Below are 230,686 nucleotides of genomic sequence, written 5' to 3'. Positions count from 1 at the left end.
CGACATTTCTCCCTGGTTTAGAATTAATATCTAAAATCCATATCGTTTCATTTTGCAAATCAATGCCGATGTCCACACCAAGCTCAAATAAAGGAGCAAAATTTTTTTCAATTTTTTGCGGAAGATGGTGAGCAAGCTGTTCGATTTGGTTATAAATATGGTTCAATCGCTGCCTTGGAATATCTTTTTCCCATTGTTCAAGGGAAACGACAGAACCGCCTTTTGACAAGTTGGATACATACGTATGTTTTTGACCGATTCGAATTCCTTTTCCTTGCATAATCCATTGACCGAACTCGTTTTTTTGAAATAAAATGCGCAAGTCAAATGGACGCTGCTGTTTGTCCTTTAAAGGGAGCAATCGTTGAAGAATGTATGAGTCAACTTGTCTCTTCGCAAGAAATGGTTTCAATTGATTGAAATGTTTCAAACGGACGATCCTTTGATTCGCTCCAATGAAAAAGTATAGAAATAGCGTCTCCTTTTCCTTTTTAATTACAAGCACTCCTTTTCCTGAACTGCCGTGAATTGGTTTTAAGATACATTCCTCATATGATTGCAAAAATGTATAAACTTGATCGGGATGATGGAAATATTCTGTTTCAGGAAGATATTGATAAATGAATGGATCAGTTTTTAATGTTTTATATTGTTTCCATTTATCTGGGAATCCGTAGCCTAGAAAAGAAACATTTTGTTGTATTTTTAATTTTTGAACGGCTTTTTTGTTTTGAATGGAAGCAGCATCTTTGCCATAAAAACAGCGGTCATAAATATAATGTGGAAGCTGAAAAGTACTTCGCTCCCATTTATTAGATGTCAAATTGAATGTAAATCCCGTTAACGTCCCATTTGCAAATTGTACGTCCAACGGGCGAAACATAATACATTTCATATTCAATTTTTTTGCCGCTTTTGAAATATTTTTAAAATAGGCTGCTTCATGAAAATATTTATTGACTAAAAATCCGAAAGACAAAAGAGGTTCTGCCACAAATATCCGCCTGCCTCCGTTTATCTATATTTACCCAATTATTATATGAATCGTTATGAAACATCATAACCACTTATCAAGTAACAATAACGGATGATTGCTTTGGCAGACGGACGAATGGAAGGATTGAGAGAGTATTCAATATTTTTAGATGGCTTTGTATTGACTTCTAAAATCCATGGTTTCTGATCTTCGCTTACAGCCATATCAATTCCAAATTCCCCGTATTCTCCCTCCACGTTCATTTCAACTGTTTTGGCGGCTTCCAGTGCTATTTCCGAAAGAATGCTGCAAAGATGTAAACAAGTGCTTTTATCAAAAATGTCAGATAAGATTTTTTTAATTTTATACAGCTCACCGCCTTTAGCTAAATTGCTAACAAATTGATCTTTAGCGGAAAGGCGGGCGACAGAAGAGGTTATTTTCCAGTCCTGATGATTGATTTTATGACATAGAAACCTGAAATCAAGCGGTCGATTATCCAATTTGATTGTGTCGATTGTCTGCTGAATAATATGCGGTTCTCTTTTGAGATATGGAAAGAGATGTTTATACATTTCCTGAAAGGAATGAAAAATAATTGGCTGCTCGCTTTTACCGGGATGGGTAAAGTATATTTCGAAAAGATCGTTTCTATTTTTCAAGCGAATAATTCTTCTCCCTTGACTGCCGTTAATCGGTTTAATAAATACGTCTTGAAAATCATTTACAAACACTTGCAAATCTGATTTTTTTGTTAAAAGCATCGTTTTTGGAAGGTAGGGAAGAAGATGCTGGTTGGACGCAAAAATTTTATGAATTTCCCATTTGTTTAAGTAGCGGTGGTTAAACACCGGTATATCGTTTGCAGCTGCAAATTGCAAAAACTTCAAATATTTTTGAGAATACTCTAATTTTCTTGATCGAATCCGATTATAAATCACGTCAGGACAAGGAATGGTTTCCTTTTTCCAATTTTGATGAGATAAATGAAACCCTTTCTTCTGATTTTGCTGCAGATCAGTTAATGTTGAAATACAAAAAAATGCGCCAATTTCCGCACAGTAATTCGCCATCTCTTTACAAAAATCATCAATATTTCCAAACTGGATTTTTTCATCGTCCTGAATAGAATCAATCAATACACAAATGACCGGTCCAAGTTTGAAGGTGTTGGTGAATTTATCATACTGAAGACGAAGCGTTAAAGATTTTATAGGAAGATGAAGAGCGTTGTAAATCTCTTCACTGGCATAAAGAACGATTTTTTCGTTTCGGATGAAGGAGGCTTTTGTTTTAACTGTTTCTTGGCCGCAATGTAAGGAAAACGTTTGGATCAGTGGAAGGGTCAAAGCTTTTTGCAAAGAATCGCTTATTTCCATATAGAAACCGTTTTTTTCTTCGAGTGGAATCATTAAAATTTTTGTTTCTGCCATTTGAATTACCCCGTTTGCTTACAAATGTTAACCGATTTATAATATTAACTTAGGTAAATCATGCTATGATATCGTATGTCTGGCAGTTGATCTTGTGAATAAACAGTGAGGAAGATGCAAATGGAATTTATATTAACATCAGCTATGATGGTCGTAATTAGTGCATTTATTGGCGGTGTTACGAATTACATTGCCATTAAAATGCTTTTTCGCCCATATAGACCAATCTATTTGTTTGGAAAAAAGCTTCCCTTTACGCCAGGCCTTATTCCGAAACGCCGGGATGAGCTGGCTAGGCAGCTAGGAAAAATGGTGATCGAGCATTTAGTTACACCAGAAGGAATCAAAAAGAAAATGGAGGAGGTCTCCTTCCAGCAGAAAATACAATCATTCCTGCTTCAATCGATAGATGCTTGGCTTGCCAAACAAAAAACTTTAACGGAATTACTGGAAGAGTATGGAGTATCCAACAGCAAGGAAATGATTGCCACCCGACTTGAACGAGCGATTGAAAAAAGCATACTTCATTTTTTCAATACAGATCAAAAAGTCAGTCATTTTTTGCCGCAAGAATGGAAGAAGAACATCGAATTGCAAATTCCTAGTCTTGCAGAATGGATTGCAATGAAAGGCGTTCAATATGTTGAAAGTGATGAAGGGAAACAAGCGCTGCAAAGAATGATCGATGACTTTCTTCAACAAAAAGGAACGTTTGGCGGCATGATTCAAATGTTTTTAGGAAACTTGAATATCGCAGATAAAATTCAATTAGAAGCAGCAAAGTTTTTTCGTCATCAAGGGACGATTGATCTGATTTCTTCCATTCTTTTTAAAGAATGGAGCCGATTGCTTGATATGCCGGTTTCTGAGTTTACAAGCAGGATGGACAAAGAAAAGACAAGCTTGTCCATTGCAAAACTTATTTCGGAAAAAATACGTATCTACGAAACATTGGATAAACCAATTTCAGAGCTTATCCAGCCGTATAAACAAGCAATTATGGAAAAAATGCTGCCAGCCGTCATTTCCAGCTCTGTTCTTTATTTGCAAAACAGTGTGGAACAGATTATGAAAGCTTTCGATATCGATGAAATTGTGACGGCACAGGTAGAATCCTTCTCGGTTGAACGTCTCGAAGAAGTTGTACTGACTATTTCCAAAAGGGAATTTAAAATGATTACCTACTTAGGCGCTCTCCTTGGTGGTATAATCGGGTTCGTACAATCGATTATCATTCTGTTTATTTAATCCCATGAAAACAGGCAAACCGCCTGCTTCATGGGATTTTTTACATATTAAAAGAACAATTGGGCACTTTACAAGTAAAAGGTTCAAAAACCGTTAGGGGGATTCGGCATGAGCTTTTTAAAATTTTTTAAGAAATCGATCGATAAAAAGTCATTTGAACAGCTATTAGCAGACAAGGAAAAGCAAGATAGCAGCAAGCAACCGCAAAGCAATGAAACGCTCAAACGCAGCTTGCATGAAAACTTAAAAAAAATTAGAGAAGCATTTGGCAACAGCAGCGACATTGTTACAAGGGAAATAAGAATAGGAAGACAAGGGGAAATCCGCGTCGGGATTATTTATACGGACGGTTTGATTAACAGTGAAGCGAATCATAATTTTGTTATGGAATCGTTAATGTTTGAATTGAGAAGAAATGAAGTGGATCTGAAAGATCTGGCAGGTTTGACGCTGCTCAATTATATAAAAGAAATGGTCTTGACCGTCGGTTCGATTGAAGATGTGCATGATTTCAACGTTATCACGAATGCTGTTCTGTCTGGAAAAGTTGTTTTATTATTCGATGGATACGAACAAGGCTTTGCCGTTGAAATGAAAGGCGGAAAGGAGAGGGGAGTCCAAGAGACAACAACTGAAACAACTATTCGCGGTCCTCGGGAAGGATTTACGGAAAATTTGCGTGTCAATACTTCCCTTATTCGCAGAAAGATAAAAGACCATCGTTTATGGATTGAATCAAAAAAAGTCGGAAAAGTAACAAAAACGGAAGTCAGCATTATGTATATTAAAGGGATTGTGAGAGAAGAAGTGGTGCAGGAGGTCAGAAGCAGAATTGAACAAATTGATATTGATGGAATATTAGAGAGCGGTTATATCGAAGAGCTGATTCAAGATGACTCATACACGCCATTTCCAACTATTTATAATACGGAACGTCCTGATATCGTGGCAGGACATCTTCTCGAAGGCCGCGTAGCCATTTTAGTGGACGGCACTCCTTTCGTTTTAACTGTACCGTCAATTTTTGTGCAATTTCTGCAATCCCCTGAAGATTATTATCAACGCGCAGATATAAGTTCATTAATTCGTTTTCTCCGTTTTTTCGGTTTTTTCACTGCGCTCCTTGCACCGTCTCTTTATGTTGCTATTACAACTTTTCATCAGGAAATGCTGCCGACACAGCTTTTGATCAGTCTTGCCGCCCAAAGGGAAGGCGTTCCGTTTCCCGCATTTATTGAAGCATTTCTAATGGAAATTATGCTTGAAATTTTAAGGGAAGCAGGACTTCGAATGCCAAGAGCTATCGGACAAGCCGTTTCAATTGTTGGAACATTAGTTGTCGGGACGGCAGCAGTAGACGCGGGAATTGTTTCCGCCGCAATGGTAATTGTTGTAGCATTTACAGCTATCTCAAGTTTTATGGTCAGCTCGTATGACCTAGCGATCACCGTGCGGATGTTACGATTTGTTTTTATGGGGCTTGCCGCATCTTTCGGTTTGTTCGGAATTATCCTTGGATTGGTGGCGCTAGTTCTTCATTTGAGCAGTCTTCGTTCATTTGGCGTCCCTTATTTAAGTCCAATGGCTCCGTTTACGCTGGCAGATCAAAAGGACGTTTTTATTCGTCTGCCCCGCCGTCTGCTTATTTTTCGACCACGAGTTTTTAGTTCACAGCAAAATACGAAAAGAGAGAAATCACTTTTTCAAAACGAAAATCAACGAAAGAAGAAATAGATTACCTAAAGGGGTATTAAATGAATGTGGAACATAATCGGCATTCTTTTCGTTTCTGCATGTATTTTTATAATCGAAGCTCTGCTGCTATTAAAACATAAGCTCTGGAAGGATTTTATTGTGTTTATCATTTTTCTTTTTTTAGGAACAGGATTAAGTATTGCCAGATGCATTAATTTTCCTATTCCAAATCCGATTGAATTGCTCACATGGATCTACCAGCCGCTAAGCGAAGCAGTGAACAAAATATTTCAATAAGAGGTTGGTGAAGGTATGTTAGACAACGGGAAAATAACAGCAAATCAATATAAAATGTTAGTTTTATTATTTACGATTGGAAGTTCAATTCTCGTTGCTCCTACTGCATTAGTGAATGATGCGAAACAGGATGCTTGGATAGCAACCATTTTTACGGTCATCATCTCCATTCTTTTAGTGCTTATGTACATTAAAATATATTCAATTTTTCCAAATATGACTCTTGTAGAAATATGCGAGCTTTTGCTCGGAAAATGGATTGGAAAATTCGCGGTTGCATTATTTCTCATGTATGCTTTTATTTTATCCGGTGAATTGCTCAGGGAAATCGGCGATTTTACAACTACTCAAATGATGCCTGATACACCGATCGATGCTATCCATATTGTTTTTATGGGAGTCGTTGTTATGGCAACCCTTTTAGGATTAGAAGTGATTGGACGTTCTTCAGAAATCATTTCATTATGGCTATTCATCCTTTTAGCAATCTATTTCATCGCGATTTTGCCTCAAATCAAAATAGGAAACCTGCAACCGATATTGGGAGAAGGAATGAAACCGATTTTATTTGGGTTTTATCATTTTATTAGTCTGCCGTATTTAGAATTAATCGTTTTTTTAATGATTGCTCCCTTTGTCAATCATCAAAAAGGAGCAGAAAAAGGATTTTTAGTAGGCGTTATAATTGGAGGAATCCTGCTTACATTTGTTGTCATGTTTTCTATTCTTGTTTTAGGTGTCGAAAATACAGCCAGACAAATATATCCGAGCTATGCCCTGGCAAGAAAAATTGAAATAGGAAAATTTTTTCAACGCGTAGAGGTTATTATGGCGGGAATTTGGTTTTTATCTATTTTTTATAAGCTAACCATCAGTTTTTATGCTTTTGTTTTAGGTCTCTCTCAACTATTTAAAATAAAAGATTATCGTTCGATTACTCTTCCTATTTCTATGATGCTGATTGTGTATGCGATCGCCTTCCATCCGAACATCGTTCACTTTTTTGAGTTTGTACATAATATTTGGCCTTTGTACTCTTTAACGATCGGGTTTCTTTTTCCTCTCATCCTGTTGGGTACAGCTCTAATGAAAAAACGTCAGCGTCATGTGAGGGGAAATAGATGAATAAGCGGTTGACAAGTCTTTTATTCATATTGGCGTCCATCATGTTGCTGGCAGGCTGCTGGGATCGGAGGGAGTTAAATGACATCGCAATCGTTTCAGCATTAGGAATAGACAAAGTAGATGATGAATTACTTGTAACGATACAAGTGATCAACCCGGGACAGGTAGCAACTGTAAAACAAGGGGGAATAACAAAAGCTCCTGTTAGAACATTCCAGTCGAAAGCGCGTACATTGTCTGAGGCGATGAGAAAAGTGACAACTTTCTCGCCAAGAGCCGTTTATTCAAGTCATCTCCGCATGTTGATTATTGGAGAGGATTTAGCAAAAGAAGGAATGGGGGAAATTATTGATTATGTAGTAAGGGGGAAAGAATTTCGGACAGATTTTTATCTCTCTATCGCTAAAAACACTAGAGCTGAAAACATTTTAAAAGTACTTAGCCAGCTGGAGACAATTCCTGCACATAAATTAAGTTCTTCATTAAAGTTATCTGAAAAATCATGGGGGCCTATCGAAACAATAGAAATCAATCAATTTGTCAACGAGTTAGTTTATAAAGGCATTGAACCTCATGTGATAGGTGTAGAAATAATAGGCAATCCTGAAGCTGGAGAAAAAATAGAAAATGTTGAAAAAACAAAAGCTGATGCGTATCTCAAATTTGGTAGTGTAGCTATCATGAGGAAAGATAAGTTAGTTGACTGGTTAACGGAGAAGGAAAGCAATGGTCTCCATTATGCATTAGGAAAAGTGCAAAGAGCAGTCATTAATGTGCCATGCAAAGAGAAGAAGGTGGCAATTGAAACGATCCGAACAAACAGCAAGATTCAAACAAAAGTTGACGGTCATCAGTTTAAAGGCACCGTTCAGCTGCATATAGATGGGGCGGTAGCCGAGGTTCAATGCGAACGAATGGATTTGGAGAAAATAGAAACGATAAACCTTTTGCAGAAAAAAGCTGAGGAAAAGGTTAAAAAAGATATTCTGACAGCTATTCAAGCTTCCCAGAAAAAATATGAAGTAGATATTTTTGGATTTGGAGAAGCCCTTCATCGCAGCCATCCGTCGATTTGGCATAAAGTTAAAAAAGATTGGCACTCTCATTTTAAAGATATACCGGTTCATGTGGATGTTGACGTAAAGCTAAGGAGAATCGGCACAATTAATAACTCTCCTCTTCATGAAATGAAACCGTAGCTTCCCGAACTTCCAAAAAAAAATTCCTCAGGGTGTAAGGGAATTTTAAAACTTTTTTGACAGGCGGCCTTGTCATCCTTTATATTAGCTAAAAGGGCTCGCGGAGCGAGGAGGGATTAGGAGTGTCTAATATTTTATATAATTCCGCGTACGATTTGAAAAAAGCATTAGAACAAAGCAAGGAATATATTCAATTAAAAAAATTGTATGATGATGTCCAACACGATGAATCAGCGAAAAACATTTTCCACAACTTTCGCAGCACTCAATTAAACCTGCATGAAAAACAAGTAACCGGAAAAGAAATTACTGAAGAAGAAATTATTCATGCAGAAAAATGCGTTCAATTAGTACAGCAAAACGGCAAGATTGCTGCATTGTTGAAAGCAGAGGAAAGCATGAATATGCTTTTACAGAGGATAACCAGCATTATTTTGGAGCCGCTTGATGAGCTTTATAAAAAAAGTGAATAGTAAAAGAAAAGAATATCAAATCAAGGATTTTATTGAAAAAAGTAAAATATTTGGTAGTCTAGAGTGAGATGTACTTTTTGTGCATCTCTTTTTTCATTTTCAAAATTGGAGGGAACAGATCATGAATCAAAGACTCATTTTCCATTTTTTTATTAAAGAAAAAGGAGGTGGCATATTTTATGAGCCATAGTACGCTATCCAGCTTAAAAACGGCATTGCGAGAACAATTAACGCTTTTTCAGAAACAACAAAATGACAGAACTTCTCCAATCGGCCGATTTTATATGAATAATCAAAAAAAGTTTTTGCAATATGTAAGGGAATTGGAACAGCTTTTTAATCAAGAAGATGAAGATATTTTCACAAAAGTTTTTATTGGGGCGACAGTGAAAATTGTATATTTGGAAGAAGAGGATGAAGAAACATATACAATCTGTTTTCCTGAAGAAGCTGATCCTGACCAAGGGAAAATTTCATTTTTATCTCCCATCGGTAATCAGCTGCTGCTTGAAATGAGAGGAAATTCGATTGATTTAGACATACCTGGAGGAAAAACAGCTGTTAAAATTTCTGAAATCCATTATTTAGAAAAATAAATTATGAAACATGAAAGGGGAGAAATCCCCTTTCATACTCTCTTCATTTCCTCTTGCAGCGTCGAGCTGTAGGAATTTCTAATAAAATATTACTTGCGAAAACCTTGATTCATTGAGATACTAAAATGTAAGGGTTTACATTACGAGCCTCTGTATATTTCGGGGTGGTTGTCATGAAAGATAAAAAAATTGTCGGCAGTTTCCAATTAATGAAATCATTGAATAAATCTTTAATTCTTAATACAATTCGGACACACGGATCGATTTCAAGATCTGACATTGCGAAAGAAACAAAATTAACACCTCCGACAGTCACAAATATTGTAAATGAATTGTTGGAAGAAGGATTGGTAAAAGAGTGGCAGACCGGATCTTCCAGCGGGGGAAGAAAACCCATTTTGCTGAAAATCAACTCATCGAATTTTTATGTTTTCGGTATTGATATTAGCCCGAGGGAAATCCGATTTGCCATCACGGATTTAAACGCTCAAACACTTTTATATAAAACAATCACGATGAAAGAAGAGATGACGAGTTCACGTTTGTTCCAAATGATTGCCAAACAGCTTTACATTATGATGGATGAAGCTTGTATAGAATTAAAAAAATTTGTAGGAATTGGCATCGGTATTCATGGCAGGATTGACGCAGATGAAGGTTCAAGCGGTTTTGCTCTCCAATTGCAGCATCGAAATGTACCGTTAAAAAAAGAGCTTGAAAAAGAATTTCGTCTTCCTGTCAAAATTGAAAATGATGTTCGTGCCATGGCAATAGGCGAAAACTGGTTTGGCAGCGGGGTGGGAATTAGCAATCTTGTATGCATTAAGATCAGTCATGGAGTTGGGGCAGGTTTTATTTTAAATAAGAAGCTGTTTCATGGAACGAACGGACTAGCGGGTGAAATCGGCCATATGTTTATAGAAAGCAGCGGTTTGAAATGTTCGTGTGGGAATGACGGATGTTTAGAGGCGCTTGTTGGGTCTGAAGGGATTAAACAGCGTACATTAAACAAAATATCGCTTGGGTATAAAACGAAATTAATAGAACGGACAAACGGAATGATAGAAAATGTGAACGGACAACTGATTTATGAGGCTGCATTAGAAGGAGACCTGCTTGCTAAAGACATATTAGAGGAGACTGGCAGGTATTTAGGAATTGCCATCATGAACATTATCCATTTATTCAATCCAGAGCGGATTATTATTGGGGGCGGATTGGCAAAGGCAAAGAATTTTATTTTAACTCCGATTCAAGAAGTGGTTGAACAAAGAGCTTTGACAGAGCAAGCGAAAAAAACAGAAATTGTGTTGTCAAAGCTGGGAGATCAAGCGACGGTCATTGGCGCTGTTGCCCTAGTGCTAAATGAAATGTTTTCTGTTCAATATGAATCGGTGTCATAATGTTTCCCCTTCCTTTAGTACACAAAAGTTCTAATTTGTCTCACAAGGACATATTTTCATAATAGAATTTAACAACAAGAGAAGGGGGACAACACATGCTCTACCGCTTGCTTGCCTTAAATATCGACGGAACGCTCCTCCGTTCAAATGGACGCCTTCAGCATTCTACGAAGGATGCGATAGAATTTGTTCAAAAAAAGGATGTATATATTACTTTGGTGACGAACCGCCATTTTCAATCGGCAAAAAAAGTTGCAAAGGCGCTCAAAATAGACAGCCACTTAATTACTCATGGGGGAGCGTTCATCGGAAACCGTTTAGATGAACCTCTTTATGTGAAGCGAATTTCAGAAGAAAAAACATTTAATATTGTGCAAGTGCTCGAATATTTTAATTGTAATATTCGAATCATTCATGAGCGTTTTTCGATCGGCAACCGGAAAAAAATCTCTTCAAATCTTGTAAGCAAAATGCTATTGAATTCGTCAGATCCGCTTTTTTATCCAATACAATTTGTAGAATCTCTTGCTGATGCGTTAATTGATGAGCCAGTAGCTGCCCCAAAAATTGATGTATATTTTGATACGAAGGAGGAATTGAAAGAGGCGGAAAAAACGATACTTGATTCTTTTTATGATGTAGATGTGATCGAGGTTCATGACGGAAAAATTGAAATTGTTCCAAAGGGAATATCTAAACTGAATGGCTTGCAGGTACTTGGCAATCATTTAGGCATTAAGCTGGATGAAATGGTCGCAATCGGCGACGGCCTTGACGACTTGGATATGATCCAGCAGGCAGGTTTGGGGGTTGCGATGGGGAATGCCCCGTTTGAAGTAAAACGGGCAGCAGACTGGATCACGAGGTCGAATGATGAACAAGGCGTTTCATATATGGTAAAAGAGCATTTCCGAAAACAATACCCAATTAAATTTTTAAATAAAATTAAAAACAGATAAAAAACATCCGCTTCTTAGGATGTTTTTTTCGTATTGACTGAAAAAATCCCCTTTAGTACACTATAAGGAGTTTTATTCTATTCGACAAGGTGATCACATGCGCATTCAAATCAGCGGCATAAATGATGAACGTTTTATGCGGCCTCTTCAGTTAATATCTAATTTGTTTTTTGAAGAAGCCGAAATTTTTTTAAAACCTTCTGAACATGATATCGAAGCATTATTCAATTTCGAATTCAGACAAAGTGATTTTCGGTTGGCTTGCGAGCTAAAAGCAGAAGGAAAAACGTATGAAGCTTTTTTAGAAAAAAGCTTTACCGCAACAGATGAAAAAGAACAATTCAAACAAATGAAGCAGGCGGTATTGAATGTTTATGTAACAGCTCTTCAACAGTATACGGGAATTACGCAAAAATGGGGGATTTTAACAGGTGTCCGACCCACTAAGCTTTTTCATAAAAAGAAGCTTGAAGGAAGAAAAAATGAAGAAATTTATAAACAATTAAAAGAAGATTTGCTCGTATCAAATGAAAAAATTCGCATCATGGAACAAATTGTAGAAAAACAATTAACTGTTGTTCCTGATCTTTACAATTTGACAAAAGAAGTAAGCATTTATATCGGCATTCCTTTTTGCCCGACAAAATGTGCATATTGTACCTTTCCTGCCTATGCTATTGGCGGCAAGCAAGGAAAAGTTGATTCTTTTCTCGGCGGTCTGCATTATGAAATGAGAATGATCGGCGAATGGCTAAAAGAACGAGGCATCAATATTACGACCGTTTATTACGGCGGAGGGACACCGACAAGCATTACGGCAGAAGAAATGGATATGCTTTATGAAGAAATGTATACATCTTTTCCAAATGTTGATCGCATTCGGGAAATCACAGTAGAAGCCGGCAGGCCGGATACAATTACAAGAGAGAAGCTGAATGTTTTAAAAAAATGGAACATAGACAGAATCAGCATTAATCCTCAATCATATATACAGGAAACATTGAAAGCAATCGGAAGACATCATACAGTTGAGGAGACGATTGAAAAATTTCATTTAGCTAGGGAAATGGGCATCAACAACATCAACATGGATTTAATTATTGGACTGCCGGGGGAAGGGTTAAAAGAATTTGAGTTCACCCTTGAGGAGACAGCCAAATTGATGCCTGAATCATTGACTGTCCACACGCTTTCCTTTAAGCGGGCATCGGAAATGACAAAAAACAAAGAAAAATATAAAGTAGCTGAACGAAGCGAAGTAGAAAAAATGATGAATAAAGCGGTTGAATGGACAAAGGCAAATCATTATGAGCCTTATTATTTGTACCGTCAAAAAAATATTTTAGGAAATTTAGAAAATGTCGGATATTCCCGGAAGGGTTATGAGAGTATATACAATATAATCATCATGGAAGAAATGCAAACGATTATCGGATTAGGCTGCGGGGCATCAAGCAAATTGATCGACCCGGTTTCCCGGGAAATCACTCATTTCGCCAATCCGAAAGATCCGAAATCGTATAACGATGGCTTTAAACATTATACAAATGAAAAAATCAAATTGCTAAACGCTCTTTATGGCGAAAATTGATAATTTTACGCTCCACATACGTATCGGGTCGTGTTGAAAGGAGGGCCCGATAGAAAACAGGAGCTTGGGAACGTCGAAAATGGAGAACGATTCCCGTATTTCCCTAAAAACACTTTAGAATAAATTTTAATAGATGAGATCGCGAGACTTAATCATAAAAGCGATTGCGCCATTAATCTGCAACAAACGTAGCCGGCAGACTTCAGACAAAACATACAAAAGCAAGTAGAGAAATACGAGCTCTTCTCTACTTGCTTTTATTTTTAGGACTTCTTGGACAGCCTCTGATAAATCTGTTTCATCATGTTAGCTTTAAATTAATGGGATGATATTGAAGGGGGCTCTGTGAACAAAATGGGAGATAATAAGATGTTCATCATAATTGGAATAGTCGGTCTTTTAGCTATTACTTTTTCAAATTTAGTTCTTAAACATGATGTCGTCGCGACCATTATTAGCATTGTTGTGATCGGGATTTTAGTGAGCTCCAGAACCAAAATCATCCTAATTTTTGAGAGGCAGTTTTGGAAAGAAAAATGCCCCCCACAAAATGCAGGGGACTAGGAAAAAACTGATTTTAGATGCCCACTACAATTTTTCCACACGGGTAAATGGCTAAAAAGCGTCATATCCATTTAGATATTTTAAATTAGCCTCATAAAATTTGGGGAGCAGGATGAATATAGCGGGCGGCTTATGCCGCGCAGTATTTTTGTTGTGAAAGACTTCCCCTGTCATTGTTTTGTGGACTGTCAATCCTGTTAAGTTTTAGCGATGAAATAAAACAAGCCGGCCAGAAGAAGTAACTAAGCGATGCGCGGTATTTAAACATTGATGCTCCTTCAATATTTCTGAACCGATTTCTTTTGCCTCTTGTTCTGAATTTGCTTCAAACTTTTCATTTAAAAGCAGTTCTCCTTTGTTTGTAAACGCAGTTAAAAAATATGTCGGCATTTCAAACATCCTCCTTTTTTAAAAAATATATTTCTTTTTCCTGAAAAAAAATCCTTTCAGCTTTTTTTTAAAAATTTTTTGGCAGGGGGCCCGGGTACCGGGATGTATTTTTTCACATTAAAATGATATAATATGGAAAAGCAAACGTACGTTCCGGAAACGAGTGAAAAGAGGGAGACTATGACTCGCCGCATAACATTTATACATACGGCAGATTTGCATTTAGATAGTCCGTTCACAGGGCTTGAGCATTTGCCGGAAAGCATCTTTAAAAGAATTCAAGAAAGTACTTTTACGGCATTTGAACGTGTAATTGAACTGGCGGCAAAAGAAAAAGTCGATTTTATACTGATCGCAGGAGATTTGTATGATGACGAAGACCGCAGTTTGAAAGCCCAGTTGAGATTAAAGAAACAGTTTGAACGGCTCAATGAAGAAGGCATCCAAGTTTTTATTATTTTTGGAAATCATGATCATACAGGAGGTAATTGGGTTCATATTCAATGGCCTGAAAACGTTCATATTTTTTCCGATCGTGATGTAGAATGTATACCGTTTGTCCGCGACGGAAAGGTTTTAGCCAACATTTACGGCTACAGCTATCCGACTCGTTCGGTTACAGAAAATATTGTCTATAAATTTCAAAAAAGAAGCGAAGCGCCGCTTCATATCGGTCTTCTTCACGGCACCGCGTCAGGGACGGAAGGACATGAGCCGTATTGTCCTTTTACGATTCAAAATTTATTGGAAAAAGATTTTGATTATTGGGCTTTAGGACATATACATAAACGGCAAATTTTACATCGTTCCGACCCTCCGATTATTTATCCGGGAAATATTCAAGGCCGCCATAAAAAAGAAACGGGAGAAAAGGGAGTGTATCTTGTAGAATTAGCAGAAGGCGGGAAAAGCGCGTACCGATTTGTGCCGGTATTTGACATACTTTGGAATGAAATCAAGCTCTCTGTAAATGAAATAGCTGCTGTTAGCGAGCTATATGATCATATTCGAGCGGTAAAGGAACAGCAGAGACGAAATGGCTCGGCTCTTTTGACAATTATGCTAGATGGAGCTTCATCATTGTTTTGGGATCTTATGGATCAGGATCATTTGGATGAGCTTGCGCAAATATTGAATGAAGAGGAAGAAGGAAAGAACGAATTCGTTTGGATTGTTTCCATTCAACATCAAATCGTGCCGAGCGACGACTTTTTCTCCTCCTCTTACATTTCGAAAGATTTTGAACAAATTTTGGATCATTTTCATCAATTTGACGAAGCGATGGAGCCTTTATATAAAAATCGTTTATTTCGGCGTTTCTTTCAATCTTTCACAGAAAATGAAAAAGAAGAATTGATAAAAGAAGCGAAAACAATGATTTATTATGAGCTGTTTAAGCAAGAATGGAAGCGGTCGTAAAAAAGGTGATAAGATGAAAATAAAAGAACTGCATATTTATGGCTACGGAAAATTTGCAGATAAAAAAATTTCATTTTCGGATCATGGCATACAAGTCATTTACGGTTTAAATGAAGCCGGAAAATCGACGCTGATGTCTTTTATCCATAGCATGCTGTTCGGATTTCCCGTTAAACAGCATCCGGATAAACGGTTCGAACCGAAAGCGGGCGGAAAATACGGCGGGGCATTAATCATCGAATGTGAAATTTACGGAACAGTAAAAGTGGAACGCGTAAAAGGGAGAGCCGCAGCGGGGGATGTAACTCTTTATTTCCAAGATGGACGGACAGGAGGGGATAAAGAGCTGGCTGAAATTTTAAAAGGAACCGACAGACCAACATATCAAGCGATTTTTTCCTTTGATTTATTCGGGCTGCAAAAAGTGTATGAGCTGAATCGTGAGAAGCTGGGAAAATATTTATTTTTAACAAGTGTATTCGGGTCTGATCAGTTATATCGTTTAGAGGAGAAACTGCAGAGAGAGCAGGAGGATTTGTTTAAACCGAACGGACGAAAACCGTTGCTGAACAGATCGTTAAATGAACTGATGGAGGACTTTGCAGAACTGCAACATGCAAAAGAACAGCAGCGCGCTTACAATTTTTTGATCAAAGAAAGGGACAGCTTAGAGAAGCAGCTGAAGGACTGCCAGAACGAGAAGGTGACGCTGAAAACAGAACGGAAAAAAGTGGAAAAACAAATAGCAGTTCTTCCCCTTTTGGAAAGACGGAAAGAATGCTTGCAGCTGCTAAAAGATTTTCCTGACGGCATTCAATTCCCGGAGGACGGGCTTGTGCGGCTGGAAAAGCTTTCGGCAAGAAGAGACGAAGTTTTAGAACAGCTGGGAAGGGTGCAGGAAAAAGAAAAGGGGATCGAGGATTCCTTATCAGCCTTGAAGATCGACGGCCGTCCAGCTGACGAGACAATATTTGAGGAATTAAAAAGCCAATTTCCCCTCATCCAAAAACAATTAGAAGAGCAAAAACTTTTCATTGTTCAACAACAAATGCTGGAAGGACAGATTCATGAGGAGCTCATCTATATTTTCGGCCATCAAGATGAAAATGCTATAAAAAAAATCGACACATCTGTTCGCATGAAGGAAAAAATAAAGGATGCTGCGAAGAAATATGAACAATTATTTCAAAGAAAAAAGCTTCTCGATGAACAATATGAGCGTGCCCAATATTCGCTGGAAGAATGTGAGCGCCGCATAAAAGAATACGAATCTTTTCTGCTTGATCCATCTGAAAGGGAAAGATTAATAGAGGAGCAGTCAGCCATAGAACAAGAAATGGCGCAAACGGCCGACAAACATTATTTAAAAGAGCAGATTGCCCAGTTAAAAGCAAAAATCAATGAAAGAGAAAAAAAGAATCGGGAAAAATTAAAAAAATGGAAAATTCTCACTGTATCTTTGCTATCTGTTTTTGCGTTTGCCATTGTTCTTTCGTTCGTTTATAAGAATTGGCTGTTTTTAACAGCGTTTCTTCCTTTCATCATTGTTTTCTTTTTCTTCCGTCCACAGGATGATGAGCTGTTAAAGCATTTACAAAATGAGCATGGACAGCTTGTGAAAAAACTTGATAAACAAAATGATTCCCGAATCTTGGAAAGAACGTTGCGTTTGAAGCATATTAAGGAAATATTATGGAAGGATCAGCAAGTCCGCCAAAAAATTGAGATCGAGAAGATGAATTATAAAGGTAAAGAACAAGCTTATGAACGGATTCTTTCGTTATATGACGAATGGGAACATGAAAAGTATCAATTGCAACATTTAATTTTCCCGTTTTATGAACATTTTCATCTTCCGAAAGAAGCCGAAGGATCACAATTGCTTGAGCAGTTTGAACGCATCGCAAGCTGTCAAAAGCTGATAAGAGAAAAAAGAATGTTAGAGGAAAAAGTTCGTTTGTATGAAGAAAACTTAAATCAGTTTAGAAAAAAGTTTGAGCCTTTGTGTGAATATTATAACATTCGTGCCGACTCAATTGAGAAACGCTATTCAGAACTGAGAAGAATAATGGAAGAAAATATAAAGAAACGATCGCAAAAAGAGGCATTGATGAAGCAGCTAAAAGAGGTTCAAGAGGAAAAAACAAAATTTCGTTTGACCTTTCAAAGCATTGAAAGAGAATTAGAGAAGCTGTTTCAGTCAGCCGGAGCAGCAAGCGAGGAAGAATATAGAAAAATAGGAATGCTCAAAAAAGAGAGAGAAAAAATCGAAACCGAATTAAACTGGATTGAAGGGCAGCTGCGAACGAAAGGATTATTGACATCAAGCGATATGAACGATTATCAAAATGAGAGGGCTTTGAAAGAGCGAGAAACATTTCTTGAGGAAAAAGAAGAAGAACTCGAAAAAATGGAGGATTCTATCCGGAAGAAATTAGCGGAAACAGAAATAGAGATTAGAAAAATAGAACTATCAGGTCTATATTCTGAGTTGAAATATTCGTTTGAAATGAAGCGTTCTGCAGCAAAAAAGCTTGCGAAAAAATGGGCGGCAATGGCAGTGGCAAGAGAGATGCTGAAACATACGACGAATTATGTTCGAAATGAAAAAATGCCGAAGTTGTTGCATAAAATGGAATATTTTTTCCGAATAGCAACGTCTGGGGAATACGAAAACATTTATCTGGCGGAGGGTTCGCCTTCTTTCTCAGTGAAAAGGAAAGACGGGCTTGTTTTTACGGCTGAAGAACTGAGTCAAGGAACAGCTGAACAACTGTACACGGCGATCCGGTTTGCGCTGGCAGAAAGCATGCAAAAGAGAATTCATCTTCCATTAATGATCGATGACAGCTTTGTGAATTTTGATCATTTGCGCATAAAAAATATTGTGAGTATTATGAGACAGCTGTCGGATCATCATCAAATGCTGCTGTTTACTTGCCATCAGCATATATTATCTTACTTTCAAGACGAAGAAATCATTTACTTATAAAATATATTTGTCAGACCGTCGCACATTTGGTTCGTATGCTATACTATAAGTTACGAGGCGGAAAGTGGAAGGAGAATACGATGGCTAAAGGAATTATTCATTACAATGTTGGGGAGCAGGTAGATCTTTTTTTGCTGATAAAATCAGTAACAAAAGGTATTGCAAGCAATGGAAAACCTTTTTTAACGTTAATTTTGCAAGACCGTTCCGGGGAAATTGAAGCAAAACTATGGGATGTGAGCAAAGAAGATGAAGAAAATTATCTGCCTCAACAGATTGTTAAAATATTTGGCGATATCCATCATTACAGGGGAAGAAATCAACTGAAAATCCGCAACATCCGATTGGCAGAGCCGCATGAAAATTTAAATGTACAGGATTTTGTAGAAAGAGCGCCATTATCTCAAGAAGAAATGGTTGAAAAAATTACGAAGTACATATTTGAAATGAAAAATCCAAACATTCAACGGATAACAAGATTCTTGATGAACAAGCATCAAAGCGCTTTTCTCTTATATCCGGCGGCGACGAAAAACCATCATGAATATGTATCAGGCCTTGCCTATCATGTTGTTTCCATGCTTGATCTTGCCAAAGCGATTGCTGACTTTTATCCGAGTTTAGACAAGGATTTATTATATGCCGGGGTCATACTTCATGATCTTGGCAAAGTAATTGAGCTGTCGGGCCCCATTTCCACTTCTTATACAGTTGAAGGGAATTTGCTTGGGCATATTTCCATCATGGTAAACGAAATTGGAGAAGCAGCGAAGGAACTTGGGATTTCCGGCGAAGAGGTCGTCATTTTGCAGCATATGGTATTGAGCCATCACGGGAAACCGGAATGGGGAAGTCCGAAAATGCCGATGGTTAAGGAAGCGGAAATTCTCCATCATATTGATAATATCGATGCTAAAATGAACATGCTGGACCGGGCGCTTGAACGAGTCAAGCCGGGAGAATTTACGGAACGGATTTTCGCTCTGGACAATCGCTCATTCTATAAACCGTCATTTCATCGATAGAGAATCATAATATAGAGCCCCTTGCATAAAATGAAATAAAAAAAGCTTGTCTATGCAAGGAGGAGATGGAATGACGTTTCTGCCGTGGTGGGTATATTTATGTATTGTTGGAATTATTTTTAGTGCATATATGGCATATAAAACAGCTAAAAAAGACAAAGAAATAGAAGAAATTTTTATTGAGCGGGAAGGAAATGTATATATCGAAAGAATGAAAAAAGAAAAAGAAAAGCGAGCGAAAGAAAAGATGACATCTGCAAATTAGAAACTAAATTGTGTCGGCTTTTCTACTATGCTTTCAATTTCATCTATCCGACCAGCGGGAGCGCGACGATTTTCGGAAAAACATCATCAAACATTCAAAAGACATCAGACAAAACGTGAGCCGCTTTAATCCGGATAAAAAGATCCATTGTCAACCCGGCAAAGCTGGTGCAGGTTGATAAAAAAACATTTATATACGCTCACATGTTTTGAATGCTAAAAAGGGGGGACGAAGCTTTGCTTTGAGTCCCCCTTTCTTCTATATGCCATATGTTAATTTTGGGTTTCAAACAAATCTTTTAGATCTTTGTCGTTTACTTTTACATCTGCGTTTTTAATTACTTTGTCAATAGCTTCCTGCATCAAAGACGGATCAGATATTTTCTGTTTTTTGACATCTTCTTTCAGGCTGTCTTTCATTTCTTCGAATGGTTTTACCGTCTGAGTGATTTTAATAATGTGGTACCCGTATTCTGTTTTAACAGGGTCGCTGATTTCTCCTTCTTTTAATTTAAATGCCACATTTTCAAATTCTTTCACCATCTGGCCTTTGCCAAACCATCCAAGATCTCCGCCGTTGGAGGCAGATCCGTCGATCGAATATTCTTTTGCCAAATCCTCAAATTTTTCGCCTTTATCAAGTTTTTCTTTTACTTCTTTCGCTGTTTTTTCATCTTCCACTAAAATGTGGCTGGCGCGTACTTTTCCTTTCAATGAATCATAATATTCTTTTAAATCTTTATCTGTAATTTTAATATTCGCTTCTGTTGCCTTCTTGCGGAGCAAGTCGACCTTCACGATTTGTCTCAAAACCTTGTCTCCGTATTGCTGAGCAATTAAATCGTATTGGGGGCCGTACTGCTGTTTCATTTTTTCGAGCTCTTCATCAATTTCTTTGTCGGAGACTTTAAATTTTTCGCTTAATACTTTTTCATGCACAAGTTCTTGTAAAACATCTTTACCAAAACGGTTTTTCAATGCTTCATAAAATTCGTCCTTCGTAATATCTCCGGCTTTTGTTTCAACGACCGCATCATTTGCACCGTTTGAACATGCATTCAAAGCGAATAAGCTGGCCGTTGCGACAACCGCTAATGCAAATTTTTTCATAATTTACAACTCCTACCTTTTTTTGTCTATCTAAAACAAATATACTCACATTTTGACATGAAACTATATGATTTGCAACTGTTTGTCCAAGCAATGGAAAAATCGTTTCGAATTTTGAATTTGGGTTAAGAAAATTCCAGTAAAAAGGACAAATGCCTATGCGAAAAAAAGAACAGTGCATACGATAACGTAAAGACACAAAAAGGGGGTGTCGTGATGAGCGGAGGATATGGTGGAGGCTTTGCGTTAATCGTTGTATTGTTCATCTTACTAATTATTGTTGGTGCTGCTTGGATCTATTAATGGTTTCAAAAAAGTCGGCAGAAGAGGTTTTCTGCCGGCTTTTTTAATGAAGTAAAAAAACTTTTAAGTAAAGGAAATTTCTATGTATGATGAAATTAGTAAAATGGTAATTAAGACATTAATGGTGCGGAATACGTTTGACTGTTTTTCTTCAGGGAGTTCACGAATGGAACAAAGAGCAGTTGTCAGTTTGTTTATATAAAATAGAATGAAGACGGCAAAAATGATAAAATATAATAGCATTTGAAATCCCCCCTTCCATTCATACCTATTACAATATCAAAATAATGACAAAAAAGATAGGGTTATGGGAAATTTTTGGGGAGTTTTCAGCCTCCATTATGAACCGAAGAAAGATGTGATGGAATGAAAGATTTAGAAAGAAGACTGGAAACTCTAGAATATTATATGTCTTTGTTTATGAAAATGATGAATATTGAAATGTATCCTTTCTACAAGCTCGTGATGGAAAAAGGGCTTATGAAGGAGGAAATAGAAGAGGTTTTTCGCATATGCGATGAATTAGCAAAGGAGCATAAGGAGCAAAAAGCGCAAGGATTTGTATATTTTGAAAATCTCCTTACGCTTTTTGCCGGACAGCTGACGCCAAAGCTGGATGTCAATGAAACGATCGATGCCCTTTATTTACAAGGGCTGTATACTGAATTAATGAAAGACTTAAAACGAACTATTGATTCACTGTAGTTTTTAAATAAGAATGTTCCTCCACATCTTTCTTTTTCTTGATTTTTCCGTCTTCAATGACAAAGTCATTTTCGATATTATTGAATGAGCGTTCAAAAATTGTCATGAAATCGTCTCCGTAAATGTTTCGGATAATTGCTGTAATTTCGATCATTTCAGGAAATTTTCCGTATAGATTTTGCAGCGGAAGTGCGCCTTTCAGAACGGTGTTTTTGGATGGATCATAATCTTCAAGAAGCTTAAGCAGCACTTCCTCTCCTTTTTCTGTTAATTGTATGTAAGTATTTCTTTTATCATTTTCTTTTTTGGAAAATTTTAAATAACCGCGTTCTTCTAACTTTTTCGAAAAGTTGAATGCCGTCGATACGTGCATGACCCCAAATTTTGCGATTTCTGAGATCGAGGCTCCTTTTAAATGATAGGCGATCCATAATATATGATGTTCATTGATGTTTAAATCATATGGTTTAATCCAGCGCTGCCAATCCTTTTCAATGGATTTCCAAAGCGCTTTGCTTAGCTGAGCGACACGCTGGCTGAACAGAAGGGCATCTTTTATTGTATAGCTGTCGAGCGATCTCTTCAATTTTTCCACCTACTTTGTATAATACTAACATTTTTAATATCTTCTATTATGCCAATAAAATAAAGATTTATAAAGATGTAATTTACGAAATTTTTAAATAAATAGTGAAACACTAAAAATAGTACACATAGAAGCGGTAATAAATTTTGCGAAGAATGATGAGAACGATCAAGATTTTTCTATACTGTAACAATTTTTCATGATTATAAATTATAGCAAAAAAGAATTGACACCCTGCCAATTCTTTGACATGCTTAATATTTTTAATTGTAAAAGGCTTCCGCAAACTTGAAGCGTCAGTTTCTTTCTTTTTTGATTTGATTTTCTAGCTCTGTTAATTTATCTTTAATCTCTTTTACATGCAGCTCCAAGTTTTTTTTATTCGGATCAATTTCCATCTGCCATGCTTGAATGGACCGATTGACATCTGCAGCGACTTCTTTAGCAATTTGCAAGCCTTCTTTCGCTGATTGTGCGATTTGCTTTTTTAACGATTCCCCATCAGATTTCAAGTCTCCAAATATGTTTTCAAGCTTATGCAAATTGCATCTTGTCTTTTTTAAAACATTGCCGTTCCTCGCTTGAGCCGTAATCAGTGCAGCTGCTCCGGCAACAACACCGCCGACGAAAAATCCATATAGAAAAGATTTGCCTTTTGACATTTTTACCACTCCTAGTTCCTTGTTTTCAAAATCCGTCAATAAAAACATAGCCTTAGTTGAAGATGCATAAACTAAAAGTAAGGGAGGGAAATTATGGCGGGTGTTATTTTTTTATTTTTTATCATTAGCATGTTGTTTCTTGTAGGAGCTTTTTATAATTTGAAGTTAGCCAATTCTGCGAGTTCATATCCTCCAAAACATCTTCTGAAAAAGAGGGCGTCAGTTTTAGCGATTGGCGGATTAACGTCACTTTTAATAGCTTTTCTTCTTTATTATATACAATAATAAAACCCGATCATAGATCGGGTCAATCTGTTTTATTTATTTTCTGATAGAACGTTAGAACGTTTAAGAATGCTTTCAACAATGGGATAAATAATCACCATTGCAATTGTATTGATAACTGTTGCCGGCAATACAACCGCAAGGAATAATGCAGTAAATCCGGCGCCTCCTGGGAGACCTACAAGTAAGAGCGCTGCTAAAAGAAACACTGTGCCGGAAATTAATGTTCCTATGACTGTTAAAATTCCCGCCCTTGCTATTGCTTGTTTGAGTGGTTTTAAGGCTAGAAATAGAAAATATATTAAAAATGCCGTCAAAATTTTATCAATAATATTCGGAACGAGTCCGCCGGGAAAACTGGTTGTCAATCCGGATAATATGCCAGTTGCAATGCCCAGCAGACCGGCGTTTGTCATCCCAGGAAACAGGAAAATTCCTAAAAACATCATCAACGCATCATATCCGGCTTCATCCCGTTAAATATGGGCGGCACAATCGCATGAAGAGCAACGCCGATGGCGACAAATAAAGATAAAATGACTAATTCTTTCGTTCTCATCTCTAAACTCTCCTCTTCTGTTCTCATCTTTAATAAACTTTTCACTATTATAAGCGTATGATCGTTAAAGTTAGGATAGGCTTTTAATGTTTTTTCTGAATTCTTTCATAAACTGGGCGAGCTTTTCACATGCTTCAATCGTTACCGCATTATAAATGGATGCACGGCAGCCACCGACAGAACGATGACCGGATAGACCTATTAATCGATTTTCTTTTGCCTCTTGAACAAACGCTTTTGTCAATTCATCAGACGGCAGCGTAAATGTTACGTTCATGAATGAACGGCTTTCTTTTTCTGCATGTCCTTTGTAAAAGCCATCGCTTTCGTCTATAGCGTTATATAATATTTGAGCTTTTTGTTTGTTTCTGCGTTCAATTTCAGCTACTCCGCCTTGTTCTTTTACCCATTCCAACACTAGAGAAAGCATGTAAATGGCAAAGGTCGGTGGAGTGTTATATAAAGAGTTTTTGCTTGCATGTGTTTGATAGCTCAAAATAGTTGGTACATTTTTATTTGCTTTTTCAATTAGATCTTTTTTAATGATGACAACAGTGACTCCGGAAGGTCCTAGATTTTTTTGCGCCCCTGCGTAAATGAGATCGAACTGTTCGATATTCAGCTCTCTGCTCAAAATATCGCTGGACATATCCGCAATCAGCGGTGCATTCGTGCTTGGGAACTCATGCCACTGCGTCCCAAAAATTGTGTTGTTTGACGTAATATGCAAATACGCAGCATTTTGGAGCGAATTTGCCTCGAATTGTTTTGGGATGTGTGTGTAATTTGACTCTTTGCTTGATGCCAACACATTTGTTTCACCAAATTTTTTTGCTTCGCTTAACGCTTTTTCAGACCATGCTCCGCTTAAAATATAATAGGCGATATTTTCATTATTCAAAAAATTCATCGGGATCATGGCAAATTGCAGACTTGCCCCGCCTTGTAAAAATAACACATCATACGAATCAGGGATATTAAGCAATTCTTTCAATAAGCTTTTGGCATTATTGTGAACCTCATCATACGCCTGGCTCCGATGGCTCAGCTCCATGACGGACATGCCTGTATGATTGAAATTCAACAGCTCGCCTTGAGCTTTTTGTAATACTTCGACTGGTATAGCTGCTGGTCCTGCATTAAAATTGTATACTCGATCCACGATTCGTCCTCCTTTTAACACATTTATAAAAACATCCTATCATGAAAAAAGGAGAGGGGAAATAAAAAATTTTGTGTCGGTTAGAAAACAGTAAGGATCCTGTTGTTAGGATCCTTTAGCCGTTTATTTTTTATTGCAATCCGCCTTTTATTGTTTCAGCAAGCTGTGCAAGATCTTCTGGAGTATAATCATTTTGATGGGATTTCCATACTATGCCTAAACCATCTTCTTTTCCGTGTCGAGGAATTATGTGCATATGGTAATGAAACACTGTTTGACCGGCTTCTTCGCCATTGTTATTGATTAAATTTAATCCTTTTGGATTCAATTGTTTTTTTACCGCCTTTGCGACCTTCGTAACAGCTTCAAAAAAGTTTCTTGAGATGTCAGGTGTGAGCTCAAAAACGTTTTCTTTATGTACTTTTGGGATGACGAGTGTATGTCCTTTCGTTACCTGCATAATATCCATAAAAGCTAGAACGTGTTCATCCTCGTATACTTTTGCACAAGGAATTTCTCCGTTAATAATTTTACAAAAAATGCAATCGCTCATAATAACACTCCCCGCCATTTTTTTCTTTATTTTACCACGTGTTGAAAATGAAAGAAAACATAAAAAGGAACGAACATAAGTCCGTTCCTTTGAAGAGGGGTTTCAATGCACATGTTAAAAAAGCGATTTAAAAGTGTCTTTCGTCAACACCCCATTTTCAAATAATGAATGGTATTCCTTTTTGACACTTTAAACTTTTGTTAGAACACGACATGAAAAAATTTTAATGACAAACACCTGTTTAAGTGTGTGGTCACCCTCTTCAGTCAATAGCATACCCACTAATTTATTTTTTATGTTGTGTAAAATAAAAAAAATTGAGCGTTTTTTGATGATAAACATCAAAAGGCGTTTAACTCCTCGGGAAGCTCTCAGCATTGTCATGAAATTTTTTTTAAAAAATTGGCGGCATAAGCCAAAAGCGTTAAGTCAAAAAACCGTTTGCTCTAAAAAAACAATCCGGCGCCGTAAGAGAAGATTGGCTTTGTGAAATGTTTTTAGCATTCGCAGCCATCTGTCAAAACAGATTAGCTTGGAAAATGAACGCTTTTCCTCACGATCCAAATGAAAAAGAGCTTCCTGTTGAAAATAAATTAGGACGCTTCCTTAAATGCCATAAAGTTTATTCAAACCGTCCATGAAAAACGATAAAAAACAGATGTCCAAGAAGATTCTTCCGTTCCATTCCTTTACCTTGCCAAAAGCTTTCCCGAAAAGTACATATAAACAAAAATATATGCAAATAACGCATTAACTGCCAGCTGGACGCCGACAAATAAAATATTCGTTTGCGTTAATAAAACAATGGTAAGAACGGCTAGCTCAATGAAAAGAATGGTAAAAAGAAGGCGTAAAAAGCTTTTTTTCTTTACATTTTGTGGAACTGGATATAAGTCAGCGATAAAAAGAGCATCATAATGCTTGTATAAGCTCGTTAATTGAATTCCGGTTAGGAAGAGAACAGCTGCCGGCAAAATGATGCAAGATACAAGTGACAAAGGCAAAAAGACGCTGACAATAACGCCGATCATCAATAAGCGGATAAACAATCCGAAATAATCTCCCGAACGAATGAAGGATCTGGAAAACATATATAAAAATACATTTGATTGCTTGTAAGGGATGAAAGACAAAATCCAGTCCATCCATTTCCGTCTTTTTGCTTCAGCCTTCAGTTTCGGCACATCAGTAAACATATTGGCCAATCTATAAAATGATTGCAATTTGCGATTTTCCTGCAAAATTAAAAATTCCCACTGCAGCGTTTTGTTCCTCGTTATCTTGAAGAAATAAATGGTTACCAATGCCATAATGCCGTAAATAAACAGGGACAGCATGCTTTCCTTAACAGCCAAATAAATTACCGTGAAATTGACAGCATATCGGACAAACTTATCCATTATCTGGGATAACCGCTCCGGAAAATGCGTCATTTTCCATTGAATCCACAAATTCCAATATTTAATAACTAGCAGCTGGAAGATAAGGAATAAATAGTTGATCCCTTCACCTTCACCGCTTTGAAAATATAAAGGTGCAAGAATGATTAGGCATACGATCATTTGGACAGTCTGAAGGATATAGCTGTATATAAAAGCACGCTGAAAATAATGGTTTAATCCTTTTTCCATAGGCAGTAAAAAGATGATGTCAGGTTCTTTTAACAACGTGCGCACTTGCGAAAAAGTTACCGTTAATGCTAACAAGAGTGCCATTAAGAATGCTGATGGAAAATGAGGTGGGAGTTGGTCAAGCCATTGCTGATACGCATAGGCTCCTCCGCCTAATAAAAACATAATCACTAAAAGCAGATGATCGTTCAGCATATAACGCAAGTACGTTTGTGTTTCTTTTATATGTGCTGCAAAACGGGCAGGCCAAATATCATTGATTGATCTCATCGTCTTGCTCCTTTGTCAGCCGAATATAAAGATCGTCCAATGTTGCACCAGGCATATTGAATTGCTCCTGCAGCTCAAGTTTAGTTCCTTGAGCCCGGACGGTTCCGTTGTGCAAAATCACAAAAGTGTCACAAAACCGTTCTGCATTTGCTAAAATGTGGGTTGACATTAAAATTCCAGCACCTTGTTTTTTCGCCTGATTCATGAGATCAAGCAGGGCGTGAATGGCTAACGGATCCAGCCCGACAAACGGTTCATCAATTATGTAAAGGGATGGCTGAACTAAAAAAGCGCACATAATCATGACCTTTTGTTTCATCCCTTTAGAAAAATGTGCCGGAAACCATTTCAACTGCTTTTCCATTCGAAATGTTTTTAAAAGAGGATCGAGCCGCTCGTTCAATGTCTCTTCGCTGATCCCGTGCGCCATAGCCATCAATTGCAAATGCTCAAATAGCGTCATTTCTTCGTATAAAATAGGGGTTTCAGGAACAAAACTAAATTGCTTTCGATATTGCACCGGATCTTCCTGAAATGTTTTGCCGTTGATTTTAATAGTCCCGTCACTTGGCTCCATCAAACCGATGATATGCTTGATCGTTGTGCTTTTCCCCGCACCGTTTAATCCAATTAAACCGACCATTTCATTTTCGTTTACAGTGAATGAAACATTTTTTAAAACAGGCTTATTTGTGTACCCGCCGGTAATCTGATCTACTGATAATAAAGTCATATTTTCCGCCTCTCCCCTTTATTTTTTAAAATTAAATGAGGCTTGATTTTTTTAGCCGTTTCAACGATTTTTGCATGTTTTGATCCATTCTTCTCTCTTTCCATTTTAAATCATTCCTTCTCATCTTTTACAATATAATATTTCTTTACTCGGGGTGGAGAAGGAAAAATGAGTTTATCGCTCATCCCTAAAGCTTTTTTAAAGTGGTTAGCAAAAGCTTCGTTTTGATCCCATTTGTTAAAATCTTGTTCTGTCTCCCATAAAGTGAAAATGATATAAGTGTTTTTGAAAAGAGGGCGGAGAACTCTTAAGGCAACAAAGCCCGAATGGCTTTCAATGAATCGAGATAGCTCTTTAAATTGCTGTTCAAATAGAGGTTTTCCTTCATCTGTAACAGATATATAGGTAAACACGGCAAACCCTCCATCGCTGCAGATGCTTCCTCTTTTATCAATAATTTCATATTTTTTGGGTTCTTTAAAAATTGTTGTTCCTTTTGTTTCATGCATAAGGACGGCGCTTTCACCGTCATGCATGAATAACATGCATTCTGCTAGATTATTTTTTTTGATTTTGCTTAAATATTCAATAGTGCCGAAAGCTATATAAACATTCATAACAGTCACCTCGCACGAAAATCACTTGACAATTTGCGAAAAAAGTTAAACATGTTACATACTGTATCCAAAATTATACAATACTAATTATGGGAGTTAAACAGAGGTGAAAACATTGTTGAAAAAAATAAAGATGATCTCGGGAATCGTTTTAGCTGCTGCTGTGTTAAGTATTATCGCATACTTTGCCATGATTTGGATAGGCGCTATCGTTGTGGATGAAAAAAAGCTTGTTTTGCATTCTGCGACCTCTTTGATCGATCAAGAAGGACGGCCCATTACGAAATTATATTTAGAAAACAGAGAGATCATCGATATTGATAAAGTTCCGAAGCATGTACAAAATGCTTTCATCGCTGTTGAAGATAAAAGGTTTTATGAGCATCACGGCATTGATTTTCGGGCAATTTCAAGGGCGCTGTTCAAGGACATTGCTGCTTTCAAAAAAGTAGAGGGCGGCAGTACAATCACCCAACAGCTCGCCAAAAATGTTTTTTTAACAAACGATAAAACGGTTTTGAGAAAAATGACAGAAGCTATCATTGCCATTTATCTTGAACAGAAATATAGCAAAAGAAAAATTTTAGAGATGTATTTGAATCAAATCTATTTTGGACATGGCGTATACGGCATCCAGTCTGCATCAAAATTTTTTTTCAATAAAGATGCCTCTGAACTGACTATTGAAGAAGGGGCGCTGCTAGCCGGCCTGCCGAAGGCTCCAGCAGCCTATTCTCCGATTTTGCACCCAGAAAAAAGCTTAGAAAGAAGAAATGCGATATTAACCTTAATGGAGCGCGAAAACTATATTTCTCCGGAGCAAGCTGTCAGAAGCCAGGGGAAAACATTAGGTCTGAATATTCATAAAACGGAAGATAAGCCTTGGCTGTCCGCCTATATTGACATGGTATTTGAGGAAGCGGAAAATAAGTATCATCTTTCAAATGAAGAACTCCTAAAAGGCGGATATAAAATTACCGTTCCGATCAATATCGATGTTCAGGAAAAAGCATTCAAAGTTTTTAAAGAAAAGGCTTATTTTCAAGGTACGAAAGATGATGCTCAAGGCGCTTTTATTTTATTAGATAATAAAACAGGCGGTGTGCTCGCTGCGATCGGCGGACGAAATTATGTTTCCAAAGGATTTAATCGATTGACAGCGAAGCGCCAGCCGGGGTCAACGTTTAAGCCGATAGCTGTGTATGCTCCGGCAATGGAGGAAGGACTTTTTCAGCCTTATTCTCTTCTAAAAGATGAGAAATTGGATTATAAAGGATACTCTCCAAGCAATTACGATGGACGTTATGACGGACATGTAACCATGTATGATGCGCTAATCCATTCAAAAAATGCTCCTTCTGTATGGGTGCTCGATAAGCTTGGAATCGATAAAAGCAAAGAGTATTTAGAGAAAAACGGGATTTATATTGAGGATAAAGGACTGGCGATTGCTTTAGGAGGACTAAAGTACGGCGTGTCGCCGTTTGATTTGGCAAATGCATACAGAACTTTTGCCAATAATGGCCAATACAGCAAGCCGTATTTCATACAAAAAATTGTGAATGCCAACGGCGATGTAGTGGCAGAAGTAAAAAAACAAAAATATCAAGTTTTTTCTCCGCAAACCTCGTGGAATATGACGAGGATGCTGGAGCAGGTTGTTAAAGAAGGAACTGCCAAAGCGGGACAATATGAAGGAGCTTTAGCTGGAAAAACGGGTACGACATCATTTCCTGGGAAAAAGGGCGCCGTGATGGACGCATGGTTTGTCGGATATACTCCTGACGTGACGGGGGCAGTGTGGATCGGATATGACCGGACAGATGAAGAACATTTTTTAAAGGGTGGGAGCGATTATCCAACGAAAATGTTTAAAAATATTTTAAGCGGTTTGAAATTTGAGGAAAAAACATCCTTTACGATTCCGAAAAAAGTGAAAGATTTAGAAAAACCAATCAGGCTTTCACAAATCCCTTCGCTTTCCGCCACATATCAATTTCACGCACTTCAATTATTTAAAGTGACATTAAAATGGCCTGCTCAAGATGATGACCGGGTCGTATACCGAATTTATGAACGAAGCGGAGAAAGCAAGAATTTGGTCGGATCTGTAAAGGGAAAAGGAGAATATGAAATACCGTATATTAACATTTTTTCAGAGCATTTTTATCAAGTTGTCCCTTATAATCCACAAACCCATCAGGAAGGGGAAGGTACTGATTTTGTCAGCCCGCGCTGGGAATAACAAAATGCTGGAAAGATCTTTCGTCGATTTTATGACATTTCCCTTATATTCCTATACAATCGGGCAAGGGAAGAGGTATAGTTTAAAAAGAGTATTAGAAAGGAATCGTTTTTAAAGGGGGATTTACATGGATAGGAAGAAAAGCTTTAATGATACTTTTTTAAAAGCGTGCAGAGGCGAAGCGACGGACTATGTTCCTGTTTGGTATATGAGACAAGCCGGGAGATCCCAGCCTGAATACCGGGCGTTAAAAGAAAAATACAGCTTATTTGAAATTACTCATCAACCAGAGCTTTGTGCATATGTCACTAGACTTCCTGTCGAGCAGTACGGGGTTGATGCCGCAATTTTATATAAAGATATTATGACGCCGCTGCCTGCCATTGGAGTTCAAGTTGAAATTAAAGCGGGAACAGGGCCTGTTATTGAAAATCCGATCAGGTCGCTGGAGGATGTAAAAAAACTTGGTGAAATTCATCCTGAGGAAGATGTTCCATATGTTTTAGATACGATTAAGCTTTTAGTCAATGAGCAACTGAACGTTCCGTTGATTGGATTTGCCGGAGCACCATTCACACTTGCCAGCTACATGATTGAGGGAGGCCCTTCCAAAAATTATAACAAAACAAAGGCATTCATGTATGCTGAACCAGAAGCTTGGTTTCTTTTAATGGAAAAGCTTGCCGATATGACCATTGCTTACGTGAAAGCGCAAATTGACGCAGGGGTTAAAGCGGTGCAAATTTTTGATTCATGGGTCGGAGCATTAAATGCTTCTGATTATCGATATTATATTAAGCCGGTGATGAACCGCATCTTTTCGGAATTAAAGGAAAAAGAGGCGCCGCTTATTATGTTTGGAGTGGGTGCAGGACATTTAGTAGAAGAATGGAATGATTTGCCTTTAGACGTGATCGGTTTAGATTGGCGTCTGTCGATTTCTGCTGCCAGAGAAATGGGGATTTCCAAAACATTGCAGGGAAATCTTGATCCGGCAGTTTTGCTTGCGCCGTGGGATTTTGTGAAAGAACGGGTAAAGGCTATTTTAGATGAAGGAATGAAACAGCCAGGTTTTATTTTTAATCTTGGACATGGCGTCTTTCCACAAGTAAAACCGGAAACATTAAAAAAATTAACGGAATTTATTCATGATTATAAGCAAAAATAGATCGAAATAAATGATCAACTTGAATTTTGGAGGTGCACGTAATGTCGAAGAAAAAAATGGGTTTGTTAGTGATGGCTTATGGTACACCATATAAAGAAGAGGATATTGAACGCTATTACACCCACATTCGCCATGGAAGAAAGCCTGATCCAGAAAGTCTGGAAGATTTAAAAGAACGATACAAGGCGATCGGAGGCATTTCTCCTCTTGCTAAAATAACAGAGGAACAAGCGAAAGGTTTAGAAAAATATTTAAATCATATTCAAAATGAAATAGAATTCCATATGTATTTAGGATTAAAACATATTGAGCCGTTTATTGAAGATGCAGTTGAACAAATGAATAAAGATGGAATTACTGAGGCGGTCAGCATCGTTTTAGCTCCGCACTATTCGACCTTCAGCATTAAGTCGTACAACGGCAGGGCAAAGGAAATTGCAAAAAAACTCGGAGGACCTTCCATCACTTCTATCGAAAGCTGGTATAAAGAACCGAAATTTATTGAATATTGGGCTAAACAAATAAAAGAAACGTACGCGAAAATGACTGAAGAAGAACGGGAAAAAGCTGTATTAATTGTTTCAGCACATAGTCTGCCGGAAAAAATTGTGCAATTAGGGGATCCTTACCCAGATCAATTACAAGAAACAGCTGAATTAATTGCAAAAGAAGCCGGAGTGCAGCATTTTGCTGTTGGCTGGCAAAGTGAAGGCAATACTCCGGAGCCGTGGCTCGGACCAGATGTTCAAGATTTAACAAGAGATCTGTTTGAACAAAAAGGATACCGGACGTTTGTTTATGCTCCAGTAGGTTTTGTGGCTGATCACTTGGAAGTTCTATACGATAACGATGTCGAGTGCAAGGCAGTAACAGACGAGCTTGGAGCAGCTTATTATCGTCCAGAAATGCCGAATGCAAAACCTGAATTCATCGATTGTTTAGCTACAGTCGTGTTAAAACACTTAGGAATGTCAAAATAAGAAGGAGATTTTATGGGAAGAAAAAAAGTAGCAATTGTTGGCGGGGGAATAACTGGGCTTTCAGTTGCGTTCTACTTGCAGTCAGAAATTAAAAAAAATCATCTTCCAATAGATGTTGTGCTGATTGAAGCGAAGCCGCGATTAGGAGGAAAAATAGAAACGATAAAAAGGGACGGATTTATCATTGAAAGAGGTCCGGATTCCTTTTTGGAGCGGAAAAAAAGCGCTACGCAGCTTGCAAAGGACGTAGGGCTTGGAGATTATTTGGTGAACAATGACGTGGGGCAATCTTTTGTCCTTGTTGGCGACAAGCTCCATCCGATCCCAAAAGGAGCGGTTATGGGCGTGCCAACAAATATTGCTTCTTTCGCCACCTCCGGTTTGTTTTCGTTAACTGGCAAGCTGCGGGCTTCGTTTGACCTTTTCCTGCCGAAGAAAAAAGTGGACGGAGATCAGTCATTAGGCGGATTTTTTGGCCGCAGGCTCGGCAGCGAAGTGGTTGAAAATTTGATTGAACCGCTTCTTTCCGGGATTTATGCAGGAGATATTTATAATTTAAGTTTATTAGCAATCTTTCCGCACTTTTATGAAATTGAACAAAAGCATCGCAGTTTAATTTTAGGAATGGCCAAGCAGGCGCAAAAGTCTAAACAAAAACAACAACAGGAGCAACATAAAGGGATTTTTCAAACCGTTTCAACTGGTTTGCAATCGATTGTTGAAGCAATAGAACGCCAATTGGATCATACGGTAGTGAAAAAAGGAATAAAAGTTTCGGAGATTAAAAAGGAAGATGATCTCTACCATTTGGAATTATCTGACGGAACTGTTGACAAGGCGGATGCGATAGTCATTACCGCTCAGCATGATGCTATTCCATCTATGTTTCCGAATGAGCAGCAAACACTCGCTTATTTCAAAAAAATGCCTTCAACATCTGTTGCAACCGTTGCAATGGCTTATCCGGAAGAAGCTGTTCAGCTGCCCGCAGATGGAACGGGGTTTGTTGTTTCGAGAAACAGCGGCTATACGATTACTGCTTGTACATGGACCAACAAAAAATGGCCGCATACTGCTCCGAAGGGCAAAACGCTGCTAAGAGCGTATGTTGGAAAAGCAGGAGATGAAGCGGTTGTTGACCAGCCGGATGATGTGATCATTCAAACCGTTTTGGATGACTTAAATCGATTGATGCCGGTAAAAGGAGAACCGATTTTTTCTATTGTTACAAGATTGAAGGAAGCAATGCCTCAATACATTGTCGGACACCTTGACAACATAAGAAATATAAAAAGTATTATGGGACAAAAATACCCCGGAATATATTTAACGGGTGCCTCTTTTGAAGGATTGGGGATCCCGGACTGCATTGATCAAGGTAAAAAAGCGGTGAAAGATGTTCTTCAATTTTTACATTTGGGACAAGCTTAAAAGGCAGGCTTGTCTCTTATTTTTTCAGAGGAGGCATCCATTTTAGCAAGTTTTGACGCTTCCGACTTCTGATCTTTAAAACGCCTTGGTTGGTTCCCATTGTTTAAAGTCCGACAATTCAAATTGAAGAAAATATATATTTGTTGAACAAGTTAGCATTTCTGTTTTTTTTAGAAAAAGCGATCTGGAAAGATATAAAAAATTCATTGCACATCTGTTGACCATTGATCTATAATCAAAAGAAAATCAAGGGATCCCAAAGTTTTTGGAGGAATGAAAGTGGCTACAATTGAAGATGTGGCAAAACTGGCTGGTTTATCGAAAACGACAGTTTCAAGGGTGATAAATAATCAGCCTTACGTATCGGAGGAAAAAAAACAATTAGTGCTAGAAGCAATGAAGCAATTAGGGTATGTACCTAATTCTTCAGCTAGAAGTTTAAGAAATCAAAAAACTGAAATTATTGCTGTCATTATTCCTAGGGTTATGAACCCGTTTTTTGGACAATTTGTTGAATCGCTGGAAATCGTTGCGTCTCAATACCATTATCAATTGATTGTTTGTCAAACGTTATATTCAGCAAAAAAAGAATTAGACTATTTAAACTTGTTAAAAACGAAACAAGTAGATGGAGTGATTATGACGACATTGCTAAATGGCTGGGAGGCTGTTGAGCCGTTTTTAGAATACGGTCCGATTATTTTATGCAACGAATTCGATGAACAGGCAAATGTCCCGATGATTCATATGGATCAAAACTACGGAGGGTATGTTGCAACTAAGCATTTAATCGATCAAGGATACAATAAAATTGCTTTTTGCTGTGGAAATGTAAACAGTAATGTTTCGAGAGCTAGGGAAGAAGGTTTTCGAAAAGCACTTCGTGAAGCGGGATTGTACCTTCCTGAGCAATATATTTTCCGAAATGTATTTACATTTGAAGACGGAAAAAATGTCTTGAGGAAAATGATGGAGATGGTTGAAGCTCCAACGGCGGTCTTCACAGGTTCTGATGAAGTGGCAGCCGGGATGATTTCTGAGTCAAAGAGACTTGGCGTCCGTGTCCCGGAAGAATTAGCGGTCGTCGGGTTTGACAATCAGGCTATAACTGAACTGATGGAGCCTATGATTACGACGGTTAATCAGCCGGTGAAAGAAATGGGTCATTTAGCAATGGAAGTGATGATGGAAAAAATAAAAACGAGACGGTATAAAGAAAGAGAGGTGCATCTTTTGCCTCTTACATTAATTGTAAGGGATTCTTCAAAGCTAGCCAATTACAATGTGTATTAGTACAGGTTAAGAGAAGAGAAAAAATATTCAGGCAATTCTTTTTAGAATTGCCTGAATAAATTTATTTTACATGTAAGCAATGATTGCATTTGTTCCCGTAGCATTCGTGCTGTTCTTCAATTTCTTTTCCGCATTCAATACATTTTTTTCTTGGCAAGTTTCTAAAAAATTCAGTGATTTTTTGTCCTAACATTTATTATCCCCCCGTGCTGTTGTTATTAACATTGTATTATAACAGAATGAAAAATGTCAATACTGTTTTAAAACATTTTTTCTTATTGAGGAGGATAAGGGTGATGAAAGTAACAGTTGTAGGGTTCTGGGGAGGCTATCCAGAAGCGAATGAGGCTACATCAGGCTATTTATTTCAGGAAAAGGGGTTTAACCTGTTAGTTGATTGCGGAAGTGCTGTATTATCACAGCTGCAAAATTTTGTATCACTTTCAGATTTAGATGCTGTGATCCTTTCTCATTATCATCATGATCATATTGCAGATATTGGACCGCTGCAATATGCAAGACAAATTACCGGCATGTTGCAAAAATCAAACAAAATTTTGCCCATTTACGGACATAGCCTTGATACAAAAGAATTTGACAGACTCACACATTTGAATGTGACAAAAGGAATTTCATACGATCCTGATCAATCGATTTCGATCGGTCCGTTTACGATTACATTTTTAAAAACAGATCATCCTGTTGACTGTTTTGCCATGAGATTTACTTCAGGACATAAAACGGTTGTATACACGGCAGATTCAAGCTTTAAAAATGAATTCATTCCATTCAGCCAAAATGCGGACTTGCTTATATGCGAATGCAATATGTATGCGAATGAAGACGGCAAAAAGTTTGGGCATATGAATTCCCACGAAGCTGCGACAATTGCTAAGGAAGCAAATGTAAAAGAACTTTTGCTGACTCATTTGCCTCATAAAGGCAATCATGAAGAATTGATAGAAGAAGCTAAAACGATTTTTAATGGATCGATCAAGCTGGCTAAAACAGGGTTGTCGTTACATATTGATTAAAGAGAAATTATATTAGCAAAATTATGGGACAGCCTTTTGCCGAACATTTCATAAACTTAAAGCTACTTGCAAACTTCATTTTGACAGAATAGTGTTCCATTTTCTGTAAGGGTGCAGTATGTTGGCATCCTTATTTTTTTGGAAAATTCGTCAGAAAATAATTGAAAATCAAAAATATATTGTTATAATTTAAAGCATAAAAGTAAAAAAGGGGGAAGAAAATTTTGAAAACTAGGATAGGAGCAATCGGAGGAATTTTTTTGATGGCGCTCCTCGTGCTGTCAGGTTGTGGAAGCAGCAAAGGGTCCAGCAGCGAAAGCAATAGTGAAGAAGGAAAGAAAGAAACATTTAAAATTGGTATCACTCAATTTGTAGCGCACCCGTCGCTGGATGAGGCATTGAAGGGATTTCAACAAGCAATTAAAGATAAAGGGTTAAATGTAGATTATGATATTCAAAACGCTCAAGGGGATCAATCGAATACCCAAACGATTGCGAATAACTTCGTCGGAGATAACGTCGATTTAATTTTTGCGAATGCAACGCCTAGTGCACTTGCTGCAGCAAATGCTACAAAGGATATTCCAATTGTATTTACATCCGTAACAGATCCTGTCGGCGCCGGGCTTGTGAAAGAGATGGAAAATCCAGGAGGGAATGTAACAGGAACAACTGATACCCATCCTGATGCCATACCGAAAACGGTGAAATTTATTGATCAATATTTAGATGGCAAAAGAATAGGAATGATCTATAATTCAGGCGAACAAAACTCTGTTGCGCAAATTGACCTTGTTAAAAAAGCGACAGAAGGAACGGATTTGAAAATTGTCGAAGCTTCTGTTTCTACTTCAGCTGAAGTGAAACAAGCTGCTGAATCTCTTGTCGGCAAAGTCGATTGCTTTTACATTATCACTGACAATACCGTTGTTTCTGCGCTTGATTCGGTCATTTCCGTTGCAAATGAAAACGATATCCCGCTGTTTGTCGGTGAATTAGATTCAGTCAAAAAAGGCGGTTTTGCTGCGTACGGATTTGAATATTATGACATTGGCTATGAAGCAGGAGAAATGGCTGCAAAAATTTTAACAGAAGGGAAAAAGCCGTCTGAACTGCCTGTTCAATATCCGCAAAACTTAAAGCTTCTTATTAATAAAAAAGCAGCAGCTGAGATGAACGTTAAGATTTTAGACGAGTGGAGCAAAGAAGCAGAGTTTATTGAGTAATTTGGAAGGGTGTTTACATGCTGACAGCAGTATATGGCTCACTTGAGGCGGGACTTATTTACGCAATAATGGCTCTCGGAGTCTATTTATCTTTTAGAATATTAGATTTTCCAGATTTAACGGTTGACGGTAGCTTCGTTACTGGAGCTGCCGTCGCAGCCGTCATGATCATAGACGGAGCTCATCCTGTTATGGCGACGATTGCCGGAATGATTGTCGGCTTTCTAGCTGGGATCTTAACGGGAATTTTGCTTCGTATGGGAAAATTAATCCGTTGTTATCCGGTATATTAATGATGATCGCTCTTTATTCCATTAATTTGCGAATTATGGGAAAATCGAATGTTTCGCTTTTACAGGAGGAAACGCTTTTCTCAAAGCTGGCCGATGCGCTGGCACCGATCGATCAAGCCGTTAAGAGCGTCATTTCTTTTTCCCCGACCACATGGTCAGTCATCATTTCAATGGTGTTATTGGTCGCTTTTTTAAAGCTCATCCTTGATTACTTCTTAAAAACGGAAATCGGACTTGCTATAAGAGCTGTCGGAGATAACGAAGAAATGATTAAAAGTTTTTCGGCGAATACAAACTTTCTTAAAGTATTAGGATTAGGATTGTCAAATGGTTTGGTTGCTTTGTCAGGTGCACTTGTCGCCCAATATAATGGCTTCAGCGATGCCAATATGGGAATTGGAATGATTGTGATCGGGCTTGCTTCCGTTATTATTGGAGAGGCAATTGTCGGCAGCAAGACGATTGTTCGGGCTACCTTAGCTGTTATAATCGGTGCTGTCATTTATCGTTTCATAGTCGCCTTTGCATTTAGATTTAACTTTTTTGAAACAGGCGATATAAAATTAATTACAGCTTGTATCGTCATTTTGGCGTTAATCATCCCGCGATATTTTGAAAAACGGCGTGAGAAAAAAAGAAAATTGGCAAGAAAGCGGGGTGAACAAGTTGCTTCAGCTAAAACACATTCATAAAGTGTTTAACGAAGGGTCATTGGATGAAAAAATCGCCTTAGATGGAATTCATTTAGAGGTCGAAAAAGGCGATTTTATTACGATTATTGGCAGCAACGGCGCAGGGAAATCGACTTTGCTGAACATCATAGCTGGAAAGCTGTTTCCCGATGAGGGGGAAGTCTGGCTTGACGGCGTAAATATAACAACACTTCCTGAGCATAAACGATCAAAATATATCGGCAGAGTGTTTCAAAATCCGTTGTCAGGCACATCGCCGACGTTGACCATTGAAGAAAATTTGGCGATCGCTTACGGCCGTGTTCATAAACGAACTTTGGCCAGAGGTGTAACGAATAAGCGGAAAAATTATTTTAAGGAGCAGCTGTCGCTTTTAGGGCTTGGATTAGAAAACCGTTTAAATGCGAAAGTAGGATTGCTGTCAGGCGGGGAAAGACAGGCGTTGTCGCTTTTGATGGCAACATTTACGAAACCGAAAATATTATTGCTTGATGAGCATACAGCCGCATTAGATCCCGCACGCGCAGAGGTCGTCCTGTCGCTTACGAAAAAATTTATTGAAGAATATAATTTAACAACGATTATGATTACACATAATATGCAGCAGGCGATTGATCTAGGAAACAGATTGCTGATGATGAATCGCGGAAAAATCATTTTTGAGGCATCTGCTGAAGAAAAAGTAAAACTGACCATTCCGAAATTAATGGACGAATTTGCCAAAATTCAAGATGCAGTATCTGACCGGGTGCTCTTAAGCTGATATTTACCTCTTTCCATTCAGGGGAGAGGTTTTTAAATGCAATTTTGTTCAATATATAAAACAAATGTATGATATAATAAACAAAACATAAAAAAGGAGGAAAACATGAAGCCGATTCAGCAAATTATTGGGGAAAATTTTTGTAAAATCCGAAAAAGGATGGCGCTAAGCCTCGACAAGGTGTCTGAAAAGACAGGCGTTTCCAAAGCGATTCTTGCACAAATTGAAAGGGGGGAAGCGAATCCGACTGTCTCCACGCTGTGGAAAATAGCGAACGGACTTCATGTATCATTTTCCGCTTTGATGAAGGAGGAGGCGTCAAGCGTTCAAAAAATATCTTTATCAAACATACCGGCTATATCTGATGATGATGAAAAGTATAAAGTATACCCGATGTTTACGTTTGAAATCGGCAAGCCGTTTGAGGTGTTTGAAGCACATTTAGAGCCTGGACATGTCCATCAATCGGATGAACATGCGCACGGGGTGCAAGAAATTTTGATCATTCAAAAGGGAGCTTTAGAAATTGTAATTGATGGATGTTCTTATGTTGTTCGCGAAGGGGAAGCGATCCGATTTGCAGCGGACAAAAAGCATGATTATAAAAATATAACGGATCAAAAAGTTAAATATTATGTGATCATTTATTATCCGGAAAACTAGAAATGGAGGTGATTCCGATTGCATTCGACAGCATTGGCAAAATATAAATCGGAATTAATCCAAGGCATTCAAGCAGGAATCAGCATTGCCATCGGCTATTTCCCCGTTGCCATCGCTTTCGGCCTTCTTGCTGAAAGAACGGGACTTTCGATTGCGGAAACGGTGATGATGAGTGCAATCGTTTTTGCAGGAGCGGCTCAATATATGTCATTAAGCCTAATTGCTGCGCATGTTGGTGCTTGGGAAATTATTATGACAACTTTCATTGTAAACATCCGCCATTTCCTTATGTCAGCATCATTAAATGAGAAAGTGGAGAAAGACTCCATATGGATAAAAGCTCTGTACGGCTTTGGTGTAACAGATGAAACATATGCAGTTGCGGCTGTCAGACAGGAAATGGTCACAGCACCATATATGTTTGGACTATGCTTGATGGCATATAGCAGCTGGGTGATCAATTCTGGAATCGGTTATATAGTTGGAGAAAATTTGCCCGCTTTCTTACAGGAAAGCATGGGAATTGCTCTATATGCCCTATTCATCGGCTTATTGGTTCCTTCATTAAAAAAACATCGGAAAATTATCGTACTAGCTTTATTATCTGCAGTGATAAATTCCGTTTTATTGACGACCGGACGGCTGTCTATAGGCTGGTCTATTGCATTGTCGTCCTTATTTTCCTCCGTTGTTGTGGAATGTATCTTTAGAAAATTAGAGGTGCAGCAAGATGAATAGCCAAATATTTTGGTTGATTATCGGAATGGGCGTTGTGACATACATACCGCGAATGCTTCCTTTTGTTGTCTTCAGTCAATTACATCTCCCTCCGTTTTGGCAAAATGTATTAAAAAATGTACCATATGCAACATTAGGTGCATTGATCGTGCCCTCGGTCTTTTTTATTCACGAGGATTTCCTGTTTGGAGCAGTCGGTGCATTTACAGCGTTCATTGCTGCTTATTTCGGAGCCAACGTCTTTTTTGTAGTTATGTGTTCAATTGCCGTTTTATCTTTTTACAGCTTCTTTTTCTAAATATTTTGGAAAAGCAGTTCTATTACGATGTTTTTTTATCTAAACTACTAAAGGAGGGAGTTAAGCTCAAGGGGGTATTCGGCTTGAAAAAGAGTCTTCTAACGATCATTTTATTATATGCAGTTTACGGTTTGGTTTTATACTTCTATTTATTCTTCTGGACGGGTTATGAGCTGCCGAAGGGAATTAAAGGTACTTCTGCCGATCCGAAAACGTTTTTAACGGCAGAGGAGCTGCAGCTGTCAGAAAATTATTCGCAATTGAAAAATTTGGTATTTTTCATATCTATTCCGTTAGAGTGGATCATCTTTTTTATTGTGCTAAGCTTTGGGATTTCAAAAACATTTCAGCAATGGGCGGAAACAGCATCCCGTTTCTTTATAGTCCAAACAGCTTTATACTATTTTTGGCTGTCATTGCTTGTCACTTTACTAACATTACCTGTCAGCTGGCTGAACTACAAACTGTCAAAGGATTTTCAAATCTCGACCCAGACGTTGAACTCGTGGCTGAAGGATGAAGTGACCGATTTTCTTGTTAATTATGTTTTAATGGCGGTTGTCGTCACGTTTCTATACATCATTATTCGAAAATTTGAAAAGCGCTGGTGGCTTTGGGCATGGTTTGCATCGATACCATTCACATTGTTTATAATGTTTATTCAGCCGGTAATCATTGATCCGCTGTACAACGATTTTTACCCGTTGAAAAATAAAAAGCTGGAGGAAGAAATTTTACAGCTAGCTTCCAAAGCAGATATTCCCGCGGAGCATGTGTATGAAGTGGATATGTCCACCAAAACAAATGCGTTGAACGCCTATGTGACAGGAATAGGATCAAATTCGAGAATCGTTTTGTGGGATACGACGTTAAATAAATTAAGCGAAGATGAAATATTATTCATTATGGCTCATGAGATGGGACATTATGTGATGAAGCACATCTATATCGGAATAGCCGGGTATTTGCTTCTTTCCTTGGCAGGTTTATATATCATTCATCGGTTAATGATTTTTTGTACAAATCGATGGGGAAAAAGGCTGAACATTCAATCTATACGTGAATTGTCGTCGCTTCCTCTATTTCTTTTGCTGCTGGGGATGTTATCGTTCGCTTCAAGCCCTATATCCGGCATAGTATCAAGGTATCAAGAGAAACAGGCGGATTTATATGCAATTGAAATGACAAAAAACGAGGAAGCGGCTGTAAAAACATTTCAACATTTGGCGAAATTTAGCCGCAGCGAAATAAATCCGCCGAAAATAGTGAAATTTTTACGTTACGATCATCCGCCTCTGATTGAACGAATAATGTATATCGAAAATATAAAAAATAAAGAATAAACTCCTTGTTTATACAGGGAGTCTTATTTATTTTTAAATCTGTGATTTTAGCAATATAATATTAATGTTTGTCATTGCTTTTTAAACTTCCAAAAAGTATTTTTATTGATAAAATATAGGATGAGATTAGTATGAATGAAAGAGTGATCATAGATGAGCTGGTTGTCAAAACTGTTGCGGTTGTTTTTCGATAATCAGGAAGAAGAATATGAAAGAAAGATAGATAAAAACAATTCTACTGAAAAAATAAAAGATCAATCATTAACTGACGATAGATTAGAGATGCAAGCTAGAGTTACATATCAATATCCGAAAGGAAACTTTCGGTTTCCGCTAATATCCGATGATGAAACATTGCGAGAAACGAGACGCCCAGCGGATGCGGCAAAATCAAAAGCAAAAACATCTTCTGAACGCAAGCAGTCTCGACTGAATAGTGCACAAGGCGCACAAAAGGAAAGAAAATCTTTTCAGCCAACGGAAATCCCTTCACCGATTTTTGGATTTGGACCAAGGAATAGAGATGATTTATTTTTCAAAAAAATTGAAGAGCAATATCAGCAACAGACGGACATAGACGTACATGATATTTTCGTCAATGATCTGGAAAAACAAAAAGAAGTGCAAAGGGAGTTTGCTGCAGCAGAAGAAATAGAAATAAATGAAATGATAGAATATGAAAACGATTATGAAAAAGAAATATCAAAAACACAAGATCACGAAGCTGAGGATTCATATTTTGAAATAACAGCACCGCCTTCGGAGGATAAACAGCGGGAAGCTGAGGAAGCTCAATCGGTCGAGGCTTCAAAGCTGGAGATGGATTCAAAGCAAGAGACGAATCTAAAACAGTGGACAGGTCTAAACCAGGAGACGGAATCAAAGCAAGAGACGAATCTAAAACAGTGGACGGATCTAAACCAGGAGATGGAATCAAAGCAAGAAACGAATCTAAAACAGTGGACGGATCTAAACCAGGAGACGGGATCAAAGCAAGAGACGAATCTAAAACAGTGGACAGGTCTAAATCAGGAGACGGATCTAAAACAAGAGACAGTTCTAAAGCAGGGGACGAATCTAAAACAGGAGACAGATCTAAAACAAGGAACAGATCTAAATCAGGAGGAAGGTCCAAAACAGGAGACGAGCCTAAAACAGGAAGCGGATCCAAAGCATTTAGAGAAAAAGTTCGATGACAGACGAAAGCCTGTTTCCAGAGGAAAGCTTTCATCAAATCAAAACGAAAAGACAATTATTCCATATAATGTCATTATGTTTGGACAAGATAAACGAAAGCTTGAAGTAAAGGAAAAACGGCAAAATTATTTGTTTCCGCCGCTCACCCTCCTGAACGTTCAGCCGTTTGAGGAAGAAGCGGATGATCAGTGGATAGAAAAGCAAAAGAATTTGCTCGATCTTACGCTGCAAAATTTTCATGTCAATGCAAAAGTGGTCAATGTGTCACAAGGACCTTCCGTCACGAGGTTTGAGGTTCACCCTGAACCCGGCGTAAAAGTGAGCAAGATAACTAACTTGATAGACGATATTAAATTAAGCTTGTCTGCAAAAGACATCCGGATTGAGGCTCCGATACCGGGGAAAAACACAATAGGGATTGAGGTGCCAAACCGGAAAAGCAAAACGGTTTTTTTAAGAGAGATTTTACGGTCGAAAGCTTTTCAAGCCAACCGCTCTCCGTTAACGGTTGCTCTGGGCCTCAGCATTTCAGGGGAGCCGATTGTGACGGATTTGAAAAAAATGCCGCATGGTTTGATTGCGGGAGCTACAGGGTCAGGAAAAAGCGTTTGTATCAATACGATTTTAGTCAGCCTGCTCTATAAAGCAACTCCAAATGATGTGAAAATGCTCCTCATTGATCCAAAAATGGTGGAGCTTGCACCGTATAACCGCATACCTCATCTCGTCAGCCCTGTTATTACGGATGTAAAAGCAGCTACTGCTGCACTGAAATGGGCGGTAGATGAAATGGAAAGAAGGTATGAATTATTTGCCCATGTAGGCGTTCGAGATATCGAGAAATTTAATGAACGAGTCGGCGACAAGGAAAAGGAGAAACGATTGCCGTACATCGTGATTGTGATTGACGAGCTCGCTGATTTAATGATGGTTTCGCCGAACGATGTGGAGGAGGCGATTTGCCGGATTGCCCAAAAAGCGAGAGCTTGCGGCATCCATTTATTAATTGCCACACAAAGACCGTCTGTTGATGTTATAACCGGTTTAATAAAGGCGAATATTCCTACAAGAATAGCATTTTCCGTATCATCGCAAATAGATTCAAGAACGATTCTTGATACTTCCGGTGCAGAAAGACTCCTAGGAAGAGGAGACATGCTGTTTTTAGAAAACGGTTCTGCAAAACCGGTAAGAGTTCAAGGAACTTTTGTTTCTGATGATGAAATTGATCGCGTCGTTCACCATGTAAAAAACCAGATGGCTCCCAATTATTTGTTTAAACAAGAGGAATTGCTTGCGAAAACAAATTTCCAAGCAGAAGAAGATGATCTTTTTTATGAAGCCTGCGAGTTTGTTGTAGAGCAGGGGCATGCTTCGGCTTCAAGCCTTCAACGCCGTTTTCGAATCGGTTATAATAGAGCGGCCAGATTGATTGATTTAATGGAGGAGCAAGGGATCATTTCCCCGCCGAAAGGAAGCAAGCCGCGAGACGTGCTAGTGTCAGAAGAACAATTGAAAACAATAAAAGAGAGTAGTTGAGATGTACTGAACATGATATTATTAAAATGTTGGGCTGATTTTGGCAATGCCGATTTAAAACGATATACGTTGCTTTCAATTAGGAAACACTAAAAGTATACAATATTGCGTTATGAAGCTTGCAGGAAATAAATATTATAGTTGCAAAACTAGTCATTCGTCATATATTATTTTACAGATAGACGATTGTTGGAGGTTCTTATATGACTGCTTATCATTTTGTTGGCATAAAAGGAACAGGGATGAGTGCTTTAGCTCAAATCCTTCATGATATGAATGAAAATGTACAAGGATCTGATATTGAAAAATATATTTTTACACAAAAAGGCTTGGAGGAACGGGGAATTCAAATATTTCCTTTTTCGAAAAATAACATTCACCCTGGTTTAACTGTAATAGCTGGTAATGCTTTTCCAGATACACACGAGGAGATTGAAGAAGCAAAGAGACTTCAATTGCCGGTTTACCGCTATCACAAATTTTTAGGGGAATTGATGAACAAATTCACAAGCATAGCGGTAACTGGCGTGCACGGTAAAACATCTACAACCGGTTTGCTGTCTCATGTTATGCAAGGTGCTTTTCCTACCTCATACTTGATTGGAGACGGAACGGGAAAAGGAGTTCAAAACAGCAAATATTTTGTCTTTGAAGCATGTGAATACCGGCGCCATTTTCTATCCTATCATCCGGATTATGCGATTATGACGAACATTGATTTTGACCACCCTGATTATTATCGTGATCTGGATGATGTTTTTTCAGCATTTCAGCAAATGGCTTTACAAGTGAAAAAAGGAATTATCGCTTGCGGAGATGATGAGCGTTTACAGGAAATACAAGCGAAAGTTCCGGTATTATATTACGGTTTTCATGAGGAAAACGATTTTCAAGCGAGAAATGTGGTGAAAAGCACAACGGGAACTGTATTTGATGTATATATTCGGAATACGTTTTACGGCACGTTTGAAATTCCTGCATTCGGGGATCACAACGTTCTAAATGCGCTGGCGGTTATTACGTTATGCCAATACGAAAATATTGGAATTGATGTTATTCAGGAGCGCGTCAAAACGTTTAAAGGCGTAAAAAGAAGATTCAGCGCCAAAAATTTCGGAGGACAAGTGCTGATTGACGATTACGCCCATCATCCTACGGAAATAAAAGCAACAATTGAAGCTGCGCGGCAAAAATATCCTGACCGGGAAATTGTTGCTGTTTTTCAGCCTCATACCTTTTCAAGAACACAGTCATTTCTTAATGAGTTTGCGGATAGTTTAAAAAGCGCCGACAAAGTATACTTATGCGAAATTTTTGGCTCTGCCCGTGAAAACATAGGGAACCTCACGATAAAAGATTTGCAGGCGCAAATTGAACATTCAGAGTTAATCGATGAGACGAACATTAAAGTTTTGAAAAAGCATGAAAGCAGCGTTATTTTATTCATGGGTGCAGGAGATATTCAAAAATATCAAGATGCCTATGAAAAGCTGTGTGTTTAAAACAAAACGACTGTAACAAAAAATGTTACAGTCGTTTTGTTTTTATAGCGAAGAATGCACTATTTTAAATTCTCAGGATTTAGCTGCTCCAATTCCGGAATGACAAACAGTCCGTCTTTTCGGATCAATACGTCGTCAAAATAAATTTCTCCGCCTCCATATTCCGGACGCTGAATGACGACCAAATCCCAGTGGATATTGGAATGGTTGCCATTATACGCTTCATCGTAGCATTGCCCTGGCGTAAAGTGGAAGCTTCCAGCGATTTTTTCGTCAAACAGAATGTCCTGCATCGGGTGAAGGATATATGGATTGACACCGATGGCGAATTCACCGATATATCTTGCTCCTTCATCTGTATCCAAAATGCTGTTTAATCGTTTTGTATCATTAGCTGACGCATCAATGATTTTTCCGTCTTTAAATGTTAACCGAACATTTTCAAATGTAAATCCTTGGTACGGAGAAGGCGTATTAAACGTAATGGTGCCGTTCACAGAATTTTTAACAGGCGCTGTAAATACTTCACCGTCAGGAATATTCATGCGTCCTGCACATTTAATCGCAGGAATATCTTTGATTGAAAAAGTCAGATCAGTGCCAGGACCTTTAATATGTACTTTGTCAGTTTTGTTCATCAGTTCAACAAGCGCATCCATCGCTTTATCCATTTTTTCGTAATCAAGAGTGCAGACATTAAAATAAAAGTCTTCAAACGCTTCTGTGCTCATTTTTGCAAGCTGTGCCATGGATTCATTCGGGTATCTGAGAACCACCCATTTTGTTTTCGGAACGCGGATTTCACGATGCACCTTTTGCCCGATTGTTCTGCCTTCCAGCTTCATTTTTTCTTCTGGAACGTCAGCAAATTCATTAATGTTTTTGCCTGATCTGAGGCCTATGTATGCGTCCATTTCTTTCATGACATTTGCTTCGAAATCAGCCATCATTTCGAATTGTTCTTCTTGTCCTCCAAGCAATAAAGCTCGGTTTATTTGATGATCTTTAATGGAAACAAACGGATGCCCGCCAGCTTTGTAAGCCTCGCGGATGAGAGCAATCACAAGCTCCTTCTCAAGACCAAAGTTTTCAATAAGCACTTTTTCGCCTTTTTGCAGTTGGCATGAATAATGAATTAAAATTTTTGCCAATTTTTTGATTCTTGGATCTTTCAACTTGCCGGCCTCCTTTTTTTTCGTTATACAATAATATTGTAGCGTTTCCTGATTGGATTTAAAACTTGTTCTATTTTTGATATGATCGAAAGGATTCAATTGACAAAATGTCGAATAGATAAATGATTGCAGATTTTATGTTTGCATTCCGAAAAATTAGGGAATTGTATTATTGGTTTTACTTGGAGGTGCAGCAGTTGGAATTCATATTATATGCAAGCATTGCGCTAATAGCCGTAGCTTTTACAGTGTTAGTTGTTTATTTAGCCAAAACATTAAAATCTCTGCGCATTACACTCGATCAAGTAGCCGGGACGCTTGCGGGCCTTGAAAAGCAGGTGGAGGGCATTACAAAAGAAACAACAGATTTGCTTCATAAAACAAACCAATTGGCGGAAGACATTCAGAAAAAATCTGAGAAGGTCAACTCAGTGGTGGATGCCGTAAAAGAGATCGGAACATCCATTCAACAATTTAATCGGTCTATGAAAAAAGTTTCAGCGAGTGTAACTGGACAATTGGAAAAAAATGAAGAAAAAGTTGCTCAAGCCATCCAGTGGACAAATGCTGTGATGGAATTGATTGATAAAGTAAAGCAGAGAAAACGATCAAAGAAGCAAACTGATTAATTAATTTTACTTAAAAAACAGGAGGCGCAAACATGTCAAAAAAAAGCACGAATAAAAAAGGGTTCATAATAGGTTCTATTATAGGCGCTGTTGTTGGGGCAGCTTCCGCATTATTGCTTACGCCAAAGTCAGGAAAAGAGCTTCGCGAAAATTTTAATGATCAGGCGGGAAAAGTGAAGGAAAAAACATCAAAAATTACAAGCGAAGCATATGAAAAAGGAGTACAGTTTATCAGCTTGGCAAAAGAAAAATCACAAAATATTCAACAGAAAATCCAAGAGCAGTCTGAGGGCTTGGTAAAAAAAATAAAGGAACGAAGCAATGAAAATGAAATTTCTGAAAAAGAAAATCCTTCAGATTCCGCTGACACCGAGCTTGACGACGAACAAAGTCAGAAAACAGAAAATTTGACTGACACTTCACAAGCCTTAGATGAAGAGCTTCAAAGCGAAAACAATAAAGAAACAAAGTCATAGGTTTGGCAAGACAATCATCATCGGCAAACAAGCCGATGATTTTCGTTTACAGGAAAATAGGCAGCGAATAGAGGAAAAAAGCGTGAAAATTTTCATGGGGAATATTTTTCGAACAGTGTTACAAGTCCATCAGCCGGCAAGGTTTTCAAGAATTTTAAGCTTTTGCTGCTGATTGCCAAAGCCCTAATCATTTAGTTTACATGTACAAGAATTGTCCGATTCCATAACTGAAACATAACATAAAATAAACATAAATCCCCCAAATATTGTATAATAATTTTATCTGGCATGATGATCATTGGAAAATGACTTGTGAAGAACTGAAGAAAATATTTTGAAAAAAATAAACGCTTTACCGCTTAAAAGCGTTTAATCGATAAAGAAATTTTTAGTGACATTTCAAGGAATATGGTTTATAATAAACCCTAATTAAAATCAAATGCTTAAAATTTTGACGGATGTGAAAGGGTGGAAAAAATGAGCAATACAGAATTAGAAGCGCTTAGGGAACGGGTTGATGAAATCAATTTGCAAATTTTAAAATTAATTAACGAGCGAGGCAAGCTTGTTCAAGAAATTGGGAAAGCGAAAGAAGCGCAAGGAGTTAACCGATATGATCCTGTCCGTGAACGAAAAATGCTCGATTTAATAAAAGAACATAATAATGGTCCATTTGAAGATTCCACTTTACAGCATATTTTTAAGGAAATATTTAAAGCGGCATTAGAGCTTCAAGAGGACGATCATCGCAAAGCATTGTTAGTATCAAGAAAGAAAAAGAAAGAGAATACAATCGTTGACGTCAAAGGCGAAAAAATCGGGGATGGCAGTCAATACTTTGTTGTCGGTCCTTGTGCGGTAGAAAGCTATGAGCAAGTAGCTGCTGTTGCGGAAGCAGCGAAGAAACAAGGCTTGAAGCTGCTAAGAGGCGGTGCATTTAAACCTAGAACATCACCATATGATTTCCAAGGTTTAGGTATTGAAGGCTTAAAAATTTTAAAAAGAATTGCTGATGAGTTTGATATGGCAGTTATTAGTGAAATTGTGTCGCCTCAAGATATTGATGTGGCCCTTGATTACATCGATGTCATCCAAATCGGGGCACGGAACATGCAAAACTTTGAATTGTTAAAAGCAGCAGGATCTGTTCGCAAGCCTGTATTGTTAAAACGCGGTCTTTCTGCAACGTTATCAGAATTTATGAATGCTGCGGAATACATTATTTCTCGAGGTAACGATCAAATCATTCTTTGTGAACGCGGAATTCGCACGTATGAACGCGCTACAAGAAACACGCTGGACATTACAGCAGTTCCGATTTTAAAACAGGAAACACATTTGCCTGTATTAGTTGATGTCACTCATTCAACAGGCCGGAAAGACCTTCTAATTCCTGCTGCAAAAGCTGCTCTTGCTATTGGGGCAGACGGTATTATGGCTGAAGTTCATCCGGATCCGGAAGTAGCTTTGTCAGATTCTGCGCAGCAAATGAATATTGAGCAATTCAATCAGTTTATTTCTGAATTAAGACCATTAGCGAAAGTAAATGCCTAATTGAATATCGTCTATTTTTTAAAAAAGGAGCCTTTTAAGGTTCCTTTTTTTGCGTAGATCGTTTACATTATTTAATGAAGGATATACTTTAATGAACATATTTTTTTAACGAAAAAGGTAAAAATATAAGAAAACACGCCAAGCACATTGCGGACGAATGCTTTGTATCGTATGATAAGAGTTATACGGAAGAGACTGTTATTTATTTGATATAGATCATTTAGATGAGGAGTGTTGATCATGAATAATGTGACGATATATGATGTTGCACGTGAAGCGAACGTTTCAATGGCGACAGTTTCACGAGTTGTAAACGGCAACCCGAATGTAAAGCCGACAACTAGAAAGAAAGTATTGGAAGCGATTGAGCGTCTCGGCTATCGGCCAAATGCTGTCGCAAGAGGGCTGGCTAGCAAAAAAACGACGACTGTAGGTGTTGTTATACCGGATGTATCAAGCACATTTTATTCAGAATTGGCTCGCGGGATTGAAGACATCGCAACGATGTATAAATATAATATTATTTTAAGCAATTCTGACCAAAATAAAGAAAAAGAATTGCATTTGCTTAACACCCTTTTAGGGAAACAAGTGGATGGAATTGTATTTATGAGCGGCAATATTACAGAGGAGCATGTGGAAGAATTTAAACGTTCACCGGTTCCTATTGTGCTTGCATCAACTTTTGATGAGAACAATGAACTGCCTTCTGTTAATATCAATTATGAACAGGCAGCCTATGATGCGGTTAAGTTTTTAATCGATAAAGGACACAAACATATTGCCTATGTATCCGGGCCGATGGAAGAGCCTGTGAATAAAGTGAAAAAACTTAAAGGATACATACGTGCACTTGAAGAGGCAGGGATCAAATACGATGAACAATTTGTAGTAGAAGGAGATTATTCCTACGAATCCGGGATTGAAGCATTTGACAAAGTGTTGGAGCTGTCGCCAAAACCGACTGCAATCTTTGTTGGAACGGACGAAATGGCATTGGGCGTGATTCATGCCGCTCAAGATAAAGGCTATGAAATTCCGAAAGATTTTGATGTCATCGGCTTTGACAATACTCGTTTGGCGACTATGGTTCGTCCGCGATTAACAACCGTTGTCCAACCATCTTACGATATCGGTGCGGTTGCGATGCGCCTGTTAACAAAATTGATGAACAAAGAGGAAGTAGATAATCATATTGTTGAACTCCCGCATCGTATTGAAATTCGGCAATCGACAAAATCATAATCTTTTTAAGCTGAAGAAAAAACGGCCAAGCTTTTTTTAAAAAGTTTGGCCGTTAACATTTTTTTTTTGCATTATATTCCCTTTGCTGCCGGATGAATTGCAGAGCCAATTCAAGAGTGTGATTGTTTTTTTCTTCAATTTCTTTTTTCCTTGGAATCGGTTGATATAACGGATCGGGATCTTCCCATGTTGGGATTAATTCAACGGGAGATTTATCCTGCCATTTTTCCAGCCATTCTTTCGGAAGAGCCCCTTGTGCTTTGCAGCTTAAATTTTTCATCTCCAGCCAAATGAGCGACCAAGCTCTTGGAACAACCCGCCAAATATCGTAGCCTCCTCCGCCGACAGCTATCCATTTTCCATCGCAGTAGCTATGGGCAATTTCATGTGCAAGCTTCGGAATTTCCCGGTAAATATTGATGCTGGCGTGAAGATGAGTTAGTGGATCAAAATAGTGGGCATCAGCTCCGTTTTGAGTGACGATGACATCAGGCTTAAAGTACTCTGCAACTTCTGTAACGGCCTCTTTGTAAACTTTTAGCCATGATTCATCTTCGGTAAATGCATCTAACGGAATATTAAAGGCAAAACCGTATCCAGAACCTTGTCCCCGCTCATGAACTGTTCCTGTCCCAGGAAATAAATATCGCCCAGTTTCATGAATAGATAGTGTGCAAACGTTTGGCTCATCATAAAACGACCATTGAACACCATCTCCGTGATGCGCATCCGTGTCAATGTACAGCACCCTTGCCCCATATTTTTCGATAATATATTTAATCGCTACTGCGCTGTCATTATATATACAAAATCCAGACGCTTTCCCCCTGAAGCCGTGATGAAGACCTCCGCCTAAATTTAAGGCATGCTTCGATTTTTCCATCATGACATGATCAACTGCTGTTAATGTCGCGCCAACAATAAGAGAACTGGCCTGATGCATGTTTTGAAAAATAGGTGTATCTTCCGTACCAAGTCCGTAGTTTAAAGCTTCATGCTCAGACAGCTTTCCTTCCCCTGCCTGTTTTACTGCACGAATATAGCCGGCATCATGAATAAGCTCCAGCTCCTCATCTGTTGCAAATCTTGGTTCAACTATTTCATCATCTTCAAGCGCTTTCAATTTTTTTAGCAAATCAACTGTTAATTCTACTCGCAGCTGGTTGAATGGGTGCTTATTACTAAATTTATAATTTAAAAATAAAGGGGAATAAATAAACACGCTGTCTTTCATGTTATTCCCCCAACATATGAGGCCATACAACGGCATAACCTTTTTTCTCAAGCTCAGTAATAAGCCCCATTGGATTCATCGTCTGCACCCGAAAAACTAGTGTTTTGAATTTTTCGTTTTCTTCCGGATACACAAAAACGCTGGAAATGTTTACTTTTCCTTTATGAAATACTGTTGCGACTTCTGAAAGCATTCCGGTTATATTGGGAACTCTTACTTCAATGCGGGAGCTGGGCTGATGGGCTCCAGTCAACTTTACAAACGTATTCAAAACATCTGTTTTGGTAATAATTCCGACAAGCTTTCCATTTGTAGTAATGGGGAGGCAGCTGATTTTATGCTCATAAAAAATCGTAGCAGCATCTTCAACAAAATCAAGAGGGTGTCCGGTTATGACATCGGTTTTCATAATGTTTTTAACTGGCTTGTTTAAAAGCGCATCCAATTTTTCATTTTTACTTAATATAGAGGGAGCAGCATCGCGAATATCTCTGTCTGATATAATGCCAATAAGGGTATTCTCTTCGCTGATGATCGGAATATGCTTGATTCTAGCTTTTTTAATTAAGTTTAAAGCATCTTGGATCGAGTGATCCGGAGAAAGCGTGAGTACGTTTTTTTGCATGATTTTTTCAATAATCATGTTATCCATCCCCTTTCCAAGAATAGCATGGCGATTAATACAAAAATCTGTTTGTAAACCTTAATTGGTCGAATTTCTGAATCGATTCGTTATCTACCCTTTTTCCAATACGAACCATTAGACAGTTTGCAGGATGAGAGCAAATTTCTGGATCATCTGTTGCATACCATTCAAGACCGCCTGCATTCATCATTTTTTCCATCATTTTTCTATACTCCCAAACATTTAAGCCAGTTCCCTTTAAATCCCAATGCCAATAATATTCCGTTGTAATAATGATGTAATCTTCCATTGCATCATCCATCATCGAAACAATCAATAAATTTTTTCCAATTTCACATCCGCGAAATTCTGGAATCACTTCAATGGCTCCTAGCTCAATTAAATTTTCCATCTTTCCTTCAGACCATCGTTCTAGAGGATCAGGGTATAAAAATGTAACATACCCGATGATTGTTTCGTCTTTTCTGGCAATAATAATCCGTCCTTCAGGAAGCTTGGCAATTTCTACAAGCGCTTTGTGCTGCCTTGGTGCAGGACGGAAAGCTGTTAAATCCTCATGAAATTTATAGCCTGCCAGTTTATCGGGGGGAATTGGCCCTTCGACAATCACCGTTCCATTTGGAGTTTCAATTTCTTTGGCATGATATGTTTTTTTATGTTCCATTCATTACACCGCCTACCAATCTAATAACCTATTCATATTATACAGGAATTGTCGAACATAATCGGATTTGTTTTGTAAAAAATTTTTACAAAATTGCGAAATGGAATAAAAAGTTATATAATGATAAACAAATATACTAATTTTTAGGGGGGTACTTCGATGAAAGTGGAAGCGCTACCAGCAATAAAAGGAAACCACAACTTAGCAAACTATGAGGAAGCATATGCAAGCTTTGACTGGAAAGAAGTAGAGGAGAATTTTTCATGGAGTAAAACTGGGAAAATCAATGCGGCTTATGAGGCGATTGACCGTCATGCAGATGGGGCCAAAAAAAATAAAGTCGCACTTTATTATCGCGATGCGAATCGTGACGAAAAGTATACGTTTGAAGAGATGAAAGAGCTCTCCAATAAAGCTGCGAATGTTTTAAAACAGCATACCGACCTTCAAAAAGGTGATCGGGTTTTCGTATTTATGCCTAGAAGTCCAGAGCTTTATTTTGTCATTTTGGGCGCAATTAAACTGGGAGCTATTGTAGGTCCTTTATTTGAAGCGTTTATGGAGAGCGCGGTAAAGGATCGTTTGGAAGATAGTGAAGCAAAAGTGATTGTAACAACAAAAGAGCTGCTGCCAAGAGTTCCAATAGATGAATTGCCTGCACTCAAACATGTGGTGGTTGTTGGAGAAGATGTAAAAGAAGAAGGAAAAATAATCGATTTCTTTGCTCATTTTGAAAATGCAAGCAAAGATTTGGAAATTGAATGGGTGGATCGGAGAGACGGACTTCTTTTGCATTATACTTCCGGATCAACAGGAAAACCGAAAGGCGTTCTCCATGTCCATAATGCGATGATTCAGCATTATCAAACAGCAAAATGGGTTCTTGACTTGAAGGAAGAAGATATTTATTGGTGTACGGCAGACCCTGGATGGGTAACCGGAACAGTTTATGGTATTTTTGGTCCGTGGCTCCTAGGTGTTACAAATGTTATTGTTGGAGGCAGATTCAGCCCTGATTATTGGTATGAAACAATCGAAAAATACGGTGTCACTGTCTGGTACAGCGCTCCAACAGCGTTTCGGATGCTGATGAGTGCAGGAGACGAATTGGTGAAAAAATATAATTTAAGCTCTCTGCGCCATATTTTAAGTGTCGGAGAACCTTTAAATCCTGAAGTTATTCGCTGGGGAATGAAAGTATTTAATAAGCGCATTCATGATACTTGGTGGATGACGGAAACAGGCGGGCATCTTATTTGCAACTATCCGTGTATGGATATCCGGCCTGGATCAATGGGCAAGCCGATCCCCGGCGTAAAAGCAGCAATTATTGACGATCATGGAAATGAATTGCCTCCAAACCGAATGGGGAATCTAGCAATTAAAAAAGGCTGGCCTTCCATGATGCAAGCAATTTGGAATAATCCTGAAAAATATGAATCTTATTTTATCGGCGACTGGTATGTATCTGGAGACTCCGCTTATATGGATGAAGATGGATATTTTTGGTTCCAGGGACGGGTTGATGACGTCATTATGACTTCCGGCGAACGGGTCGGACCGTTCGAAGTAGAAAGCAAGCTTGTTGAACATCCTGCCGTAGCGGAAGCTGGAGTTATCGGCAAGCCGGACCCTGTTCGAGGAGAAATTATTAAAGCGTTCGTTGCATTGCGCAGCGGCTATGAAGCATCAGAAGATTTGAAAGAGGATATTCGCCAGTTTGTTAAAAAAGGGCTGGCAGCACATGCAGCGCCACGGGAAATAGAATTTTGCGAAAAACTGCCGAAAACTCGAAGCGGAAAAATTATGCGCCGCGTGTTGAAAGCATGGGAGCTTAACTTGCCAACAGGTGACTTGTCGACGTTGGAAGATTAAAAATAATAGAAGCCGTAAGTCTAGTAAATAGGCTTGCGGCTTTGTTATTGGCGGTTCAGGCATTAATAATAGATTGATAAAATAAACGCTAAAAATGGAAATAGGAGAGAAGCTTATGGAATCATCCCTTTTATTGAAAGAATTGCGAACGAAAGAGGAAATTTTAGAAGGATTTTCAGTGATGAAACATTTGCGGACTCATCTTGATGAACAATCATTTCTTGAATTGGTGCTTGAAGCTAAACAAAAGGAAGGATATCAATTAGTTGCTCTTTACGATCATAATAAAATGGTTGCCATCATCGGATTTATGCCAATGATCACTTTATACTACGGGCGTTTCATTTGGGTTTGTGATTTAGTGACATTGCCTGAAGAACGATCAAAAGGATACGGTGAAAAGCTTTTAACGTATGTTCATCAATATGCTGTAGAAAATGGCTATAATATTGTTTCTTTATCTTCCGGCTTGCAGCGCGTTGACGCACACCGCTTCTATGAAGAAAAAATGCGATACAATAAAGTAAGCTATGTTTTCTTAAAAAAGCTGCCGTCACACTAGCCAGTAAAAGATAAAAAGGACCACGTGCGGTCCTTTTTAAAATATTTATTGGGTGAAAGCAAGTTTTGCTGGGCTGTTTTTTCTGTTTCGTCTACTTTATTGATCGTTTAATGCATCTTTTCCATTCGCCTATTGTCTTGCATTTGCCGTCTGCTTCGGTTTTTGCTGCGGCTCTGTTTTTCCAGATTGCGCCGTTTTTACAATGGCTGAAGGAGGAGACGCTTTTCCTGCCACATCAACTGCAACGACGTAATAGGAGGCAGGAGATTTTCCGACTGAGATGCTTAAGTTATTTTTTGCAGGTATGCTGGCAATTTTTTTGAAACTATTTGAATTAGATGGAGCTGCATAAACTCTGTACCCGATAACATCATATTCACCGCTTTTGCTCCAGGATAATGTTGTTCCGCTAAGCTTTACAGCGGGCACTTTAGAAGGAGCTTTGCCATTATCCTGAAGAACCCTATTGCCGGTCAACGTCAAAGCCTCTAAATTAACTCCGCTAGGAAGAAGTTTAGTCAATTGGGACACGTCTGAAATCCCAAGATTATTCAATACTTCTTTTTTCAGCAGAGGCCCTTCCTGGACGAATTCAGCCGGTGCATTTGCCGGCACTTGATAGGCTACGTTGTCTACTAAAACAAATTTGCCGTACGCCAAGCTTTTATCCACTTTATTCGGCAGAAATTTAGCGTTATACAAGTCAGTTTGAACGAGTCCAGCTTTCTTACATAATTCAGAAGGTAGATCCCCAGAGAGGGCGCAATACGATCTTGAAACAATTCCTTTAGGCATTTTAAAGGAAGTGTTAGGATCTATTAAGTCAGGTTTGACGCTGTATGCGGCGTTCATTAATTTTGCCCAAAGCAATATATTTCTATTGCTGTAGGTCAAACCTTTGTAGGTCGTTTCCAGCCTTTTCGGCGTGTCATAACCGATCCATGTGCCGAAGGATACATTAGGATTTACAGCAACAAACCATGCATCCCGATAATCCTGCCCAGTTCCTGTTTTTCCAGCCCAATCAGATTGAAATGATAGATACCTTTTTAAAGAGGAAGCCGTTCCGCTTTGAATGACATCCCGCATCATATCAATCATTAAATAGGCTGTTTGAGGGGAAAAGACCTTCTCTTTCTTGCTGTTATGTTGATATATAACTTTTCCGTCTTGTGTTTCAATTTTTTCAATCATGTAGGCGTCGACAAATTCACCGTTATTGGCAAATGTTGAAAAGGCGTTTACGTTTTCCTCCACGGTTACTCCGTAAGTCATTGCCCCAAGAGCGAGGGAGAATGAACTGTAATCTTCTTGAGCAAGTGAACTAAATCCCATTTTTTCTAAATAGGATACCGGATTTTGCGAAATAATTTTTGCATAGGTTTTTACCGCCGGAATGTTATATGAATGTTTCAATGCTGTTCGAATACTTGTTAATCCGTGATAGCCGCCTCCATAGTTTTTCGGCTGATATTTCCCGATTGAAAATGGAAGATCTGCCACAACAGTTCCCGGCTGGACGATGCCCATTTCCATCGCGGGTGCATAGACAGCGAGCGGTTTCATTGTTGAACCGTTTGGTCTTAATGCTCTTGTAGCATGGTTTGTCTGCTCCCTGTTATGATCACGGCCGCCAACAAAGGAGATAATTTTTCCAGTTTTGTTTTCGATTAAAACAGCGCCGACTTCAACCGGTTCCTCGATGGTTACGGTCTTGCCTGTTTCAGGATCTTTTTTCTTTTCAAGCTTTGGACTTCCGTAATACTTGTAGTTTTTGACAACCTCTTGCATTTTGTCATAAATTTTCTTGTCAATGGTCGTATGAATGTTGTAGCCGTTTTGTCTCATGTCTTGATCGGCCAGCGCCATGTATCGATTAAACAGCTCTTTATTATTTTTTCGGAGATCCTCCAGCTTGTGACCGTCTTTTTTCGCTAGCTGCTCAGCCAGTATATCCTTCACTCTTTTTTCAACTTCGTATATAATCCAAGGATATTGCTCAATATCAGGTTTTTTCTTTTTGGCTAAATGAGCCTTTAAATCAAACTTAAGTGCTTCTTCATATTCTTTTTTTGTAATATATCCTTCTGCAAACATTTTTCTTAGGACGGTTTTCATTCGGTTTATACCAGGCTGTAAATCTTCTTTTACTTCTCCGTCCTTTGTGAACGGTGTATAAGCAAAAGGATTTTGAGGGAGACCAGCGATAAAAGCTGCCTGCGGTATCGATAAGTCTTTCGCATCTATGCCAAAAATCCCCTGCGCTGCAGCCTGCACGCCTGCAATGTTTCTTCCGGAGCTGTTTCGTCCAAATGATGATACATTTAAATAGGCTTCTAATATTTGATCTTTCGTAAAATATTTTTCTAATCTCAATGCTAGCAGGATTTCTTTTGCTTTTCTTTCAAATGACACTTCGTTGGTCAATATTTGGTTTTTAATTAATTGCTGTGTGAGGGTGCTTCCACCGGTTCTGACAGAAGAGTTTGAGAACTCCTGGAAAATCGCCCGCATGATCGCCTTTGGGACAATCCCTTTATGCTCGTAAAAATATTCGTCCTCCACTGCAACAATTGCATGTTTTAAATGCTCGGAAATTTGATCAATTTTGATTTTTTCACGTTCAAGATCTGTGCGAATTTTCCCTAAATAGACATTGTCTGCAAAGTACACTTTCGTTGTTTCAGAATAATCGTAAATGTCTTTTTCCAATTCTTTTTCGGAACGGATCGGCTCATCTTTTACAAGCGATGCAAAATAACCAGCTCCTAATCCTCCGATAAAGGAGAAGCCTATTAAACCGATAACCAATAGTAAAAGAAATAAGTTCCATGTTACGTTATAGGCAATGACCATTTTTTGCTGGTGCTTATGATAAAAGGAGCTTACCTTCCTAAAAAATTCGTACCATTTCTCCATTTTTCATCATCCCTCTACAAAATCTAGTTTATTATAGCATATTTTTTTCTCCGGTTGACGCCCTCTGTTCTAATCTTAGTTGACAAAGGATGTCAATTATGCTAAAAATGTTTATTAATGAAAAAAATACTTGAGCGTTGATTGGAGAAAGTAGCAGGCATTTCCCTGTTTCAGAGAGCTGATGGCCGGTGCGAATCAGCACATAAATGCTTTGTGAATTACCTCCATGAGCATTCTTTGTGAAAGTGAAGTAGCAAAGGACGGTTTTAGCCGTTATCAGAATGAGTGAAGAACATGCAAATGTTCTTAAGCAGGGTGGTACCGCGTAATTATACGTCCCTTCATGAAGGGGCGTTTTTTATTTGGATAAAATTTGAAAAGGAGTGGGTTTGATGAATGCTTTGCTAGAAGATTTAAAATATCGCGGACTCATTAATCAAGTAACGGATGAAGAAGGATTAGATAAATTGTTGTCAGAGGAACAGGTGAAGCTGTACTGCGGTTTTGACCCGACGGCAGACAGCCTTCATATCGGGCATTTGCTGCCGATTTTAACGTTAAAAAGATTTCAAGAGGCAGGTCATCAACCGATTGCTCTTGTTGGCGGCGCAACAGGCTTGATCGGCGATCCAAGCGGAAAAAAACAGGAAAGAACATTAAATGAAAAAGAAACGGTGAAGCAGTGGTCAGAACGCATTAAGGAACAGCTTTCCCGCTTTTTGGATTTTGAAAAAGAAGGGAATCCGGCCATTTTGGCCAACAACTACGATTGGATCGGGCCATTGGATGTCATCACATTTTTGCGCGATATCGGCAAAAGCTTTGGCATAAACCATATGCTGGCGAAAGAAACCGTGCAGTCAAGAATTGAAACGGGCATTTCCTTTACGGAATTCAGCTACATGATTTTGCAATCGTACGATTTTTTAAAGCTGTACCAAACCTATGATTGCCGCTTGCAAATCGGCGGAAGCGACCAATGGGGAAATATTACGTCAGGACTTGAACTAATTCGAAAAACGGAAGAAAATGCGAAAGCATACGGTCTTACACTCCAGCTCGTCACGAAAGCCGACGGCACAAAATTCGGCAAAACGGAAGGAGGAGCCATCTGGCTCGATAAAGAAAAAACATCGCCTTACGAATTTTATCAATTTTGGATCAATACCGATGACCGGGATGTCATCAAATATTTAAAATATTTTACTTTCTTATCAAAAGAAGAAATTGAACAATTGGCAGAAGAAGTGAAAAATGCTCCTGAAAAACGGTCTGCGCAAAAAGCGTTAGCGGAAGAAGTGACAAAACTTGTCCATGGCGAAGAAGCACTCAAACAGGCAGTCAAAATTTCCGAAGCGCTGTTCAGCGGCAATATAAAAGCTTTAACAGCAGAAGAAATAAAACAAGGCTTTAAAGATGTGCCTTCGTATGAAACGACCGAAAATGAAATCGGATTAGTCGATTTATTGGTTCAAGCGAAAATTTCTCCATCGAAACGGCAGGCAAGAGAAGACATCGGAAACGGTGCGATTTACATTAACGGCGAACGGGTGCAGGAGCTTGATTATATTGTGTCTGAAAAAGACACCATCGAAGGTCAATTTGCTGTGATCCGCCGGGGCAAAAAGAAATATTTCTTAATTCATTTCAAATAATCATATGCCTCTGCTCAAACTTTCAGGGGCCTATTAAAATCAATTGGAAAATATACGGGCGAGTGATTCTAAACGACCACCGCTCATACCCGTATTCTATTAAATAAGTCAAAAGCACCCCCCTTCAATTGAATGGAATTAATTTATTCATTGAAGGGGGGTTTTTTCGTACAAAAGAAGCAAAATTTGTCGAAAAATACAGAATTTTGTATGTCAAAAAATGTACCTAAATCTAGTTTTTATAAAGTATAATCAATTTAACAAATTATTGAAAAGGAGGAATTATATGAAAATTAGTCGTTTAAAAAAATGGTTGATATGGGCAATTGTGAATCTGTTATTTTTCTCATCCGTTCCTTTAGACGTTTTCGCAGAAACCATTCATTCTAAAGACAACAACTCTACTGAAAGTCATTTACCGTCAAAAGTCCCGACCCCTAAAATTAACCTTAAACGAGGGGAAATCATTGAGGAACGGACAGAGAATACAAAAGTTTTTTACAATGGTGATGGCACATTTACCAAAAAGATTTATTTTGAGCCGATCCATATAAGGAAAAAGAAGGGGAAGCCATTTGAGGAAATTTCTCCAAATCTAACAGAAAGCACCGATCAGTCGAATTCTGTCGAAACAGAGAATACTATTATCGAGACAAACTTTCATAAAAAAATGGTCAAAGGAGAATATGCCACTTTCCATTATAATGGACATTCAATTTCCTTTTCCATTTTAGAAGCAGCCGGCAATGGTGTACAGCCAATAAAGGCGAAGGATGTTTCTGCTATTTATAAGAAAAAAGATAATAAAATTTTTCACAAAAATATTTTTCCTTTTATAGATTTACAGAATATTACATTCAATCAAGCGACAAAAGAAGATTTAGTTCTTCACTCATTTACCGGTTATCATATATTTAAATTTTATTTGAAAACGGATTTAAAGGCTGAAGTCCAAAATGATGGTTCAATACTGTTTATGAATCAAGAAAAAGAAAAGGTTTTTGAACTGCCGAAGCCGTTTATGGTAGATTCCAATGTCGATGAATACTCTGGTGAAGTAGAGCGTTCAGAAGATGTAACATACGAATTGCAAAAAGAAGCGCAAGGATATGTTTTAACGATCAAAGCTGATCCTGAATGGTTGAAAGATCCTAAACGCGTATATCCAGTTTATATTGATCCAAGCACTTCAATAAATGTGTCAACGGATACATTTGTGATGAGTGCATATCCAACGACTAATTACAGTTCTTCATCCAGTAAATGGGATTCAGTACAAGGACAGTATGTTTTAAAAGTTGGTTATTATGATAACACAACCGGCACTTGCTATGCTTTCTTAAATCACAATCTATCAAGTATACAGAATATGAATATTACGAATGCCACTTTTAATGTTTATGTAACCCATTCATACTCCTCTACCACCAAAACGGGGTTATGGTTAGATGCTGTGAATGGTTCATGGTCAGCTAGTGCATTGAATTGGAATAATAAGCCCTCTTCAACTAATATTGGGAAAGTTGATGTGGCCAGAGATCAATGGGCGGAATTTAATGTAACGAATACAGTTAAAGAATGGGCTTCTGGCAAGAAGCAACAGTATGGTTTCAAACTTCATACGAATGGAAATGGAAAAACCTATTGGAAAAAAGTCGTTTCTTCTACGAATAGTAATTATAAACCGTATTTGTCGGTGACGTATACGATCCCTGCTCCCCAAACTCCTAAAGGAACAGTTTTTAGCAATGGAGACGGCACAGGATATGTGAATGTATCATGGGATCCGGTTCCTGGGGCAAAGGGCTATAAAGTATGGATATATAACGGTAAATCATACGAAGCCTTTGAGGTAGGCAATGTTACCTCTTGGAGCACTAATGGAAAGAAAATTTGGCCGACTTCTTCTGAAATTAACGCCGGAAAATACGACCTGCACCAAGATCAGAAAGGAACGGAGCTGGCTGTCGATCCTTCCCCAGTCTATCGAAATTCAGGAGGAAGTTATCCGAATAACAAGAACTACTGGTTCCGAGTAAGCGCGATTTTTCCCCAAGGCGAAAGCGCCATGTCTGGAGCCTTTATGCCAACCATTCCTAATTTGAAGAAACCATCTGCACCAACGGGGGTTAGTTATACCAATGGCAACGGAACAGGATATATCGATTTCAAATGGAAACCGGTGAGCGGAGCGACGGGGTATAAAATTTGGCTTTTTAACGGTTCAAACTATGAATCGCTTGATGTCGGGAACGTCACTTCTTGGACAACGAAAAACAAAAAATATTGGCCAACTGCTGCAGAAATAAATACTGGCCGCTATAAACTCCATTTACATGATGGTCTTGGCGCAGAATTGGCCGTTGATCCTTCCCCAGTCTATGAAAATGCAGGAACAAAATATGCAACGGCGACCAACTACTGGATTCGTGTCAGTGCCTATAACGCTCAAGGGGAAACCGTCTACTCGGATGCGTATAAGCCGAGCATTTCGGATTTACCTGTGCCGTCAGCTCCTTCTGGATTTGCTTACGCCAACCAATTAGGAAGCAAATCCGGTTATGTTATGCTGGATTGGAAAAAAATTCCCGGTGCAACAGGCTACAAAGTGTGGATATTTAACGGCCAGTACTATGAAGCATTTGATGTAGGAGATGTGGACCATTGGACGACCCAAAATAAAGGAATCTGGCCTACTTCAGAGGAAATCCAAAAAGGGGCTTCCGGATCTTTAACGCTGCATCATGATGGAAAGGGAATGGAGCTTCCGAAGGATCCTTCCCCATTATATGCAAAAATGGGGACAAATTACGCGACAAGCACCAATTACTGGTTTAGACTCAGTGCATACGATGCAGATGGGGAAACAATATATTCCAATCAGGCGTTGACGGTAAAAATTCCGGAGGGGAATGAGTATTTAGGAAAGGAGGAATACTGGTCCATCATTGATGTTCCTTATGCAAGCGTGAATGCCGCTACCGGTAACCTCATCGTCGACGAAGATGATGTATCGATTTCTGGAAGAGGACCGGGGCTAGGAATGACAAGAACTTACAATAGTCTATCTACTTTGGATGGATTATTTGGAAAAGGATGGCAGAGTGATGCGGAAATAAGCATCATTGCTCAGGGTAAAGAAGCGAGATTTACAGATGAAGATGGTACGCTCCATATATTCACGAAGCTATCCGATGGTACGTATAAAGCTCCGACAGGTGTTTATTTGGAATTAAGCGAAACAGCCGATGAATATATATTGACCGACAAAGATCAAACGAAAATTCACTTCCGAAAAAGCGACGGAAAGTTAACCAAAATGGTCGACGGTCATGGAAATACAACGACTTATAGTTATGCGAATGGAAAGCTTGTGTCCATTATTGATGCATCAGGAAGAAAACTGACTATGGAGTATAACGCAAGTGGCAAAATTCAAAAAATTACCGATCCACTAAACCGTTCGATCACGTTTGAGTATCAGAATGGTTTGTTAACAAAAGTCACCAAGGCGGGCAAAGAAACCACGAGATACGAATATAATGAACATGGCCGTCTAGAGAAAGTATATGAACCGACGCATACAGAAGCTAAAGCTGTTGTCAATCAATTCATTTACAATGGAGACAGGATCAGTCAAGTAATAGATCCCGAGAACCGCATTTATAAGTTGAATTATGATCAAACGAAACGGCAGCTCGTCGTGATCCAGCCGAATGGCCGCAAAATTCAGTATACCTTTAATGAAGCAGCGAACCCCATTCAAATAATCGAAGATGCAGGCGGGTTAAACATTACGACAAGCTACGTGTATGAGGGAAATAATCTAGTAGAATCACGGGATCCGAATGATCAAAATGCTGTAAAACCTACTGAAACATATACGTATGATGCAAACGGGAATGTGTTAACGGTGAAAGATCAGTACGGTACAGAAACATACAAGTATAACAAAAATAATGATGTCATCTCAGAGACAGATACGGAAGGTGATACCACTACGATTGCCTACGATGGCTTAAATCCTGTATCCGAAACTGATCAATCCGGAAAAACATCTTCTATAGCAAAATACGATACCTATGGGAATATTATTGAAGAAAGCAATACATTAGGCAGTGCAGCGAACTTACTCTCAAATAGCGGCTTCGAACAGGGAATCACAGCTTGGAATCTTCTTCGTTCTAACGATTCCGGACAATTGTTTGAAGACACGAATCGTCATCATCGGTCGCTTGGAAGAAAAACTTTAAAAATCGTCACTGCCTCAAGTTCGCCTGGAACGGAACTTGGCTATGTGGCGGCTACCCAAGAAATTGCCGTGAAACCGAACACGACGTATACGTTAAGCGGGAAGATCAAAACGAATTTGACGAAGGCCAATGCGTTCTTTAATATCGAATTTTTAGACAGTCAAAATCGCCGGATTTCTTGGGCTGACAATCGCTACAGCCAACTAACCGGTACGAGACCATGGACAGAACGGCAAGTGACGTTTACTACTCCACCGAGTGTCGTCAAAATTCGCGTGTATTTAGAGGTCGATCATAAGTCTCCAGATGCTTCCGGAGAAGCCTGGTTTGATAGCATCCAATTGGAAGAGGCACAGGTTTCTTCGAGTTATAACCCAGTTATCAATAGCAGTTTTGAAGGGGCCATTGCGAATTGGAACGGAACAGGAGGAAGTGTGGATTCTACGCAATCCTTTGACGGAGGATCCTCTTTAAAATTTTTAAGAACAAGCACCACGCAATCGGCCGGCGAATATAAACAGACGGTGATTGTTGGCCAAACATCAAATGATACACCGCTTCGTTTGACACTCACAGGTCTTTCGAAAGCGCAGGATGTCAAAGCAAACGGTACGGTGAGCCCGAGCGACTATTCCATAACGGCTAAAGCGTATTTTACAGACGGCGCAACTCAAACGTATACTGCAGACTTTCCGATCGGAACCCAAGAATGGAACCGTGCCGCCGTTTCCATCAATCCTTCGAAGCCCATCGATAAAATCGATGTATCCGTTGTGTTTCGAGGCAATTACACGGGAACAGTGTGGTTTGACGCGATCCGTTTGATGGAAGGAAACGTCGTGACGAAAAATAAGTATGATTCTAGCGGAAATTATGTTATTCAAGAAACTGATGAAGCCGGATATGTTACGAAAAAGAATTATGATGCCGTTGGTAATATATTGAGCGAGTTCGATGAGAAAGGAAACAAGAAAGAATACACGTATGATTTATCGAATCGCTTAAAACAGCTGCTGTTAGCGAACGGCACTTCCGTCAATTATGATTATGACGCGAACGGAAATATGACATCAAAAGTCATTCGGACAAGCGGCGGCCGGTCGCAAACCTTTACCTACTCGTATGATGCAGCTGATAAACTCATTAAAACTGTTGGTCCGCTCAAAGATACGACGACGAATGAATATGATGCAAATGGAAATAAAACTAAAACAGTCCTTCCGAAGGGAAACACGATTCAATGGTCTTATGACGGAACGGAAAGAGTCAAAACAATTTCCTACAATAACGTCCCATATTACGAATTCAGCTACGATAAAAATGGAAACGAACTTTCCGTCCAATATCTAAAAGACGGCACGACGAAGACAAGAAAATTTGATTCGGCGAACCGTGTTATCGAACAATCCGATCGCGGTGGGCTGCAAAAATGGCAATATCCAACGACATCGGATAAATTGCAGCAGTTTATGTTTTCCCACGGCTCCTTTAGCCAAACAGTGAATTTTCAATATAATGCCTTGGACCAAAATACAATTGTGACAGACGGGACGTATACGTACCGCTTTGACTACGACGAGAAAGGAAACATCCGCACCTTCACGACAGGAAACGGAGCCGGTTCAACCTTTATATATGATGATCGTGGCCTCGTCGAAAACGTATCGGTTGGTACAGCGGACGGAAAAGAAATACTGTCCGAAACGTACCGTTATGATGAAAACGGCAATCGGACGAAAGTGGAATTCCCAACAGGAAAAGCAATCGATTACCGTTATGATGAGCTGGATCAATTAGTGGAAGAAGAGCTTCCAGATGGAACGAAGATCGAGTATACGTATGATGGATTCGGCAACCGGACGAAAGTCGTGAAAACAAAGGGTGGGCAGTCGACGACGACAAATGCCGATTATAACGAGGCCAATCAGCTTATTCGGTTTGGCAGTGAAACGATCACGTACGATGCCAACGGCAATCGATTGGAAGACGGCCAGTATCGATATGAATGGAACGAAGCGGACCAATTGGTTTCGATTACAAGAAAAGGCGAAAGCACTCCGTTTGTCACCTACAAATACGATGAAGACGGCCGGCGCATTCAAAAGAAAGTAAATGGGGTTGTGACCAACTACCATTATCAAGGCGACAGCCTCAACGTTCTGTATGAAACCGATGCAAGCGGAAATGTGGTAAGATCGTATATATACGGAGAAAACGGCCAGCTGTTGGCGATGAAAAAGGGCAATGCCACCTACTTCTATCACTACAACGCGCATGGCGATGTCATTGCTTTGACGGATGCGCAAGGAAACATTGCCGCGCGCTATCAATACGATACGTGGGGGAATATTCTTTCCCAATCCGGCTCCTTGGCCGACGAAAACCCATACCGATATGCGGGATACCAATATGACCGAGAAACGGGTCTATACTACCTGATCGCCCGTTACTACCATCCAACTCATGGCGTGTTCCTATCCCTAGATCCGGATCCGGGGGATGCGGACGATATCCTCACACAAAACGGATATACGTACGCGAACAACAACCCAGTCATGTTGGTCGATCCGGATGGGCATTGGGTATGGCTGGCCATCAATGCAGGGTTTGCGGTTTATGACGGGTATAAGGCATATAAGTCAGGAAAAGGATGGAAAGGTGTCGCAACAGCAGCGACGTTTGGATTTATTGGTGGGGGACGGATTAAAGCTGCTAGTAAAATTGTTAAAGCTATACATGGTAATAGCCGATCCTCCAAGAGGATTCATCATGGATATGAAATTTATAAAATAGTCAAAGGTAAAAAACACGTAGTAAAAGTAGGAATTAGTGGTGCTAAGTTGAATAAAAATGGTACATCCCCTAGGGCTAACCGTCAGATCAATAAGTGGAATAAAAAGGTAGGATACCAAAGATATTATGCACGAATTGTTAAGAGAAATATTTATGGAAGAGAGAATGCCCTAAAGTGGGAAAGAGGAAGAGCTTATGCAGTGAGAAAGGCTGGGGGCAACATGTATCTTCACGTCAGACCTTAACTGCATAAAAAAAGGAGGAAAGCTATGTTACTAAAAACATTTCTGTTATTAGGCGAAGAAGGGATAACTGATGTTAAAAAAAGCTTTTCCTTTCAAACTAGATGCATGACCAAATTGTATGAAAGAGTCTTTGATAAAAAATATAAAACTGTTGATTGTAGGCAATTAAATTTCCATTGTGGTAATTATCCCGAAATAAAACTATTAGAATGTTTTGATGGTTTCTGTCAAGTTTTAGTACCATATAATGTTGAAGAATTTCTCAAGTATCCAGATAACAAGAAGAAAGTAGAAATTTTAGAACTGTTAAAAAATAGCCTCGATTTCGTTATTAGGGAGAAAAATTGGGATCCTGATCCTTTTCAAGAAGCTTATGAGAGAGTAAAGGAGTTAAACTATATTAATGAATTTATATGGGATAAACCAAAATTTAGTCCAAATAGAAAATATAAAGCTGAGGTAATTTGCAATCACGATCTATATGATTTTACACTAAAGATAGTGATTAAAGATAGAAATGGTAAAGTATTGCATGAAAAAGAAATAGTATCAACTGAACCGGATGAACTTATTTATGATAGGTTTTTAGGTCATTTACAGTGGATAAGCGATGATGAGATAGCCCTTTACGAGAAATATTCAAAGCGATATGTCTCTGTAAAATTATCAGAAGTATTATAAAGAGTATTTTATGGATATAGTTAAGTAATATTTCACACTTGGGCAGTTAGAAATTTTTTAGAAGGACATAATTCGTCCTTCTGATTTTTTACTCTTAGGAAAAAGGCAATGCGACATACTTTTGAATAAAGATAGAAGGAAGTGAAGAGATAGAAGATGAATCTTGAACAATTAATAGGGCTTCTAAGGATAGGCCATGAAAAAAATAGAATTCACTTATAAGGGCGAACGTTATTCAATCACTGATACTCAAAGAGGCATTTGTCGTACACAGTACTATGATTTACAACATCAAGTATATAAAAATTTAGAGCATCTTATAAATAAGCACTAATCGGTAAAGAAAAATTAAAAGATATTATTTCTGAAATTCAAGTGATTAATATTTTTTAATTATCTAAAAAGATAAAGGATATTGTAATAATTACTATGTTGAGTGTTCGAAATTTATAATGATTTCTTTATAATACGTAGACAATTAAATTTTTATTAAAAAATAGAGAGACTTAAGCTAATGGATAAAAAACCGCCAAAATGATTATTGTATAAGTAAGTATAAATGATGGCTGCCTATGTTGTGATTGGACATTTCGGGCAGCCGTTTTCCTAAAGGAAGAGTTTGTGTAAAATAATTCCCGCTTGTTAATCAACTGGTACCTCATATGACAACGAAACGGGTCTATACTACCTGATTGCCCGATACTATCACCCAGAGCATGGCGTGTTCCTATCTTTAGATCCCGGACCCGGGGGATGACGATGACATCCTCACACAGAACGGCTATACGTACGCGAACAACAACCCGGTGATGCTGGTCGATCCGGATGGGCATTTTTTCTGATTGGCGGTTAACGCCGGATTTGCGGCGTATGATGGGTATAAGGCATTTAAAAAAGGCGGTTGGAAAGCGGCGGCGATTGCAGTAGGCGTAGGGCTTGTTGGTGGTGCTGCATTTAAGGCATTTCGAGCAGCACAAGCAGCAAAGGGTCTCGCACGGTTTTGGTATAAAGGTACCTTTAAAAATAGTATAGAATCGCTAGCATATCATCATAACTAACATGTCGTTAGAAAGGGACGCTCCTATAGTCCAGAAAGATACACAAAACTAGCGAGAGCATTCTATCGTTCAAATAAACATTTGCGAGAAGAAGTGACACTATCTACAGGCAAAAAAGGATATAGAATTAAGAAAGGAAAGGTTGGAGGTTATTATACCAAAAGAGGGAAAATAGTGACATTTTGGCATAACGGTTGGAAACTCAAGAAAAAGTAGAAATATGAATATTATCATTTTTAACATAGTTAAAGAGAGAAAGAGGTGAACAATTTATGAAGGTTAATCACGATGTAATATTAGAACTTGAAAAAATGAGTATATTATTAAACAATGATTTTCCCTCAGAAGATATAGAAAGAATTGAAAATACCATTTTTAAAGATAATGATAAATACTGTTTGACAGGGGACTTTGACAGCTTTTGTTCATTAATAAGTGGAAGTTTAAGTTATGTCCTTGCTCATAAAAAGATACCTAGGTATCAAAGAAAATTGTTGTATAAAGATTTTTTTGCTTTGTATCCTTATTACGAACCTTTAAGGAAATATTTAAACAAATTCCCCCATTTTTCCGAAGAATTACAAGTTCACGAAAGGGTTCGGGAATTACTTTTAGAAGTATTACGCTAACCAGAGAAAAGTAGCTGCCTAAATTCAGCTATTTCTCTCTGTTTAACGTGTCCGTTTTCTTGACATAACACCATTATTACCTAATCGCCCGTTATTACCATCCAGAGCATGGCGTGTTCCTTTCCTTGGATCCAGACCCAGGGGATGCAGATGACATTCTCACGCAGAACGGATATACGTATGCGAACAACAATCCGGTGATGTTGGTCGATCCGGATGGGCATTGGGTGTGGATGGCAGTAGGAGCGTTAATCGGAGGAGTATCGTCGTATAAGTCTGCAAAAAGTAGAGGTCTCAAAGGTTGGAAGTTGTGGGGTTCTGTTGCAATAGGAGCTGGTTTAGGTGCTATCGGTGGAATAGGTTCAGGTGCTTACCGTGCAGCTAAGGTTGCAAGAAATATTTACAATATTACTAAAGATATTTTGGGACACACACTTAGAGTGTGTCCCTCTTTAATAGTTTTAGGGGTGAAAAATATGAATCAATATGAGGAGACGGTTAGAAATTTAGTTAATAATTTTAATGAGCATAATATAGATATAGTTGCTCAAGATTTAGCTAAGATGGGAAGGGACATAATTACTATCTTACAAAAATACTTTTATAAAGTAGATCCTAATGGCAAGATTGGAATATTAGAAACATTGAAATTATTAAATGACAGTAGTGTAATCCCTTTTCTGAAAGCTATTCTTGAAAATGAGACAGAGATATTTTTTGTTAAAGCTTATGCAGAAAGTGTATTGGATTTTTTAGAGGGTAAAGAAACTCAATTAAAAAGAAAAATTCACAATTTATCTAAAAAAAGTGGCACGGATTTAATCGCAGATATAGCTATGATAGGAACAATTGGCGATTACAATGCTATAAGAGAATTAGACAAAATCAAGACGAATAACAAAGAGGTACTGGAACAAATCAAGGTAGCAAAATTACAAATAATATGTGGACTAGAAGAAATAATTAAGGAGTACAGAAAACCAGATTCCAGTTATTCTCATAAAGCATTAGCAGAGGCTATTTATCATTCATTTGATCATCCAGAAGCATCAAAAGTTATAATAGAAGATCTCTTTAGTGAGGAATTTGAGCGTGTTTTTAGTGCCGTTACTCTACTTGCTTTCACGGAAAAATTTCCTAAGGACAAAGTTACTAGAGATGTAGTAAATAAGTTCTTTGAAATTTTAACGGGTGATTTTAATACAACACTAAAGAATCATGCCATTCTTGCAATAGGTAGATATGGAAATACTGATGATGCATCAAGACTTGAAAGAATTGTTGAGGAAAAAAAGTATTTAACAAAAAGGAAATTTTGGAAATGGTTAAGTGAAAGTGCACTGTTAGATGATATCAACATCACAATAAAGAAATTGAACGAAAGAAATAGACGATTCACACTCTAAATGAGCAACAAGAAAACATCGTGGCCCGTTACCAATACGATGCGTGGAGGAACCTTCTTTCCCAATCCGGCTCCTTGGCGAAAACCCATATCGCTATGCAGGATACCAATATGACAACGAAACGGGTCTATACTACCTGATCGCCCGATACTATCACCCAGAGCATGGCGTGCTCCTATCCCTAGATCCAGATCCGGGGGATGCGGACGATATCCTCACACAGAACGGCTATACGTATGCGAACAACAATCCAGTGATGTTGGTGGATCCGGATGGGCATTTTATGTGGATGGCGATTAATGCGGGATTTGCGGTGTATGAAGGATATAAAGCGTATAAAACCGGAAGAGGATGGAAATACGTAGCTAAAAAAGCGGCCTTAGGTGCGATTGGTGGAGGAAAATTAAAACTTGTCAGACATACAGGGAAAAGCCTTAAATTTGTGTGGCTTCTTGGTAAAAATGATGTAAGCGTCAAATCTTGCACACCTTCTTGGTGTGCTAATTTCATGAGATAATCTCCTCAAGATGAAATTGAAGGAGGTTTTTTTATGCCTAAGAATCCTGAATTACGAAAGGTTTGGGAACAACGAATCGCTGACTATCGTAAAAGCGGTCAAACTCAAGTAAACTGGTGCAAGGAAAATCAATGGAATATTCACCAGTTTAAATACTGGTTAAGAAAAATTGAAAATCCAATAAAAAATCAAGGAAAGTCTACAAAATGGGCATCCGTTACCCTAGAAGATCATTCACAAACAGTTGAAAATTCATTACGGATTGAAATTAGTGGGATTTCAATTGAAGTAAAACCTGGTTTCGATCCGGCCTTTCTTTCAGAAGTGGTTAGGACGTTGAAATCAACATGTTAGTTGGTACAAGAGCTGAACGAGTTTACTTGGCAAAAGGAAGTACTGATTTGAGAAAATCCATTGATGGATTAGCTGCTTTGGTGAAAGAGGGATTTGATTTAGATCCCTTTTCATCAAGCTATTTTGTGTTCTGTAATCGAAAGCGAGATAAATTAAAAATTCTTCACTGGGACTATAATGGTTTTTGGCTTTATTATCGTCGATTGGAAAAAGGAAAATTTCAATGGCCAAATGAAAATGACACTGGAACGATACAAATTAGTTATCGGCAATTACGCTGGTTATTGGATGGTCTTGCAATGGAGCAAAAGAAAGCACACCCAGAAGTAAAGGCTAGAACAGTTATATGAATTTTTTACTTTTAACAAAAACCTTGGAGGAAAATAGCTAAAACCGTCGAATTATTACTACATGATGAAAAATTTAAAGAATCCTAACCAAAACCCATTTGAATTAATTGAAAAACTTCAACAGCAAATCGTTGAATTGACGGCGAAATTACAATGGTATGAAGAACAGTATCGTCTTAGTCAAAAACGAAAATTTGGCTCTTCAAGCGAAAAAACAAATCCTAATCAATTAGAACTACCTTTATTCAATGAAGCAGAGGTAGAGTCTAATGTAAAAGCCGAAGAGCCAACTGTTGAAACAATTACATATCGTCGTAAAAAGAAACGTGGTCAACGTCAAGCTACGTTTGAAAACCTGCCTATGGAAACGATTGAATATCGTTTACCCGAAGAAGAGCAGGTCTGTTCGTGTTGCGGTGAAAAAACACACGAAATGAGCACAGAAGTACGACAAGAATTAGTGATTATTCCGGCTCAAGTCAAAGTTTTAAAACACGTTCGATATGTCTATGGATGCCGTCATTGTGAGCGTAATGAAATAGAGACACCAATCGTTACAGCACCTGCCCCAAAATCTGTGTATCCAAAAAGTTTAGCTTCACCGTCAAGCATGGCATATATTATGAATCAAAAATATGTAGAGGGGCTACCTCTATATCGCCAAGAACAACAGTTCAAACGATTAGGTGTGATCTTATCCAGGCAAACCATGGCCAATTGGATGCTTTATGGTGCCGAAAAATGGCTTGCGCCAATTTATCAACGAATGAAAGAGCATCTCCTCTCTAAAGACATTCTACATGCGGATGAAACAACTGTTCAGGTTTTACATGAACCTGGAAGGTCAAGCACATCGAAATCTTACATGTGGCTTTATCGGACTGGAAGAGAGGATCCACCACTTGTCCTTTATGACTATCAGGAAACTAGAGCAGGAGAACATGCCAAAGAATTCCTAAAAGGGTTTAAAGGATACCTGCATGTCGATGGATATGCAGGATACCATAAGGTATCCGGCGTAACATTAGTTGGATGTTGGGCTCATGCCCGCAGAAAGTTCGATGAGGCTTTAAACGTACTTCCTGAATCCAAACGTCATTCAGCAGTCACAGCTCGGGAAGGACTCAATTTCTGTAATCAGCTATTTGCCATCGAGCGTGATTTGAAAGAATGTACACCAGAAGAACGATATAAAAAACGACTTAAACACAGCCAACCATTGTTGGAGGCTTTTTCAGCATGGCTAAAAACAGAGAAAAGCAATGTTTTACCAAAGAGTCTATTAGGTCAAGCCATTACATACTGCCTCAACCAATGGGAAAAACTCGTGGCATTTTTAGAGGATGGACGTTTAGAAATCGATAATAATCGAAGTGAACGATCCATTAAACCATTTGTGATCGGAAGGAAGAACTGGATTTTTAGCAATACTCCGAAAGGAGCTAAGGCCAGCTCAATCATTTACAGTATTGTGGAGACAGCAAAAGAGAATAAATTAAATCCATTTTATTATCTTCGCTACTTATTTGAAAGGCTTCCCAATATGGATATAAGCAATATGGATGAGCTTGATCAACTACTTCCTTGGTCCAAAACAATTCCTTTGAATTGTCGGGTTTTTAATAACTTATCACAATAATAGTATTTAATCCCTATCATTAAAAGGTGGGGATTATTTTACGCTTACAAAATGATAAAAAACATCGGACTAGGATTAATACCGATTTGCCCGGTGGTAAAGCTGTAGCTAAAAGTATATTTAGGCACTTAACGAAAGGGAAAAAAGTCATTCAAAAAAGAGATGGAAATTCTGTGAGAAGGTATACCCCTGACAATAAATATCAAATTCGATATAAAAAGCGAAAAGACGGAATATGGAAGATTAATCTAGATTTAAAACGCGGCGGAGTTTATGAGGATATACATTTTTAAAAAGGAGGGGTTCAATTGTCATCGGTACCACATTACCTTATTCCGATCCAAACAAAGCTTGATGATTTACGTAGTATTTCTCAATCACAACATATAAGAGTATTCATAAGTTCTTCAGATTTGGATCCTGATTATCGGGAAGCTTTTAGCTGCATGCAAGTCGTATTACAGGTGAATCATCATGAATTTTATGTAGTGACGGCGGAACAAACGGAAATCGCTTATAAAGCGGAGATTGACCATCTTTTAATTGTAAAGGAAAAAGAAATGCCAAAATTACAATCGTTTAATCCTAAAGAGAAACTAGAGTTTATTCAAATAAAAGAAATGCAATCTCAAAATGGATTTCAGCTTATTACTTTTTTAGAGGATGCATACTATTGTAAAACGAACTCTAATGAGCTAGATTTTACTTTTGAGGCAGGGACAGCCCTTATGTTAGCCAATAATGATGAAAAACTTTTAATTAGCCTTGGAAATACTCCGTATGTGCTCCTTACGACCTCAAACATCGAAGATATTGATAAGATTTTATTAAAAAGGGAGTTAAAACCTTATACATTAGTGATGAAGCCTATCATTTAAAAAGAGGAAGCGATCTTTTTGCTAAACTCGATGATAAAATCGTAAGGAGGGCTTCCAAGTGTTTCTCGGTCAGAGGTTATCCCAGTGTTTCGGGGGGATAACCTCTTTTTGTTATATCAAAATACGACGAAGACGGCCGCCGCATTCAAAAGAAAGTAAATGGGGTTGTGACCAACTACCACTACCAAGGCGACAGCCTCAACGTTCTGTATGAAACCGATGCGAGCGGAAATGTGGTAAGATCGTATGTAATACGGAGAAAACGGCCAGCTCTTGGCGATGAAAAAAGGTAGTGCCACCTACTTTTACCACTATAACGCCCATGGCGATGTCATTGCTTTGACGGATGCGCAAGGAAACATTGCCGCGCGCTATCAATACGATACGTGGGGGAATATTCTTTCCCAATCCGGCTCCTTGGCCGACGAAAACCCATACCGATATGCGGGATACCAATATGACCGAGAAACGGGTCTATACTACCTGATTGCCCGATACTACCACCCAGAGCATGGCGTGTTCTTGTCCATGGACCCTGATCCAGGAGATTCGGACGATATCCTTACACAGAACGGCTATACGTATGCGAGCAACAATCCGGTGATGCTGGTGGATCCGGATGGGCATTTTGTGTGGATAGCGATTAATGCGGGATTTGCGGCGTATGATGGGTATAAGGCCTTTAAAAAAGGCGGTTGGAAAGCGGCGGCGATTGCAGTAGGCGTAGGGATTGTTGGTGGTGCGGCGTTTAAAGGTGCCAAAATTGCGTATAGGGTGTATAAAGCTAGACGGGCTCTAAATTTTGCTAAAGTTACTAGAAAGGCTGTAGCTGGAAAAATAACAGGATATACTAAACATGGTTTAGCACAGGCTATGCAAAGAGATGGTGGTAGAGGAGTGGCTCCTAAAGCTATTCTAGATGCAACTAGAAACCCAAAGAAAGTGGTTCAACAGTCAGGAGGAAGAACGAAATATGTGGGTAAGAATGCGGTTGTAGTTCTAAATAAGAACGGAAAAATAATTACTACTTACGCAAAGGGCTCAAAAGGTATAAGGAGGAAGTAAATGTTAAAGCTAAGCGCAGATATGTTACTTTTATTAAGAGAATGCTTGGAATCCCGTAGACCCGACCTTCTGTGGGTTTTAAATAATGAAATTAATATAAATGAAACTTTAGGTAACGAATTGAGAGATATTGTAAATGAAGAGTTTTTGGAAAAAGGATTAAATAATGATGATGAACCAAATGAGCTGGGGATAAAATTAGAGAGATTAATAGACGAAATTGGAAGGTGTTTTATGTAAGTATGTCTGTTTAAAAGGTGAAATTTCTCAGATTTACGATTTATAGTCCCAATGGTAAAAAAGATACTTTAAAAATAAGGTTAGGAGCGAAATAATGGAATATAAAAATAAATTTATTGATAATATGAGGGAATTTGAGAATCTCAAAAATCTTATAAATACAATTTTTATTTCTAATAGTTCTTTACCAAACCAAGTATTTCATAAAGAGTTTACAAATTACTTGTTTAAAGAATTTGATTTCACTATGACAGACGAATTCTGGAGTGAAATCAGGGAATTAGCTAATAAAACAAATGATGATTTTATCATAATGGCTGTACTTGATCCTGATCCAATAACCTATTATTTTAAAGAGTTCGGTTATTTTAATTGGGTTAAGTTAGAAATAAGTATTACCCCTGATCAATACTTGGATATTTTGAATTTCAGTCCAGAAGATAGTCCAGCCGACTCCATATTTGTTAATTCCTATACTGTAGTATGGGCTTCTCCTTCAATGAAGTGGGGAATATGGGCAGAAAGAGAAAAAGAGGTTTGCGTTATTGCATTCAGTGAAAAAATGTATAAGGACTCCTTAAATCCGATATTCAATAATTGGAGACCAATTGATAATGAGGTTACTGATTGGATTGGCCTTAATTATAAAAACTTCACTATTCCAAAAGACGTTAAAGACAAACTATTTTTAAATTATAAAAGTGGTTATTAAGTATTGTGAAAAGAGTTATTATAGAGTTATTATCTTAATATTGCCTTAAGAGAATTATTCTCTTAAGGCTTTTTACATGGGCGGAGTACCGGATAAACCGATTGTTACAACCAAAAAACATTATCACCGAAACCCCTGCAATGATAATTTTTTGAGTTATCTTGTACGCACAAAATAAGTCTGAAAAAGATCCCTATGTTTAACTATACACAACTGAAAAATCACTAACTATCACCATTACCAAGTCGACAGCCTCAATGTCTTGTATGAAACCGATGCGAGCGGAACGGTGGTACAATCGTATGTATACGGAGAAAACGGCCAGCTCTTGGCGATGAAAAAGGCAATGCGACATACTTTTACCACTATAACGCCCATGGCGATGTCATCGCTTTAACAGATGCCCAAGGAAACATTGGCGCGCGCTATCAATACGATGCGTGGGGGAACCTTCTTTCCCAATCGGGGGATGTGGCAGCGGAAAACCCATATCGCTATGCAGGATATCAATATGACAACGAAACAGGTCTATACTACCTGATCGCCCGATACTATCACCCAGAGCATGGCGTGTTCTTATCGTTAGATCCAGATCCAGGAGATTCGGACGATATCCTCACACAGAACGGCTATACGTATGCGAGCAACAATCCAGTGATGCTGGTCGATCCGGATGGGCATTGGGTATGGCTGGCCATCAATGCAGGGTTTGCGGTTTATGACGGGTATAAGGCCTTTAAAAAAGGCGGTTGGAAAGCGGCGGCGATTGCAGTAGGCGTAGGGCTTGTTGGTGGTGCTGCGTTTAAAGGTGCCAAAATTGCGTATAGGGTGTATAAAGTTAGACGGGCTGGAAGGTTGGATTTACAGTTTTTTGCTAGTGGTAGAAGAGGTAAACAAGCACGTTTAAGAGAATTAGCAAATGATGATAAATTATCATCAGCTTTACGTGGTGAAATTCGACGTGATATTAATGAGATTAAAAGGGGGAAAAGAAGAACTATAAGAGTGCCAAAGGGATATGAGTTAGCTCATAGACGTGGATATGAGGCAAGAAAAGGATACGGGTACGAACACAGTGATATACAAACAATAAGAAATCATAGAACTCAGCACAAGTATGATCGCTATGGAAGAAGGAGGTAAAAACATGATAAATGAAAAAGAATTTTACTCTGTTCTTAACTTACCAGCTAACAAAAGGTATGAATACTTTATAAAAAAAGTGGTCGATTGGGGAGAGGTATGGGGACTCTACGAAGACGGTTGGGCAATGACTGAGGATGATAATGGCAATCTACTAATTCCTTTTTGGCCTAAAAGAGAATTTGCTCAATATTGTGCCGCCAAAGAATGGGAAGGATATACTCCTGAACCAATTGAACTCGATGAGTTTATGAATGAATGGCTTCCTAGGATAAAAGAAGATGGATATAGACCATCGATTTTTTGGAATGGTTATGATTCCGCAGTAATGGAAGTTGAAGTTTTGTTAGGAGATTTAGAAGGTGAATTAGAAAATTATTAGACTTTTGATAGCAACGTTATCTATAGTAAAATTTTGGGGTAAAAGAGCGGCAGTTCAGTAACTGCCGCTCTTTTTGTAAATTCATTTTTAGAACCTCCCTCTATAAACTTTAATTTTCTTCAGATTTCTTACGTTTTTTTTAAATTTTGCAGAACACATGATAGCTTTGCCACCTCATATAAATAAATATTACTTGAATTTATACAATATATTTACATGTTAAGACCTATCCTACGGAACATATTTACAATATCTATAATACTGCGTATGACCGTGCTAAAAGTCTCCACACTTCTCATGGTCGCTCACCCTCCCATGTATCACTAGATGATGGTCCACACATTCCTTCGTCCTGCGTATCCATGAGGTGGAGGTTGAATATGCTCGATGGTGTTGCAAAACTAGAGTAAAAACTCGAAATTATGCATAAGAATGCAACATAACACATGCAGTAAATATCGATGAAATCCATATCATGGGGGGGCTCCATCCCATTACTCTTTACTCGTTAAATACCCGTTCAATCTCCCGTCGAAGCCCAAACAGCCACAGCCATTGGCTGTTTTTAGCAAAGAAAAAATACAGAGTTTTGCAAAGAAAAGTGCAGAGAATTGCAACTTGACATGAAGCCTCTGTGGGCGTGATTAAAAAGCCAGAAAGCCAGCAATATCAAGGGCTGGCTTCGCCTAACAAGGCTATCACGCCCACCACTCCATGTAAAGTTGGCATAAGCCAAATTCTCTGCAAAGCTCTGCATTTTTATTTTGCAATAAACATTTTAGAAGAAGACTATTATTTTAACTCTAGTGGACTAGTTTTCACTTTTGAAGCATGTTAGCCAAATCATGATGAGAAACTTTTCATCAGCCTTGGAAATACTCCGTATATGCTCCCTACGACCTCAAACATCGAGGATATTCATAAGATTTTATTAAAAGAGAGTTAAAACCTTATAAATTAGAGATGAATCCTAGCATTTAAAAAAAGAGAAAGCGATCTTTTGGCTACACTCGATGATTCAATCGCAAGAACGGCATTAAAGTGTTTCTTGGTCAGAGGTTATACCGGAATTTCGGGTATAATCTCTTTTTGTTATAAAGAAGACGGCCGGCGCATTCAAAAGAAAGTAAATGGGGTTGTGACCAACTACCATTATCAAGGCGACAGCCTCAACGTTCTGTATGAAACCGATGCAAGCGGAAATGTGGTAAGATCGTATATATACGGAGAAAACGGCCAGCTGTTGGCGATGAAAAAGGGCAATGCCACCTACTTCTACCACTACAACGCGCATGGCGATGTCATTGCTTTGACGGATGCGCAAGGAAACATTGCCGCGCGCTATCAATACGATGCGTGGGGGAACCTTCTTTCCCAATCCGGTGGGATGGCAGAAGAAAACCCGTATCGCTACGCGGGATACCAATATGACGAAGAGACGGGACTCTACTACTTGATCGCCCGATACTACCATCCAACTCATGGCGTGTTCTTGTCCATGGACCCTGATCCGGGAGATTCGGACGATATCTTGACGCAGAACGGCTATACGTATGCGAGCAACAATCCAGTGATGCTGGTCGATCCGGATGGGCATTTTGTGTGGATGGCTATCAATGCGGGATTTGCGGCGTATGATGGGTATAAGGCATTTAAAAAAGGCGGTTGGAAGGCTGCGGCGATTGCCGTTGGTGTGGGATTGGTTGGCGGTGCTGCGTTTAAAGGTGCCAAAATTGCGTATAGGGCATATAAAGCAGGTAAATTTTCAAGAACTTATAGGCTAGCGAAAAAAGTTGCAAAAAAACATGGAGGTACTTTGGAAAGAGCTAAGGGCAATGGATGGAAAGTATCTATTCCTGATGGAAAGCACTCCTATCGGGTTAGAGTGATGAATGCTGGCTCTGGTAATAGAAAGAAAGCATATTATCGAATAAGTCATTCCAAATATGGTTCATTCGATAGGTATGGCAACAAAAGTAGTGATAGGCTACACACACATATTAATCTTTCAAGGAAATCTTATAAAGAAATAAGCCGTATTTTAAATAAAAAATATTAGAACAGAAAGAAGGAGTAATATGGGGAACGTTGATATACAGAAAATACTTGATAAGCTATGGGGCGCTGAAATTTTAGATACACAAGTAGACTTACTAAATGACATTATAAAATTTAAGATTAAGATTACGGATGATAAGGTTGTAAAATTTCATGAAATAGCTTTTATTGATGTTTCTTCATTTTACTTTGTTAAGGATAGTGAGGAATTTAGATTTAATTTTTATGATAGGGAAAAAGTGGATTTTTTAGAGTTAACCTCCATCCATTATCAAAACGAACCTTTAGGTGAACTACATTTTTGCTTACCAAATGAGGAGGAATGGAGTAAACAATATCATTCTAAAGTAAATATTATAATAGAAATTTGGGATTCAATTTTGTTGATTGAGACAAGAAAAATTTCTCTAGATGGAAAAATAATAAATATAAAAAAATAATTTATTATTTGATTTTGAATTGAGGATGGCTATTTTGTTAGAAGAGCACGAAAAATTTTTTGTTGTATTCTACAAGAGTTAATCATTACTTCAACTTCAGATGGTATTGACAGAATTTTATTAGTAAGAAATTAAAACCTTAAACATGAGAGTGAAATTTATCGTTTAAAAGGGGGAATCACCCCCTTTTTTTATAGTTAAGTTTTTGAGGATTATTTATAAACATCGTTTAGCCTAATTTTAGCTAGATTAACCTTTGAAGACATAGGTTCGTTTAAACAGTCTTTAGTTACAATGAACAACAACTATACTTATGACGGATTTAATTAGTTGAAAGAAAGTTGCGAAAACAAAGGATGGACAATCGACGACGACAAATGCCGATTATAACGGGCCAATCAGCTTATTCGGTTTGGCAGCGAAACGATGAGGTACGATGCCAACTGCAACCGAAAAAAATAAAGGTAAATAAAGGAATTCACAATCGTAAAAAACATTACGGAAATGGTACTAGAAAGAGTGTAAGAGATGCAGTTTTAAAGAGATAATTATACTTGTCAGTATTGTGGTAGAAAAGGGGGTAAACAAGAGGTCGATCATAATCCATCATTCATTATTATAAGAAAGGGTATGCCATGTCTAGAAAAGCACGTATAAAATATGCCAATAATCCAAAATATCTAAAAACTGCTTGTCAAAGATGTAATCGTAGTAAACAGGAAAGATATTATCCTGATGAATGGAGGCCATGATAATGAACGACTATGAAATACTTTTTTAAAAATATGTAAAAGAATTAAAAGAGACAATTGAAGAAGAAAAGGAATTTTTAGATCCGAATCTTGACAAAGAGAGATATGAATACGAATTAAGTATTAGCGGAAGAGTAATTGCCGTATTTAGGAAATATTGGTTTGAGTGTGACAAGTTAAACGATAATGAGGAAAATGAATACTATGTAAATCCAAAAGATTTTTGTGTTGATTGGTTGTCAGGTGAACATGAGGAGCTATTTAGAATTATTGAAAAAATGCCATTTTATCCAATAGGAATAGACGAACATGGAAATTATGTTTAAAAAACAGCTGTAATATGGGCTATCTCATGATTTATGAGATAGTCTTTTTATTTATTATTGTGAAAAAAATGAATAGAAAACAAAGAAAAAATTTAGGTATATAGGTTGTAATAAAGAATTTCCGATCTCCATGTCCCGTCTTTATCACCTGACAAGCTGGCACGGTGACAAGAAGAGCGAACAATGCCATGTAAAACAAAATTGCAACTTATATAGTTTCTCATCACAAAAAAGTACTTCCATGTATTTTTACCACTATAACGCCCATGGCGATGTCATTGCTTTGACGGATGCGCAAGGAAACATTCCGCGCGCTATCAATACGATGCGTGGGGGAACCTTCTTTCCCAATCCGGCTCCTTGGCCGACGAAAACCCATACCGATATGCGGGATACCAATATGACCGAGAAACGGGTCTATACTACCTGATTGCCCGATACTATCACCCAGAGCGTGGCGTGTTTTTATCCATGGACCCTGATCCAGGAGATTCGATGATATCCTCACGCAAAACGGGTATAGTGCGAACAACAATCCGGTGATGTTGGTCGATCCGGATGGGCATTTTGTGTGGATGGCTATCAATGCAGGGTTTGCGGTTTATGACGGGTATAAGGCGTACAAGTCAGGAAAAGGATGGAAAGGTGTCGCAACTGCTGCAGCTATTGGTTTTGTTGGTGGAGGAAGACTCAAAGCGGCAAAACACTCTGTTTATGTCTTAAAGAAAGGAAATGTAGTAAAATATGTCGGAAGAACTAAAAATATTAAGAAGAGAAGATATGTCCATAGTAAAAACCATTCTAATTTAGATTTTGAAGAAGTTGCTAGCAATCTGTCCTGGGGACAAGCGCGTGGATTAGAACACCGCCTATATTTGAAACACGGTGGAAAAAGTAAGCTTAGAAACAAGATAAGACCTATTAGTAAAAGAAATAAAAAGTATAGAAAATATATGAGCGAATCTAGAAGGATTTATAAAGAAGTAATAAGAAGATATGGTTGGTGATTGTATGTCATTCTGGGAAAGCATAAAGAACAAGGAAACAATTATTTTAAGTGACGATGCAATCGATTTGTTAAGTGATACGCTATTAGAAATCAAAAAAATTTATGAAGAAGATTTAGAAAGAAAACCAACGGTGGTTGAATTAGAAGCATTGATTATGGAGGCTATGCAACTTGATTCAAATATAGCCGAACAATTGGAGGAAATGGAAATCTCCGATGTAAAATTTAAGTTGAAAAAGAGAAAAAAGGTTCCTAACATTGAACCAGGCATTGTATTTGCAATCCCGCTTAAAGAAATTGAAAAATATGCTTATGGTTTAGTAGTAAAAGGAGAAGGTCTAAAGGATGACATTTATATACAATATTTTGATATCTTCACTAATGAAATATTAGATATAAAAAACTTTAGTAATCAATTTGAAAAACTTTCTGTTCTATATACTATTAACAGTGGAATATATGGAATCGTTAATAAAGAATGGAAAATTATTGGGAAATTGTCTAAAAGAAAATTCAATCCTGAAGAATATGAGTTACCTGATTTTGTGTTTTACAATGGTAAGGAATATTTTGTGAGTCGAGGGGATGCGAATACACCAATAGCAGAATTAGAGCCTATTTCTAAAGAGGAAGGGGAAAAAATAAAAAATCCAATTGGTCTGATTGGTAGTAATAATATAGTGGAAATGCTTGTAAAATCTTACTATGAAAAGCAAACGAGAAAATAGTAATTAGCTTCTTTAAGGTTATCCCGTGATTTAAGGGATAACCTTTTTTATTATACAGTGAAGATAGTTAACGAATTCAAAAGAACATTAATAGCGTAATTACAAACTACCATACCAAGACGACAGCTTGAATGTTCTGTACGAAACGGATGCGAGCGGAAATGTGGTAAGATCGTATATATACGGGGAAAACGGCCAGCTGTTGGCGATGAAAAAAGGTAGTGCCACCTACTTTTACCACTATAACGCCCATGGCGATGTCATTGCTTTAACGGATGCCCAAGGAAACATTGCCGCGCGCTATCAATACGATACGTGGGGAAATATTCTTTCCCAATCGGGGGATATGGCAGCGGAAAACCCATATCGATATGCAGGATACCAATATGACAACGAAACGGGTCTATACTACTTGATCGCCCGTTACTATCATCCAACGCATGGCGTGTTCCTATCTTTAGATCCCGACCCGGGGGATGACGATGACATACTCACGCAAAACGGGTATAGTTATGCGAACAACAACCCGGTGATGCTGGTCGATCCGGATGGGCACAGGGCTAAATTATTTAAAGACATATTTCAAAAGATAAAGAAAACAGGCTTTAAAATTCACAAAATAGGACGGATAAAGGGGGCAAACGATTCGGGTAAAGGATATTGGGGAGTTCTTTATTCTACTAAAAATAATAAAGGTAAAAGGAAATATAGATCTATAGAACTCCATCCTCCGCATAATAACCATGGTTATCATTTACAAAGTAACAAGTTTACTAAAAATCATCCTCATTTTAAAGGTAAATTTTATAGAAGTGGAGAAGCCTGGAGGATTACAATATGGAAAGTGAAGAACAGGAAAAAATAGCTTATATATTTTGTAAAATGTTTATATGTGGAGGGAAAAATGAATTTTTTTAAAAAGATTTTCTTTAGCAAATATGAACAGTTTGCTAAAGAGCTTGGCTATCGTACATGGTCTGAGGCTAGTGATAATACATTCTTTATGTTTCATATTCCAGAAGACGGGGGATGGTATGTTACTGAATTGCCAAATAGAACTTGGGCAGTATGGAATAATGAAGGAGATCCACCTTATAGTTTTGTTACTTTTTTGACATGGAGTGAAACGATAAGGTATTTGAGGAAGTTGTTTAATGAATATTGTTATCCTGAAACTTATTGGGCTCCAGAAGGATATGGCATTGATGATGATATGTTTTTAAATCCACCTCAAAAAGATAAGAAGTTATAGACTATGTAAGAAATTTTATAAGAGAGAAAGGCAGGTTTCTTAGCTAGGGGAAATCTGCCTTTTCAATTACGAGGTTTGGGGAAACCATCTCAGAATTCGGGAAACAGAAGAAAAAACCCTACCGCTATGCGGGATACCAAATATGACCAAGAAACGGGTCTATACTACTTGATCGCCCGATACTACCATCCAACTCATGGCGTGTTCTTGTTCTTGGATCCAGATCCAGGCGATGCGGATGACATTCTTACGCAGAACGGCTATACGTATGCAAACAACAACCCGGTGATGCTGGTCGATCCGGATGGGCATTATGCTCATATTGTTATTATAGCTGGAATGGGGGCTTATAGAGCTTATAAGATTTATAAGGTCTACAAGAAGTATAAAAAAATTTCAAAAAAATATCGTTCGAATCGTAAAAGAAATTCTGCGATACATGGATATGAAATTTATGATAAAAAAACTAATAAAGTAGTTAAAGTTGGTATTAGTAGTGGAAGGATTTCTAAAAAGGGAAAATCATATCGCGCTGAAAGACAAGTTAGAAAGTGGAATAGGCAATACAGGACAGATCGGTATGCTTCACGAATAGTAAAAACTAACATACGTGGTAGGTATAATGCACTGAGATGGAAAAAAAGGCATAAGGAATACATTAATAGAATCCAGCCTAACAACAAATTATCACCTCCATTTCACTATCGTCCATAAATTTAATAAAAGGAAGTGAAAAAATGACTGTTATAAGGGATATTCAACTTTCTATTCCAAGTGATATAAACTATTTTGATCATACTGTAATAGTTGACTATGATACTGGTGAGACAAGCCCCTTTACCGATTATAGGCAAAGCAAGTCCGCCATCTTTCATTATGAAACAAGATGTATTACATCACTTTATACTCGTCTTTTGCCCGAAATTCATACAGATGGGGAAAAGGGGGTTATCATTCAATGCGTACCGGATCTATCTAAATTAAGCGAGAAAGAAATTGAAATGGAAATGGTACCCGATTTTATTACTGTTTATGTTGAAATGGATTATAATCAATACTTCTCTCTTACGGATGACTTGGAAAAAAAGAAAATGGTATTAGAAGTGTTACAAGAGGGTATGGAAAAACTTGCTGATGAGCGAGGATGGGATAAGCAAATTTTTCGTGAAATATACAACAAGATAAAAGAATTAAATTACAAAAATACATTTATCTATAAGAAAAAGAGCAGCCCTAATCGTAGATATATATGTAGCATTATATGTGAACACGAAGTCTCTTATGTAGATATATATTTAGAAATAAAACGTCAAAAAGGAAATAAGGTTTTAAAAAAAGAAAGATTGGTAAGAGTAGACAGACCACACGAATCTTTTTATTGGAGATATTTAGGGGATTTAACATGGACACTAAATCATAAGGTAACATTTACCGATCATTTACATCATTTTGGGTGGGTTGTAACTTTTTTAGAAAAAGAAACGCAGCTTATATGGAAAGTAAATAAAGTTTCGTATCTTTCTTCATAAATTCATATGTTAGTAAATATCCCGCCAAAAATGAATGTTTCCTCGTTTGTGGGATATTTAAAAGAGAAAAGCAGTTTAATGATATTTGATAGACATGTACATTTAAAATATCGGTATGGCAACAGAAAATTTTGGTGCAGAGGTTTTTATGTGGATGTGGTAGGAAGAAATAAGAAAGTAATTGAAGAATATATACGGAATCAAATACAGGATGATATAGTTACAGATCAAATAAGATAGATCCGTTCACGGGGAAAGAGATAAAAAGTAACCATTTGAGGGTTGCCGGAAGAGAAGTGCAGTTGGCGAACCTTTCATACTCTTTTAGGGGCTGTCCAGAAAGTCAAAATCCATTGAAAACGAAACATCATAAACATTGATATATCAACATTTCTAAAACATTAAAGGGACGTCTATAAGCCGGAAAATCGACTTATTAGACAGCCCCGACATGAGCGAGGCATTAAACGATTTTGGGTCATCGTACAATTTACGTATATCTATTGCATGACAGAACATTCAAGTGATTTTTCAACCGGTCTTGCGAGTGTGAGATCGAGAAAAATTCACAATCTCATTGAGTTTATTTATTACGAAGCTCAACGAGGAGTGCCACTAGATTCCATTAAACACCAGTTACGAGTGGCATAAGGGTATCTTTGTTTACTTTTTGAAGATGGTAATAAATGTAATGAAATTCACTCATCTACAGTTAAATACTAACAGTGCATGTCCAATACATGTGCAAGAATAACCTTCATCCATAGCATCCCACCCTCTTTGGGAGTGGGTTTTTTAATAAAGAAAAGCTTGTCAAATTTTATTTTAATTGTAAAATACTAGTTATATAGGTAATTATATGAAAATTAAAAATATTTGTTTGGTTTCATTGCACTTTTTTGTCCTTATTTTTATACGAGTTTTCCAGTAAATGCACAAAGTAATCTTCAGACAATTATCATCGCCTGATTATATGACGAATTGCCCTGTGATTGAAGATTTAGAAACAGTTCCGACTGCGGAGAAGGGAGAAGAGGTGATCTCTCGGCAAGATGGATTTGAAGTGAAAATTGACATAGACGATCAAGAAGCGGGCTCGGAGCTATCGGTTTCTGTCGATGCCCCAAACTTAGAGAATGATGGAACACTTTTGTTTGTGAGAAGGAGTGTAGATGATTATGAATGTTATTGAACCAAGTGTTTATGAACCTACATATATATCCATCTTGTTAATCTTACTCGGTTTAGGTTATTTATTTTTAATAGGATTAGCTATTTCCAAATATCAATTTAAGATTTCCGGTAAAATTTTTTTGGTAATATCCATTGTAATTTATTTATTGGTCGGAGCTTATATGGTAGGAACAGGATATTATATCGATGAGGAGGCACCTGATGCGCTTGTTTTTCATAAATTTGGCTTTTTGGAATTAATCATCCTGTCCTATGCGTACATTTTTTTAGGACTTGCAGTAGGGTTTGGGAAAAGGAAAGAGAATTGAAATTGGAAATCCCCAAGGAATTTGGAGCCGTGGAGACGGGATATAAGGATGTAATCCATAATAAAAAGGAATCAAGGAGAACGATAACAATGAAAATTAGTGAATTGGCTGTTTACGAGCCATATTATATTTCAATTTTTTTAGTCTTACTTGGATTAGGATATTGGATGATAATTGCGTTAGTTGTTTCTAAATTTCGTTTTACTATATTCGGTAAATTATTTTTGGCAATATCCATTGTGATCTATCTCTTGGTCGGGGTTTATATGGTTGGCAAGGGGGATTATATCGATGAAAAAGCTCAGGATTCACTTATTTTTCATAAATTTGGCTTTTTGGAATTAATCATCCTGTCCTATGCGTATATTTTTCTAGGACTTGCGGTAGGCTTTGGGAAAAGGAAAGACAATTGAATGTTAAATCTTGGATTTTTCAATATTCCACTTGTTTTTTCATAACACGGTTATGCAAAAAAGATTGGCCAAATTTTATGGTCAATCTTTGCATTTATCTATTCAAATACTTTTGTTGAAGAGGAAGATCTTGTCGTTTTATTTTCTCTCCGCTCTTATTTCTTTTTTTAAGAAACCAGAACAGGACTGTAAGTGAAAATAATAAAATTGGTATATATCCAACTAACCGCCATGCGTTTAACGCACCGAGAAAATAATATGCAACTGGTAAAAATGTTACTATAATGCTCCCATAAGGTGAGACACATGAGCGTGATAAATAAGTTATAATGATACCATGAAAAAAAGAAACCGATATACCGCAGAATTTAAAGCTAAGGTGGTTCTTGAGGTGTTGCGTGAAGAGCAAACCGTCAATGAAATAGCCGCCAAATATGAATTAAGCCCAGTCATGGTCAGTCGTTGGAAAGCAGAATTTCTAGAACGATCCTCGATGGTCTTTGAAAAAGGCTCAAGCGAAGTGGATAAAATCCGTAAAGAATATGAGGCCAAACAAGAAAATTTAGAGAAATTGGTAGGTCAGTTAACGGTTGAAGTTGACTGGCTGAAAAAAAAATCTGGACTCAAATAAGTCTGTTGACGAACGAAAGGCTATGGTCGAATTCAATCACCCATCGATCAGCATCAAGCGTCAGGCACAGTTATTAGGTATTCATCGTACTAGCGTGTATCGCCAATCAAAGGGGCAAACAGAAAGCTCAGAAAACATCATGCTCATGCACGAAATGGATATGCTTTATACAGCTCATCCCTACTTTGGCTACAGGCGCATGACTGCGAAACTTCGTGAGAAAGGATTTGATGTGAATCGTAAACGCGTACGCCGTCTCATGCGCCTTATGGGTATACAAGCTATTTACCCAAAACCCAACCTTAGTAAGAGGCTACATGCCAAGTACTGCCGGCCTTACCTGCTCCGTGGATGGGAGATCACCCGTCCGAACCATGTATGGGGAGTGGATATCACCTACCTTCGTATGGGACGGGGCTTTATGTACCTGTTTACCATCATCGACTGGTTCAGCCGCAAAGTGATCGATTACGAGTTATCTAGTACGCTGGAGAAAGGATTTGTCATCGACTGTCTGAAGCGGGCATTGCGTCATGGTAAGCCGACCATCATCAATAGTGACCAGGGCAGCCATTTTACAAACGCTGACTATCTCGGGCTGTTGAAAGAGTATGGCATCCAGGTATCAATGGATGGCAAAGGACGAGCAACAGACAATAGTCGTACGGAACGCTTCTTTAGAGCTTTAAAGTATGAATGTATCTATCTCAATGAATTCGATAATCCTAAAGAGTTGCGAAAAGGCATTCGACGCTATGTTACGTTCTATAATACAGACCGACCTCACCAATCCTTGGACTATTTGACGCCAGCAACAGTGTACAAGCAACCTAAGATGGCTCAAGCATCCTAACCATCGAACGTGATGAGAGGCTTTATATGGAGAGACGGGCATGATAGGCTGTTTTAGCCATGCGATGTTATCTGTCCATCGCTCCAGCGCAAAAAATCGTGCCCGTAGAGGCTCCATGTCAAGCCTTTATCGCACACGCACCACATTCATAGCGAAAGGAGAGAATGGATAACTTAAATATTATCAATTTGTGTCTTGACAAAGGGGTGCATTACATACAGTACTAATAAGCATAAACAGCCAAGAACGATGGAGTAAACCAATTATAAATGTAAGTATTGAAATAACAAATGAAGTTCTCCATAAGAATATAATCAAATTAAAATCATCCAATATATCGTCCACCCCCTGCGTGAAATACTGTAATATTTAAAGAAACTAGGAGCTGTCCAAAAAGTCAGGGTTAACTGACTTTTTCGAGCCCCTTCATTTTAGGGACTTATCGGGCAGACCATTTTTTCTATCTTTTTATATCCTTCAGAAGTCTTATGAAGGACTTTTCTTATGCTCCCTCTTTCTGAATTGGTTCTTCAAAAGTTTTCTGACGGACATTCAGCACATATAATTGCTTCTTGTTGGGTTCATTGCCTCTTATGAAGGACATTTACAAAGTTTATTCAATTATTTTTGTCCTTCACTGTAGTATTTCTCCAAACTCTTTCATTTTAGGAACTCATCAGGCAGCCCCTTTAAAAAATTGATTTCTTACTCATCATCAACTTTTAATTTTAAATTTGAGTAAAGAACTAAATTCCTACCTCAAATTTTGCTTCGTCATCCGATGTATCAGCATCTATTTCATTAGAAGATCATTAATCGATATTATTTCACCAGCTGTGAAAGCATTCGTTAGTGGGATTTTACAAATAAATCTAATAGAATATTGCCGTATATAAATATTCTTCATTATGCACTCAATTCCTTTTTTTGTTTTAAGAAGTGAGTCTTCAAGCTTTTTTCTGCAACGATATGGTATGCAGGCACAAAACTAAACAATTTAAATTCAATAGAACAAATTTCCCATGTATTTTATGTGATTAAAAAGAATTGGTTAAAAATAGGGGAAATTTTAAGTTATAAAAACGTTTTACTATGCACATACATTTTATGAATCGTGATAGATCTGAATTTACTGATACGATTTCAAGGATTTCCACAGGCTCTAAATCTCATTTTGGTACTTTCGTGTATATAAAAATAATTCAGCATCTGTCCGCATTTTTATAAAAAGTAGCTCCAAAAGCTGCCCCACTTGCCCCAAAATAATACATTATGAAAACCTAAATTGAAACAAAAAAACCCTGAAATCCTTTCTTCTCAAGGGTTTCAGGGTTTTTAAATACTGAATTATACAATCTAATTTTATTAACGAGAGTAGAACTCAACGATGAGCGATTCGTTAATTTCCGCAGGCAATTCAGAGCGTTCAGGCAGACGAGTGTATGTTCCTTCAAGCTTTTCCGGATCAAATGTTAAATATTCAGGAACAAAGTTGTTTAATTCAACCGCTTCTTTAATGATTTGAAGGTTGCGGGATTTTTCACGGACAGAAATCGTTTGGCCTGGTTTTACTTGGTAAGACGGAATGTCCACGCGGCTTCCATCCACTAAAATATGGCCGTGGTTAACCAATTGGCGTGCTTGACGGCGAGTGCGAGCCAAGCCAAGACGATAAACAATGTTATCTAAACGAGACTCTAAAAGGATCATGAAGTTTTCACCGTGAATACCCGGCATTTTGCCCGCCTTTACGAAAGTATTGCGGAATTGACGTTCGTTAACTCCGTACATATGGCGAAGCTTTTGTTTTTCTTGCAATTGTAAGCCGTATTCAGAAAGTTTTTTCCGTTGGCCTGGACCATGCTGACCAGGTGCATACGGGCGTTTTTCAAGCTCTTTGCCTGTGCCGCTCAAAGAAATGCCTAAACGGCGGGAAATTTTCCATGTAGGACCTGTATAACGAGACATATTGCTCCTCCTTTTGTATTTTCGATTGTAAAATACAAACAGACTGATTCTCTCAATTATGCACATTTTGTTTTCATGTACCTTCGCTCCAGCAGCAGAGAGTTACACGGTACACCTCAGATTTGAGGAACAAAATGACATCATAATTGTCGAATCCTTAGGCTGCTATATTTTACACAACGATCATTATATGATTTTAAATGAGCGGTGTCAAGATTATTTCCTTTGCTGTCAGCGAAAAGGAATATTTAATCCGACGAACTTCACACATTCATTTCTATTTTTTGTGAAAAAAATACCAATTTTTTCACAAAAAAAAATGTGCTTCATGTTATAATACTATTAAAGTAATAAGGTCTATTTTCCCGGTTATAGGTGGTGGAGTATGGATTGGGATCATTTTGAAAACTTATTTTTCCGATTACTTATGAATGATTCGGACAGACAGCATTTCGATGAATTTATTAATGAAATGTTTGCAATTTTAATCAAAGCATTTAATCTTCAAAATGTGTCGATTTGGAAAGAGATCGGTTCGAATCTTTTTTTATGCCAATACTCGAGCAATGACGATGTAAAAGGTGTTTCGAAATCATTTAGCTTCAAAGACGATGAACAATTTGTAGTTTACAAAGAAAAAGGACGCTTGTTTTTGCAGTATTCGACAGAATCCTCTCCAAAAATGCTGTTGGAATTCAGAGGAGGCCGTGTACTTCACAAACTTTCTAATCAACAACTAGAAAAAATTTCTAAAATATGTTTTGCCATGTTTTTTCACGGAAAAAAATTATATTTGCAAAAAACGCTTAAAGAAAAATATTATCAATTGTTTTTATTAACTGATGAACTTTATTCCATTATGAAAGAAGAAGAAGTGTTAAACAAGCTTTATAACACTTTGAGGCAAATGTATCCCGACCTATTATGCCATTTCATTTTGCCAATGGATTATTCATTAGGACATGAAATTCCTGTGAAAAATTTGGAGAAGGAAATAGATCAGTATGAGGAAGCTATGACAGCCTTTTTGAAAGGCGATATGGTCGTAAGAAGCTCGTCAAACGGGCTCTATATTTATGTCCCGATTGCAGGAAGGCAGGGTGTTTATGGATTAATTGATGTACATATCCCACTGCATATTGAACAAATCGATGACGTAATAGATATGATCGAAAAAGTGGCAAAGGCCGGCGGCAAAGCGCTGGAAAATGCCAAGCTGTATGAACAGTCGAAGCAGCATGTAAACGATTTGCAGCTCATTAATGATACGGCTCGAAAAATTAATAAAAATTTGCGGATTTCAGATACGATGAAATACATGGTTAAAAGAATGCTTCGTTCATTTTCTGCAGATGAGGCCGCTTTTTTTATTTTTGATGAAAATAAAAAATGGAACATGCTTTCAGAAAGTACATCGTTTTTCCATTCAGATGAATCGAAGGCTTACGTTGATTGGGTTGCACAAAATATATTGGAGCAAAATAGTGTATTCACTGGCGATATTTCCAATTCCATTCTCGGGGAAGCCGTTTATAAATCAATAATGGCTGTTCCGATGATCGACAGTGAAAAAATCATCGGATTTGCTGTTGTGCTGCGTAAGGAACCGTATTCCTTCACGTTTGATATGTACAAATTAATGGAATCGCTTGTGTCTCATTCTACACTCGCCTTTACGAACTCCATGCTTCGGGAAAAGCTGGAATTGCTCGTGATTACAGATCCGCTTACAAATCTTTTTAATCGAAAATATTTTGACGAGGTTGTTCATCAATCGTTTAAAGAAGACCAAAGAGGCACATTAATTTTAATAGACGTAGACAATTTTAAACAAATCAATGATACGTATGGCCACCAAGTAGGCGATAAAGTGCTTATTCAAATTGCTAAAACGATAAGGAACAACATACGGGAGGAAGATGTAGGAGCTAGATGGGGCGGAGAAGAGCTGGCCATTTATCTTCCTAAAGTGGGTTTAAAAATCGGATGTGAAGTGGCAAACAGAATTGTTTCAGCTGTGCGGAAATCAACGAAACCGCCTGTAACAGTTTCATGCGGTGTTTCCTATTGGGATGCAGCTCATAAAAATGATTCGCCTGCCCTTCTTTTTAAAAGAGCAGATGATGCCTTGTATCAGGCAAAGCGCAATGGAAAAAATCAAGTATCGGTTTTAGACCAAGAAAGAGCATAAAGGGTTCCTAGGTATTGCTCTGATTTGTTAAAATCGTTTGACAGATCGTAACTAGGAACCCTTTTTTATATCATTTGAAAGGGTTCAAAAGTTGAATGCTCATTTCCACCTGTTCACGACTTCCGGCGTTTGAAAAACAAGGCTATTAAAGGTATTCTGTAAGAATATTCGTAAATTTTTCTAAATATCTTTGGTCTATTTCATCAAATCGGTTTTTAATCGGGCTGTCAATATCTAACACACCGATTACCTCATCGTTCTTAATAAGCGGGACAACGATTTCCGATTGTGATCGCGCGTCGCAGGCGATGTGTCCAGGGAACTCATTTACATCAGCCACTCTCACCGTTCTTTTTTCGAAAGCAGCTGTTCCGCATACACCTTTGCCAATAGGAATTCGAACGCATGCCGGCAGCCCCTGAAAAGGTCCGAGAACAAGCTCATCTCCGTCTTTTACATAAAAACCAACCCAATTGATTTCTGACAAAAATTGATTCAACAAGGCGGATGCATTAGCTAAATTCGCTATGACATTTTTTTCCCCTTCAATCAATGCTGTAAGCTGTTTTAACACAAGCTCATAATTTTCTTCTTTTGTTCCATTATAGCTTTCGACGACAAACATGGAAATTCCTCACTTTCTTTTTCAAAATGACAAGTAAGTACGAACTTTGTCGAGAAATTATAGCAGGAAAATATCGTTGCGGGTAGAAAACTTCTAACAGCCATCAACAAAAGGAGTGATCCACTTGCAAACGAAAACGAACACTGTTACGAAAGAAAATATCGTTGATGCAGCAATTTTCCTTTTTAATACAAAAGGTTACACCGGAACATCGGTTAGGGAAATTGCCAAACGGGCCAATGCAAATATCGCCCATATTTCTTACTATTTTAAAGGAAAAAACGGATTATTGGAACATTTAGTGTCCAAGTTTTATGAAGGTTATTTAGACGTAATCGATCAATGCTATCAAAAATGTACAGAATCTCCAAAACTCTCTCTTATGGCAATCGTTGAAGAACTTCTCCGCTATCAATATGAAAACCGCCGGCTTGCCCGTTTTGTCCACCGAGAAGTAACGCTTGATTCGACTCTCATTCGCCAGGTGATGATGACTTATTTAGCGAAAGAAAAATATTATTTGCTTAACCTGCTTGAACGAGGGATGCGAGCGAACCAATTTAAACAAGTAGACATTCCCCATTTTTTAGTACAATTCAAAAGCTTAATAAATATGCCGTTTTTACAGCCTCAATACATGTATGAAGTTTTACATATTAATCCGTACGAAGAATATTTTGTCAAGCAATATAGTAAACAGCTGGTTTCATGGCTGGAACAAATACTTTTTCAGAAAAACGAAAAACAATCAAATGACTAAACCATTTTTTCAAAAAGTGAAAAATCGCTGCCTACATCCTTCGCGCTATGGGCATCAGAACCATAAACGAGAGGGATGCTTTGTTTTTTGGCCGCTTGTATAATATCCTCTGGCGGGTAAATTTCTCCGCAAAAGGCTTTTCGTAAACCGGAAGTGTTGACGTCCAGTTCCATCCCCCTTTTGTTCATTTCAGCAAAAATCTGTTCAATATAAGGCTTTTCATCAAATGTGGCTTGGAAAAGCTTTTGAAATTTGTGTATTAGCGTAATATGTCCAAGCCGCTTCGGCTTATACTTTCCAAGATCTGAAACAACCCCTTTTAATACTGTCGCATAATATAATTCGTATAAATGATTGATGCCACCTGACAGCTCCGCCATTTTTTGAAACGTATGTTCATCAAAATCTACACAATAATATTGTCCATTTAATTTTAAAAAATGTACGGACAAAATGCTGTCATCAAGAAAAGGACCGTATTTGTCCAAAAATTGCGCTGTTTCTCTTTCAAAACCGTTAATATAGTCTACTTCTAAACCGATATGAATATCGATATCGCGTTTATATTGTTTTTTTAAGTCTAGCAAAATAGACAAGTAGCGGTCGATATCACTGAAGGGCATTGCGCTGTCCTTATCGGGAGTTGGATCAACAAACCCTTCCGGCAATGGAGCATGTTCTGTAAAGGTTATAGCAGAAAATCCTTTTTTTATGGCAGTTTCAATATACAATTCAAATGAATCGTCCGTACCGTGGGGGCAAAAAGGGGTGTGAACATGTCCATCTTTTTTCATAGAAATCACCTCAAGTTTGTCGAGATTTATGTGAAAAAATTAAAAATTTTGCTCAAAAAATGTCGTTATCATGGTATCATAAATACATTGAGAACACATTATTTTCTTTTGAAAGTTTTTTCGACAACGTCGTTTAAAATATACATACCCTTTAAGAAAGTGAAACGGACCGAGGGGGCTCATAATGGAAGTTGTGATTGTATTAATTTTATTGATTTTCCTTCTATTTGGAATCGGTTATGGATTTCGAAAAAATATTTATAAAGAAGTAGACCGTCTTGAAGCTTGGAAAATAGACATTATGAATCAGTCCATAACAGATGAACTGTCCAAAGTAAAAGAATTAATCATGAGTGGAGAAACAGAAGAATTGTTTGAACGCTGGCGAAAAGATTGGGACGATATCGTCACTAGCAGGCTTCCGCAGGTGGAAGAGCTTCTGTTTGAAGCGGAGGAATATGCTGAAAAATACCGCTTTAAAAAGTCAAAAGAAGTTTTATTACATATTGAATCGGTTTTAAAAGAAATAGAAGAACAAATAGCCGGCATTGTTCAGCACATTAACGATCTTGTTGCAACAGAAAGCAATAATAAGACAGAAGGTGAAGCAGTCAAACAACAGCTAAAAGAGTTGAAAAAAACACTGCTCTCCCATCGCCATACATTTGGAACTGCGTATGAACGGCTGGAAAAAGAGTTGTATGAAATGTTACATACAATGGAAAAATTTGATGAGGAAATGAACTCGGGAAATTACGTAACAGCGAAGGAAATTTTGGATGAACAAAAACAGAAGCTTGAAGCACTCCAATTAAAAGTAGAGGAGATTCCAAAGCTTTTAACTGAATGTCAAATGATTGTGCCGAACGAGATTTCCGAATTGAAAGATGGGTATAAAAAACTGCTCGAGGATGGCTACAAGCTTGAGCATTTGGAAGTGGAAAAAGAAATTTCGCATATCGAGGAAAAAATGCAGGGCTTGAAAAAGAAGCTAAGTGAAGCAGAGACAGAAGACGTGAAAATGGGTCTTGATTCCATAAAAGAAACGATTGATAACACTTACGAAATGCTTGAGAAGGAAGTGTATGCGAGCCAATATGTAAGACAAGAAGCGGAAAAAACCGGGGAAAAGCTGCAATCTTTATTAGAGGAAAAAAATGATTTAAAAGAACAAGTCAGTCTTGTACAGCAGAGCTACCAGCTGTCAAATGATGATGTCGACAAGCTAAAAGAGTTGGATAAACTGATGAACCAACTGAAAAATCATTACAAGCATATTTTGGCAAGCATAGAGAACTCCAATATTGCGTATTCCGTTTTACAGGAGGAACTGGAAAGTTTTAATAAGCAAATTGATCAAGCAAAGGAAAAATACAACGAATGGCATTCGATGCTTCAGGCATTGAGAAAGGATGAATTAAACGCGCGCGACAAATTAGCAGAACTAAAGCGAATGATGGCTGAGATTAAACGGGCGATTCGAAAAAACAACATTCCCGGCCTTCCGGAAAGCTTCGTGGAGCAATTACAAACTGCTCAGCAATCGTTTGAAAAGGTCAGCAATGCGCTTGAAGAAATTCCGCTCGATATGGATCGAGTCCAAACGTATTTAAACGATGCTGTGAGCATCATCGAACAATTAAAAGAAAACACAGATGAGATCATTGCCCAAGTTTGTTTAGTCGAAAGATTAATACAATACGGTAATCGATACCGCAGCACGTATTCGGGCCTTGATAAAAAATTAAAAGAAGCTGAACAGTTGTTCAGAAATTATGAATACAGCAAATCTTTGGAGCAAGCGGCTGCTGCCATAGAGGAAATCGATTCGGAAGCGATGAAAAGAATACAGAAGCTTGTTGAAAATGAATTGAAAGATCTATGATTTATGCCTGTCTTCGTTTGAAAGACGGGCATTTTTATTGCCCATGCTCCCATATGGACTATAGTCAGTAAGCATTTTTATTTAACTATGAGGAGTTGAAGCAATAATGCTGTGCGAAATGTCGGTTTGGAGAGTATATTTTTTCACTTAACATGAGAAAACCTATAAGAAATTGAAACTCCACTCGTACAAACACGAGCAATTGCAGAGCTTGTTATCTATAAGATAATGAAATTCCACAGCCGGATGATTTTGTGAATCGTCCTTTCCTTATTTTTATTTGTCCCATCTAGGCGCTTGCCGCTGTGAAGGGCTTTTTTATTGTAATTCATTGCCACATTTGTTATAAAGGTGTAAAAGGGAAACAATAGCAATCAAACAAACACTAAAAACAAGTTTCGAAAGCACGTACATATTTTTGAAGTCGAAAAGGTATGAAAGCGGAATTTTATAGAATGGGAAATTCACAATATAACGGAAAGGGTCGAGAGTGGATGGGATTATTGGACAGTAATAAAATCATGGAAATAAGAAGTCATGTTGAAAAACGAGTAGTGAAGCTGCCTGATGGCACGACTGTTCCATGTATAGGTCAAGGAACATGGTACATGGGAGATAAGCCACAGGAGAAAGCTAAAGAAATAAAAGCCTTACAACTTGGAATAGAATTGGGCATGAAAGTAATTGACACTGCTGAGATGTACGGAAATGGCGCTTCTGAACGCTTAGTCGGCGAAGCAATCAAAGGGCGCAGAGATGATGTGTTTTTAGTCTCTAAAGTGTATCCGCATAATGCAGGACTAGACAAGATTTCCGTTGCATGTGAAAACAGCTTAAAACGGCTGGGGACGGACTATTTAGATTTATATCTTTTACATTGGCGAGGCCGCATTCCTTTAGAAGAAACAATCGAAGGTATGGAAAAGCTGCAAAAAGAAGGAAAAATATTAAGATGGGGAGTCTCCAATTTTGACACAGACGATATGGAAGAGCTATGGAACACGCTCAACGGATCAAACTGTGCGACAAACCAAGTGTTATACCATATAGGTTCGAGAGGAATTGATTTTGATCTGCTGCCTTGGCACCGGGAACATCATATACCGATTATGGCGTACAGCCCCCTTGCCCAAGGAGGTACATTAAGAAAGCAGTTGTTGACGGATCCAACTGTTAATGAAATTGCCAAAAAATATAATGTAAAACCATTACAAATTGCACTTGCTTGGACGATACGCACGGATGATGTCATTGCTATTCCAAAAGCTGGGCAAGAGCAGCATGTGCTGGAGAATGCTGAAGCTGCTGCTATTGAATTAACCCAAGAAGACTTGAACCGACTTGATGAGGCATTTCCAAAACCTCGTAAAAAAGTGCCTTTGGATATCATTTAACATGTTGCTGAAGCAATATTCGGTAATACGCTGGAGTTGTCCAGAAAGTCAACCTCCCATTGAAAACAAAAATCATAAACACCGATATATCAAAGTTTTCTATAACATTAAAGGGGTCAATAACCCGAAAAAACTACTTTTTAGACAGCCCCTTCATTAAAAGGAAATAGAAACGAAGGTCGTCATGAAAACTTTTTTTCAAGGATTGACGTTTCCCGAGTTAGCTCAGGCAGGCAAGGAGCATACAAAAAGGGCAGCTAAAGGACATGATGAATGAACGGATTCAAGAAACGAATCATCAGCAGCTTAAACTATTGCACCTGCTGGCAGCTGTGGCAGGATTCCGGCAGTCTTTTGGAACGACATTACGCTTTGCGCTATAGGCGTTTTATGAGCTGCTTAAAAGTAATTCACGATAGTCCGGTTATTTTGAAAAATAGAAGCCGATGCTTTTATCAACTTTTTATGGCATAATGAACAGCGGCGAAAATCAGCTTTTTCTCGTTTCTCTCTAGCGTAATGCTAGTGAGAAACGAGTTTTTTATTGTGTGCATGTTCTAAGCGTCATTGATAGGAATAAGGAAGAGTTTGATCTCACTAGTAAAGGATTGAGAGAAATGAAATTTTATTTTCGGCGCAAGGAGTAGGAAACGATTGATGGAGAAATCATCCGCTTTGTGAAGCGAGTGACGAAGGAATACGATAGGTTAGTCGTGCTTGATGATGTCAGTTTTTAAGATTGAACGCGGGAAGTTTTACACGCTGCTTGGGATCGGCGGATGCGGGAAGACGACGATGATCGAAGATGACGTTGTTGAATTCACAAAAAAAGCGGCTTACGTGCGTGGACAAAGGCTTTCGTCTGAATGAGCCCGTTTATGTGATGATCTTTTCTTTTTCATTTCAATTTACTTATGTTAATATTGCATTGCAAAGTGTTAGAAAATATAATTCAAAGGGGTATACAACCGATGCTTTACTTGGATAATAGTGCAACTACAAAGCCTTACCCTGATGTACTTGATACGTACCGGCAAGTGGCGGAAAAGTTTTTCGGGAACCCATCATCTCTTCATCATTTGGGTGTTCAAGCGGAAAGACTTTTAACAAAAGCAAGAGAACAAGTAGCCGATTTGCTAGGTGTAAGCGGACAGGAAATCATATTTACGTCTGGAGCAACGGAAGGAAATAATTTGGCGATTAAAGGCGCGGCTTTTGCACAAAGACATAAAGGAAAGCATTTGATTACGACTGTAATTGAACACCCTTCTGTCAGCGAAGCATTTGAACAGCTTGAAAAAGAATTCGGGTTTGAAGTGACGTGGATTCCTGTAAATGAAAATGGCATTGTGTCTCCAGCTGACATACAAAAGGCTGTACGTAACGATACAATCTTAGTGTCCGTTATGCATGTCAACAATGAAATCGGAGCGATTCAGCCAATTGAAGAGATTGGCGAAATACTTAAAAACTATCCGAACATCGTTTATCATGTCGATCACGTGCAAGGAGTCGGGAAGGTTCCTTTAAATATAAAAAAAGCGGGAATTGATTTATGTACAATATCTGGCCATAAATTTCATGCCCTAAACGGTACAGGAGTGTTGTACATTAGAAAAAATACACCAATTCTCACTCTTTTATCAGGGGGTGGCCAGGAAGCAAGCATTAGATCAGGCACCGAAAATTTAGCGGGCAGCGTGTCCCTAGCGAAAGGTTTAAGGCTGGCATTCAACGACTATGAAGAGAAGATCGATCGTCTGATTAATACGAAAAACTATCTTATAAATGAGCTTGAAAAAATAGATGGCATTATTATCAACACACCAAAGGAATCTTCCGCCCCTCATATTATCAACTTTTCTGTACCTGGTATAAAAGCGGAAGTTTTAGTTCATATGCTTGAAGAGGAGAATATTTATGTCTCCACTACTTCAGCTTGTTCTTCAAGGAAAAAGGGAGAAAGCAAAGTATTGAAGGCGATGGGCAAAAAAAGCAGCATCACCGAAAGCGCCATCCGCATAAGCCTTTCAATTGGGCAGACGATCGATGATGTCAAGCCGTTGATTGACGTCCTGCCATCATCTATACAAAAATTAAAAAATATAATGGGGTTATAAACATGCAATATGATCATATTTTAGTCAGATATGGTGAAATGTCTTTAAAGGGAAAAAATCGCAAACATTTTATTAACCATTTGAAGAACAATATAAAACTTGCATTGTCTTCCTTTTCGTCTTTAGAGTATACAGCGAACAGAGATCGTCTTTTCATCAAATTAAATGGAGAAGACGGGGAAAAGGTAGCGGAAAAATTGCAAACAGTTTTTGGCATACAGTCCTTCAGTTTGGCAATCAGAACGAAAAGCGACATCGAAGCCATAAAGGACACGGCTTTACAGGCAGTCAAGCAATTGTATAAAAACGGAGACACTTTTAAAGTGTCGGCCAAAAGAGCAGATAAATCGTTTCCGTTAACTTCAGACCAACTCAATTATGAAATTGGCCGGCATATACTTATTCATACTGACGGTTTGAAAGTAGATGTTCATCATCCGGACATAAACGTGCGCGTAGAGGTCCGTCCGCATGCCACATATATAATGTGCAAAGATTTTAAAGGGGCGGGAGGGCTTCCGGTTGGTTCAAGCGGAAAGGCGATGCTGATGCTTTCTGGAGGAATTGACAGCCCTGTCGCTGGGTATTTGTCAATGAAAAGAGGCTTGGAGATTGAAGCGATCCATTTCTTCAGCCCTCCATATACGAATGAAAGAGCGAAGCAAAAGGTTATGGATCTCGTAGAAAAATTAACCGAATTTGGCGGCAAAATCGTGCTTCACATCGTTCCGTTTACAGAAATTCAAGTGACCATTCAGCAAAAAATATTAGAAAATTATACAATGACATCGACTAGAAGAATGATGTTAAAAATTGCCGATGAAATTCGGAAAAACCGAGGCGCCTTAGCCATTGTAACAGGCGAAAGTCTAGGGCAGGTAGCAAGCCAAACGCTTGAGAGCATGTATGCTATTAATGAAGTGACGACAACTCCTATACTGAGACCTTTAATTTCAATGGATAAAAATGAAATCATTGAAATTGCCGAAAAAATTGATACGTTTGAGATTTCAAACAGACCTTATGAAGACTGCTGTACTATTTTTACACCAGCTTCACCGAAAACGAAGCCGAAAAGGGAGAAAATATTAAAGCTTGAAAGCTATGTAGATTTTCAACCTCTCATTCAGAAGGCGATTGAGGAAACAGTAACAATTGAATTTCCAAGAAAACATGATATACAAGAAAAAATAGAAGAGGATTTTGAAAATTTACTATAATATTCCACAAGTTCAAAACAATTACCATTTCGTTTTATGCATGAAGCCATGTGTTTTTTCACATTCTATATCCACAAGGAGGTGAATGACACATGGCTCAAAACAGATCTAGCAACTCTAACCAAATTTTAGTTCCTGGTGCTGAACAAGCACTTGAGCAATTAAAAACTGAAATCGCATCAGAATTCGGTGTAAACTTAGGTCCTGATACTACATCCCGCGCGAACGGCTCCGTTGGAGGAGAAATTACAAAGCGGCTTGTATCTTTTGCTCAGCAGCAACTATCTGGCGGTGGCGGAACATTTCAATAAATGAATATTTTGGCTTTTGAGCGAAAAGGTGATCCTTTTCGCTCATTTTCATTTTATAAAAAGGTTCTTTTCACTTTATCCCAGAAAGAATTATCTTTTAATTTAACAGTTTTAATTTTTTTCTTTCCTAATTCAATATCCAGCTGGTTGACATGACGAATGCTTAGAGCTTCGTTGTCCATTCCGATAATCGGATAATCGTTGCCGTCCTGCACTACTTTTAATGTAAGCTTTCGATTTCCGCTTAAAATAAAAGAGGATCCTAACGTCCGATATAGATTATTGTTCAAAGATGCAAGTTCAGTTACTTGTAAACAGTCTATGAGCGGATCGACGACAGCTCCCTTCACAGATTTATTGTAGGCTGTGCTCCCTGTTGGAGTGGCAATAATCATTCCGTCGCCTCGGAACGTTTCAAAATGCATATCATCAATAAATACATCCAGAACAAATGTTTTAATAATTGCTGATCTGACACTGCATTCATTTAAGCAGGAAATCTTTACTTCATGGTCGACGGTGACATCGATGGTTGGATATCTTCTTACCTCGACCTTTTCCAGCTGAAAAGCTTCAACTAATTTGTCTTTTTGATCTATATGGAAATCACAATAAAAACTGATATGCCCTTCAGTTGCGATGCCTATGTACAGACAGTCGTCGCGAAATTGCGTTTTTCTAACCGCTTGCAAAAATGTTCCGTCCCCTCCGATTGCTACGATAATGTTCGCATGTCTCCAATCTTCAACAGGACGAAAATCATACTGCTTCGCCAAGTCAATCAACGAAGCTATTTTCTGTTCAAGGTGATCGCTATGTTTGTAAAAGAAGTAGATATTTCGGCGTGGATCCATCAAAAAAACCTCCTCTTTTTGGAAGATTCTCCACAATTATATAAATAAATGTTAAAATACACTATGATATATAGTTTAACATTTTTATAATGGAACATGTCAAAAAAGGTGAAATTGAATCAAGGAGGTAAACATCTTGAGTGGAAAAAGGTGGGCTGCGTTAGGAATTGCCGCAGCATTATTTGTTTTTTCGATGATCATTAGCTTTACTTCTATGGCTGTTTCAAATGCAGAAAAATTGTCTGAGAATTTTTTTGAATCGCAGTTTTCCGAGGAAGTCCTTGAAGAAGGAATGCCGGATGAAAAAATTGCGGTGCTGGAAGTAAATGGAGTGATTCAAGATACGGGAGAAGATGTTACATCGATTTTTGCCAGTGAAGGCTACAATCATAAAGAATTTTTGAAATTGATTGAAAAGGCCGGCGAGGATAAAAGCGTAAAAGGAATAATTTTGCGAGTCAACTCTCCTGGCGGGGGAGTAGTGGAAAGTGCAGAAATTCATAAAAAACTAATGGAAGTTAAAGAAAAGGCGAAAAAGCCGATTTATGTTTCGATGGGAACCATGGCAGCTTCAGGAGGATATTATATTTCAACTCCTGCCGATAAAATTATTGCAGCACCGGATACGATGACAGGCTCGCTAGGGGTCATTATGCAAGGAATAAACTACAGTGAATTGGCAAAAAACTTTGGGGTGAAAGTAGAAACGATCAAAAGTGGTCCATATAAAGACATTTTTTCTTCAACAAGAGATATGACAAAAGAGGAAAGAGAAATTCTTCAAAAAATGGTGAATAACGCTTATGAAGGCTTTGTAGACGTAATCTCGCAAGGAAGAAAGATGGATGAAGGGGAAGTGCGGAAAATTGCCGATGGACGAATTTATGACGGCCGGCAGGCGAAGCAGCTCCATTTAGTTGACGAGCTAGGCTATTTTGATGATGCGGTGGAAATGATGAAAAAAGACTTAGACTTATCAGATCCATATGTATTCAAATATAAATCGAGCTTTGGATTTGAATCGTTCCTTTCCATGATGGCTGGGAAGGTGATCTCTAAAGATCTGGAAATGCAGGGACTATACAAATTGTTTTCACAACCGAATTCTCCCCGCCTGATGTATTTATATTCGGAGTAGGAGGTGCCAACATGGATGGAACATTTGAAGAAATAAATCAAATTGAACAAAAGCGTGAGGTTCAAACAGACATCTCTTATCACTTTGCGGGATTTTGGATGCGGTTTTGGGCATACTTGCTTGACCTCATTGTTGTTTCAAGCGTCATCCGAATTGTTGCCAATCCGCTTTTTTTACTGATCGGATTGGAAAAAAGCGATTTTATTTTTTCACCTTATCGAATTTTAAGCGCCTTGTTTTTCTTTTCCTACTTTATTCTTATGACGAAGTTTTTAGGACAAACGCTCGGGAAAATGGTTTTTGGCCTGCGTGTTATATCTTTAAAAAATGATAAGCTTACATGGACCGATGTTTTCTTCAGGGAATGGATCGGACGGTACATTTCCAAGGTTACGTGGATTGGATATTTGATCGTTGCTTTTACAAAAAAGAAACAAGGACTGCACGATTTATTCAGCGATACAACAGTTATTCATGATGAACGGTTTTCAAGATGACCTGCCGAAAAGGCAGGTTTATTTTTTTATAGAGAGGTGATAATGGTTCACTGAAAGGATGTGAAATTATGCCATTTTGGCTTGCAATAGTCTTTTTCCTATTTTTGATATTTGTGCTTCTTGTTGCAATGACAAAATTAACGATTGTACTTTCATATAAACACGATAAATATGACGATCGGTTAAGAGTGACATTTCTATTGTTTGTTGGCCTTATTCGCTACACAATCAAAATCCCTTTTATAAAACTGGATCAAGAAGGTCCAAATATTGTTTATAAACAAGAAAAAGAAACGAAACATTCAACTCAAAAATCGTCCGAAAAAGTGACTCCTGAAGAGCTGTTTGAGAAGCTGCAAAATTTTAAAGAAATATTGGAAAATGTTATCCATTTTTCCTTTATTATTCGGAAATTTTTGAAGAAGGTTCGGATTGTGAAATGGGAGTGGCGTACTGAAATCGGAACGGGAGAAGCTGCCTCAACAGGAATGTCGGCGGGTACACTATGGGGGATGAAAAGCTCTATTATTTATTTCGCTTCCCGATACTTTACATTAATAGGTTATCCAGTTGTTTCAATCTTTCCTAATTTCAACCGAATGGTTTTGAAAACGACATTTGTATGTATGATGCAATTCCGACTTGGGAATGCTATCATAGCAGGATTGCGTCTCGTAAAATGGTCGAGATCAAAAACAGCATTATGGCGAAACTTACCGTTTGCCAAGAAAAACAAGAAGAATGAACATAGTTTAGAGGAGGCAAAAGTATGAGCGATCATCCGATTCAAGGGTTAATGAAAACGGCAATGGAAAACTTGCAGCAAATGATCGATGTCAATACCATAATTGGCGATCCAGTTGAAACTCCTGATGGGAGTGTTATACTAACCGTTTCAAAAGTGGGATTCGGATTTGCGGCAGGTGGCAGTGAATTTTACGGACCGACAGGTGAAAAACATTCAAGCAGTCCTTATGGAAGCAGCACTACAGGTGAAAAAGGAAAACTTCCTTTCGGCGGAGGAAGCGGAGGCGGTGTATCGATTACGCCAATCGCATTTCTTATTGTTGGAACAAATGGAATCAAAATTCTTCATTTAGATGAAAATACCCATCTTTATGAAAAAATTTTAGATGCAACCCCTCAAACGGTAGAAAAAATTCAAGAACTGTTTCGAAAGAAAAAACATATACAAGACGATAACAATGAAAAAGAAAAAATTGATTTTGACATTTAAAGCTGCTTTGGCAGCTTTTTGAAATTTTCAAACACTTTTTCTTTGAAAAGTCTTCAAAAACAAGCTATAGTTAAACTATACATAGATTTGGAGGGGATAAAATGGCAAACGTAACATTTAAAGGAAATCCGGTAACTCTTTTAGGAAATGAAGTGAAGGTTGGAGATAAAGCGCCTGATTTCAAAGTGCTTGCGAATGATTTGTCGGAAGTTACTTTAGCTGATACAAAAGGGCAGGTCCGAATCATTTCTGTTGTTCCTTCGATCGATACTGGCGTATGTGATGCACAAACACGCCGCTTTAATGAAGAAGCTTCCAAGCTGGATAATGTTAAAATTTTAACAATCAGCATGGATCTTCCTTTTGCGCAAAAACGTTGGTGCGGTGCGAACGGAATTGAAAATGTACAATTGTTATCTGACCATCGCGACGCTTCTTTCGGACAGGCGTACGGAGTATTAATCAAAGAATTGCGTCTGCTTGCTCGCGCTGTTTTTGTTGTTGATTCAAACGATAATGTAACATATGTAGAATATGTCAGCGAGGCGACAAATCATCCAAACTATGAAGCGGCGATTGAAGCTGCAAAAGCAGCAAATTAAGGACCTGATGCAAGGTCCTTTTTTTCTTGCTTATAAAACAATGAAACGCTAAAATGAAAGGATGTGACGAGCTTAAAGGAGGAAGCCTTTATGCAAGGATTTTCAAATGTTGAAAAACTGTTTTCACTCATTAATGAGACGGCAGAAATCATTAAAAACGAAATGAATTGTACATACATTGAAGCGATAGCGAACACAGGAGAAAACCTGTTTCACGGAACTGCAGTTCAAGATTCCATTAGCGAAATTACAAGTAAAAAACTGAACAATATATACCGGACGTTTCATTTGGATCACTACTCAAATGAAGAAATTCGGAGAGCTTTTCAGCTCGCTGTTTTAAAAGGATTAAAGGAAGATAATCAGCAAATCCACCAAATGACCCCTGACAGCGTTTGCATATTGCTCGGCTATCTTGTGCAAAAATTTTTTCAAGATGAAAAAAATTTAATGATTTTAGACCCTGCTGTAGGTTCGGGTAATTTACTCTCGGCTGTCTTAAACCAACTGGAAGCAAAGCAAGTTGAAAGCATTGGAATCGATATAAATGATTTGTTAGTTAAAATCGCTTATGTGAATGCAAATTTGCAGAAGCATTCTATTGACTTTTATAATCAGGACAGCTTAAAAAACCTTTTTATCGACCCTGTGGATGCGGTGGTGTGCGACTTGCCAGTCGGCTATTATCCCGATCATGACGTCGCAAAGCATTTTGAATTGAAGGCTGATGAAGGCCATTCTTACGCCCATCATCTTTTTATTGAGCAGAGCATCCGCTATACAAAAGAAGGCGGTTATTTGTTTTTCCTTATACCAAACCATCTTTTTGAGACGCCTGAAGCTCCAAAATTGAATCGATATCTAAAAGAAAATACAGTGATCCAAGGCCTGTTGCAGCTCCCGCGCTCCATGTTTAAATCGGAAAATAGTCGAAAAAGCATCTTTATTTTGCAAAAAAAGGGAGAAGGAATTGTACCGCCCAAACGGGTTATGCTTGTTGATCTACCGAAATTTTCGAATAAAAAAGCTCTTGCTTCGATTATGGATCAAATTGATGAGTGGCTCCGGACAAATAAATGAAAAGATGAAGACACTAAAAGGTGACAGCCATGTCGCCTTTTTTTTTAGGATTCGGTTTATTTCTTCTATTTTTCATAAAAACTAAACTAGAGAAAAGAAATCTTCGGTTTTAGCGAATAGTGGCTTTCCGTTTCATTTAGGAAGTGGATGGAAGCGCTTTTTATTTTTAGAAATTTTTGTATACAGATAAACATTTATTTTTCACTTGAAATGTTGCTTTATCAATGTTTAAATGTATAGAGCGATCATCTCTCTTTTTAAAATTAGACAAGTCTGGTGTTTCACATATTTTGCTAATTTCTATGTCACATGCAGGAATTTTTAAAAAAGTTTCATCAACAAAAAGAAGGAGAGAATGAAAATACATGCCTAAGATTTTAGCTGTAAATGCTGGAAGCTCTTCATTAAAGTTTAAATTGTTTGAAATGCCGAATGAAGAAGTTTTAACAAAAGGGGTAGTTGAAAGGATTGGTTTGGACCAATCATTTTTTAAGATATATGTTAACGGAGAAGAAAAGAAAGAAAGTTGTCAAATTACCGATTTTTCAATAGCGGTACAGCTTGTGCTAAATAAATTAACTGAATATGGAATTATCCGGACGTTAAATGATATTGACGGAATCGGTCATAGGGTTGTACATGGAGGAGAGATCTTCAGTGACTCAGCGCTTATTACGGATGGAACTTTAAAGAAAATTGAAGAACTCTCTCATTTGGCGCCTTTGCATAATCCAGTCAATGTGCTTGGCATTCGCGCCTTCCAAAAGGTGCTTCCGGACGTTCCAGCGGTAGCGGTGTTCGATACTGCCTTTCACCAATCGATGCCGGAACAATCTTACTTATACAGTTTGCCATATGATTATTATGAAAAATACGGAATTCGCAAATACGGCTTCCATGGAACGTCTCATAAATATGTAACGGAACGGGCAGCTCAATTGCTTGAAAGACCTTTAAAGCATTTGCGGCTTATTTCCTGCCATCTAGGAAATGGTGCCAGCATTGCAGCAGTTGAAGGCGGAAAATCAATCGATACATCGATGGGATTTACGCCTCTTGAAGGTGTTGCGATGGGAACTCGTTCCGGAAGTATTGATCCAGCGCTTATCCCATATATCATGGAAAAAACAGGTAAAACCGCTGATGAAGTTATTAATGTATTAAATAAAAAGAGCGGACTTTTAGGAATATCCGGTTTCTCGAGCGATTTGCGCGATATCGAAGATGCTGCAGCGAAGGGGAATGCTCGCGCCGAATTGGCATTGGCGGTTTTTGCTGACCGCATTCATAAATATATCGGATCTTATGCGGCGCGGATGTGCGGTGTGGATGCGATTATCTTTACCGCCGGCATTGGTGAAAACAGTGACGTTGTCCGCGAACGAGTGCTGCGGGGATTGGAATTTATGGGCGTTTATTGGGATCCTGCCTTAAACAAAGTACGTGGAAAAGAAGCGTTTATTAACTATCCACACTCACCAGTAAAAGTTCTAGTTATACCGACAAATGAAGAAGTGATGATTGCAAGAGATGTAATGAGAATAGCGAATTTATAAGGTTTTGCCGATGGATAACAGCAAAACCTGAACTCGTAACCAACGCAACCTTTTTTCATATTCCGAAATGGATATGAAAGGAGGTTGCTTTTTTTTACCAATAAAAAGTGGAAATAATCTATTTATATGATGAACGATGCATGGGAACTAAAATGATTCATTCCCTCCAACATTTTTTATTTCAAAAATAAAGTAGTGATGATTGAAGGGTGATGAGAATGATAATAGCGTTTAATATTGCTCCGGTTTAAAAAACCGGAGTTTTTTGCATGATTTTCACCTTCTAGACAAATTCTAATAGCAAATAAACGATGAGGATGGAACAAAATGGCTAAAAAAAATGTGATATTGTTGATTATCGATACTCTCATGCTCCCTTTTTTGAAAAAAGCAGTAGACAATAAAATGGCGCCGGCTTTCGCCTTTTTCATGAAGCATGGTACTGCTTCAGAAATTATCAGTCCTTTTCCGACGATGTCCGTCAATGTGGAAAGCAGTCTGCTTACCGGGCATTACTCAGATGTGCATCACGTTCCAGGATTAGTCTGGTTTCATGATGAAGAAAAGCGTCTTATTAATTATGGAACCAATGCATCTGAGCTTTTACAGCTGGGGCTCGCAACTTCATTAAAGGATCCGCTGTACAATATAAATCATGAGCATTTAAACAAAAAGGCCGCAACCATTTTTGAAGAACTGAGCAAAAAGGGGAAAAATTCCGCGTCTATTAATGGACTTCTCTATCGAGGAAGTCAGGAAAAAGTAATGCAGCTTCCGTTTTTATTATCTTTGCTGCCTACTTTTCATAGAAGCCTTACTGTTAAGGGACCGGATTTGTTAACTTACGGCTCCTTCATTAAACAAAACCCATTTGCAAAGTATGGACACTTCTGGCAAAGATTTGGCTTTAATAATCGATTTTCTGCTCAGGAGCTTATTTATCTTATTAAAAATCATTCTTTGCCTCCTTTTACAATGGTCTATTTTCCTGATATGGATCAAATTATACATAAAAAAGGAGTTGAGGATCTGTCAGGAATCGTAAAAACAGATCGTGAATTGCAAAAAGTGTTAGACAGTTTTCATTCATGGGAGGAAGCGCTGAAGAACAATGTTTGGATCATTATGGGCGATAACGGCCAAGCGGTTGTCCGCCCGAGAAATCAAAATCCTCTGATCCATTTAGAAAAGCTACTCAGCCCATATCGTATTACCAAGCTGTCAAAAGGTGTACGGAAGGATGATGATATCGTACTTGCGGTCAATCAACGCATGGCGTTCGTATATTTATTACAGCCGAACCATTCGCTTGAAGAAATTGCAAACATTTTGAAAACAGATGCACGCATCGATGTCATCGCTTGGCGGGAAGAAGAGGAAAAAATAAAAGTTGTTTCAGGGCGGCGGGAAGGAATGCTGATGTTTAAAAAAGGAGGTCAATGGGAAGATCCGTATGGAAGTATGTGGACTTTAAACGGAGACATTGAAGTGTTGGATATTTTCACGGAAGGAAGCCGAATTAAGTACGGGGAATATCCGGATGCGCTGGCAAGATTACATGCAGCCGCTTTGTCACATAAAGGACAATTTCTTATGATTAGCGCTTATCCTGGCTTTGAATTCAAGTACGGGTCATCTCCAGTGCATGTGGGCGGTGCGAGTCATGGCGGTTTACACCAGCATGACTCTTTAGCAGCAATCATCGTTTCAGGGACAGAGCGATTGCCGAAGTATAATCGGATGATAGATGTAAAGGATTGGATTTTATCAATGCTCGACTCTTAAGAGTTATATCAATTCCGTGATATAATATCATTGTATATTTGCGCGCATTTTTTTAAAAAGAAAGGCGGTGCATTTTTGGGGGCCATTTTGGAAGAAAGCTGGGTAAATCAAATGAAATGCTGGGAGGAAGAGTTGGAAAAATGTGCATGTAAATGCACGCTTCCATTTGACAAATGGCTGGAAACAAGATTGAATGACCTTCCTGAGCATATTCAAAAAGAAATGTTTGAGAAGGTCGATTACGTTTTGTTTCATATGCATTCGATTTTGCAAAGCTCGATCTTCTATTCAGAAACACGGAAGCGGATCCTCTCATTTGCACGTGTTATTTCCGATCAAGTTCAAACGATCACTGATTTAAAAAAGCTCCCTTTAGAAGAATGCTATCAATTGGCTGAGAAGGAAATGGCGAAGCAGCGGCTGTATTCCTTTATTCAAGGAGGAATCGCTTCTTCCGGTGGAGTTTTTTCGCTAAGTGCAGATATTGTGCTGCAAATGATTTTTCATATGCGGGCTGTGCAAACATTATCTCTTGCGTATGGTTATGAAGTTTCGTCCCCTTATGAAATGATGCTGTCTCTAAAGGTTTTTCACGGCTCTTTAATGCCGAAACATTTAAAATTTGAAGCGTGGAATCAATTAAAAGAGGAATTACAAAATGGAGATGATGCTTATTTTTATGAGCAGAACGAACCATTTGTCAACCATCAAACTGTATACCAAATCTTAAAATGCATTGCCGTGCAAACATTCAAATATAAAACAATTCGGGGAAAACCGATTTTAAGCTTAATGATCGGAGGCGGCATTCGCTATCGTTCAATGAAAGTGGCCATTGAGTTTGCCCATAAATTTTATCAATATAGACATCATTATGAAGGGATGAGCTTGAGATGAAAATATAATTTCTCAAGCTTTTGTTATATGCGGATCAATCCGGTACCAAAGCCATAAATCATTGATGATGGAAGCAATCTCACTGATTTCTTCATTTAGTCTGCACGAAAGCTCAAAATCCTCTTCGTCATTCAACTGCTCTTGCTTTTTATTTATTATCGCTTCTAAATGTTTAATGCGGTCAGGGATTTGTCCACGTATACATTCCCAATCCGATAAAATTTGCTGTTGAACCTCATTTGGATATTCCTCCCAATGCTTGCTGAATGCAGGAAGAGGAATCCCCAATCTTTCGTTATATTCAAACATTTCCATTCCTCCATTTTTTATTATGCAAATTATATCATAAACAAATAATGCTTTTTTAAAAAAACTATTGAAAAAAGTCAGCAAAACTGTTACATTTTTAATTAATGATTGCATTTTTATGAATAAAAAAGTATTTTTATTCATTTTGTATACATCGGAGAGGAGAATGAACATGTCAAAACCAAAAGTAGTATTGGCCTATTCTGGAGGTTTAGATACATCTGTCGCCATCAAGTGGCTGCAAGAAAAAGGATACGACGTCGTTGCCTGCTGTCTGGACGTTGGGGAAGGGAAGGATTTAGAGTTTATTAAAGAAAAAGCACTAAAAGTCGGTGCTGTACAATCTTATATTATAGATGCGAAAAAAGAGTTTGCGGAAGAATATGCGTTGATCGCCCTTCAGGCACACACCCTTTATGAAGGTAAATATCCTCTTGTTTCCGCTCTTTCAAGACCGCTCATTGCCAAAAAATTAGTGGAAATAGCGGAAAAGACCGGCGCTGTCGCAGTTGCTCACGGTTGTACCGGAAAAGGAAACGACCAAGTGCGCTTTGAAGTTTCCATAAAAGCGTTAAATCCTGAGCTGGAGGTTTTGGCACCTGTTCGGGAATGGAAATGGTCGCGTGAAGAGGAAATTGAATATGCGAAACAGCATGACATTCCAATTCCGATTGATCTTGACAGCCCATATTCCATCGATCAAAACTTATGGGGAAGAAGCAATGAATGCGGAGTTTTAGAAGATCCATGGGCTGCACCGCCTGAGGATGCTTATGAACTGACTTCTTCCATTGAAAATGCGCCGGATGAAGCGGACATCATCGAAATTGAATTTGAACAAGGCGTACCGGTAGCAGTGAACGGTCAAAGAATGCAGTTAGATGAACTTATTTTGAAGCTGAATGCGCTCGCTGGAAAACATGGCGTCGGCAGAATCGATCATGTGGAAAACAGACTTGTCGGCATTAAATCGCGCGAAGTGTACGAATGCCCTGCGGCTATGACATTGATCAAAGCGCATAAAGAATTGGAAGATTTAACACAGGTTAAAGAAGTAGCGCATTTTAAACCGCTGATCGAACAAAAGCTTGCCGAGCTTATTTACAACGGTCTTTGGTTCTCTCCGCTGAAAAGCGCATTGGAAGCATTTTTGAAAGAAACTCAAAAATATGTAACAGGGACAGTGCGCGTAAAATTGTATAAAGGGCACGCAATTGTTGAAGGAAGAAAATCTCCGTACTCGCTTTATGATGAAAAGCTGGCCACCTACACGCAAGAAGATTCATTTGATCATGAAGCAGCAGTCGGCTTTATTAAACTGTTCGGCCTTCCAACAGCGGTGAACAGCATCGTGAAAAACAAGAAGGTGACAATATGAAAAAACTTTGGGGCGGCCGTTTTCAAAAGACGCCCGAAGCATGGGTCGACGAATTCAATGCGTCGATCACGTTTGACAAACAGCTCGTAGAGGAAGACATTCAAGGGAGCCTCGCCCATGTTAAAATGCTTGCCAAGTGCGGCATTTTAACAAAAGAGGAAGGAGAAGCGATTGAAAAAGGGCTGCACCGTCTTTTGGAAAAAGCAAAAAATGGGGAACTTGAATACTCCGTTCAATATGAAGATATTCATTTAAACATTGAAAAAATGTTAATAGATGAAATCGGACCGATCGGTGGAAAGTTGCATACATCAAGAAGCCGCAACGACCAAGTGGCGACCGATATGCATCTATACTTAAAAAAACATGTTGAAGCCATTGTGGAACTGATCAGAGAATTGCAAAAAGCGCTTGTAAACAAAGCTGAACAGCATATTGAGACGATTTTGCCGGGATATACACATTTGCAGCGGGCGCAGCCGGTTTCATTCGCCCATCATTTATTGGCTTATTTTTGGATGCTTGAGCGTGACAAATCTAGATTTACAGAATCTTTGAAACGGATTAATATCAGTCCGCTTGGCGCTGCCGCATTAGCTGGGACAACCTTTCCGATTGACCGGAAATATACGGCTGAGCTTTTAGGCTTCGATGAAGTTTATTTAAACAGCCTGGATGCGGTGAGCGACAGGGATTTTATTGTTGAATTTATGAGCAACAGCTCGCTGTTGATGATTCATCTCTCAAGATTTTGCGAAGAATTAATTTTATGGTGCTCGCAGGAATTCCAGTTCGTTGAAATGGATGACGCTTATTCGACCGGCAGCAGCATCATGCCACAAAAGAAAAATCCGGATATGGCGGAATTAATTCGAGGGAAGAGCGGTCGCGTCGTCGGCAACCTCGTCGGTTTGCTGACGGTTTTAAAAGGTCTCCCTCTTGCCTATAACAAAGACCTGCAGGAAGATAAAGAGGGCATGTTCGATACTGTGAAAACAGTAGAGGGCTGTTTGCAAATTATGACGGGAATGATCGAAACGCTGAAAGTAAATAAAGAGCAGATGGAAAAATCGGTGAAGCAGGATTTTTCAAACGCTACTGAACTCGCTGACTATTTGGCGAAAAAAGGTCTTCCTTTCCGCGAAGCTCATGAAGTAGTCGGAAAACTTGTATATAAATGCATTCAAAAAGGAATCTATTTACTTGACTTGCCATTAGAAGAGTATAAGGAAGCATCCTCTCTGTTTGAAAATGATGTATATGAAGTTCTGAACCCATACGAAGCGGTCAACAAACGAAACAGCTTAGGTGGAACCGGATTTAAGGAAGTAAAGGAGCAAATCAATAAAGCAAAGGCGATTATATAAATCCAACTCCATTTGTTTTAATTGAATAAAGACCTTCAATGAAAAATCAGTCTTCTGCGCATAAGCTGAAACAGGCGGGTACTCATTGTGCCCGCTTTTTTGTATGGAAAGGCCGCCTTGCACTTGCATTCCAACCTCTTGCTGATAAAAATCGTGGAAGCTATTCCGTTTTTGCATTTTAAAAAATTATTGTAAAATGATTGTAGTAAATAAAGGGAGGAATTGATGGGTGCGCCATGCAATTGTTACGGCAGGCTCAAGAGGTCTTGGAAGAAAGGTGACCGAATTATTTTTGGAAAAGGGGTACAGCGTGACGGTCAGTTATCACAATAATCAAACAGGAGTTGAACAACTGCAGGAAAAATATGCTTCTATGCGCGACCGTTTGCTGTTTATACGATGTGATGTGACGAAAAAGGAAGATTTAATTCGGCTGATTGATCAAACTTATCAGTGCTTTGGCCGTATTGACTGTTTAGTTAATAATGCGGGTCCGTATATATTTGAGAGGAAAAAGCTTGCTGATTATTCTGATCAGGAATGGTATGAAATGATTGAAGGAAATTTAAGCTCGGTGTTTCATTTAGTGAAACGAACAATCCCGATTATGAGGAAACAAAAGTACGGCCGAATCATTACCTACGGCTTCCAAGGTGCCGGGGATGCTTCAGGTTGGCTTCACCGCTCGGCGTTCAGCGCGGCTAAGACCGGACTAGTCTCTTTGACAAAAACGATTGCTATTGAAGAGGCGGAAAACGGCATCACAGCGAATATGGTTTGTCCAGGAAACATTACGGCGGAAATGAAAGAGGCGACCATTGAAGAAGCTAGAAAGCATATTGACGTGAACACGCCGATTGGAAGATCAGGTACAGGGGAAGATATCGCAAGAATTATAACCTTTTTGTGCGATGAACAGTCAGATTTTATTACAGGCGCCATAATTGAAGCGACGGGAGCCGCTAATGTCATTCATCGATTTCATCAATAACGATAAAACGTTTTCAAAAGCATAAGTTTCCAGTAAAATGAAAGTAGATTCAAAAAGGAGGGTTTTTTTATGAAGGTTTCCTTTCACGGTCATTCCATCGTTCAAATTGAAACAAATGGGAAAAACATTATCATTGATCCGTTCATTAATGGGAACGGGCAAACTGATTTGAAGGTTGAAGATGTGAAAGCAGATGTCATTTTGTTGACACACGGCCATAATGATCATGTAGGGGATACGGTTGAGATTGCAAAAAGAAATGATTCGTTAGTCGTGGCGATTGCAGAGCTGGCTACATACTTGAGCTGGAAAGGGATTAAAACCCATGGAATGAGCATCGGGGGAGCATACGAGTTTGAGTTTGGAAAAGTAAAGCTGACTCAGGCTTTCCATGGCTCCAGCTATACGGAAGATAACCAAAACATTGTGTATACTGGCATGCCAGCAGGAATTTTGTTGACAGCTGAGGACAAAACGATTTATCATGCAGGCGATACAGCATTGTTTTCTGATATGAAATTAATTGGAGAACGCAATGAAATTGATTTAGCCTTTTTGCCAATTGGCGATAATTATACAATGGGGCCGGAGGATGCTCTTACAGCAGCAGAATGGATTCGAGCTAAAAAAGTCGTGCCAATTCATTACAACACGTTCCCAGTGATCCAGCAAAACCCTGAAGATTTTGTTTCCAAGCTTCCAGACGGTGTCGGTCTCCTATTGAAACCAGGAGAAACAATCGAACTGTGAGATTTTTGATGGACGGCTTTTAGCCGTTCATTTTACGTATTATGAGTTCCAAGCATTTGTTTGCTAAACAGTAAATTTTAGGAAAAAATAAGTAAATGTTTGAAGAATTCGCCAATCATGTAACTTAAAAGGAGGGAAGAAATTGGCGACAAAGCATGAACAAATTTTGAACTATATTGAGTCTCTGCCCGTCGGAGATAAAATTTCAGTCAGACAAATTGCCAAAGTTATGAATGTCAGTGAAGGAACTGCCTATCGTGCGATTAAAGATGCGGAAAATAAAGGCTTTGTCAGCACAATCGAAAGGGTCGGCACCATTCGAATTGAAAAAAAGAAAAAAGACAATATTGAAAAGCTGACATTTGCGGAGGTTGTCAATATTGTCGACGGACAAGTGTTAGGCGGCAGGGCCGGCCTTCATAAAACATTAAATAAATTCGTTATCGGCGCCATGAAATTGGAAGCGATGATGAGATATACAGGTGCTGGAAACTTGCTCATTGTCGGCAACAGGACAAAAGCTCAGCAGTCGGCTTTGGAAGCAGGAGCCGCCGTTTTAATAACCGGGGGATTTGACACAGATGATTATGTAAAAAAACTGGCGGATGAGCTCGAGCTCCCGATAATATCCACTAGCTACGATACTTTTACAGTGGCTACGATGATAAACAGAGCGATATATGACCAGCTGATCAAAAAGGAAATCGTGTTAGTGGAAGACATTTTGACCCCATTAGAAAAAACTGTCACGTTAACCCCGAATGATCCGATTGAACGCTGGTTTGAATACAACCGGCAAACTGGACACGGACGATTCCCGGTCATTGATCAAGGTTTGAAGGTTGTTGGAATTGTCACGGCAAAGGATATTATGACGTCAGATCGAAAAACATCCATTGAAAAAGTGATGACAAAAAGTCCGATAACCGTTACAGGAAAAACATCTGTCGCTTCAGCTGCGCAAATAATGGTTTGGGAAGGAATTGAAGTATTGCCTGTTGTGGACGGAAACGGCCGCCTATCAGGTATGATTTCCAGACAGGACGTTTTAAAGGCTCTCCATTCAATTGAACGGCAGCCGCACACAGGTGAAAAAATTGATGACATCATCACGAGGCAGATGATCAATCTTTCTGATGAAGCAAAAGAATCAAACATTTTTAAATGTGAAGTAACACCGCAAATGACAAACCAGTTCGGTACCATTTCATACGGTGCCTTCACAACTCTAGTTACAGAAGCGGCCAATTATCATTTGAGACAGAAAAAGAAAGGCGAGCTTGTCGTTGAGAATATGACGATTTATTTTTTGAAACCTGTTCAAATGGAAAGCATGATTGAAATTCATCCGAAAATATTGGACGTGGGTCGAAAATTCGGGAAAATTGATGTGGAAGTATTCCATGAAAACACTTTAGTCGGCAAAGCTATGTTAATGGTGCAAATCATGGATCGTAATTAAAAAAAGACTGTCTGAAAAATAAGGACAGTCTCTTCCATATAATTTTCTTAGCGGGCATTTTCGCTTTCTTTGATTGCCAAAGGCAAATAATATTTGTAAGCTTTATATCCTGCCCAAATGCTCAGACAACCTGTTATAATAAAAACAACACCGACGATGAGCGCAACAGTGGATCGGTTTAAAAACATTTGGTTTAATCCGAAAAAGAAAACAAACAATCCTAGAGAAATGCTAGATTTAGATGAAATCCAGCTTCTTTCCATCGGACGTTTCGTGCGAAAATATTTGATTTTGTAAAAAACATAAAAAGATAAAGAAATGACCGTTAGGATAGCTAAAACAGGCATGATGTCAACCTCCATCTAAGTATCGTATATCATTTTACCATTAGTAAATGATGAAATAAAACATTTATGATGATAAAGGAGAGCTGAAATGAAACAACAGATTTTAAATGAAATAAAAGCATTCGATACGATTATTATACATAGACATGTCCGGCCGGATCCTGATGCATACGGTTCTCAGTGCGGGCTTGCGGAATTGTTAAAAGAATCGTTTCCTGAAAAAAACATATATGTAGTCGGCAACGATGAGCCTTCTTTAACGTTTTTGTACAAAATGGATGAAATTCAAGATGACGTCTATCAAGAAGCGCTCGTCATCGTATGTGACACAGCTAACCAAGAACGAATTTGCGATCAAAGATATGATAAAGGGAAAAAATTGATCAAAATCGATCATCATCCAAATGAAGATCCTTATGGAGATATAGTCTGGGTAGACACATCTGCCAGCTCTGTCAGCGAAATGATTTATGAATTTTATCTATTTGGCAAAGATCAAGGCTTAACGTTATCGAAAAAAGCAGCCAGTCTCATTTATGCCGGAATTGTTGGGGATACAGGAAGATTTTTGTTTTCAAATACGACGAAAAAAACGTTCCAATATGCAAGCGAGATTATAGACTATGGGTTTTCATTTACGCAAATATACGACGAAATGTATAAAACGAAACTTAATGTGGCGAAGCTGAACGGTTACGTCCTGCAAAATTTCGTTTTGACTGATTCAGGGGCCGCTTATATAAAGCTTCCTAAAGAACTATTGGACGAATACCGCGTCACTCCTTCCGAAGCTTCACAGCTCGTCGGTGCTTTAGGAAATATTGAAGGGATCAAGGCGTGGGTGCTGTTTGTCGAGGAAAACAACGAAATTCGGGTCAGATTCCGCTCGAAGGGAATCGTGATCAATGAGCTTGCAAAACGCTTTAAAGGCGGAGGCCATCCGCTTGCGGCCGGAGCTACGATCGACAGCTGGGAAACTGCGGATCAAATCATTCAAGAGCTGGTCGCTTTATGTAAAACATCTTAAGGAGGGCGCTTTTTCCCTCCTCATAATAGGAGAAAAGTTGGCATTATTATTTGCTCAATTTCAATTCTACTTCAACAATAATGGTCGGTGTAATGACAAGCTCCACGACAGTAGCGTTGTATTCTTTGTCATCTATTTTATATTTTCTATTTTCAATCGTTTTGGCAATTAAATGCCTTGTTTTCACAACACTGTCAATATCTTTTGCAATTAAATCAGCTAAATCGTTTTTGATCGTATTTTCAATCGAATATTTCATTAATTCATCCAGCTTATATTTTTCCGCATTTTTAATTTCGATTTTGACATCCTGTACAGTCAATAATTCTAAGTTTCTCTTATTTAGCTCTTTGTAATCCCTCTGCCAAATTTGAATGTCGTTTTTTAATTGTTCGATCGTTTCTTGCTGTGTTGAAATGATTTTTACTTGTTTTTCTTGGTAATAGCCAAAGGAATATAGAAAAAACCCCCAGCTAATAAGAGCTCCTACGGCAACTCCGGCAAAAAAACGCTGCCATGAAGGCTTTTTATAATAAGGCGGGATTCTCATTGCGAAACATGCTCCTGTGTGAACCAAGAGATTAAGAGCCAGCCTGTTTGAGAACCGCCCATGGCGGAAATGATTAACAAAATCTGTTTCACAATGTCCTTTGTCGCTCCTTCAAAAATCCCTCGTTCAAAGCTGTAAAACGCATCAAACGTCCCTCCAATAGCTGCAACAAGAGCCCAAATTTTCAATTTGTTTGCCATTCTGAAAATGGAGGTGAGAGGAGCATCGCCTGTAATATATGCGCCAATACCGCCGATTAACGAGCCGCCGAAAATGACTCCTAACGCAATAAAATACACTTTAATAAAGGTTGCAATAAAAGTATCTGTTTCCATTGAGCTTCCACCATCCTTTCTTCCGTTCATTGGGGAAATATGATTATAATAAACTTGCTAAATAGCCGGTTTCAGCAAGCAGTGAAAAGGCTTGGTTTATTCTCTTTCTTTATATGTATATGGATGGGAAGATGAAAGTATGAAGTTTGTCTTTCATTGAAAACAATGACTATAATTGTTTTAAGAAATCATTGAAAAAAGGTGGGGTCTTCATTGCCTTTTGTTCACCTACAAGTGAAGAGCGCCTATAGTTTGCTGGCTAGTGCTGCTGGATTGGACAAGCTTGTCCGCTATGCGAAAAAAACTGGTCAAACAGCTCTAGCCTTGACAGACCATCATGTCATGTATGGAGCGATCTCTTTTTATAAAATTTGTAAAGAACACGGGATTAAACCGATTTTCGGTTTAACTGCTACCGTTATCATAAAAAACGAACCGTATCCTTTTGTTTTGCTTGCTAAAAATAACAGCGGATACCGCAATTTGCTTAAATTAAGCAGTTTGCTGCAAACAAAGTTTCCGAAAGGACTTCCGCTTTCTTTTTTTAAACAATACAGCAGGGATCTTTTTGTGATCACACCTGGCAGACAAGGCTTGATTGAGCAGTTGCTTATAAACGGACAGATTGCAGAGGCAGGAAAAGCGGTGGAGTTTTTTCAAAGCATGCTCGATCCCAATTCTTTTTACATATCCGTACAAAATCACGGCTTGCCGGAAGAGCAGCAATTAAATGAAAAAATTGCGGAGCTGAGAGAAACGATCAAAGTTCCGATTGTCGCAACGAACGATGTTTTATATGTTGAAAAGGATGATGCATTTGCACACCGCTGTTTGCTGGCGATTAAAGACGGAACGACTGTAGAAGAACAAGACGCAGCGTTTGCTTCCGAATATTATTTAAAATCCCCGGCGGAAATGATAAACAATTTCGCGAACTTTCCTGATTCCATTGAGAATACTGTTCGGATCGCCTCCGAATGCCATGTTGAAATAGAATTAGGCAAAACAAAATTGCCCAAATACCCCTTTTCTGGAGGATTGAGCAGCGATGATTTTCTTGAACAACTGTGCTTTGAAGGATTAAGAAAAAAAGTAACATCCCCTTCGGACGAGTATGTCAAAAGGCTTTCGTATGAGCTGTCTGTTATAAAAAAAATGAATTTTAGCGATTATTTTTTAATCGTTTGGGATTTTATGAAATACGCGCATGAAAAAGGTATTGTAACCGGTCCAGGCCGCGGTTCAGCAGCCGGCTCTTTAGTGGCATATGTACTAGATATTACGAATGTAGATCCAATTCGCTATAATCTATTGTTTGAGCGTTTTTTAAATCCTGAACGTGTTTCTATGCCAGATATCGATATTGATTTTCCGGATACAAGACGGGATGAAATGATTGAATATGTTGCGCGAAAATACGGAAAAGGGCATGTGGCTCAAATCATCACTTTCGGTACTTTTGCGGCCAAAGCTGCTATTCGAGATGTGGCAAAAGCGCTTGGAGCTTCGAATAAAGAGGTGGATGTGCTCGCAAAGCACATACCTTCAAAGCTTGGAATTACTTTAAGAGAAGCATTTGAACAATCGGCAGCATTTCGAAACATCCTTCATTCAATGGAAAAAGGAAAGGAAATTTTTGAAACGGCTTTAAAGCTGGAAGGCTTGCCACGCCATGTATCGACGCATGCTGCGGGAGTGGTGCTAAGCGATTATCCGCTGACTGAAGTCATTCCGATTCAAAATGGTCATCACAATATATATTTAACACAATATTCAATGGATTTTTTAGAAGAAATCGGGCTGTTGAAAATCGATTTTTTAGGTCTGCGAAATTTAACGTTAATAGAAGATATCAAACGTTTAATTGAACGTTACGAGGGAACAAAGCTCTCTGTTCACTTTACAAATTATGATGATGAAAAAACGTTTTCCCTTTTATCGGAAGGAAATACGACAGGTGTGTTCCAATTTGAGTCAGAAGGAATGAGGAAAGTTTTACAAAAGCTAAAACCTACTAATTTGGAAGATTTGGTTGCGGTTAATGCTTTGTATCGTCCAGGACCGATGGAAAACATTCCTGTCTATATCGAACGGAAGCACGGCCGGATGCCGGTAGAATATTTGCATAAAGATTTGCAGCCTATTTTAGAAAAAACATACGGAGTCATTGTGTATCAAGAGCAAATAATGGAAATCGCAGCGAAAATGGCCGGTTTTTCGTTAGGGGAAGCAGACCTGTTGAGACGGGCCGTCGGCAAAAAAATTAAAACGATTTTGGATGAAAACAGAAATCGCTTTATTATAGGTTGTTTAAAAAAAGGATACGACGAAAAAACCGCGAATAAAGTATACGATCTCATTGTTAAATTTGCCAACTACGGTTTTAACCGCAGCCACGCTGTTGCCTACAGCATGATTGCCTATCAGCTTGCTTATTTAAAAGCCCACTATCCTTTATATTTTATGGCTGCGTTAATGTCGAGCATCGGAGGAAATCAAGAAAAATTAGCGCAATATGTTCGAGAAGCTTCAGAAATGGGAATTACAATCCTGCCGCCGTCCATTCATAAAAGCGGTTTTTCTTTTTTAGTGGAAAACGGATCTATCCGATTCGGACTTGCCTCGATTAAAAATGTTGGCATTGCCGCCATGAAAGAAATTGCAAAAGAAAGAAAAAAGAAGCCTTTTGAAGATTTGTTTGATTTTTGTATCAGGATGTCTTCAAAGGCAGTCAATCGCCGAACAATAGAAGCGCTCATTTTTTCTGGTGCGATGGATGATTTTGGGCAAGATCGGGCAACGTTGCTTGCTAGTATTGATGTTGCGCTCGAGCATGCAGAATTGTTCAAAATGGATGAAAAAGAGCAAATCGTTTTTCCGCTTGACGATCTTGCTGCGATTAAACCAAAGTATGTGGAAGTGGAACCGTTCACCATTGAAGAAAAATTAAAATTCGAAAAGGAAACATTAGGATTTTATTTATCAAGCCATCCGATTCAGCCTTACGATTCGGTTTTGAAGCAGCTGGGGGCAGTTCGATTAATGGATTTATCGCAATGGATTGAAAAAAAAGTTCATGTGGGCGCGTATGTGACGAACGTAAAGGCAATTCGCACAAAAAGCGGCCAGGCGATGGCTTTTCTCAATATAAGCGATCAAAGCGGGGATGTAGAAGCGGTCTTGTTTCCTAATGAATACGCAAAGTTCAGCGGAAAAATAAAGAAAGGGAATGTATATTGGTTGACCGGAAAACCGGAAATTAGAAATGAACATGTTCAATATATAATTCAAGACGTAAAAGACATCTCGGAATTTAAACGGCAGCGTGCTTTATTTTTAAAAATTGCAGATGAAGCATCAGAGAAACAAAAGCTTCTCGAAATAAAAAAAGTATTGCAGGATTATCCAGGCAGCATACCTGTATTTATTTACCATGAACGAAAAAAGAAAGCGGTCAAGCTTCCCGAAACATTTGGTGTACAACCGTCTGAACAATGTTTGAATCGATTGCGGGCATTGCTCGGAGAAAGGAATGTCGCCTTGAGAGAATAAACATGTCTTTTTCTTTACAACGGATTGCATGTATAATATTTTAGAAATATCTAAAAAGTGGTCTTTCCATTTTGACGATTATCCATGTTGTTAAGGAGTGATAAAGGTTGTCATTAAGAGAAGAAGCATTACATATTCATAGTGTTCAGAAGGGAAAACTTGAAACAAAATCAAAAATTCCGGTACGAAATGCAAAAGATTTAAGTTTAGCATACTCTCCTGGAGTGGCTGAGCCGTGCAAGGCAATTTATGATGATAAAAGCAAAGTGTATGAGTATACGATGAAAGGGAATATGGTGGCGGTTGTCTCTGATGGAACAGCCGTTTTAGGGCTTGGAAACATCGGACCGGAGGCAGCTCTCCCTGTCATGGAAGGAAAAGCTGTTTTATTTAAAAGCTTTGCAGGTGTCGATGCGTTCCCGATTTGTATAGATACGACAGATGTGGAAAAAATTATTGAGACAGTAAAGCTTCTTGAGCCGACTTTTGGCGGCATAAACTTGGAAGATATTGCCGCACCAAATTGCTTCGAAATTGAAGAGCGTTTAAAAAAGGAAACGAACATTCCGATTTTCCATGACGATCAACACGGAACCGCCATTGTAACTGTCGCTGGTTTATTAAATGCGTTGAAGCTGGTCGGCAAAGAGATGTCAAATATTAAAGTTGTCGCAAACGGAGCAGGAGCGGCTGGAATAGCTATTATAAAATTATTATATCGCTATGGTGTTCGTGACATTATTTTGTGCGATTCAAAAGGAGCCATTTTCGACGGACGCCCTTACGGAATGAACAGCATAAAAGCTGAAGTGGCTAAATATACAAATCATAATCGCTTAGAGGGCTCTTTGGCCGATGTAATCGAAGGAGCGGATGTTTTTATCGGTGTGTCAGTCGCAGGAGCCCTAACAAAAGAAATGGTAAAATTAATGGCGGATAATCCGATCATTTTCGCTATGGCCAATCCTGATCCGGAAATTATGCCTGACGATGCGAAAGAAGCTGGAGCAAAAGTCATTGGAACAGGACGTTCAGATTTCCCTAACCAGGTGAATAACGTTTTAGCATTTCCAGGGATTTTCCGTGGAGCATTGGATGTAAGAGCAACACATATAAATGAACAGATGAAAATGGCTGCTGCTGAAGCGATTGCTTCTCTTATTAAGGAAGATGAGCTTCGTCCTGATTATGTTATTCCGGCGCCGTTTGATCCAAGGGTTGCACCATGTGTTGCTGCAGCTGTTGCGAAAACGGCAATGGAAACAGGTGTTGCACGCATAAAAGTAGATCCGGAAGAAGTTGCGGAAAAAACAAGAAAGCTTGCTATTATTGGAAAATAAAAGCGGCTACAAATGGCGAAAGAATGAGAAACCTCTCTTCTCTGCTGTTGGGAGAAAGAAAAATATGATATATTTATAATATTTGAATACCTCTCAAAAGATATAGGAAGAAGATCCGGAAGATTTAAGATTGATTGAAGGTGTCATCCCTTGCAATGAAGACATTATTCAGCCAAAAAGGGAGGTTCTATTTTGATAAAAAACATTTTTTCAAAAAAGAAAAAATATGCATCGATCCCTTCCGGACATGCAAAATATGATGTTCCTGAAGGTATTATGACAAAATGTCCAAAATGTAAAAAGATTATGTACTCAAAAGAAATTGAAAAAAATTTGAAAGTGTGCAACAACTGCGGCTACCATTTTCAAATGGGAGCGAGAGAAAGAATTGCCAGCCTTTTAGATCATGGCAGCTTTTTAGAATATGACAGCGATATGCGTTCTGAAAACCCTCTTAATTTTGAAGGGTATTTAGAAAAGCTAGAAAAAGACAAAGAGAAAACGAAGCTAAATGAAGCTGTCGTGACAGGCGAAGGAACAATCGGCGGATTTCCAGTAGTGATTGCCGTTATGGATGCGAGTTTTCGCATGGGGAGCATGGGTTCGGTAGTTGGAGAAAAAATTACAAGGGCAATTGAAAAAGCGAAGAAAAAAAACATCCCCTTTATTATTTTCACAGCTTCAGGCGGTGCTCGTATGCAAGAAGGCGTCCTCAGTTTAATGCAGATGGCGAAAACTAGCGCTGCTTTAAAATTATTCAGCGATGAAGGCGGACTCATTATTTCGGTTATGACCCATCCGACTACAGGGGGAGTATCGGCTAGCTTCGCTTCTTTAGGTGACTACAATTTTGCCGAGCCTGGTGCATTAATCGGTTTTGCAGGGCGCAGAATCATAGAACAAACGATCAGAGAAGAGCTTCCGGAAGATTTCCAAACTGCTGAATTTCTGCTGAAGCATGGGCAGCTTGATTCTGTATTGCACCGCCACCAACTGCGGGATACGTTAATCAACCTCTTGGATATACACCAAGCAAAGGGGGATGTAGATTGGTAGGAGAACTGGAATTTGAAAAGCCGATTATAGAATTAAAGAAAAAAATTCATGAATTAAAGGAATTTACAAAAACAGCGGATGTAGATTTGTCGGCTGAAATTGAAAAGCTGGAAACAAGACTAAAAAATTTAGAAAAGGAAATATATGATCACCTCTCCCCGTGGAATCGCGTCCAAATCGCACGCCATCCGAATCGCCCTACAACGCTTGATTATATTGAGCTGTTATTTGAAAATTTTTTCGAATGCCACGGAGACAGATATTTTGGTGATGACGAAGCGATTGTAGGAGGCGTTGCAAAATTTCATGGGATCCCTGTAACGGTAATCGGGCAGCAAAGAGGAAAAGATACGAAAGACAATATCCGAAGAAATTTTGGTATGCCGCATCCTGAAGGTTACCGTAAAGCATTGCGCCTTATGAAACAGGCGAACAAGTTTAACCGCCCTATTATTACATTTATCGATACAAAAGGAGCTTACCCAGGAAAAGCTGCAGAAGAGCGGGGACAAAGTGAAGCAATTGCCAGAAATTTGTTTGAAATGGCCGGTTTTTCTGTTCCAATTATATGTATTGTCATTGGAGAAGGGGGAAGCGGCGGCGCATTAGCATTAGGAGTAGGAAATCATATATATATGTTGGAAAATTCTACTTATTCAGTTATTTCTCCCGAAGGGGCTGCCGCCCTATTATGGAAGGATGCCGGCTTAGCTAAAAAAGCGGCAGAAACAATGAAGATCACTGCCCAAGATTTAAAAGCGCTTGGTGTCATTGATGATATCATTCCGGAAGTAAAAGGCGGGGCACATAGGGATGTCCAATTGCAAGCTAAACACATTGAACAGGCTTTAAAACGTTCATTAAAAGAATTGACCAATATGAGCGGAGAAGAGCTGATCAGGCATCGGTACGAAAAATTTAAAAGTATTGGGGCCGTTATTGACGAACAAGTGACAAATACGCAGTAACGTGCGCTCCTTGATGGAGCCGCACGTTATTTTTTTATTTTTATCTTTCGCATCGCTTCTTTTTGTGTATAATAATAAAGAATTTAACTATTCTAAGCTTACTATGCTCAGCGATTATCAGATAATATGATCATTATTTTATGTAAGCTTTGTTTGAGCAGTCCAAGAGAGGTGAAATTATGAAAAAAATCGGCGTTTTAACGAGCGGCGGCGATTCTCCTGGCATGAACGCTGCAATTCGTGCCGTTGTCCGCAAAGGAATTTTTCATGGATTAGAAGTTTATGGAATTTATAATGGTTACTCAGGTCTTATTTCGGGAAAAATTCAAAAGCTTGAACTTGGTTCAGTAGGTGACATCATTCATCGCGGTGGAACGATGCTCTATACGGCACGGTGCGAAGAATTTAAAACAATCGAAGGACAAAAAAAAGGAATTGAACAATTGAAGAAATTCGGGATTGAAGGTCTTGTCGTTATTGGCGGAAACGGCTCCTACATGGGCGCAAAAAAGTTGACTGAACATGGATATCCATGCGTTGGGGTGCCGGGCACCATCGACAATGACATACCTGGAACTGACTATACGATCGGTTTTGATACAGCACTTAATACGGTGATACAAGCAATTGATAAAATTCGTGATACAGCTACCTCCCATGAGCGTACATACGTAATAGAAGTAATGGGTCGGGATGCCGGTGACATCGCTTTATGGTCCGGGCTTGCCGGAGGTGCGGAAACCATTTTAATTCCGGAAGCAGATTTCAAAATAGAGGAAATCATCGATCGATTAAAACGAGGCCATGAAAGAGGGAAAAAACATAGTATTATTATTGTCGCTGAAGGTGTGGGAAGCGGCGTCGAAATAGGCCAAAAGATCAAAGAGATGACAAACTTTGAAACGCGTGTTTCTGTATTAGGCCACATTCAACGCGGCGGATCGCCTACCGCATTTGATAGAGTATTGGCAAGCAGACTAGGCGCTTATGCGGTGGAACTGCTTCTTAATGGTAAAGGCGGACGATGTGTAGGCATCCAAAATAATCAGCTTGTGGATCATGACATTTTAGAAATTTTGGATCAGCCTCATACGGTTGATAAGTCAATGTACAAGCTTTCAAAAGAACTTTCTATATAAAGTATGAACATGGGATCGTTTTCATAATGTTTAGGAGGTATGCCAATTTATGCGAAAAACGAAAATTGTTTGTACAATAGGTCCTGCAAGCGAGAGCATCGAAATGTTGGAAAAACTAATTAAGGCCGGCATGAATGTGGCTCGGCTCAATTTTTCGCATGGAGATCATGAGGAGCATAAAGCGAGAATTCAAAACATTCGGGAGGCAGCGAAGCGCTTGGGCAAAAGTGTTGCAATATTATTGGACACAAAAGGCCCTGAGATTCGAACGCATACAATGGAAAACGGGGAGATACAATTAGAAGCAGGATCCCGCCTTCTTATTTCAATGGAAGAGGTTGTCGGCACGAAAGAAAAAATTTCGGTTACATATAAAGGATTAATCAATGATGTGTCCGTTGGTTCTAAAATATTGCTTGATGACGGATTAATTGGTTTAGAAGTTACAAAGATTGATAAAGAAAAACAGGAAATTGAAACGAAGGTATTAAACAGCGGAATTTTGAAAAATAAAAAAGGAGTCAATGTTCCCGGAGTTAGTGTCAATCTTCCTGGAATTACGGAGAAAGATGCAAAAGATATTTTGTTTGGCATTGAGCAGGGAGTCGATTTTATCGCTGCATCATTTGTTCGCCGCGCTTCCGATGTATTGGAAATTCGTCAACTGTTGGAGGAACACCAAGCTGACGATATTCAAATTATCCCGAAAATAGAAAATCAAGAAGGCGTTGACAATATTGATCAAATTTTGGAAGTTTCCGACGGGCTAATGGTTGCTCGAGGAGATTTAGGAGTAGAAATTCCCGCTGAAGATGTTCCGCTTGTCCAAAAGGAACTGATTCGCAAATGCAATCAATTAGGAAAACCTGTTATTACTGCTACTCAAATGCTTGATTCGATGCAGCGAAACCCAAGACCTACCCGGGCGGAAGCCAGCGATGTAGCAAACGCTATTTTTGATGGAACCGATGCAATTATGCTTTCAGGCGAGACAGCTGCCGGTTTATATCCGGTAGAAGCAGTGGAGACGATGCATAAAATTGCTTCCCGCGTTGAACAAGCTTTAGATTATCGCCAAGCCTTAACGAAACATACGAAAGTTGCTGATTCAACGATCACAAATGCAATTGGACAATCAGTAGCTTATACGGCGATTAATTTGGACGTTTCGGCCATTATCACGCCAACAGTCAGCGGCTATACGGCCAAAATGATTTCGAAATATCGGCCAAAAGCGCCGATTATTGCAGTAACATCCAGCAGTAAAGTATGCCGTAAGCTTGCCCTTGTATGGGGTGTGCATCCAACAATAGGACAAATTGCTACAACAACAGATGAAATGCTTGACATAGCTGTGCGTGAATCTATAAACACTGGAATTATTACACATGGAGATCGAGTGATTATTACAGCCGGAGTACCTGTAGGAGAAACAGGTTCCACAAATCTGATGAAAGTCCATGTTGTTGGCGATGTTTTAGGAAAAGGTCAAGGGATTGGACGAGCATCGGCATTTGGAAAGGTTATCGTTGCAAAGAATAGTAAAGAAGCTGTTGAGAAAATGGTGAAAGGTTCAATTCTCGTTACGAATGGGACCGACATAGACATGATGGAAGCGATTGAAAAAGCAGCTGCACTTGTTACGGAAGAAGGCGGCTTAACGTGCCATGCGGCCGTAGTCGGTTTGAGCCTTGGCATTCCAGTCATTGTCGGGGTAGAAAATGCAACAGAAATTTTGAAGGATGGTATGGAAGTCACTGTGGATGCAATACAAGGGATGATATATAAAGGACATGCGAGCGTTCTATAATTTTGCTTGAAAGGAGAAGGATTTCAGTTCCTTCTCTTTTTTTGTATAGTAAAGATTAAGAAACGAGTATTTTACATCTCTCTTTTGTATAGTAAAGAGTAGGGAACGGGTATTTTATATATGGAGGAGATAGCATATGCGAACATTATTGATTTTTTTTATTGTTGCACCGGCTTGTGAAATAGGGGTTTTGCTTTTATCTGGAAAGACGATCGGGGTGCTTCCGACTGTGCTATTGATTATCTTAACAGGCTTTGTTGGGGCTTATTTGGCGAAAAAACAAGGAATTCAGGCTGTGCGAAATCTTCAAAAGGAAATTCAATATGGGCGCATTCCAAGCAATGCCATTTTGGATGCAATTGCTATTTTAGTCGGAGGAATCATGCTATTGACGCCGGGATTTATTTCGGATATCGTCGGTTTGTTTCTTTTATTTCCAATCACAAGAAATTGGGTAAAGCCTTTTCTTATTCAATTCATAAAAAAATGGATTGATAAACATACGATCCATATTATTCGGCCATAATTCAATAAAAGATTTATTATGCTGAAATAAGTAATTCTTATTCAATTCTATAAGATTTTTTTATTAAAAAAAAGAATTCCGTAAAAAATATCTTATTTATCTGATTCACAAAAGTCTGATAATTGTTTATAATAGAGGTGTATTTTTTAATTCATATGTTTGGTGATCATTTCACTGATAAAAAATATTTCACAAAAGAAATGAAAGCATTTTCTTTTTGTGAAAAAATGAAAGTTTTATGAATTTTGTTTATTTCTATTTGAATTGCAGTTGAAAATTTTTATGTAAAGGGGAGATAGCCATGACAGCAACGCGTGGACTAGAGGGCGTGGTAGCCACAACTTCATCAATAAGTTCTATTATTGATGATACATTGACATATGTTGGTTACAATATTGACGATTTAGCTCAAAACGCAAGCTTTGAAGAAGTTGTTTACCTGCTTTGGCATCGAAAGCTTCCGAATAAGGAGCAATTAGAGGAATTAAGAAAGCAGCTTGCTGAGAATGCGTCGATACCGAATGAAATATTAGAACATTTTAAAACTTATCCGATTGATAAAGTACATCCGATGGCAGCTTTGAGAACAGCTGTATCTTTGCTTGGATTGTATGACGAAGAAGCGGACAACATGTCTGATGAGGCAAATTATCGAAAAGCAATTCGATTGCAGGCGAAAATTTCTACAATTGTCGCTGCTTTTGCCCGCATCCGCAAAGGATTGGAGCCTGTTCAACCGAGAACAGATTTAGGCTTTGCCGCTAATTTCTTATATATGTTAAAAGGTGAAGAACCTGATCAAACTTCCATTGAAGCCTTCAACAAAGCGCTCGTTCTTCATGCAGACCATGAATTGAATGCTTCGACATTTACTGCAAGAGTATGTGTGGCAACGCTTTCGGACATTTATTCCGGAATTACTGCGGCAATTGGAGCATTGAAAGGACCGTTGCATGGCGGTGCGAACGAACGCGTTATGCGAATGTTAACAGAAATTGGTGAACCTGAAAATGTAGAATCTTACATTCGCGAAAAATTAGCAAACAAAGAAAAAATTATGGGATTTGGTCATCGAGTTTATCGCAAAGGGGATCCTCGTGCCAAACATTTAAAAGAAATGTCCCGCAGACTAACAGAAATCACCGGTGAAACGAAATGGTATGAAATGTCAACTAAAATTGAGGAAATCGTAACATCTGAAAAATCTTTACCGCCGAATGTTGATTTTTATTCAGCGTCTGTATACCATTGCTTAGGTATTGATCATGATTTATTTACGCCGATTTTTGCAATAAGCCGCACATCTGGATGGTTAGCCCATATTTTAGAGCAATATGAAAACAATCGATTGATTCGTCCTCGTGCGGAATATACAGGACCAGAAAAACAAGTATTTATCCCTATCGAAAAGCGCAGCTAACAGGTAAAATAGAAAAGGGATTCCTTTTTCTTCCCTGTTAAGCATGGCCATGCTTTTATACACAAATAGAGAATACATATTTAGGAGGTAATGATTGTGGCAGAAGGTCAAAAAATTACAATGACAAATGGTACTTTAAACGTTCCAAATGATCCTATAATTCCGTTTATTGAAGGAGACGGCACTGGTCCTGATATTTGGAGAGCTGCGTCAAAAGTGCTGGAAGCAGCTGTAGAAAAAGCATACAATGGCGAAAAGAAAATCGTTTGGAAAGAAGTGCTTGCTGGTGAAAAAGCTTTTAAAGAGACTGGGGAATGGCTTCCTCAAGAAACGCTTGATGTGATACGCGAGTATATGATTGCGATCAAAGGTCCGTTAACAACTCCTGTAGGTGGAGGAATCCGTTCTTTAAACGTTGCTCTTCGCCAAGAGCTGGATTTATTTGTGTGCTTAAGACCTGTCCGTTATTTCAACGGAGTTCCTTCCCCTGTAAAACGTCCTCAAGATACAGACATGGTAATTTTCCGTGAAAATACCGAAGACATCTATGCTGGCATAGAGTATGCAAAAGGGACAGAAGAAGTAAAAAAAGTCATTGAATTTTTACAAAAAGAGCTGGGAGTAAACAAAATCCGTTTCCCTGAAACGTCCGGAATCGGCATTAAGCCTATTTCTGAAGAAGGAACGAAACGGCTTGTCCGGGCGGCCATTAACTATGCAATTGAACACGGAAGAAAATCTGTCACCCTTGTTCATAAAGGGAACATTATGAAATTTACAGAAGGCGCGTTTAAAAATTGGGGATATGAATTGGCTGAGCAAGAGTTTGGCGATAAAGTATTCACATGGGCTGAGTATGACCGCATTGTTGAAAAAGAAGGAAAAGAAGCGGCTAACAAAGCGCAAGAAGAAGCAGAAAAAGCTGGAAAAATTATAATTAAAGATGCAATTGCAGATATTTTCCTACAGCAAATTCTTACTCGTCCGCGCGAGTTTGATGTAGTAGCAACGATGAATTTAAATGGAGACTACATTTCGGATGCTTTGGCTGCACAAGTAGGCGGAATCGGTATTGCTCCAGGAGCAAACATTAACTACGAGACAGGGCATGCGATTTTTGAAGCAACACACGGTACAGCACCAAAATACGCCGGACTTGATAAAGTGAATCCATCTTCCGTAATTCTTTCTGGAGTGCTTATGCTCGAACATTTAGGCTGGAAAGAAGCAGCTGATTTAATCATTCAAGCAATGGAAAAAACGATCGCTTCAAAAGTTGTCACCTATGACTTTGCACGCCTCATGGACGGAGCTACGGAAGTAAAATGCTCTGAATTCGGCAATGAATTGATTAAAAACATGGGTTAAACAAAGAACTGAGAGCTGCTTCTTTACGAAGTAGCTCTCCATTTAGATTCATTTTTGAAAAAATCACTTACATAAAAGAGAGGATGGATGCTTGAAATGGCGATTAAAAGAAAGAAAATTTCTGTCATTGGTGCTGGATTTACTGGTGCGACAACAGCTTTTTTGCTGGCAAAAAAAGAGCTGGGAGATGTTGTGCTCGTTGACATTCCGCAAGCAGAGAATCCGACAAAAGGGAAAGCGTTGGACATGCTTGAATCAAGCCCTGTTCTTGGATTTGATGCGAACATTATCGGAACATCAAACTATGAGGAAACGGCTGATTCCGATATTGTTGTGATCACGGCAGGAATTGCAAGAAAACCTGGAATGAGTCGAGACGATTTAGTGCAGACCAACCAAAAAGTAATGAAAAGCGTCACAAAAGAAGTTGTAAAATATTCCCCAAATTCCATTATCATTGTGCTGACAAATCCGGTTGATGCAATGACTTACACTGTTTATAAAGAATCCGGATTTCCAAAACACCGCGTCATCGGTCAATCTGGAGTTTTAGATACCGCAAGATTCCGCACATTTGTTGCTCAAGAATTGAATTTATCAGTCAAAGACATTACAGGATTTGTGTTAGGCGGCCACGGAGATGATATGGTGCCATTAGTTCGCTATTCATACGCAGGGGGCATTCCGTTAGAAAAATTAATTCCGAAAGAGCGCTTGGATGCGATTGTTGAAAGAACTAGAAAAGGCGGGGGAGAAATTGTTAACCTGCTTGGAAACGGAAGCGCATACTACGCACCTGCCGCATCTCTTGTAGAAATGGTGGAAGCGATTGTTAAAGATCAGCGCCGCGTATTGCCTGCCATTGCATATTTAGAAGGAGAATACGGTTTTGAAGGTATTTATTTAGGCGTTCCAACAATTCTTGGAGGCAATGGCTTAGAGCAAATTATTGAGCTTGAACTGACGGATGAAGAAAAAGCAGCTTTGGAAAAATCTGCTGAATCTGTAAGAAATGTTATGAAAGCATTAATATAGTGCATGATAGAAAAAGGAGGACATGTTATGTTCCTCCTTTTTCTTATAAAAGAAAAAAGAGAGTTTGCACAGAAAATTCGTCCGCTTTTTCAATTTTCCGCTTCAAAACCGCTCCATCATGTTTCTATCGATTCTTTAAAATCTTCTGAAAGCAGCTTTTCTTGTATTGGTTCTTTCTGCTTCGTGGACTATAATAATAATAAAGAATAATAAGAACAGTAGGAGAAAATTATTGGAGGATTTTATGAGTAAAAAAATATTAGTAGTGGATGATGAACAATCGATTGTCACTCTTCTTCAGTATAATCTTGAACAAGCAGGCTATGAAGTCATTACTGCTCAGGATGGAAGCGAAGGATTTGAAAAAGCAATTACAGATGCACCGGATTTAATTGTGCTTGATTTAATGCTCCCGAGTATAGATGGTATGGAAATTTGTAAACAGCTTAGACAGCGCAAAGTGATGACGCCCATTTTAATGCTTACGGCAAAAGATGATGAATTTGATAAGGTGCTTGGGCTTGAGTTAGGTGCGGACGATTACATGACAAAACCGTTCAGTCCAAGAGAAATTATCGCTCGGGTAAAAGCAATCCTGCGGCGTGTCAGATCAGAAGATGCTCACATGCATGTAAAAAAAGAAGCGGAAGAAAACAACATTATTATCGGTGATTTAAAAATTATGCCTGAACGATATGAAGCTTATTTTGAACAAGAAAGACTTGACTTTACACCGAAAGAGTTTGAACTGCTTCTTTATCTTGCAAAACATAAAGGCCGAGTTTTGACAAGGGATCAGTTATTAAGCGCTGTTTGGAATTATGATTTTGCCGGTGATACAAGAATTGTGGATGTTCATATCAGCCATTTAAGAGAAAAAATTGAACGGAATACGAAAAAGCCTGAATATATTAAAACGATCAGAGGTCTAGGCTACAAACTGGAGGATCCAAAGCTAAATGAGTAAGTTCCGTTCAAAACTGCTTCTTGCGTTTACAGCATTAATTATTACTGTTCTGCTTGGTTTTGGATTTATTTTAGGACAATTATTTCAATCGTTTTACTTCATCAATTATGAGAAGCAATTTAAAAAAGAAGCCGAGTTGATCAAGCTGGTCATTGAGAATGAAAAGATAGGTTCTACCGAAATGAAGCATAAAATGGAGGAAATGAGCGAAAAGTTAAACTCACTCCTTCTTTTTATGGATATGGACGGAAACATCGTTTTTAAAACAGGTCCTAGCTTTCATCAAAGCGACGAAAGATTATCAGAACTGATCTTGACCAACCACCGAAATGCAAAGGAAGGATTTCGCCTAGATCTCGATCAAGCTGATTTGTTATTTTACGGTATTCCCATCTTTCAACAAGATGAACGAAAGGGATTTTTAGTTTTCGGGACTTCCATCAAATATTTCGAAGCGATGAATAAAGAAATTTGGTTTTTCATTATAGGGAGTCTTATTGCGGCATTAACGATCATTTTAATTTTTGGCACCCGCATTATGAAGCAATATACGAAACCGATCGAATCGGCGACAGAAGTGGCGATGGAGCTTGCAAAAGGAAATTACAAAGCGAGAACATATGAAAATTCATCAGGCGACGAAACGAGTATGTTGAGCAAATCCATCAACATTTTGGCACGCAACCTTCAAGACATGACAAGAACCCAGGAATTGCACCAGGAAAGGCTGCAAACATTGATTGAAAACATGGGAAGCGGTCTTCTTTTCATTGATGAACGTGGCTATATTAGCCTTATGAATAAAGCGTTTAAAGAAATTTTTCAAATTAATCAAGAGGATTATTTATATAAATCTTACCAAGAAGCGATCGCATATAAAGAAATTATTCAAATGGTCGAAGAAATTTTTTTGACGGAATCAAATATAAGAAAGCATATTATGCTTCCTGTTAACATCGAAAGAAAGCATTTTGAAGTTTACGGTGCTCCGATCATTGGAAAAAGCGAAGTATGGAAAGGCGTCGTTCTTGTTTTTCACGATATTACCGAATTGAAAAAGCTTGAACAAATACGAAAAGATTTTGTAGCAAATGTATCTCATGAATTAAAAACACCGATCACCTCCATCAAAGGGTTTTCTGAAACATTGCTGGATGGCGCCATGAAAGATGAACAAACATTGCATTTTTTTTTATCCATCATTTTAAAAGAAAGCGAACGAATGCAATCTTTAATTCAAGATTTATTAGATTTATCAAAAATCGAGCAGCAGGGCTTTCAGCTGGAGCTTAGAAAATGCAATGTAAACGAGTTTTTAAAAGAAATTCATCATTTGCTAGATAGAAAAGCGAAAGAAAAAAATATTGATTTTATATTGGATGTTCCAGACGAGCCTGTTTTTATTGAAGGCGATCCTCATCGGCTAAAGCAAATTTTTATAAACTTAGCCAGCAACGGAATTATGTATACGCCAGCTGGCGGAAAAGTGACCCTTTCTGTTAAGGCTGGACATGATGATGTAGCCATTTCTGTTCAAGACACCGGAATTGGAATTAGAGAAGAGGAAATTCCTAGAATTTTTGAGCGTTTTTATAGAGTTGATAAAGCTAGAAGCAGAAACTCAGGTGGAACTGGTTTAGGGCTTGCGATCGTAAAACATTTAGTAGAAGCACACCAAGCAAATTTGACAGTCAAAAGCACCGTTGGTGTTGGAACGACTTTTACTGTGACTTTTCAAAGATACAATTAATAGTTTAACATAAGATTTACATCCAATTTATGCTAAGTTAACATTTGATTGCTAAAATGTCATTCGAAAACCCCTTCATCCAAGGAGCCCATTTGCAGATGGAAACAATTACGTTTCCGTCTTTTTTTTATGGCTGCGCTTTTTAAATGAAACAAAATCGTACTTTTTTCGTATGAAATAATAAATAGACAGAGATGGGGGGATATAATGGTAAGCATAAGAAGATTATTAACAATTATTGGATTTATTTTTCTGATCAGCATTCTCGGCCTTGTTGCGATTACTTCCTGGTATACTGTAGACGAGTCGGAACAAGCGGTTATTACTACATTTGGAAAAGTGGAAGAGGGTATAACTGAGCCTGGGCTTCATTTTAAATGGCCATGGCCGATTCAATCGGTAAAAAAACTATCCAAAGAAACATTCAGTTTACAATTTGGATATAAAGAGAAAGATGGAAAAGTTGAGTCTTTTCCAAAGGAAACAAAAATGATTACAGGCGATGAAAACATTGTGTTAGCAGATATGGTCGTTCAATGGAAAATAACGAATCCGGCAAAATATTTGTTCAATGCTGAAAATCCAAAGGAAATTTTGCGGGATGCAACATCTGCTTCGTTAAGAAGCATTATTGGAAGCACAAAAATTGACAATGCTTTAACGAGCGGAAAAGTGGAAATTGAAGCTCAAGTGCAAGAATTATTAAGCTCGTTGATGAAAAAGTATGATATTGGCATTTCAATCATTGCGGTCAAATTGCAGGATGTTGATTTGCCGAACGAAGAAGTTCGAAAGGCGTTTACAAACGTTACGGATGCAAGAGAAATGATGAATACGAAAATAAACGAAGCCAATAAATATAGGAATAAACGAACAAAAGAGGCAGAAGGAGAGCGCGATGCAATCATCTCCAAAGCTGAAGGGGACAGAGCGTCCAGAATTGAACAAGCGAAAGGGGAAGTCGCACTATTTAATTCTTTATACAATGAATACAAAAATTCGAAAGAAATCACAGAAAAACGTCTAATTTTAGAAACGATAGACAGCGTGCTGCCAAATGCGCAAATTTACATTATGAAGGATGATGGAAATACAATGAAGTATTTTCCTGTTCAGCCTATGCAGCAAGTGCTGCCTAATGATCAGCAAAGTCAGCAAAAAGCTGATCAATCGAGTGAGAACACGCAAAAAAGAGGTGAAAACAATGGACAAGAATGAAAAGAAAATTAATTTTGAATGGAAGAAATACATACGCCTAGGGTCTGTTATAGCCGGTTTATTTGCGTGTTTGCTATTTTTATTCAGCAACGTTTTTGTTGTGAAAGAAAATGAATATAAAGTCGTTCGTCAATTTGGCGAAGTTGTAAAAATTATAGAGAAGCCCGGCCTCCATTTAAAAATTCCTTTCATACAAACAGTTGAAAGTCTTCCAAAGCATCAATTAACGTATGATGTGGAGGAAGCGGAAATCAATACAAAGGATAAAAAACGAATATTAATTGACAACTATGCGGTTTGGAGAATCGAAGATCCGAAAGAAATGATCGCCAATGCAAGAACAGTTGTCAATGCAGAGGCAAAAATGTCGGAATTTATCTTTTCCACTGTGAGATCGGAGCTTGGAAAACTGAATTATGATGAAATTATTAATGATGAAAAGTCTTCCCGCGGGAGCCTCAATGACAAAATCACAAATATTGTTAATAACCTGCTTGAACAAAATCATTTCGGCATTAAGGTGGTTGATGTAAGAATTAAACGGACGGATTTGCCGGAAGCAAATGAAAAATCGGTATTTACTAGGATGATATCAGAGCGGGAATCAAAAGCCCAAGAATATTTATCGATGGGGGATGCAGAAAAAAATCGAATTGTTGCTGAAACGGACAGACAAGTAAAAGAAATGCTGGCAAAAGCTGAAGCTCAAGCTGAAACCATCCGCGGTCATGGAGAGGCGGAGGCGGCGAAGCTCTATAACCAGGCTTATTCAAAAGATCCTAAATTTTATGAATTATATAGAACACTTCAATCCTACAAGAAAACAATCGACGGTGAAACAGTCATCATTCTCCCGTTCGATTCTCCATACGCCAAAATATTAATGGGAGAAACAGAATAAAATCGATAAGCCATGTTTTTTCTTCTGCTGAAAGTAATGGTAGAATAGAAGGAAGGCATGGCTTTTTTAGTTGAAGGAGGCTAGTAGTAGTGACAAAGAAGCTAGTTTTAATTGATGGAAACAGTATTGCTTACAGAGCGTTTTTCGCTTTGCCGCTTTTAAATAATGATAAGGGGATTTATACGAATGCAATTTACGGCTTTACAAATATGCTGTTAAAAGTACTGGAGGAAGAAAAACCGACACATATTCTTGTTGCATTTGATGCAGGGAAAACAACGTTCCGGCATAAAACTTTTAAAGAATATAAAGGAACTCGGCAAAAAACCCCGCCTGAATTGTCGGAGCAGCTACCATTTATACGGGATTTGCTTGATGCCTACAAAATTACAACATATGAACTCGAAAATTATGAGGCTGATGATATTATTGGAACAGTTGCGAGACAAGCTGAGAAGCAAGATTTTGAAGTGAAAATTATTTCCGGAGATAAGGATTTAACACAGCTGGCAACTGAAAAAACGACCGTTTCCATCACGAAAAAAGGAATTACAGATGTTGAACCGCACACGCCTGAATCGATTCAAGAGAAGTATGGGCTAAGCCCGGCACAAATTATTGATTTGAAAGGATTGATGGGCGATCAATCAGATAATATCCCAGGTGTGCCCGGCGTTGGAGAGAAAACCGCGATTAAATTGCTGAAACAGTTTGAGACAGTCGAAAATATTTTAAATTCGATTGAAGAAGTAAATGGAAAAAAATTAAAGGAAAACTTACAAAACTATAAAGAGCAAGCATTAATGAGCAAACAGCTTGCGACAATTCATTGTGAAGCTCCTGTCGAAATAAAAATTCAAGACCTTGAGTATAAAGGCTATGACAAAGAAAAAGTAGTGAAAATTTTTAAGGAACTAGGCTTCCAATCGCTCCTAGACAAAATGGGAGAGCATGAGAATGAAGAAGCGGATGAAATGCCGACGATTAAGTTCGAAAAAGTTGAAAAGCTGTCAGACAAGGTTTTATCAGAGAAGGCAGCTCTTTTAGTGGAAATCATTGATGAAAATTATCATACTGGAGAAATCATCGGGTTTTCTATCGCAAACGAAAATGGATGTTTTTACATTCCAGCCGAAATTGCGCTACATTCAAAAGAGTTCATAGAATGGGTGAAGGACGAAACAAAGCGGAAAGTGGTGTATGATGCAAAAAAATCAATTGTGGCGCTGCGCTGGCGAAACATTGATTTAGCAGGTATTGAGTTTGATGTTCTCATTGCCTCATACATTTTAAACCCGTCTGAAACGATTGACGACATAGCCGAGCTTGCCAAGGCAAAAAATAAACATTTAGTTCAAAAGGATGAAGTGATTTACGGAAAAGGCGCTAAACGTCATATCCCTGATGAAGACATTTTAGGCGAACATCTTGCCAGAAAAGCGTTAGCCATTTATGAGCTGGAAGAATTATTAATACAAGAATTAGAAGAAAATGAACAATTTCATTTATTCAGCGAATTGGAGCTTCCGCTGTCAGCCATTTTATCTGACATGGAAACAACAGGAGTAAAGATAGACGTCAACCGTCTGAAAGAAATGGGAAAAGAGCTTGATGAACAGCTGAAGCAATTAGAAAAGGATATTCATCGTCTAGCTGGAGTGTCATTTAACATTAATTCTCCGAAGCAGCTTGGGCCGATTTTATTTGAAAAGCTCAATCTACCGGTTTTGAAAAAGACCAAAACGGGGTATTCGACCTCTGCGGACGTTTTAGAAAAATTGAGAGGACAGCACGAAATTGTGGAGAAAATTTTGCATTACCGGCAGCTCGGAAAGCTTCAATCGACGTATATTGAAGGGCTGCTGAAGGTTGTCCATCGTGATACGCATAAAATCCACACCCGATTTAATCAAGCATTAACGCAAACCGGAAGATTAAGCTCCACAGACCCGAATTTGCAAAACATTCCGATTCGCCTTGAGGAAGGCCGCAAAATTCGTCAAGCATTTATCCCTTCTAAAAAAGATTGGGTCATTTTTGCAGCGGACTATTCCCAGATTGAACTGCGAGTGCTTGCGCATATATCTGGAGATGAAAAATTGATTGAAGCGTTTCAACAAGATCTTGATATTCATACAAAAACGGCGATCGATGTGTTCCATGTTGAAGAAGATAAAGTGACCTCCAACATGAGAAGACAGGCAAAAGCAGTTAATTTCGGGATTGTTTACGGAATCAGCGATTACGGATTGTCGCAAAACTTAGGAATTACCCGAAAAGAAGCTGGTGAATTTATTAAAAAATATTTTGAAATTTATAAAGGCGTTAAAGAATATATGGATGGCATAATCCAAGAGGCGAAGCAAAAAGGCTATGTAACGACACTAATGCAGCGTCGGAGATATATTCCGGAAATTACGAGCAGAAATTTCAATATCAGAAGCTTCGCCGAGCGAACAGCCATGAATACTCCGATTCAAGGAAGTGCAGCGGATATTATCAAAAAAGCGATGATCGATATGGCGCAAGAAATTGAAAAACGAAATTTGCAAACGAGACTGCTGCTTCAAGTTCATGACGAATTGGTGTTTGAAGCGCCAAAGGATGAAATTGAAATTTTAGAAAAGCTTGTTCCGGAAGTAATGGAAAATGCCATTCAGCTAAAAGTGCCGTTAAAGGTTGATTATTCTTACGGTTCTACGTGGTATGAAGCGAAATAATTTGAAAAAGGCGGAAAGGGAAGCTCCCCCGCCTTTTTCGAGTGTAGATAAGGGGTGAACATAATGCCTGAGCTTCCTGAAGTAGAAACGATTCGAAAAACATTAAGGGAGCTTGTCATAGGAAAAGTCATCGATGAAGTTATCGTATCATGGCCGAAAATCATCAAACGTCCCGAAGACGCAGAGCAGTTTTGCCGCGTTTTGAGAGGGGAAACAATCAATGAAATCGGAAGAAGAGGGAAATTTTTAAAATTTTATTTAGATCGATATGTTCTTGTATCACATTTACGAATGGAAGGAAGATATGGACTGTATCCAAAAATAAAGCCCATTGAACCTCACACACATGTCATTTTTCGCTTTCAAGATGAAACGGAATTAAGATATCGGGATGTTCGCAAATTTGGCACTATGCATCTGTATCAAAAGGGCGAGGAGGAGAAGCATCCTCCTTTGTCCCAGTTAGGGATGGAGCCTTTTTCGGAACAATTTACTGCTGAAAGACTTATGAGCAAGCTTCAGTCTACCTCTAGAAACATCAAGACGGTTTTGCTTGACCAAAAAATAGTGGCGGGATTAGGAAACATTTACGTTGATGAAGTATTGTTTCGATCAGGCATTCATCCGGAGCGGCTGGCAAAAGATTTGACAGCGGAAAAAGTGAAAATATTGCATCGGGAAATTATTCAAACGCTGAAGGAAGCAGTTGAAAAAGGAGGAAGTACTGTCCGATCCTACGTCAATTCACAAGGGCAAATCGGGATGTTTCAACTGGACTTATTTGTCTATGCAAGAGAAAAAGAACAATGTAAAATTTGCGGAAGCCCTATCCAAAAAATAAAAATTGGGGGAAGAGGCACACATTTTTGTTCATCTTGCCAAGTGTAGAAAGATTTATGCCACCTTCTGAAGCGAACACATTTTAGGCGGTTTTCATATTACTATGTTAGCAATAAAAGGAAAGAAGGGGCATTTGATAAAATGACGGAAATCGGATCGGTTTTAATATTGGCGTTGGCAGTCAGTCTTGATAGTTTTTCTGTTGGCTTAGCGTTCGGTTTGCGTAAAGTAAAAATTCCAATTAAATCGATTATCACTATTTCATGCTGTTCGGCGATTGTGTTGCTCGCTGCGATGATGGCCGGACAAATAGCTCAAAGTGTTCTTCCTCCCTATTTTACGGATAGGCTTGGCGGAGCTATTTTCATTTTGCTTGGCATGTTTGTGTTATATTCCTTTTTCCGCAACAATGAATCAGAGGATGAGAAAGATGAGGAAAAGAGTGAAAAAACGATTTTAAATATGGAATTAAAATCGTTAGGCATTGTCATTCATATATTGAAAAAGCCTGCTGCAGTTGATATGGATCGATCTGGCGAGATTACAGGCGTGGAAGCTTTGCTGCTTGGAATCGCTCTTTCGCTCGATTCATTCGGAGCAGGAATCGGTGCGGCTTTAGCAGGGTATGAACCTTTTTTAACAGCTATTTTCGTCACTTGTATGAGCACGATGTTTGTTTATATTGGAATGAAATCCGGCCGATTTGCTTCATCCTATTCGTTTTTTGAAAAGTTTTCATTTATCCCGGGTTTATTATTAATAATGATCGGTGTTTGGGCCATGTAAGGATAAAGGAGAATGATGATATGACAATGATTATTGGATTAACTGGAGGCATAGCAAGCGGAAAAAGCACTGTGTCTGAAATGCTTAAAAAAAGAGGCATTCCAGTTATTGACGCAGATCTAATTGCAAGAGAAGTGGTAGAAGTCGGCAAAAAAGCATATACAGAGATTGTAAATGCTTTCGGAAAGGAAATATTAAACGAAGACTTAACGATCAACCGAGCTCGATTAGGCTCCATTGTATTTCAAAACGAAGATAAGCGGGAGAAGCTAAACAGTATTGTACATCCTGAGGTCAGGCTGGAAATGAAAAGGCGACAGGAACAATTGATCTCAGAAGGTGCGAAAGCAGTAGTTCTCGATATTCCCCTTCTATTTGAAAGCAATTTGAAGCATTTAGTGGATAAAGTGATTGTTGTTTATACGGAAGAAAAAAATCAACTGGAACGATTAATGAAAAGGAATAATTTTTCGAAGGAAGAAGCTTTATCACGCATCAATGCACAAATGCCTTTGAAAGAAAAAGTAAAATTTGCCGATGCAGTGATCAATAATGATGGAACATTAGAAGAAACGGAACAGCAATTGGAAAACATTCTCATGAATTGGGGAATTGGTTAATCCGCTCGTGAATAGAGCGGTTTTTTTATTTTTAGTATATATTTTTTAAGAAACGATTAAAATAATTGTTTCGTTATTTTATAAATATGATATACTAATTAACAGAATAGGAGATAAAAAGTGTAACATAATGCCGGAAGGGGATATTCACATGAGTGCTAAGGTTGCCATTAACGGTTTCGGCCGAATTGGCCGAATGGTATTCAGAAAAGCAATTTTAGAAGGAGATTTGAATATCGTAGCAATCAATGCAAGCTATCCAGCAGAAACATTGGCTCATTTAATTAAATACGATACAAACCATGGGAAATTTGAAGGAGAAGTCATTCCAAAAGAAGATCATTTAATTGTAAATGGCCATAAAGTGCTTCTTTTGAACAATCGAAATCCTATTGAACTTCCCTGGAAAGATCTAGATGTGGACATAGTGATTGAAGCGACAGGAAAATTCAACTCCCGTGAAAAAGCGATGATGCATGTTGAGGCAGGGGCGAAGAAAGTTATTTTAACAGCACCTGGAAAAAATGAAGATGTAACGATTGTTATCGGTGTAAACGAAGAACAATATGATCCTGACAACCATGTCATTATTTCGAATGCTTCTTGCACAACAAACTGTCTAGCGCCTGTTGCAAAAGTTCTTGATGAACAGTTTGGCATTGAATATGGTTTAATGACTACTGTCCACGCATATACGAACGATCAAAGAAATATTGATAATCCGCATAAAGATTTAAGAAGAGCGCGAGCGTGCGCCCAATCAATCATTCCGACAACTACCGGTGCAGCAAAAGCGATCGGTTTAGTTTTACCGCAATTAAAAGGAAAATTGCACGGTCTTGCATTAAGAGTGCCTACACCAAACGTCTCCCTCGTAGACTTTGTTGTAGATCTAAAACGCGATGTGACCGTTGAAGAGGTAAATGAAGCGTTTATCCAAGCTTCTCAAGGAAAGCTGAAGGGGATATTAGATTTTTCTTCAGAACCGCTCGTATCAGTTGACTACAACACAAACCCGCACTCTGCTATTGTCGACGGTTTAACGACAATGGTTATGGGAACAAGAAAGGTAAAAGTGCTTGCATGGTATGATAATGAATGGGGCTACTCTTGCCGCGTTGTGGATTTAGCAAAACTTGTAGCAAGCAAATTGAATAAATTGGCCGCAGCTGTATAAAATGATGGGAGGGTTGATCTTTACAAAGATTGACCCTCTTCTTCTTTTTGTTTGGATACTTTTTTCAGCGCAAAATTTTTGACAAAGTATGTTGCAAAAACAAATCAAACCATATATACTATTTTTCGTGAACTTCTTAAACGCAAGGTAATGTGGCTACTTAAAGGGTTAGGACCTCTTTGGACTAACTTTCCCCCGTGGTAGTTAAACATACCAGAGTGCGAAGAATTCATAAAAATTTATAAAGGGGGATCCATGGCTATGGAAACAATGGGACGTCACGTTATCTCTGAGCTGTGGGGATGCGACTTTGATAAGTTGAATGACTTGGAATTTATTGAAAAAACGTTTGTAAATGCAGCATTAAAATCAGGTGCTGAAATCCGGGAGGTTGCGTTTCATAAGTTTGCGCCTCAAGGTGTAAGCGGAGTTGTGATCATTTCAGAGTCACACCTAACAATTCATAGTTTTCCAGAGCATGGATATGCTAGCATTGATGTGTACACTTGCGGTGATTTAAATCCAAATATTGCAGCGGATTACATTTCTGAAGCTTTAGGTGCTCAAACGCGCGAAAATATTGAAATTCCTCGCGGTATGGGTCCTGTTCAAATTAAACAGGGTCAAGCAAAAGCACTTTAAAGTGAAAACAGAATAAAATTTGAATGGAAATGCAAAGAGGTGTCAGCTTTTTACTGCACCTCTTTTTATATTATAATTAAGAATAATATTTCATATTGAATGGTATTTAGAGGCATCTTATTTGCGGCCTCAAAGTACCGAGTTATTCTCCCCCCCCTGCAAAGCCGTTATGAAAAAGAGGCTTTGATGTTTTTAAAATCATTCATTGTAGTGATGCAAAAATAAAAAAGCTTTTATTGGCATGGCTGCCATCACTGTTTGGCGGTTCGAACATCATTTGATTGGACCGGACTGACAGAAATCCATTTCATTCAGTCGAATTATCTATAACAAAAATACAAGAACTTGAAAGTTTCTTGTCTGATCCAATGCTATTTAATAAGATGTAGGTAGAGCTTTTTTGATTTAGTTAAAAAGATTGGAGCTGGTGATATGAAATGCCCTTCCTGCCACCATTTTGGAACACGTGTTTTAGATTCGCGTCCAGTCGATGAAGGGAGATCAATTCGGAGGCGAAGGGAATGTGAGGAATGTCAATATCGGTTCACAACGTTTGAAAAAGTGGAAGAAATTCCGCTCATCGTTGTGAAAAAGGAAGGAACACGAGAAGAGTTCAGCAGGGAAAAAGTTTTGCGCGGGATGATTAAAGCTTGTGAGAAAAGACCGGTTTCTTTAAAAAAATTGGAAGATGCTGCGCATGATATTGAAAAAGAACTAAGAAATCTAGGTACATCGGAAATATCAAGCGAAACGATCGGCGAAATGGTGATGGACAGACTAGCCGAAATTGATGAAGTCGCATACGTTCGATTTGCTTCTGTTTACAGGCAATTTAAAGATATAAATGTCTTTATTGAGGAATTGAAAGAACTGATCAAAAAAGAACGTTCATAAAGAGCTGCGAGATTATGACATGCTATTTGGGAAGGTTTTGAAAAAATGATTGGACATCATCACTGGAAAGAGCTGCTGCCTGTTGATCGCTACGTTGTGAAATGTACGAGCAGTTTGATTCATGAATTTGACCGAAAAGTTCTTACATTACTGTACCAGCCCTTAATCGGGCCAAGAACGTTAAACTTATACATGACGCTTTGGAGCGAGCTTGAACAAAACCGTCTTTGGGGGACGGAATCGACCCACCATTTTTTAATGGCTGTTACTCAATCCCCATTAAATGAAATTTATCATGACCGTTTGAAATTAGAAGGAATAGGTCTTTTAAAAACATACCTTGTCGATGAAAGCGAACCGAAAAAATATATTTATGAACTTCAACGACCTCTTTCCCCCAAACAATTTTTTTATGATGGAATGTTGAACATATATTTATATAACAGAGTTGGAAAAACGGTGTACCAAAGATTGAAAAGCTATTTTTCCGATAAATCGGTTGATAGCAACGCCAAAGATGTGACAAGATCATTTCATGAAGTATACCAATCGATCCACCCATCTGAGCTTTCAGCCAATATTGCAATGGAACCTGAGGAAAACGATCAGGAGCTTTTTGATCATGCGCCTGGGAAACCGATTTCGATTCAAAACCAGTCCTTTGATTTTCAATTGTTTTATGCCGGTTTATCAGAGCATATTGTGCCCAAAAAAGCGATCACGCCTGCGGTTAAGGAAGCTGTTGAGAAATTAGCATATGTTTATGGAATTGATCCAATTGAAATGAAAAATCTGGTCATCCGTTCTTTGGATCATGATGAGCAAATTAATTTAGACGAGCTGCGAAAATGGGCGAGGGATTGGTATAAGCTGAATCACGGTAACCGTCTTCCAGAGCTTGTTGATAGGCTTCAGCCTTTGAATCAGCGGGTGAAAGACGAAGAAATTGAACAGTCAAAAGATAAGGAATTAATTCGACAGCTTGAATCCATCTCTCCAAGACAGTTTCTAAAAGATATTTCAGGCGGGATTGAACCGTCCGCAGCGGATTTGAAAATTATTGAAGATGTCATGTTTCAGCAAAAGCTGCTTCCCGGAGTTGTCAATGTTTTAATTTATTATGTCCTGCTAAAAACAAATATGAGATTGTCAAGAGCGTATGTTGAGAAAATTGCCAGCCACTGGGCTCGATTAGGAATTAAAACTGTGAAGGATGCAGTGGATGTGGCGAAAAAAGAACATAAGAAATATTTAACCTGGGCGGAAACAAAGGATAAGAAGACTGACAGCAAAAAAATCGTTCGAAAAGAAAAACTCCCTTCATGGCTTTTGGAAAACGAAAATCAACAGGTAGAAAACATCGATCCGGAAGCGTTTGAAAAAGAAAAACAAAAGCTGCAGGAGCGGATTAAAAAATATAAAAATAAACAGAAGGACTAGGTGAAAGGAGGGAGGAAGATGGAATCCCTGCAAAATCATTTAAAACAATTCATGAACAGCAAAGGGTTTCGGGAAACGTATTTGAACTTGAAACAGCAAATAAAATCGGACAAAGATGTCAGGTTATTTTTAGAAAAGCATAAAAATCAAATCGATGAACATATGATTGACCGCAGCTTAGGCAAACTGTATGAATTTGTAACGCAGAGCAAGTTTTGCCGTGAATGCCGAAATTTAGATGAGTGCAAAAATATTTTAAAAGGATATCACCCTACATTAATTATTGAAAGAAAAACAATCGACCTGAAATATGATAAATGCCCGAGAAAAGAAGCATATGATGCTCGAAAAAAACAAGAATCGCTCATTAAATGCATGTATGTACCAAAGGAAATCCTCAATGCACACCTTGAGGATATTGATTTAAACGAACCGAACCGTCTGAAGGCAGTGTCTCTCGTGCAAGATTTTGTTGAGCAATACGGTCAGAATGATCGGTTAAAAGGATTGTATTTATACGGTTCCTTCGGCGTGGGAAAGACATTTATTCTTGGAGCGATCGCGAATGAGCTGGCGGAAAAAGGCGTTCCTTCCATGCTTGTATATGTTCCGGAGTTTGTCAGGGAGTTAAAAAGCGCTCTTCAAGATCATTCACTGAATGAAAAGATTGATGCGGTAAAAAAAATTCCGGTATTAATGCTTGATGATATTGGTGCTGAATCGATGTCGAGCTGGATGAGAGACGACATTTTAGGCTCGATTCTCCAATTCCGCATGCTTGAAAATTTACCGACCTTTTTTACATCCAACTTTAATTTTAGCGAATTGGAACACCACCTGACTTATTCACAAAAAGGCGAAATAGAACAGCTAAAGGCAAAAAGAATTATGGAAAGGATTCGTTTTTTGGCCATTCCCGTGGAATTGAAAGGAAAAAATCGCAGACAAGAATAACCGCTGGACAGCAAACACTTCTAAATAATGCCATCCCCCCATATATATAGAAACAGGACTTGCTATATAAAGGGGGGGATCTTTTTTTGCTGGAAATAACTTTTCAAACGGAAAAAGAAGCTTCTTATCTGCATCAATTGCTTAATACAGAGAAGGAAAACTTTGATTTCCAAGCAGCCTTGCTGAACGGCACAGTATTAACATGTGAAACAGATGATTGGGAAACATTTATATCTGATGTGCTCGTACCATCATTTGTTGACTTTTTTCTAAATGTGAAAGAGCCCCGTCTCCTTCTTTTTATAATTGAAAAACAATTTTATTTTGAGGATGAAGATGAAAAACAGCAAATTTTACATATTGCTCAATCGATCTTGGAAGGAGAGCGGGCGGAAATTCCAATGATCAAACATTTTGAGCCGAGAGAAAACTTAATTATTTCTGCTTTAACGAATTTCCTTCGGCCAAACCAATCTTTTTCTATAGAATCATTTATTCAATTCCGCTTGTCTGATTATTTATCAAGACTTTCGGAATATGTCGGTCTCTCCATTGAAGAGTATAAAATGGAGCAGGAATACCAAAATTTTATTCAAAGCTTGCGGGAATATGTTCTCAATAAAAAACCGAAATTATCAACGATTCATATTTTGCATGATACTTCCTTTCAAGTGTTTAATGAAAAGTTCATCGAAATAAAAGAGCTGGAATTGAAAAAGTGGATTGATCGGGAATTTATTTATCGCCACCCGATGTATATTGATTCCCATTTGCTGGCCCCGCTTGTATCCATTGCTCCTTTAGAAATTTATATATACTCCGATCAACAGGAGGAAGCAATGATTCAAACGATCCAAAACATCTTTCAGGAACGGGTTCGATTTTTTTCAAGGGCTAGCTTTCAAAAACGATAAGTTTCTTTCAGTACTCCTTGATTTTTGGTGGCGAATCAGTCTATAATACGGTTGAAATCATTCATCACGAAAAGGTTATGATGAGGACACGGGAGTATTATCACAGTTCAAAGAGAGGGAAGGCACAGGCTGAAACCTTCCTAACTCGTGTAATGCTCTTACCACCTCTAAACTTCAGCTGTGAACGGCTTTTGCCAAGTAATAGCTGGCGGATTGCTCCGTTATCAAAATGAGCCGCTCAAAGTTTTGAGCGGGAACTAGGGTGGAACCACGGGTTTTACATACAACACTCGTCCCTTCTTTTAGGGACGGGTGTTTATTTTTGCAAGAAAAAACAAAGGAGGAAAGAAGATGAAAGAAGCCATTAAAATTACTTTTCCAGACGGTTCTGTAAAAGAATTTCCGTACGGAACAACAACGGAAGAAATCGCTGCATCCATCAGCCCTGGATTAAAGAAAAAAGCCATTGCAGGTAAAATAAATGGAAAGCTTATTGACTTAAAAACCCCGATTGAACAAGACGGCCATATTGAAATTTTGACGCCTGATACAAAAGAAGCGTTAGAAATTTTACGACATAGTACAGCACATTTAATGGCGCAAGCGATTAAACGGCTTTACCCAAATGTAAAATTGGGAGTTGGGCCCGTCATTGAAAACGGTTTTTATTATGATATCGATATGGATGAAGCGATCTCTCACGAAGATTTGCCTAAAATCGAAAAAGAAATGAAAAAAATTGTCGGCGAAAATTTGCCGGTTATTCGTAAAGAAGTAAGCCGCGATGAAGCAAAAAAAATGTATGAGGAAATCGGCGACCATTTAAAGCTTGAGCTTATCGATGATATTCCGGAAGGCGAAATCATTTCCATATATGAGCAAGGAGAATTTTTCGATCTATGCCGAGGAGTCCACGTTCCTTCTACCGGAAAAATAAAGGAATTTAAATTGCTCAGCGTAGCCGGCGCCTACTGGCGTGGAGACAGCAAAAACAAAATGCTTCAACGCATATACGGTACAGCATTTTTTACAAAAGAAGAGCTTAAAGAACATCTCCGCATGCTTGAAGAAGCGAAAGAGCGGGATCATCGCAAGCTTGGAAAAGAATTAAACCTGTTTACCACTTCTCAAAAGGTTGGACAAGGCTTGCCGCTTTGGCTGCCAAAAGGTGCAACTATCCGCCGGATTATCGAACGCTATATTGTTGATAAAGAAATTAAACTCGGATACCAGCATGTATACACACCTGTTCTCGGCAGCGTCGATCTTTATAAAGCTTCCGGCCATTGGGACCATTATCAAGATGATATGTTTCCGCCAATGAAGATGGATAACGAAGAGCTTGTATTGCGTCCGATGAACTGCCCGCATCATATGATGATTTACAAAAATGAAATTCACAGCTATCGGGAATTGCCGATCCGCATTGCAGAACTTGGAACAATGCACAGATACGAAATGTCAGGGGCATTGACAGGGCTGCAGCGTGTTCGCGGGATGACGTTGAACGATGCGCATATTTTCGTGCGGCCGGATCAAATTAAAGACGAATTCATCCGAGTTGTCCGCCTTATTGAAGAGGTATACGAGGATTTTGGTATAAAAGATTATTCGTTCCGATTATCTTACCGCGATCCTGAGGATAAAGAAAAATATTATGATGATGATGAAATGTGGGAAAAGGCCCAGTCGATGCTGAAAGCCGCAATGGACGAACTCGGGCTGGATTATTATGAAGCGGAAGGTGAAGCGGCATTTTACGGACCGAAATTGGATGTACAAGTGCGGACGGCTTTAGGAAAAGATGAAACATTATCGACTGTTCAGCTAGATTTTCTCCTTCCGGAACGGCTTGATTTAACATATGTTGGCGAAGACGGCAAACATCATCGGCCAGTTGTTATTCACCGCGGAGTTGTTTCAACGATGGAACGGTTTGTTGCCTTCTTAATTGAGGAATATAAAGGCGCCTTCCCAACTTGGCTTGCACCTGTGCAAGTGAAAGTCATCCCTGTTTCGCCGGAAGTGCATCTTGATTATGCCAAAACAGTAGAACAGCGTCTTCAGCAAGAAGGCTTGCGTGTTGAAGTCGATATTCGGGATGAAAAAATCGGCTATAAAATTCGTGAGGCACAAATGCAAAAAATCCCGTACATGGTCGTTGTCGGTGATCAAGAAGCAGAAAATGAGACGGTCAATGTCAGAAAGTATGGAGAACAAAAATCAGAATCCATGCCGCTGGAGACATTTGCTGTATCTGTTGGAAAAGAAGGGAGAAAATAAGGAAATCGGCGTTTGCTGATTTCCTTTTTTTGAAACATAAGCGAGGGGTGTACGGATGGAAATAGTAGGAATTGATGCAGGGGGAAGTTTATTAAAAATTGCTTATGTTGAACATGGGCGATATCGGTATAAATGGTTTCCAATTGATGAAATGGATCAAGCTCTTTCTTGGATGAAGAGATTGAAGCCGGCTGCCCGCTATAGAATAACAGGAGGCAGAGCTGCAAAAGTAAAAGAAAAATTGACCGGAGCTGATGTGACCTTTATTCCAGAATTTGATTCAGTTTGTATAGGAACAAGAGAGCTTTTAGTAAAAGAAGGAAAGGAGCCAAAGAGCGATTTTTTAATCGTCAGCATCGGAACGGGAACATCTTTTTTCCTTATGAAGGGCGAGCGTTATGAGCGTCTGCTTGGTAGCGGTATCGGCGGCGGTGTTATTTCCGGTTTAAGCCGGCTCATTTTGCAGGAGAGCAATTTTTATCAAATCGTTGATTTGGCGAAAAAAGGTGATCGAAGCCATGTTGATTTGTTGGTAAAAGATTTGTATGGAGAAGAGGCTCCTCCAATTTTAGGAGATTTAACCGCTGCTAATTTTGGCAATCCGGATTTATCGAGAGCACGGAAAAAAGATGCTGCTGCAGCGTTATTTCAATTGATTGGTGAAACGATCGTTCTTTTGGCAAAGCAATGTGCCGAGCTTCATCAAGTGGACACGTGTGTCTATGTTGGAGCTGCAATTTCGCAAAACCCTCCATTACAACAAATCATCCAAAGCTTTGATTCCATGACAGGTCTGCAAAGCATATTTTTATCAAACGGTTCTTTTACCGGAGCATTGGGAGCTATTTTATATCAATAAAGTTTAAAACAATGGAGGAATTATTTTTCTTCAAGCTCAGAAATATTTACAACCGTACGTTCTTTAAACGGACCTCTTACATGAACGGTTGCTGTTTTTCCATCTTCATTTAGCTGATCAATCCAAACGGAAGCTCCGTTATAGAGAACTTCAATATCAGCCGGCGAGGATAAAATTTGTTTTACGCGGTTTGCATCCATTTCGATCACTCCAATAGTTATATGATATATTGATTATCATGTCCACTCCATTCCGATTTATGTATGTTCATTCAAATAGTCTCTTGCATTTTCTGTTTGAATAGTTTAAAATGGTATCGTTTTTGAAGAAATGTTGTTTTGACAAAGCTGCTTTGCCATGATAGAATATTATAGTCAAGGAGAACAAGCAGAAGCACCCGCTTCTCACCTGATTGACGCACATCGTTGCTGTTGACAGGTTTATACATTGGACAAAAAGTTCGTGTATTCAACGTGTGGGTGCAGTGTGCGTCTACGCGTTTTTTATTTGCATAAACGAATGTATAAGCTCTGTCAAGGCGAACGTGCACTTTGTTTATAAAATCTTGGAGGTGGCTCATTATTAGCAAAGACATGTTAGTAAACGAGGGCATCCGCGCTCGTGAAGTTCGACTGGTCGATCAAAACGGTAATCAATTAGGCATTAAATCACGGCAAGAAGCGCTTGATATTGCCGCAAATGCCAATTTGGATCTCGTTCTTGTTGCTCCGAATGCAAAACCGCCGGTTGCTCGCATCATGGATTACGGAAAATACCGCTTCGAGCAGCAAAAGAAAGAAAAAGAGGCGCGTAAAAAGCAGAAAGTTATTAATGTGAAGGAAGTCCGCCTAAGCCCAACAATTGAAGAGCATGACTTTAATACAAAGCTTCGCAATGCTCGGAAATTTTTGGAGAAGGGTGACAAGGTGAAAGCATCGATCCGCTTTAAAGGAAGAGCGATTACCCATAAAGAAATCGGCCAACGAGTTCTAGAAAGATTTTCTGAAGCATGCGCTGACATCAGTTCTGTTGAAACGAAGCCGAAAATGGATGGGCGCAGCATGTTTCTAGTGCTAGCACCGAAAAACGAAAAGAAATAGAAGGAGGATCCTTTTATGCCTAAAATGAAAACTCATCGCGGCTCTGCGAAAAGATTTAAAAAAACTGGGAACGGAAATTTGAAACGGTCTCATGCATTTACTAGTCATTTATTCGCTAACAAAACTCAAAAGCAAAAACGCAAACTTCGCAAACCAGCATTAGTAAGCAAAGGTGACTTTAAACGTATTCATCAAATGCTTGACAATATAAAATAATTTTTAACTTCGATTTTTTAGGAGGGAATGCATTATGGCACGTGTTAAAGGCGGTACAGTGACACGCAGACGCCGCAAAAAAATTATTAAGCTTGCAAAAGGTTATTACGGTTCGAAGCATCGTTTATATAAAGTTGCTAACCAGCAAGTAATGAAATCTTTAATGTATGCATACCGTGACCGTCGCCAAAGAAAACGCGATTTCCGTAAGCTTTGGATTACGAGAATCAATGCTGCTGCGCGCATTCACGGTCTTTCCTACAACCGGTTCATGCACGGTTTAAAGCTTGCTGGCATTGAAGTAAACAGAAAAATGCTTGCTGACTTAGCAGTAAATGATGAAAAAGGATTTGCACAACTCGCCGAAACAGCTAAAGCTGAATTAAATAAGTAATCGAAAAAGCAAGCCACCTATAAACGTACATTGCCCTTTGGGCTGGACATAATTGAACAGCACATAATTGATCCCCTTTAAGTAGACGTGTAAAAAATCTGCGCAATGACTCGCGGATGCTGCACTTCTATTTGGAGGGGATTTTTATATGGCTGAAAAGGTAAACGATTATGGCTTTACGTTTCTCAACAGTGAAAAAAGTCAAAAGTTCAAGGGTTTTTTAGGCCGATGCAAAAAATTTAGGTTCTATACTAAATGTTGGGATCAAGAATATCATCAAAATGAAAAAAGCATTTACGAAGCACTCTGTTTTATAATGAAAGTGACCAAACCCAATTAAAAAGGAGACTTCGAAAAATTATAATCAATTACCGAGCTGTTTTACAAAATTTCATAGAGGAAGAGAAAAGGTAATGGGATAAAAATAGAAATGGAAGCTAACAGCAGCTCCCGCAATGGGAACTGCCTTCAGAATGCTTATTTTCTTTTTAAATCAGAAATGTTGCATAGATTGATCAAAAAAGCGACACCATGATCGTCCAGTCATGAACCGCATAGTCTTTTAACGCTGTCAATTTTGAACGGGAATGTCAAGCTGCTCTTTCTTTTTTGCTGTCTTAAGATAGTGTCGGGAATTCCGATTCGTTCCGATTCAAAAACTCTTTAATTGGACTTTTCCAGTCGATTTTGGCGTAAGGATATGCTTCTTTTATTTTCGATTCTATAAATTGAAAATCTTCTTTTGTAAACCCCCTTAACTTATTTGGAGTAGATGTCCAAATAAAAACGGAGATAACTTCAAAAGAAGTTTCAGTCGTGCCTAAATATTTTTCCCCTTCAAATAAAACTCCTTTATGCGTTAACAAAAAATTTTTGTGGACATTTTCTTTATCATCAAGAAAGAAAAATTTTTTTTGCTCATGAGCCAATTCTAACTTTCGCTTCGGGTTCAATAAATATTTAATGAATGAATAAATTAGGAAAATAATCGCAGCAATTATGAAAAGACGAAGAAGGATGACAATCATTTACTTTAAACCTCCCCGAAGGTCATATTCATACATATACATTACGAAAAAGGAATTGAAGGGGTTTCATTAATGATCACATTTGCTATAATTTTTTTAGATATATTTTAGGGGTTGAGAAAATGGATTTTGAACAGTTATATAAAATGCAAAAAGAATTGGATGAAAAAATTGAAAAGAAACACGGTTTGGAGGAAGAAAGGCTGATCGAGAGAAAAGTTTTAGCCTTGCTTGTTGAAATTGGCGAATTGGCTAATGAAACGCGCTGCTTTAAATTTTGGAGCGTTAAGCCGCCTTCCGACAGAGAGGTTATTTTGGAAGAGTATGTAGACGGCCTTCATTTTTTATTGTCGATCGGCCATGAATTGTATATTGAAAAACTGCCGGAAATGAAAGCAAGAAAAATCGATAAAAGCCTGACCGATCTTTTTTTAAACGTTTATCAAAAAACGGCAAAATTCAATGAATATTTGTCTGTCCAAGCGTATATCGATTTATTTAACGACTATGTTACACTCGGCTCTGCGCTGGGCTTTTCAGAGGAAGATATTATTTCAGCATACATGGCGAAAAATGAAGTCAATCATGCTAGACAAAATCAAGGATATTAACAATTCCGTTTGGAAAAAATGAAGAATATAAATTAAAGGAGGTTTCAGTGTGGAGAAATGGGATGAAACATTGAAAATGTTAAAAGATTTAACAGACGCGAAAGGCATCGCCGGCAATGAACGGGAAGTCAGAGAAGTAATGAGAGGGTACATAAAAGATTATGCGGATGATATCCAAACGGATGGACTCGGCAGTTTAATTGCCAAAAAAGAAGGAGAATCAGGCGGACCCAAAATTATGATCGCGGGCCATCTTGATGAGGTCGGCTTTATGGTTACGCAAATTGATGATAAAGGGTTCATTCGCTTTCAGCCTGTTGGTGGCTGGTGGAATCAAGTTATGCTCGCACAAAGAGTGACGATTGTCACCCAAAAAGGAGATGTGACCGGCATCATCGGTTCCAAGCCGCCGCATATTTTGCCGGCAGAAGCACGAAAAAAGCCTGTAGAGATCAAAGACATGTTTATTGATATTGGCGCCAGCAGCCGAGAAGAAGCGATGGAATTTGGTGTTCGTCCCGGCGACCAAATTGTGCCTTATTTTGAGTTCACCGTTATGAAAAATGATAAAATCCTTTTGGCGAAAGCTTGGGATAACCGCATCGGTTGTGCAATAGCGATCGAAGTTTTGAAAAAGCTGAAAGGGGTAAACCATCCGAACGTCGTTTACGGTGTAGGAACCGTTCAGGAGGAAGTAGGATTAAGAGGAGCCCGCACATCAGCCCATTATATTGAGCCTGATATTGCTTTCGGCGTAGACGTCGGAATAGCCGGCGACACTCCAGGCATTTCCGAAAAAGAAGCGATGGGAAAAATGGGGAAAGGTCCGCAAATTATTTTATATGATGCTTCTATGGTCTCCCATAAAGGGCTTCGCGATTTTGTCGTAGGGGTCGCTGAAGAATGCGGCATTCCATATCAGTATGATGCTATGCCGGGTGGCGGTACAGACTCCGGATCGATTCATTTAACAGGAAATGGTGTTCCAACGCTTTCCATTACGATTGCAACGCGCTACATTCATACACACGCTGCGATGATTCATCGCGAAGACTTTGAACATACGGTTCAATTATTGACAGAAGTCATTAAACGCCTCGACAAAAAAACGGTTGAAAACATTACGTACAACTAAAAAGCAGGAGCTGGTTATTTCCCAGCTCCAGTCTCTTTTAATCCTTGTTCAAGTGTTTCAACCATTTCCTGCTGATCACGCTGACTTGAATGGTTCCAGATAATTTCAAATAACACGCCTAACCCTGGAAGCATTTTTTCTTCCTTGCTATTGATGGCATCAACGATCGTTTCTCTCAGCTCGTCTTTTGAATTTTGCGATATGTTGGCAATGACTGCATTGCGCAAATCAAAATTCATATCCTTCACCTCGTTTTTCTTCATTCTTCTTTATTTTTTCTTTTGTTTTCTATAATATGTATATGAAATGAACTATCAGTTGAAGGAGACACCATCATTGAAACGGATTGCGTCAACTAAAAATGAAAGAGTAAAAGAATGGAAAAAGCTGCAATCAAGAAAAAAACGGGAAGAGCGCGGGCTGTTTTTAATTGAAGGCTTGCATTTAATCGAGGAAGCTCTCAAATACAAATCAATTGTTCAAGAGTTAATTGTTTTAGACGGAGCGAAGCTGCCAAATCATTTTTTCGAAGGTACTATTCCGACAACGATTGTTTCCAAAGAGGTGTTTTCGCTTCTGTCTGAAACGGATTCCCCGCAAGGTGTCATGGCTGTTTGTAAGCAGCTTAGGTGGGAAATCGATTTGAACGCCAAAAAATGGCTGTTAATAGATGCGGTTCAAGACCCAGGAAATCTCGGTACGATCATTCGTACTGCAGATGCGGCTGGAATGGATGTTGTGATTTTAGGTGACGGGACGGTTGATTTGTACAATAGTAAAACGATCCGGGCGACACAAGGATCAATTTTTCATTTGCCTGTGGTCAATTCGTCATTAAAACAGATTATAAACAAATTGAAGGAAGAGAAAATTCCTGTATTTGGAACTTCAACAAAAAATGCTGTTTTCTATAAAGAGATCCCTCCATCTGAAACATTTGCCCTCCTTGTAGGAAATGAGGGAAATGGGGTCTCAAAAGAGCTGCTGGATATGACGGATCAAAATTTACACATTCCGATTTATGGAAAAGCGGAGTCATTAAATGTTGCCGTTGCTTCAGCTATTTTCATGTACCATCTTCGCAAATAGTGTTGCGCCTTTAATTTCTTTTTTTTATAATTAAAAGCAATTGAATAAAGGAATAACGATGACGGAGAAGAGTAGTTTGCAGGTCGCCATTTAGGGAGAAAATGCCGTAGACTGGAAGCATTTTTATGGTAGAGGCAAACGAATTCACCTCCAGAGTTGACGCCAGGACCATGCGGAAGCATGTAAAGGCGCTCCGGCTGTGCCGTTATGATAATGAAGTGAACAAAGATTCTTTCTTTGTTAATAAGGGTGGTACCGCGAAATTCAACTCGTCCCTTTTTTGGGATGGGTTTTTTTATTTATTTTAAAAAAGGAGGAATTTACATGCAGGAAGAATTAACAAAGCTTCGCGATGAAGCGTTGCAAAAGGTACGGGAAGCAACGGATTTAAAACAATTGCAAAATATTCGCGTTCAATATCTTGGAAAAAAAGGACCGATTACCGAAGTTCTTCGCGGAATGGGAAAGCTTTCGAAAGAAGAACGGCCGAAAATAGGTGCGTTAGCAAATGAAATTCGGGAAGTGATTGCCGGGGAAATAACAAGTAAGCAAGAACAACTCGAAAAAGCAGAAATCGAGAAAAAATTACAGCAAGAAACGATTGACGTTACCCTTCCAGGCAGACCGGTTCGAACAGGAAACCATCATCCTCTCCAAGCGGTCATTGAAGAAATTGAAGATTTGTTTATCGGCATGGGATACACAGTAGAGGAAGGTCCAGAAGTTGAAACAGATTATTACAATTTTGAAGCGCTCAATTTGCCGAAAGGCCATCCGGCAAGGGATATGCAAGATTCCTTTTACATAACTGATGAAATTTTGCTGCGCACACACACATCTCCAGTTCAGGCGAGAACGTTAGAAAAATATAAAGGGAAAGGTCCTGTAAAAATCATTTGTCCAGGGAAAGTATACAGACGTGATACAGATGATGCAACGCACTCCCATCAATTTACGCAAATTGAAGGGCTCGTTGTGGATGAAAACATTCGCATGAGCGATTTAAAAGGAACGCTCGAAGTGTTTGCGAAAAAACTGTTCGGTGAAGACAGGCAAATTCGTCTGCGTCCGAGCTTTTTCCCGTTTACTGAACCGTCGGTGGAAGTCGATGTATCCTGTTTTAAATGCTCCATGAAAGGCTGTCATGTATGCAAAGGAACAGGCTGGATTGAAATTTTAGGAGCAGGGATGGTTCATCCAAACGTTTTGGAAATGGCGGGATTCGATTCGAAAAAATACCGTGGTTTTGCATTTGGAATGGGACCGGAACGGATTGCCATGTTGAAATATGGAATTGATGATATTCGTCATTTTTATACAAACGATGTGCGTTTTTTGAAACAGTTTAAACAAGCTTAAAAGGAGGTTTTCTCATGTTCGTTTCATACAAATGGCTCTCTGAATATGTTGATCTAGACATTTCCCCTGAGGAGCTGGCTGAAAAAATAACGAAGAGCGGCATTGAAGTTGAAAATGTTCAAGCTGTTAATGAAGGAATAAAAGATGTTGTAGTTGGACAGGTGCTTGAAAAAGAACAGCATCCAAATGCAGAAAAATTAAGCAAATGTTTAGTTGACATCGGTGAAGGAGAACCAGTGCAAATTATATGCGGCGCCCAAAACGTTGAAAAAGGTCAAAAAGTGCCGGTAGCCAAAGTTGGTGCGGTTTTGCCGGGCAATTTCAAAATTAAACGGGCAAAGCTGCGCGGTGAAGAATCTAACGGTATGATTTGTTCTTTGCAAGAGCTGGGCATTGAAGGAAAGCTTGTCCCAAAAGAGTTTTCTGACGGCATTTTTGTTTTCCCTAGTGATGCTGAAGTTGGAAAAAATGCGATTGAACAGCTGTTTATGGACGATTATGTACTTGAATTAGGTCTTACACCAAACCGTTCTGACTGTTTAAGCATGATCGGTGTTGCCTATGAAGTTGCAGCAATTTTAAAGAAAGAGGTTCGAAAGCCGGAAGTTCATTATGAGGCTGCCGAAGAAAAAGCAACTGATTATATTACTGTGAATGTTGAAGCAAAAGAAGATAATCCATTCTATATAGCTAAAATTATTAAAAATGTCAAAATTGCCCCTTCCCCTTTATGGATGCAAATGCGCTTAATAAAAGCCGGAATCAGACCGCATAACAACGTCGTCGATATTACAAACTATTGTTTATTAGAATACGGCCAGCCGCTTCATGCGTTTGACTATGACCGGTTCGGATCAAAGGAAATACTCGTTCGCCGCGCACATGACGGAGAGACGATCGTGACCCTTGATGATCAAGAACGAAAGCTTACAAGCGATCACCTTGTGATCACAAATGGCAAAGTACCTGTTGCATTAGCTGGTGTAATGGGAGGGGCCGATTCTGAAGTAAGAGACGATACGACGACCGTTTTGCTTGAGGCCGCCTATTTTAAAGGCAGTGTTGTCCGAAAAGCGTCGAAGGATTTCGGACTTAGAAGTGAAGCGAGCTTGAGATTTGAAAAGGGAGTTGACCCGAACAGGGTAAAAGCTGCAGCAGAGCGGGCAGCACAATTGATCGCAAAATACGCCTCCGGAACTGTTTTAGAAGGTGAAGCAGAATTTCATGATTTTTCAATCGAGAAAAAAGTGATCACCATTTCCGCTGAGAAAATTAACAACGTTTTAGGGACAAACATTGCAGTAGATGAAATAAAAGAAATTTTTGACCGCTTGCAATTTGAAACCGTTGAAGAAAACGGTCTTTTTACAGTAACCGTTCCGACAAGAAGAGGCGATATTGCGATTGAAGAAGATTTAATTGAAGAAGTAGCCCGCCTTTACGGATATGACTATATTCCGTCAACATTGCCTGAAGGATCTTCAACATCCGGAGCATTAACAGACTATCAATTGAAAAGAAGAAAAGTGCGAAGATTTTTGGAAGGCGCCGGGCTTTATCAAGCGATCACATATTCATTAACGAGCAAAGAAAAGGCGGGACAATTTACGCTGGAGACGTCAAGCTTTACTCAATTAGCATTGCCGATGAGTGAAGAGCGGAGTGTTTTGCGTTTAAGCCTGCTTCCTCATTTGCTTGAGTCTGTAAAATATAACAAAGCGCGGCAAATCGATGATATTCATCTTTATGAAATTAGTTCTGTTTTCATTTCGGACGATGCTTTAGAAAAGCCTTTGGAAAAAGAACGTTTATCAGGCGTCATGACGGGTCACTACGTTTATCACCCATGGCAAGGGGAAAAAACAAAAGTTGATTTTTATGTTGTGAAAGGAATTTTAAACGGTTTATTTGATCTGCTTGGACTGTTGGATGAAATTGAGTATAAACAGGCAAAACGTGAAGGGCTGCATCCCGGCAGAACGGCAGATATTTATTTAAACGGATCATTCATCGGATTTGTCGGCGAATTAAATCCGGAAGTTGAAAAAGAGTATGATTTAGATGAAACATATGTTTTTGAGCTGAAGCTAGCCGATCTCATTCAATATGAAGCTAAGCCAGTCATATATACGCCGATTCCAAGGTTCCCATCTATTACAAGGGATATCGCCTTAGTCGTTGATCAGCATGTGCATGCTGGCGAGCTTCAAGAAACGATCCGGGAAGCGGGCGGAAAACTGTTAAAAGAGATTTCCATTTTCGATGTGTATGAAGGAGAACGTTTGGGAGCAGGGAAAAAATCGATCGCATTTTCACTCCGCTACTACGATCCTGAACGAACATTGACGGATGAGGAAGCAGCAAAAGCTCATGAAAAAGTAATTAAGGCGGTAGAGGAAAAATTTTCAGCAGTTCTTCGCAGCTAACGCAGGACGATAAATCCCTAAAATAATTCCAGCTAACAAATGAAGGTGCAGATAGCACCTTCATTTTTATTGAAATCATAAATTGGTCCTGCTAACCTCAGAAAATAAGATTTCCGGATTCGTCATTTCAATTCAATAGATTCAAAGCTTTTTCGGTGTTGGCAAAATGAAGCTTTGCCATTTTGCCAAGTGTGTTTTTCCCTTTTTCCTTTATTAATTTGGCAGCAGCTTCATCAACAGTATGGCTGGCTCCTTTTGGTAAATAAAATCCGGCTGCGTTGGATAAGCTGTTTAATTCTTTTAAAAAAGCATATCTTGCGATAATGGATGCTGCAGCGACAGATATGTGTATATGCTCCGCCTTCGGTTTAAAGATGGTTATGTCTTTAAACGGAACATCCCGGTCTTTAAGATATTGAAAGTAAACATTCGGCTCTGCAAACTGATCGATTAACACAGCTTCTGGTTTATCAGGAGAAATTTTCTTGAGTAAATGATGAATCGCTTGATTATGAAGGATAGCTTTCAATTTCCCTTGGTTCATTCCAGATTTTTGCAATTGATTGTATTTTTCATTGCGCAAAATTAAGAGGCTGTACGGAACTTTCTCTATTAAAGTGTTGGCGATTGAAAAAACTTGTTTGTCTGTCAAAGCCTTTGAATCTTTTACTCCAAGCTGCTGAACCAGTTTTCTTTTTTCTTTAGGGACAAATACTGCAGCAACCGTGATCGGTCCAAAATAATCCCCCGTTCCTGCTTCATCAGAGCCGATGACTGACATCTGTTGAAGCTGTTGAAGCTCATCCTCTGTTTGAGAAGGGGCTGTTTTTGCTATTTTTTCCCATCTGTTTGCTTCCTGCTGAGCGGCAGATCCTTGAAAAAGCACTTTTCCCGACTTGTAAGCAGTGATCGTACAGTTTGTCAATTTGGCAGAAAAGACGGCACCTGGGGGGGTTCTGTCTATAATGAAAGGATTATAAAAATCTTTCAAAGTTTGAATTCCCCCATGATCAACTTTTATGACGATATTGGACAATAAAAAACGCCTCGCTTTCCTAAAATGGATGCTATATTATTGTACCCTTTCTTTTGTTCTTCTTTCCATCTTTTCGACAAACATGTTATGATTATGATTAGGATTTTGAATCATTTTGTGATATTTTTTCATAGAGGATGGAGGATTCGCTTTGTCTGATCAACCTAAAAATAAAGCGACTGTTTATATATATGGACAGCAGTATTCGATTGTTGGAAATGAGAGCGTAAATCATATGAAGCTTGTCGCTTCAATTGTTGACGAAAAAATGCGGGAAATCAGTCAAAAAAACCCATCTCTAGATTTAAACAAGCTGGCAGTACTAACTGCGGTAAATGCTGTTCATGATTATCTCAAATTAAAGGAGAAATTTGAAGAACTAGAAAAGCAACTTCAGGAAAAGGATTGAAATTTAAAATGCTTGACTTGATCATTTTATTTTTCTTAGTATTCGGATTGCTCACTGGCCTTAAAAGGGGATTTATTCTCCAAGTAGTTTATTTATCAAGTGTTATAGTGTCTTTCATAATTGCCAAAACATATTTTGACGATCTTGCTCCTAAACTGGAATTATGGGTACCGTATCCAAATATAGGAGATTCAAATGCTGCTCTATCTATATTGACAGGGGGCCATTTGGAGGAAGCTTACTATCGCGGAGTTGCATTCGTGCTTTTGTTTATCGGATCAAAAATAGCGCTTCACATCATCGGATCTATGTTTGATTTTGTTGCGATGCTTCCAATACTTAAGCAAATCAACCGCTTGCTGGGTGCGGTTTTAGGTTTTGCGGAAACTTACCTCATTTTATTCATTCTGCTTTTTTTGGCAGCGCTCATTCCAGCCGAGCAAATTCAAAATCTTATCGATAAATCGCTGCTGGCTGATTTAATTGTCAATCATACCCCTGTCTTATCTGATAAAATTCACGATCTTTGGATCGGCTATTTCGGTAAAGGAAGTTAGACGTAAAGGGACGATGGAAACATCTTTATTTAGACCCCCATCGTCCTTCTCTGTTTCTATTAAATAGTTCAATAGCAGGTGATTTTTATATTGTTTAAGATTCAAGAGGTGACGTAAAACATGACGGTTCACAAAAAGGATGTTGTCAGCCTGTTAAAGAAAATTGCGGTATATATGGAGTTAAAAGGCGAAAACCCTTTTAAAATCTCCGCGTTTTATAAAGCTGCCAATGCCCTTGAAAGGGATGCGAGAAGCCTATCAGACATCCACGATTTTACTTTAATCAGTGGGATTGGGAAAGGAACGAGTGCAGTCATCGAAGAATTCATAAAAACCGGCGAGTCAAAAACGCTGCAAACCTTGCAAAAGGAAGTTCCTGAAGGGTTAATCCCTCTTCTTCAATTGCCAGGGCTGGGCGGAAAGAAGATTGCAAAATTGTACAAGGATTTAGGTGTTGTGGACATCGATTCTTTAAAAAAAGCCTGTGAAGAACATAAAGTGCAAAGTTTACAAGGTTTTGGAAAAGTAACGGAAGAAAAAATATTGGCTGCGATCGATGAAATGAATAAAAAACCGGGCCGACTGCCTCTTGCTTATATGCTGCCGATTGCAGAAAAAATAGAGAAATTTTTAGAAAAAGGACAAGGAAACGGAATAGTTCGCTTTTCTCGCGCAGGAAGCTTAAGAAGAATGAAAGAAACGATAAAAGACCTTGACTTTATTATTGCGGCGGAAAATAAAGAAGCTGTGCGAGATTACATTTTAACAATGCCGAATATAACTGAAATCATTGCGAAAGGCGATACGAAAATATCGATTGAACTCAAGTTTGATGTCAAGGTTCAGGTCGATTTTCGCATCGTGCACCCAAAGGAATTCATTTCGGCTTTGCACCATTTTACAGGCTCAAAAGAGCATAATGTAAAAATGCGCCAGCTAGCGAAGGAAAGAGGAGAAAAAATAAGCGAATACGGCGTAGAAATAATAGAAACCGGAGAAGTGCTCACATTTGAGTCAGAAAAAGAGCTGTATGCACACTTTCAGCTTCCCTACATTCCGCCAGAGGTTCGGGAAGATGGGGAGGAAGTGGAAAAATACAAAGGAAATCTTATTTCGCTCGAGGAAATAAAGGGAGATCTCCATATGCATTCAACATGGAGCGACGGCGCTCATTCAATCAAGGAAATGGCTGAGGCTGCTAAAAGAAAAGGCTACAAGTACATCGCGATTACAGATCACTCGCAATTTTTAAAAGTAGCCAACGGCTTGACTCCTGAGCAGCTGAAAGAACAAAAAGAAGAAATTGACATGTTGAATGAACAATATTCTGATTTTACGATTTTCAGAGGAATCGAGATGGATATTTTGCCGGACGGTACACTTGATTATGACGACGATTGTCTAAAAGAGCTAGATATAGTTATTGCATCGATCCATTCGAACTTTTCCCAGCCGCAGAGTGTAATTATGAAAAGGCTGAAAGCAGCCCTATATAATTACCATGTTGATATTATCGCTCATCCGACTGGAAGGTTAATTGGGCGAAGAGAAGGATACGATGTTGATATAGAAATGCTTTTAGAACTTGCAAAGGAAACAGATACTATTTTAGAATTGAACGCAAATCCGAACAGGCTTGACTTATGTGTAGAACATTTGAAGAAAGCGAAGGAATACGGTGTAAAGGTTGTGATTAATACAGATGCCCACAGCATAAACATGCTAGAACATATGGAGATAGGGGTTGCGTATGCGCGAAAAGCTTTCATTCAGCCGGATGACGTTGTGAATACGTGGGATGTTGAACAATTAAAGCAATTTTTAAAAAGGAAAGACTGACCATTCAACTGTCAGGAGGTTTTGAGAAGTTGCAGGAACGAGTGTTACATGTTTTGGAATTTAATAAAATAAGGGAACTGCTGAAAGAGCATGCTTCTTCTTCTTTAGGAAAAGAGAAAGCGTTAAAGCTTATGCCATCAGGAGACATCAACGAAGTACTGAAGAGGCAGGAGCAGACAGATGAAGCACTAACAGTGCTCCGATTGAAAGGCTCTGCCCCTTTCGGAGGATTAAGCGACATACGGCCGAGTGTAAAGCGTGCGCAAATAGGCGGAACTTTAGGTCCGCAAGAGCTTGTGGCTGTTTCTGCCGTGTTATATGCTTCAAGACAAATGAAGCAATTTATTGAAAAGTTGACTCAAGAAGAGGAGGTTTCACTTCCTCATTTAGAACAATTGGTCAGCGAAATCGGAATTTATTTAAAAGAAGAAAAAGAAATTCAACGTTGCATACGCGATGACGGGGAAATTGTTGATGATGCGAGCGATAAATTAAAAGCGATAAGAGGTCAAATCCGTACACTGGAGGCTCGTATTCGCGAAAAGCTGGAATCGATCATTCGCTCCCCATCTGCACAAAAAAATCTTTCGGATGCCATTATTACGATTCGAAATGACCGCTATTGCATTCCTGTCAAACAAGAATATAGAGGAGTTTACGGAGGAATCGTCCATGATCAATCTTCCTCAGGAGCAACTCTGTTTATTGAGCCGCAGGCTATCGTAGAAGCGAACAACTCTTTAAATGAAGCGCGGATTAAGGAAAGGCGCGAAATTGAACGGATCTTAACGGAATTGTCGAAAATGGTTGCTGACATAAGCAAGGGAATCATTCATAATATCACTGTAATGGGTGAAATCGATTTTATGTTTGCCAAGGCATTGTATGCTAAAAAATTAAAGGCTACAAAGCCAAATATAAATGATCGTGGCATTATGAAGCTATATAAAGCCCGCCATCCTCTTATTGACCCTGAAACCGTTGTGCCAAATACAATTGAACTTGGGGAAGATTTTCAATCGATTGTCATTACCGGTCCAAACACCGGCGGTAAGACGGTGACGCTGAAGACAATTGGACTGCTCGCACTAATGGCGCAATCAGGTCTGCAAATCCCTGCTGAAGAAGGATCTACAATGCCGGTATTTGAGGCAGTTTACGCAGATATTGGGGATGAACAGTCAATTGAACAAAATTTGAGTACATTTTCTTCTCATATGGTGAACATCGTCAAAATTTTACAGGAACTTAATGATCGCTCACTCGTACTATTTGATGAACTTGGGGCAGGTACAGATCCTGGAGAAGGTGCTGCTCTAGCCATTGCAATTTTGGATGAAGCTTTAAACAGAGGAGCGCAAGTTGTTGCAACCACCCACTATCCCGAATTGAAAGCATACGGATTTAACCGTAAGGGCGTGATCAATGCAAGCGTTGAGTTTGATGTCGACACATTATCGCCGACGTATAAATTGTTGATCGGTGTACCTGGCCGAAGCAATGCGTTTGAAATATCAAAAAGGCTTGGATTGAGCAAAGAAATTATTGAGCGCGCCAAATCGTTCATGAGCGCTGACAGATCCAAAACGGATGCAATGATTGCCTCCCTTGAGGAAAGCAAAAAACGTGCTGAAGAGGATTGGATGGAAGCTGAAAAAACGCTGAAAGAAGCAGAAAAACTTCATAAAGAACTACAAGAACAAATCATTGAATTTAATAAGCAGAAAGACCGCCTATATCAAGAAGCTGAGGAAATGGTGAAAAAAAGGCTGGAAGAAGCGCAAAAAGAAGCAGATCAGATTATTCAAAAATTGAAAAACATGCAAAAAGAGCACAGTTCAGCTATTAAAGAGCATGAATTAATAGAAGCAAAAAAGCGGCTTGAATATGCAGCGCCTGAATTTATAAATACTGAACAAAAATCTGAAAAACAAAAAAGCAAAAAGCAGCTGCGCCCCGGCGATGAGGTAAAAGTGATCAACTTAAATCAAAAAGGACATCTGCTTGAAAAAGCAAATGAAAGTGAATGGCTTGTACAAATTGGAATATTGAAAATGAAAGTAAAAGAAGAAGATCTTGAATATATTGGCAGCCCGAAACAAGAGGGAGAAAAAACGCTCGCAACAGTAAAAGGGAAGGATTTTCATGTTTCATTAGAACTTGATTTGCGGGGAGAGCGATATGAAGATGCGCTCATCCGTCTTGAAAAATATATTGACGATTGTCTTCTCGCAGGATATCCGCGGGCGCACATTATTCATGGCAAAGGGACGGGCGCTTTAAGAAAAGGGGTGCGGGAATTTTTGCAAAACCACCGCGCTGTTAAAAACGTCCGTTTCGGTGAAGCAAATGAAGGCGGAACAGGTGTTACGATTGTGGAGTTCAAATAAACTTTTCTTTAAGGAGAGTAAACATGAATCTGTTTTGGGAAAACGTATATGTTCAAACTGCTGCTAATTATAGTGTTGTCATATTGTGCGGGGTTTTATTTTTAGTCATTTTTGAATTGGTGACGAAATATAAAAACTGGGAAGAAATCCAAAAAGGCAATGTGGCTGTTGCAATGGCAACAGGCGGCAAAATTTTCGGGATTTCAAACGTTTTCCGCTTCTCAATTGAACAGCATGACGGTCTTTTTGAAATGATTGGCTGGGGCTTTTACGGATTTGCCTTGCTCTTAATCGGATATTTTATTTTTGAATTTCTGACTCCTAAATTTAATATTGATGATGAAATTCAAAAGGATAACCGTGCAGTTGGCTTTATCTCAATGGTCATATCCATAGGCTTGTCCTTTGTAATCGGAGCAGGAATTACAAATTAGGAGAGGGGAACATGGAAACGCTGGCTAAAATTTTATTTGGTTTGTGCGGTCTGTTTATTGCGATCGGTATTATTTATATGGTGTTTTTTGCTTGAAAAAGCGGAGAAAAGAAAAGGTCTCCGCTTTTTCCTATTTAAAATTCTAAAAATAATTATATTTCTGAATTTTATTTTGATATAATGAAATAAAATCATCATTATTTTTCAAAGGAGAGGAGATAAATGGAATGTCAAAAACCTTGGCTCAATTTTTATCCCTCGGAAATTCCGCATAATATCTCTTGGGAGAATAAGCCGCTTTCCAAATATTTTCAAGATACGGCTAATCAGTTTCCGAATCATACAGCCGTTTCATTTCTTGGAAAGAACATTACGTACCGCAAGCTATACGAACAGATGCTTCAATTGGCTAATTATTTGGAGCAAACAGGGTTTGAAAAAGGGGATCGGGCAGCGATTATGCTTCCAAACTGTCCACAGGCAGTTATTGCTTATTATGCAGTTCTGGAGGCAGGCGGAATAGTCGTTCAATTGAACCCTCTTTATACAGAATCAGAGCTGGAGTACCAGTTGAATGACAGCAGTGCTACACATCTCATTACATTAGATCTTTTCTATCCAAAAGCCTCGAAATTGAAATCTCTCACAAATATCAAACATATCATAATAACAAAGATCCAAGAGTATTTGCCTTTCCCAAAAAATCTTCTATACCCGCTCATTCAAAAGAAGGAGCAAAATCTTTTAATAAAGGTAAACGCAGCAAATGGTGTTCATGTATGGACAGAGATCTTAAAAACATCGCCTGCTAAAGAATTGACAGTAAATATTGATCCGAAAGAAGATATTGCCCTTTTGCAATATACAGGAGGGACGACAGGGACGCCTAAAGGGGTGATGTTGACGCATGAAAACTTAATTTCCAATACGAAAATGTGTGCTGCCTGGATGTATAAATGCAGGAAAGGAGAAGAGTCCATACTAGGAGTTTTGCCTTTTTTTCACGTATATGGCATGACGACTGTAATGAATTTATCGATCATGGAAGGTTTTAAAATGATTTTAATCCCTAAATTTGATTCAACCGAAATTTTGAAAGCGATTGAAAAAGAAAAGCCAACGCTTTTTCCAGGAGTGCCAACGATTTATGTTGCTCTTTTAAATCATAAAGATTTGCGAAAATACGACTTGTCCTCGGTTAAATATTGTATCAGCGGTTCGGCTCCTCTTCCGGTAGAAATTCAGGAGCGCTTTGAAAAAGAAACAGGCGGGAAGCTTGTTGAAGGATATGGGCTCTCGGAAGCTTCTCCCGTTACGCATGCAAACTTATTTTATTCAGATGTCAAGAAAAAGGGAAGCATTGGCATCCCTTGGCCCAATACGCATGCAGCCATTTATTCGGCTGAAAAAGAAGGATTTGCAGATGTCAACGAATTCGGTGAGCTTATTGTAAAAGGACCGCAGGTGATGAAAGGCTACTGGAACAACCGAGAGGAAACGGAAGCGGTTTTCAAAGACGGATGGCTTTTTACAGGAGATATCGGCTATATGGATGAAGACGGATTCTTTTATATTGTCGATCGTAAAAAAGATATGATTATTGCTGGCGGGTACAATATTTATCCCCGCGAGATAGAAGAAGTGTTGTATGCTAATGAAAAGGTTAAAGAGGTTGTCGTTGCAGGTGTTCCGGATCCTTACAGAGGCGAGACCGTGAAAGCTTATGTTGTACCAAAGGGAGGAGCACAGCTTACAGAGCAAGAGCTTGACCAATTCGCCCGAAAACATCTTGCCCCGTACAAAGTGCCGAAAAAATACGAATTTCGCGACGAGCTTCCGAAAACAGCAGTAGGAAAAATTTTAAGAAGAAAACTAGTAGAGGAAGAAAGAAAAATATAAAACGGACATCTATCGGTTTTGAACGAGAATAAAAACTTCCCTCAATGCTTGACAAAAAGGCTTAATCTAAATATCATATAAATGAATGACCATTCATTCATTTTTGAAGGGAAGATACACGTTGAAAGAAAAAAAGGCAAAATATAAACAAATCATTGATGCAGCTATTGTCGTCATTGCGGAGAACGGCTATCATTCCGCTCAGGTTTCGAAAATTGCCAAACAGGCGGGCGTAGCAGATGGAACGATTTATTTGTATTTTAAAAACAAGGAGGATATTTTAATCTCCCTTTTTCGAGAAAGATTGATGAATCATATCGCTGAAGTGAAAAAAAGCATTGATGCAAAGCAGACTGCTGCAGAAAAATTGTTTGCGCTGATCGAAAAGCATTTTCAAATGCTAGTTCATGATCGGAATTTGGCAGTGGTTCTTCAATTGGAATTACGGCAAGTAAACAAAGAATTGCGCCGGCGCATAAATGAAATTTTTAAAGAATATTTGAAAGTAATAGACGAAGTGATCGAATTCGGAAAAAAAACGGGAGAGTTTCGACAAGATTTGGATTTAAGGCTGGCAAGACAAATGATTTTTGGGACGATGGACGAAACGGCGACAACGTGGGTAATGAAAGATCAAAAATACGATCTCCTCGCAATTGCAGAAAAAATTCCTGAGCTGTTAATCAACGGATTTAAAAGCAATCATTCATAAAAAGAGAATGATCAATTTTTAAAAAGGGGATGGGAAAAGTGAATATTTTTGTCCTTATGAAAAGAACTTTTGACACAGAAGAAAAAATTTTAATTGAAAACGGATCAATCTCCGAGGATGATGCAGAATTCATCATAAACCCTTATGATGAATATGCCATTGAAGAAGCGCTGCAGCTTAAGGAGGCTCATGGCGGAGAAGTAACTGTTGTTACAGTAGGATCAGAAGAAAGCGAAAAAGAGCTGAGAACGGCTCTTGCGATGGGATGCGATAAAGCTGTCTTAATAAATATTGAGGAAGATTTGGAAGATGGAGATCAATTTACAACAGCAAAAATTCTATATGAATTTTTGAAGGATAAAGAAGCGGACATTATATTAGCTGGAAACGTTGCCATTGACGGAGGATCTGGCCAAGTAGGCCCCCGTTTGGCGGAGCTTCTTGACATTCCGTATGTCACAACGATCACAAATATTGAAATAGATGGAAAAAACGTGAAAATTGTGAGAGATGTTGAAGGGGATTCGGAAATCATTGAAACAACACTCCCTCTTTTAGTAACTGCCCAACAAGGTTTAAACGAACCGAGATACCCGTCTTTGCCGGGAATTATGAAGGCAAAGAAAAAACCGCTTGAAGAGTTGGAGCTCGATGATTTAGATCTTGAAGAAGAAGATGTCATGCCGAAAACAAAAACGTTAGAAATTTATTTGCCGCCTAAAAAAGAAGCAGGAAAAATATTGCAAGGGGAACTGCAGGATCAAGTGAAGGAACTTGTTTCTTTATTGAGATCAGAAGCAAAAGTTATTTAGTGGAGACGAATATAGCAGGGGGATGAAAAAATGGCTCGAAAAGTGTTCGTATTGGGAGAAATAAGGGATCAATTTTTAAGGAACGTATCATTTGAAGCGCTTGCAGCCGGCAAGATAATATCCGAAGGCGGAGAGGTGGTCGCCGGATTAATTGGAGAGAACGTTAGAACGCTTGCAAATGACATGATTTATTATGGAGCGGATAGGGTTGTCATCGTGGAAGATGAAAAATTGAAATATTATAGTCCGGACGGGTATTCACAAGCTGTCATGGCGATCATTGACAGTGAAAAGCCTGACGCTATTATTTTCGGACATACGGCATTAGGCAAAGATTTATCTCCAAAAATAGCGGCTAAATTAAACGCAGGTCTTATTTCTGATGCTACCGCTGTAGAAATAGTGGGCGGTAACGTTGTTTTCACAAGACCGATCTATTCAGGAAAAGCTTTTGAGAAAAAAATCATTACGGATGGGATTATTTTTGCGACCGTTCGTCCGAACAATATTCCACCTCTCGAAAAAAATGAATCAAGGAGCGGAGAAGTTGCTTCCATATCGGTAGAAATAAAAGATCTGCGCACGATCGTGCGTGAGGTTGTCCAAAATGCAGCGGAAGGCGTTGACTTATCTGAAGCAAAGGTGATCGTTGCCGGAGGGAGAGGGGTAAAAAGTGCAGAAGGGTTTGAACCGCTAAAAGAGTTGGCATCTGTGCTCGGAGGAGCAGTAGGGGCGTCACGCGGTGCCTGTGATGCAAACTATTGTGACTACTCGCTGCAAATCGGACAAACGGGAAAAGTCGTTACACCGGATTTATATATTGCCTGCGGAATTTCTGGAGCCATTCAGCATTTAGCGGGAATGTCGAATTCTAAAGTAATTGTTGCAATCAATAAAGATCCGGAAGCGAACATTTTCAACGTCGCAGACTACGGTATTGTCGGAGATTTATTTGAAGTTGTGCCAATGCTTACGGAAGAATTTAAAAAATTAAAAATCCATTCCTCTTAACGTGTCCTGAATGGACTCGTATTTTTTTGAACAAATCCATTCCTCCTAGTATAAGTGGAGACGGGTCACGACGTACATAAAATACAAAAAATATGAAAAAATAGTTGCAGATCAAAACATTCGCTTCAAGCGAAAGAACATGGTATACTTCACATAGAAAAAGTGAATTAGGAGGAATTAAGATGGCAATTGTAAACGTTACTGACCAGAATTTTTCCCAAGAAACAAGCGAGGGTGTAGTATTGGCAGATTTCTGGGCGCCTTGGTGCGGTCCATGTAAAATGATTGCCCCAGTCCTTGAAGAATTGGATCAAGAACTTGGTGACAAAGTAAAAATTGTTAAGCTTAACGTGGATGAAAATCAAGAAACTGCCGGTCAATACGGAGTCATGAGCATTCCGACGTTAATCGTCTTTAAAAATGGTGAAGCAGTGGATAAAGCGATCGGTTACCAGCCGAAAGAAGCTTTAGCGCAATTGCTTAACAAACATTTGTAATATAAAATATAAAAAGAGGCGCTCTCGAAAGTTACCTTTTGGAGCGCCTTCTTGCTTTTAAATGAAAACGGCTGAATAAATCCAGCACAGATTAGAATAAGTTGGAGTGTTTTACCGATGTATGAGCATTTAAAAGAAAAACTTTCGCTTCTTCCGAATAAGCCTGGCTGTTATTTAATGAAGGACAAAAACGGAACCGTCATTTATGTTGGAAAGGCAAAAGTATTGAAAAACCGGGTTCGTTCCTACTTTACTGGATCACATGACGGAAAAACGTTAAGACTCGTTCAAGAAATTGCCGATTTTGAATATATCGTAACATCCTCGAATATTGAGGCGCTTCTATTAGAAATGAATTTAATTAAAAAACATGAACCGAAATACAATGTCAATCTAAAAGATGATAAAAGCTATCCGTATATTAAAATTACTTCCGAGCGCCATCCGCGGCTGATCGTCACACGAAAAGTAAAAAAAGATAAGGGAAAATACTTTGGACCGTATGCAAACGTCCAAGCTGCGAGAGAGACAAAAAAGCTGCTTGACCGCATGTATCCTTTGAGAAAATGCAATTCGCTTCCAGACCGGGTTTGCATCTATTATCATATGGGCCAGTGTCTTGCGCCTTGTGTTCACGAAGTTTCCGAAGAAACGAACAAACAAATGGTGGAAAGCATCATCCGTTTTTTAAATGGCGGATATAAGGAGATCAAAAAAGAATTAACAGAAAAAATGCTGAAATGTGCAGAAAATCTTGAATTTGAAAGGGCAAAAGAATATCGGGACCAAATCGCGCATATCGAAGCAACAATGGAAAAGCAAAAAATGGTTCTCAATGATTTTATTGATCGCGATGTATTTGCTTATTATTACGATAAAGGATGGATGTGCGTCCAAGTATTTTTTATCAGGCAAGGAAAACTGATAGAACGGGATGTGTCCATTTTCCCTCTGTACCAAGAGCCAGAGGAGGAATTTTTAACATTTATTGGTCAATTTTACGCAAAGAACGACCATTTTCTTCCGAAAGAAATAGTCATTCCGGAAGATGTCAATGAGGAAATGGTTCGAGCTTTAGTACAAGTACAGGTCAGCAAACCAAAGAAAGGAAAAAAGAAAGATCTCGTACAGCTAGCTTATCAAAATGCAAAAATTTCGTTAAAAGAGAAGTTTTCACTCATTGAACGAGATGAAGAAAGGACGATCAAAGCAATTGAAAATTTAGGAAAGCAGTTGAATATTCCTACACCACATCGGATTGAAGCTTTTGACAATTCCAATATTCAAGGCGCGGACGCTGTTTCGGCTATGGTTGTTTTCATAGATGGAAAACCTGCGAGAAAAGAGTATCGAAAGTTTAAAATAAAAACAGTCAGCGGGCCTGATGATTATGAATCGATGAGGGAAGTAATTCGCAGGCGATATACTAGAGTGCTGAAGGAGGAGCTGCCGTTGCCGGACCTTATTATTGTTGATGGAGGAAAAGGACAGGTACAAGCAGCTATGGATGTATTAGAAAACGAACTGGGACTTGACGTTCCTGTTGCCGGGCTTGTGAAAGATGACAAGCACAAAACGAGCGATTTGCTTCTCGGCAACCGGGAAGCTGCTGTTCAATTGTCAAGAAGCAGCCAAGAATTTTATTTGCTTCAGCGCATTCAAGATGAAGTGCACCGCTTTGCCATTACGTTTCATCGACAAGTCCGCCAAAAGAATACGTTTAAGTCTGTATTAGATGAAATCCCCGGCATAGGACCTAAGCGTAAAAAACAACTGTTAAAATCGTTCGGTTCCGTTGAAAATATTAAAAAGGCATCGCTTGAAGAGCTAAAACAGGCAGGAATGCCTGAAAAAACAGCACAAAACATTTTACAATATTTCAGCGAATAGCGATGTAATAAAACAAATAGGAGGAAGCTTTTAAATCCTCCTACTGCCCTTTCATTCTGTTAAATTTTATCTTTTTCATCCCATTTTACAATGAAAATAACTTTGTTTAAGCGTTTGTTTATCTGTTCATACGCTTCTGTGACGACACCGTTCATACATTCGATTTGCTGCGCGATAAATCCTGCTTCTAGTTGGAAGGATAAATCTTTGAAAAGCTTCATCCTTTTTTCGATCAATTGGCCTGTTAATTCAAATTCCATTTCGTTTTTTTTCTGGCGAATAATATGAAGATCGCCCCATCCGGCTGATGAAAAAAAAGATATAAGTTCTTCTAACGTAGATAATTGAATTTTTCGAGCTAGCTGTTTGCCTGCCCAATACAAAATGGAATGATGCTCTTTTCCTAGAAGTTCAGGAAGTAAATAGTCGCGAAGCAGCAAAACGCTAAAAGGATGTAAGGTTATTTCTTCTAATTCTTTTAATTGATCGTGATATGACAGTTCTTTCAATCGTTTCCCCTCTTTCTAGCGAACAATTATATTATATCAGCTTTCACATAAGATGAAAGAGTTTATAAAATCAATTTCGGATACGGGAAATATTCTATTTTCCGATCAGAAAAAATGATATTACTGAATAATACTTTGTAGACGTTTTCTTGACGGTACTACTTTATGGGAGTACAATGAATTTGTCCTATTATTTTAAGATTTCGTCATATTTTGTCGGCGGATTTTTACATGCCAAGCAGGGGGAGCAGGAGATTTTAAGAAATCTTTCAATTTATTAAGATTAGGGGGTAAACGCATATGTCTGGAAACAGAGAATTTGCAAACCGCAGACTACATTCTCTTTTAGGTGTTGTACCGATTGGCGTATTTTTAATTCAACACCTGACTGTCAACCATTTCGCCACAAGGGGCGAAGAAGCATTTAACAACGCAGCGCATTTTATGGAAAATTTACCATTCCGCTATTTTCTGGAAATTTTCGTTATTTTCCTTCCTCTGTTATACCACGCCATTTATGGGATTTATATTGCTTTCACAGCAAAAAACAATGTGGGCCGCTTTGGCTATTTCCGCAATTGGATGTTCCTGCTTCAACGTGTAACTGGTATTATTACCCTTGTTTTTATTGCATGGCATGTATGGGAAACTCGTATTGCCGCGATGTTTGGGGCTGAAGTTAATTTTGATATGATGGAATCCATTTTAAGCAATCCTGTTAGTTTAGTGTTTTACATAGTAGGCGTTCTTTCAGCGATTTTCCATTTTTCCAACGGTCTATGGTCTTTTGCAGTCAGCTGGGGAATTACGGTTACTCCAAAATCTCAGCTAGTCTCAACTTATGTGACAATAGGTATTTTTGTGTTGCTTTCAATCGTAGGTCTTCGTGCCATTTTTGCGTTTGTCTAATCTAACTAAATTGCGTTCAAGGGAGTGGGCGAAAAAATGAGTAAAGGAAAATTAATTGTTGTCGGCGGAGGCTTGGCTGGCTTAATGGCAACTATAAAGGCTGCGGAAGCCGGGGTGTCTGTTGACTTATTCTCGTTAGTACCTGTAAAACGTTCCCATTCAGTATGTGCTCAAGGAGGGATCAACGGGGCGGTAAATACGAAAGGAGAAGGAGACTCTCCGTGGATCCATTTTGATGATACGATTTATGGCGGAGACTTTTTGGCTAACCAGCCACCGGTTAAAGCGATGTGTGAAGCAGCACCGGGAATTATTAACCTTTTAGATCGCATGGGTGTTATGTTTAACCGTACACCAGAAGGATTGTTGGATTTCCGTCGTTTTGGAGGAACACAGCATCACCGGACAGCGTTTGCCGGAGCAACAACTGGACAACAGCTTTTATATGCATTGGACGAGCAAGTTCGACGTCACGAAGTAGCAGGTCTTGTGACGAAATATGAAGGCTGGGAGTTTTTAGGAATCATACAAGATGATGAAGGACGCTGCCGCGGCATCGTTGCTCAAGATTTAAAATCAATGGAGATTCAAGCTTTCCGTTCGAATGCCGTAATAATGGCGACAGGAGGACCTGGAATTATCTTTGGTAAATCAACAAACTCTGTGATTAATACGGGATCGGCTGCTTCTATCGTTTATCAGCAAGGAGCTTATTATGCAAACGGGGAATTTATACAAATTCATCCGACAGCCATCCCTGGAGATGACAAGCTTCGATTAATGAGCGAGTCTGCACGCGGCGAAGGCGGAAGAATTTGGACATATAAAGACGGAAAACCATGGTATTTCCTTGAAGAAAAATATCCGGCATATGGAAACCTTGTTCCTCGTGATATTGCAACGAGAGAAATATTCCATGTATGTGTAGACTTGAAATTAGGCATTAATGGCGAAAACATGGTATATCTTGATCTTTCTCATAAAGATCCAAAAGAGCTTGATATTAAACTAGGCGGTATTATCGAAATTTATGAAAAATTCATGGGTGAAGATCCAAGAAAAGTGCCGATGAAAATTTTCCCTGCCGTCCATTATTCTATGGGAGGTCTATGGATCGATTACGATCAAATGACAAACATCCCTGGTTTGTTTGCAGCTGGTGAATGCGATTACTCTCAGCATGGTGCGAACCGGCTTGGAGCAAACTCATTGCTTTCTGCAATTTACGGTGGTATGGTTGCAGGACCAAAAGCTGTTGAATATATGAATGGATTGGAAAAATCAGCTGATGATTTACCATCCACATTATATGATGCACGCGTAAAAGAAGAACAAAGCAAATGGGACGAAATCCTGAAAATGGATGGAAACGAAAATGCTTACGTTCTTCATAAAGAGCTTGGTGAATGGATGACGGATAATGTTACAGTCGTACGCTACAATGATAAACTTCTAAAAACAGATGAAAAAATTCAAGAGCTTATGGAACGTTGGGAAAGAATTAATATTAACGATACTGCGAAATGGAGCAACCAAGGCGCAAGCTTTACTCGCCAGTTGAGAAACATGCTTGTGTTGGCTCGGGTTATTACGCTTGGGGCTTATAACCGTAATGAAAGCCGAGGTGCTCACTATAAACCAGAATTTCCGGAACGAAATGATGAAGAGTGGCTCAAAACAACTATGGCAACGTTTGCCGGCTTGAAGGAAGCTCCTAAATTCCACTACGAAGATGTTGATGTATCACTCATTAAGCCTCGTGTGCGTGACTATACGAAGAAACATTAAAAAAGCTGGGAGAAAAGGGGGAGTAAACAATGAGTGAAAAAAAAGTGCGGTTTATTATCACTAGACAGGATCGACCAGACACGGAACCATATCAAGAAGAATTTGAAGTGCCATATCGTCCGAATATGAACGTTATTTCGGCCTTAATGGAAATTCGCCGTAATCCTGTTAATGCCAAAGGCGAAAAAACAACGCCTGTTACATGGGATATGAACTGTTTAGAGGAAGTATGCGGTGCTTGTTCAATGGTCATTAACGGTAAGCCCCGCCAATCATGTACAGCGCTTATTGATCAGCTGGAACAGCCTATTCGTCTCGAGCCGATGCGCACATTCCCGGTTATTCGCGATCTTCAAGTAGACCGCAGCCGCATGTTTGACTCTTTGAAAAAAGTAAAAGCATGGATACCAATTGACGGTACGTATGACTTAGGACCAGGACCAAGAATGCCTGAGAAAAAACGCCAATGGGCATATGAGCTTTCAAAATGTATGACGTGCGGCGTATGCCTTGAAGCTTGTCCAAACGTAAACAGCAAATCGAACTTCATCGGTCCAGCGCCATTATCACAAGTTCGTTTGTTTAACGCTCATCCGACAGGCGCGATGCATAAATCAGAACGCTTGGAAGCTATTATGGGCGACGGCGGACTTGCGAACTGCGGAAATTCCCAAAACTGCGTTCAATCCTGTCCAAAAGGAATTCCGCTTACAACATCGATTGCAGCATTAAATAGAGAAACAACTGTTCACGCATTTCGTAAAATGTTCGGAAGCGACTATATTGACAGCTGATGTATATTGTGAAAAAGGAACACCTTGCTATGTCAAGGTGTTCCTAATTTTAGAAACGGTTGAATCTTTCTCGAACATTTCCTCCTTCAAACGAGTCCCTTTAACGTAAAAAAGCTTCTTTTCGCCTAAAATGCACCTTTCTTTTATGAATCTTGTCACGGTCATCTTTTTGCGATCATACTATATGGTGACAATTTTTAAATCCATCCTGTCGACTGGCTCTCATCTGCAAGGAGGGTTACAATACTTGAATGAGAAGGATTTTCAGCCAAAGCCGCTGCTAACAAAGAGAGAGAGAGAAGTATTTGAGTTATTAGTGCAAGATAAGACTACAAGAGAAATAGCTAGTGAACTTTTCATAAGCGAAAAGACGGTGCGGAACCATATTTCAAATGCTATGCAAAAATTAGGTGTGAAAGGGCGCTCACAAGCAGTCGTAGAACTTCTTCGTATGGGAGAACTAAAGCTTTAAACAGAAGAGGCAGCCTTAGTGGAACTTCGCCGTCGGCTGCCTTTTTTAGATTGATAAGGAAAGAGTTTGTTTTACTCTTTTTCTATGAATCATTGGCTTCTTAAAAAGGCTTGTGACTTTTTGAAAAAATTCGTCTTTCCACATTTTGAAAATACGGCTATGCTTGAAATTTTACATAAAAAAATGGAAAATAGATTTGATCTTATTTGTTAATCTTGAAAGAAAGGGTTCCCCGTTATGACGTACGTTTTCAATACTGTTGAAGAAATAGAAAAATCCCTCCGCTGCATAGCTGCGATTTTAAAAAAGAAGGGCCGTGATATTTTAAGCAACTACTCGATTACTCCTCCGCAATTTGATGCGCTTCTGTTATTGAATGAATCAGGAAACATGACAATTGGAGAACTTTCAAATAAAATGTATCTTGCATGCAGCACGATCACGGATTTAATTGATCGAATGGAAAAAAACAACCTTGTTAAACGGGTGAAAGACGAAAAGGATCGTCGATTAGTCAGGATTCAATTGCTTGAAAATGGACAACGCGTTATCGAGGCTGCATTAGCGAAGCGGCAAGAATATTTAAGAGAAGTTTTGAAAAACTTCTCGGATCAAGAAATTGTTCAATTGGAAAAGCTATTAGCAAAATTGCAACAAGAAATGAAAGAATAGAGGCGATTTTTTGAATAGACCAATTGGAGTTATTGATTCAGGTGTTGGTGGATTAACTGTTGTTAAAGAGTTGATGAGGCAGCTTCCAAAAGAAGAATTAATTTATTTGGGTGATACCGCCCGATGTCCGTACGGCCCGAGGCCGAAAACGGAAATTCGACAATTTACATGGGAGCTGACCAACTATTTAATTTCAAACTTTCATATCAAAATGCTTGTCATTGCTTGTAATACTGCAACAGCAGTTGTATTAAAAGAAATTCAAGAACAACTTGATATCCCTGTGATTGGTGTAATTCAACCAGGGGCAAGAGCTGCCATAAATGCTACACGCTCAGGCCATATTGGTGTGATCGGAACAAAAGGAACTATATCGAGCGGCGCGTACGTTCGTGCGCTCAAAACGATTAATAGTTCCGTCATTGTGGAGAGTCTCGCTTGCCCTGAGTTTGTGCCGTTAGTAGAAAGCGGCGAATTTGAAGGTGAACGGGCGGAATATATTGTTGCAGAATCTTTACTTCCTTTTAAAGGAAAGAGAATTGATACGCTTATTTTAGGATGCACACATTATCCTCTATTACGGCCTTTAATTCAAAAATATATCGGGAAAGACGTAAAAATAATCACCTCGGGAGATGAAACAGCCCGGGAAGTGAGCGCTATTTTATCCTTTCATCATTGTTTAAACCAAGAGGATGGCAATAAAAACCACAAATTTTTAACTACTGGGTCGAAACAAATGTTTCAAAAGATTGCTTCAAAATGGTTCGGTCATCACATTGATCATGTAGAAAGTATAACTTTAACGAAAACAGTTTGCTCTAAATGAGCAAGCTGTTTTTTTGTCCATTGAATTTTTGGTTGGAGCTGGTCTATTTTTTTTCAATGCTCGTATACATAGTAGTACAAACTGCCTTAGGAGGGATTGTTATGCCAAAAAACAGATGGGTGAATGTGACAGCAGCAGTTTTGGCTACTTTTGTTTTGCTTTCAGGGTGTTCTTCATTTGGAAGCAAGAGTTCAAAACAAGAAATAGATCCGCCGCAGGATATTACCTATTTGGAGGACGGGGATCAGCTTGATCAACAATTAGACTCAGCGAAATCAACGTCCGACAAAGAGGAATCCTCAAAGGAAACGGTGAAAAGAGTTCTGTATTTAATTGACAAAAACGGAATGGTCGTTCCACAAACATTGGAGCTGCCTAACACGAAGGAAGTAGCCAAACAAGCCGTTGAATATTTAGTGGCTGGAGGGCCCGTTTCAAACATTCTCCCGAACGGGTTCCGTGCGGTATTGCCGGAAGATACAGTTGTTAAAGGAGTAGATATTAAAGACGGAACGGCTATTGTAGATTTCTCAAATGAATTTACTAACTACAAGCCGGAAGATGAAGAAAAAATTTTGCAGGCAATTACATGGACATTAACCCAATTTAAAAATATTAATAAAGTAAAGCTCTGGGTGAACGGCCATGAACTGAAAGAAATGCCAGTAAACGGAACCCCAATCGGCGAAGGAACGACTAGAAAAGACGGCATCAATATTGATACGAGCGATGCCGTTGATATTACGGATACTCATCCTCTAACCGTGTATTATATTGGGGAGGAAGGGGATAACGTATATTATGTTCCCGTGACAAAGAGGATCAGCAATGAAGAAAAAGACGAAGTCGTAGCTGCTGTTAACGCATTAGTTGAAGGTCCAGACCGTTCAAGCGGATTATTAAGCGAGTTTCAGTCTGAAGTGAAGCTGATTGAAAAGCCAAAATATGAAGGCGGTCAAGTCACTTTAAACTTCAACGAAGCGATTTATGGAAGCTATGATGAGGAGAAAAAGATCGTTTCCAATCATGTTATAAACTCCCTTGTGCTTACATTGACGGAGCAGGAAGGAATAGAAAAAGTAGCACTAAAAGTGAACGGCAAGCAAGACCTTGTGAATGAAGATGGAAAAAGTTTGTCAGAGCCAGTGTCAAGACCTGAAAATGTAAACACAGGTAGTTTTTAAACATCTATTTTTGATATACTATAAGAATGAGACTTTAGAGGCGAGCATGATAGCTGCCTCTTCTTTCATGTTTTCGTACATTGCAGTTGGTAGGAGGGAAAACAATGCGCCTTGATGGCAGAAATCAAGATGAGTTAAGAGAAGTCACAATAGTAACGGATTATTTGAAGCATCCGGAAGGGTCTGTTTTAATAACGGTTGGAGATACAAAAGTGATATGCAGCGCAAGTGTAGAAGACCGTGTCCCTCCTTTTATGAGAGGTGAAGGGAAAGGATGGATTACCGCAGAATACTCCATGCTTCCGCGTGCAACGGCTCAAAGAACGGTCCGGGAGGCATCAAAAGGAAAAATCTCCGGAAGGACAATGGAAATTCAACGGCTGATTGGAAGAAGCTTGCGTGCAGTAGTTGATTTGGAGAAACTGGGTGAAAGAACATTATGGATTGATTGCGATGTAATTCAAGCGGACGGGGGAACGAGAACGGCTTCCATAACAGGTTCTTATGTTGCAATAAATCTCGCTCTCGGTAAATTATTCAATGACGGTGTACTAGATACATATCCAGTAACAGATTTTTTAGCAGCTACGTCTGTAGGGATCGTTCCTGAACACGGAGTCATTTTAGATTTGAATTATGAAGAGGACTCAGCGGCAAAAGTTGATATGAATGTTGTTATGACATCAAGCCGCCATTTTGTTGAATTGCAGGGAACTGGGGAAGAATCCACGTTTTCAAAAGAAGAGCTGAACTTACTGTTGGAATATGCTGAAAAAGGAATTTTGGAACTAATCGAAAAACAAAAAGCGGCATTAGGGGAATGGACTGCAAAAATTATCAATAACAGGGATCAGCGGGAAGAGGGATGCTCATGAAAGAATTGGTGATCGCCACCAAAAACAAAGGGAAAATCGAAGAATTTCGCGCGATGTTAGAAAAAAAAGGAATACAGGTCAAGTCACTGTTGGATTATCCGAATTTGCCAGATGTTGAAGAAACCGGCCAAACTTTTTATGAAAATGCTGTTCTAAAAGCGGAGACAATCAGCCAATTGCTTAATAAACCCGTTGTTGCAGATGATTCCGGGCTTTCGATTGATGCTTTAAATGGCGAACCGGGGGTTTATTCGGCCCGATATGCAGGAAATGAAAAAGATGATCAAAAAAATATTCAAAAGGTTTTAAAAAAAATGGAAGGCGTTGAAAATCGAAAAGCAAGGTTCATATGTGTTTTGGCGTTTGCTGCTCCAGACCTTGAAACGATGACGGTGGAAGGTGTGTGTGAAGGACAAATTACAACTGAACCTCGCGGTGACAATGGCTTTGGATATGATCCTATTTTTCTTGTGGACGGCAAAGAAAAAACGATGGCTCAACTAGAGCAGTTCGAAAAAAACGAAATCAGCCATCGTGCAAAAGCTTTGAAGAAACTAGAAAAATTAATAGGCGATTGGGGAGAGGCTAATCGTGAAAGTTTTAATTATAAGTGATAGTCACGGTCTTACGGATGAGCTTGTGGAAATTAAGAAAAGGCATATAAACGAAGTAGAAGCAATCATCCATTGCGGTGATTCAGAGCTGAATGATGGAGCGGAACAAATTCAAGATATGTTGATCGTGAAAGGAAATTGCGATTTCCTTGGAAACTTCCCGAATGAAATCATTGAAACAATTGGAACCTATCGCTTTTTTATCACCCATGGCCATTTATATTCTGTCAAAACGACTTTAATGAAATTAAAATATCGTGCAGAGGAAGCGCAAGCAAACATTGTTTGTTTCGGCCATTCGCATATAGCCGGAGTCGAGCTTGTAGACGGGACATTGTTTATTAATCCAGGAAGTATTTTCCTTCCGAGGATGAGAAATGAAAAAACTTATGCTATACTAGAATTGATGAATGGCCAAGCAATTGTAGATTTTTACAATCTTCATGGAGAGAAAATTTCAAACTTGTCCACTAAATTCCAATTTGCTTAACCACTCTTCCTTGAGGGAGAATTTTTCTCCCTCAAAAAATTTTTTTAAAAAAGTAGTTGACATACTTTTAGCATGAAATTATAATAAACATTGTCTTTCGAAAAAATAATAAAAAATTATCCGATGTCCCAGTAGCTCAGCTGGATAGAGCAGCGGCCTTCTAAGCCGTCGGTCGGGAGTTCGAATCTCTCCTGGGACGCCATTTATGTTAATTTTGAATAGGATGAATTTATTACATAATGCTCATAGATATTGATATGTCAATATTTATGAGCTTTTAATTTTTGCTTTTCTGATAAAGAGTTTGAACAATTAGTAATTTAAAAAAATAATTAATACAGTTTATTAGACAGAGTAAGGATTTAGCTTGCTCTGCTTTTTATCGTTTCAATGTTTAAAAATTTATTGCTGCAGGCCTATGGTTTCTATGCATTAAAAGACTAGCATGTGTATAAGCGAAATCCGTGGATGCAAATCCATTCTAAGCTCCATTTAAAAAGATTTGAGGCTTTTCACTGAGGAGGAGTTCACATCTAATAAGTGACGCCCAAAACAGCAATGTCATTATTTCCTAAGTTATTGCAGTTTTATTTGCTTTTGTATTTTCTTCGGCAATTTTTGAAAAACAAGTTCGTAGGAACGAAAAATCAGGTTTTCCAAAATTTCCTCCGGGATGTTCGTGTTAAAATATATTGAGATCCAATGATTTTTGTTCATATAGTAGCCTGGAATGACGCCATCGTAATTTTCTCTTAATTGTTCAGAATGATGCGGATCACATTTTAACGTGATGATTGGCTTTCCTTCAGAATCACATCCTATAATCGCAAATATTTTGCCTCCCACTTTATATCGGTCTGCTTCCCAATCAATTTGGTAATCATGAACAGAACCGGGAAGTTTGAGACAGAAAGATTCAAGCTTTTGTTTGTTCATCATATAATCTCCTCCACCATATATTGTTCCAAATATTTTTTATACAACATACTTTGTCTTTTTTCCTTCTTCCGAAATTGCTCGTTTCAAGTGAAGGGTTTTTATTTAAAATCGAATAACGTTCAAGGTTTTAGAACATACATATGCTGCATTACTGTTTAAAACAGATTACAGCCCTCTTTCTGAAGTGTTCGGGTTGCCGAGCCTTTAAGAAAAACTGGTGTAATTTCGAATAAAATGGATGTTTTTTCTTTTGCCGCATTTGTTGAAAACGTTGGCTATTCAAATTAATTTAAATAAAATATTACGCACATTTTGCCTAATGGTTTGGAATCGATATTTATTTCAATTTAGAGCATAAAAAATTTTCATTGTATTATAAAATGTTGAAATAATGAGTTTGTAAACGTTACCAAAAAACTGTTTCATAAAAATAATCAAATAATTCATAAAAATGGTGTTGACACTTTTGAAAAATCAGCGTATTATAAGGCTCAAACATAAATTTTCGTATAAGGATTGAATGTAAAAATTTATAGATGAAAACGATGAAGAGGATTAGTAATCTTTGGTTAAGATAACTCCAGAGAGCCGGGGGAGCTGAAAACCGGCGTTATCACCAAGGATGAACTCGCCTCCGAGTGCCTTTTCGAAAGCGGACAGCGAGTAGGATTGGCCGGGTGCATCCCAATGCACTCGTTAGGAAAAGAACGGATATTCCGTTCATGAGGTGATCGATTTGATCACGAAGAAGGGTGGTACCGCGGGAATTCAACCTTCTCGCCCCTTTGGCCTGCTATAAGTGGGTTTCATAGGGGCGGGAAGGTTTTTCATTATCTAAAAATTCTATCACATCTGTTTAAAAGGAGGATATATTCATGACTGCGAATGTACAGTTGGATGAGTTGAAAACCAAATGTACAACAACAACCATGACGGGGTCGGAAATGCTCATCGAAGCCTTAAAAAGGGAAAATGTAGAAGTCATTTTCGGCTATCCCGGTGGAGCCGTTTTGCCAATATATGATAAGCTATATAATTCTGGAGTCTTTCACGTCTTAACAAGACACGAGCAAGGAGGAATCCATGCTGCTGAAGGATATGCACGTATATCCGGAAAACCGGGTGTCGTCATTGCCACTTCAGGACCTGGTGCAACCAACTTAGTGACAGGGCTTGCGGATGCATTAATTGATTCTTTGCCGCTCGTCGTCTTTACAGGGCAAGTAGCAACAACTGTGATCGGTTCTGATGCTTTCCAAGAAGCAGATGTGATCGGAATTACCATGCCCGTTACAAAACATAATTATCAAGTTCGGGATATAAATGATTTACCGAGAATTGTTAAAGAAGCGTTTCATATCGCAACAACTGGAAGACCAGGACCTGTATTGATCGATATTCCAAAAGATATTTCACAGGCGGAAGGCAATTTCGAATATGATATGGAATTGTCATTGCCTGGCTACCAGCCGAAATTAGAGCCGAATTACTTGCAAATCCGCAGGCTGGTGGAATCGGTCAGCAGTGCAAAAAAACCGGTGATTTTAGCTGGTGCCGGCGTTCTCCATGCCAATGCTGCGAATGAACTGAGAGAATATGTTGAACAGCAGCAAATTCCGATCACAAACACTCTACTTGGATTAGGAAGTTTCCCAGCGGATCATCCTCTATTTTTAGGAATGGCAGGAATGCATGGAACATACGCGGCTAACATGGCTCTTTATGAATGCGACTTATTGATTAGCATCGGAGCCCGCTTTGATGACAGAGTAACAGGAAATCTTAAACATTTTGCGCCTAATGCAACTGTAGCACATATTGACATTGATCCTGCCGAAATTGGTAAAAATGTTCCCACACAAATTCCGATTGTCGGCGACGCGAAGCAAGTATTGAAGCTTTTGATCGAGCAGGAAGGAAATAAAGGCGATCATCAAGAGTGGATTCAGCATCTTGCTGAATATAAAAAAGAATATCCATTATGGTATGAAAAATCTGAAAATGAAATCAAACCTCAAGAAGTGATCGAAGAAATTTATAAACAAACAAAAGGAGAAGCAATTGTTACAACAGATGTAGGCCAGCATCAAATGTGGGCTGCGCAATATTATCGCTTTAATTCGCCAAACAGATGGGTGACATCGGGCGGACTTGGAACGATGGGCTTTGGACTCCCTTCAGCTATCGGCGCGCAATTTGCTGACCGCAACAGAACGGTTGTCGCGATATTGGGTGATGGAGGGTTCCAAATGACCTTCCAAGAGCTTGCGGTAATCAAAGAGCACAATTTGCCAATCAAAGTAATCGTTCTGAACAACAATTCGCTCGGTATGGTTCGCCAATGGCAAGAACTCTTTTATGAAAAACGTTATTCTCATTCCGTCTTTCAAACGCAGCCTGATTTTATTAAATTGGCAGAAGCGTTTGGAATAAAAGGAGTAAGAATCCAAAATCATCAAAATCTTAAGACAGTGTTGGAAAAAAGCTTTGCAAACAGAGAGCCGGAGCTGATTGAAATTGTCGTAGCACCGGAAGAAAACGTATATCCAATGATTGCTCCTGGCAAAGGACTGAATGAAATGGTGGGGATAAAGAAATGAAGCGAATCATTACGCTGACTGTCATGAATAGATCAGGAGTTTTAAACCGAATTACTGGCCTGTTTACGAAAAGACACTATAATATCGAAAGCATTTCTGTCGGCCATTCGGAAATAGAAGGCGTTTCGCGAATTACATTTGTTGTAAATGTTAAAGAAGAAAAAGAAGTTGAACAAATTACAAAGCAATTAAATAAGCAAATTGATGTGTTGAAAGTGATGGATATCACAAATCAATCAATTGTTGCAAGAGAACTAGCATTAATTAAAGTTGTTGCAAATCCATCGACAAGAATGGAAATATACGGTGTGATCGAACCGTTTCGCGCATCGATCATTGATGTTAGCAGAGACAGCGTTGTCGTACAGGTAACAGGTGAGCCGAACAAAATTGAAGCGCTGATTGACTTATTGAAACCGTACGGCATCAAGGAAATAGCCAGAACAGGACTGACAGCTTTTCCTCGCGGTACACAAAAGCTGCAGCAGTCCGAAAAAACTTTTTCAATCGTCTAATACATTTTTAAATATAGTAAAACATTTAAGAAAGGGAGATGTACAAATGACAAAAGTATACTATAACGGAGATATTAACGGAGCTGTATTAGAAGGGAAGAAAGTAGCGATTTTAGGATATGGTTCTCAAGGTCACGCGCATGCTTTAAATTTAAAAGAAAGCGGCGTAGATGTAGTAGTTGGCGTTAGAAAAGGTAAATCATTTGAAAAAGCTCAAGAGGATGGATTGGAAGTTAAAACAGTTCGTGAAGCTGTTGAAGAAGCAGACATTATCATGGTGCTTGTTCCGGATGAAAAGCAAAGAGAGCTTTATGAAAATGAAGTGAAGCCGGGACTAAAAGCAGGAAATGCTCTCGTATTTGCCCATGGATTTAACGTTCATTTCAATCAAATTGTTCCGCCAAGCGATGTGGATGTATTTTTAGTTGCACCTAAAGGCCCAGGTCATCTTGTGCGAAGAACTTACACTGAAGGAGCTGGGGTTCCGGCATTGATTGCTGTTGAGCAAAATGTAACAGGTCAAGCGAAAGAATTGGCTTTAGCATATGCAAAAGCAATCGGATCCGCACGTGCCGGCGTTCTTGAAACAACGTTTAAAGAAGAAACAGAAACGGATCTTTTCGGTGAGCAAGCAGTTCTTTGCGGCGGGCTAACATCCCTTGTAAAAGCTGGATTTGAAACGCTTGTTGAAGCAGGTTACAAGCCTGAAGTTGCATATTTTGAATGTTTGCATGAACTAAAATTAATTGTGGATTTACTGTATGAAGGCGGGCTTTCCAACATGAGATACTCCATTTCCGATACAGCTCAATGGGGTGATTTTGTATCTGGACCGCGCGTAATCGATGCGCATGTAAAAGAAAACATGAAAGCTGTATTGAATGATATTCAAACTGGAAAATTTGCGAAAGAATGGATTTTGGAAAACCAAGTAGGAAGACCGCAGTTTAACGCGATCAACAATCGTGAAAATGAGCATCAAATTGAACAGGTCGGAAGAGTGTTAAGAGACATGATGCCGTTTGTAAAGCCTAAAAATAAGGAAGCGGTGGTAACTGGTGCGAAAAATTAACTTTTTTGACACAACCTTAAGAGATGGCGAGCAATCCGCTGGAGTAAACCTAAACTTAAAAGAAAAATTAGAAATCGCAAAACAGCTGGAACGAGTTGGAATGGACATTATTGAGGCAGGCTTTCCTGCCTCCTCTCCAGGCGATTTTCGCTCAGTACAGGAAATTGCCAGAACAATCAAAAATTCTTCTGTTACAGGATTGGCGAGATCTGTTAAAGGAGATATCGATGCGGCGTGGGAAGCATTGAAAGACGGGGCGGAGCCAAGACTTCATACGTTTATTGCAACATCGCCTGTTCATCGGGAATATAAATTGAAAATGACGAAGGAGCAAGTGATCGAGCGTGCAGTAGAATCCGTCAAATATGCAGCGAAATTTTTCCCTATTATACAATGGTCTGCAGAGGATGCCTGCCGCACTGAACTCGATTTTTTGGCGGAAATTGTTGAAAAAGTGATTGAAGCCGGCGCGAAAGTCATCAATATTCCTGATACTGTAGGCTATATCACTCCGATTGAATATGGCAAAATATTTGAATATTTAAAACAAAATGTGAAAAACATTGATCAAGTCATTTTGTCCGCTCATTGCCACGACGATTTAGGAATGGCAGTAGCGAACGCTCTCAGCGCTGTAGAACATGGAGCAGGGCAAATTGAAGGTACGATTAACGGAATTGGAGAGCGTGCGGGCAATTCAGCTTTAGAGGAAGTGGCTGTCGCTCTGTACATTCGAAAAGACTATTACAAAGTTGAAACAAACATCCGCTTAAATGAAATTAAGAGAACAAGTGATTTAGTGAGCAAATTGACAGGAATGATAGTTCCGCCAAACAAAGCGATCGTCGGGAAAAACGCTTTTGCCCATGAATCTGGCATACATCAAGACGGTGTGCTGAAAGAAAAAACAACATATGAGATCATATCTCCTGAACTTGTTGGGGTACAGTCCAACAGTTTAGTATTAGGGAAACATTCTGGTCGTCACGCATTTCGGGTAAAGCTCAAGGAATTAGGCTTTACAATGGATGAAGAAGCGACAAATCGTTTATTCACTGCTTTTAAGGAACTTTCTGAAAAGAAAAAAGAATTGACGGAAGATGATCTTGTAGCTCTTGTATTAGAAGAACAATTAACAGGTGAAGAAGGAACATATGAACTTGCGGCGCTGCAGGTAACATATGGTACGACTGGAGTCCCGTCTGCCACTGTGACGCTGAAAACGAAAGAAAACGAGGAAATTCAAGAGGCTGCGACAGGAAATGGAAGCGTAGAAGCTATTTACAATACGTTAGAACGCTGTTTGAAGCAGTCCGTCACTTTGCTGGACTACCGAATCCAATCTAATTCAGGAGGACGCGATGCGTTAGCGCAAGTATATGTAAAAGTTAACGTGGACGGAATTGAAATGGGAGGACGCGGCATTGCCCAGGATGTGCTTGAAGCATCTGCCAAAGCCTATCTAAATGCTGTCAACAGGGCGATATTACTCAAACATACAGCGAAGGAAAAACATCAGGCGACTGTATAAAATCATGAAAGGGGTGGAACGTGATGAAGAAAAAAATCGCTGTTTTGCCGGGAGACGGCATTGGAAAAGAAGTAGCGAACGGAGCTATTGAGGTTTTAAAGGCTATTGGACAATATTACAAACATGATTTTGAATTTGAATTCGGCTTAATTGGCGGAGAAGCGATAGATAAGTGCGGGACACCTCTTCCTGAAGAAACGATTGAATTATGTCGTTCAAGCGATGCGGTTTTATTAGGAGCTGTAGGCGGTCCGAAATGGGATAAAAATCTTCCTGAACTCCGTCCGGAAAAAGGATTGCTAGGCATTCGAAAAGAGTTGGACTTATTTGCAAATATCCGCCCTGTTCAAACTTATAAAGCCCTTCAAGAAATATCTCCGTTAAAGGGAGAAAAAATAGAAGATGTTGACTTGGTGATTGTACGCGAATTGACAAGCGGACTTTATTTCGGGAAACCGAGTGAAAGAATCGTTTCAGACGGAGAAGAAGCAGCGGTTGACACGCTTTTTTATAAACGGAAAGAAATTGAACGCATTTTAGAAACAGCTTTTCAAATGGCGCAAAAACGCCGAGGAAAAGTAACGTCTGTTGATAAGGCAAACGTGCTTACAACTAGCAAGCTTTGGCGTGAAATTGCTGAAGAATTGGCTTCAAAATACCCTGATGTCACATTGGAGCATATGCTTGTTGATAATGCGGCCATGCAATTGATCCGCATGCCAAGCCAGTTTGATGTGATTGTGACGGAAAATATGTTCGGTGACATTTTAAGCGATGAAGCATCCATGATCACTGGATCGTTGGGCATGCTTCCTTCAGCAAGCTTATCAAACAGTGGATTGCACTTATATGAACCAGTGCATGGATCAGCTCCTGACATTGCCGGCCAAAACCTGGCAAACCCTGTCGGAATGATCTTATCTGGTGCGCTCATGCTCCGCTATTCCTTTGATCTTCATGAAGAAGCTAGAGCCATTGAAAAAGCGGTTAAACATGTGTTGGATTCCGGAAAGTGCACGAGAGATTTAACAAATAATGAAGGTGCATTTATTCATACAACTGAAATGGTGGAAGAAATCAAAGAAGTGCTTGCGAACGATTATGCACTATTAAATATTATCGATTCCTACGAATAAAATGGGGGGGTGTGGGCTTTTCCGGCAGGAGGAGCTCACCGTTTTCTTAATAGATACAAAACAGGAAATAGGGGGAAAAAGAAAATGAAGCCTCGAAACATAATAGAAAAAATCTGGGATGATCATGTGGTCGTAAGGGAAGAGGGAAAACCGGATCTGCTTTATATTGACCTTCATCTCATACATGAAGTTACATCACCGCAAGCTTTTGAAGGATTGAGACAAAACGGACGGAAAGTGAGACGTCCTGATCTCACCTTTGCCACAATGGATCATAATATCCCAACCGTGAACCGCTTTGTCATTGAAGATGATGTAGCTAAAAACCAAATAAGTGCTTTAGAAAGAAACTGCCAAGAATTTGGAATTACTCTGGCAGGATTAGACAGCGATGATCAAGGAATTGTCCATGTTATCGGTCCGGAATTAGGGCTTACTCTTCCAGGAAAGACTATTGTATGCGGAGACAGCCATACATCGACACACGGCGCTTTTGGGGCGCTGGCATTTGGAATCGGAACAAGTGAAGTAGAACACGTTTTGGCCACTCAAACATTATGGCAGCACCGTCCGAAAACTTTGCAAGTGAAAGTGACAGGATCTTTGTCAGAAGGAGTCACGGCCAAAGACGTCATCCTTTACATTATTGGAAAATTTGGTGTTGATTTCGGTACAGGCTATGTTATTGAATATTCGGGTGAAGTGATTGAAAGCTTATCAATGGATGAACGGATGACTATTTGCAATATGTCAATCGAAGCAGGTGCCCGCGCCGGTTTAATAGCTCCGGATGAAACAACCTTTAATTATATAAAAGGAAGAAAATATGCTCCGAAAGGGGAAGAGTTCGAAAAAGCAGTTGCTTACTGGAAATCTTTAAGATCTGATCCAGGAGCTACATTTGATAAAACAATTGAAATCCGCGGGGAAGACATCGCACCGATGGTTACCTGGGGTACAAATCCAAGCATGGTGCTGCCTGTTGACCATTCGATTCCGACACTTGAGGATGCACGCAATGAAAATGAAGCTGCTTCCTTCAAACGGGCGTATGAGTACATGGGACTTGAACCGGGAACGAACATTCAAGACATTGAAATCGATTATGTATTCATTGGATCATGTACAAACTCAAGACTAACTGATTTGCGTGCAGCGGCGAATGTAATTAAAGGACGAAAGGTTGCTCCAAATGTGAAAGCGATCGTAGTTCCAGGCTCCCAAAAAGTAAAACAAGCAGCAGAACAAGAAGGATTGCATGAAATTTTCATCAATGCTGGTTTTGAATGGAGAGATTCTGGATGCAGCATGTGTTTAAGCATGAATAACGATGTCGTGCCTCCTGGAAAACGATGTGCGTCTACTTCCAACCGCAACTTTGAAGGACGTCAAGGGAAAGGGGCAAGAACTCACTTAGTGAGTCCTGCAATGGCAGCAGTGGCAGCAATTTATGGTAAGTTTGTTGATATTCGGACAGAGAAGCTTGAAGCAGTAAAATGAGGAGGGAAGAAGCAGCATGCAGCCTTTTACAACATTAACTAGCCATATTGCAGTATTAAATAGAACAAATGTGGATACGGACCAAATCATTCCGAAACAATTTTTAAAACGAATTGAACGGACAGGTTATGGAAGATTTGCTTTTTTTGATTGGAGATATTTAGATAATGGTGAGGAAAATCCACAATTCGAGTTAAATCAGCCAGTCTACAAAGGCGCACAAATTTTGCTGGCTGGCGAAAATTTCGGTTGCGGTTCATCAAGAGAGCATGCTCCATGGGCTTTAGCAGACTTTGGTTTCCGCGCAATTATCGCGCCTAGCTTCGCAGATATTTTTTATCAAAACTGTTTAAAAAACGGAATCCTGCCGATACGGGTCAATGAAGAAGTGTTTGAAACATTGCTCAAAAAAGCGGAAGGAAATGTGTACGAATGTACGATTGATTTAGAACAGCAAAAAGTATTTGATCAAGAAGGATTTGAGTTTCATTTTGACATTAATGAGCATTGGAAGGAAATGCTTTTAAATGGACGCGACGAAATAGGATTTACATTATTATATGAAGAGCAGATCAGCCAATTTGAACAAAAGGCAAAAGCGTGGGGATGATGATATTGCATCCTCCGCTTTTTCTTTTGATTCTTGTTTTCTCGTTGCCCAGCTGGTAAACTTGTAGCAAAATCATAAAGAGGTTTTCTACAATGAAAAAAGCGAATGGAAAAATCATTCCCTTTCCCCGACTTAAAGAACGATTGATTGAAAAAGGAATGAATGCGTTACATAATAAACAATTTGAACAAGCGCTCGACCTTTTTTTAGAGGCGAGATCTTGGAATTCAAATCACCCTGATATTGAAATAGGAATTGCTTTATGCTTAATGGAGCTTGGAGAATATCAGGAAGCAAAACAAATTTGTAAAAAAATGCTTCACGAAGCAAAAGGAAATTATTTTGAAATATTGCAGATGTATTTAACGATTTTAGTACAGCTTGGACAATATGATGAGGTAAAAACGACGATTGAAGCGGTTTTGGAAGAAAATAAACTTCCGGCAGCACATGCAGAACAGTTTTACAAGCTGCTTCATTTTAGCCGGAGGATGAGCGAAGAGCAAATCAGTCCAGAACCGAATGACGATGATCTTTTCAGCAGGCTGGACAAGCAAATTTCCTACATACATTCGATCAAAAATAATAATAATGTTAAAAAAAATTTACATACGATTGAAGAGATGCTTCAGTCAAAAACGGTCCATCCGGTTGTGAAAACAATGCTGCTGCAAATATTGCGAGATCATGAAATAGCACGAATAATGACCGTTGAGAAATTCGGGGAAACTACCGCTGTAAATCCTATCCATCTTCAAGATTTATTAGAAATGACGTTTGCCAAAAAAGTGCTCAATCTTTTGGACGATTTTTTAGGAAATGAAAATCCAACCCTTTTCGAAGCTGTAAAAGATATATGGATTCGTCATTTATATGTCATGTATCCTTTTCATCCTAAACCGGAAAATGCAAATATTTGGGCAGCAGCGCTTCATTACGTTGGCTACGAAATTTTTGGGATCGTCATCAAGCTGACGGAAGTTGAGCGGATTTACAACATAAAAAGTGCTGAGTTTATTTCAGTTTGCGATAAAATTAGACAAATTGAAGAAATTTCAAACATTAGATGGTAGAGTCCTATTGAAAGGATTGTATCCTATGGTATAATAAAATGGTTGTAAAATGTATATTTTTTGTATGCACCTTTCTTGCTATTGGTGCGGTTATCCTTTTTTGACATATTTATTTTATGGCTTGTTTCTTTACGGACAAGGCATATAAAAAATTTTTATCGTGTACTCACGAATAATATTTATAGATTGTTGGAGGGAAACAAATGTCAGTTAAATGGGAAAAATTAGAGAAAAACGAAGGAGTCTTAACCGTTGAAGTAGATGCACAAACATTTAAAGAAGCGCTGGATCGAGCATTTAAAAAAGTTGTAAAAAATGTAGCCGTTCCAGGATTCCGCAAAGGAAGAGTGCCGCGCCCTATTTTTGAAAAGAGATTCGGTGTTGAGGCGCTATATCAAGATGCGCTTGATATTTTGCTTCCAGAAGTTTATCCAAAAGCGGTTGAAGAAGCTGGAATTGAACCGGTAGACCGTCCTGAAATTGATATTGAACAAATTGAAAAAGATAAACCGCTTATTTTTACGGCTAAAGTAACGGTCAAACCAGAAGTGAAACTTGGCGAATATAAAGGTTTGGATGTCCAAAAAGAAGATACAACCGTTACGGATGAAGATGTGGAAAACGAATTAAAACAGCTTCAAGAACGGCATGCTGAATTGGTTGTGAAAGAAGAAGGAAAAGTGGAAGAGGGAGATACAGTCGTCCTCGACTTCGAAGGTTTTGTTGACGGCGAAGCGTTTGAAGGCGGAAAAGCTGAGAATTATTCTTTGGAAGTCGGCTCCGGCACATTTATCCCTGGTTTTGAAGATCAGTTGATCGGGCTTGAAGCAGGCGAAGAAAAGGATGTAGAAGTAACGTTCCCTGAAGAATATCATGAGGAAAAGCTTGCTGGAAAACCGGCTGTCTTTAAAGTGAAAATTCATGAAATCAAAACGAAAGAACTCCCTGCATTGGATGATGAATTTGCAAAAGATGTAAACGATGAGGTTGAAACACTTGAAGAATTAAAGGCGAAAATTAGAGAGCGTTTAGAAGAGCAAAAGAACACACAAGCTGAAAATAAACTTCGTGATGAACTTGTTGAAAAAGCTGCAGAAAATGTTGAAGTGGACATTCCGCAAGTGATGATTGACAATGAACTTGAAAGAATGATGAATGAATTTCAACAACGCTTGCAATTGCAAGGCTTGAACTTAGAACTGTATTACCAATTCTCTGGCCAAAGCGAAGAAGAATTGCGTGAACAAATGAGAAAAGACGCTGAAAAGCGCGTGAAATATAACTTAACATTAGAAGCAATTGCGAAAGCTGAAAACATTGATGTGACAGAAGAAGAAGTAAATGAAGAGCTGCAAAAAATGGCTGACATGTACAATATGCCAGTTGAAAGCGTTAAGAGAGCACTCGGTTCAACAGAAGGAATAAAAGAAGATTTAAAAATTAAAAAAGCGGTCGATTTTCTTGTAGAAAATAGAAAAGATGTTGCATAATATAGTTACAGGAACATCATGATCTTTGATAAAGTTGATAACAAGGCGCGATTTGATCGTGCCTTGTTTTATAAAATGAAAAGCGTTAAATCGTTCGAAACTGTACATAATAATTGTCACATAACTATACATACTTTTCATTACCGCTTTTCTTTTGTTTTATGATAAAATGCGATACATACTTTTCTTTTGTTTGAAAAGCATTGTTCCCCGATTCATGCGTGCGGTTTATATATGGGTGGGGAGGCAATGAAGGAAATTAAGGGGTGATATCATGTTTAAGTTTAACGATGAAAAGGGACAGTTAAAATGTTCGTTTTGCGGAAAAACTCAAGATCAAGTGAGAAAGCTGGTTGCTGGTCCTGGCGTCTATATATGCGATGAATGTATTGAACTTTGCACAGAAATTGTAGAAGAGGAGCTTGGCACGGAAGAAGAGGCTGAATTTAAGGATGTTCCGAAACCGAAAGAAATTCTCAGCATCTTAGATGAATATGTAATCGGGCAGGAGCAGGCAAAAAAATCTTTGGCGGTTGCAGTTTACAACCATTATAAGCGGATTAATTCAAACAATAAAATTGATGATGTTGAGCTGTCCAAAAGTAATATTGTGTTAATCGGGCCGACAGGAAGCGGAAAAACGCTGCTTGCACAAACGCTTGCACGCATTTTGAATGTTCCATTTGCAATTGCTGACGCAACGTCGTTAACGGAAGCTGGATACGTTGGGGAAGATGTTGAAAATATTTTGCTGAAGCTAATCCAAGCTGCTGATTACGATGTGGAAAAAGCGGAAAAAGGAATTATTTACATCGATGAAATTGACAAAATTGCTAGAAAATCAGAAAATCCATCCATTACAAGAGATGTGTCTGGTGAAGGCGTCCAACAAGCACTTCTGAAAATTTTGGAAGGAACTGTAGCAAGTGTTCCTCCACAAGGCGGAAGAAAACATCCGCATCAAGAATTTATCCAAATCGATACGACTAATATATTATTTATTTGCGGCGGAGCATTTGACGGCATAGAGCAAATCGTCAAGCGCAGATTAGGGCAAAAGGTCATTGGATTTGGAGCAGATAGCCGAAACAAAGAGCTTGATCAAAAGCAGCTGCTTTCAAAGGTGCTACCTGAGGATTTATTAAAATTCGGGTTAATTCCGGAATTTATCGGGCGTTTGCCTGTCATTGCCAGCCTTGAACCGCTTGATGAAGCAGCACTTGTCGAAATATTAACAAAACCGAAAAACGCGCTTGTTAAACAATATCAAAAAATGCTCGAGCTAGATGGCGTTGAGCTGGAATTTGAAGAAGAAGCATTATCAGAAATTGCGAAAAAAGCAATTGAACGAAAAACAGGTGCGCGCGGCCTTCGTTCTATCATTGAAGGCATTATGCTTGATGTGATGTTTGAATTGCCGTCTCGTGATGATATTACAAAATGTGTCATCACGGCAAACACTGTAAGAGAAAAAATTCCTCCGAAGCTGATTGCAAATGATGGAACCATTATAAATGAAGATACGAAAACTTCCGCATAAGACACGTTTTGACGGGCTTTTTAGTCTGAATTTGCAGCAGTTTGGTTTTGTAAAAGGATAGTTGTTCTCATAAAAATAAGAAGGATCGAGTTCATACAACTCGATCCTTCTTTTCATGAAAATCCGTCCTCAACATATGTTTAATCCGTATATGCAAAGGAGATAATAGGGGATAAACATTTGTTGAGGAGGAAACTCAGGATGAACTGGACAGGGATTGCCCTTTTCATACAATTAATTTTCGGAGTCATTGTCGGTCTTTATTTTTGGAATTTATTGCGGAATCAGCGGACGCAAAAAATTTCCATTGACCGCGAGTCGAAAAAAGAAATGGAACAATTGAGAAAAATGAGAGCTATCCAATTATCAAAGCCGCTTTCAGAACGAATTCGACCAAAAAGCTTTTCTGACATCGTCGGACAGGAAGATGGCATCAAAGCATTAAAAGCAGCTTTATGCGGGCCGAATCCCCAGCATGTTATTATTTACGGACCTCCTGGTGTAGGAAAAACGGCTGCTGCAAGGCTCGTTCTTGAAGAAGCGAAAAGAAATAAAAAGTCTCCTTTTCAACATAATGCTGTTTTTGTTGAATTGGATGCAACAACAGCGAGATTTGATGAACGGGGAATAGCTGATCCTTTAATAGGTTCTGTTCATGATCCCATTTATCAAGGTGCTGGGGCGATGGGACAAGCCGGAATTCCACAGCCGAAACAAGGAGCAGTGACTCATGCACACGGCGGCGTGTTGTTTATTGATGAAATTGGCGAACTCCATCCCATTCAAATGAATAAACTGTTAAAAGTACTTGAAGACCGAAAAGTTTTTTTAGAAAGCGCCTATTATAGTGAAGAAAATTCTCAAATTCCAAGTCATATTCATGATATTTTCCAAAACGGTCTCCCGGCTGATTTTCGCTTGATCGGGGCAACTACAAGAACACCATCTGAAATACCGCCCGCCATTCGCTCGCGCTGCCTTGAAGTATTTTTTAGAGATTTAACGGCCGATGAACTCGCGGTCGTTGCTCGGAAAGCGGCTGAAAAAGTAAATGTAAAAATTTCAGAAAAAGGAATATCCATTTTAACTTCTTATGCCCGCAATGGAAGAGAAATTGCCAATATGATGCAAATTGCTGCTGGAATTGCCATCACCGAGGACCGAAATGAAGTGAAAGTCGAAGATATTGAATGGATTGTCCATTCCAGCCAGCTTACACCAAAATATGAAAAGAAAATTGGAAATGAACCTAAAGTTGGACTGGTGAACGGTCTTGCTGTTTACGGACCAAACAGCGGCTCTTTATTAGAGGTGGAAGTGACGGTTATTCCGGCAAAAGAAAAAGGAACGATCAACATTACAGGTATTGTAGAAGAAGAAAACATTGGCGACCGCGGAAAATCCATCAAAAGAAAAAGCATGGCCAAAGGCTCCGTTGAAAATGTCATAACAGTGTTACGATCAATGGGAGTTAATGCCCATGATTATGATATTCATGTAAACTTTCCCGGCGGGGTACCTGTTGATGGACCGAGTGCAGGAATAGCGATGGCAACCGGCATTTTTTCTGCCATCCACAAAATTCCTGTTGATAATACCGTTGCGATGACTGGAGAGATCAGCATTCATGGGAATGTAAAACCGATTGGCGGAATTATTCCAAAAATAAAAGCTGCCAAGATGGCAGGTGCAAAAAAAGTGATCATACCAGAGGAGAATATGCAGTCAATTTTAAAAACGATTGAAGACATTGAAATTATTCCTGTTCGAAGCTTTCAGGAAGTGTTAGATTGTGCGCTCATCAATCCTCCAACGGAGCAAATTTATCCAGAGACAATCATAGAGAAAAAATCGGTTTAAAGCAGCGTCTTCATTCCAAATGCCTAACAGGGTTCAGGCCGTGGCACTGAACCTTTATTTTTGTTGAGGCAGTTATTTATTCCTTTCAATAAAGATAAGTTTGAAAATAGACAGTGCAGAAAGAATAGGATAGAATTGAACAAGGACGCTGTATAATCTATTTTTCACATGATGGAGGTGTAAAAATATGGCGAAAAAAGAGAATAGAATCGTCCCCCTCCTACCGCTTCGAGGTTTGTTAGTTTATCCATCGATGGTGCTACATTTAGATGTAGGACGCGATAAATCTGTACAGGCGCTTGAGAAGGCGATGATGGATGATCATATGATATTTTTAACAACACAAAAGGAAGTTTCAATAGATGATCCAAAAGAGGATGATTTATACCATATTGGAACGCTGACGAAAATTAAGCAAATGCTCAAACTGCCGAACGGCACCATTCGCGTGCTTGTCGAGGGACAAAAAAGAGGCGAAATCAAAAGTTTTGAAAGCAAGGAACCATATATTTCTGTACAAGTTGATATTTATGAAGAACCGCTTCAAAAAGATGTTGAAGAAGAAGCTTTGATGCGAACTGCGCTTGAATATTTTGAGCAATACATAAAAATGTCTAAAAAAATTTCAAGTGAGACGTTTGCAACCGTTTTGGATATAGATGAACCAGGAAGATTGGCCGATATTATTGCTTCCCACTTGCCGATCAAGCTGAAAGATAAGCAAGAAATATTAGAAACATTTGATGTGAAAGAAAGATTAAATAAAATTATTCAAATGCTTCATAATGAGAAGGAAGTTCTGCAGCTTGAAAAGAAAATAGGCCAGCGGGTCCGTCAATCAATGGAACGGACGCAAAAAGAATATTATTTGCGCGAACAAATGAAGGCCATTCAAAAAGAGCTCGGAGAAAAGGAAGGGAAAACGGGCGAAATAGAAGATTTGACTGAAAAAATCGAAAAATCGGGAATGCCGGAACATGTTTATAAAACGGCTATGAAAGAGCTCAGCCGATATGAAAAAATCCCTTCAACATCCGCTGAAAGTGCGGTGATCCGCAATTATTTAGACTGGCTCATTTCCTTGCCGTGGAACAAGGCAACAGAGGACAGACTGGATATAAAGCTGGCGGAAGTGATCTTAAATGAAGAGCATTACGGACTAGATAAAGTAAAGGAACGGGTGCTTGAATATTTAGCAGTGCAAAAATTAACAAATTCGCTTAAAGGCCCTATTTTATGTTTAGTGGGACCGCCTGGCGTTGGGAAAACATCTCTTGCCCGTTCTGTTGCAAAATCATTAAATAGAAAGTTCGTTCGAATTTCTCTTGGCGGCGTTCGGGATGAATCGGAAATAAGAGGCCATAGAAGAACATATGTCGGTGCGATGCCGGGTCGGATCATTCAAGGGATGAAAAAAGCGGGAACGATTAATCCGGTATTTTTGCTGGATGAAATTGATAAAATGTCCAGCGATTTTCGCGGTGATCCTTCAGCTGCTCTTCTTGAAGTGCTGGATCCGGAGCAAAACCATAATTTCAGCGATCATTATATTGAAGAGCCGTATGATTTATCAAAAGTCATGTTTATTGCGACAGCTAATAATTTAGCAACTATTCCAGGTCCGCTGCGCGACAGAATGGAAATTATCACAATTGCCGGTTATACCGAATTAGAAAAAGTTCATATCGCCAAAGATCATCTTCTTCCAAAACAATTAAAAGAGCATGGACTGAAAAAAGGTCACTTGCAAATAAGAGAAGAAGCAATTTTAAATATAATTCGTTATTATACGCGCGAAGCAGGGGTAAGAGGGTTAGAACGCCAAATCGCAGCAATATGTCGAAAAGCAGCGAAAACGATTGTAACAGGTGAAAGAAAAAGAATTGTTGTAACCGCTAAAACTCTTGAAGACTTTTTGGGCAAAAAATTGTTTCGATACGGTCAGGCAGAATTGCAGGATCAAATCGGTGTGGCGACCGGTCTCGCATATACGACGGTCGGCGGCGATACGCTGTCCATTGAAGTGTCCATCTCTCCGGGTAAAGGCAAGTTGATTTTAACCGGAAAGCTCGGAGATGTCATGAAGGAATCGGCTCAAGCCGCTTTCAGCTATATTCGATCTAGAACAAAAGAACTAAAGATAGATCCAGATTTCCACGAACAATATGATATCCATATTCATGTGCCTGAAGGAGCTGTTCCAAAAGATGGACCGTCTGCAGGCATTACGATGGCAACGGCGCTTATTTCAGCATTAACTGGAAGACCGGTTCGAAAAGAAGTCGGAATGACAGGTGAAATTACTTTAAGAGGCCGCGTTCTGCCGATAGGCGGTTTAAAAGAAAAAACATTAAGCGCCCATCGTGCCGGTTTAAAGAAAATTATTTTGCCGAAGGAAAATGAAAAGGATTTAGATGATATACCAGAAAGCGTGAGAAAAGAATTGACTTTTGTTCTTGTCTCACATATGGATGAAGTATTAAAACATGCATTGGCAGGAGAAAAAGAATGAAGGTAACAAAAGCAGAAATTGTCATAAGTGCGGTTAAATCTGATCAATATCCATCAACCGATTTTCCAGAAATCGCTCTGGCAGGAAGGTCTAACGTCGGGAAATCTTCGTTTATTAATAAAATGATCAATAGAAAAAATTTGGCGAGAACCTCTTCAAAGCCTGGGAAAACGCAAACGTTAAACTTTTATTTAATTAACGATCAATTTTATTTCGTTGATGTTCCCGGATATGGATTTGCCAAAGTGTCGAAAAGGGAGCGGGAAAAATGGGGGAAAATGATCGAAGCGTATTTGCTCAAAAGAGAACAGCTTAAAGCATGTATTCTTATCATAGACATCCGCCATGCACCTACATCTGATGATGTCATGATGTACGAATTTTTAAAATATCATGGAATTCCTGCTGTAATTGTCGCCACAAAGGCGGATAAAATTCCTAAAGGAAAATGGCAAAAACACTTAAAAGTAGTGAAAGAAACGCTAAAAATGGAAAAAAATGATCCGCTTATTCTTTTTTCAGCAGAAACTGGTTACGGAAAAGAGGATGCATGGTCAGCCATTTATCCATTCCTATCATAAAATGAAATTGCTTTAGGCTGGATACAGAAGGAAAAGCTCGAGAAGCTTAACCGCTTCGAGCTGTTTCCTTTTATTTTTTTCTGAAAAACAATAAATACAAACCTGCAATAACAAAAAGAATCGGCCAAAAGGCTTGCCAATTGGAAACGCTCTTTTGAATAAAAGATGTCAAAGCGGAAGGAAAATAGTAAAGGAAACTTCCGATCAAAAGAAGGATAAATCCTTGTGCAAACCCGCTTTTTGCTTGAGCAGACCGAATAATGAAAGCAAGGGCAATGATCCAGATCATTGCGGTTAAATCATCAGGCCAGAACGGGAATGATTTTCCCCATAAAAAATGGATGCCAAGGCCAAGCAGCAGAACGGCAGGAACGATTGCTTGGTCATCCTTTTCCGCTTTTGCCTGAACCATAAAGGCGATGCCAAACATGATAAAAAAGAAAGGCAAAGTGTTCATGTTCATATTGAAAAAGAGATCGAAATTTTTCAACAAGAAATAAAGCCCGATCTCCAGCATAATCATAGCAACAAACGTCCAACGCACTTAACGATCACCTCTGTTTTGATGACTTGATTCCGGCTCTCTTTTTTGATAATATTTTTAATGTAATAATTAATATAATTTATATCTGTTTCTTACTTTATCATCATATCATACAGTTTCATATACTGTTCACATTTTTTTGTCGATATTTTGTTATAATAAAGTCAGTATGTATTTGCTTTTGGGGGGTCGGAGATGCATATTTTAGCTGTTGGGTTAAATTATAAAACAGCCCCTGTTGAAATTCGCGAAAGGTTGAGTTTTAGCAGCAATGATTTAGCTTCTGCAATGAAACGGTTGAAGAATGAAAAAAGCATTTTGGAAAACGTGATCGTTTCCACCTGCAACCGGACAGAAATCTATGCAGTTGTTGATCAGCTTCATACAGGGCGTTATTATATAAAAGCATTTTTAGCTGAATGGTTCAATATGGACATTGAGGAGTTCGATTCGTATCTAAAATACTTTGAAAATGAACAGGCTGTTCAGCACTTGTTTCGGGTGGCATGCGGCCTGGATTCTATGATTTTAGGCGAAACGCAAATTTTAGGACAAGTCCGTTCAAGCTTTTTATTAGCTCAAGAACATAACACGATCGGAACGATTTTTAATCAACTGTTTAAACAGGCAGTAACATTGGCTAAAGAAGCCCATTCGGAAACGGAAATCGGTTCAAATGCTGTTTCCGTCAGCTATGCTGCCGTAGAATTGGCAAAAAAAATTTTCGGCGACCTATCCAGCAAGCATGTGCTTATTTTAGGCGCAGGAAAAATGGGAGAGCTTGCCGTACAAAATTTACATGGCAGCGGAGTCAAACAAATTACGGTTATGAACCGTACATTTGAAAAGGCGAATGAATTGGCGAAGCGTTTTTCCGGACAAGCAAAAATGATGTCTGAGCTTCAGTGTGCGCTTATTGAGGCAGATATTTTAATTAGTTCAACAGGTGCAAAGAGTTTTGTGATTTCGAAAGACATGATGTTAGATGTTGAAAAGTTAAGAAAAGGCCGCCCGTTTCTGATGGTGGATATTGCGGTTCCACGCGATTTAGATCCTGCATTGAGTGAAATAGACAGCATTTTTTTATATGATATTGATGATTTGGAAGGAATTGTCGAAGCGAATTTGCAGGAAAGAAAAGAAGCGGCTGAACAAATTGAAATCATGATCGAGCGAGAGGTCTTGGAGTTTTCGAAATGGCTGAATACATTAGGGGTTGTTCCGGTTATTGCTGCATTGAGGGAAAAAGCTCTTCTTATCCAATCGGAAACAATGAAAAGTATTGAACGGAAGCTGCCGAATTTGACAGAACGCGAAAGAAAAATATTAAATAAACATACGAAAAGCATTGTCAATCAAATGTTGAGAGATCCGATTTTAAAAGTGAAAGAGCTGGCTGCTCTTCCAAATGGCGAACAATCTTTGGAATTATTTAAAGAGATTTTTAATTTAGATTTAGATGAAGAATTAATAGAACAAACTCCTTCCGTTCAATTAAAAACGCATTCAAAAAATGTTTCACTTGAAATGTAAGTGAAAGGAAAAACTAATATATGTTTGATTGGAATATCATTAGATTAAACGAATTGATGATTGTTTTATATGCATTGAGCGTTTTCTTATATTTTATAGATTTTTTGCATCATAACCGGAAGGCAAACAAAATAGCCTTCTGGTTACTTTCTATTGTCTGGGTTTTACAATCCTTTTTTTTATTTTCGCAAATGGCGCAAACGGGCAGATTTCCGGTTTTAAACATAGCGGAAGGTCTTTATTTTTATGCATGGGTATTGGTCACTCTTTCCCTTGTGATCAACCGGCTGCTTCGAGTCGATTTTATTGTCTTCTTTACGAATGTCATTGGTTTTATCATTATGGCCATCCGGACGTTTGCTCCTTCAGAGGCAGTATCGACTGAAGTATCCAGCAGGTTAATTTCAGAACTGTTATTGATCCATATCACGATGGCGATACTATCATACGGAGCGTTTTCGCTTTCATTTGTTTTTTCCATTCTTTATTTGATACAGCACAACTTATTAAAAAAGAAAAAATGGGGGAAAAGGCTTCATCGCATTCAAGATTTGGCAAAACTGGATTATATGACATATGTTTTAAATATGATCGGTGTACCTATATTGCTATTAGCTCTCATTTTAGGAATGATATGGGCTTATTTAAAGGTGCCAAATTTGAACTGGTATGATGCAAAAGTGATCGGCTCATTTTCTGTTTTAGGCATATACAGTTTTTATTTGTATGCCAGAGTAGTAAAAGAGTGGCAATGGAAAAGAATTGCCTTTTTAAACGTTGCCTCATTTTTAGTGCTGTTAGTTAATTTCTTTTTATTTGGAAGCTTATCGAATTTCCATTAATGCATGTGCTCAGGAGGATGTTTATGCGAAAAATTATTGTCGGGTCAAGGCGAAGTCGGTTAGCAATCGCCCAAACAAATTGGGTGATCGAGAGATTAAAAGAGCTTGGAGCCCCATTTGAATTCGAAATAAAAGAAATTGTCACAAAAGGTGATAAAATAGTTGATGTCACTCTTTCAAAAGTAGGCGGGAAAGGCCTTTTTGTAAAAGAAATTGAGCAGGCTATGCTAAACGGTGATATTGATATGGCCGTGCACAGCATGAAGGATGTGCCGTCTGTCTTGCCGAATGGCTTGACGATCGGCTGCATTCCTAAACGAGAAGATTACCGCGATGTTTTGATTTCGAAGGATTGCCAAACTTTAAGAGATTTGAAAGCTGGCGCTGTTGTTGGAACGAGCAGCTTAAGAAGGAGCGCCCAAATTTTAGCCGTCCGCCCCGATGTAACCGTCCGTTGGATTCGCGGAAATATTGATACGCGTCTAAAGAAGCTGCGGGAAGGCAACGATTATGATGCAATCATTTTAGCAGCAGCAGGTCTTAAACGAATGGGCTGGAAAGACGAATTGGAAAAAGCGTACTTTTTACCGCCTGATATGTGCGTTCCGGCAGTCGGTCAGGGAGCTTTGGCGATAGAATGCCGAGAAGATGATCATGAACTGCTTGCAGCTTTAAGAAAACTAAATGACGAACGGACGGAGAAAGCCGTTTTAACAGAGCGGGCTTTTTTGCATGATATGGAAGGAAGCTGTCAAGTGCCTATTGCCGGTTTAGCTCAAGTTGATGAAAATGAAGAAATTGTGTTGACAGCACTTGTTGCATCTCCGAATGGAAAAACGGTATATAAAGAGACGAAAACTGGAAAAGATCCGAATTTACTTGGAAAGGATATGGCAGCACTTCTATCGTCTCAAGGCGCCAAAGAGCTGGTCGAACAAGTGAGAAAGGAGCTAAACCATGAATGAGTGCTGAAAAACCATTGAATGGTTTTAATGTGTTAGTGACGAGAGCGAACAGCCAGGCTGCCGAATTCTCAAAGAAAATTCAAGCGGCGGGAGGCTGTCCTATAGAAGTTCCGTTAATTGCAACGAGGAAAACAGAAACGGATTTCAATGCCCTCCCCGTTTTAAAACAGTTAACATCTAAAGACTGGATTGTTTTTACTAGTGCAAACGGCGTTCAATATTTTTCCGAACATGTAAAAGACTTGTCATTGGAATTAGAAGATCTGAAAAACGTCAACGTTGCTTGTGTCGGTATAAAGACAAAAAAAGCTGCGGAGAAAATAGGATGGAAGGTATCTTTATGTCCTGAAGAGTTTCGTGCCGAAAGCTTAGCGGAAGAATTAATCGATCATGTTCGGCAAGACAGCAAAATAGTAATTGCCCGCGGGAATTTGGCACGCACTTATTTACGTGAAGTATTAACAGAAAAAAAGATTTTTTTCTTTGATTTTGTTGTTTATGAAACAATACAATTGTTGGAAAATGAAAAAGAAGTGTTGCATTTGCTTGAAAATAAAACGATTGATTTTATTACGCTGACGAGTTCTTCCACAGCTTCTGCATTTATGAAAATTGTCAAAAGAAACGGGCTGGAAAACAGGGTTCGGGATATTGTGTTTGTTTGCATCGGACCGATAACAAGAGATAAATTGTTGTCTTATAAAATAAAGTGTACTTGCATTATGCCGGAAAAATATACAATTGATGGAATGCTGGAAAAAATGTGTACATACGCAGAAAAAAGGGAGGAATAGATCATGCTGAATTTTGCACGGCACAGACGATTGCGGCATACAGCTAATCTGCGGGCTATGGTCAGGGAAACCCGCCTTCATAAAGAAGATTTAATATATCCGATTTTTGTTGTCGAAGGAGAAAATCAAAAAAATCCAGTGCAATCGATGCCGGGAGTTTTTCAAGTTTCATTGGACCTGTTAAATGAAGAAATTGAAGAAGTTGTCAAGCTGGGAATTAAATCAGTTATTTTATTCGGCATTCCTCATGAAAAGGATGAAGTCGGTTCAGGAGCATACCATGATCATGGCATCGTGCAGCGGGCTATCGCTCAAATTAAACAGCAGCATTCTGATCTTGTCGTTATCGCAGATACTTGTCTATGCGAATATACTGATCACGGTCATTGCGGAGTTGTGGAAAACGGGCAAATTGTAAATGATGCTTCGTTAAAATTATTAGCCAAAACAGCTGTCAGCCAGGCAAAAGCCGGGGCGGATATAATTGCTCCATCCAATATGATGGACGGATTTGTCGCAGCCATTCGGGAAGCGCTTGATGAAGAAGGATTTGTTCATATTCCAATTATGTCATATGCGGTCAAATATGCCAGTGCTTTTTACGGACCGTTCCGGGAAGCGGCTGAAAGCACGCCGAAATTCGGTGATCGGAAGACGTACCAGATGGATCCGGCTAACAGGCTGGAGGCATTAAGGGAAGCAGAAGCAGATGTTGAACAAGGATGCGATTTTTTAATTGTGAAACCGGCGCTTTCTTATTTAGACATTGTCCGTGATGTTAAAAATCATTTTAACCTTCCTGTCGTTGCTTATAATGTAAGCGGCGAGTACTCAATGATTAAAGCGGCAGCTGAAAATGGATGGATTGATGAAAAAGGCACTGTCCTTGAAATGCTTACAAGCATGAAAAGAGCCGGCGCGGATTTAATTATTACGTACCATGCAAAAGATGTTGCCCGTTGGTTAGATGAACAGTCTGATTATTGAAAAGGGGGCTCATTTCATGAAATATGAACGTTCGATAAAAGCATTTGAAAAAGCGAAGACATTGATGCCCGGCGGGGTCAACAGCCCTGTGCGCGCGTTTAAATCCGTTCAAATGAATCCGATCTTTATTGAGCGCGGAAAAGGTTCTAAAGTGTATGACATTGATGGCAACGAATATATTGATTATGTTCTTTCATGGGGACCGTTAATTTTAGGACATGCCAATGACAGAGTTGTTGAAGCATTAAAGAAAATAGCGGAGCAAGGAACGAGCTTTGGGGCACCGACCTTGATTGAAAATAAGCTGGCGGAGCTTGTTGTGGAGAGGGTTCCTTCCGTTGAAATTGTGCGGATGGTGAACTCTGGTACGGAAGCGACAATGAGCGCATTGCGCCTTGCCCGCGGATATACGGGAAGAAATAAAATTTTAAAATTTGAAGGATGTTATCATGGCCATGGAGATTCGCTGCTCATTAAGGCTGGATCAGGAGTTGCCACATTAGGGCTTCCGGATAGTCCAGGGGTGCCGGAAGGAATTGCCCAGCATACGATTACTGTTCCATATAATGATTTAGAGAGCGTCCGCTTTGCTTTTGAAAAATTTGGCGAAGACATAGCTGCCGTGATCGTCGAGCCAGTAGCTGGAAATATGGGTGTTGTACCGCCTAAAGAAGGCTTTTTAGAAGGCTTGCGCGAGATCACCAAACAATACGAATCGCTTCTGATTTTTGACGAAGTGATGACCGGTTTTCGCGTTGACTATCATTGCGCCCAAGGATACTTTGGAGTGACCCCGGATTTGACATGTTTGGGAAAAGTCATTGGAGGAGGACTTCCAGTCGGAGCCTATGGCGGACGGGCGGACATCATGGGAAAAATCGCTCCTGTCGGTCCTATTTATCAAGCGGGGACACTTTCAGGAAATCCGCTTGCGATGACAGCCGGATATGAAACACTCATTCAGCTTACACCAGACACATATAAAGAATTTAAAAGAAAAGCGGATAAATTAGAGGAAGGATTGCGCAAAGCTGCTCAAAAATATGAAATCCCTCATACGATTAATAGAGCGGGATCAATGATCGGATTTTTCTTTACAAATGAAGATGTTGTCAATTACGAAAAAGCAAAAACATCAAACCTTGATTTTTTTGCAAAGTATTATCGTGTTATGGCGGATGAAGGCATTTACTTGCCTCCTTCCCAATTTGAAGGAATGTTTCTGTCAACAGAGCATTCGGATGAAGATATTGAAAAAACAATAGAAGCATGTGAAAAAGCTTTTTCGGTTTTGAGATAACGAGCTAAAAGGACTAGCTTCTGATTGAAGCTGGTCCTTTTATTTTTGTTTCCCGTGCATATTTTGCCATCCTCCTTCATACATCTTTAATGGCACGATAAATTAGATTGATTGGAGAAAGGAGGAAGTCCGCATGTCCATTGAAGAAACGTCCGTTTTACGATTTTCGGTAGAGGAATCGGTCTTGTTTCGCCATCATTTTCAACCTTCTGAACTATTGTCCATTTCACTGGAACCTGACATCTCAATTGAAGAACATGATGGATATGTAACGATAAAAGGTGCTCTAGAGCTTTCCGGAGAATACAAATTCGATGGAGAGGAGCAACAGAATGATAAACTTCTTCAAACCTCCTCCATCGCCCGTTATATACAAAATGTAGAAGCGAGAAATGACGGTGTAATGGAATTTAGACACGAGCTTCCGGTCGATATTACAATACCGAAAAAAAGAATTGCCAATTTAGAAGAGGTGTTTGTGGCGATTGAATCATTTGATTATGATTTTCCGGAAGCAAATGGTTTAAAGCTTATAGCTGATCTATCCATTTACGGAATTCGAGAAGAGCAGGCGGAAGAAACTGCTGCAAATGAAGTGGACGAGATCATAGATGCTGAAGCGGAAATCTCATCCGTTCGACAGTCTGATGTAAGGGAAGAAGATGAAACCGAATCAACGATCAAAGAAAATCGTTTCAACGATGAACCAATCAACAAAGCGGAAAATATTGAAAAAGACAATGAACAGAAAAGTCTTAATGAATATTTCGAATTCGATACAGCCGAACGCGATCAAAATGAGCAAATCGAACATGATCGTGATGCTGTTCAAAAGGATGACAATGAAGAGACGGCAGACATTGTTTTTATGATGCCATTAAAGAGAGAAGAAGAAACGGAAACGGATTACGATACATTCACTGTTGAAGCGAAGAAAAATCAAGTCAGTTTGGAAGAGAAAGGCCGCATAGAAGAAGAAAAGCCAGTGATCAATAAAATTTCCAATTATGTCGAAAAAGACGATGAAGAAAAAGAATCTGTAAGGAAAAATGATAACACCTTATATTTAACAAAATTGTTTACGAAAAATGAGGAAGAAGAATTTTCTAAATTAAGAATGTACATTGTCCAGCAGGGAGACTCGCTCGAAAATATTTGCGAACGCTACAACATTACGCTTCAGCAGCTCAATCGAGTAAATCAATTTCACCATGATAAAGAGATTAGTGAAGGAGACATTTTATATATCCCGGTTCTTGAAACACAACAAACGTAATTTTTGCAAGCGGCTTGAGAGGGATCCAACCACCTCAAGCTTTTCTTTATTTTCTTTAAAGGCGTGTGGGAAGATGAGCGATGATCTGAAAACGGCCATGAGGATTTTGCAGCATTATCCAATCAAACCGATTTATTTAGAGAAAAAAACAAAAAATGTCTTGAAAATTCATTGTGAAAAAAGAACATATGCTTTAAAACGAACAACGATTAAAAAGCAAAGAAACATTCTAAAATTATATTCAATTTTTCACGACTTTCCATCTTTAGGAATCGTGCCGATTTATAGGACAACGAACGGAAATGTGTTTGTTAATGACTCAACGAAATCGTTTTATTTAATGCCTTGGATGGAAGGTTCAATCGTTGATGAAAAAAATGCCTCAATCCTTTTTTACCACTTAGCGAAACTCCATAAAAAAACAAAACAGGAAATCAACATACCTCTAGTTCAGCTCGAAAATGTGTATCAACAGATTCAGAACAAGTGGAAGAGAAATTTCAACCTGCTGGAAGCATTTATGGAACAAATCGAAAAAAAATGGTATATGTCGCCTTTTGAATTGGCGGTCTTCAGCTATTATTTTGAAACGAGGCAAGCCATCTTATTTGCTGAAGCAAAGCTTGATGAGTGGTATAACGAAATAAAGCAATCCCCTCACATGCGAATTGCACTGAACAAAGTAAATGTCTCCTTATCTCATTTTCTGTTAGATCCAAAAGGGAAAATTTATTTTATTAATATGGAAGATGCAGCATTTGCTACTCCAATTTATGACCTTTTCTTAATGTTTATGAACCTCTCCGAAGCAGAACCAACCGTTAGTGATGAAAATGTGCAATATATATCAGAGTACGAAAAAGTGCTTCCTTTAACAAAAACTGAGAGATTGCTGTTGATAAGCTATTTATCTTATCCAGCCAAATTATTAAAGCTTGTCCGGCAATATCAAAAAAAGAAAAGCGAAAAGGGAGAATTAGAATATTGCAAACAGCTGTTAAGAGCATACTGGCAAATGAAAAATACCGGGTACATTGCTTTAAAATGGAATGAAAAACTAGAAAACGATTCATTGGCATCAGAATGAATGGGGGATCTGTCAGCTTTAACCCCGTTCCATATACAACGCGGCTGCTAGAAATAGTAAAATGGCTAATAAAATAATATCAAACATAGTTGGTAAAAGGATTGTTCGAATTCCCTGAAAAATCGTTAAAGGAACGATGAACTGTTCAAGAGTAGATCGGAATTGTTTAATAAACGATTGAATATAGTATGGTTTTATTTTTTTTCTCATGCTGATCACCTTCAACTTTGTTAATTTATATTATGAAATAAAGAACATTTTGTGATTTTTGTTTAAAGGTTAAGGAAGATGGGGAAAATATTGACGAAAAAAACAATTTTTTAGTACTATTAAATATAGAAATTTATATAGTTTGTGAAAATGTGTTGAAGGGGAGTAGTACAACGAACGACTCCTTCCAGAGAGGGAAATCGCAGGCTGGAAGATTTCCTAGGAGATCCCGTTGGAAAGTCGCCCTGGAGCAGCTTCCTTGAAAGCTTTTAGTAAAGGGAGCCGGCATTAGCCGTTACCTGAAAGAAGTGCACAGACGTATCTGTGAAAAAAGGTGGTACCGCGAAAACATCTCCTTTCGTCCTTTTAGGATGGAAGGAGTTTTTATATTTTAGAATGAAAATAAGGAGGTTTTCATAAATATGTCGAATTCACAAATCACTCTTTCCCCAAAATACGATCCGAAAACGGTTGAAGAGGATCGGTATGCATTTTGGCTCGAGGGAAAATTTTTTGAAGCAAAAGATGATGAGGGGAAAACTCCTTTCACGATCGTTATTCCTCCGCCAAACGTCACCGGTAAGCTTCACCTTGGACATGCATGGGATACAACTCTTCAAGATATTATTACCCGAATGAAGCGAATGCAAGGGTACGATGTTTTGTGGCTGCCAGGGATGGATCATGCGGGAATCGCCACACAAGCCAAGGTGGAAGCAAAGCTGCGCGAAGAAGGGAAAAGTCGGTATGATCTCGGGCGGGAAAAATTTGTAGAAGAAACATGGAAATGGAAGGAAGAATATGCAGACCATATTCGCAAACAATGGGCAAAATTAGGCCTAGGTCTTGACTACACAAGAGAGAGGTTCACCCTTGATGAAGGTCTTTCAAAAGCTGTAAGAGAGGTTTTTGTATCGCTTTATAAAAAAGGTCTTATTTACCGAGGAGAATACATTATTAACTGGGATCCGGTGACAAAAACAGCCCTTTCCGATATCGAAGTCATTTATAAAGAAGTGAAAGGGGCACTTTATCATTTAAAATATCCGCTGGCTGATGGATCCGGATATATTGAAGTCGCGACCACTCGCCCGGAAACGATGCTTGGGGATACAGCAGTGGCAGTTCATCCTGATGATGATAGGTATAAGCATTTAATCGGAAAAACAGTGAAGCTGCCAATAACAGGACGGGAAATTCCGATCGTCGCAGATGAATATGTCGATATGGAATTCGGTTCAGGAGCAGTAAAAATAACTCCTGCACACGATCCGAACGACTTTGAAATCGGAAACCGCCACAATTTAGAAAGAATATTAGTCATGAATGAAGACGGGACAATGAATGAAAAAGCGGGAAAATATGAAGGAATGGATCGCTTTGAATGCCGGAAGCAGTTGGTGAAAGACCTGCAGGAGGAAGGAATTTTATTTAAAATTGAAGAGCATATCCATTCCGTAGGCCATAGTGAACGAAGCGGAGCAGTTATCGAGCCGTATTTATCAACTCAATGGTTTGTGAAAATGAAGCCTTTGGCCGAAGCTGCTTTGAACCTTCAGAAAACAGAAGGGAAAGTTCATTTTATTCCTGAACGATTTGAAAAAACGTATTTGCATTGGCTGGAAAACATTCGCGACTGGTGTATTTCCCGTCAGTTATGGTGGGGACATCGCATTCCAGCTTGGTATCATAAGGAAACAGGCGAAGTTTATGTTGATCATGAGCCGCCTAAAGATATTGAAAATTGGGAGCAGGATCCAGATGTGTTAGATACATGGTTCAGCTCTGCTTTATGGCCGTTTTCAACAATGGGCTGGCCTGATAAAGAGGCAAAAGATTATAAACGCTATTATCCGACAGATGTCCTTGTTACCGGGTATGACATTATTTTCTTTTGGGTTTCGCGGATGATTTTCCAAGGATTGGAGTTTACTGGGAAAAGACCGTTTAAAGATGTTTTGATTCATGGACTTGTGCGCGATTCAGAAGGAAGAAAAATGAGCAAATCATTAGGCAATGGCGTCGATCCGATGGATGTTATTGACAAATACGGTGCGGACTCTTTGCGCTACTTTTTAGCTACCGGCTCAAGCCCAGGACAGGATTTAAGATTCAGCTTTGAAAAAGTAGAAGCCGTGTGGAATTTTGCCAATAAAATATGGAACGCCTCCCGCTTTGTACTGATGAATTTGAACGGTTTAACATATGAAGAAATTGATTTAAACGGAAAAAAATCAGTGGTAGATAAATGGATTCTCACACGGTTAAATGAAACGATTGAGCTTGTTACAAGACTTGCGGAAAAATATGAATTTGGCGAAGCCGGTCGGGTGCTGTACAATTTTATTTGGGATGATTTTTGCGACTGGTATATTGAAATGGCAAAAATTCCGCTGTACGGAAATGATGAGGAAGCGAAAAAGACAACTCGTTCCATTTTGGCATATGTGTTAGATCAAACATTGCGACTCCTTCATCCTTTTATGCCGTTTATAACAGAAGAAATTTGGCAGCACCTTCCTCATCAGGGAGAATCGATTACAATTGCTTCATGGCCGGTTGTACGTCGGGAGCTTTCTGATGAAAAAGCTGCAAACGAAATGAAGCTTCTAGTTGATGTGATTCGCTCAGTCCGTAATATTCGCGCTGAAGTGAACACGCCGATGAAGAAGCAGGTGGATATGATCATTCATGCTCATAGTGAAGAAGTTAAAAACCAGTTGGAGAAAAACCGCAGCTATTTAGAGAGATTTTGCAATCCTAGCTCATTAACAATTGATACAAACATTGAAGCTCCTGACAAGGCTATGACAGCTGTTGTGAGCGGGGCAGAAGTATTTCTTCCTCTTGAAGGACTCATTAATGTGGAAGAAGAAATCAAACGGCTTGAAAAAGAATTAGAGAAATGGAATAAAGAAGTCGAGCGCGTTCAGAAAAAGCTTGCCAATGAAGGATTTATTAAAAAAGCACCGAAAGAAGTCGTAGAAGAAGAGCGGGCAAAAGAAAAGGACTATTTAGAAAAACAGCAGGCGGTGTTAAAACGCCTTCAGGAGCTGAAAGGCTAAAACAAATCCGGGTATGCCCCGGATTTTCTTCCATCAAAACGTTTATGATACATCCGGCCATTCAAATTCATTGAAAATGTTCGAGAGTTCAAGGAGGGGAATTTATATGTTTCAAACATATGAAGAAGCACTCAAGTGGATACATTCCCGCCTAACCTTTGGAATAAAGCCTGGTCTCCAGCGAATGGAATGGATGATGGAAAAGCTTGATCATCCGGAAAGAAGATGCCGCTTCATTCATGTAGCCGGAACAAACGGGAAAGGATCAACGATTGCTTTTATGCAAGAGGTGTTAAAAGCCGCTGAATATAAAGTAGGTGCTTTCACCTCGCCTTATTTGGAATCATTCAATGAACGAATTACGATAGATGGCAATCCCATTTCTGAAGAGGAAATATTGCAGCTATCCAATGTGATCAAACCGGTTGTTGACGAGCTTGAGAAAACGGAGCTTGGAGCACCGACAGAGTTTGAAGTCATTACTGCGATGATGTTTTATTATTTTGGCAAAATCAACGTGCCGGATGTTGTTTTATTAGAAACAGGACTCGGGGGAAAATGGGATTCTACGAATATTGCGAATCCTATTCTTTCAGTGATTACAATGATTGGACATGATCATTTAAACATCCTTGGCTCAACGATAGAAGAGATTGCAGAGCAAAAGGCAGGCATTATTAAAAACGGAGTTCCTGTCATTACAGCTGTGGAACAAAAGGAAGCCCTTGATGTCATTGAGCGTGTTGCAAAAGAAAAAAAAGCAAAGCATTATTGGCTCACTAGGGATTTTCACGCAGGAGATTTTGATGAATTTTTTGTACAAACCCCCTTTAAACGATATAACAGCCTTTCATTACAGATGAAAGGAAACCATCAAGCGATCAATGCTGCACTGAGTGTCATGACGCTTGATTATTTAAGAGTTTATTATTCGTTTATCATAGAGGAGGAGCATATACAGGAAGGACTGAAGCGCACTTTTTGGAAAGGGCGTTTTGAAGAAGTAAAGGAAAAACCGAGAGTCATTTTGGACGGAGCACATAATCCGGAAGGAATGGCAGCGTTGAAAGAAACTGTACAAAAGTTTTACCCTGATAAGAAAATCATCATGTTATTTTCGTGTGTGAAGGACAAGCAATATAAAGAAATGATCGAGCAGGCTGCACAAACGGCAAATCGAATCATTTTTACAACCTTTCATTTCCCGAAAGCAGCTGATGCGAAAGAATTATACGAGGCTTGCGACATGAAGGATAAAGAGTATGAAGACAATTGGGAGCTTGCCTATGAAAAGATTATCAACACAATGGATGACGAAACGGTTCTCATTATTACAGGTTCCCTTTATTTTATCGGTGAAGTGAGAAAACATATAAAACATAGCTCATGAGTACGAGGATGTCGAAAAAAAACGACAACAATTATGAACGAGGCGACAAATGTCTCGTTCTTTTTTATTTTACATATGTTAGCATAAAAAAAAGTTTGTCCAGCATAAAAAGGGCGGTGATCATTTTGGACAAGCCATCATCGAAAATAACCATTAAAATCAACGGTCAGGAAAACAATTTTTCCAACGATACGGATGTTTCTGCTGAACCAAGTGAAACTGGCAAACAATTAAAAGTATCCAGCTGGGAGGAAAAGGTGAAGGCTGAAAAAGAAATGGCAGCATCAGAGGATAAGAACGAAGAGGAGACATCTTTTCCTTGGATTTTGCCGGATGATGAGGAGGATAAGAAAGAAAACCCGAAAATAGCCTTCTCAAAGAACAATAGCAGAACGCTGCCTCCTAAAATAAAAAATTATGTGATATCGATCATATTTGCTGTTATTCTTGGACTGAGTTTTGGTGTTTTAGCCCTGCAATTTATTTCAAACGATTCAATGCCTGTATCATCTGAATTGAGGGATGTGTCAAAGTCTCCTCAAAGACAGAACGTTAGCAATGCTTCAGCGCCAAGCGGTGCGGAAAACATCGTTTTTGAAGTTTATATGGTACAAGCCGGAAAATTTACAAAAAAAGAAGGGGCGGAAACCGTCAGCGGGCAGATAAAGGCTAAAGGATTGCCTTCTGTTATCGTTCCACAAGGCGGCGATCATTACGTATTCGTTGGGGCAGCGTTGGATAAAAAGACAGCAGAAGAGTTGAAAAACATGGCTGAATCACATCAAATTGAAACGTTTGTGAAAAAGATGAAATGGGAAGGAAAGGTGGAAAACGAAAAAACAAAAACGGTCGTTGAGGAGATGCTGAAGCTGTCTTCGTCTTTTGTGAATGGAACCGCCCCGGAACAAGAGAAAGTAGAGTCATTATTAAATGAGGCTGGCCAAATAAAAGACGATTCAATTTTGGCAGCAGTAAAAAAACTGCAAACAGAAAAATCGGCAAATGAACAGCTATGGAGCCTGCAGCAGTCGCTGCTAGATTTTTTTGAAAAACTTTCTTGATAACGGGAAAGCGTTTGCTCGAGCATACGTTTTCTTTTTTTATTTTCACAAGCAGTTTTCCTTAGATAATGTAGTTTTTTCTGTAAATTGAATAAATGTTTTTATTAATGGCGATTAGATAATTCTTTTTTGAAAAATTGTTTGCAAAAGCCTTTTTTGATAACATACGGATAGTATTGGTTGAAAGGATGAAATAAAAATGGAACGCCTCATACTTGCATCAAGCTCTCCGCGAAGAAAAGAACTCCTCAAGCTGTTAGGAATACCATTTGCTGTGATTGAAAGCAATTTGGAAGAGAGGCTGGACGAAGAAGCTGAACCCGAAAAAGCCATTCAAAAACTTGCCTTTCAAAAAGCCTTTCATGTAGCCGAAAGGTATAAAGATGCATATGTCATCGGAGCAGATACGGCGGTGATCCTCGAAAATCGAATACTAGGAAAGCCGAAAGACCGCCGTGACGCCTATTACATGTTAAAATCACTTTCTGGGAAAACACATACTGTTTTAACAGCAGTTTCGATTATTCATGGTGAAAAGCATACGACATTTTCTGAATCAACAAAAGTTACTTTTTGGCCGCTTTCAGACGATGAAATCCTGGAATACATTGAGACAAACGAACCAATGGACAAGGCGGGTGCTTATGGAATTCAACATTTCGGCTCATTGCTAGTGAAAAAAATTGATGGCGATTATTTTACAGTTGTCGGTCTTCCTGTTTCAAGACTGTACAGAGAATTAAAAAATTTTGGATTTCACTGGTAACAAACAAGGGGGAAAGATATGCTCGCTATTCGAGATTTTCCAGAAGAAGAAAGACCAAGGGAACGATTGATACACAACGGACCAAAAGGCCTTTCCAACCATGAGCTGCTGGCAATTTTATTGAGAACAGGGACAAAGGGAGAATCAGTGCTTGAACTGGCGAATAAGCTTTTAAAAACTTTCGGGGGTCTTAGAATGTTAAAAGAGGCGTCAGTTCAGGAAATTATGGGCATACCCGGCATTGGAAAAGCAAAAGCGGTGCAAATTATAGCAGCATTAGAATTGGGAAAAAGAATTCATCAGCTCGCATACGAAGATCGGTATGTCATTCGTTCTCCACAAGATGCCTCCAATTATGTCATGGAAGAAATGCGCTTTTTAAAACAAGAGCATTTCGTAGGTTTATATTTAAACACTAAAAACCAAGTGCTGCATAAGCAAACGATTTTCATCGGCAGTTTAAATACATCAATTGTTCACCCAAGAGAAGTCTTCAAGGAGGCATTGAAATGTTCAGCTGCATCTTTTATTTGTATCCATAATCATCCATCAGGAGATCCCTCCCCAAGCAAAGAGGATATTGAAGTCACGAGGCGCTTGTCCGAATGCGGAAAGCTGATCGGGATTGAACTTTTAGATCATATCATAATCGGAGAGCGTAAATACGTCAGTTTAAAAGAAAAGGGATATTTATAACGTTTTTTTAAAAGGTTCTATGTCAATTGTTGGGGTGCACTGGATATGAAGTGCACCTCTTTTTATGATGTGTGAAGATTAGATCTATGAAATTATTGATAAATGACTTCCAATTTTTTAAGCTTAAAAATGACATTCGCAGTTTTATGAATTTTTATCTTTGAATATCTATTGCTGATGGAGAATGGCTTGATATATAATCAATAGCATCCCTTTACTTTATTGGAAAACTTCCATATATAAGGTTCTATTTTATATTACTCATATGATGCTCCTGTCTTTTATAAAGAATTGTGAGGAAGCATGTTTTCATTTAAGATTACCTGTTTAGTTACAGACTTCTAAAGTTAAGATCCTCGTCGTACTGCTGCCCATGTGATTGTGCACTTGAATTTGTATTGATGTTCTTTTTTTGGCAACTGCATCAGACCAGCTAACTTATTATTGAAAAACAATTCATTTTACTCTAGTCATTCTACCTCAGTTCCGGCAACAAAATTTTATGAAAACCACTTATATGTATAATCATTACATTTCACCCAAAATTTTGTCATTGCGAAAAAGGAGTTATTTTTACACACTTTATATGGTTAAAAAACTTATTTTCCCGAGTTATAAATGGGTGAAAAAGTATACCTTCATTTAAAATCAATCCTAACACGTTTTACAGTTAATAGCTTTGGATTCTGAACTGCTAGCGCTTTTTCGGACAGATTTTTGCGCTTCTAGACACGTAATGCGAACAACCACCGTCTTGCTGAATTTGCAGGGGGACAGATGGGAGACATCAACGGTATATAACATACTGACCAGCCTCGCAAAGCACGATAAAAAGCTGCTTGAAGCAGGGCAGTAACGTTATTACAACGCGTAAGTGCATGATAGAAGGAATTTCAAAAAAACATTTGCACGGCCTCGCGAGCTCCAAATGATGTCCGCATTTACAAAGGGTTTGCGACATAAGAAGAGCCAAAGTTGGAGAAAAATCTCATATTTTAGTGATTTTCAATAATAGATGAACTTGAAACTTCGGCAGAATTGTTATGTAATACTTTATTGGAGTCATTTGAATTGAAACACAATCAACTGAAAAAACCATTATTTTTTATGACATTCTAAACCATCGCTAATAAAGAGTGCAAAGGGGGGATTTGTAAACATAAAATAATATTTTTTGTATGGACTTGTAATATTTTTAAGTTATTATTCTCAATGGATAAATTAAATCAAGGTTTTCATACGGGCGGTATTTGCTGTGACATCTATTTTTCATCCTCTATTCTCCACTAGGAAAATTTTTTAGTAAAAATTTTTGAGGCGTCCAACACAATGATCAGCTTTTCATCAAGTTTCATGAAAAATACCTCGCAAATTTTTATTTTACGCAGGGTATTGATAGCACTTTTTTTTTTGAAAAATTACGTTATAATATAATTTATGGGTTTTTTCAATAATGATTAGACATTTACATGAATATAAAAACGTATTTATTTTGGAAGAAAGGGAGATACAACAGCTATGTTTGGAATTGGTACGAGAGACCTTGGAATAGATTTAGGGACAGCCAATACGTTAGTGTTTGTGAAAGGAAAAGGTATTGTAGTGCGTGAACCATCTGTAGTTGCTTTGCAAACTGATACAAAGCAAATTGTTGCAGTTGGTAATGATGCAAAAAATATGATCGGGCGTACGCCTGGAAATGTTGTAGCACTTCGACCAATGAAAGACGGAGTGATTGCTGATTATGAAACGACTGCTACGATGATGAAATACTACATAAAACAGGCAACAAAAAATGCAGGTATTTTTTCGCGAAAACCTTATGTGATGGTTTGTGTTCCTTCGGGAATAACTGCGGTTGAAGAACGTGCGGTCATTGATGCAACGAGACAAGCAGGCGCTAGAGATGCGTATACGATCGAAGAACCATTTGCGGCTGCTATTGGAGCCAACCTTCCAGTTTGGGAACCGACCGGAAGCATGGTTGTAGACATCGGCGGGGGAACAACGGAAGTTGCCATCATTTCTCTCGGCGGAATTGTGACAAGCCAATCTATCCGTGTTGCCGGTGATGAAATGGATGAAGCCATCATTAACTATATCCGTAAAACCTACAACTTAATGATTGGTGATCGGACAGCGGAAGCGGTGAAGCTTGAAATCGGTTCTGCAAGCGCTCCGGAAGGTGTTGAAAACATGGAAATTCGCGGAAGAGATTTGTTAACAGGCCTTCCGAAAACGATTGAAATTACTGCGACAGAAATTTCAGAGGCATTACGCGATACTGTCTATGCGATCGTAGATGCTGTAAAAATTACTTTGGAAAAAACTCCGCCTGAACTTGCGGCGGATATTATGGATCGAGGAATTGTTTTAACTGGTGGGGGCGCCCTTCTTCGCAATTTAGACAAAGTTATAAGCGACGAAACGAAAATGCCTGTAATCATTGCGGAAAATCCTCTTGATTGTGTAGCGGTCGGAACAGGAAAAGCTCTTGAACATATCCACCTATTTAAAAATCGTACAAAAGACCACAGATAAGTTAGAGGTGTAAATCATGCCACAATTTTTTCTAAATAAACGATTAATTGTGCTCCTTGTCGGGATCATTATTTTGGTGGCATTGATTGGTTTTTCCCTAAAGGAAGACCGCAATCTTTCGTGGCAGGAGAAGTTTATTCAAGATTCGGTTGGACTAGTCCAGAAGGTATTTCATCAGCCCGCACAATATATTGCGGGCTTCTTTGAGAATTTGAATCATTTAAAAAATACATACGAAGAAAACGAGCTGCTTCGCAAACAACTGAATAATTATATTCAATTGGAGGAAAAGCTGCAGGAATTAGAACAGGAAAACAGACAATTAAAAGAAGAATTAAAATTATCTGCTGATAACGATATAAGAAAATATAAGTCGATCCAAGGGACAGTCATCGCAAGAAATCCTGATCGTTGGCATGATTATATCAAAATTGATAAAGGCGAACAGCACGGAATCAAAAAAGACATGGCGGTTATAACGGCAAAAGGATTGATCGGGAAAGTGAAAAATACTTCTGAATTTACGTCCACCGTTCAGCTTTTAAGTGCTTCCGACAGAAAAAACCGGATTTCAGCAATGGTTCATACGAATAACGGAAAGGTATTCGGCCTCATTGTCGGCTACAGTGAGCAGGAAAATGCTCTTGAAATGAACATCATTGAATCAAATGCTCAAATCAAAGAAAATCAAATTGTAGCGACTTCTGGCCTTGGCGGAGTGTTTCCTGAAGGTTTAGTGATCGGAAAAGTAAAAAAAGTCGAACTTGATTCGTACGGATTAACAAAGATAGCTTATATAACCCCATCAGCTGACTTTTATGATATAGATCGTGTCATGATCATCGAGCGGGTTCTTCCAACAGTTGATATCAATCAATTGGAAGAGGAGGAAGACTCTTGAGAACGTTTTTCCTCCCCGTAATGGTTATGTTTATTTTCGTATTGGAAAGCATCATCGTTGATCTTGTTCCGATCCCTTTTCTTTCAGATCACCAAGTGGCAGTTCCCCATCTTTTACTATTGATGATTGTCATCTTGGCAGCGTACGGCTCTCGGAAAATTGCCGTCATTTATGGAATTGTTTTCGGTTTATTGTTCGATGTTGTTTACACGCAAGTTATCGGCATATATGCTTTCTCATTTCCGACCTTGGCATATTTAGTGATGCAAGCTTTGCGGGTGCTCAATCCCAATATTTTTGTTTTAATTTTTTTAACTGAGCTTTCCGTTGCATTGCTTGAATTTTTCACATACGGTATTTATTTACTAATCGGGATGACAGCTGTTCCTCTGCAATTGTTTACAATTGAACGCCTGCTACCGACACTTGCTCTGAATTTTGTATTAGCTTGTGTGTTAATCTATCCTTTAAAGAAATTCGTTTTGGGCTTGAAAATAGGTGAACACAACGATTAGGTTTTAAAGTTTGATAGAGGAGTTTTTGTTATTGCTGTCGAAATAGATTTTTGTTGGGGTGAACTTCGTGAAAGCTCAAAGACCATATTATGTAACGATAAAAGGCACAAAGGATGGATTGACATTATATTTAGATGATTCCTGTTCGTTTCATGATATTGTGAATGAACTGGATTCGATGCTCTCCAAAAGGCAGTATGTTCAGGAAAATGAACCGATGATCAGGGTGACGATAAAGGCTGGAAATCGTTTTTTGACGGAGGAACAAGAGGAGAAAATAAAAGACGTAATAAGAAAAAAAAGAAATTTAATTGTCGATGCAATTGATTCAAATGTCATCTCAAAGGAAGAGGCGTTGAAGTGGAAAGAGGAAGCAGATGTTATCTCAGTTGCTAAAGTCGTCCGTTCTGGGCAAGTGTTGAAAATTAGAGGGGATTTGTTGCTGATAGGAGATGTCAATCCTGGCGGGACAGTCATGGCAACGGGCAATATTTTTGTCATGGGGGCTTTAAAAGGCATAGCTCATGCTGGTTTTGAAGGGAATCGAAATGCAGTGATTGCCGCCTCCTTGATGAAGCCGACACAGCTGAGGATCTCCGATATTTTAAGTAGGCCACCCGATCAGAAGGAGCCATCATTTCGAAATGATATGGAATGCGCATATATTGATGAAAATGGGACAATCATTATTGAACGGATTCAACAATTAGCTCATCTGAGACCCAATTTAACTAGGCTTGAAGGGGGAATAATGAATGGGTGAGGCAATTGTGGTCACTTCTGGCAAGGGCGGGGTCGGCAAAACAACAACTTCTGCAAATGTTGGTACAGCCCTTGCCATTATGGGAAAGAAAGTTTGTCTAGTTGATACAGATATCGGCTTGCGGAACCTCGATGTTGTCATGGGATTGGAAAACAGGATTATTTATGATTTAGTTGATGTTGTCCAAGAACGATGCAAAATTCATCAAGCTCTCGTAAAAGATAAACGCTTTAATGATTTTCTTTATTTGCTGCCTGCAGCGCAAACTAGCGATAAAACTGCCGTAACACCTGAGCAGATGAAAAAATTAATTGATCAGCTAAAACAAGATTTTGATTATATTATTATCGACTGTCCTGCCGGGATTGAACAAGGATATAAAAATGCCGTATCCGGTGCGGATCAAGCGATTGTCGTGACAACACCAGAAGTTTCCGCTGTGAGAGATGCGGATCGAATTATCGGTTTGCTGGAGAAGGAAGATATTGAGCCGCCACGATTAATTATTAATCGGATCCGAAATCATTTAATGAAAAACGGTGATATGCTGGATGTCGATGAAATTGTCAGCCATCTTTCTATTGATTTGTTGGGGATTGTAATTGATGATGATGAGGTAATAAAAGCGTCTAATAATGGTGAACCGATTGTAATGAACCCTGACAATCGTGCTTCCATTGCCTACCGCAATATTGCGAGAAGAATTTTAGGTGAAGCGGTTCCGCTTCAATCATTAGATGAGCCTGAAAAAGGTGTTATCGCAAAAATCAAAAAATTTTTTGGAGTACGTGCTTAATCCTAATCAATTTAAAAATCACACTTCCTTGAATAAAGCATTAGCTTTTTTCTTTGCACACATTAGAATCACTGCCATCACACTGATATATCTCCCACCTGCTGATCGTTTTTTTCTTCTATCTCTTGAGGTGGGAGATTTTTTGAAGGCTGTACAAAATATTTCCTCTTGAATCTTTTCCCTTTCAATATGATTCAATAATCGTCAATTTTTCTTCTGCGTTTGTCCGCTGTTTTGGTTCTGGGATTGAGGCAGGATAGCCAATATGTAGAAGGCCGACAATTTTTTCTCCTGGTTCTACTCCAACTTTTTGTCGGAAAGATGGTGAATAAATATAAGCACCTGTTTTCCATATAACGCCAATACCTTTTTCCCATGCAGCTAGTTGAAAATTTTGGATTAATGCACTTGTCGCTTTTAAATCCTCCTCCCACTGCTTTTGACGCGGATCCTCTTTCATGATTACCAATAAATGTGCTGGAATCGGCAGCAGCTTTTCTCGTAATCGATCGATATTTTTTCCATTGTTCGTTTCTTGTGCAATAGCAGCAACTAATTTTTCTTTTCCTTCATTCATAAACAGCACGAACCGCCATGGCTCTCTTAATCCATGATTAGGAGCCCAAACAGCCGTATTTAATAATTCACATATTACTTCTTTAGGGATTGGATCTTTCTTAAATTCTTTAATCGATCGACGCTCTTTAATTATATTGGCTACTTTGTATGTTTCCATTGGTATTTCTGATGCCTCCTTAATAATAATGATTTTCAATTAGAATTATTTCAAAATTGAAGTGATATGTAAATGTTTATTTCTACAGTCGTAATCGTTTACAAAGGGAAGGAGACAGGTGCGAGAAATCATTTCAAACAGCTGATACAAGAGCAATGAAAACGATCGACTTAAAAATACAGAATATTCAATTAATAAAATATGAATTCTTTACATAAGAACTATAAATGAGAAAGTTTCGCATGGATGAACAATTGCTAAAACTAGATATAACAGCATGATGCGAAAATATGTTCATCCAGCAATTGATTCATGCACATTTATATTCCCTAGTGAGAAAGATCATTCATAAGAAATATTAGATGACTCATTTCTACGTTCAAATCTCAGATGGAAGGTGACAGTGATGGAACATGGCAAATCCACAAAAAAGTGGCCGGCCGTTGGTCCGGGGTTAATTGTCGCAGCAACGGGCGTCGGAGCCGGTGATCTAGTTGCTGCCTTAGTTGCCGGTACAAATTTTGGACTTGTCTTTTTATGGGCAATCATTATCGGGGCTATTTTAAAATTTGCCTTAAATGAGGGTGTTGGCCGATATCATTTGCTGACTGGAAAAACTATTTTAGAAGGCTGGCATTCTATGGGATTATGGGCAACAAGCTATTTTGG

At 38.8% G+C, this 230,686-nt stretch carries 205 protein-coding genes, 1 tRNA gene, 13 pseudogenes and 6 other annotated features (2 of these 225 cut by a window edge); of the genes and pseudogenes, 182 read left to right on the top strand and 37 right to left on the bottom strand.

Annotated features, from left to right (window positions below; genetic code table 11):
• Both RI196_RS14490 and RI196_RS14485 read right to left on the bottom strand, forming a co-directional pair.
• Nucleotides 1–994, bottom strand: partial view of a YheC/YheD family endospore coat-associated protein gene (locus tag RI196_RS14490; RefSeq protein ID WP_066248962.1) — the 5' portion only. The gene continues 116 nt to the left of window position 1, outside the view; only the first 994 of its 1,110 coding nucleotides appear in the window; it begins with the start codon at nt 992–994; its stop codon lies beyond the left edge, outside the window.
• A gap of 53 nt (nt 995–1,047) precedes the next feature.
• Complete coding sequence (locus tag RI196_RS14485; RefSeq protein ID WP_130158442.1) at nt 1,048–2,409, bottom strand: YheC/YheD family endospore coat-associated protein; 1,362 nt, start codon at nt 2,407–2,409, stop codon at nt 1,048–1,050.
• 120 nt (nt 2,410–2,529) lie between these two features.
• Between RI196_RS14485 and RI196_RS14480 the strand changes: the two genes are divergently transcribed.
• From RI196_RS14480 to RI196_RS14430, 11 genes are all read left to right on the top strand, one after another.
• Nucleotides 2,530–3,657: a DUF445 domain-containing protein gene (locus RI196_RS14480; RefSeq protein WP_311066425.1), complete on the top strand. Its 1,128-nt coding sequence runs from the start codon at nt 2,530–2,532 to the stop codon at nt 3,655–3,657.
• 108 nt (nt 3,658–3,765) lie between these two features.
• Nucleotides 3,766–5,391 carry a spore germination protein gene (locus tag RI196_RS14475; RefSeq protein ID WP_311066424.1) on the top strand — a complete coding sequence of 542 codons (1,626 nt, stop codon included), beginning with the start codon at nt 3,766–3,768 and terminating at the stop codon, nt 5,389–5,391.
• 24 nt (nt 5,392–5,415) lie between these two features.
• Entirely contained in the window at nt 5,416–5,649 is a 234-nt protein-coding gene (locus RI196_RS14470; RefSeq protein ID WP_066248956.1) for a hypothetical protein, read from the top strand.
• A 15-nt stretch (nt 5,650–5,664) separates the two neighbouring features.
• The gene (locus RI196_RS14465) at nt 5,665–6,774 is read left to right on the top strand and encodes a GerAB/ArcD/ProY family transporter (protein WP_311066423.1); all 1,110 of its coding nucleotides are present in this window, start codon (nt 5,665–5,667) and stop codon (nt 6,772–6,774) included.
• Nucleotides 6,771–7,973 (top strand): Ger(x)C family spore germination protein, encoded by a 1,203-nt coding sequence (locus RI196_RS14460; protein ID WP_311066422.1) that lies wholly within the window; start codon nt 6,771–6,773, stop codon nt 7,971–7,973. The genes RI196_RS14465 and RI196_RS14460 overlap by 4 nt, the downstream gene beginning before the upstream one ends.
• Nucleotides 7,974–8,095: 122 nt before the next feature.
• Nucleotides 8,096–8,446 (top strand): YlbF family regulator, encoded by a 351-nt coding sequence (locus RI196_RS14455; protein WP_066248950.1) that lies wholly within the window; start codon nt 8,096–8,098, stop codon nt 8,444–8,446.
• Nucleotides 8,447–8,625: 179 nt separating this feature from the next.
• Nucleotides 8,626–9,042, top strand: coding sequence for a GreA/GreB family elongation factor (locus RI196_RS14450; RefSeq protein ID WP_063387297.1), 417 nt, complete (start codon nt 8,626–8,628; stop codon nt 9,040–9,042).
• 173 nt (nt 9,043–9,215) lie between these two features.
• Nucleotides 9,216–10,445 (top strand): ROK family transcriptional regulator, encoded by a 1,230-nt coding sequence (locus RI196_RS14445; RefSeq protein ID WP_311066421.1) that lies wholly within the window; start codon nt 9,216–9,218, stop codon nt 10,443–10,445.
• Nucleotides 10,446–10,540: 95 nt separating this feature from the next.
• A complete protein-coding gene (locus RI196_RS14440; RefSeq protein ID WP_311066420.1) occupies nt 10,541–11,404 on the top strand; it encodes a Cof-type HAD-IIB family hydrolase in 864 nt (287 codons plus the stop codon).
• Nucleotides 11,405–11,501: 97 nt separating this feature from the next.
• On the top strand, nt 11,502–12,995 hold the full coding sequence (locus RI196_RS14435) for a coproporphyrinogen III oxidase (protein ID WP_130158840.1): 1,494 nt from the start codon (nt 11,502–11,504) through the stop codon (nt 12,993–12,995).
• 369 nt (nt 12,996–13,364) lie between these two features.
• Nucleotides 13,365–13,559 carry a hypothetical protein gene (locus tag RI196_RS14430; RefSeq protein WP_311066419.1) on the top strand — a complete coding sequence of 65 codons (195 nt, stop codon included), beginning with the start codon at nt 13,365–13,367 and terminating at the stop codon, nt 13,557–13,559.
• A 204-nt stretch (nt 13,560–13,763) separates the two neighbouring features.
• On the opposite strand, the gene RI196_RS14425 is transcribed toward RI196_RS14430, so the two are convergent.
• Nucleotides 13,764–13,949, bottom strand: a complete 186-nt coding sequence (locus RI196_RS14425) for a YhzD family protein (protein ID WP_066248936.1) — start codon at nt 13,947–13,949, stop codon at nt 13,764–13,766.
• Nucleotides 13,950–14,129: 180 nt separating this feature from the next.
• Here RI196_RS14425 and RI196_RS14420 point away from each other — a divergent pair, with 180 nt between their 5' ends.
• From RI196_RS14420 to RI196_RS14405, 4 genes are all read left to right on the top strand, one after another.
• On the top strand, nt 14,130–15,368 hold the full coding sequence (locus RI196_RS14420; protein WP_165381992.1) for a metallophosphoesterase family protein: 1,239 nt from the start codon (nt 14,130–14,132) through the stop codon (nt 15,366–15,368).
• A 13-nt stretch (nt 15,369–15,381) separates the two neighbouring features.
• A complete protein-coding gene (locus tag RI196_RS14415; protein WP_311066418.1) occupies nt 15,382–18,360 on the top strand; it encodes an ATP-binding protein in 2,979 nt (992 codons plus the stop codon).
• Nucleotides 18,361–18,440: 80 nt separating this feature from the next.
• A complete protein-coding gene (yhaM, locus tag RI196_RS14410) occupies nt 18,441–19,385 on the top strand; it encodes a 3'-5' exoribonuclease YhaM (RefSeq protein WP_066248928.1) in 945 nt (314 codons plus the stop codon).
• Between the two features lie 70 nt (nt 19,386–19,455).
• A complete protein-coding gene (locus RI196_RS14405; protein ID WP_063387307.1) occupies nt 19,456–19,650 on the top strand; it encodes a sporulation YhaL family protein in 195 nt (64 codons plus the stop codon).
• Nucleotides 19,651–19,922: 272 nt separating this feature from the next.
• Here RI196_RS14405 and RI196_RS14400 read toward each other — a convergent pair whose 3' ends face one another.
• The gene (locus RI196_RS14400; protein ID WP_311066417.1) at nt 19,923–20,759 is read right to left on the bottom strand and encodes a peptidylprolyl isomerase; all 837 of its coding nucleotides are present in this window, start codon (nt 20,757–20,759) and stop codon (nt 19,923–19,925) included.
• Nucleotides 20,760–20,975: 216 nt separating this feature from the next.
• Between RI196_RS14400 and RI196_RS14395 the strand changes: the two genes are divergently transcribed.
• Nucleotides 20,976–21,062 (top strand): YjcZ family sporulation protein, encoded by an 87-nt coding sequence (locus tag RI196_RS14395; protein ID WP_063387309.1) that lies wholly within the window; start codon nt 20,976–20,978, stop codon nt 21,060–21,062.
• Nucleotides 21,063–21,125: 63 nt separating this feature from the next.
• Here the strand turns inward: RI196_RS14395 and RI196_RS14390 are convergent, their stop codons facing one another.
• Complete coding sequence (locus RI196_RS14390) at nt 21,126–21,305, bottom strand: hypothetical protein (RefSeq protein ID WP_066248923.1); 180 nt, start codon at nt 21,303–21,305, stop codon at nt 21,126–21,128.
• Between the two features lie 123 nt (nt 21,306–21,428).
• On the opposite strand from RI196_RS14390, the gene RI196_RS14385 reads away from it, so the two are divergent.
• Entirely contained in the window at nt 21,429–21,767 is a 339-nt protein-coding gene (locus RI196_RS14385) for a DUF1878 family protein (protein ID WP_063387310.1), read from the top strand.
• Here the strand turns inward: RI196_RS14385 and RI196_RS14380 are convergent.
• Together RI196_RS14380 and RI196_RS14375 are read right to left on the bottom strand one after the other, a co-directional pair.
• Complete coding sequence (locus tag RI196_RS14380; RefSeq protein WP_066248920.1) at nt 21,751–22,353, bottom strand: HTH-type transcriptional regulator Hpr; 603 nt, start codon at nt 22,351–22,353, stop codon at nt 21,751–21,753. The two genes, RI196_RS14385 and RI196_RS14380, sit on opposite strands and share 17 nt — an antisense overlap.
• A 296-nt stretch (nt 22,354–22,649) precedes the next feature.
• Nucleotides 22,650–23,015, bottom strand: a complete 366-nt coding sequence (locus tag RI196_RS14375; RefSeq protein WP_311066416.1) for a hypothetical protein — start codon at nt 23,013–23,015, stop codon at nt 22,650–22,652.
• A gap of 93 nt (nt 23,016–23,108) precedes the next feature.
• On the opposite strand from RI196_RS14375, the gene yhzF reads away from it, so the two are divergent.
• Complete coding sequence (yhzF, locus tag RI196_RS18825) at nt 23,109–23,300, top strand: membrane protein YhzF (protein ID WP_063387313.1); 192 nt, start codon at nt 23,109–23,111, stop codon at nt 23,298–23,300.
• Between the two features lie 32 nt (nt 23,301–23,332).
• Here yhzF and RI196_RS14370 read toward each other — a convergent pair.
• The 6 genes and pseudogenes from RI196_RS14370 to RI196_RS14345 form a co-directional block, all read right to left on the bottom strand.
• Nucleotides 23,333–23,859: pseudogene (locus RI196_RS14370) on the bottom strand (tryptophan transporter).
• Between the two features lie 70 nt (nt 23,860–23,929).
• Nucleotides 23,930–25,021 carry a 3-phosphoserine/phosphohydroxythreonine transaminase gene (gene serC, locus RI196_RS14365; RefSeq protein ID WP_311066415.1) on the bottom strand — a complete coding sequence of 364 codons (1,092 nt, stop codon included), beginning with the start codon at nt 25,019–25,021 and terminating at the stop codon, nt 23,930–23,932.
• A gap of 130 nt (nt 25,022–25,151) precedes the next feature.
• A complete protein-coding gene (locus RI196_RS14360; RefSeq protein ID WP_063387316.1) occupies nt 25,152–25,574 on the bottom strand; it encodes an HIT family protein in 423 nt (140 codons plus the stop codon).
• Between the two features lie 689 nt (nt 25,575–26,263).
• Entirely contained in the window at nt 26,264–27,475 is a 1,212-nt protein-coding gene (locus RI196_RS14355) for an ABC transporter permease (RefSeq protein WP_311066414.1), read from the bottom strand.
• Entirely contained in the window at nt 27,459–28,208 is a 750-nt protein-coding gene (locus tag RI196_RS14350; protein ID WP_311066413.1) for an ABC transporter ATP-binding protein, read from the bottom strand. The genes RI196_RS14355 and RI196_RS14350 overlap by 17 nt, the downstream gene beginning before the upstream one ends.
• A gap of 110 nt (nt 28,209–28,318) precedes the next feature.
• Nucleotides 28,319–28,825 carry an antibiotic biosynthesis monooxygenase family protein gene (locus RI196_RS14345; protein WP_063387319.1) on the bottom strand — a complete coding sequence of 169 codons (507 nt, stop codon included), beginning with the start codon at nt 28,823–28,825 and terminating at the stop codon, nt 28,319–28,321.
• Nucleotides 28,826–28,958: 133 nt separating this feature from the next.
• Here RI196_RS14345 and RI196_RS14340 point away from each other — a divergent pair, with 133 nt between their 5' ends.
• From RI196_RS14340 to RI196_RS14320, 5 genes are all read left to right on the top strand, one after another.
• Nucleotides 28,959–31,070: a transglycosylase domain-containing protein gene (locus RI196_RS14340; RefSeq protein ID WP_311067365.1), complete on the top strand. Its 2,112-nt coding sequence runs from the start codon at nt 28,959–28,961 to the stop codon at nt 31,068–31,070.
• 127 nt (nt 31,071–31,197) lie between these two features.
• Nucleotides 31,198–32,238 (top strand): uroporphyrinogen decarboxylase, encoded by a 1,041-nt coding sequence (gene hemE / locus RI196_RS14335; protein WP_311066412.1) that lies wholly within the window; start codon nt 31,198–31,200, stop codon nt 32,236–32,238.
• 41 nt (nt 32,239–32,279) lie between these two features.
• Nucleotides 32,280–33,218 carry a ferrochelatase gene (hemH, locus tag RI196_RS14330; RefSeq protein ID WP_311066411.1) on the top strand — a complete coding sequence of 313 codons (939 nt, stop codon included), beginning with the start codon at nt 32,280–32,282 and terminating at the stop codon, nt 33,216–33,218.
• A 12-nt stretch (nt 33,219–33,230) separates the two neighbouring features.
• Nucleotides 33,231–34,649, top strand: a complete 1,419-nt coding sequence (gene hemY, locus RI196_RS14325; RefSeq protein ID WP_063387322.1) for a protoporphyrinogen oxidase — start codon at nt 33,231–33,233, stop codon at nt 34,647–34,649.
• 279 nt (nt 34,650–34,928) lie between these two features.
• Nucleotides 34,929–35,942: a LacI family DNA-binding transcriptional regulator gene (locus RI196_RS14320; RefSeq protein WP_063387323.1), complete on the top strand. Its 1,014-nt coding sequence runs from the start codon at nt 34,929–34,931 to the stop codon at nt 35,940–35,942.
• 61 nt (nt 35,943–36,003) lie between these two features.
• Here the strand turns inward: RI196_RS14320 and yhfH are convergent, their stop codons facing one another.
• Nucleotides 36,004–36,135: a protein YhfH gene (gene yhfH, locus RI196_RS14315; protein ID WP_065095529.1), complete on the bottom strand. Its 132-nt coding sequence runs from the start codon at nt 36,133–36,135 to the stop codon at nt 36,004–36,006.
• Between the two features lie 103 nt (nt 36,136–36,238).
• On the opposite strand from yhfH, the gene RI196_RS14310 reads away from it, so the two are divergent.
• The 10 genes and pseudogenes from RI196_RS14310 (at nt 36,239) to murC (ending at nt 47,230) form a co-directional block, all read left to right on the top strand.
• Nucleotides 36,239–36,976, top strand: a complete 738-nt coding sequence (locus RI196_RS14310; RefSeq protein ID WP_063387324.1) for an MBL fold metallo-hydrolase — start codon at nt 36,239–36,241, stop codon at nt 36,974–36,976.
• Between the two features lie 263 nt (nt 36,977–37,239).
• On the top strand, nt 37,240–38,202 hold the full coding sequence (locus RI196_RS14305; protein WP_063387481.1) for an ABC transporter substrate-binding protein: 963 nt from the start codon (nt 37,240–37,242) through the stop codon (nt 38,200–38,202).
• Nucleotides 38,203–38,219: 17 nt separating this feature from the next.
• Nucleotides 38,220–39,187, top strand: a pseudogene (locus tag RI196_RS14300) (ABC transporter permease).
• Nucleotides 39,162–39,950: an ABC transporter ATP-binding protein gene (locus RI196_RS14295; protein WP_063387326.1), complete on the top strand. Its 789-nt coding sequence runs from the start codon at nt 39,162–39,164 to the stop codon at nt 39,948–39,950. The pseudogene RI196_RS14300 and the gene RI196_RS14295 overlap by 26 nt, the downstream one beginning before the upstream one ends.
• A 105-nt stretch (nt 39,951–40,055) precedes the next feature.
• Nucleotides 40,056–40,613, top strand: coding sequence for a helix-turn-helix domain-containing protein (locus tag RI196_RS14290; protein WP_094244636.1), 558 nt, complete (start codon nt 40,056–40,058; stop codon nt 40,611–40,613).
• A gap of 18 nt (nt 40,614–40,631) precedes the next feature.
• A complete protein-coding gene (locus RI196_RS14285; RefSeq protein WP_094244637.1) occupies nt 40,632–41,351 on the top strand; it encodes an AzlC family ABC transporter permease in 720 nt (239 codons plus the stop codon).
• Nucleotides 41,344–41,649, top strand: a complete 306-nt coding sequence (locus RI196_RS14280; RefSeq protein WP_311066410.1) for a branched-chain amino acid transport AzlD family protein — start codon at nt 41,344–41,346, stop codon at nt 41,647–41,649. The genes RI196_RS14285 and RI196_RS14280 overlap by 8 nt, the downstream gene beginning before the upstream one ends.
• Before the next feature lie 83 nt (nt 41,650–41,732).
• Nucleotides 41,733–42,992, top strand: coding sequence for a M48 family metallopeptidase (locus tag RI196_RS14275; protein WP_311066409.1), 1,260 nt, complete (start codon nt 41,733–41,735; stop codon nt 42,990–42,992).
• Nucleotides 42,993–43,145: 153 nt separating this feature from the next.
• Nucleotides 43,146–45,728, top strand: a complete 2,583-nt coding sequence (locus tag RI196_RS14270) for a DNA translocase FtsK (protein WP_311066408.1) — start codon at nt 43,146–43,148, stop codon at nt 45,726–45,728.
• Between the two features lie 203 nt (nt 45,729–45,931).
• Entirely contained in the window at nt 45,932–47,230 is a 1,299-nt protein-coding gene (gene murC / locus RI196_RS14265) for a UDP-N-acetylmuramate--L-alanine ligase (RefSeq protein WP_063387332.1), read from the top strand.
• 59 nt (nt 47,231–47,289) lie between these two features.
• On the opposite strand, the gene RI196_RS14260 is transcribed toward murC, so the two are convergent.
• Nucleotides 47,290–48,405, bottom strand: coding sequence for an aminopeptidase (locus tag RI196_RS14260; RefSeq protein WP_311066407.1), 1,116 nt, complete (start codon nt 48,403–48,405; stop codon nt 47,290–47,292).
• Nucleotides 48,406–48,602: 197 nt separating this feature from the next.
• On the opposite strand from RI196_RS14260, the gene RI196_RS14255 reads away from it, so the two are divergent.
• The 4 genes from RI196_RS14255 (at nt 48,603) to ccpA (ending at nt 52,309) form a co-directional block, all read left to right on the top strand.
• Nucleotides 48,603–49,034, top strand: a complete 432-nt coding sequence (locus RI196_RS14255) for a DUF948 domain-containing protein (RefSeq protein ID WP_063387334.1) — start codon at nt 48,603–48,605, stop codon at nt 49,032–49,034.
• Between the two features lie 32 nt (nt 49,035–49,066).
• The gene (locus RI196_RS14250) at nt 49,067–49,510 is read left to right on the top strand and encodes a YtxH domain-containing protein (RefSeq protein WP_311066406.1); all 444 of its coding nucleotides are present in this window, start codon (nt 49,067–49,069) and stop codon (nt 49,508–49,510) included.
• 477 nt (nt 49,511–49,987) lie between these two features.
• The gene (locus RI196_RS14245) at nt 49,988–51,064 is read left to right on the top strand and encodes a bifunctional 3-deoxy-7-phosphoheptulonate synthase/chorismate mutase (RefSeq protein WP_063387336.1); all 1,077 of its coding nucleotides are present in this window, start codon (nt 49,988–49,990) and stop codon (nt 51,062–51,064) included.
• Nucleotides 51,065–51,304: 240 nt separating this feature from the next.
• Nucleotides 51,305–52,309, top strand: a complete 1,005-nt coding sequence (ccpA, locus tag RI196_RS14240) for a catabolite control protein A (RefSeq protein ID WP_066248881.1) — start codon at nt 51,305–51,307, stop codon at nt 52,307–52,309.
• 52 nt (nt 52,310–52,361) lie between these two features.
• On the opposite strand, the gene RI196_RS14235 is transcribed toward ccpA, so the two are convergent.
• From RI196_RS14235 to RI196_RS14225, 3 genes are read right to left on the bottom strand one after another with little or no spacing between them, the layout of a single operon-like run.
• Nucleotides 52,362–53,543 carry an acetoin utilization protein AcuC gene (locus RI196_RS14235; protein ID WP_311066405.1) on the bottom strand — a complete coding sequence of 394 codons (1,182 nt, stop codon included), beginning with the start codon at nt 53,541–53,543 and terminating at the stop codon, nt 52,362–52,364.
• Between the two features lies 1 nt (nt 53,544).
• Nucleotides 53,545–54,186 (bottom strand): acetoin utilization AcuB family protein, encoded by a 642-nt coding sequence (locus RI196_RS14230; protein WP_311066404.1) that lies wholly within the window; start codon nt 54,184–54,186, stop codon nt 53,545–53,547.
• 34 nt (nt 54,187–54,220) lie between these two features.
• Nucleotides 54,221–54,853, bottom strand: coding sequence for a GNAT family N-acetyltransferase (locus RI196_RS14225; protein ID WP_066248879.1), 633 nt, complete (start codon nt 54,851–54,853; stop codon nt 54,221–54,223).
• Nucleotides 54,854–55,012: 159 nt separating this feature from the next.
• On the opposite strand from RI196_RS14225, the gene acsA reads away from it, so the two are divergent.
• Both acsA and RI196_RS14215 read left to right on the top strand, forming a co-directional pair.
• The gene (acsA, locus tag RI196_RS14220) at nt 55,013–56,728 is read left to right on the top strand and encodes an acetate--CoA ligase (protein WP_063387341.1); all 1,716 of its coding nucleotides are present in this window, start codon (nt 55,013–55,015) and stop codon (nt 56,726–56,728) included.
• Nucleotides 56,729–56,843: 115 nt separating this feature from the next.
• Nucleotides 56,844–57,290, top strand: coding sequence for a GNAT family N-acetyltransferase (locus RI196_RS14215; RefSeq protein WP_063387342.1), 447 nt, complete (start codon nt 56,844–56,846; stop codon nt 57,288–57,290).
• 129 nt (nt 57,291–57,419) lie between these two features.
• Here RI196_RS14215 and RI196_RS14210 read toward each other — a convergent pair whose 3' ends face one another.
• Entirely contained in the window at nt 57,420–60,209 is a 2,790-nt protein-coding gene (locus RI196_RS14210; protein WP_311066403.1) for a transglycosylase domain-containing protein, read from the bottom strand.
• A gap of 128 nt (nt 60,210–60,337) precedes the next feature.
• Nucleotides 60,338–60,553 (top strand) — a binding site (T-box leader).
• Between the two features lie 48 nt (nt 60,554–60,601).
• Between RI196_RS14210 and tyrS the strand changes: the two genes are divergently transcribed.
• The 18 genes and pseudogenes from tyrS (at nt 60,602) to RI196_RS14120 (ending at nt 80,209) form a co-directional block, all read left to right on the top strand.
• Nucleotides 60,602–61,864, top strand: a complete 1,263-nt coding sequence (gene tyrS, locus RI196_RS14205; RefSeq protein ID WP_311066402.1) for a tyrosine--tRNA ligase — start codon at nt 60,602–60,604, stop codon at nt 61,862–61,864.
• 286 nt (nt 61,865–62,150) lie between these two features.
• Nucleotides 62,151–69,155: a DNRLRE domain-containing protein gene (locus tag RI196_RS14200; RefSeq protein ID WP_311066401.1), complete on the top strand. Its 7,005-nt coding sequence runs from the start codon at nt 62,151–62,153 to the stop codon at nt 69,153–69,155.
• A gap of 24 nt (nt 69,156–69,179) precedes the next feature.
• Nucleotides 69,180–69,836: a hypothetical protein gene (locus RI196_RS14195; protein ID WP_094244652.1), complete on the top strand. Its 657-nt coding sequence runs from the start codon at nt 69,180–69,182 to the stop codon at nt 69,834–69,836.
• 652 nt (nt 69,837–70,488) lie between these two features.
• Nucleotides 70,489–70,672, top strand: a pseudogene (locus RI196_RS18820) (RHS repeat-associated core domain-containing protein); the annotation flags it as partial.
• A gap of 6 nt (nt 70,673–70,678) precedes the next feature.
• On the top strand, nt 70,679–70,894 hold the full coding sequence (locus tag RI196_RS18815) for a hypothetical protein (protein ID WP_499679164.1): 216 nt from the start codon (nt 70,679–70,681) through the stop codon (nt 70,892–70,894).
• A 272-nt stretch (nt 70,895–71,166) separates the two neighbouring features.
• Nucleotides 71,167–71,523 (top strand): YxiJ-like family protein, encoded by a 357-nt coding sequence (locus RI196_RS14185; RefSeq protein WP_063387349.1) that lies wholly within the window; start codon nt 71,167–71,169, stop codon nt 71,521–71,523.
• A 74-nt stretch (nt 71,524–71,597) separates the two neighbouring features.
• Nucleotides 71,598–71,783, top strand: a pseudogene (locus tag RI196_RS18810) (RHS repeat-associated core domain-containing protein); the annotation flags it as partial.
• Entirely contained in the window at nt 71,757–72,929 is a 1,173-nt protein-coding gene (locus RI196_RS18805; protein ID WP_235600424.1) for a hypothetical protein, read from the top strand. The pseudogene RI196_RS18810 and the gene RI196_RS18805, both read left to right, overlap by 27 nt.
• Nucleotides 72,926–73,347 (top strand): annotated as a pseudogene (locus RI196_RS14170) (RHS repeat-associated core domain-containing protein); the annotation flags it as partial. The gene RI196_RS18805 and the pseudogene RI196_RS14170, both read left to right, overlap by 4 nt.
• Nucleotides 73,348–73,479: 132 nt before the next feature.
• Nucleotides 73,480–73,800 (top strand): IS66 family insertion sequence element accessory protein TnpA, encoded by a 321-nt coding sequence (tnpA, locus tag RI196_RS14165; protein ID WP_311066156.1) that lies wholly within the window; start codon nt 73,480–73,482, stop codon nt 73,798–73,800.
• Nucleotides 73,794–74,150, top strand: a complete 357-nt coding sequence (gene tnpB / locus RI196_RS14160; RefSeq protein ID WP_003352857.1) for an IS66 family insertion sequence element accessory protein TnpB — start codon at nt 73,794–73,796, stop codon at nt 74,148–74,150. Before tnpA (RI196_RS14165) ends, tnpB begins: the two co-directional genes overlap by 7 nt.
• Before the next feature lie 61 nt (nt 74,151–74,211).
• On the top strand, nt 74,212–75,789 hold the full coding sequence (gene tnpC / locus RI196_RS14155; protein ID WP_094245431.1) for an IS66 family transposase: 1,578 nt from the start codon (nt 74,212–74,214) through the stop codon (nt 75,787–75,789).
• 308 nt (nt 75,790–76,097) lie between these two features.
• On the top strand, nt 76,098–76,667 hold the full coding sequence (locus RI196_RS14150; RefSeq protein ID WP_311066400.1) for a hypothetical protein: 570 nt from the start codon (nt 76,098–76,100) through the stop codon (nt 76,665–76,667).
• Nucleotides 76,668–76,774: 107 nt separating this feature from the next.
• Nucleotides 76,775–77,732 (top strand): annotated as a pseudogene (locus tag RI196_RS14145) (RHS repeat-associated core domain-containing protein); the annotation flags it as partial.
• A complete protein-coding gene (locus tag RI196_RS14140) occupies nt 77,733–77,972 on the top strand; it encodes a hypothetical protein (RefSeq protein WP_044743717.1) in 240 nt (79 codons plus the stop codon).
• Nucleotides 77,973–78,066: 94 nt separating this feature from the next.
• Nucleotides 78,067–78,684: a hypothetical protein gene (locus RI196_RS14135; protein WP_311066399.1), complete on the top strand. Its 618-nt coding sequence runs from the start codon at nt 78,067–78,069 to the stop codon at nt 78,682–78,684.
• A gap of 220 nt (nt 78,685–78,904) precedes the next feature.
• Nucleotides 78,905–79,827, top strand: a pseudogene (locus tag RI196_RS18610) (polymorphic toxin type 8 domain-containing protein); the annotation flags it as partial.
• A 4-nt stretch (nt 79,828–79,831) separates the two neighbouring features.
• The gene (locus RI196_RS14120; RefSeq protein ID WP_311066398.1) at nt 79,832–80,209 is read left to right on the top strand and encodes a DUF2750 domain-containing protein; all 378 of its coding nucleotides are present in this window, start codon (nt 79,832–79,834) and stop codon (nt 80,207–80,209) included.
• Between the two features lie 401 nt (nt 80,210–80,610).
• On the opposite strand, the pseudogene RI196_RS14115 reads toward RI196_RS14120, so the two are convergent.
• Nucleotides 80,611–80,761: pseudogene (locus tag RI196_RS14115) on the bottom strand (ISNCY family transposase); the annotation flags it as partial.
• Nucleotides 80,762–81,293: 532 nt separating this feature from the next.
• Between RI196_RS14115 and RI196_RS14110 the strand changes: the two are divergent.
• From RI196_RS14110 to RI196_RS14050, 13 genes and pseudogenes are all read left to right on the top strand, one after another.
• Nucleotides 81,294–82,268: pseudogene (locus RI196_RS14110) on the top strand (RHS repeat domain-containing protein); the annotation flags it as partial.
• Between the two features lie 19 nt (nt 82,269–82,287).
• Nucleotides 82,288–82,707, top strand: coding sequence for a YxiG family protein (locus RI196_RS14105; protein ID WP_311066397.1), 420 nt, complete (start codon nt 82,288–82,290; stop codon nt 82,705–82,707).
• 1,322 nt (nt 82,708–84,029) lie between these two features.
• Nucleotides 84,030–84,792: pseudogene (locus RI196_RS18800) on the top strand (RHS repeat domain-containing protein); the annotation flags it as partial.
• A gap of 4 nt (nt 84,793–84,796) precedes the next feature.
• Entirely contained in the window at nt 84,797–85,522 is a 726-nt protein-coding gene (locus tag RI196_RS14095) for an immunity 26/phosphotriesterase HocA family protein (protein ID WP_066246760.1), read from the top strand.
• A gap of 71 nt (nt 85,523–85,593) precedes the next feature.
• Nucleotides 85,594–86,387, top strand: a pseudogene (locus RI196_RS14090) (RHS repeat domain-containing protein); the annotation flags it as partial.
• Nucleotides 86,388–86,426: 39 nt separating this feature from the next.
• Nucleotides 86,427–86,774, top strand: coding sequence for a hypothetical protein (locus RI196_RS14085; RefSeq protein ID WP_311066395.1), 348 nt, complete (start codon nt 86,427–86,429; stop codon nt 86,772–86,774).
• 126 nt (nt 86,775–86,900) lie between these two features.
• Nucleotides 86,901–87,488, top strand: coding sequence for an RHS repeat-associated core domain-containing protein (locus RI196_RS14080; RefSeq protein WP_311067362.1), 588 nt, complete (start codon nt 86,901–86,903; stop codon nt 87,486–87,488).
• A 23-nt stretch (nt 87,489–87,511) separates the two neighbouring features.
• On the top strand, nt 87,512–88,303 hold the full coding sequence (locus tag RI196_RS14075; protein ID WP_130158291.1) for a hypothetical protein: 792 nt from the start codon (nt 87,512–87,514) through the stop codon (nt 88,301–88,303).
• Nucleotides 88,304–88,569 (top strand): annotated as a pseudogene (gene tnpA / locus RI196_RS14070) (IS200/IS605 family transposase); the annotation flags it as partial.
• A 665-nt stretch (nt 88,570–89,234) separates the two neighbouring features.
• Entirely contained in the window at nt 89,235–89,495 is a 261-nt protein-coding gene (locus RI196_RS14065; RefSeq protein WP_311066394.1) for a hypothetical protein, read from the top strand.
• Nucleotides 89,482–89,805, top strand: a complete 324-nt coding sequence (locus RI196_RS14060) for a hypothetical protein (RefSeq protein WP_311066393.1) — start codon at nt 89,482–89,484, stop codon at nt 89,803–89,805. The genes RI196_RS14065 and RI196_RS14060 overlap by 14 nt, the downstream gene beginning before the upstream one ends.
• A gap of 89 nt (nt 89,806–89,894) precedes the next feature.
• Nucleotides 89,895–90,218, top strand: a complete 324-nt coding sequence (locus RI196_RS14055) for a hypothetical protein (protein ID WP_311066392.1) — start codon at nt 89,895–89,897, stop codon at nt 90,216–90,218.
• A 337-nt stretch (nt 90,219–90,555) separates the two neighbouring features.
• A protein-coding gene (locus tag RI196_RS14050; protein ID WP_445958363.1) for an IS3 family transposase occupies nt 90,556–91,702 on the top strand; the annotation gives its coding sequence in 2 pieces (ribosomal slippage) (nt 90,556–90,827 and nt 90,826–91,702; 1,149 coding nt in all).
• Nucleotides 91,703–93,067: 1,365 nt separating this feature from the next.
• Here the strand turns inward: RI196_RS14050 and rpsD are convergent.
• Nucleotides 93,068–93,670, bottom strand: coding sequence for a 30S ribosomal protein S4 (rpsD, locus tag RI196_RS14045; protein WP_063387361.1), 603 nt, complete (start codon nt 93,668–93,670; stop codon nt 93,068–93,070).
• Nucleotides 93,671–94,055: 385 nt separating this feature from the next.
• On the opposite strand from rpsD, the gene RI196_RS14040 reads away from it, so the two are divergent.
• Nucleotides 94,056–95,861, top strand: coding sequence for a sensor domain-containing diguanylate cyclase (locus tag RI196_RS14040; RefSeq protein WP_311066390.1), 1,806 nt, complete (start codon nt 94,056–94,058; stop codon nt 95,859–95,861).
• A gap of 145 nt (nt 95,862–96,006) precedes the next feature.
• Here the strand turns inward: RI196_RS14040 and msrC are convergent, their stop codons facing one another.
• Nucleotides 96,007–96,486 carry a free L-methionine (R)-S-oxide reductase MsrC gene (gene msrC, locus RI196_RS14035; RefSeq protein WP_066247848.1) on the bottom strand — a complete coding sequence of 160 codons (480 nt, stop codon included), beginning with the start codon at nt 96,484–96,486 and terminating at the stop codon, nt 96,007–96,009.
• Nucleotides 96,487–96,610: 124 nt separating this feature from the next.
• Here msrC and refZ point away from each other — a divergent pair, with 124 nt between their 5' ends.
• Entirely contained in the window at nt 96,611–97,246 is a 636-nt protein-coding gene (gene refZ, locus RI196_RS14030) for a forespore capture DNA-binding protein RefZ (RefSeq protein WP_063387364.1), read from the top strand.
• Here the strand turns inward: refZ and hisJ are convergent.
• Nucleotides 97,243–98,040, bottom strand: coding sequence for a histidinol-phosphatase HisJ (hisJ, locus tag RI196_RS14025; RefSeq protein WP_063387365.1), 798 nt, complete (start codon nt 98,038–98,040; stop codon nt 97,243–97,245). The two genes, refZ and hisJ, sit on opposite strands and share 4 nt — an antisense overlap.
• A 184-nt stretch (nt 98,041–98,224) precedes the next feature.
• On the opposite strand from hisJ, the gene ezrA reads away from it, so the two are divergent.
• From ezrA to RI196_RS13995, 6 genes and pseudogenes are all read left to right on the top strand, one after another.
• Nucleotides 98,225–99,925 (top strand): septation ring formation regulator EzrA, encoded by a 1,701-nt coding sequence (ezrA, locus tag RI196_RS14020; RefSeq protein ID WP_311066389.1) that lies wholly within the window; start codon nt 98,225–98,227, stop codon nt 99,923–99,925.
• A 494-nt stretch (nt 99,926–100,419) separates the two neighbouring features.
• Entirely contained in the window at nt 100,420–101,319 is a 900-nt protein-coding gene (locus RI196_RS14015; protein WP_311067361.1) for an aldo/keto reductase, read from the top strand.
• 653 nt (nt 101,320–101,972) lie between these two features.
• Nucleotides 101,973–102,118, top strand: a pseudogene (locus RI196_RS14010) (spermidine/putrescine ABC transporter ATP-binding protein); the annotation flags it as partial.
• 172 nt (nt 102,119–102,290) lie between these two features.
• Entirely contained in the window at nt 102,291–103,439 is a 1,149-nt protein-coding gene (locus tag RI196_RS14005; RefSeq protein ID WP_117017221.1) for a cysteine desulfurase family protein, read from the top strand.
• Between the two features lie 2 nt (nt 103,440–103,441).
• Complete coding sequence (thiI, locus tag RI196_RS14000; protein WP_066247844.1) at nt 103,442–104,659, top strand: tRNA uracil 4-sulfurtransferase ThiI; 1,218 nt, start codon at nt 103,442–103,444, stop codon at nt 104,657–104,659.
• A gap of 92 nt (nt 104,660–104,751) precedes the next feature.
• The gene (locus tag RI196_RS13995; protein ID WP_063387370.1) at nt 104,752–104,970 is read left to right on the top strand and encodes an alpha/beta-type small acid-soluble spore protein; all 219 of its coding nucleotides are present in this window, start codon (nt 104,752–104,754) and stop codon (nt 104,968–104,970) included.
• A 53-nt stretch (nt 104,971–105,023) separates the two neighbouring features.
• Here RI196_RS13995 and RI196_RS13990 read toward each other — a convergent pair whose 3' ends face one another.
• Complete coding sequence (locus tag RI196_RS13990; protein WP_094246343.1) at nt 105,024–105,824, bottom strand: NAD kinase; 801 nt, start codon at nt 105,822–105,824, stop codon at nt 105,024–105,026.
• 136 nt (nt 105,825–105,960) lie between these two features.
• Here RI196_RS13990 and sppA point away from each other — a divergent pair, with 136 nt between their 5' ends.
• The 9 genes from sppA to RI196_RS13945 all read left to right on the top strand — a co-directional run bounded on the left by sppA (nt 105,961) and on the right by RI196_RS13945 (nt 114,616).
• The gene (gene sppA / locus RI196_RS13985; protein ID WP_063387372.1) at nt 105,961–106,962 is read left to right on the top strand and encodes a signal peptide peptidase SppA; all 1,002 of its coding nucleotides are present in this window, start codon (nt 105,961–105,963) and stop codon (nt 106,960–106,962) included.
• An 11-nt stretch (nt 106,963–106,973) separates the two neighbouring features.
• Entirely contained in the window at nt 106,974–107,459 is a 486-nt protein-coding gene (locus RI196_RS13980) for an RDD family protein (RefSeq protein ID WP_063387373.1), read from the top strand.
• 68 nt (nt 107,460–107,527) lie between these two features.
• Nucleotides 107,528–108,232, top strand: coding sequence for a DUF2953 domain-containing protein (locus tag RI196_RS13975; protein WP_311066388.1), 705 nt, complete (start codon nt 107,528–107,530; stop codon nt 108,230–108,232).
• The gene (gene ytfJ, locus RI196_RS13970) at nt 108,229–108,696 is read left to right on the top strand and encodes a GerW family sporulation protein (RefSeq protein ID WP_066247839.1); all 468 of its coding nucleotides are present in this window, start codon (nt 108,229–108,231) and stop codon (nt 108,694–108,696) included. The genes RI196_RS13975 and ytfJ overlap by 4 nt, the downstream gene beginning before the upstream one ends.
• A 101-nt stretch (nt 108,697–108,797) precedes the next feature.
• Nucleotides 108,798–109,298 carry a thiol peroxidase gene (gene tpx / locus RI196_RS13965; RefSeq protein ID WP_063387376.1) on the top strand — a complete coding sequence of 167 codons (501 nt, stop codon included), beginning with the start codon at nt 108,798–108,800 and terminating at the stop codon, nt 109,296–109,298.
• A gap of 90 nt (nt 109,299–109,388) precedes the next feature.
• Nucleotides 109,389–110,378, top strand: coding sequence for a class I SAM-dependent methyltransferase (locus tag RI196_RS13960; protein WP_066247837.1), 990 nt, complete (start codon nt 109,389–109,391; stop codon nt 110,376–110,378).
• Between the two features lie 365 nt (nt 110,379–110,743).
• Nucleotides 110,744–111,934: an acetate kinase gene (locus tag RI196_RS13955; protein ID WP_063387378.1), complete on the top strand. Its 1,191-nt coding sequence runs from the start codon at nt 110,744–110,746 to the stop codon at nt 111,932–111,934.
• Between the two features lie 327 nt (nt 111,935–112,261).
• Nucleotides 112,262–113,719 carry an alkaline phosphatase family protein gene (locus RI196_RS13950; RefSeq protein ID WP_311066387.1) on the top strand — a complete coding sequence of 486 codons (1,458 nt, stop codon included), beginning with the start codon at nt 112,262–112,264 and terminating at the stop codon, nt 113,717–113,719.
• A 75-nt stretch (nt 113,720–113,794) separates the two neighbouring features.
• Nucleotides 113,795–114,616 (top strand): EcsC family protein, encoded by an 822-nt coding sequence (locus RI196_RS13945; RefSeq protein WP_311066386.1) that lies wholly within the window; start codon nt 113,795–113,797, stop codon nt 114,614–114,616.
• A 12-nt stretch (nt 114,617–114,628) separates the two neighbouring features.
• Here the strand turns inward: RI196_RS13945 and RI196_RS13940 are convergent, their stop codons facing one another.
• Nucleotides 114,629–114,925: a hypothetical protein gene (locus tag RI196_RS13940; protein ID WP_375338757.1), complete on the bottom strand. Its 297-nt coding sequence runs from the start codon at nt 114,923–114,925 to the stop codon at nt 114,629–114,631.
• 172 nt (nt 114,926–115,097) lie between these two features.
• Between RI196_RS13940 and RI196_RS13935 the strand changes: the two genes are divergently transcribed.
• The 5 genes from RI196_RS13935 (at nt 115,098) to RI196_RS13915 (ending at nt 120,873) form a co-directional block, all read left to right on the top strand.
• Nucleotides 115,098–116,303, top strand: a complete 1,206-nt coding sequence (locus RI196_RS13935; RefSeq protein ID WP_063387384.1) for an argininosuccinate synthase — start codon at nt 115,098–115,100, stop codon at nt 116,301–116,303.
• Complete coding sequence (argH, locus tag RI196_RS13930; RefSeq protein WP_063387385.1) at nt 116,300–117,670, top strand: argininosuccinate lyase; 1,371 nt, start codon at nt 116,300–116,302, stop codon at nt 117,668–117,670. The genes RI196_RS13935 and argH overlap by 4 nt, the downstream gene beginning before the upstream one ends.
• Before the next feature lie 229 nt (nt 117,671–117,899).
• The gene (locus tag RI196_RS13925) at nt 117,900–118,661 is read left to right on the top strand and encodes an SDR family oxidoreductase (protein WP_063387386.1); all 762 of its coding nucleotides are present in this window, start codon (nt 117,900–117,902) and stop codon (nt 118,659–118,661) included.
• 69 nt (nt 118,662–118,730) lie between these two features.
• A complete protein-coding gene (locus RI196_RS13920; protein WP_063387387.1) occupies nt 118,731–119,411 on the top strand; it encodes a metal-dependent hydrolase in 681 nt (226 codons plus the stop codon).
• 142 nt (nt 119,412–119,553) lie between these two features.
• Complete coding sequence (locus RI196_RS13915; RefSeq protein ID WP_066247825.1) at nt 119,554–120,873, top strand: CBS domain-containing protein; 1,320 nt, start codon at nt 119,554–119,556, stop codon at nt 120,871–120,873.
• 47 nt (nt 120,874–120,920) lie between these two features.
• Here the strand turns inward: RI196_RS13915 and RI196_RS13910 are convergent, their stop codons facing one another.
• On the bottom strand, nt 120,921–121,220 hold the full coding sequence (locus RI196_RS13910) for a YtpI family protein (RefSeq protein ID WP_063387389.1): 300 nt from the start codon (nt 121,218–121,220) through the stop codon (nt 120,921–120,923).
• 88 nt (nt 121,221–121,308) lie between these two features.
• Between RI196_RS13910 and RI196_RS13905 the strand changes: the two genes are divergently transcribed.
• On the top strand, nt 121,309–122,247 hold the full coding sequence (locus tag RI196_RS13905; RefSeq protein ID WP_130156151.1) for a DHH family phosphoesterase: 939 nt from the start codon (nt 121,309–121,311) through the stop codon (nt 122,245–122,247).
• 46 nt (nt 122,248–122,293) lie between these two features.
• Here RI196_RS13905 and ytrI read toward each other — a convergent pair whose 3' ends face one another.
• Together ytrI and ytrH are read right to left on the bottom strand one after the other, a co-directional pair.
• Complete coding sequence (gene ytrI, locus RI196_RS13900; protein ID WP_066247820.1) at nt 122,294–122,797, bottom strand: sporulation membrane protein YtrI; 504 nt, start codon at nt 122,795–122,797, stop codon at nt 122,294–122,296.
• Entirely contained in the window at nt 122,794–123,132 is a 339-nt protein-coding gene (gene ytrH / locus RI196_RS13895; RefSeq protein WP_063387392.1) for a sporulation membrane protein YtrH, read from the bottom strand. Before ytrH ends, ytrI begins: the two co-directional genes overlap by 4 nt.
• Nucleotides 123,133–123,345: 213 nt before the next feature.
• On the opposite strand from ytrH, the gene dnaE reads away from it, so the two are divergent.
• The 26 genes from dnaE to coaW all read left to right on the top strand — a co-directional run bounded on the left by dnaE (nt 123,346) and on the right by coaW (nt 156,311).
• Nucleotides 123,346–126,684 carry a DNA polymerase III subunit alpha gene (gene dnaE, locus RI196_RS13890; RefSeq protein ID WP_311066385.1) on the top strand — a complete coding sequence of 1,113 codons (3,339 nt, stop codon included), beginning with the start codon at nt 123,346–123,348 and terminating at the stop codon, nt 126,682–126,684.
• A 107-nt stretch (nt 126,685–126,791) separates the two neighbouring features.
• Nucleotides 126,792–128,024 (top strand): NADP-dependent malic enzyme, encoded by a 1,233-nt coding sequence (ystJ, locus tag RI196_RS13885; RefSeq protein WP_311066384.1) that lies wholly within the window; start codon nt 126,792–126,794, stop codon nt 128,022–128,024.
• A 192-nt stretch (nt 128,025–128,216) separates the two neighbouring features.
• Nucleotides 128,217–129,080: an acetyl-CoA carboxylase, carboxyltransferase subunit beta gene (accD, locus tag RI196_RS13880; protein ID WP_066247816.1), complete on the top strand. Its 864-nt coding sequence runs from the start codon at nt 128,217–128,219 to the stop codon at nt 129,078–129,080.
• Nucleotides 129,074–130,048 (top strand): acetyl-CoA carboxylase carboxyl transferase subunit alpha, encoded by a 975-nt coding sequence (accA, locus tag RI196_RS13875; protein ID WP_311066383.1) that lies wholly within the window; start codon nt 129,074–129,076, stop codon nt 130,046–130,048. Before accD ends, accA begins: the two co-directional genes overlap by 7 nt.
• Nucleotides 130,049–130,227: 179 nt before the next feature.
• Nucleotides 130,228–131,187 carry a 6-phosphofructokinase gene (gene pfkA / locus RI196_RS13870; protein ID WP_063387397.1) on the top strand — a complete coding sequence of 320 codons (960 nt, stop codon included), beginning with the start codon at nt 130,228–130,230 and terminating at the stop codon, nt 131,185–131,187.
• A 49-nt stretch (nt 131,188–131,236) separates the two neighbouring features.
• On the top strand, nt 131,237–132,997 hold the full coding sequence (gene pyk, locus RI196_RS13865; protein ID WP_311066382.1) for a pyruvate kinase: 1,761 nt from the start codon (nt 131,237–131,239) through the stop codon (nt 132,995–132,997).
• 136 nt (nt 132,998–133,133) lie between these two features.
• The gene (locus RI196_RS13860; RefSeq protein ID WP_311066381.1) at nt 133,134–133,523 is read left to right on the top strand and encodes an FxsA family protein; all 390 of its coding nucleotides are present in this window, start codon (nt 133,134–133,136) and stop codon (nt 133,521–133,523) included.
• A 301-nt stretch (nt 133,524–133,824) separates the two neighbouring features.
• On the top strand, nt 133,825–134,943 hold the full coding sequence (citZ, locus tag RI196_RS13855; RefSeq protein ID WP_063387400.1) for a citrate synthase: 1,119 nt from the start codon (nt 133,825–133,827) through the stop codon (nt 134,941–134,943).
• A 96-nt stretch (nt 134,944–135,039) separates the two neighbouring features.
• The gene (icd, locus tag RI196_RS13850; RefSeq protein WP_066247811.1) at nt 135,040–136,311 is read left to right on the top strand and encodes an NADP-dependent isocitrate dehydrogenase; all 1,272 of its coding nucleotides are present in this window, start codon (nt 135,040–135,042) and stop codon (nt 136,309–136,311) included.
• Between the two features lie 96 nt (nt 136,312–136,407).
• On the top strand, nt 136,408–137,346 hold the full coding sequence (mdh, locus tag RI196_RS13845) for a malate dehydrogenase (RefSeq protein ID WP_063387488.1): 939 nt from the start codon (nt 136,408–136,410) through the stop codon (nt 137,344–137,346).
• Nucleotides 137,347–137,590: 244 nt separating this feature from the next.
• Nucleotides 137,591–138,313, top strand: a complete 723-nt coding sequence (locus tag RI196_RS13840) for a response regulator transcription factor (protein ID WP_063387489.1) — start codon at nt 137,591–137,593, stop codon at nt 138,311–138,313.
• A complete protein-coding gene (gene pnpS / locus RI196_RS13835; RefSeq protein WP_311066379.1) occupies nt 138,306–140,063 on the top strand; it encodes a two-component system histidine kinase PnpS in 1,758 nt (585 codons plus the stop codon). The genes RI196_RS13840 and pnpS overlap by 8 nt, the downstream gene beginning before the upstream one ends.
• Nucleotides 140,064–140,270: 207 nt before the next feature.
• Nucleotides 140,271–141,281 carry an FtsH protease activity modulator HflK gene (gene hflK / locus RI196_RS13830; protein WP_311066378.1) on the top strand — a complete coding sequence of 337 codons (1,011 nt, stop codon included), beginning with the start codon at nt 140,271–140,273 and terminating at the stop codon, nt 141,279–141,281.
• Nucleotides 141,268–142,182: a protease modulator HflC gene (gene hflC, locus RI196_RS13825; protein WP_094246329.1), complete on the top strand. Its 915-nt coding sequence runs from the start codon at nt 141,268–141,270 to the stop codon at nt 142,180–142,182. Before hflK ends, hflC begins: the two co-directional genes overlap by 14 nt.
• Nucleotides 142,183–142,271: 89 nt before the next feature.
• Entirely contained in the window at nt 142,272–144,902 is a 2,631-nt protein-coding gene (gene polA / locus RI196_RS13820; RefSeq protein WP_311066377.1) for a DNA polymerase I, read from the top strand.
• 63 nt (nt 144,903–144,965) lie between these two features.
• Entirely contained in the window at nt 144,966–145,790 is an 825-nt protein-coding gene (gene mutM, locus RI196_RS13815; protein ID WP_130156137.1) for a DNA-formamidopyrimidine glycosylase, read from the top strand.
• A 93-nt stretch (nt 145,791–145,883) separates the two neighbouring features.
• The gene (gene ytaF, locus RI196_RS13810; RefSeq protein ID WP_063387408.1) at nt 145,884–146,528 is read left to right on the top strand and encodes a sporulation membrane protein YtaF; all 645 of its coding nucleotides are present in this window, start codon (nt 145,884–145,886) and stop codon (nt 146,526–146,528) included.
• A 20-nt stretch (nt 146,529–146,548) separates the two neighbouring features.
• Nucleotides 146,549–147,148: a dephospho-CoA kinase gene (coaE, locus tag RI196_RS13805; RefSeq protein WP_094246326.1), complete on the top strand. Its 600-nt coding sequence runs from the start codon at nt 146,549–146,551 to the stop codon at nt 147,146–147,148.
• Between the two features lie 151 nt (nt 147,149–147,299).
• Nucleotides 147,300–148,325: a glyceraldehyde-3-phosphate dehydrogenase gene (locus RI196_RS13800; RefSeq protein WP_063387490.1), complete on the top strand. Its 1,026-nt coding sequence runs from the start codon at nt 147,300–147,302 to the stop codon at nt 148,323–148,325.
• A 261-nt stretch (nt 148,326–148,586) separates the two neighbouring features.
• Nucleotides 148,587–148,967 carry an adenosylmethionine decarboxylase gene (speD, locus tag RI196_RS13795; RefSeq protein WP_063387410.1) on the top strand — a complete coding sequence of 127 codons (381 nt, stop codon included), beginning with the start codon at nt 148,587–148,589 and terminating at the stop codon, nt 148,965–148,967.
• Nucleotides 148,968–149,399: 432 nt separating this feature from the next.
• Nucleotides 149,400–149,861, top strand: coding sequence for a transcriptional regulator NrdR (gene nrdR, locus RI196_RS13790; RefSeq protein ID WP_063387411.1), 462 nt, complete (start codon nt 149,400–149,402; stop codon nt 149,859–149,861).
• Between the two features lie 45 nt (nt 149,862–149,906).
• On the top strand, nt 149,907–151,301 hold the full coding sequence (locus RI196_RS13785; RefSeq protein ID WP_311066376.1) for a replication initiation and membrane attachment family protein: 1,395 nt from the start codon (nt 149,907–149,909) through the stop codon (nt 151,299–151,301).
• A gap of 18 nt (nt 151,302–151,319) precedes the next feature.
• Nucleotides 151,320–152,255: a primosomal protein DnaI gene (gene dnaI, locus RI196_RS13780; RefSeq protein WP_063387413.1), complete on the top strand. Its 936-nt coding sequence runs from the start codon at nt 151,320–151,322 to the stop codon at nt 152,253–152,255.
• 86 nt (nt 152,256–152,341) lie between these two features.
• Nucleotides 152,342–153,169, top strand: coding sequence for a putative sporulation protein YtxC (ytxC, locus tag RI196_RS13775; protein ID WP_063387414.1), 828 nt, complete (start codon nt 152,342–152,344; stop codon nt 153,167–153,169).
• Between the two features lie 68 nt (nt 153,170–153,237).
• Nucleotides 153,238–153,470, top strand: a binding site (T-box leader).
• A 50-nt stretch (nt 153,471–153,520) separates the two neighbouring features.
• Entirely contained in the window at nt 153,521–155,452 is a 1,932-nt protein-coding gene (gene thrS / locus RI196_RS13770) for a threonine--tRNA ligase (protein WP_311066375.1), read from the top strand.
• Between the two features lie 55 nt (nt 155,453–155,507).
• The gene (gene coaW / locus RI196_RS13765) at nt 155,508–156,311 is read left to right on the top strand and encodes a type II pantothenate kinase (protein WP_144597650.1); all 804 of its coding nucleotides are present in this window, start codon (nt 155,508–155,510) and stop codon (nt 156,309–156,311) included.
• A gap of 20 nt (nt 156,312–156,331) precedes the next feature.
• On the opposite strand, the gene RI196_RS13760 is transcribed toward coaW, so the two are convergent.
• Nucleotides 156,332–156,511 (bottom strand): H-type small acid-soluble spore protein, encoded by a 180-nt coding sequence (locus RI196_RS13760; RefSeq protein WP_094246321.1) that lies wholly within the window; start codon nt 156,509–156,511, stop codon nt 156,332–156,334.
• 179 nt (nt 156,512–156,690) lie between these two features.
• Nucleotides 156,691–156,821: a sequence feature (ribosomal protein L20 leader region), on the top strand.
• A gap of 68 nt (nt 156,822–156,889) precedes the next feature.
• Here RI196_RS13760 and infC point away from each other — a divergent pair.
• The 4 genes from infC to RI196_RS13740 all read left to right on the top strand — a co-directional run bounded on the left by infC (nt 156,890) and on the right by RI196_RS13740 (nt 158,361).
• On the top strand, nt 156,890–157,411 hold the full coding sequence (gene infC / locus RI196_RS13755) for a translation initiation factor IF-3 (protein WP_222422773.1): 522 nt from the start codon (nt 156,890–156,892) through the stop codon (nt 157,409–157,411).
• A 15-nt stretch (nt 157,412–157,426) separates the two neighbouring features.
• Complete coding sequence (gene rpmI, locus RI196_RS13750; RefSeq protein ID WP_063387419.1) at nt 157,427–157,627, top strand: 50S ribosomal protein L35; 201 nt, start codon at nt 157,427–157,429, stop codon at nt 157,625–157,627.
• A gap of 34 nt (nt 157,628–157,661) precedes the next feature.
• The gene (gene rplT, locus RI196_RS13745; protein WP_063387420.1) at nt 157,662–158,021 is read left to right on the top strand and encodes a 50S ribosomal protein L20; all 360 of its coding nucleotides are present in this window, start codon (nt 157,662–157,664) and stop codon (nt 158,019–158,021) included.
• Between the two features lie 148 nt (nt 158,022–158,169).
• A complete protein-coding gene (locus tag RI196_RS13740; protein WP_130156128.1) occupies nt 158,170–158,361 on the top strand; it encodes a hypothetical protein in 192 nt (63 codons plus the stop codon).
• Between the two features lie 277 nt (nt 158,362–158,638).
• Here the strand turns inward: RI196_RS13740 and RI196_RS13735 are convergent, their stop codons facing one another.
• Nucleotides 158,639–159,049 (bottom strand): hypothetical protein, encoded by a 411-nt coding sequence (locus RI196_RS13735; protein ID WP_063387422.1) that lies wholly within the window; start codon nt 159,047–159,049, stop codon nt 158,639–158,641.
• A 122-nt stretch (nt 159,050–159,171) separates the two neighbouring features.
• On the opposite strand from RI196_RS13735, the gene RI196_RS13730 reads away from it, so the two are divergent.
• Nucleotides 159,172–159,660 (top strand): dUTP diphosphatase, encoded by a 489-nt coding sequence (locus tag RI196_RS13730; RefSeq protein WP_311066374.1) that lies wholly within the window; start codon nt 159,172–159,174, stop codon nt 159,658–159,660.
• A gap of 49 nt (nt 159,661–159,709) precedes the next feature.
• Nucleotides 159,710–160,795 carry a M42 family metallopeptidase gene (locus tag RI196_RS13725; RefSeq protein WP_063387424.1) on the top strand — a complete coding sequence of 362 codons (1,086 nt, stop codon included), beginning with the start codon at nt 159,710–159,712 and terminating at the stop codon, nt 160,793–160,795.
• A gap of 14 nt (nt 160,796–160,809) precedes the next feature.
• On the opposite strand, the gene sspI is transcribed toward RI196_RS13725, so the two are convergent.
• Nucleotides 160,810–161,034, bottom strand: coding sequence for a small acid-soluble spore protein SspI (sspI, locus tag RI196_RS13720; protein WP_063387425.1), 225 nt, complete (start codon nt 161,032–161,034; stop codon nt 160,810–160,812).
• A gap of 67 nt (nt 161,035–161,101) precedes the next feature.
• Here sspI and RI196_RS13715 point away from each other — a divergent pair, with 67 nt between their 5' ends.
• The 3 genes from RI196_RS13715 (at nt 161,102) to pheT (ending at nt 165,669) form a co-directional block, all read left to right on the top strand.
• Nucleotides 161,102–161,884, top strand: a complete 783-nt coding sequence (locus RI196_RS13715; protein ID WP_375338756.1) for a TrmH family RNA methyltransferase — start codon at nt 161,102–161,104, stop codon at nt 161,882–161,884.
• A gap of 49 nt (nt 161,885–161,933) precedes the next feature.
• Nucleotides 161,934–162,164, top strand: a binding site (T-box leader).
• A 44-nt stretch (nt 162,165–162,208) separates the two neighbouring features.
• Entirely contained in the window at nt 162,209–163,243 is a 1,035-nt protein-coding gene (gene pheS / locus RI196_RS13710) for a phenylalanine--tRNA ligase subunit alpha (protein WP_063387428.1), read from the top strand.
• Between the two features lie 14 nt (nt 163,244–163,257).
• Nucleotides 163,258–165,669: a phenylalanine--tRNA ligase subunit beta gene (gene pheT, locus RI196_RS13705; RefSeq protein WP_311066373.1), complete on the top strand. Its 2,412-nt coding sequence runs from the start codon at nt 163,258–163,260 to the stop codon at nt 165,667–165,669.
• Nucleotides 165,670–165,796: 127 nt separating this feature from the next.
• Here pheT and rnhC read toward each other — a convergent pair whose 3' ends face one another.
• Complete coding sequence (rnhC, locus tag RI196_RS13700) at nt 165,797–166,705, bottom strand: ribonuclease HIII (protein WP_340881880.1); 909 nt, start codon at nt 166,703–166,705, stop codon at nt 165,797–165,799.
• Nucleotides 166,706–166,856: 151 nt separating this feature from the next.
• On the opposite strand from rnhC, the gene zapA reads away from it, so the two are divergent.
• The 11 genes from zapA to uvrC all read left to right on the top strand — a co-directional run bounded on the left by zapA (nt 166,857) and on the right by uvrC (nt 179,154).
• Nucleotides 166,857–167,114 (top strand): cell division protein ZapA, encoded by a 258-nt coding sequence (gene zapA / locus RI196_RS13695; protein WP_063387431.1) that lies wholly within the window; start codon nt 166,857–166,859, stop codon nt 167,112–167,114.
• A gap of 8 nt (nt 167,115–167,122) precedes the next feature.
• A complete protein-coding gene (locus RI196_RS13690; RefSeq protein ID WP_311066371.1) occupies nt 167,123–167,671 on the top strand; it encodes a CvpA family protein in 549 nt (182 codons plus the stop codon).
• 120 nt (nt 167,672–167,791) lie between these two features.
• Nucleotides 167,792–169,510: a DNA polymerase/3'-5' exonuclease PolX gene (gene polX, locus RI196_RS13685; protein WP_311066370.1), complete on the top strand. Its 1,719-nt coding sequence runs from the start codon at nt 167,792–167,794 to the stop codon at nt 169,508–169,510.
• Nucleotides 169,511–169,539: 29 nt separating this feature from the next.
• The gene (locus RI196_RS13680) at nt 169,540–171,900 is read left to right on the top strand and encodes an endonuclease MutS2 (RefSeq protein ID WP_130156116.1); all 2,361 of its coding nucleotides are present in this window, start codon (nt 169,540–169,542) and stop codon (nt 171,898–171,900) included.
• A gap of 23 nt (nt 171,901–171,923) precedes the next feature.
• Nucleotides 171,924–172,334, top strand: coding sequence for a DUF350 domain-containing protein (locus RI196_RS13675; RefSeq protein ID WP_063387435.1), 411 nt, complete (start codon nt 171,924–171,926; stop codon nt 172,332–172,334).
• 221 nt (nt 172,335–172,555) lie between these two features.
• Nucleotides 172,556–174,232 (top strand): long-chain-fatty-acid--CoA ligase, encoded by a 1,677-nt coding sequence (locus RI196_RS13670; RefSeq protein WP_094246314.1) that lies wholly within the window; start codon nt 172,556–172,558, stop codon nt 174,230–174,232.
• A 121-nt stretch (nt 174,233–174,353) separates the two neighbouring features.
• Nucleotides 174,354–174,944: a fatty acid metabolism transcriptional regulator FadR gene (fadR, locus tag RI196_RS13665; protein WP_063387437.1), complete on the top strand. Its 591-nt coding sequence runs from the start codon at nt 174,354–174,356 to the stop codon at nt 174,942–174,944.
• 38 nt (nt 174,945–174,982) lie between these two features.
• Complete coding sequence (locus tag RI196_RS13660; RefSeq protein ID WP_063387438.1) at nt 174,983–175,756, top strand: electron transfer flavoprotein subunit beta/FixA family protein; 774 nt, start codon at nt 174,983–174,985, stop codon at nt 175,754–175,756.
• A gap of 30 nt (nt 175,757–175,786) precedes the next feature.
• Nucleotides 175,787–176,767, top strand: coding sequence for an electron transfer flavoprotein subunit alpha/FixB family protein (locus RI196_RS13655; RefSeq protein WP_063387439.1), 981 nt, complete (start codon nt 175,787–175,789; stop codon nt 176,765–176,767).
• Nucleotides 176,768–176,949: 182 nt separating this feature from the next.
• Nucleotides 176,950–177,264 carry a thioredoxin gene (trxA, locus tag RI196_RS13650; RefSeq protein ID WP_063387440.1) on the top strand — a complete coding sequence of 105 codons (315 nt, stop codon included), beginning with the start codon at nt 176,950–176,952 and terminating at the stop codon, nt 177,262–177,264.
• Nucleotides 177,265–177,381: 117 nt separating this feature from the next.
• Entirely contained in the window at nt 177,382–179,154 is a 1,773-nt protein-coding gene (gene uvrC, locus RI196_RS13645; RefSeq protein WP_094246311.1) for an excinuclease ABC subunit UvrC, read from the top strand.
• A 59-nt stretch (nt 179,155–179,213) separates the two neighbouring features.
• On the opposite strand, the gene RI196_RS13640 is transcribed toward uvrC, so the two are convergent.
• Nucleotides 179,214–179,663: a YslB family protein gene (locus RI196_RS13640; RefSeq protein WP_232515579.1), complete on the bottom strand. Its 450-nt coding sequence runs from the start codon at nt 179,661–179,663 to the stop codon at nt 179,214–179,216.
• A 300-nt stretch (nt 179,664–179,963) separates the two neighbouring features.
• Between RI196_RS13640 and RI196_RS13635 the strand changes: the two genes are divergently transcribed.
• The 11 genes from RI196_RS13635 to RI196_RS13585 all read left to right on the top strand — a co-directional run bounded on the left by RI196_RS13635 (nt 179,964) and on the right by RI196_RS13585 (nt 188,492).
• Entirely contained in the window at nt 179,964–180,572 is a 609-nt protein-coding gene (locus RI196_RS13635; RefSeq protein WP_094246310.1) for a succinate dehydrogenase cytochrome b558 subunit, read from the top strand.
• Nucleotides 180,573–180,608: 36 nt separating this feature from the next.
• The gene (sdhA, locus tag RI196_RS13630) at nt 180,609–182,360 is read left to right on the top strand and encodes a succinate dehydrogenase flavoprotein subunit (RefSeq protein WP_066247775.1); all 1,752 of its coding nucleotides are present in this window, start codon (nt 180,609–180,611) and stop codon (nt 182,358–182,360) included.
• 29 nt (nt 182,361–182,389) lie between these two features.
• A complete protein-coding gene (gene sdhB / locus RI196_RS13625; RefSeq protein ID WP_063387445.1) occupies nt 182,390–183,154 on the top strand; it encodes a succinate dehydrogenase iron-sulfur subunit in 765 nt (254 codons plus the stop codon).
• 247 nt (nt 183,155–183,401) lie between these two features.
• Nucleotides 183,402–183,626: a helix-turn-helix domain-containing protein gene (locus tag RI196_RS13620; protein ID WP_063387446.1), complete on the top strand. Its 225-nt coding sequence runs from the start codon at nt 183,402–183,404 to the stop codon at nt 183,624–183,626.
• Between the two features lie 237 nt (nt 183,627–183,863).
• Complete coding sequence (locus tag RI196_RS13615) at nt 183,864–184,298, top strand: MarR family winged helix-turn-helix transcriptional regulator (protein ID WP_063387447.1); 435 nt, start codon at nt 183,864–183,866, stop codon at nt 184,296–184,298.
• A gap of 10 nt (nt 184,299–184,308) precedes the next feature.
• A complete protein-coding gene (gene racE / locus RI196_RS13610) occupies nt 184,309–185,127 on the top strand; it encodes a glutamate racemase (protein WP_066252185.1) in 819 nt (272 codons plus the stop codon).
• A gap of 101 nt (nt 185,128–185,228) precedes the next feature.
• Nucleotides 185,229–186,311, top strand: coding sequence for a GerMN domain-containing protein (locus tag RI196_RS13605; protein WP_094246309.1), 1,083 nt, complete (start codon nt 185,229–185,231; stop codon nt 186,309–186,311).
• A 104-nt stretch (nt 186,312–186,415) separates the two neighbouring features.
• Complete coding sequence (gene rph, locus RI196_RS13600; protein ID WP_063387450.1) at nt 186,416–187,186, top strand: ribonuclease PH; 771 nt, start codon at nt 186,416–186,418, stop codon at nt 187,184–187,186.
• Nucleotides 187,183–187,800, top strand: a complete 618-nt coding sequence (locus RI196_RS13595) for an XTP/dITP diphosphatase (protein WP_066252188.1) — start codon at nt 187,183–187,185, stop codon at nt 187,798–187,800. Before rph ends, RI196_RS13595 begins: the two co-directional genes overlap by 4 nt.
• Entirely contained in the window at nt 187,778–188,290 is a 513-nt protein-coding gene (locus RI196_RS13590) for a metallophosphoesterase family protein (protein WP_063387452.1), read from the top strand. The genes RI196_RS13595 and RI196_RS13590 overlap by 23 nt, the downstream gene beginning before the upstream one ends.
• Before the next feature lie 125 nt (nt 188,291–188,415).
• Nucleotides 188,416–188,492 (top strand) — tRNA-Arg (locus RI196_RS13585).
• Nucleotides 188,493–188,866: 374 nt separating this feature from the next.
• On the opposite strand, the gene RI196_RS13580 is transcribed toward RI196_RS13585, so the two are convergent.
• Nucleotides 188,867–189,226: an MmcQ/YjbR family DNA-binding protein gene (locus tag RI196_RS13580; RefSeq protein WP_063387491.1), complete on the bottom strand. Its 360-nt coding sequence runs from the start codon at nt 189,224–189,226 to the stop codon at nt 188,867–188,869.
• 539 nt (nt 189,227–189,765) lie between these two features.
• Nucleotides 189,766–190,017, top strand: a binding site (T-box leader).
• Between the two features lie 87 nt (nt 190,018–190,104).
• Between RI196_RS13580 and ilvB the strand changes: the two genes are divergently transcribed.
• From ilvB to yihA, 13 genes are all read left to right on the top strand, one after another.
• Nucleotides 190,105–191,829 (top strand): acetolactate synthase large subunit, encoded by a 1,725-nt coding sequence (ilvB, locus tag RI196_RS13575; RefSeq protein ID WP_063387453.1) that lies wholly within the window; start codon nt 190,105–190,107, stop codon nt 191,827–191,829.
• On the top strand, nt 191,826–192,344 hold the full coding sequence (gene ilvN / locus RI196_RS13570) for an acetolactate synthase small subunit (protein WP_063387454.1): 519 nt from the start codon (nt 191,826–191,828) through the stop codon (nt 192,342–192,344). Before ilvB ends, ilvN begins: the two co-directional genes overlap by 4 nt.
• A gap of 46 nt (nt 192,345–192,390) precedes the next feature.
• Nucleotides 192,391–193,416, top strand: a complete 1,026-nt coding sequence (gene ilvC / locus RI196_RS13565; RefSeq protein WP_094246308.1) for a ketol-acid reductoisomerase — start codon at nt 192,391–192,393, stop codon at nt 193,414–193,416.
• Nucleotides 193,403–194,947: a 2-isopropylmalate synthase gene (locus RI196_RS13560; protein ID WP_063387456.1), complete on the top strand. Its 1,545-nt coding sequence runs from the start codon at nt 193,403–193,405 to the stop codon at nt 194,945–194,947. Before ilvC ends, RI196_RS13560 begins: the two co-directional genes overlap by 14 nt.
• Nucleotides 194,948–194,970: 23 nt before the next feature.
• The gene (gene leuB / locus RI196_RS13555; protein ID WP_063387457.1) at nt 194,971–196,083 is read left to right on the top strand and encodes a 3-isopropylmalate dehydrogenase; all 1,113 of its coding nucleotides are present in this window, start codon (nt 194,971–194,973) and stop codon (nt 196,081–196,083) included.
• A gap of 84 nt (nt 196,084–196,167) precedes the next feature.
• Complete coding sequence (gene leuC / locus RI196_RS13550) at nt 196,168–197,583, top strand: 3-isopropylmalate dehydratase large subunit (RefSeq protein ID WP_063387458.1); 1,416 nt, start codon at nt 196,168–196,170, stop codon at nt 197,581–197,583.
• Between the two features lie 16 nt (nt 197,584–197,599).
• Nucleotides 197,600–198,193, top strand: a complete 594-nt coding sequence (gene leuD, locus RI196_RS13545; RefSeq protein ID WP_063387459.1) for a 3-isopropylmalate dehydratase small subunit — start codon at nt 197,600–197,602, stop codon at nt 198,191–198,193.
• A gap of 92 nt (nt 198,194–198,285) precedes the next feature.
• Nucleotides 198,286–199,266: a tetratricopeptide repeat protein gene (locus RI196_RS13540; RefSeq protein ID WP_063387460.1), complete on the top strand. Its 981-nt coding sequence runs from the start codon at nt 198,286–198,288 to the stop codon at nt 199,264–199,266.
• Nucleotides 199,267–199,469: 203 nt separating this feature from the next.
• Nucleotides 199,470–200,756, top strand: a complete 1,287-nt coding sequence (gene tig, locus RI196_RS13535) for a trigger factor (protein ID WP_063387461.1) — start codon at nt 199,470–199,472, stop codon at nt 200,754–200,756.
• Nucleotides 200,757–201,030: 274 nt separating this feature from the next.
• Complete coding sequence (gene clpX / locus RI196_RS13530) at nt 201,031–202,296, top strand: ATP-dependent protease ATP-binding subunit ClpX (protein WP_063387462.1); 1,266 nt, start codon at nt 201,031–201,033, stop codon at nt 202,294–202,296.
• A 201-nt stretch (nt 202,297–202,497) separates the two neighbouring features.
• Complete coding sequence (gene lonB / locus RI196_RS13525; protein WP_063387463.1) at nt 202,498–204,156, top strand: ATP-dependent protease LonB; 1,659 nt, start codon at nt 202,498–202,500, stop codon at nt 204,154–204,156.
• Between the two features lie 187 nt (nt 204,157–204,343).
• Nucleotides 204,344–206,668 carry an endopeptidase La gene (lon, locus tag RI196_RS13520; protein ID WP_063387464.1) on the top strand — a complete coding sequence of 775 codons (2,325 nt, stop codon included), beginning with the start codon at nt 204,344–204,346 and terminating at the stop codon, nt 206,666–206,668.
• Nucleotides 206,665–207,249 carry a ribosome biogenesis GTP-binding protein YihA/YsxC gene (gene yihA, locus RI196_RS13515; RefSeq protein ID WP_063387465.1) on the top strand — a complete coding sequence of 195 codons (585 nt, stop codon included), beginning with the start codon at nt 206,665–206,667 and terminating at the stop codon, nt 207,247–207,249. The genes lon and yihA overlap by 4 nt, the downstream gene beginning before the upstream one ends.
• Before the next feature lie 70 nt (nt 207,250–207,319).
• Here the strand turns inward: yihA and RI196_RS13510 are convergent, their stop codons facing one another.
• Complete coding sequence (locus RI196_RS13510) at nt 207,320–207,793, bottom strand: hypothetical protein (protein ID WP_063387466.1); 474 nt, start codon at nt 207,791–207,793, stop codon at nt 207,320–207,322.
• A gap of 195 nt (nt 207,794–207,988) precedes the next feature.
• Here RI196_RS13510 and hemA point away from each other — a divergent pair, with 195 nt between their 5' ends.
• The 8 genes from hemA to ysxE all read left to right on the top strand — a co-directional run bounded on the left by hemA (nt 207,989) and on the right by ysxE (nt 216,577).
• A complete protein-coding gene (hemA, locus tag RI196_RS13505; protein WP_094246302.1) occupies nt 207,989–209,326 on the top strand; it encodes a glutamyl-tRNA reductase in 1,338 nt (445 codons plus the stop codon).
• 20 nt (nt 209,327–209,346) lie between these two features.
• Entirely contained in the window at nt 209,347–210,168 is an 822-nt protein-coding gene (locus RI196_RS13500; RefSeq protein ID WP_063387468.1) for a cytochrome c biogenesis protein, read from the top strand.
• A gap of 23 nt (nt 210,169–210,191) precedes the next feature.
• On the top strand, nt 210,192–211,133 hold the full coding sequence (gene hemC, locus RI196_RS13495; protein ID WP_063387469.1) for a hydroxymethylbilane synthase: 942 nt from the start codon (nt 210,192–210,194) through the stop codon (nt 211,131–211,133).
• On the top strand, nt 211,130–211,927 hold the full coding sequence (locus RI196_RS13490) for a uroporphyrinogen-III synthase (RefSeq protein ID WP_311066369.1): 798 nt from the start codon (nt 211,130–211,132) through the stop codon (nt 211,925–211,927). The genes hemC and RI196_RS13490 overlap by 4 nt, the downstream gene beginning before the upstream one ends.
• A 3-nt stretch (nt 211,928–211,930) precedes the next feature.
• On the top strand, nt 211,931–212,914 hold the full coding sequence (gene hemB, locus RI196_RS13485) for a porphobilinogen synthase (RefSeq protein WP_094246298.1): 984 nt from the start codon (nt 211,931–211,933) through the stop codon (nt 212,912–212,914).
• Between the two features lie 16 nt (nt 212,915–212,930).
• Nucleotides 212,931–214,214: a glutamate-1-semialdehyde 2,1-aminomutase gene (gene hemL / locus RI196_RS13480; protein ID WP_311066368.1), complete on the top strand. Its 1,284-nt coding sequence runs from the start codon at nt 212,931–212,933 to the stop codon at nt 214,212–214,214.
• Between the two features lie 133 nt (nt 214,215–214,347).
• The gene (gene spoVID, locus RI196_RS13475; RefSeq protein WP_311066367.1) at nt 214,348–215,490 is read left to right on the top strand and encodes a stage VI sporulation protein D; all 1,143 of its coding nucleotides are present in this window, start codon (nt 214,348–214,350) and stop codon (nt 215,488–215,490) included.
• A 73-nt stretch (nt 215,491–215,563) separates the two neighbouring features.
• Nucleotides 215,564–216,577, top strand: coding sequence for a spore coat protein YsxE (gene ysxE / locus RI196_RS13470; RefSeq protein ID WP_311066366.1), 1,014 nt, complete (start codon nt 215,564–215,566; stop codon nt 216,575–216,577).
• Nucleotides 216,578–216,595: 18 nt separating this feature from the next.
• Here the strand turns inward: ysxE and RI196_RS13465 are convergent, their stop codons facing one another.
• A complete protein-coding gene (locus RI196_RS13465) occupies nt 216,596–216,787 on the bottom strand; it encodes a YszA family small membrane protein (RefSeq protein WP_063387843.1) in 192 nt (63 codons plus the stop codon).
• Between the two features lie 146 nt (nt 216,788–216,933).
• Nucleotides 216,934–217,156, top strand: a binding site (T-box leader).
• 53 nt (nt 217,157–217,209) lie between these two features.
• On the opposite strand from RI196_RS13465, the gene RI196_RS13460 reads away from it, so the two are divergent.
• From RI196_RS13460 to minD, 10 genes are all read left to right on the top strand, one after another.
• Nucleotides 217,210–219,852 carry a valine--tRNA ligase gene (locus tag RI196_RS13460; RefSeq protein WP_311066365.1) on the top strand — a complete coding sequence of 881 codons (2,643 nt, stop codon included), beginning with the start codon at nt 217,210–217,212 and terminating at the stop codon, nt 219,850–219,852.
• A gap of 106 nt (nt 219,853–219,958) precedes the next feature.
• Entirely contained in the window at nt 219,959–221,242 is a 1,284-nt protein-coding gene (locus RI196_RS13455) for a bifunctional folylpolyglutamate synthase/dihydrofolate synthase (protein WP_066249739.1), read from the top strand.
• Between the two features lie 125 nt (nt 221,243–221,367).
• Nucleotides 221,368–222,303: an SPOR domain-containing protein gene (locus RI196_RS13450; RefSeq protein ID WP_161939813.1), complete on the top strand. Its 936-nt coding sequence runs from the start codon at nt 221,368–221,370 to the stop codon at nt 222,301–222,303.
• 199 nt (nt 222,304–222,502) lie between these two features.
• Complete coding sequence (locus RI196_RS13445; RefSeq protein WP_094246292.1) at nt 222,503–223,069, top strand: Maf family protein; 567 nt, start codon at nt 222,503–222,505, stop codon at nt 223,067–223,069.
• 18 nt (nt 223,070–223,087) lie between these two features.
• The gene (gene radC / locus RI196_RS13440) at nt 223,088–223,765 is read left to right on the top strand and encodes a RadC family protein (protein WP_130156096.1); all 678 of its coding nucleotides are present in this window, start codon (nt 223,088–223,090) and stop codon (nt 223,763–223,765) included.
• Between the two features lie 1,518 nt (nt 223,766–225,283).
• The gene (locus tag RI196_RS13435) at nt 225,284–226,306 is read left to right on the top strand and encodes a rod shape-determining protein (protein WP_063387942.1); all 1,023 of its coding nucleotides are present in this window, start codon (nt 225,284–225,286) and stop codon (nt 226,304–226,306) included.
• 16 nt (nt 226,307–226,322) lie between these two features.
• The gene (gene mreC, locus RI196_RS13430) at nt 226,323–227,207 is read left to right on the top strand and encodes a rod shape-determining protein MreC (RefSeq protein ID WP_311066364.1); all 885 of its coding nucleotides are present in this window, start codon (nt 226,323–226,325) and stop codon (nt 227,205–227,207) included.
• The gene (gene mreD / locus RI196_RS13425) at nt 227,204–227,722 is read left to right on the top strand and encodes a rod shape-determining protein MreD (protein WP_311066363.1); all 519 of its coding nucleotides are present in this window, start codon (nt 227,204–227,206) and stop codon (nt 227,720–227,722) included. Before mreC ends, mreD begins: the two co-directional genes overlap by 4 nt.
• A 58-nt stretch (nt 227,723–227,780) precedes the next feature.
• Nucleotides 227,781–228,485, top strand: a complete 705-nt coding sequence (minC, locus tag RI196_RS13420; RefSeq protein WP_082829524.1) for a septum site-determining protein MinC — start codon at nt 227,781–227,783, stop codon at nt 228,483–228,485.
• A complete protein-coding gene (gene minD / locus RI196_RS13415; protein WP_063387946.1) occupies nt 228,478–229,281 on the top strand; it encodes a septum site-determining protein MinD in 804 nt (267 codons plus the stop codon). The genes minC and minD overlap by 8 nt, the downstream gene beginning before the upstream one ends.
• A 184-nt stretch (nt 229,282–229,465) precedes the next feature.
• Here minD and RI196_RS13410 read toward each other — a convergent pair whose 3' ends face one another.
• The gene (locus RI196_RS13410; protein WP_063387948.1) at nt 229,466–230,017 is read right to left on the bottom strand and encodes a nitroreductase family protein; all 552 of its coding nucleotides are present in this window, start codon (nt 230,015–230,017) and stop codon (nt 229,466–229,468) included.
• A 406-nt stretch (nt 230,018–230,423) separates the two neighbouring features.
• On the opposite strand from RI196_RS13410, the gene RI196_RS13405 reads away from it, so the two are divergent.
• A protein-coding gene (locus RI196_RS13405; RefSeq protein WP_130156089.1) for an Nramp family divalent metal transporter crosses the window boundary here: on the top strand, nt 230,424–230,686 show its start. Its footprint extends 976 nt past the window's final position; only the first 263 of its 1,239 coding nucleotides appear in the window; the start codon lies at nt 230,424–230,426; the stop codon falls past the right edge of the window.

The sequence above is a fragment of the Aeribacillus composti genome (assembly GCF_031760945.1).
Taxonomy (GTDB): Bacteria; Bacillota; Bacilli; order Bacillales; family Aeribacillaceae; genus Aeribacillus; species Aeribacillus composti.
The sequence above is the reverse complement of the archived record's forward strand: the minus strand, read 5'-3'. Positions and strand labels throughout refer to the sequence as shown.

Coding starts and splice junctions, on each gene's coding strand:
- RI196_RS13955 (WP_063387378.1), top strand. CDS start 110,744: ATGCCTAAGATTTTAGCTGTAAATGCTGGAAGCTCTTCATTAAAGTTT.
- RI196_RS14425 (WP_066248936.1), bottom strand. CDS start 13,949: ATGCCGACATATTTTTTAACTGCGTTTACAAACAAAGGAGAACTGCTT.
- leuC (WP_063387458.1), top strand. CDS start 196,168: ATGAAGCCTCGAAACATAATAGAAAAAATCTGGGATGATCATGTGGTC.
- RI196_RS14360 (WP_063387316.1), bottom strand. CDS start 25,574: ATGAGCGATTGCATTTTTTGTAAAATTATTAACGGAGAAATTCCTTGT.
- RI196_RS13675 (WP_063387435.1), top strand. CDS start 171,924: ATGAATCTGTTTTGGGAAAACGTATATGTTCAAACTGCTGCTAATTAT.
- hemY (WP_063387322.1), top strand. CDS start 33,231: ATGGGAAGAAAAAAAGTAGCAATTGTTGGCGGGGGAATAACTGGGCTT.
- hemL (WP_311066368.1), top strand. CDS start 212,931: ATGAAATATGAACGTTCGATAAAAGCATTTGAAAAAGCGAAGACATTG.
- clpX (WP_063387462.1), top strand. CDS start 201,031: ATGTTTAAGTTTAACGATGAAAAGGGACAGTTAAAATGTTCGTTTTGC.
- RI196_RS14235 (WP_311066405.1), bottom strand. CDS start 53,543: ATGAAAGACAGCGTGTTTATTTATTCCCCTTTATTTTTAAATTATAAA.
- yhaM (WP_066248928.1), top strand. CDS start 18,441: ATGGCTAAAGGAATTATTCATTACAATGTTGGGGAGCAGGTAGATCTT.
- RI196_RS14200 (WP_311066401.1), top strand. CDS start 62,151: ATGAAAATTAGTCGTTTAAAAAAATGGTTGATATGGGCAATTGTGAAT.
- RI196_RS14120 (WP_311066398.1), top strand. CDS start 79,832: ATGATAAATGAAAAAGAATTTTACTCTGTTCTTAACTTACCAGCTAAC.
- ccpA (WP_066248881.1), top strand. CDS start 51,305: ATGAATAATGTGACGATATATGATGTTGCACGTGAAGCGAACGTTTCA.
- RI196_RS13920 (WP_063387387.1), top strand. CDS start 118,731: ATGAAGGTTTCCTTTCACGGTCATTCCATCGTTCAAATTGAAACAAAT.
- RI196_RS14230 (WP_311066404.1), bottom strand. CDS start 54,186: ATGATTATTGAAAAAATCATGCAAAAAAACGTACTCACGCTTTCTCCG.
- argH (WP_063387385.1), top strand. CDS start 116,300: ATGAAAAAACTTTGGGGCGGCCGTTTTCAAAAGACGCCCGAAGCATGG.
- ysxE (WP_311066366.1), top strand. CDS start 215,564: ATGAGCGATGATCTGAAAACGGCCATGAGGATTTTGCAGCATTATCCA.
- RI196_RS13460 (WP_311066365.1), top strand. CDS start 217,210: ATGTCGAATTCACAAATCACTCTTTCCCCAAAATACGATCCGAAAACG.
- rph (WP_063387450.1), top strand. CDS start 186,416: ATGCGCCTTGATGGCAGAAATCAAGATGAGTTAAGAGAAGTCACAATA.
- RI196_RS14345 (WP_063387319.1), bottom strand. CDS start 28,825: ATGAATGTTTATATAGCTTTCGGCACTATTGAATATTTAAGCAAAATC.
- RI196_RS13905 (WP_130156151.1), top strand. CDS start 121,309: ATGAAACAACAGATTTTAAATGAAATAAAAGCATTCGATACGATTATT.
- RI196_RS13615 (WP_063387447.1), top strand. CDS start 183,864: ATGACGTACGTTTTCAATACTGTTGAAGAAATAGAAAAATCCCTCCGC.
- sdhA (WP_066247775.1), top strand. CDS start 180,609: ATGAGTAAAGGAAAATTAATTGTTGTCGGCGGAGGCTTGGCTGGCTTA.
- lonB (WP_063387463.1), top strand. CDS start 202,498: ATGAACTGGACAGGGATTGCCCTTTTCATACAATTAATTTTCGGAGTC.
- RI196_RS14465 (WP_311066423.1), top strand. CDS start 5,665: ATGTTAGACAACGGGAAAATAACAGCAAATCAATATAAAATGTTAGTT.
- RI196_RS13455 (WP_066249739.1), top strand. CDS start 219,959: ATGTTTCAAACATATGAAGAAGCACTCAAGTGGATACATTCCCGCCTA.
- RI196_RS14375 (WP_311066416.1), bottom strand. CDS start 23,015: ATGTCAAAAGGCAAATCTTTTCTATATGGATTTTTCGTCGGCGGTGTT.
- mdh (WP_063387488.1), top strand. CDS start 136,408: ATGGCGATTAAAAGAAAGAAAATTTCTGTCATTGGTGCTGGATTTACT.
- tnpB (WP_003352857.1), top strand. CDS start 73,794: ATGTTAGTTGGTACAAGAGCTGAACGAGTTTACTTGGCAAAAGGAAGT.
- mutM (WP_130156137.1), top strand. CDS start 144,966: ATGCCTGAGCTTCCTGAAGTAGAAACGATTCGAAAAACATTAAGGGAG.
- rpmI (WP_063387419.1), top strand. CDS start 157,427: ATGCCTAAAATGAAAACTCATCGCGGCTCTGCGAAAAGATTTAAAAAA.
- RI196_RS14355 (WP_311066414.1), bottom strand. CDS start 27,475: ATGAGATCAATCAATGATATTTGGCCTGCCCGTTTTGCAGCACATATA.
- hemH (WP_311066411.1), top strand. CDS start 32,280: ATGTCGAAGAAAAAAATGGGTTTGTTAGTGATGGCTTATGGTACACCA.
- lon (WP_063387464.1), top strand. CDS start 204,344: ATGGCGAAAAAAGAGAATAGAATCGTCCCCCTCCTACCGCTTCGAGGT.
- RI196_RS13435 (WP_063387942.1), top strand. CDS start 225,284: ATGTTTGGAATTGGTACGAGAGACCTTGGAATAGATTTAGGGACAGCC.
- tyrS (WP_311066402.1), top strand. CDS start 60,602: ATGAATGCTTTGCTAGAAGATTTAAAATATCGCGGACTCATTAATCAA.
- yihA (WP_063387465.1), top strand. CDS start 206,665: ATGAAGGTAACAAAAGCAGAAATTGTCATAAGTGCGGTTAAATCTGAT.
- pnpS (WP_311066379.1), top strand. CDS start 138,306: ATGAGTAAGTTCCGTTCAAAACTGCTTCTTGCGTTTACAGCATTAATT.
- hflC (WP_094246329.1), top strand. CDS start 141,268: ATGGACAAGAATGAAAAGAAAATTAATTTTGAATGGAAGAAATACATA.
- thiI (WP_066247844.1), top strand. CDS start 103,442: ATGCAATATGATCATATTTTAGTCAGATATGGTGAAATGTCTTTAAAG.
- leuD (WP_063387459.1), top strand. CDS start 197,600: ATGCAGCCTTTTACAACATTAACTAGCCATATTGCAGTATTAAATAGA.
- spoVID (WP_311066367.1), top strand. CDS start 214,348: ATGTCCATTGAAGAAACGTCCGTTTTACGATTTTCGGTAGAGGAATCG.
- hisJ (WP_063387365.1), bottom strand. CDS start 98,040: ATGAAAAAAGATGGACATGTTCACACCCCTTTTTGCCCCCACGGTACG.
- msrC (WP_066247848.1), bottom strand. CDS start 96,486: ATGTTTGTCGTCGAAAGCTATAATGGAACAAAAGAAGAAAATTATGAG.
- rplT (WP_063387420.1), top strand. CDS start 157,662: ATGGCACGTGTTAAAGGCGGTACAGTGACACGCAGACGCCGCAAAAAA.
- RI196_RS14095 (WP_066246760.1), top strand. CDS start 84,797: ATGTCATTCTGGGAAAGCATAAAGAACAAGGAAACAATTATTTTAAGT.
- pheS (WP_063387428.1), top strand. CDS start 162,209: ATGCAGGAAGAATTAACAAAGCTTCGCGATGAAGCGTTGCAAAAGGTA.
- RI196_RS14245 (WP_063387336.1), top strand. CDS start 49,988: ATGAGCAATACAGAATTAGAAGCGCTTAGGGAACGGGTTGATGAAATC.
- mreC (WP_311066364.1), top strand. CDS start 226,323: ATGCCACAATTTTTTCTAAATAAACGATTAATTGTGCTCCTTGTCGGG.
- pheT (WP_311066373.1), top strand. CDS start 163,258: ATGTTCGTTTCATACAAATGGCTCTCTGAATATGTTGATCTAGACATT.
- tpx (WP_063387376.1), top strand. CDS start 108,798: ATGGCAAACGTAACATTTAAAGGAAATCCGGTAACTCTTTTAGGAAAT.
- RI196_RS14135 (WP_311066399.1), top strand. CDS start 78,067: ATGGAATATAAAAATAAATTTATTGATAATATGAGGGAATTTGAGAAT.
- yhzF (WP_063387313.1), top strand. CDS start 23,109: ATGGCGGGTGTTATTTTTTTATTTTTTATCATTAGCATGTTGTTTCTT.
- ytrI (WP_066247820.1), bottom strand. CDS start 122,797: ATGAGAATCCCGCCTTATTATAAAAAGCCTTCATGGCAGCGTTTTTTT.
- nrdR (WP_063387411.1), top strand. CDS start 149,400: ATGAAATGCCCTTCCTGCCACCATTTTGGAACACGTGTTTTAGATTCG.
- RI196_RS13445 (WP_094246292.1), top strand. CDS start 222,503: ATGGAACGCCTCATACTTGCATCAAGCTCTCCGCGAAGAAAAGAACTC.
- RI196_RS13800 (WP_063387490.1), top strand. CDS start 147,300: ATGAGTGCTAAGGTTGCCATTAACGGTTTCGGCCGAATTGGCCGAATG.
- RI196_RS13785 (WP_311066376.1), top strand. CDS start 149,907: ATGATTGGACATCATCACTGGAAAGAGCTGCTGCCTGTTGATCGCTAC.
- tnpC (WP_094245431.1), top strand. CDS start 74,212: ATGATGAAAAATTTAAAGAATCCTAACCAAAACCCATTTGAATTAATT.
- RI196_RS14480 (WP_311066425.1), top strand. CDS start 2,530: ATGGAATTTATATTAACATCAGCTATGATGGTCGTAATTAGTGCATTT.
- ilvB (WP_063387453.1), top strand. CDS start 190,105: ATGACTGCGAATGTACAGTTGGATGAGTTGAAAACCAAATGTACAACA.
- RI196_RS14250 (WP_311066406.1), top strand. CDS start 49,067: ATGTCAAAAAAAAGCACGAATAAAAAAGGGTTCATAATAGGTTCTATT.
- hemE (WP_311066412.1), top strand. CDS start 31,198: ATGGATAGGAAGAAAAGCTTTAATGATACTTTTTTAAAAGCGTGCAGA.
- RI196_RS14475 (WP_311066424.1), top strand. CDS start 3,766: ATGAGCTTTTTAAAATTTTTTAAGAAATCGATCGATAAAAAGTCATTT.
- RI196_RS13960 (WP_066247837.1), top strand. CDS start 109,389: ATGCAAGGATTTTCAAATGTTGAAAAACTGTTTTCACTCATTAATGAG.
- RI196_RS13975 (WP_311066388.1), top strand. CDS start 107,528: ATGCCATTTTGGCTTGCAATAGTCTTTTTCCTATTTTTGATATTTGTG.
- RI196_RS13690 (WP_311066371.1), top strand. CDS start 167,123: ATGCTTGACTTGATCATTTTATTTTTCTTAGTATTCGGATTGCTCACT.
- RI196_RS13735 (WP_063387422.1), bottom strand. CDS start 159,049: ATGATTGTCATCCTTCTTCGTCTTTTCATAATTGCTGCGATTATTTTC.
- RI196_RS14400 (WP_311066417.1), bottom strand. CDS start 20,759: ATGAAAAAATTTGCATTAGCGGTTGTCGCAACGGCCAGCTTATTCGCT.
- yhfH (WP_065095529.1), bottom strand. CDS start 36,135: ATGTTAGGACAAAAAATCACTGAATTTTTTAGAAACTTGCCAAGAAAA.
- RI196_RS14420 (WP_165381992.1), top strand. CDS start 14,130: ATGACTCGCCGCATAACATTTATACATACGGCAGATTTGCATTTAGAT.
- RI196_RS14435 (WP_130158840.1), top strand. CDS start 11,502: ATGCGCATTCAAATCAGCGGCATAAATGATGAACGTTTTATGCGGCCT.
- RI196_RS13605 (WP_094246309.1), top strand. CDS start 185,229: ATGCCAAAAAACAGATGGGTGAATGTGACAGCAGCAGTTTTGGCTACT.
- RI196_RS14055 (WP_311066392.1), top strand. CDS start 89,895: ATGAAAATTAGTGAATTGGCTGTTTACGAGCCATATTATATTTCAATT.
- RI196_RS13950 (WP_311066387.1), top strand. CDS start 112,262: ATGGCTAAAAAAAATGTGATATTGTTGATTATCGATACTCTCATGCTC.
- RI196_RS14340 (WP_311067365.1), top strand. CDS start 28,959: ATGATCTCGGGAATCGTTTTAGCTGCTGCTGTGTTAAGTATTATCGCA.
- RI196_RS13990 (WP_094246343.1), bottom strand. CDS start 105,824: ATGGATCCACGCCGAAATATCTACTTCTTTTACAAACATAGCGATCAC.
- trxA (WP_063387440.1), top strand. CDS start 176,950: ATGGCAATTGTAAACGTTACTGACCAGAATTTTTCCCAAGAAACAAGC.
- RI196_RS14080 (WP_311067362.1), top strand. CDS start 86,901: ATGCGGGATACCAAATATGACCAAGAAACGGGTCTATACTACTTGATC.
- RI196_RS13730 (WP_311066374.1), top strand. CDS start 159,172: ATGGATTTTGAACAGTTATATAAAATGCAAAAAGAATTGGATGAAAAA.
- RI196_RS14440 (WP_311066420.1), top strand. CDS start 10,541: ATGCTCTACCGCTTGCTTGCCTTAAATATCGACGGAACGCTCCTCCGT.
- citZ (WP_063387400.1), top strand. CDS start 133,825: ATGACAGCAACGCGTGGACTAGAGGGCGTGGTAGCCACAACTTCATCA.
- RI196_RS14005 (WP_117017221.1), top strand. CDS start 102,291: ATGCTTTACTTGGATAATAGTGCAACTACAAAGCCTTACCCTGATGTA.
- RI196_RS14270 (WP_311066408.1), top strand. CDS start 43,146: ATGAGCTGGTTGTCAAAACTGTTGCGGTTGTTTTTCGATAATCAGGAA.
- RI196_RS14140 (WP_044743717.1), top strand. CDS start 77,733: ATGTTAAAGCTAAGCGCAGATATGTTACTTTTATTAAGAGAATGCTTG.
- uvrC (WP_094246311.1), top strand. CDS start 177,382: ATGTATGAGCATTTAAAAGAAAAACTTTCGCTTCTTCCGAATAAGCCT.
- RI196_RS13980 (WP_063387373.1), top strand. CDS start 106,974: ATGGATGGAACATTTGAAGAAATAAATCAAATTGAACAAAAGCGTGAG.
- hemC (WP_063387469.1), top strand. CDS start 210,192: ATGCGAAAAATTATTGTCGGGTCAAGGCGAAGTCGGTTAGCAATCGCC.
- ytfJ (WP_066247839.1), top strand. CDS start 108,229: ATGAGCGATCATCCGATTCAAGGGTTAATGAAAACGGCAATGGAAAAC.
- radC (WP_130156096.1), top strand. CDS start 223,088: ATGCTCGCTATTCGAGATTTTCCAGAAGAAGAAAGACCAAGGGAACGA.
- RI196_RS13995 (WP_063387370.1), top strand. CDS start 104,752: ATGGCTCAAAACAGATCTAGCAACTCTAACCAAATTTTAGTTCCTGGT.
- RI196_RS13935 (WP_063387384.1), top strand. CDS start 115,098: ATGTCAAAACCAAAAGTAGTATTGGCCTATTCTGGAGGTTTAGATACA.
- RI196_RS18805 (WP_235600424.1), top strand. CDS start 71,757: ATGGCAGTAGGAGCGTTAATCGGAGGAGTATCGTCGTATAAGTCTGCA.
- pfkA (WP_063387397.1), top strand. CDS start 130,228: ATGAAAAAAATCGGCGTTTTAACGAGCGGCGGCGATTCTCCTGGCATG.
- RI196_RS14415 (WP_311066418.1), top strand. CDS start 15,382: ATGAAAATAAAAGAACTGCATATTTATGGCTACGGAAAATTTGCAGAT.
- RI196_RS14105 (WP_311066397.1), top strand. CDS start 82,288: ATGGGGAACGTTGATATACAGAAAATACTTGATAAGCTATGGGGCGCT.
- hflK (WP_311066378.1), top strand. CDS start 140,271: ATGGTAAGCATAAGAAGATTATTAACAATTATTGGATTTATTTTTCTG.
- RI196_RS14225 (WP_066248879.1), bottom strand. CDS start 54,853: ATGGAACATAAAAAAACATATCATGCCAAAGAAATTGAAACTCCAAAT.
- RI196_RS14015 (WP_311067361.1), top strand. CDS start 100,420: ATGGGATTATTGGACAGTAATAAAATCATGGAAATAAGAAGTCATGTT.
- RI196_RS14390 (WP_066248923.1), bottom strand. CDS start 21,305: ATGCTATTATATTTTATCATTTTTGCCGTCTTCATTCTATTTTATATA.
- ezrA (WP_311066389.1), top strand. CDS start 98,225: ATGGAAGTTGTGATTGTATTAATTTTATTGATTTTCCTTCTATTTGGA.
- RI196_RS13740 (WP_130156128.1), top strand. CDS start 158,170: ATGGCTGAAAAGGTAAACGATTATGGCTTTACGTTTCTCAACAGTGAA.
- RI196_RS14405 (WP_063387307.1), top strand. CDS start 19,456: ATGACGTTTCTGCCGTGGTGGGTATATTTATGTATTGTTGGAATTATT.
- sspI (WP_063387425.1), bottom strand. CDS start 161,034: ATGAATTTTGATTTGCGCAATGCAGTCATTGCCAACATATCGCAAAAT.
- RI196_RS14445 (WP_311066421.1), top strand. CDS start 9,216: ATGAAAGATAAAAAAATTGTCGGCAGTTTCCAATTAATGAAATCATTG.
- RI196_RS14485 (WP_130158442.1), bottom strand. CDS start 2,409: ATGGCAGAAACAAAAATTTTAATGATTCCACTCGAAGAAAAAAACGGT.
- RI196_RS13410 (WP_063387948.1), bottom strand. CDS start 230,017: ATGGAAACATACAAAGTAGCCAATATAATTAAAGAGCGTCGATCGATT.
- tnpA (WP_311066156.1), top strand. CDS start 73,480: ATGCCTAAGAATCCTGAATTACGAAAGGTTTGGGAACAACGAATCGCT.
- RI196_RS13465 (WP_063387843.1), bottom strand. CDS start 216,787: ATGAGAAAAAAAATAAAACCATACTATATTCAATCGTTTATTAAACAA.
- RI196_RS14075 (WP_130158291.1), top strand. CDS start 87,512: ATGACTGTTATAAGGGATATTCAACTTTCTATTCCAAGTGATATAAAC.
- RI196_RS13670 (WP_094246314.1), top strand. CDS start 172,556: ATGGAATGTCAAAAACCTTGGCTCAATTTTTATCCCTCGGAAATTCCG.
- RI196_RS14290 (WP_094244636.1), top strand. CDS start 40,056: ATGAAGCCGATTCAGCAAATTATTGGGGAAAATTTTTGTAAAATCCGA.
- RI196_RS13910 (WP_063387389.1), bottom strand. CDS start 121,220: ATGCCTGTTTTAGCTATCCTAACGGTCATTTCTTTATCTTTTTATGTT.
- acsA (WP_063387341.1), top strand. CDS start 55,013: ATGAAAGTGGAAGCGCTACCAGCAATAAAAGGAAACCACAACTTAGCA.
- hemA (WP_094246302.1), top strand. CDS start 207,989: ATGCATATTTTAGCTGTTGGGTTAAATTATAAAACAGCCCCTGTTGAA.
- minD (WP_063387946.1), top strand. CDS start 228,478: ATGGGTGAGGCAATTGTGGTCACTTCTGGCAAGGGCGGGGTCGGCAAA.
- RI196_RS14385 (WP_063387310.1), top strand. CDS start 21,429: ATGAAAGATTTAGAAAGAAGACTGGAAACTCTAGAATATTATATGTCT.
- RI196_RS14350 (WP_311066413.1), bottom strand. CDS start 28,208: ATGACTTTATTATCAGTAGATCAGATTACCGGCGGGTACACAAATAAG.
- ilvN (WP_063387454.1), top strand. CDS start 191,826: ATGAAGCGAATCATTACGCTGACTGTCATGAATAGATCAGGAGTTTTA.
- RI196_RS14195 (WP_094244652.1), top strand. CDS start 69,180: ATGTTACTAAAAACATTTCTGTTATTAGGCGAAGAAGGGATAACTGAT.
- RI196_RS13715 (WP_375338756.1), top strand. CDS start 161,102: ATGAACTATCAGTTGAAGGAGACACCATCATTGAAACGGATTGCGTCA.
- pyk (WP_311066382.1), top strand. CDS start 131,237: ATGCGAAAAACGAAAATTGTTTGTACAATAGGTCCTGCAAGCGAGAGC.
- tig (WP_063387461.1), top strand. CDS start 199,470: ATGTCAGTTAAATGGGAAAAATTAGAGAAAAACGAAGGAGTCTTAACC.
- RI196_RS14065 (WP_311066394.1), top strand. CDS start 89,235: ATGCACAAAGTAATCTTCAGACAATTATCATCGCCTGATTATATGACG.
- ytaF (WP_063387408.1), top strand. CDS start 145,884: ATGACGGAAATCGGATCGGTTTTAATATTGGCGTTGGCAGTCAGTCTT.
- hemB (WP_094246298.1), top strand. CDS start 211,931: ATGCTGAATTTTGCACGGCACAGACGATTGCGGCATACAGCTAATCTG.
- RI196_RS14215 (WP_063387342.1), top strand. CDS start 56,844: ATGGAATCATCCCTTTTATTGAAAGAATTGCGAACGAAAGAGGAAATT.
- polX (WP_311066370.1), top strand. CDS start 167,792: ATGACGGTTCACAAAAAGGATGTTGTCAGCCTGTTAAAGAAAATTGCG.
- RI196_RS14060 (WP_311066393.1), top strand. CDS start 89,482: ATGAATGTTATTGAACCAAGTGTTTATGAACCTACATATATATCCATC.
- RI196_RS14040 (WP_311066390.1), top strand. CDS start 94,056: ATGGATTGGGATCATTTTGAAAACTTATTTTTCCGATTACTTATGAAT.
- RI196_RS14305 (WP_063387481.1), top strand. CDS start 37,240: ATGGCGCTCCTCGTGCTGTCAGGTTGTGGAAGCAGCAAAGGGTCCAGC.
- rpsD (WP_063387361.1), bottom strand. CDS start 93,670: ATGTCTCGTTATACAGGTCCTACATGGAAAATTTCCCGCCGTTTAGGC.
- RI196_RS13840 (WP_063387489.1), top strand. CDS start 137,591: ATGAGTAAAAAAATATTAGTAGTGGATGATGAACAATCGATTGTCACT.
- RI196_RS13940 (WP_375338757.1), bottom strand. CDS start 114,925: ATGTTTGAATATAACGAAAGATTGGGGATTCCTCTTCCTGCATTCAGC.
- RI196_RS14185 (WP_063387349.1), top strand. CDS start 71,167: ATGAAGGTTAATCACGATGTAATATTAGAACTTGAAAAAATGAGTATA.
- coaW (WP_144597650.1), top strand. CDS start 155,508: ATGGAAATAGTAGGAATTGATGCAGGGGGAAGTTTATTAAAAATTGCT.
- ilvC (WP_094246308.1), top strand. CDS start 192,391: ATGACAAAAGTATACTATAACGGAGATATTAACGGAGCTGTATTAGAA.
- murC (WP_063387332.1), top strand. CDS start 45,932: ATGACTGCTTATCATTTTGTTGGCATAAAAGGAACAGGGATGAGTGCT.
- RI196_RS13595 (WP_066252188.1), top strand. CDS start 187,183: ATGAAAGAATTGGTGATCGCCACCAAAAACAAAGGGAAAATCGAAGAA.
- ytrH (WP_063387392.1), bottom strand. CDS start 123,132: ATGGAAACAGATACTTTTATTGCAACCTTTATTAAAGTGTATTTTATT.
- RI196_RS13860 (WP_311066381.1), top strand. CDS start 133,134: ATGCGAACATTATTGATTTTTTTTATTGTTGCACCGGCTTGTGAAATA.
- sdhB (WP_063387445.1), top strand. CDS start 182,390: ATGAGTGAAAAAAAAGTGCGGTTTATTATCACTAGACAGGATCGACCA.
- leuB (WP_063387457.1), top strand. CDS start 194,971: ATGAAGAAAAAAATCGCTGTTTTGCCGGGAGACGGCATTGGAAAAGAA.
- RI196_RS13540 (WP_063387460.1), top strand. CDS start 198,286: ATGAAAAAAGCGAATGGAAAAATCATTCCCTTTCCCCGACTTAAAGAA.
- speD (WP_063387410.1), top strand. CDS start 148,587: ATGGAAACAATGGGACGTCACGTTATCTCTGAGCTGTGGGGATGCGAC.
- RI196_RS13635 (WP_094246310.1), top strand. CDS start 179,964: ATGTCTGGAAACAGAGAATTTGCAAACCGCAGACTACATTCTCTTTTA.
- thrS (WP_311066375.1), top strand. CDS start 153,521: ATGAAAGAAGCCATTAAAATTACTTTTCCAGACGGTTCTGTAAAAGAA.
- RI196_RS14450 (WP_063387297.1), top strand. CDS start 8,626: ATGAGCCATAGTACGCTATCCAGCTTAAAAACGGCATTGCGAGAACAA.
- RI196_RS14430 (WP_311066419.1), top strand. CDS start 13,365: ATGTTCATCATAATTGGAATAGTCGGTCTTTTAGCTATTACTTTTTCA.
- RI196_RS13760 (WP_094246321.1), bottom strand. CDS start 156,511: ATGGATGCAAACCGCGTAAAACAAATTTTATCCTCGCCGGCTGATATT.
- RI196_RS14310 (WP_063387324.1), top strand. CDS start 36,239: ATGAAAGTAACAGTTGTAGGGTTCTGGGGAGGCTATCCAGAAGCGAAT.
- RI196_RS14210 (WP_311066403.1), bottom strand. CDS start 60,209: ATGGAGAAATGGTACGAATTTTTTAGGAAGGTAAGCTCCTTTTATCAT.
- RI196_RS13490 (WP_311066369.1), top strand. CDS start 211,130: ATGAGTGCTGAAAAACCATTGAATGGTTTTAATGTGTTAGTGACGAGA.
- dnaI (WP_063387413.1), top strand. CDS start 151,320: ATGGAATCCCTGCAAAATCATTTAAAACAATTCATGAACAGCAAAGGG.
- RI196_RS14470 (WP_066248956.1), top strand. CDS start 5,416: ATGTGGAACATAATCGGCATTCTTTTCGTTTCTGCATGTATTTTTATA.
- RI196_RS13580 (WP_063387491.1), bottom strand. CDS start 189,226: ATGAACAAACAAAAGCTTGAATCTTTCTGTCTCAAACTTCCCGGTTCT.
- RI196_RS14085 (WP_311066395.1), top strand. CDS start 86,427: ATGAATTTTTTTAAAAAGATTTTCTTTAGCAAATATGAACAGTTTGCT.
- coaE (WP_094246326.1), top strand. CDS start 146,549: ATGACAATGATTATTGGATTAACTGGAGGCATAGCAAGCGGAAAAAGC.
- RI196_RS13655 (WP_063387439.1), top strand. CDS start 175,787: ATGGCTCGAAAAGTGTTCGTATTGGGAGAAATAAGGGATCAATTTTTA.
- RI196_RS14280 (WP_311066410.1), top strand. CDS start 41,344: ATGAATAGCCAAATATTTTGGTTGATTATCGGAATGGGCGTTGTGACA.
- RI196_RS14395 (WP_063387309.1), top strand. CDS start 20,976: ATGAGCGGAGGATATGGTGGAGGCTTTGCGTTAATCGTTGTATTGTTC.
- RI196_RS13500 (WP_063387468.1), top strand. CDS start 209,347: ATGTTTGATTGGAATATCATTAGATTAAACGAATTGATGATTGTTTTA.
- RI196_RS14460 (WP_311066422.1), top strand. CDS start 6,771: ATGAATAAGCGGTTGACAAGTCTTTTATTCATATTGGCGTCCATCATG.